Origin of the sequence: Actinacidiphila alni (assembly GCF_900112845.1) — a bacterium.
Lineage (GTDB): Bacteria > Actinomycetota > Actinomycetes > Streptomycetales > Streptomycetaceae > Actinacidiphila > Actinacidiphila alni.
In genome coordinates this window covers 285012-515697 of sequence record NZ_FONG01000001.1, presented here as the reverse complement: position 1 = coordinate 515697, position 230686 = coordinate 285012, and the positions used below count along the sequence as shown (strand labels likewise).

Genomic DNA, 230686 nt, shown 5'->3' with positions numbered 1-230686 from the left:
AGGTCCCTGTGGGTCCGCCGTGCGGCGGGCCGGACACTTCGGTCAACCGGCCGAACTCCACGGGAGGCCGGGGCGTCGATCGGGTAACTTTACCGGATGGACACGACCGTCGCCGTCGACCGCTTCGACCTGCCCGCCAGCGCGCGGTCCGTACTGCGGGCGCTCGCGGTGGACGGTCCCGCGACCCGGCCGCAGCTCAGTACGGCGCTCGCGCTGTCCCGGCCGACCATGTCGGTGGCCATGGCCGAACTCTCCCGGCTCGGGCTGGTCGCCGGGCAGGGCAGTTCGCGCGGCGCCACCGGGCGCAGCGCCGTGCTCTATTCACTGGCGGCCGGCGCCGGGCACGTACTCGGCGTCGAGATCGGCGCCACCGGTGTACGGGCCGCCGCGTACACCCTCGACGGCCGGGAGATCGGCGCCGCCGAGGAACGGCTGGCCGCCGACCAGCCGACGGTCACACCGGAGGCCGCGGACGCCGCGGCGGGCGTGGTCCGTACGGTACGGGCGGAGGTGGGCGCGCGCTTCGGGCCGCTGCGCGAGGTGGTCGTCGCGGCGCCGACACTGCCCACCACCGGGCGGGGGCGCGGCGGTTCGGCCGGCCCGTCCGACGGCGGCCTCCAGGCCGACGGGACCGTACGGATCACCGACGCGCTCGACGTGCCGGCCGGGGTGCCGGTCACCGTCGAGAACAACGTCAACTGCGCGGCCGTCGCCGAGCACAGGTTCGGCGTGGCGCGCGACGAGCAGATGTTCGCGTACATCCAGGTCGGCGTGAAGATCGGTGTCGGGATCGTGGTCGACGGACGGCTCATGCAGGGCGCCAACGGGGCGGCCGGTGAGGCCGCGATGCTGCCTTTCCCCTGGTCGCCGTCGCACCGGCCCGAGCGGGCCGGGCTCGAACGGTTCCTCGGCTCCGACGCTCTGATGGAGCGGTGCGCGGCGTCGTGGCCTCCGGCCGGGGCGGGGAGTGTGCCGCGTGACGCCAAGGCTCTTTTCGAGGCCGCCGCCTCGGGGCATTCCGCCGCCCGGCGGGTGGTCGATCAGCACGCCGCCGACATCGGACGGCTCGTCGCCGGAGTCGTCGCCCTCCTCGACCCCGGGCTTGTCGTCCTCGGCGGCGGCGTCGGGCAGAACCAGCTCGTCCTTCTCGAAGTGCGGCGCGTTGTCCGGGAGTTGGCTTGGGACACAGAGGTGACGGTCGGCGGTCTCGGTGACCGCGCCACCCTCCTCGGGGCGGTTCACTTGGCAGTGGGCCGGGCCTTGGATTCCATGGCGTAGCCGCTGCGCTCGCGCCGGCGGAGTGCGGTGCGTGATCTCCTGCGGAGTGCGGTTCGTTAGGGGCGCGGGGAACTGCGCGCTCAGCCCACGCCAGGCCGCAGGCAAAAAACCGCCCCCAGCGGGGCAGACGCTGTTGTTGTGCGACCACCGGGCCGGTGGGGGCTGAGCGCGCAGTTCCCCGCGCCCCTATCGGGCACCCACTTCCGCCAGCGCAGCGCCGCGTCCCCGCGCCCCTGAGGGTTACCGCACTCCGCCGGCGCGCCCCCGCGCCCCTGGAAGACCTCACTCGCCGTCAGGCGAAAAGGCACCCCACCCCGCGGGGGGCTCGGGCACGCCCCGGAGAGGGGTCAGTACGGGTAGTGGATGGGGGTGTGCTGGTAGGTGAGCCAGCGGAGTTCGGTGAATTCGTGGAGATTGGACTCCCCGCCGGCCCGGCCGCCGAGGCCGGACGCGGCGCGCCCGCCGAAGGGGACATGGGCCTCGTCGAGGCACGTGGAGTCGTTGACGTGGACCATGGCGGCCCCGAGCCGAGCGGCGAGGCGCCCCCCACGGGCGAGGTCGCCGGTGACGATGGCGTCCACGAGACCGTAGGACGTGTCGTTGGCGACGGCCAACGCCTCCTCCTCGGAGTCGACGGCGAGCACGGGCGCGATCGGCGCGAAGATCTCCTCGGTCCACAGCGCCATCTGCGGGGTGACCCCGGTGACGACGGTGGGCCGGTGGAAGAGTCCGTCTCCGTCGCCGCCGGCGACGACCGTGGCGCCGGCCCCGACCGCCTCGTCCAGCAGCTTGCGCGCCCGCTCCCGCTGCTCGACGCTGATCATCGGCCCGAGCCCGACCCCGTCGCCCGTCGGGTCGCCGACCGTGATCCGCCCGGCGCGGGCGGCGAGTTCGGCGACGTACGCGTCGAAGACCGGCCGCTGCACGATGTGCCGGCCTGCGGTGATGCAGGTCTGGCCCTGGTAGTGGAAGGCGGACCAGGCGCCGATCTGTCCGGCCTGGTCGAGGTCGGCGTCGTCCAGGACGATCAGCGCGTTGTTGCCGCCGAGTTCGAGGGAGACCTTCTTCAGCCGCTCCCCCGCGTCCCGCGCGATGATCCGGCCGACCGCGCTGGACCCGGTGAAGTGCACCATGGCGATGTCGGGGTGGGCGGTGAGCGCCTCGCCGGTGTCCTGGCCGCCGGGCACCACCTGGAGGACGCCCGCGGGCAGTCCGGCCTCGGCGAAGAGGTCGGCGAGCAGCAGGCCGCCGCTGAGCGGGGTGTGCGGCGAGGGCTTGAGCACCACGGAGTTGCCGACGGCGAGCGCGGGCGCGAGCACCCGCATGGCGAGCACCAGCGGGAAGTTCCAGGGGGTGATGACGCCGACGACGCCGAGCGGTACGCGTTCAGCAATGCTTTCGCGGCCGGGCGCGCGCGACGGCAGCGTCTCGGCGCGGACGTGTCCGGCGAGCGCCGCGGCCTGGTGCAGCTCGTCGACCGCGCCCGCGACCTCGTAGTCGGCCTTGCCGCGGATCGATCCGGTCTCGCGGACGATCAGTTCGGCGAATTCGTCGGCGCGGGCGCGCAGCCGGGCGGCGACGTCGCGCAGCACGTCGGCCCGGGTGCCGAAGTCGGCCGCGGCCCAGGCCCGGCCGGCGACGGCGGCCTCGCGGGCGGCGCGGTCCAGGTCGGCGGGTGACGCCAGGCCCGCCTCGCCGAGCGGTACCTGGGCGGCCTTGTCGTACACCGTGGAGGTCCGCCCGCCCTCGGCCGGGACGAAGGCCCCGCCGATGAAGAGGGCGCCGTTCCAGGGCTGCGGCGTGGATGGGGTCGGCATGGCGGGCCTCCGGGGCGACACGGTCGAAGCGCGGGGGGACGTACGGGAGTTGCCCGGGACCCGCCGCGCGCGGCGGTGTCCCGCGCGTCCTCGCGGGCCCACGCGCGTCAGAGTTTGTTAACCTTCCGAACTCTCAACATAGCAGCGCCTCACGTCCTTGAGGAGAGCCGTTCGGCAAAGCCCGCGCCCGTGCCCGGCACGGCGCCCTCACAGGCCGGGACCGGCGACGACGTCTCGACACGGCCGTACTGGTCACGGCAGATTGATCCCCGGCAACTCCCGTACGTCCCGCACCTCTCACACCTTCCGCATCGCCCGTCCTCCCCACTCCCCCGAGGAAGTGACCGAATGCGCGATCAGACCTCCCCGCGCGGGCGCGCCTTGGCGCGGTCCCTGCTCGCCGCCGCCGTGTCCGTCGGCGCGATCCTGGCCCTGACCACCGCGGGCACCGCGGCCGCCGCCCCGGCCGGCTCCCCCGCGCCGGCCCCGTCGTACGTGGAGGACGGCTACCAGGACCCGGTGACGGCGCTGCCGCCGGTGAGCAGGCCGGACACCCGGCACTGCGCGGTCACCGTCATGCGGCACGACTTCGCCAACTCCTACGGGCAGCCGTTCACCGGCACGGTCACCCCGCCCAAGGACTGTCCCGGGCCCTGGTCCAAGGTCGTCCTCGACTGGTCGGGCAGCGTCGCGGGCCGCCAGTACGACCGGCTGGCGGGGGTGTGGATCGGCGGCGCGGAGGTGCTGCGCACCAGCACGCCCGAGCCGGACGACGACGGCATCACCTGGAACGTCGAGAAGGACATCACGTCCTTCACCCCACTGCTGCGCGACCCGCAGCCGCTCGTCGCCGACCTCGGCAACATCGTCAACAGCACGTACACCGGCACCTATCACATGACGCTGACGCTCACCTACTACGCGGCGGACCGCCGGCATCCGGCCCCGGCCGTGGCCGACCGTGTGCTGCCGCTGTCGGGGGACGCCTCGCCCGGCTGGTACGAACTGGCGCCCGGCGCCTCGGCGTCGAAGTCGGTGGTGCTGCCGCGCAATCTGACCACCGCGCGGCTGGAGGCGTACGCGCGCGGCGGCGGCTGCGACGAGCAGTGGTTCGACGCGGTGCCCAGCGACCTCGCCGCGCAGGACCCGGACTATCTGTGCGGCGGCGGCCCGTACCGTGAGGTGCAGGTGGCGGTCGACGGCAGGCCGGCGGGCCTGGCCCAGCCGTATCCGGTGGTCTACTCGGGCGGCCTCGTACCGACGCTGTGGCGGCCGATCCCGGCCGTCGACCAGTTCCTGACGCTGCCGTACGACATCGATCTGACGCCCTTCGTCGGCGAACTCGTGGACGGGCGCCCGCACACGGTCACCATCACGCCGTACGGCGCCGCCGACACCTGGACGGTGGACGGCACGCTCTTCCTGACCACCGACCACCACCGGGCGCGCACGTCCGGCGCGCTGACCGCCGACACGCTCTCCGCCGACCCGCGGGTGACCAGCACGCGGACGCCCGGCGCGGACGGCGCCACCGCGATCCGCACGACCGCGGGCCGCGACTGGTCCACGGAGGGCTATGTCGACACCTCGGCGGGCCGGATCACCACGCGCGTCAGCCAGAACACCGCCTACACCAATGACGACACCGTCGCCGACGGCGGCCGGCACCAGGTGGTGGCCCAGCGCGACGCGGGCACGACCGTCGTCACCACGACGGTACGGCCGCGCGGTCACGGCGGCGGCCGGACGCACGCCGTGCGGCACACGTGGTCGTACCCGATCGACGTCACCATGGACATCCCGCGCTATGTGGACGGCGACAATTACGACCTGCGCGGCTCGGTCAGGCAGCAGCGGGTGCTGACCGACAGCGCCCGCGCCGGGTCCACCGGACCGTGGCGGCCGTTCGCGGCCACCGACGACACGGTGACGGCGACGGGCGTGCTGGCCCGGGACGGCGGCACGGTCGTGTCCGCCGACGGCACCGGCGCCGAGCACTACCGCGGCACCACCGACACCGGCCGCCGCTACGACCGCACGCTGACCGCCGAGCACGGCCGGCTGACCTCGGACGTACGGCGGCCGTGACGCGTCTTCCCCGTTCGACGCCCGTGCCGCGGCCGTCGCTGTCCGTGCCGCTGCCGTCCGGTCGGCGGCGGCACGGGCACACTTGACGGCGTGGCGAACAAACGCAGCGCGGGCGTCCTGCTCTTCCGCGACACGGGCGCGAGCACCGGCGAGGGCGGGATCGAGGTCCTGCTCGGGCACATGGGCGGCCCTTTCTGGGCCCGGCGCGAGGCGGGCGCCTGGTCGCTGATCAAGGGCGAGTACGGGCCGGAGGAGGCCGCGCTCGACGCGGCCCGGCGGGAGTTCGCGGAGGAGGTCGGCCATCCGCTGCCCGACGGCGACCTCCTGCCGCTCGGCGAGACCGAACAGTCGGGCGGCAAGGTCGTCACCGCCTGGGCGCTGGAGGCCGACTTCGACCCGGCGACCGCCGTTCCCGGCACCTTCACCATGGAGTGGCCGAAGGGCTCGGGCACGCTGCGGGAATTCCCGGAGATCGACCGGCTGGAGTGGTGCGGGCTGCCGCGGGCGCACGAGCGGATCATCAAGGGCCAGCGGGTCTTCCTGGACCGGCTGGCAGAACTGCGGGCGCACTGACCGGGCCACGGTCTCCTGTACGCCCCGGCCGACCACCCGGCTCCCTGACTGTCCTACCATCGGACCGTATTACCGTCGGACCTCCTGACCACCGTACGGACGGCGCGCCGCCTGTTGTTGAATGGCGGACGGGTTGCCGTCGTACGGCGGTGTGCCCCGGTCCGGCGGTCGTCCCCCGAGGTGAGGCACCAGCAGGTGAGTACGCGTCCTGTGTCGCTGCGGAGTCTGATTCCGGCGGTGTTCCTGCCGGTCCTGATCTTCGAGACGGGCATGGGCGCCCTCGCGCCGGTGCTCGCCCTCAGCGGCAGAGCGCTCGGCGCGAACGTCGGCACCGCGGGCCTGGTGCTCGCCCTGCTCGGCGTCGGCCAGATCCTGGGCGACGTGCCGGCCGGCGCGCTCGCGGCCCGGCTCGGCGACCGCAAGGCGATGCTGGTCGCCTCCGGCGTCACCGCGCTGACGCTCACCGCGTGCGCGCTGGCCCGCAGCGTGTGGCAGCTCGCGCTCGCCGTGACCGTGACCGGCGCGTCCAACGCGGTCTTCATCCTGGCCCGGCAGTCCTACCTCACCGAGGTGGTGCCGACCGCGCTGCGGGCGCGGGCACTGTCCACGCTGGGCGGCATGTCGCGCGTCGGCGCCTTCGTCGGCCCCTTCCTCGGCGCCGCCGTGCTGACCAGGCTGCCGGTGCACGACATCTACTGGCTGGCGCTGCTGTGCACGGTGATCACCGCCGTGGTGCTGCTCACCGTGCGGGACGTCGCCGATCCGGCGGCCGGTGACGCGCGGGAGACCGCGTCGGTGCGGTCGGTGCTGCACGACCACCGCAAGGTCTTCCTGACCCTGGGGCTCGCCGTGCTGCTGGTCGGCTCCGTGCGGGCCACCCGGCAGACGGTGCTCCCGCTGTGGGCCGACCACCTCGGCTTCAGCCCGTCGTCCACCAGTGTCGTCTTCGGGATCGCCGGGCTGATCGACACCATGACCTTCTATCCCTCGGGCAAGGTCATGGACCGGGCGGGACGGCTGTGGATCGCGGTGCCGTCGATGCTGGTCCTCGGCGGGGCGCAGGCCGCGCTGCCGCTGACGCACAGCCTGGCGTCGCTGACCGTGGTCGCCATGCTGATGGGCTTCGGCAACGGGATCGGCAGCGGCATCCTCATGACGCTCGGCGCGGATGTCGCGCCGCCGCGCACCCGTTCGCAGTTCCTCGGCGTGTGGCGGCTGTGCGCCGACTCCGGCTCCGCCGGCGGACCCCTGGTCGTGTCGGCCGCCGCCTCCCTCGGCAGCCTTGCCACCGGCATCGCGGTGATGGGTGCGGTCGGTGTCGCGGCGGCGGGCGCGCTGCTGCGGTGGGTGCCGCGCTACTCGCCCTTCGCGACGACCGGCACCCGCGCCGCCCGTACGAGCACCCGCGTCGCCGGCGCGACCCCGGCGCGTGCGGCCGGGCAGCCGGCCGAACCGGCGGACGGGGCGGCGGAAGGCCAGGCGGACGTGCCCGCGATCGCGCCGGAGACCGAGCGGGCGCCCGACCGGAAGTGACCACCGCGCGTCCCGGCCGCGCGCCCGGCCCGTCCACCGGCTGGGCGCGGGCCCCGCTCAGCCAAGCCGCGCCGTCAGGAAGTCCTCCCAGGTCCTGGTGCCGACGTCGGCGCCGTCCAGGGAAAGGTTTCCGCCCGCCTTGTAGACCCGGCCCGCCTTGCCCGGCATCGGGACGGGCAGCAGGGGGCGGCGCTTGCCGGCGGCCTTGAGGTAGGAGCGGATGAAGTCGCCCATCGGGTAGACGGTGGGGCCCACCAGGTCCGCGACCAGGCCGGAGGGTTCGCCGAGGGCGAGTTCCACCAGCCGGGCGGCCACGTCGCGCGAGTCGACCGGTTGCAGCCGGATCGCACCGGGGACGGGGATCACCGGCAGCTTCGCCATCGACCGGGCCACGGTGAAGGCCAGTTCGTGGAACTGCGCGGCGCGCAGCGTCGTCCACGGCACTCCGGATCCGGTCACCACGCGTTCCGCCGCGGACTTGGCGCGGAAGTAGCCGAGCGGGACCCGGTCGGCGGCGGTGACCGAGATGTACACCACGTGCCGTACGCCCGCGGCCGCCGCGGCGCGCATCAGCGTACGGGTCGACTCCTCGTCGTGCTTGGCGTCGCCGGCGAGGTGCAGCACGGTCTCCACACCGTCGAGCGCGGCGTCGACGCCCTCGCCCGTGAGCAGGTCACCCGTGACGTACTCGATGCCCTCCGCGGACTCGCGCGCCGTGCGGCTGAGCACCCGCGGCTCGCCGCCCGCCTCCCGCAGCAGCGGTGTCACCTGCCGTCCGAGGGTGCCCGTACCGCCGGTGACCAGGATGGGTGCTGTCATGGCTGCTTCTCCGTCATCGTTCGGATGTCGTGCCGGTGCCGGTGCCGGGACGCTGCCGCGCCGACCCCGTACGCGATCCCGTACGGGGTTTCTTCGACGCCGTACGGGATCCCCCGGCACCAAGTTTCGGTGATCTACTGCGTTGACACCGGGCGGGAAGGGAATGTGACGCGTGGACGTACGACTATGGTCGGCCGGGCTCGTCGAGGAGCACGGGGAGCGGCTGCACGCCGTGGCGTACCGCATGCTCGGGTCGGCGAGCGAGGCGGACGACGCCGTCCAGGAGGCGTGGCTGCGGGTCAGCGCCGCGGACACCGAGGACGTCGAGAACATCGCCGGCTGGCTGACCACGGTGGTGGCCCGGGTGTGCCTGAACATGCTGCGGACGCGCGAGCGGCGGCGCGAGGAACCGCTGGACGTGCCGGCGCCGGATCGGGCGGGCGGTGGGGACGCCGGGCGGATCGAGCGGGATCCGGGCGCGGGCGCGGCCGGGCGGGTCGTCGGGCCGCCGGAGGCGGCCGACCCCGAACGGGAGGCGGTGCTCGCCGAGTCCGTGGGTCTGGCGATGCTGGTGGTGCTGGACACGCTGACGCCCGCCGAGCGGGTCGCCTTCGTGCTGCACGACATGTTCGCCGTGCCCTTCGACGGCATCGGCACTCTGCTGGAACGGTCGCCCGCCGCCGTGCGCCAGCTCGCCAGCCGGGCACGGCGGCGCGTCAAGGGCGCCGATTCCGGGGCCGGTCAGGGCGGAGCCGGTCAGGGTGCCGCCGCGGACCGGGCCCGCCACCGCGAGGTGGTGGAGGCGTACTTCGCCGCCTCCCGGGACGGCGATTTCGAGGCGCTGCTCGCGCTGCTCGACCCGGAGGTGGTGCTGCGCGCCGACGCGGCGGCGCTCCCCGGTCCTGAACCGGTGGTGCTGCGCGGTATCCGCGCCGTGGCGGGCGGTGCGACGGCGGCGGCCGAGCGCGTACGGCTGTCCCAGCCTGCCCTGGTCAACGGCCGGCCCGGCCTGGTGATGGCGCCGCTGGGCCGTCTGACGGTCGTCCTGGACTTCACCGTCGTGGCCGGCCGGATCACCGCGATCGACGTGATCGCCGATCCCGGCCGGCTGCGTACGGTCACCGTCGCGGTCCTCGACTGAGCCGCGCCGCCGGGGCCCCGCGCATACGGGTCCCGGCGGCCGGTCGCCCGTCACAGGTCGCTGGCCGCCGACCGCTGATCGCGCGAAAAACCGGATGCCGGGCGGCGGGCGCGTGGTGTGTGATCGGGGGATGGCGATTGTGCTGAGTACACCGGACGTCGACGGGCTGAACGGCGCGGTGGACGCGCTCCGCGAGTGGCAGCACGACGGGGCGCCGTCGCAGTTGCATCCCGGGGACATCGGCTGGAACTGGCGGCCGGGCGCCGAGGCGACCGCGGACTCCACGCGGCTGTGGAGCCGGGACGGGCGGATCCTCGCCCTCGGTCTGCTCGACGGCCACGAGGTGCTGCGGCTGACGATCGCGCCGGACGCCCAGCGGGACGACGAGTTGGCGCACCGCCTGGTCGAGGATCTGAGCGACCCGGAGCGCGGTGTCCTCTCCGACGGTTCGAAGGGGAAGGTGTGCGCCGACGCCCCTGCCGGCTCCCTCGTCCGCGAATTGCTGGCCGCCGACAGTTGGACAGAGGACGAGCCGTGGACGCCGCTGCGCCGGGACCTCGCCGAGCCGGTGCCGGCGCACGGTCTGCGGATCGAGGTGGCCGGGCCAGAGCAGGCCGAGCTGCGCACCGAGATCCACCGGGCCTCCTTCGACGGTTCGAGGTTCTCCGCCGACCACTGGCGGGTGATGGCGTCCTGCGCCGCGTACGCCGACGCCCGGTGCCTGATCGGCTACGACGCCGCGGGCACCCCGGTGGCGGCCGCGACCGTCTGGTCCGCGGGACCCGGCAGGCCGGGCCTGCTCGAACCCCTCGGTGTGCACCGCGACCACCGCGGCCACGGGCACGGCCGGTCGATCTCGCTGGCCGCCGCGGCGGCGCTGCGCGACCTGGGCTCGTCGAGCGCGGTGGTCTGCACCCCGAGTGCCAATGTGGTGGGGGTGACCACCTATCGCTCGGCCGGCTACACGCGGCGACCGGAGATCCGCGACCTGGCCAGGCCCTGACCTCCCGCGCGCGGCGCAGGACACGCCGTCACCACAGTCGACGCCTCGTCAACTCTTGTGGCGCCACGCCTGATTGCTGCCGCCGTTGCAGGTGCCGAGCTTGATCGCGCTGCCGTCGGCGGTGGCCCGCTCCCACACGTCCACGCACTTGCCCGACTGGTCGCCCCGGATGACGCCGCCGGTGAGGGTGAACTGCTGGGCGGGGTTGCCGCTGCAGTAGGCGAGCTGGATGACGGTGCCGTCGTCGGTGCTGCCCCATGCGGCGTCCATGCACAGGCCCTTGCTGCGGATCGTGCCGTCGGAGTTGAAGGTCCACTGCTCGTTGACGTTGCCGTTGCACGTCCACAGCTGCAAGTGGGTGCCGTCCGAACCGGCGGACGCGTTCAGGCACTTGCCGGTCTGGCCGCTGACCAGGAAGTCGCCGACGCGCTGGACCGGCGGCGGTGTGGACTTCGTGGTGGCCTTGGTCTGCGTGGGCGGCTTGGCGGCCTTCTTCGGCGGGGCGGTGGTGGCCTTCCTCGGCGCCTGGGTGTGCGGGACCCCGCCGCCGGAGCCGACCGGCGGGACGGCGGCGTAAGTACGGGCCGAGGCCTTGGGCTTGGCGGGCGGCGGGGTCGTCGGGGCGACCGTGACCGGCGGCTCGGCGGTGGTGGCGCTCGGCGTCGGGGTGCCGGCCGGTGAGGTGCGGGCGGCGGCGACCACCGTGTCCGCGGACGGTCCGCCGCCGGTGCTGCCCTCGTCGCCGACACTGCCGAGTAGTGGGATGACGAGGACGCAGACGGCGGTGAGCGCCGCGGCCCCGCCGATCGTGCCCCATACCCGCACACCGGGCAGCAGGCCGCGGCGGGGCATGGTGGCGTGCTCGGCGAAGGTCGCGGAGAAGGCGGCGCCGGTGCGGGCCTCGGGGGCGGCGGGTGCGTCCGGGGCGGGCGGCGGGATGTCGGGTGTCGGCACGGTGGTCTCCGGGGGGATCTGGGCGGTTGTCGCGGCATGGTGTGTCGGGTCAACGCTGCTGTGGGGGACGGCAGGTGAGGGCAAGTCAGGTTCTGAGGGCGGTCGGCGAGGGCAGGTCGTCCGCTTCGAGGGCCACCAGGTCCTCGGGGCGCGGGTCGGCGAGTTCGGCGACCCGCTGTGCCTGACGTTCCGTCATTTCCTGGAACACCTGGCGCGCGGAGCGGCCGTTGCCGAAGCCCTCGGTGCGGGGCATCCGGGCGAAGAAGCCGCTCAGCTCGGTACGGGCCCGCTCGCTGAGTTCGTAGCGGTGCTCGGCCGCCTGGTGCTCGACGATCGAGACGAGTTCGGCGGCGTCGTAGTCGACGAAGTGCAGGGTGCGGCTGAAGCGGGAGGACAGGCCCGGGTTGGAGGCGACGAAGCGGTCCATCTCGGCGGGGTATCCGGCGGCGATCACCACGATGTCGTCACGGTGGTCCTCCATGAGCTTGACGAGAGTGGCGATCGCCTCGGTGCCGAAGTCGTTGCCGCTGTGCAGCGGCGACAGCGCGTACGCCTCGTCGATGAACAGCACGCCGCCCAGGGCCTGTTGGAAGGCCGCTGTGGTGCGCGGCCCGGTGTGGCCGACGTATTCGCCGACCAGCGCGCTGCGGTCGACCTCCACCAGGTGGCCGCGGCGCAGCAGGCCGAGGGCCTTGAGCAGCCTGCCGTACAGCCGGGCGACGGTGGTCTTGCCGGTGCCCGGATTGCCCGCGAAGACCAGGTGGCGGCTGAGCGGTGGCGCGGGCAGCCCGGCCTCCTGCCGGCGCCGTACCGTCTGCATCAGCTTGACCAGCGAGCCGACGTCGCCCTTGACGCCGTCGAGGCCGACGAGGGCGTGGAGTTCGGCGAGCAGGTCGTCGAGGTTCTCCTCGGGCGCGTCCGGGTCGGGCTCCTCCTCGTCGGCCGCGCCCGGGGCGCCGGGCGGTGCGGGCACGGCAGAGCCGCCCACCGTGCGGGCCGGGACAGCTCCCCCGCCCTGTTGCGGCATCGTCGGCCGGCGGACGTCGTAGGAGGCGCAGTCCTCGAACGCGGGCCGCGCCCCCTCCTCCAGGCCGAGGTCCTCGGCGCAGTCCCGGACCCGGCAGCGGCGGAAGACCGGGGACGCGCCGCGTGCCACATGGAGCGCGGGGAAGCCAGCGCCGGTGATCTCGCAGGAGGTGAAAGTGCCGCCGGCGTCCTCGGCGAGGTAGACGCCGTTCTTGGCCGGCGCGTCGATGTGCAGGCCGCTGATCTCCGGCGCCGCACCGGTCCACACCACGACCCCGGAGCCCGAACTTCCCTCCACGCTGCCGCCGTTCACCTGGGCGGTGGCGCCGGAGTCGACCACGATCCCGGCGGCGCCCGCCCCGGCGATCCGTATCTGCGCCAGCCGTACGCCGCCGCCCGCGCCGGCCTCGACGCCGGTCTTGGCCGCGCGCAGCACGGTGCAGTGCTCCAGTTCCGTGCCGGCCGGGGACAGGGCGTGCACGCCGGTCGCGGTGTCGGTGAGGCGGCAGCCGCGGGCGGTGAGGGTCGCGGCGCCGTCGGTGTGCAGTCCGGTCATCGCGATCCGGGACAGGCCGCATTCAGCGAGGTCGGCGTGGGCGGTGCCGACGGCGTGCAGGCCGTGCTCGGCGCTGTCGCGGATCCGGCAGTCGAGCAGGATGGTCCGGGCGGCGTCGGCGAGGTGGACGGCGCTGTAGCCGGTCTCGGAGATCACGCAGTCCGCGAGCCGGGCGGTGCCGTTGCCGAGCAGCAGCAGGCCGTTGGCGCGGGAGTCGGCGACCGTGCTGCCGGCGGCGGTGAGCCGTGCGGTGTCCTGGACGACGAGGCCGCTGGTGGCGGAGCCGGTGATCCGGCAGTCGGCCAGTTCCGCGGTGGCGGCGCCGGTGAGACGGATGCCGACCGCGCCGGCCGCGGTGATCCGGGTCTCGCCCGCCACGAGGGCGCCGTCGTCCTCGACGAGCACACCGCTGCCGCCGGTGTCGCGGAGTGTGCTGTCCATCAGGGCGAGGGCGGACCGGCCGCGGATCCGCAGGCCCGCGCCGGTGGTGCCGTGCACGCGCAGGCGTTCCGCGGACAGCCGGGCGGCGCCGGACAGCACGGCCGCCGTGCCGTCCACGGCTTCGATCCGCAGGTCGTCGGCGCGGGCCCGGGCGCTGCCCGACAGTCGCAGGCCGGCGCCGCCCGCGCCCGCGATCCGGCAGCGGAGCAGCAGCAGCGCGGGGCCCGCTTCCGGGGCCGGCGGGAGGTCGGGGTCGGCGCCGTTGTCCGTGTCGAAGTCCAGGCCGTCCGGGTCGGGGGTGGTCAACTCCCGTACACCGGAACCGGGTTCGGTGTCCTCGCCGGTCACCTCGACCCGGCCGCCGAGGACGACGCAGTCGTGCAGCGCCAGCGAGGCGCCGTCCTCGACCCGCACCGCGGGCTGTTCGGGGTCGGCGCCGCGCAGGGTGAAGCCGTACACGGCGCAGTGCGCGCCCGCCACCAGCGCCTCGCTGCGGCCCGCGGCCGGGGAGAGGGTGACGCTGCCCGCGCCGTGCTCGGCGCGCAGCACCACCGGCCGGTCGAGGGTCAGCGATTCGCGGTAGTCGCCGGCTTCGACGAGCACCACGGCGCCGGGCCGGGCGGCGCGTACGGCGGCGGCGATCGTCCGGTGGGTGCCGCGGCCCTTCGCCGCCACCTGGACGGTGTGTTCGGCGCGGTCGGGGTGCGCGGCCGTGCCGCGGTCGACGATCACGGCTGCTGCCCGGCCGGCTGGTCGGTGCCGCTGTCGCCGTAACCGCCCTGGTACCACCAGGGGTTGATGCTGTCGCGGTACCAGTTGGTGAGCTGCGAGGTGAACACCTTCTCGGGGATCTTCCAGCCGAACTGGATGAAGAACTCGGCGAAGCCCTGCCGGTGGAAGAAGCGGCTGCCGCCGCCCATGATGAACAGATTCTTCATGGCGCCGACGCTGACCGCGCCGGTCATCGCGGACGCGGCGTTGATCAGCCCGTCGAGGGCCGCGGCGCCGCCGCTGAGGTAGACGGTGTCGCCGTTGGCGTCGGTGATGCCGAACACGGCCGCGTTCATGCTGCCGTTGACCCAGCCGGCCAGGGTGGAGGTGCCGACGCTGTAGGTGAAGTCGTAGGTGCCGCCGCGCCAGCGGGTGGGCGTCTCGTTGCCCGCCCACTCGTTGGACCAGTGCTTGTCGTGGTTCATCGGCTTGCGGTACCAGGGCTTTCCGCTGTCGGTGTTGGCCAGGCCGTTGCGCCAGTCGCCGGTGCGCTGCAGCCCGCTGAACTTGTTCTCGTGGACGAGCGTGCCGACCGCGGTCTTGACGCCCGCGCTGACACTCGCGTTGGCGAACGCCTTGAGCGCGTCCTTGCCGCTGAACGGCCGGTTCTGGATGTCCGCGACAATGGCGTTGACGGCGAGATTCGCGGTGAACTCCAGGATGAATTCCTGGAAGAACTCGATGGCGGCCTTCTCCATGATCAGCTTCCACTGCGGCTGGTAGAGGCCGTCGCCGATCCGGGAGATGTCCATACCGTCGAGGTCGGTCTTCCACTGCATGCGGTTGGCCTCGCGGATCCGCCGTCCCCAGCCGCGCAGTTCGGCGGCCGGGCCGCGGAAGTCGACGCCGCGGCCGGTCAGGTGGAGCCGTCCGAAGGTGTCGGCCTCGAAGATGTAGCCGCTGTCGGAGCCCTGGGCGTGGATGACGCCGTTGCCGTCGTGCCGCACCCACTGGCCGCGCCAGGCGTCGGTGGTGAGGACTTGATTGCCCGTCACCTTGCTCTCCACGACGGCCGCGTTGTGGTCGAACTCCTTCCACACGTTGCGGTCCACCGGGTTGGCGGCGCCGGGTGCGAGCAGCGAGCCGTCGGGCAGGTATTCGCGGACCCGCCCGGTGGTGCTGGTGGTGGGCACCTCGCGGACGGTGACCGGTGCGGCGCCGCCGCCGAGGTCCACCCGGTCGCGGAAGGAGCGGGCGCCGGGGAACCAGTCGGCGACATAGGCGCCGTTCCCGCCGCCCGCGCGCGGATTCCACCACTCGCGGACTCCGGTGCCCCGGTAGTCCACGGCGTTGCCGAATGTGTCGTACTTCGCCCACTGCCACCGGTGGGTGCCGTCGGCGTTGGTGATCCGCCAGGCGTCGACGTGGTCGCCGCCGCCGAGCATGTCCCGGCCGCGGATCGCGAAGGGGCCGTCGTCGGTACGGATGTAGGCGCGGAAGGAGTCGTCGAAGGGGCTCGATCCGCTGAAGCCGCGGCCGAATTCGGTGAAGCCGGTGTCCCGGTTGCCCGCGCCGTCGACGCTGTCCCAGGCCCAATGGCGGGTGTCGGTACGGCCGTTGTAGCCGGACCAGTCCCACAGCCGGGAGCGCGGCGCGTTGGTGGTGACGGTGTGCGGACCGTGGTCGTTGCCGGGCCGCAGGTCGGCGTTGGGCCAACTGTGGACGTCACCGACGGGAGCGCCGTGCACATTGCGGGTGACCGAGGCGCCGCCGTTGCCCTCGAAGGCGCCGGCCCGTACGGCGGGACCGCCGTCCAGGACGAGGCCGCCGGCGGGCACCGGCCGGAATTCCACGATGGTGCCGTCGGCGTAGCCCGCGCGCGCCACCCGGGTCGGGGTGCCGTCGGGGGTGTACCAGTCGCCGCCCTGGTGGACCTTGAAGCGGTCCTCCCAGATCCGGCCGCCCGCGCCGCCCGGGGTCTGGACACGGTAACCGGACAGTTTGCCCGCACCCTCGGTCCACGGCAGGTGCCCGGCGACGGGGGCGGCACCGGCCGGCAGCGCGACGGAGTCGCCGACGGTGAGCGTGTTGCCGTGGTCCAGTTTGATCACCGCGCGGGTGAAGGTGCCGTCGGCGGCGATGTCGAGTACGTTCTCGTTCATGGCGGTGAAGCGGAAGCCGTCGGTGCGCGCGCCGGTCGCCAGGTCGGTCTTCGTCCAGGTGGACATCTGGAAGCGGGTGTCGCCCTTGAGGAAGCCGTGCGCGTCCCAGACGGCGTCGCCGATGCCGATCAGATGTTTGCGGACCCACTGCGGCGGGCGCTGCTCGGACCAGCGGTGGGTCTCCAGGATCTTGTTGTCCGGCAGTTTGTCCAGGGCGCCGGTCGGCTTGCCGTGCTCCGACTGCTCCTTCCACAGCTGCCTGGTGGTGTTGGCGCCCGCCGGGTCGACCGTGACGGTCTTGGGCAGGTGCCCGTTGGCGGGGTCGAGGACGGCCTCGCGGTAGTGACCGGTGTTGTTCTGCGGCAGGTGGGCTGGGCCCCACTGCCGCTGGACGACGACGTTCTCGCCGCCCTGCCACAGGTGGTCGGTCCAGCCGCCGTCCGCGTCCAGGGTGCGGACGCCGCCGAGCACCGGACGCTGGCCGGCGTCGTAGCGCACCCATGTCCAGCCGTCGCCGGTGGTGTCACGGATGCCGAGGACGCTGCCGCCGTCGATGCCCTTGCGGAATTCGTGCACCAGCACGCCGTTGTGGTCCAGGCCGCGCCACGCCTTCCCGTCGAGCGTCCCGACATTGCGCAGGCCCCAGTTGACGACGTTGCCTGCCGGGTCGGTCTGGGTCCAGCGGGTGTTCTGGCCGGAGAGCCGGCCGAAGCCGCCGGCGTCGGTGCGGCGCAGCGAGTCCAGGGCGCCGCCGGTCGGCAGCGGCCGGTGCTCGAAGATCTCCACGGCGTCCTTGCCGGGTTTGGCGACGAGCTTGACGTGGCCCGCGTCGGTGGCGACCTCGACGGTGCCGGAGTGCAGCAGTCCGCGGCCCGCGCCGCGGAAGGGGGCGCCGGCGGCGGTGTCCATCAGCTGCCACGTCCTGGCGTTCGGCGCGAAGGTGAGGACGAACTGCCGGTTCGGTACCCGCACGCCGTCGCGGGTGACGTTGAACGCCTGCCCGGTCAGGCTGCCGTCCGCGCCGAACTGCCGGTATTCGCCGCCGCGTACGCCGGTCGTGGTGTCGGTGATCCGCCAGCCGGTGCCGTGCGCCGTGATGTGCGGCAGCGGCAGCCCGTTGGCGTCGAGCGCCAGGCGCTGGGCGGCGCCCATCGTGCCGGGCGCCGGGTAGCGGGTGACGCCGAACTGATGGAGCGGCGCGCCGCCGGGGCCGTGCAGCATGACGGCGTGGTCGCCGAGGGCGCCGCTGGTGTGGTCGTGCGTCCAGTGGTCGCCGCTCGCGGTGTCGGTGACACGGATCCTGGTCGGATTGCCGGTGGCCGGGTCGACGTCGACCCGCACCGTGTGGTTCGGCACGGGCTGCCAGGCGCCGTCCAGGTGCCGCGCCGCGCCGCCCGCGGGGACGTCCACGGCGCCGCTCGGATTGCCGTCGCCGCCGATGAGGCCGCGGCCACCGCCGGCCAGCACATGGTCGGGCCCGAAACGGTCGTACGTCATGGCCTGTCCGGGGCCGCCGGTCCGCTCCACGCGCAGGCCGCCGCCGGGATGGTCGACCGCCTGTACGCCGTTCGGCCGTGCGCCGCCGGGCAGTTCGATGTGCGGGGCGCCGCCGCCGACCGGGCGAACCACGAGCCTGCCGTCCGCCGCGCCGCCGGCCAGCCGCAGCGGCGTACCGGTCTCGACGGGCGCGCCGCCGGGGAAGCCGTGCCGGACGAAGGCGCCGTCCGCGCCGTCCTGGTCGATCCGTACGGTGACGGTGGCGCCTGCCGCGTCGGTCTCGCGGACCGGGGTGAAGCCGGGCACGGGCGCGCCGCCGGCGTCGAGGAGTTGGGCGCCGCCGCCCCGGCCGGGGGCCGGGAATTCGACGAACTGCCCGACCCCTGCCGGGGTTTGGATGCCGTGGCCGTCGGCGAGATGCAGGCCGCGCGAGTCGAAGAGCTGGTACGTGGCGGCGGTGCCGGGCGCGGCGGGCCGGTCCACGCGGAAGCCGTCGCGGGGCACGGGCAGCCGGGTGACGGTGGCACCCGCGTCGATGCCGCCACCCGTGGTGAGGTGGTGGGTGGCGGCGCCGGCCTGGTCGTAGGTGACCGCGATGCCGGTGCCGACGGGGGCCTGCGGGCCGTGCACGGGGATGGTCTCGGCGCGCAGCGAGCCGCGGGAGTCGAAGGTCTGCCGGATACCGGTCGTCACGTCCTGCACGGACAGTCCGCCGCCGGGCGTCTGCACCACATGGTGCGACCCGTTGCCCAGCTCCGCTCCGTCGGCGTCCAGCAGCCGCAGGTCCACGCCGTCCGCGCGGTAGGTGATCTGCACGCTGAGGCCGTGCGGCAGTCCCGTCGGGTCGCTCAGCGGCACCGACTCCTCGATCAGCCGCCCCGCGTCGGTGCCCTCGACGCGGATGACCGGCGGCGGCACCGCGCCGCCGAGCAGCCGGGGCCGGTCGCGCAGCGACTGGAGGTTGAGGTCGGTGATGTGCTGGTCGATCGCGGCCGGGTTGATGCCGTGCTCGCGCAGGTCCCGCAGCGCCGCGCCGTACTGCTGCCGGGCGGCGGTGATCCGGGTGGTCACCTCGGTGACGGCGCGGGACTCGCCGCTGGACGGGCCGCCGGGCATGGCGCGCAGGTCGTCCAGGTGCTGTTCGAGGCGGCCGAGGTCGTAGCGGGCGAGGGTGAAGGCGCTCCAGGCGTCGAAGCGCAGCGGGCGGGCCGGGTCGGTCGCCGCGCCGAACAGCGCGCCGATCCGTTCGCTGTCGGCGGCCCACGCCCGGTCGAGTTCCTTGCCGGTCAGCCGCGGCGGCGGCCCCACGGGCCGCAGGTCGCCCGGGGTGTGCGGGGCGGCGGTCGCCGGCACCTGGGCGGGCGGGGGGACGGCCCCGGACTCGGGTACGTGTCCGGTCTCGGGGATGTGTGCCGGTTCGGGTACGTGCGCGGGTTCGGGGATGTGGGCCGGATCGGAGACGTGGGCCGGTTCCGGGACGTGGGCCGGTTCCGGGGTGCGGGCCGGGGCGCCCGCGAACGCCTTGTCGCCGAGGCCGGGCGTGGCCGTACCGGCGAAGGCGGGTCCGCCGGTGCCGTGCGCGTCGGCGGGGTGCGGCAGGGGCGCGGGGCGGCCGAAGGGGCCATGGTCGAGCAGGTCCATGGCGGCGTCGAAGCGGTGCGCGGGCGGCAGTCGCACCGCGACGCCCGCTCCGGCCCCGGTGCCGTTCGCGGTGAACACCTCGGGCGCCTTGCCCTTGTCGCCGATCGACCCCAGTGCGCCCGGGTCGAAGGTGGCGGGCGTGTGCGTACCGGCGGGCACATGTCCCGTGACCGGTGTCTGGACGACCGCGGCGGGCGGCGGGACCTGGGCGACGGCGCTCGGCGGCGGCACATGCGTGACGGCGGCCGGCGGCGGTACGGACAGGGCCGCGGCGGGCGGCGGGGCCGCGGTGAGAGCTGTGGCCGGCGGCGGGGTGAGGTCGCTGCCGGCGCGCCCGACGACGTGGGCCGGGCCGAGGTCCACCGAGATGTGCTGGGCGAGGGTCGCCATGGTGTGGCTGTTGGCGATGTTCGCGGCGGTGCCGGTGATCAGCGCGTTGGGCGTGGGCGCCAGGACGTGCGCGGCGGTCGGGTTGGGGCCGGTGTGCAGCAGGTCGAGGGCGTTGAAGGAGCCGGTGTGCGGGATGTCGGCCAGGTGCGGGGAGGCGCCGGTGAAGGTCGCGGGGACGTGCCCGGTGACCGGGACCGCGGCCGGCTGGAAGTGGGCGGCGCCGTCGCCCGCGAGGTGCGGGAGCGCGGGCGCGGGCACGGTGTGCGCCAGGGCGGTGGTGGTCGCGGGCGGCGGTATCGCGACCGTGCTCGCGGCGTTGACGTTGACCGTCACGGCGGCGGTGGGCGGCGGGGTGGCGACCGCTGCGGCGGGGTTGGTCAGATGCGCGGTGGTCGCCGGGGTCGCGGTGGGGGTGACGGCGTGCACGGTGCCCGCGGGCGGGGTGACGGTCACCGCCGCCGGGTTGATCTGCGGGACGGAGATCGCGGAGACCACCGTCTTGGGGGTGGCGACCAGGTCGGTGGCCTGGGTGACGATGTGGTTCGGCACAGCGTTCGCGCCGGTCGTCGGCACGCTGAAGGAGGGCGCGCCCGCCTGGGCGTGGGCGCCGGCGAAGTCGATGTGCAGCGGCGGCGGGGTCGGCACGATGGCCTGCGGGAGGCTGTGGGCCGCGGAGTTGACGTCGAAGGTGATGCCGGTCGGGGTGTGGGTGACGTTCGCCCATTCGCCGAGGTGCAGCTGCGACAGCTCGCTGATCGGGGTGTCCAGCAGCGCGTCCCTGCCCATGACCGCCTGGAAGCTGAAGGTCATGGTGTCGCTGAACTTCGGTCCCAGGTCGAGGCTGAGCCTGGGCGGGTCGGGGACGAACAGGCCGGGCGTGGTGTGCGGGGTGAAGTCGGGGGTCGGCAGATGGCTGACGCCGCTGCCGACGGCCTGCACGGTGGGGCGTACGGCGTCCACCGCGCCGTACTTGAACTTGCCGAACACACCGCGGTCGATGAGCGCGATCTTCATGGCGCCCATGACGCCGAACTTGCCGATCTCGTCGCCCTCGGCGGGCAGGAAGATCCGCAGCCATTTCGCGCCGCCGAACTCTCCCTTGAAGAAGGCCGCGCTGTTCTTCCCGAAGGTGGTGACGAATTCCGGAACTCCCTTGAAGAAGCCGGGGATTCCCTTGATGCCGGTCAGTACGGTGAGCGAGCCGACCTTGAGGACGTTCGCGCCGATCTGGCCGATGCCCTTGCCGACGCCGGACAGCCACAGGCCGCCCGCCTTGGTCCAACTCCCGGTGATGTGGGCGAGTTCACTGAAGGACGGCAGTGCGACGAACGGCTTGGCGATGCCGGTCAGCATGTCCTTGAGGAAGGTCAGGGTGGCGATGCCGCCCGCCTTGATCGCCTGCCAGCCCATTTTGAAGCCCTTGGCGATCAGCGAGAAGATCGGCACGGCGCGGGTGGTGGGCGCGATCAGGCCGAGCGCGGACAGGAACAGGTCGAGGGCGCCGACCTTTCCCTGGGCGAAGTCCACGGCGGTCTTGATGAAGATGGTGAGGTTGACCGCCATCGCGACCAGCGCGATCGGGCCGCCGAAGATCAGCGCGGGCAGGATCAGCGCGATCGCGATCCACTGGAAGATCTCCCAGAATTCCGCGCAGCCCGACACCGGCGACTTGATGTTGCCGGACGCCTTGCGGAGCGTGGTGGTGGCGGCGCTCGCCGCGTCCTTCTGCGTCTGGCCCGCGTCGCGCGCGGTGGCGGCCAGCGTCTCCAGGTTCGGGTCGTCCTTGGCCAGCCCGCGCCCCTGGTCCAGGGCCGCGTCCGCCTTGCTCTGCGCGGTCGACATGGCGTCGGCGTACGTGGTCAGGGCGCTGCTCGACCATTCGAACGCCTCGGCGATGCTCTGCACGAAGCCGCGCAGCCTGCCGCTGATCTGGTCGCGCAGCGCCTCGGCGGTCTCGCCGCTGAAGGCTTCGGGTCCTGTCTTGTTGAGGACCGTCTCCATCGCGGTGTCGATCTCCCGGGCGGTACGGCCCAGGTCGCCGATCGAGGTGGCCACCGTGTGGATCCGCACCGGGTCGCCGGGCGTGGGATCGCCGCTCACACCGAGCGCGTCCCAGTCCGTGGGGCGTGGCATTCCGGTTCCTCCCCTGCCGTACCGCCGTGTCACCGCATTCACGTACGAGCGGGCCGCGCGGTTCACTGCGGCGCGGTCCCGGCGTCCGTGGCGGGAAGTCCCCGACCTGGGTGAACCGCCGGGACCGCCGGTACGTGAACATGTCGGACCGGTCGGCCGCGGTGGTCCCGGCGGCGCACGGGTGTCCGGCGAAGGAGGAGAGGTCATTGGTCGATTTCGCACTCGACTACACGGTGCTGCACACCGCCCGCAAGGATCTGCACGACCTGGCGGACAAGATCGGGCCGACGCTGAAGAGCAGCGACTACGCGACGCTCGGCAACGACGAGTCGGGCGAGGCCGCGGACGTGTTCGGCGACGCGCAGCTCACCGCGGCCTTCAGCACGCTGTACTACCGCTCCAAGCACCCGATGGAGAAGGCCGAGGACGACCTGCGGCAGTTGGGCGACACCTTCGGCGCGGTCGCCGACGGCTTCTTCAACATGGACGCGCAGATCGCCGAGGGCGCGGGCATCATGAGCGCCGACATGGGGCTGAGCGACTGGATCGGCAAGCACAAGGCGTGGGAGGGCCACGACCAGTGGGTCAAGGACCACGACCTGTGGGAGCAGTACCAGGCGAATCCGGATGCCTGTGACGTCTCGGACGGGCAGACGGCGCCGGACTTCTGCAAGGCGTTCGACCCGGGCCCCGAGCCCAAGGACCCCGGGCCGCCGCCCACCGACAAGACGCTGACCACCGCGGACGGCGGCACCGTCCACACCCAGTTGACGCTGGACGGCGACTACAACGTCGTCACGGAGAAGACCACCGTCACCACCGGCGCGGGTCAGACGTACACCTCCACCACCACGTACCAGGACGACCACCGGTCCTACGTCACGGACACCACGTACGCCGACAACAGCACCGCGCACTCCGACGTCCACATCAACGAGGACGGCTCGGGCACCATGACCGTCACCGACGGTGACGGGAAGAAGAGCGACTACACCCGCACCGGTACGGGCGCGCAGTGGAAGCTCGTCGGTGACGAGGACGGCGACGGTGTGGTGGACAGCGAAGAAGAACCCGACCCGAGCTACGACTACATCGGCTATTAGCCTGCGAGGAGCACACCCGCGATGCCCAACATCTCCCTCGACTACGAGAAGATCGAGACCACTTCGTCCAAGCTGGACACCGCCAACGAGAACATCGTCCCGATGCTCAACCAGCTCCGCACCGATGTGAACAATCTGCTGGACGACGGCATGGTCTTCGAGCAGTCCAGTGCGGCGCTGAAGGAGTCGTACGAGAAGTTCAACTCCAGCCTGCTGCTCGCGGTGAAGGGCATCAAGGACTTCGCGGAGCAGTTCCGCGGCATCAAGAAGTCGATGGCGGACAACGACGCCGACCTGGCGAAGAAGATCCGGGACGCGGCCAACGGCTGACGCCCGCCGCGCGTACGGGCGCCCGCCGGTCCCTCGTGGTGGACGAGGGGCCGGCGGGCGCCCTTTTGCGTGAACCGCCTTCGTACTACTGCGGTTTGAGGGTGGTGACCGGGACCTGGACGGTGAGCGCGGTGCCGCCGGGGCCCGAGGTCCAGGCGCGTCCGGCGCGGACGTGCGAGCGCACCGCGCTGATGGACAGCCGGGCGCCGATCAGGTCGCCGTCGGACATGTTGCGCGGGGCGAGCACCAGGCCGCGCCTGGCCCGCTTGGCGGCGGTGAGCCAACTGCCCAGGCCCATCGACAGGGAGTCGGCGGGCCCGGCGGCGAGCAGGCCGATGCCGCGCTCGCGGCCGGCGACCGCGATGTCCTTCAGGATCCGCTCGGCGGAGCCCATCGCCACCAGGTCGGCGTCGTCCACGATCACCACGCGCGGCCCGGGCATAGCGTCCAGCGCCTCCCGTACGACGTCGGCCGACGGGTCGGGCTCGTCCAGCAGCCGCACATGCGGGTGCCGGGCCAGCGCGCGCAGCGGCGACTCGCGCGGGGTCAGTACGACCAGCGAGGTGCCGGCGGCGAGCAGCGAAACGGCGCAGCACGCAAGGGTGTTGCTGCGGCCCGATCCGGGCGGCCCGGCCACCAGGAAGGACGGCGCGGTCTGCGCGAAGTCCACGCCGACCACACCGGCGTCGTCGCCGCCCACGCCGAGCAGGCCCCACATCGGCCGCCGCAGTTCGGCGGGCACCTTCTCGTACGCCTCGGCGAATTCGACCATCGGCGGCAGCGGGGCGACGGCGAACGGCCGCCACCCGGCCGGGACATGCGCGCCGCGGCGTTCGGCGGCGGCGCCGATCCGGCGCAGCGCGTCGACCTGCCCCTGGCCGCTGTCGTCGGCGTCCAGGAGCGCGATCTGCGTCTCGGTGCGGCTGACGATGTGCCAGCCGCGGCCGTCGGGCACCGAGGCGGGCACCTGGCTCGGCAGCATGCCGATCAGGTTGTAGTCGCTGCGGTCGGCCTGGCGCAGCAGCAGCTTGTGGTCGTTGTGCGCGGCGATCCGGCCCGCGATCAGCGAGCGCTCGGAGGTGGCGACGACATGGATACCGGCGGCGGCGCCCTCGCGCAGCAGCCGGGTGATGTCGCCGAGCAGCCGCCCGTTGTCGTAGTCGTCGATCAGCGGGGACAGCGCGTCCCAGCCGTCGATGAGCAGCAGGATGTGGGCGGGCCGCTCCGCCTCCGGCAGCAGTTCGCGCAGTTCGTTCAGCCCGGAGCAGCTGCGGGCCGAGCACGCTTCCTGACGCTGCGTCAACTCCCGGATGAGGCGGCCGAGCAGCCGCTCCAGGTGCTCGAAGTCGTGCCGGGAGACCACCGCGCCGCAGTGCGGCAGCGCGGCGACGGCCGCCAGGCCCCCGCCCGCCGCGTCGATCCCGTAGATGTGCAGATCGCTCAGCCGCGCGTGGCGGGCCGCGGAGCCCGCGATGGTGCGCAGCGCCTGGGTACGGCCGGAGCGCGGCGCGCCGATCACATACAGGTGGCCGAAGGTCGCCAGGTCCACGGTCGCGACCCGCCGCTCCTGGAGCTGCGGAATGTCCTCCAGGGCGTACGGGAAGGGCGGCGGGAGCGTCTTCTGCCCGGTGGCGGCGGGGCGTTCGACGTGCGGCAGTTCCTCCAGCAGCACCTTCGGTTCCAGCGCGGGCAGCCAGGGGCTGGGCTGCGGCGCGTAGTCCTCCAGCAGGTCCGCGGCCTCGCGCAGCGCCGCGACCAGCGCCTGGAGGTCGGTGGGCGCCAACGGGCCCTGTTCCTCCGGGGTGTCGTCCTCCCTGGTGGGCGGGACGGCGGGGCGGCCGAGCCGGGTCCAGGACAGCTCCGCGGCGCGCACTCGGGGGCGGGCCTGTGCGGGGCGCGGGCCGCCGTCCGGTTCCTCGCCCTCCTCGGCGGGGCGTTCGGCGCCGACCCACGCGGACTGGAAGGGGATCGCCGCCCGGTGTCCGTAGCGGACCAGGGCGCGCCCCGGCGTGCTCGGCGAGATGTGCACGGCGTCGCCGGTGTCGATGATGTCCTGGCTCTCCACCATGTCGGTGACGCGCAGCGCGATGCGCAGATTGGTGTTGGCCTTGATGTCGGCGGTGACCGCGCCCGCCGGGCGCTGGGTGGCCAGGATGAGGTGGATGCCCAGCGACCGGCCGCGCTGGGCGATGCTGATCAGTCCGGTGACGAAGTCGGGCACTTCGCGGACCAGGGTGGCGAATTCGTCGATGACCAGCAGCAGCCGGGGCAGTGCGGGCAGCTTCGGCCCTTCGCCCGCGGCGGCGGCCGCGCGCTTGGCGCGGTACTCGGGGTGGTCCTTGGCGTCGTGCTCGGCCAGGATCCTTTCCCTGCGCCGCAGTTCGGCGCCGAGCGAGTCGAGGGCGCGCTGCACGAGGTGCGCGTCGAGGTCGGTGACCATGCCGAGGGTGTGCGGCAGGTTCGCGCACTCGCGGAAGGCGCTGCCGCCCTTGTAGTCGACCAGGACGAAGGTGAGTTCGTCGGGGCGGTTGCCCGCGGCGAGCGAGGCGACGAAGGACTGCAGGAGTTCGGACTTGCCGGAGCCGGTGGTGCCGGCGACCAGGCCGTGCGGTCCGTCCCGTACGAGGTCCAGCGACATGGGCCCGTCGTAGCCGGTGCCGAGTACGAAGGTGGTGGTGGCGGGGCGGCGGCTCCACCGGTCCACCAGCAGGCGGGCGTCCGGGGGTTCCTGGCCGAGCAGGTCGAGCAGCCGCACCTCGTCGGGCAGTCCGCTGTCGTTCTCCGGGCTGACGTCGCGCAGCGGCGCCAGCGCCCTGGCGACCCGGTCGCACCAGGCGGAGGCCACCAAATCCGGCCGTACGCCCGTCACTTCGGGCAGCCCGGTCCTGCGGACGGTCAGGTCGGTGGCGGAGACGGTGACGACGGCGCCGCACTCCTCGGGCAGCAGCCGTTCCTGTTCGTCGAGGCAGAGGCTGAAGACCCGGACCGGCGGGCCCTCGGTGAGGATCTGCACCATGCCCGGCACGTCGCGCAACTGCCGTGCGCTGTCGGCGATCACGAGGATGTCGGGCGCGGTGAACATCGCGCGCCCGATGGACGAGCCGAGGGCGCGCTGGCGCGCCTGGATCTGCGAGACGAGTTCGGTGACGCGGTTGGCGACGCTCTCTGGGTCGTTGCCGATCGAGACGACCGGGCCGCCCTGCTGGGCGGGCCGCAGGTGCGGCAGCCAGCGCGTCCAGCCCCACTCCTGGGCCCTGGACGGCTCGGTGAGCACCACGATCCGCAGGTCGCGGGGGCTGTGCAGCACCGCGGCCTGCGCCACGCACCAGCGGGCGAGCGCCTGCACGGGCGCGGTGCCGCCCGCGACGCCGACGACGCCCAGCTCGGCGAGTTCCACGCCGATCGGGATGTCGGGCAGATTCCACCGCACGGTGCGGTGGTTCTCGTCCTGCGCCGGGTCCTCGACGGCCTTCACCGAGGGCATGTCGACGGTGCCGACGCGTAGCACGAGGTGGTCGGGGTCGCGGCGGCGGCGCTCCCACAGCCGGCTGCCGGGCCCGGTGGCGATCAGGCCGACGGCCGCCGGGTCGGGGCCGGTGTCGCAGCGCACCCAGCGCTCGCGCACCACGGCCTCGCGGATCTCGCGCTCCACGACCCGGCGGCGGGCGCGGTAGCGGCGGCGCGACTCGATGTGCGTCTTGTGGTTGTTGCGGCGGCCCATCACCCAGTTGGAGATCGCCATCAGCGGGGTGAAGAGGATGAACACCAGGTAGAAGTACGAGTGGAAGATGCCGACCATGACCAGGCCGAGGACCACCGGCGCGAACATCATCAGCAGCGGGAAGGGCACCCGTATCCGCTGTCCCGGCGGGGTCGGCAGCCGCAGTGACTCGGCGTCCAGGTGTGGGGCGATGCGCGGCGGCCGGTTGAAGTCCAGGCCGACGCCGTCGGCGGAGCCGGTGACGGCGGCGTCCGGCTCCACCGGGGCGACCAGCCGCAGCAGCGTCGTGCCGACGGCCAGGTCGACGTCGACCGGCCACGGGACGCGGCCGTCGGCCGGCCGCGCGTCGCTGTCGTCGGCGGTGACGGTGCTGGTGGTACGGGCGGCTGCGGTACGCGGGCCGGCGCCGCGGGCCGCCTTGCGTGCCGCTTTCCTGGCCGCGCGGGCCGCCTTCTCCGCCTCGTCCACGGCGCGCGCCGCGTCCATCCGTTCCTCGGGCGTCGTCCGGTCGGGCGCGGTCCCGGTCAGCGGGTCCACATCGGACGGCGGCACGGGCACGCACAGCCGTACGGGGCTGCTGTCGATCCGGCCGTCCGCGCGTTCGCGGTGCCAGTAGGCGGTGCCGTCCGCCGCCACCGTGACCCACAGGCCGGACTCGGGAGCGTCGGCGCCGCGTACCCGGATCGCGCACCGGGCGTCGGTGCCGATCTCGTAACTGCCCTGCGCCAGCGGCCAGCTGCGGCCCGCGCCGGGCCCGGACACACTGTGAACCTCGGCGAGCACCGGCTCGCCGGGCGCGGGGACGGTCCGCCCGGCGGCGGGGTCGGGGTCCGGCGGCGTCCTGCCGACCCCGAGCACCGTCCCCTCCCTGATCCCGCTCCCCCGCACCGGCGCCTGCGCCGCCAGCGGTTCCGCGCCGAGGTGGAGGGCGATCCCTCCGTCCGCGGCCGGCCGCCCCGGCGCGGACCCGGGCGCGCCGCCCGGCCGCCCCGCGGCGGCCGGATCGCCTTCCTCCCGTACGCCCAGCGCCTCGGCGAGGTCGGCCACGGTGCAGCCGTCCGGCAGTTCCAGCAGATGGTCGCGGTGCACGGCACCGGCGGCCCCGTCGACTCCGTCGACGGTGGTAAGCGTCAGCTTCACGATGTCCAACCCATGGGACGAGGACGGCGGTTCAGTCGTTGCGGGGTGCGGGCGCGACGCTCGCGGCAGCGGGTTCGGCCGCGGCGGGCCTGCCCTGCTCGGTGCCGGGCTGCTCCCCCGGGACGCCGCCGCCGGACGGCGGCGTGCCCGCCGAGGCGGCGGCGGAGACGCCGAGCGGGCCCGACTCGGCCTCACTCGGGCGTGCCTGACGGGCCGTCACCGCAGGCGCACCGGCCGCTTCCGGCAGTTGGGCCCGCGCGGCGGGTGCGATCGCGGAGACGCCGGCCAGGCCCGGTTCCTCGGTGGCTTCCGCGTACGGCAGGGGCGGCGCGGCGGCCGGCTGCGGCGGTGGCGCGTAGGGCGGCAGGGAGCCGATCGCGGCGGCGACGGCGCGCGGCAGGGAGGTGGCGCGGACCCGCAGCGGCGTGCCGTGGACGGTCAGCAGGCCGTCCCGGTCGACGGTCAGCAGACGGGCGCGCCCGTGGGTGCGGCCGTACGCGAGCACGCGCGGCCCATCGCCCGCCATGTCCGGCAGCGGGGCCGCGCAGACGACGAAGGCGGGTTCGTCGTGGCCGGCGCTCCAGTCGGCAGCATCCCGCAGCGCCTGCGCGGCGGATGGTCCCGCGTACCGCGGGTGGACGCCGTCGGCGACGGTGACGGCGCCGGGCGGCAGCCGCCGGTCGAGCTGCGCGGCGAGCGCCTGGACCAGCGGGCGGGCCACGCGTTCGTCGCCGTCAAGCGAGGTGACCGGCGCTCCGGCCGCGAGGTCGAGGAAGACGGCGCGGCCCCCGTCGACGCCGACGGCGGCGATCAGTACGGGCGGCGCCGCGGACTCCTCCGCCTCTTCCCAGCCGAGGCCGGCGGCGGGCCGCAGGTCGTGCCACTCCTCGTACGCGCTCCACCACACGCGCGGGTCGCGGTCGTCGGCGATCCACGGCGGGGGCGGCTCGGGGACGTCGCGGCCCGCGACGAGGACGCCGACCAGACCGTCGTCCGCGCCGTCGCCGACGAGCACGCCGTACGGCCGGCAGCGCCCGGGGGCCGCGGCGTAGGCGGCCCGCAGCGCGCGCTCCCCGGTCCGCCACACTCCCGGGTCGTCCAACAGCCGTCCCAATAGGCGGAGTTGCCGTCGGTAGCGGACCCAGCCGCGCAGCGGCGCGGTGAAGGCGTTCGCGGTCAGCCGGCTCTCGCGCCGCAGCCTGCGGCGGACCACCCGCCAGCCGCCGATCCGCCGGACCGACCGGTTGGCGATCACCAGTGCCGCGACGACGAGACCGAGCAGGCCCAGCGTCGTACTGATGCCGCCCCGGTGGTCGGTGAACACCTGGAGGGGCCCGCCGGCCAGCTCCACGACGGCCGGTCCGGAACGTGTCATGCGGCCGTCTCCTCGTTGTCCTGCGCCACGTGGTTCTGCGCCACGGTGCGCTGCGCCACGCCCAGCTCGCGGCGCAGCGAGCGCATCGCGTGGTGGGTACGGGACTTGACCGTCCCGCGGGGTATGCCAAGGACGTCGGCGACCTCTTCGCTGCCGCGCCCGTAGATGTGCACATGGACCAGCACTTCGTGGTGCGCCCGCGGCAGCCTGCGCAGGGCGAGTTGCAGCCATCTGCGGTCCACGACGCGGTCGGCGAGGTCGTACCAGTCGGCCGTGTCCGGCCGGACGTCGGCCGCGCTGCCGACCGGTATCGCGCGGTCCTTGCGCCAGGTGTCGACGGCCAGATTGTGCGCGATGCGGAAGAGCCAGGGCCTGATCGGCCGTTCCTGCCAGTCGAGTTGGTCGGCGCGCAGCCAGGCCCGCAGCAGCGTCTCCTGGACGACGTCCTCGGCGTGCCGCAGATCGGGCGCGAGCAGTTTCACCACATAGCGCAGCAGCGCTTCCCGTTCCCCGCGCAGCCGCGCCGCCGCCAGCTCACCGCCCGCCGCGGACGGGGCTCTTAAGCCGCTCGCCCCACCGCCTGACGGCGTGTCAGGAACATTCTGTGTCCGTTTCACCACAGTTCCCTCTCTGCCCGGCAGCACTTCCGATCACGGTAGGCGCCCATCCGACCAGGTCAGATAACCCCTCATGAACGAACGTCAACAACCGCATGACTCCCGCCCGAACCACCGGACCCGCTCGCCGGGACGACGGGGATGCGGCCTCCGGGTGGACGTGACGTCACGGAGGGAAGGCTTCCGGGATTCAGCCGCGGCGGGCGGCGTTGTACGCCGCCACCTGGGTGCCGAGGCCGGGCGTGGTCGGGATGAGGCCGAGCATGACGACGGCGGCGCCGGGGCGGTCGGTGTGGATGCGGTCGACCAGATCGGCCAGCCTGGCCGGGGCGTTGGGGACGTCGATCCCGCGGTCGAGGTCGTTGATCCCGATGTGCAGCACCACCACGTCGGGGCGGGCGGCCGACAGCCAGTCGTCGATCCCGTCGCGGATCTGTGAGATCACATATCCGCTGTGGCCCTCGTTGGACTGGTCGGTGAGCGTGCCCGAATTCTGCGAGCCGACGAACTGCACGGCGTACGACGGCTGTTGGCCCACCAGCGCCGCCAACGGCGCGCGGTACGACGACGCGCTCGGGCTCCCGACGCCCCAGGTGATCGAGTCGCCGAGGGGCATCACGCGCACCTGCGGCACCGCCGTCCCGGCGACCGCGACCCCGCCGGGCAGCGACGTCAGCAGCAGCGCCGTGCCGATCGCGAGCGTGGCTCCCGGGAGCACGGCCCGCGTCCGGCGCATGTACCGACCGTCCTGACGGCTCGTCACATTCCTTACAGCCTGGTCGATTTGATGGTCGCCCTCCGCGCGCCGCACGGCGGGGTGGTCCGCCCGGGGCGCCGGACGGCGGCCGCCGTCCGCGTCCGGGAACGACCGGGCCGTCGACCGGCGGGCGCGCGCCTCCGCGCCGCGCCCGGAGTCCCGTACGGGCGGCCGGGTGAGCCGGACCGATCTGCGGAGCCTGCGGAGGACGGCCATGGCACTCTCCTTTTGCGGCACGGATGACAGCGTTGTCATGTTCCGGGCGGACAGCGGCGCGCCGACCGTAGCCAGTGGGCCATGTGCACGTCAATGGGGCGGCCGAGGTGCGTGAGCGGTGCGCGGTGGCCGGTTTCAGGCGGGTCGCAGGGCGGCCAGCAGGACCGTACGGTCGTCGGTGGTCGCGTCGGCGGGCGGATTGCCCAGCAGGTCGTCGCAGAGCGACTGCAACTCGCCCTGGTCCAGGTCGACTTCGGAGCCCTCGGGCCCGCTCGCGGCGCCGCGCTTCCCGCCCCCGGCCAGGCCGGAGTCGAGCGCGCGGGCCAGCCGGGCGATCCCGGCATCGATGTCGGAGCGGCGGCTCTCGACCAGGCCGTCGCTGTAGAGCAGCAGCAGCGTCGGCCGGTGGACCTCGATCACCACGGCCTCGCCGTTCCACGCGCTGAGCCCGAGCGGCAGGCCGGCGCCGAGCGGGACCTGCCGGGCGGCGTCGCCCGGACCGCGTATCAGCGGCGGCGGATGGCCGGCCCCGACCAGCGTGCACAGGTGCCGCACGGGATCCCACTCGGCGTACACGCAGGTGGCGAAGGAGGCGTCGGGCGTGTCGGCCGCGAGGGCGTCGAGCCGTTGCAGCATGTCGCGCGGGCCGGTGTCCAGAGCGGCCAACGTCCTTGCCGCCGTGCGCAGTTGGATCATCGCGACGGCGGCCTCCGGGCCGTGGCCCATGGCGTCGCCGACGATCAGGCCGATCCGGCCGTCCGAACGCGGCAGCACGTCGAACCAGTCGCCGCCGATGATGTCGTTCCGGCCCGCCGGCCGGTAGCCGTGCGCGACCAGGCAGCCCTCGACCGTCCGGTGGGTGTCCGGCAGCAGGCTGTTGCGGATGGCGAGCGCGGTACGGCGCTCGTGCTCGTACCGGCGGGCATTGTCCAGCGCGACGGCCGCCCGCGACGCCAGCGACTCCACGGCCGCCATGTCCTCGAGGCCGAAGCGCGGCGCGTGCGGACCACGGGTGCAGGCGATGAAGCCGATCGCCGCGCCCTGCAGCCGGATCGGCACGACGAGGAAGGACGCGGTGCGCAACAGGTCCTGCACTCGGCCGTCGTCGTCGCCGGAGGCGGCCAGCCGGTCGAAGGTGTGCGTGTCGACCGCGTCGAGCAGCTGCGCGTGCCCGGTGGCGAGCGCGCGGGCGTACGGGGTGCGGCGCGGGAAGACCAGCACCTCGTCGATGGGCAGCGCCCCGTCGCGGCCCTCCGCCGCCTCCGCGCCCATCCGCAGCGCCAGCCGGCGCGCCTCGACCTGCGGCGGGTCGGCGGCGGACCCGGTGCTCTCGTCGACGAGCCAGCGCTCCAGCAGGTAGACGGAGGCCGCGTCGCAGAAACCGGGGGTCAGGGCGTGGACGACGCGATTTCCGGTCACGTGGAGATCGAGTTCCGAGCCGATCATGTCGGCGGCGGGGCCGCCCGCCACCTGCCGACGGCGGCGCGCCGCGGGCTCGTCGCGGACGGCGGACGCCGTGCCGGGCGCGGCTCCAGGCGCGGCGGCGGACACGGTTCCCGGCCCGGCCGCGGACATGAGGTCGGGCGCGGCTCCGGGGACGCTTCCGAGCAAGCTTGGGGAGACCGCCCCGGCCGCGGACACGGGTTCCGCCCCGGTCGCGGACACGGCTTCCGGCCCGGCCGCGGACACGGCGCCGGGAACAGTTTCGGACACGGCTGCGGACCTCGTCTCGGGCGCGACCTGCGGGGCCGGGAGGGCCGGGAAAGCCGGGAGGCTCGGCAGGGGGTCGCCCGTGGAGTCCTCGCGGTGTTCGTGAGCTTGGTGTGCTTCGCGCATGTCGTGGGCGTCATGCGCCTGGTGTGGTTCACGCGCGTCATGTGCTTCGTGTCGCAGGGTCATGCCTTCCGCCGGGCCGGTGCGGGTGGCGGCCGAAACCGCCCGGTGACGACGTACGCACCCCGCTGCGCCACATCGCCGGGATCCTATGATGGCCCCTCAAGAGGCAGCCGTCGAAAGGGACTTGTGGTGACTGGGCGCGAAGAGGTCCCCGAGGGCGTGGATCCGGCGAAGGCGAGCGTGGCACGGATCTACGACGCGATGCTCGGCGGCGAGCACAATTTCGCCATAGACCGGGAGGCGCTGGCGGCCTTCACCGCCATCGACCCGCAGGTCAGGGCGCTCGCCCGGGCGAACCGGGCGTTCCTCGGCCGGGCGGTGCGCCATCTGGTCGACGCGGGGGTGCGGCAGTTCATCGACCTGGGGTCCGGCATCCCGACCCAGGGCAATGTGCACGAGGTCGCCCAGTCGATCGCGCCCGGCACCCGGGTGATCTACGTGGACAACGACCCGGTGGCCGTCGCGCACAGCGCGTCGCTGCTCGCCGACAATCCCGACGCCGACATCGTCAACGCGGACATCCGGCGTCCGGCCGACGTGCTGAACGCCCCGCAGGTACGGAAGTTGATCGACTTCAACGAGCCGGTCGCGATACTGATGATCACGATCATGCACTTCATCACCCACGAGGAGGACCCGGCGGGGCTGGTCGCGGCCTACCGCGACGGGCTGCCCGCCGGAAGCTGGCTGGCGCTCAGCCACGCGACCGACCAGGACCGCCCGGGCACCGCCGCCGCCGTCGGCAAGCTCTACCGCTCCAAGGCCACCTCGCCGGTCACCGCCCGTTCCTACGAGGGGATCTCGGAGCTGTTCACCGGCTTCGACCTGGTGCCGCCCGGCCTGGTCTACGTGCCGCTGTGGCGGCCGGATCCGGCCGACGACGTGCCCGAGAACCCGTCCGAATACTGGGTCTACGCGGGCGTGGGCCGCAAGGCCGGCTGACCCGCCGCGCGCCACCGGTCGGCGGCCGGTCGGGTGGCCCGTCCGGCGGCCGGTCAGGCAAGCGCGCAGGTCCGGGTCGCACCCGGTCACGGAACCGGCCACGGAACCGGCCGCACCGCCGGTCGCGGAACCGGCCCGTCGGATCGCGGCCCGGCGTCGTACGATCAGCGAATGGCTGACACGACCGAAACCACGCCCGGCTGGCTGGCTCCCGACGATCTGGAGCAGACGCGCGCCCGTATGCCGATCCTGTACGTCGACGCCGTGCCGGTGCGCGTCGACGACAGCGGTGAAGTCACCCACATCGGGCTGCTGCTGCGGATCGGCCCGGACGGGACGATCAGCCGGACCCTGGTGTCCGGCCGGGTGCTGCACCACGAGCGGGTGCGCGACGCGCTGCTGCGGCACCTGGAGAAGGACCTCGGTCCGGTGGCGCTGCCGCGCATTCCGGCCTCGCCGCAGCCGTTCACCATCGCCGAGTACTTCCCGACGCAGGGCGTCACGCCCTACCACGACCCGCGGCAGCACGCGGTCTCGCTCGCCTACGTCGTACCGGTGGCGGGCGACTGTCGGCCGCGGCAGGACGCCCTCGACCTGGTCTGGTTCACCCCGCAGGAGGCGTCGTCGCCGCAGCTCCAGCAGGAGATGCCGGGCGGCCGCGGGGTGCTGCTCAAGCAGGCGCTGGCCCATGTGGGCTGCCTGGGCTGACGGTGCGGGCCTCCGGGCCCGCGCTACGGCCCGCCCCTGTCCTGTCATCTGTCAGGAGCGGCGGGCCGTGCCCCTTTCCTACCGTGCTGGTGGCGGCCCCGAAGGGGCCGGTCCACGAGTACGGGGGACGCGCGGGGACGCGCGCGAGGAGAGGAAGAGCGACATGGGCAAGGTCATGCGGGGCGTGGCGGCACTGGCGCTGTCGGTGGCGGCGGTCGGCACCGTGGGCGCGGCCGACGCGGGAGCGGCGACGGCCGCCGGTTCGGTGCACGGCTGCCCGTCCGGCGCCGTGTGCATCTACCCGGGTTTCGACTGGAACAACGACCGGCCGAGCTTCGTGTACTGGAGCTACGGTGCGCACAACCTGGTCAATCAGACGGGCGTCCACGAGGTCCTGAACAATCAGTACGGCGGCGCCGGCATGCGGCTGTGGTCGGGCTACAACGGCACCGGTTCGGTCATCGACAGCCTGGCCGCGGGCAGCGGCTGGGTGTACGACCTCGGGCCGGTCAACTCCATCACCCTCGACCGTCCCTGACGGCCCGTCAGCGACGGCACGCGGACCGGTGGGCGCGCCTGCCGGTCCGCGTGTCCGCATCGCTCGTCCGGGCCGCGTCCCGGTCAGCAGACGGGCACGCCCGGCAGCTCATTGTCCGGCGAGCTGATGTAGATGTTGCTCATGTAGCCGCCGTACTGCGGCAGATACGCCCACCAGTCGTTGGTGTACGGCGGCACCGAGACCGTGTCGCCCTGCTTCTGGCAGGACACGAGGGTCTCGACGCCGGGCGGCAGATTAGTCAGCACGGCTGATCCCGTGGTCGTGCCCGCCCTGACGTGGACGCCGCTGCCCCAGGTGCCGAACCAGCTGCCGGGACGCACCGCGCCGCCGGGCACGTTCAGGGTGCGCACCAGCCGGTCGAGGTTGGTGTACGCGGCGCCGAAGGCGGTGCCGTGCGGCTGGAGGGTGAAGACGGCGACGATCGAGCGGTCTCCGGCGCCGACGGTGCCGGTGGTGTGCAGCGCCACTTGGTCGATGTCCACCGAGGCCGGGGCCGGGGCCGCGTCCTTCACCGTCCGGCTCGTGGTCGTGGTCGCGGTCGCCGCGGTGTCGGAGCAGTCGCCCGAGGCTCCGAAGCCGGACCAGCCCTGCTTGACCGCCCACGGCCGGTCGAAGACGGTCGGGATGCCGAACCGCTGGTCGAACCCGTCGGCGCCGCAGCGCGTGGACTGCCGCAGGTCCCCCATCACCAGGTCGCGTACCGGAGCGGGCGCGCTGTCCAGCAGATAGCGGTAGATCCGTACGGTGTCGGCGGCCGACAGCGCCGTGTACCCCCAGGTCCCCGGATACGCGGCGGGCGGCGGCGCGGTGTCGGTGAGGCCGAGCCTGGCCACCATGCGGGTCACGATGGCGCTGCCGCCGTCCTGCACCCACAGGCTGCTGGCCACGTCGTCGTCGCTGCTGCGCAGCATCGCGTCCAGCCGCGTGTGGTCGGCGGGCACACCGCCCGTCCACATGGCGTCGAGGGCGATCAGGAGTTTCACGACGGACGCGGAGCGGAACTGCGTGTCCGCGTTGAGCTGTTCGGTGAAGGTGCCGGTCTGCCGGTCGAAGACGGCCACGCCCGCCGTGACGCCCGGCGGCACTGTCACGGCCGGGACGACCGCCCTGGCGTCGGCGTCGGTCGGCCGGTCCGCGTGCGCCGGCGGGGCGGTGGGCCCGGACAACGCCGCGGCAACGGCGGCGATCCCCGCCGCCCACGCGGTTCTCCTGCGGACATCCATCGCCATCACGACTCCCGTTCCCGGCGGCCCGCCCGTCGCGGGCCGGACACGAGCACGGTAGGAGCGCCGCCCGCGGCGCCGCTCCTGACAGGTGACAGGGGTGCCACCTGCGGCGGCGCGCGGCTCCGGGGGCTTCGCGGACGGTCGTCGGGAGTTCGGGCACACAGGGGGGCACGCGAGGGTTCGGGCACGCGAGGGGCGGCGTCAGGTCGCCGGCGAACCCTCCGGAGCGGGATCGGCGGGGGCCGGAATGGTGCGGGAGGCGGCGGCGGTGTCGATACGGCGAAGGGCCGGCCACATCAGCAGGCCGAGGGCGAGGGTCGGCACCCCGCCGGCCACCAGCGACCAGCGGCTGCCGAACTGCTGGGCGATCCAGCCGACCAGGGGGCCGCCGATCACTGTGGTGCCGCCCCAGGCCATCGCCCACAGGGCCATCACCCGGCCGCGCATCGACGGGTCGGCGGCGAGCTGCATCGCCGTCTTGGACAGCGAGTTGAAGGTGATGGCGGCGTAGCCGACGAACGGCAGCGCGACCAGCTCCCAGCCGAGGTTCGGCGCGACCGCGGCGGCCAGGATGGCGAGGCCCCACCCGATGCCCGCCCAGGCCAGGGAGACGGCGCGCCGATTGCCGCGGCTCGCGCTGACCAGGCCGCCGACCACCGCGCCGACGGCCATCAGCGTCGCCATGGCCCCGTACGTCCCGGCCCCGCCGTGGAAGGCGCCGCGCGCCACCAGCGGCAGCGTGACCGGGAATTCGTACGCCATCATGCCGGTGACCGTGAGCATCAGCAGGGGCAGCAGGAGGGCCGGGGTCCTGCGGGTGTAGCGCAGCCCTTCTCGGATCTGGCCCTTGCTGCGCGGGGGCCGCCGGGCCGCGTCGACCTCGGAGGTCCGCATCATCGCCAGGCTCGCGATGACCGCGGCGAAGGAGAGCGCGTTGAGCGCGAAGCAGGTCGTCAGACCGACGGCGGCTACGAGCGCGCCGCCCGCGGCCGAGCCGAACACCCGGGCCAGGTTGACCGATACGGAGTTCAGCGTGACCGCGTTGGCCAGCTGCTCGCGCGGCACCAGCTCGCCGATGAGGCTCTGCCGGGCCGGGTTGTCGAAGACGGTCAGCGAACCCAGCGCCAGCGAAAGGCCGATGACCATGCCGACGTTGATCACGTCGAGCGCGGTGAGCAGCGCGAAGAGCACGGCGATGAGGGCCGAGGACGACTGGGTCACGTACAGCAGGCGCCGCTTGTCGTAGCGGTCGGCGATCAGGCCGCCGACCGGACCGAGCACCACGAAGGGCAGGAAGCGGGCGGCGGTGGCCAAGCCCAAGTCGCTGCCGCTGCCGGTGAGTCGGAGCACGAGGAAGGCCAGTGCGAGCGACTGCATCCAGGTACCCGCGACGGAGACGGCGTAACCCCAGAAGTACAGGCGGTAGTTGCGGACCGACAGGGACGCGAGCATCCGGCCGAAGGGGCGGCGGCCCGGCGCCGCGGCTGCCTGGTGCGCCCCGGGGCTCATGACGCGCCTCGCGCCGTGCCGCGGTCTCCTGCCGGTACGGGCTCGTACGGCGGTGCGGACTCGTACGGCGGTGCGGACTCGTACGGCGGTACGGGTTCGTGGGCCGCGGGGGGACCGCCCGCGTCCTCGGGCGCCCGCTCGAACGCGGCGAGCCGCTCCATCAGCGCGCCCGCGGCCAGCAGGATCCGCTGCTCGTCCTCGTCCAGGAGGCCGGTGATCGCCCGGCCGAGCCAGGTGTCCCGCTCGCTGCGGACGTCCGCCACCATGGTGCGGCCGCTGTCGGTGAGCAGCACCGCGACGCGGCGCGCGTCCGTCGCGTCCTTGCGTCTGCGGACGTATCCGGCGCCCTCCAACTCCCTTAGCGCCGCAGCCACGTTGGAGCTGGTCATCTGCAGCTCCTCCGCGATCCGGCGCGGCTGCACGCCCTCCGGCAGCCGCACCACCGCGGTGATCACCTGCAGCGCCGTCCTGGACACCCCGTACGCGGGCAGGGACTCGCGGCGCAGCCGCCGCTGGAGCAGTTTCATCTGCACCCGGAACCGGCTCACATCGCGATCGTCCATAAGAGCTATGTTACATAGCTATTCGACATAGGTGTCATGGCGTGCCGCCGGGACGGCCGGCCCGTTCGCCGGGGGTGGTGCGTCAGAGGCGGTCGGCGGCGGCGATGACGTCGCTGACGAAGGCGCCGGTCAGGCGGAGGCGGCGCCGGGTGGTCGCGAGGTCGGGGTCGGCGGCGAGGGCCGCCGGGAGGGGTTCGCCGCGGCGGTACGCGAGGGCGGCGTGGAGCAGCGGGTGCCAGCGGGGCGCGAAGGCGGTGAGGGCGTGCGCGCCCGCGTCCTCCTTGGAGACGATCTCGCCGGTGGCGATCGTGCGGTGCAGCCGGGACACGCCGAGGGCGCCCCAGGCCGTGAGGGTGCGCCCGGCCGAGGGCACCACGGCCAGTGGCTCGCCGGGGGCCCGTCCGGCAAGTGCCCGGTCGGCCCAGGACCGCCAGTAGCCGTGCAGATTCGCCAGATTCCATTCGCGCAGCCGGTCCGGCTCCGGATCGAGGCCGAGCGTGCCGGGCGCCGGACCGCGCAACGGGATGCCGCGGTCCCGCAGCACCGTCCACACCACCGGGTTGACGTCGAAGCCGCGCCCGGCGGCGAACGCGATCCCGGTGTGCGAGGCGAGCGGGCGGATCGACGTAACCGGCCTGCCGAGGTCGGCCGCCGCCACGTACACCCCGTTCACCGTCCCCGGCACGGTCACCCGCCCCCGCAGCACCGCCCGTACGGCGGGCGTCGCGTTGCCGACCGGATGCAGGACGCGCAGCCGCCGCATCTCCCGCCCGGCCAGGCCGCCGTCCACGACCGCGACGAAGTCCACATCACTGACCCCCGCCCGCCACGCCCCGAGCGCGGCCGACCCGACCACATAGAACCCACTGATCCGCCCCGGCAACAACCGATCAGCGGCGGCCAAATAACGCCCGGCAAGCCGGGCGGCGTCGATCGGCAGCATCCGCCGAGTCTCCCACGCCCGGCCGCCGGTCCGTCGGAGCCGGACCCGCGCACGCCCCACACCCCGGGCCGCACCGCCCGCATCGGCGCGAGGCCGCGACCGACGACAGCAAGCGGGTCGGCCTCGACCGGCCGAGCCGGGCCTCCGGGCGGTGCCGATCGCGGCTGCCTAGTTCGGCTCAGGCCCCCGCGGAGCGGGATTCGCGCCATTCGGGGGACAGGACGGACCAGACCTCGGTGTCCTGGCGGGTGCCGCGGTGGGTGTAGTTGGAGCGGAGGACGCCGTCGCGGGTCATGCCGAGGCGTTTGGCGACGTTGATGCTGGGGGTGTTGGCGGCGGACACGAGCCATTCGACGCGGTGGATGCCGCGTTCGAGGACGGCCCAGTCGATGATGGCGCGAGCGGCACGGGTGACCAGGCCGCGGCCGGCGGCGGCGGGTTCGAGCCAGCAGCCCACCTCGGCGGTGCCGGCTTTCGCGTCGAAGAGCCGGAAGAGGACGCCGCCGACGAGGACGCCGTCCAGCCGGATGCTGTAGAGCCGGCCGGCGTCGGCGGCGGTCTTGTCGGCGTAGGACTGGAGCCAGGCCCGGGTCGAGTCCAGGTCGGCGGTGGCGTCGGCGAGCCCGATGTGCTGTCCGACGTACTCGCGCCCGCGGTCCATGTGGGCGAGGAACTCCTCGGCCTGCCAGGGCTCCAGCGGTCCCAGCTCGGCCCCGTCCCCCAGCGACATCGCGAACATCTCATCCTCCACAGACGGTGACGGGCGTGTCCCGCACGACCCAGCAGACTTACCGCAGCGCCGCTCCGCGGAACAGCGGTTTTCCCGGGCCCACGGCTCAGGCGCCGACCCGCCCGCGCCACGCGAGGAAGGGCACCATCGGCGACTGCCCGTCGAGATACGCCCAGGGCAGCTCGGTGGCCCGGTCGCCCAGCACCCGGAAGAGCGGCCGCGCGAGCCGGTCGTCCCCGGCCAGCGCGAAGGCCATCGCGAAGGTGTTGAAGGCGCGCGGCCAGTCCAGGCGGCGGACGAAGTCCGCGTGGTAGACGGACCGTGCGGCGGCCTGGTTGAGAGCGGCGAGCACCTCCGTACCGCTCAGGTACGGCGATTCCGGGTCGCCGCCTTGGTCGAGCCACTCCTCCAGGTGGGCCTGGGCGACGAGCTGCCCGAGCGGGCTGCCCGCACGGGCGCCGAGCATCGCCTCACGGGCGAAGGCGTGCATCCGCTCGTGCGAACCGCCCCACTTGGCGCTGAGCTGCTGCAAGTGCTGCCGGTGGGCGGCGGTGTGGCCGGGCGAGCGGCGCAGCGTCGCCGCGAAGCGGCTCTCGGCGACGTCGTCGGCGACCTGGAGGCCGCGCCCGCAGATCTGGAGGTAGTACCAGGGCGCGGCCCACTCCGGCTCGCGCTCGGCGACGTCGAGCAGCAACTCCTCGGCGGTCGTCAGCCGGGCGCGGAAGAGCTTCCACTGCTCGTCGGACACGTACTCCGCCGCGAGACCGGTCCTGGCGTGCCACGCCCACTCCACGTGCCGGGCGCCGGAGGCCAGCAGCGGCAGCGCGTCGTCGGGAGCCGCCGCGGCCGCCTCGCCGAGCCAGCGCTCCGGCCCCGAGACGGTCGCGAGGCCGTCCAGCAGGAAGGTCAGATCCTCGCCGTCGCCCACCGCGGCGGCCAGGTGACCGCGGATCACCGGCCACTGCCCGATGCCTTCCTTGGCCGCCGTCCGCATCGCCACGAGGCGCGCGTCGCCGAAGGCGGGATCGATCGCGTACGTCTTCTTGCGCCGGAAGAGGAACGTCTCGCCCTCGGCGCGCCGCACATGCAGAAGGCGGCTGGTCCACCAGGACATACGACGGCTCCCTCGGACGGCCGGTCACGGTATCCGCAGAATACGCTCGCGAGGGCCCGCCGCCGTCCGGGCCGGGCACCGGTCGGCCCAGGTCGGACGGGTGTCCGGCTCCGCACGGAGACCCCCCGTACGGAGAGCCCGGCGCAGAGGGCCCCGTACGGCTCAGGACGCGACGCCGACGGCGGGCGGCTGGACCCAGTCCGGGGTCCAGATGCCCGCGCCGCGCCGGGACGGCCAGGCCGCCCGCAGATGGCTCAGCAGCGCGGCGAGCGCCGGATGCGGATTGTCGGCGTGCCAGACCAGCGAGTGCGGGTAGACCGGTGTCGGTCCGCGCATGTCGATCCGGCGCAGGCCGTGGTCGGCGGGCCAGACGAGCCGGGTGCCGTCGCCGACGAAGGTCGCCAGCGCCGCGGAGTCCGCGATCACGTCGAGCAGCGGTTCGAGGCCGAAGTGCGGGCCGATACGGTCGACGGTGATGCCGAAGGCGTCGCCGAGGTCGGCGTAATAGGCGGCCCATTCGGTGCCGGGGACGATGCCGGGCATCCAGATCCGCCGCCCGGCGAGATCGGCCGGCGCGACCTGTCCCGCGCCGGCGAATTCATGGGCCGGACCGGTGAGGAGCTGCACCGGTTCGTTGTGCACACGCTCGGCCACCACCCCGTGGGGCAGCCGCCGTCCCGGCTGGGTGACCGCGCGGAAGGACGCGTCGATGGTGCCGGCCCTGACGGCCTCGACGGCCGCGTCGGCGTCGAAGAGGGTGACGACGTCGAGTTCGGTACCGGGGTGCGCCCGGTGGAAATCGCGCAGCAGCGCGGCCGGTGCGAGACGCCGGCCGATCACGTCGACCCGCAGCGCACGCCGGCCCGGCCGTACGGAAGCGGCGGCCCGCTCCTCGGACCGCAGCAGGTCACGGGCGTGCGGCAGGAACGCCTGCCCGTCGATGGTGAGCCGGGCGCCGCGCGCGGTGCGGGTGAACAGCCGCACCCCCAGCTCCTTCTCCAGGCCGGCGACCCGCTTGGAGACGGCCTGCTGGGTGACCGCCAGGTCGGCGGCGGCCTGCTGGAACTGCCCCGCGTCCGCGGCGGCGACGAAGGTGCGTACGGCATCGAGGTCCACGCCGACCGACCCTAGCCGCGGGGTACGACACTCCCCCGCCGTCCGTCCACAGGGGACGCCGTCGCACAACGCCGCGTTGTGCCGGGCCGCGTGTCGGTTGTTTGATCCGGTGCTCCGCGGCTCGCTACGGTCACGCCGGTCCCGCCGACGGGCGGAAAGCCGGCGGTGACCGGTGACCGGTGGACGTGACGGCGAAGGGTGCGCTCGGCATGACGACGGGGACGGTGGCGACGGCGACGGGGCGGCGGCCGGGCGCGCTGGGGCGGCGCTTCGGCTGGCTGTGGGCGGCGTACGGCGTCAGCGCCCTCGGCACCCGGCTGGCGTTCGGCGCCTTCCCGCTGATCGCGATCGTCGTCCTGCACGCCGGGACGACCGAGGTGTCGGTGCTGGCCGCCGCGGGCCTCGCGGTGGGCGCACTGGTGGCGGTGCCGCTCGGGCCCTGGATCGAATTCCGCCGCAAGCGGCCCGTGATGATCGCGATGGACCTGGTCCGCAGCGGGCTGCTGCTCAGCATCCCCGTCGCGTACGCCGTCGGCCGCCTCGGCTTCGCCCAGCTGCTGGTCGTCTCGGTCGTCGTCGGCGCCGCCGACATCGCGTTCACGACGGCGAGCGGGGCGTATCTGAAGTCGCTCGTGCCGCGCGAGGACCTGCTCGTCGCCAACGGGCGGTTCGAGTCGACGTCCTGGACGACGACGATGCTGGGGCCGCCGCTGGGCGGCGCCGCGATCGGGCTGCTCGGGCCGGTGACGACAGTGCTCGCCGACGCCGTCAGCTTCCTGCTCTCGGCGCTCGGGCTGGGCGCGATCGGCGGCGGCGAACCGCTTCCGGAGCGCGCCGGGCCCGTCGAGCGGTTCCGGGCCCGGGACCTGCTGGACGGCTGGCGGTACATCCTGGGCAGCCCGCGGCTGCGGCCGCTGTTCTTCAACACGGCCGTCTTCAACGGGCTGATCATGGCCGCCGAACCGTCGCTCGCCGTGCTGCTGCTCGGCGACCTCGGTTTCGCGCCGTGGCAGTACGGCCTGGTCTTCGCGGCGCCGTGCGTGGGCGGCCTCGTCGGCTCGCGACTGGCTCGCCGTCTCGTGGCACGGGTCGGGCAGCGAAAGGCGCTGCTCGTGTCCGGCACGCTGCGCGCGGTCTGGTCCTTCGGCCTCGTCTTCGTACGGCCGGGGCTGCCGGGGATCGTGCTGGTCATCGGCGTCGAGCTGGGCCTGATCACCGCGTGCGCCCTGTTCAACCCGGTGCTGGCCACCTACCGGCTGGAGCACGCCGGGACCGACCGGGTGGCCCGCACACTGTCCGCGTGGTCGGTCACCACCAAGGCCAGCATCGCCGCGCAGACCGCGCTGTGGGGGGTGCTGGCCGCGTTCACCGGCCCCCGTGTCGCCATCGGGATCGCCGGTCTGTGCGTGCTGGCGACGCCGCTGCTGCTGCCGTGGCGGGCCGGGACGAAGGGTGCCGGGCCGGCCGGGCCGGAGCCGCGGCCGGAACCCGAGCCCAAGGCCGGACCCGAGGTCGAGGTCGGACCCGAGGTCGGACCCACCACCGGGCTCGGGACCGCGACCGGTCCCGCGCCCGAGACGCCGGCCCGCACATGAGCGAGCCCGTACGTGACAGGTGCGTACGCGGGCAGGTGCATACGCGAGCGGGCCCGTACGTGAGCGAGCCCGCACGCGGGCGGGGCGTCACGCCCCGCCCCGTCGGCCCCGAAAGCCGTTTGACCGGCCCGGAGGCCGCTGACAGAGTCGGCCGCATGCCCTCCTTCACCGCGCCCGACGGGACCCGCTTCGCGTACCACGTGCTCGGGGACGGGGACGGGCCGCCGCTGATCTGCCTGCCCGGCGGGCCGATGCAGGCGTCCGCGTATCTGGGCGACCTCGGCGGGCTGTCCGCGGCGCGGCGGCTGATCCTGCTGGACCTGCGCGGCACGGGCGCGTCCGCGGTCCCGGACGACCCGGCGTCCTACCGCTGCGATCTGGTCGTGGCCGACGTGGAGGCGCTGCGCGAGCACCTGGGCCTTGACCGGATGGATCTGCTCGGGCATTCGGCGGGGACGAATCTCGCCGTGCTGTACGCGGCCCGCCACCCCGAACGGGTGGGCCGGCTCGCGCTGATCACGCCCAGCGTCCGGGCCGTCGGCGTCACGATCACCGGGGAGCAGCGCGTCGCGACGGCGCGGCTGCGGGCGGCGGAGCCGTGGTTCCCCGAGGCGTTCGCCGCCCTGGAGGCGGTCGTGGCAGGCCGTGGCGACGACGCCACCTTCCGCGCCATCGACCCCTTCTTCTACGGCCGTTGGGACGACGCGGCCCGCGCCCACCGGGACGCGGGCGAGACGTACCGGAACGAGGCGGCCGGCGCGGTCTTCGCCTCCGAGGACGCCTTCGACCCGGACGCGACACGCGCGGCGCTCGCCGCCTTCGGCGCCCCCGTCCTCGTCCTGGCCGGTGAGACCGACCTCAACACCCCGCCGCCCGCGGCGGCCGAGGTCGCCGCCCTCTTCCCGCACGCGGACCTGACCGTTCAGGCCGCGGCCGGCCACTTCCCCTGGCTCGACGACCCGGCCCGCTTCACCGCGACGCTCGCCTCGTTCCTCGACCGGGCCTGAGTTCCAGGACAGGCGCGGGCTCCGCTCACGCCTGAGCGGCTTCGTCCCGCTTGTCCTCGACGTGGACGACGGTCAGTTCCGTGCCGTCGCTGTGCCGCTTGGAGCGGCCGAACAGCCCGACGGCGAGATCGCCGCCCTCCTCGACCTCGTCGCGTGCCACATACGTCAGCACATCCGGGTGGTGGCTGGTGACCACCCAGCCGTCGCCGTCCTCGGCGGTGATGACGGAGAAGTCCCCGGCGGGGGAACCCGCGTGCACGGGTCCGCTGTCCCGGAGGATCCGCACGGCCTGCTCCGCCAGGTCCCCGTCGGGAGCGGTCAGCACGACGCAGGTGCCGTGGGCGAACAGCACCCATGTCGCACGGGGGTTGATCAGCAGGCGCCGCCAGGCGCCGATGAGTATCTCGGGTTCCATGCGCGCCATGATGGCGCACCCCACTGACAACCAACGTGAGGCCGGGACCGGCGTCCGGGCGGGCGCGGTCAGGCGGTGCTCTCCGCCCGGAGCCGGGCGGCGTCGCGGCCCGGCGACGTACCGAACTGGCGGCGGTATTCGCGGCTGAACTGCGAGGCGCTGTCGTAACCGACCGCGTGCCCGGCGCCCGCCACGTCGTCCGGGCGGGCGACGAGGCGGAGCCGGGCCTCCTGGAGCCTGATCTGCTTCTGGAATTGGATCGGGCTCATCGCCGTCACCGCCAGGAAGTTGCGGTGGAAGGCCGACACGCTCATCCCGGACAGCCGGGCCAGATCACCGACCCTGATCGTCTCCGCGTGGTGCTCGCGGATCCAGCGGACCGTCCTGCCGATGTGCGCGAGGCCGCTGTCCGCGAGACCCAACTGACGTACGGTGGCGCCCTGTTCGCCGGTGATCAAGCGCCAGAGGATCTCCCGCTCGATCATCGGCGCGAGCACCGGCAGATCGCGCGGGTGGTCCGGCAACCGCAGCATCCGTACGACGGCGTCGATCAGTTCGGCGGACGCGTCGCTGACCGCGATGCCCGGCGCCGGGGCCGTGCCGCGGGCGCGCGGGCCCGCGTCCCCGGACTCCGGCGCCTCCAGCAGCAGCGCGGCGATCGCGGACGGCCGCAGTTCGAGGCCGAAGCCGAGCGCGGGGCGCTGCGGGCTCGCCTCGGTGAAGTGCCCGTTGACCGGCAGGTCGAGGGAGGCCACCAGATACTGTCCCGCCCGGTACTCGTGCACCCGGTCACCGAGGGCCAGGCTCTTCGCGCCCTGCGCGATCAGCGCGAAGACGGTGCCGGAGGTGGAGTCGGACGGGGCGGCGACCCGGTCGACCAGCGAGACCATCACCCCGTCGAGCGCGTCCGTGCCGCCGTCACGGACCCGCCGGGTGATGAGCGTGCGCAGTTCGTCCAGGCTCATTCCTTCATTGAAGCAGGCGGCCGTACGGCGAGCGGCGGGCCGGACGTCAGTGGTCGTACGGGCGGGCGGCCGGACGTCGGTGGTCATACGTCAGGCGGCCGTACGGCGGGCGGGCGCGTCAGCGCGCGGCGGTGACCGCCGCCCTCAGCACGTCCTCGAACGGGGTCGGCGGGCGGCCGATCAGCTCGCCGAGCGCCGGGTCGACGTGTGCGAACTCGCCCTGCCGGCTCGCGGCGAACATCCCGAGCAGCAGGTCCGCCAGCCATGCGGACCCGCCGTGCCCGAGCAGATTCGCGCGGTACTCCTCGTCGGTGACGACGACCCGCTCGACCTTCCGCCCGGACAGCTCGGAGGCCAGCTCGGCTATCGCGGCGAGGTCCAGCGCCTCGCCGCCGGTCAGCGGCGCTGTCGGACCCACCGGACCGCCGTCGGCGGCGAGGACACGGGCGGCGGCCTCGGCGAGGTCCGCGTGCGCGGTCCAGGAGATCGGGCCGTCCTCCGGCGCCGCCAGCACACCGGTCCGTACGGCATCGCCGAGCAGCATGATCGCCGAGGAGGCGTAGTAGCCGTTGCGCAGCGACGTCCAGTCCGTGCCGCACTCGCGCAGCATGGTCTCGGTGGCCGCGTGGTCGGGCATCGGTGCGAAGAGCGAGGTCGGGCTCGCGCCCATGTGGCTGGTGTAGAGGACGCGGCGGGCGCCCGCCTCGACGGCGGCGTCGATCGCGGCACGGTGCAGGGCGAGCGCGGCCTCGCCGGTGGTGCCCGCGGACACGACCAGCACCTGCGACGCGCCCTCGAAGGCGTGCGCCAGGCCCGCGGGGTCGGCGAAGTCGCCCTGCCGTACGCGGACGCCCCGGTCGAGCAGGTCACGCGCCTTGCCGGGATCGCGGACGCTGGCGCCGATCCGCTCGGCGGGGACGTACGACAGCAGGCGTTCGACGATGTCCCGGCCGAGCTGCCCGGTGGCTCCGGTGACGATGATCATGAGGCCCTCCAGAGTGCAATAAATCAGTGCTAACGCATTTCACGCTAGCACTGGAATCGTGATCAGCGCTAACAATGATCCTGTTACCGTTGTCACCATGGACGACGGAGGCGGTACGGCGGAGCGCGGCACGTACGACGGCGACAGCGGCGGCGCGGATGGGGCCGATGCGGGCGGGGTCGACGCGGACCGGGCCGGGGCTCATGACGGCGGTGGGCAGGGCGCCGGCGCCCGGGACGGCGGGCCGCGCGAACGCATCCTCGCCGTCACCGCCAAGCTGCTCGCCGAGGGCGGCCGGGAGGCCGTCTCGACCCGAGTGGTCGGCGCGGCGGCCGGGGTGCAGGCGCCGACGATCTACCGGCTCTTCGGCGACAAGCAGGGCCTGCTCGACGCGGTCGCCGCCGACGGCTTCGCCGCCTATCTGGACAGCAAGACGGACCTGGAGCCCACCGCGGACCCGGTGGCCGACCTGCGCACCGGCTGGGACCTGCACATCGGCTTCGCCCTGGCCAACCCGGCGCTGTACCTGGTGATGTACGGCGAACCCCGGGCCACGCCGGCGCCCGCGGAGGTCGCGGGGCTGGAGATCCTCGCCGGGCACATCCGGCGGGTCGCCGAGGCCGGGCGGCTGCGGGTCGGCGAGGAACGCGCCTCCCAGCTCATGCGGGCCGCCGGCCACGGCGTCGCCCTCACCCTGATCGCGACGCCCGCCGACCGCCGCGACCCCGAACTGTCCGCCATGGCGCGCGAGGCGGTCGTCACCGCGATCACCACCGACACCCCGGCCGTCGCCGGCCCCGGACCCGTCACCGCCGCCGTGGCGCTGCGCGCCGCCCTCCCCGGCACCACCGCCCTGAGCCCGCACGAGCAGGCGCTGCTGCGGGACTGGCTCGACCGGATCGCCGCCGCGCGGGAGTAGGGCCGGTCCGGAGTACGTCCGCGGAGGGCTGCCCTCCGCCGCCCGGCCGTGCCTACCCTCGGAACATGACCACGGGGGACGATCTGCTGCTGCTCGCCATCGACCCGGGCAAGCGGCGTCTCGGTGACATCGGCCGGCTCCGGTTCGCGCTGCGCGCGGCCGAGTTGGCGGATCTGGAGCTGGCCGGACGGATCAGCGTCGGCGCCCGGCTCATCGAAGTGCGCGACACGGAACGGGTGCCGGACCGCCGCCTCGGCAACGTATTGCACGCGCTGGCCACGGCCTCTCCCCCGCCCCGCCTGCCGGACTGGCTGCGGCAGACCCCGCGCTCGCTCGCCACGGAGTACCTGTCCCGGCTGGCGGACCAGAAGGCCGTACGGGTCCGGCGGTGGCGCGACCGCACCGGCCGTACGAGGCACGATCTCCTCTCGGTCGACACCGCTCGGCGCCGTACGGCGCTCGCCCGGCTCGACGCCGTTCTCGGGCCAGGACCCGGCGACCCGCCGGCCACCGACGCCGACCGCGTACTCGCCGCTCTCGTACAGGCCGCGGGTCTCGCGCACGCCGCCTATCCCGGGCTGCGCGGCCGGGCCGCCCGCCGCAGGCTGGCCGCGCTCGCCCCGGAGGCGGCCGCCACCGCCGTGGACGAGGAACTGGCCGACGCGATCGTCATGGGCGCCGACCTGCTCAGCGCCCGCCTGTCCGGCGAACTCCGCGAGCTGTACGAGGACTTCGGCACTGGTGCGTCGGGCCACGGCGGCTACGGCGACTCGTGGTCGGACGGCGGAGGACAGCACCATGGCGGCGGCCATCACGGCGGCATGGACGGCGGACAGCACGGCGGCGACAGCGGTGGGGGCGGCGGGCACGGCGGCTGGTGACGGGCCCGGCCGGCGGGGGCGGCTTCCGTCGGTCCGCCGGAGGGCCTTTTGTCATCGCGTACGGCGGGTCCGTGCGTCAGCCCGTACGGCGGTCCGTGCGTCGGGTCGTACGGCGGTCCGTCCAACGGTACGTGCGTCGGGCCGTTTCGCAGCTGGCGGCGATCGGTGGTGTGATGGCGCGGTGAGCCGCGCCGCCGAGGAGTCCAACCGCCGGCTGCTCCGGGCCCGGGACGCGATGGACCGCGGTTACGCGGAGCCGCTGGACATCCTCGCGCTGGCCCGGATCGCGCATGTGTCCCCCGCCCACTTCACCCGCACCTTCCGGGCCGCCTTCGGCGAGACCCCGCACCGCTACCTCCAGCGGCGGCGCGTCGAGCGGGCGATGTTCCTGCTGCGCGAGACCGACCGCAGCGTCACGGACATCTGCTTCCTGGTCGGCTTCGGCAGTACCGGCACCTTCAGCCGGACGTTCCGCGACATCGTCGGCCGATCGCCGCGCACGTACCGCAAGGAGGCGGCGACGGTGGCCACCGTGCCGACGTGCTTCACGATGGCGTGGACCCGGCCGCACACCTGACGGGCGCCCCGCGTGGCCGGCGACGGCGGGCGCGGCCCCGGCGGCACGAGTGAGCAGTTTCGGATAAGTTTCCGCGCCGCCCGCGCACTAGCGTGATTCCCATGTTGACCTCCATCACGCACTCACAGATCTACGTCCTCGACCAGGACGAGGCCCTCGACTTCTACGTCGGCAAGCTCGGCCTCGAAGTCGGCGCCGACATCGACCTGGGCTTCATGCGCTGGCTCACCGTCTGCGTCCCCGGCCACCCCGAGCGGCAGATCCTGCTGGAGAAGCCCGGCCCGCCGTCGATGTCCGAGGAGACCGCCGCCCAGGTCCGCGAGCTCGTCACCAAGGGGGCCACCGGCGGCTCGCTCTTCTTCAGCACGAACGACTGCCGCAAGACGTACGAGACGCTGCTCGGCCTCGGCGTCGAGTTCACCGAGGAGCCCACCGAGCGGCCGTACGGCACCGACTGCGGGCTGCGCGACCCGTTCGGCAACAGCATCCGCTTCTCCGAGCCGAAGAGCTGACGCCGCGGGGGTCGGGCCCCGGGCCCGGACCTCATCGTGTTGACCGGCCCCGGCGCGCGGTGCTGGAGTCGGCGCGTGGACAGCATCCCCGCCAACCGGCGACTCTGGAACCGGATCAGCAGCGCCTACCAGGACAGGCACGACCCGCGGATCGGCGCGACGCCGCGCCTGTGGGGCATGTACTCCGTCCCCGACGCGCATCTGCGGGCCCTGGGCGACGTCACCGGCAAGCGCGTCCTCGAACTCGGCTGCGGCGCCGGCCAGTGGTCCAGGGCGCTCGCCGCCGAGGGCGCCGCCGTGGTCGGGTTCGATCTGTCCGAGGCCCAGCTCGCCGCGGCGGCCGGCGCGATGGGAGCGGCCCGCTACCCGCTGGTGCAGGGCGCCGCCGAACAACTCCCCTTCGCCGCCGACACCTTCGACCTCGTCTTCTGCGACTTCGGCGGCCTGAGCTGGGCGCCCCCGCACCTGGCCGTCCCGCAGGCCGCACGCGTCCTGCGCCGGGGCGGGCGCCTGGTGTTCAACGTCGCCAGCCCGTGGTTCGAGGCGTGCTACGACGAGGCCGCCGGCCGTGTGACCACGACGCTCCAGAAGGACTACTTCGGGCTCGGCACCATCGAGGAGGACGACAGCGCCACCAGCTACCAGCTCACCTACGGCGGCTGGGTCAGGGTCCTGCGCGGCGCGAGGCTCGTCGTCGACGACCTGATCGAGCCCCGGCCCGAGCCCGGAACCCCCAACGGCTACAACGAGACCGACCCGCCCGACTGGGCCCACCGCTGGCCCGCGGAACTGCTCTGGGTCACCCACAAACCGTAAGCACCGCCGTACGGGGGCACGGATGCGCCCGAACACGGCCTTCCCGGGGGCGTTTCCGTGACCCTCCGGGGCGGCCGCGTGACCCTCCGAAAGGCGTACGCCCCGATATCCCGTACGGGCCCGGTCACCAGTACTCTCGTGATCCTCACGGCGCCTCCGTACCGCTTTCCGGGGGAAGTCCCCTGCCCTGCCCGCGCCTTCGGCGCTCACCCTCGCGTGCGAGGGGCAGGCCGGACGGCACCGTGACCCCCGGCTGATCGGCCCGGCCGCCGGTGGGACCTCCGACCACGGAACAGGGCGCCGAGGAACCGCACGGCGGTTCCTCCACAAGGGGCAGCGCGAGGGGCGGACCAGGTGAACGACGACAACGGCACGGCTATACCCGGCGAGGCCACGGCTCCCCCTGGGCAGCCCGCCGAACCCGCCGCGGACACGGGCGGGGTGACGGAACGTCAGGCAACCGCGTCGGGCGGCGCCAAGAAGGCCGCGGCCCGGCCGCGGACCGCGACGACCGCGAGGACCGCGGCCGCGGGTACGAAGAAGGCGGCGGCGCGTCCCCGTACGGCGAAGGCGGCTGCGGCTCCCGACGCTACGGCCGACGACTCGACGACTGCCGCGAGCGCGACGGGCGCCAAGAAGACGACGCCACGCACCCGGACAGCGAAGGCCGCTGCGACGCCCGACGGCCCGGCGACTGCTGCGGGCGCGACGGGCGCCAAGAAGGCGACGGCGCGCCCGGTCTCGGCCCCCGACGCGACGGCGGACGGTCCGACGGCCGCCGCGGGCGCGGCAGGTGCCAAGAAGGCGGCCGCGCGCCCCCGGAAGGCCGCCGCGCCCGTCAAGGATGCGAAGAAAGCACCCGCCCGGCCGCATACGGCCAAGGCCGCCCAGGCCGAAACGCCTGTCGCCGACGCTGATGTGACGGAGAGTCAGGCGCCGGCCGCACCCGCGACGGTGAAGGCAGCGCGGCCCACCGCCGCCGAGCGGGCGAAGAAGTCCGCGGCTGCCCCGGGCCCGCAGCAGCCCGAGCCGGTCGAGGCTGTCGCCCTCCCCACTCTCGTCGGCCGACAGGGCGCCCTCCCCCCGGAGGCCGCCCTTGCCGTCCTGAAGGGTTCGCTGCTCGGCCTCGCCGCCACCCCCGGCGCCTACGCCTCCGCCGACGTCCTGATCACCCCCGAGGGCACGGTCTCCCTGCCGTCCGGGGCCGCCCAAGAGGCTGCTGTCCCGACTACCCCCGTCGGCGAGCAGACCCAGGCACCGGAGAGCGACGCGCCGACAGAGGCGGCCGCCGCCGAAGCCGCACAGGCCGACGCCGCCGAGCCAGAGGCCCAGGTCCCGGACCAGGTCGGGGCCCAACAGGGCACCGCCGCCGCCGAATCCGCCGCCGAGGGCGCCGTCAAGCCCGAGGCCCAGCCGCAGGCCCAGGCCGAGACTCAAAAGGGTGCCGTCGCTACTGAAGCCGTGCCGCCGGGCACCGCCAAGCCCGAGGCCCAGGATCAGTCCCAGGCCAAACTGGGTGCCGTCGCCGCCGAAGCCGCGCCCGACGACGCTGCCGAGCCCGAGCCGCAGGAGCAGCCCCAGGCCCAGGAGAGCCCCGCCGGGGAAGGTGCGGCCGGGGACACCGGTCGAGCTGCCGGCCAGGCGGACGGCGCCGAAGGCGCCCTGCTGACCGCCGCGGCAGCGGTCTTCGTCGAGAGCCTCGGCGGCCCCGAGCACGCGGCGGCGGTCGCGGCCGTACGGCCGTTGCTGGAGCGCGGCCCGGCGGGAAGCGCGGCCGAGTTCACGGCCGAGGTGGACGCGGCGGCGGTCGCGGCGTACGGCGAGGGCTGGGAGGAGCGGGGGCGGCAGCAGCTCGCCGCGCTCGTGGCCGCGTCGGCCACGGCCACGACGGAAGCGAAGCCCGTCATCGTGCCGCTGGTCTCGGAGATCCCGGCGCCCCCGCCGGCACCGCCCACGAGCGGCGGCGGCGCGGGCGGGGAGCCGCCGGCTCCCCGGTTCGGGCGGCGCGCGAAGATCCTCGCCGTCACCACGGCGGCAGCCGTGATCGTCGCGGGCGTGGTCGCCGTCGCGGCGGTGGCGACCGGCGGGAAGGACGACACGAAGGCCGACGCGACCCCGACGGCGGTCACGTCGCTGACGGCGGCCCCGGCACCGACGTCCGCCGCGGCCACCCCGTCGCCGACGCTGAGCCCGAGCCCCACCGCGACCTCGCCGTCCCCGACGGCCTCCCCCACGCGGACCGTCTCGCAGGCGCCGACCACGAGTCCCACGCCGCCGCCCGCGACCGCGCCGACCAGTCCGTCACAGAGTCCGAGCGCGACCGCGGCCCCGACGAAGACGACGGGCCAGGCGAAAGGCCCGCATGTCGCGTCCCTCGCCATCACCGACTTCACCTGCACCAACGGCAAGCGCCGGACCGCGACGGCGAAGGTCTACGTGATGTACGACGGCACGGCGGAAGGCACCCTGCACCTGACATGGTGGCGCAGCGCGACCGGCTCGCCGCAGGGTGCGGTCGACCTGAGGCCGCAGACCGCCCACTTCCCCAAGGGCGCGCAGAGCTACAGCTTCAACGACCAGTTCACCTTCACCACCGACCCGAAGCACCCGTACATCGGTCTGACGGTCTCCAGCGACCCGGCGGCCTCGTCCGGCAACAACACCTTCCGTGCGGGCTGCCACTGAGCACGGACCGAGCGAACGGGCGGGCGGGCGCCCGGCGTCAGGGCCGGCGGAGCAGCACCTCCATCTCCACCCTGACGTCGTCGCCCGCCGCCAGCTCCTCCGGTTTGCGCACGGCGTTCTTCAGCGGCAGCAGATAGCCGCCGTCCTTCGGGAAGAGCGACGTCTCGAACGCGGTGCCGCCGATCCGCGCGCGCACCGGGATCACGCCCCACCCGTACGTCGCCAGCGCGGCCACCGCCGCGATGTCCGCGGACTCCTCGTCGGGCACGGGCACGAAGTAGTACGGCGCCGGCCCGCGCCACTCGACCACACGCCCGGCGAAGACGAATTCGGTGTCGCCCGCCCCGATGTCCCCGTCCATGCCCGCACTCTCCTTTCCGTCGGAACCGCCAGGCTAGGCCACCCCACCGACAACGGCCGCCTCGCCGCCGCTCCCGGCCGGGCCGGCCCGATCGCCGGGTCAGCCGTGGGCGGCCTCCTCAGTCCCCTTGGACCGTCCCCTTGGGCGCGAAGCGGATCGGCGCGCGGTGAAGTTGGCGCGGCGGGCGGCGCGGCGGAAGGTCACCAGGGCGGCGGGTCCCGCGAGCAGGATGGCGATGAAGTTGGTGACGGCGCGGCCGGTGTCCCAGCCCAGCGAGGTGGCGACGTCGAAGGCGAGGTAGCGGTGCCACTGCTCGGTGAAGGGCAGGCCGGGCAGGTAGGCGATGGAGCTTCCGGGGTCGAGGGAGAAGGGCCAGAAAGAGAGGTTGAGCAGGAAGCCGAAGAGATAGCCGGAGGCGGAGCCGTACGCGGCGAGCAGCAGGATCTCGGCCTTGCCGCGGGCGCGCGGGAGGAGTCCGGCGAGCATGCCGACGAAGGCGCAGCCGAACATCTGGTACGGCATCCAGGGGCCGACGCCGCCGGTGAGCAGGGCGGAGGCGAACAGCGACGTGCAGCCGAGGGTGAAGCCGAAGCCGGGGCCGAAGACGCGTCCGGCGAGGACGAGGACGAAGAAGACGGTCTCGATTCCCGCGGTTCCGGCGCCGAGCGGGCGCAGGGCGGCGTTGACGGCGGACAACACACCGAGCATGGCCAGGGCCTTGGCGTCGATGCCGCCGTCGGCGATCTGGGCGAGGACGACGGCCAGGACGAGGACGAGCAGGACGCCGAAGATCAGCGGCGGCGCGTAGGAGGTGCCGAAGCGGCCGGGGGCGACGACGAAGGGCCAGAAGAAGGCGACGATGCCGATGAAGGCGGCGAGCACGATCGTGACGACGGCCGTCGCGTGCATCCGTACGGCGGTGGCGCCGCGCGTCCTCGTGGCCGTCGCACGACCCCCGTCCCCGCCGCGCGTCCCCGTCGCCGTCACCGCGTCCCCGTTCCCGCCGCGGCGAGCGCGCCCTCGACCTGACCGACCGTCAGATACGGCAGTGGTGCCAGGATCTTGGCGGCCTGCGGCGCGAAGGCCGGTGAGGCGACGATGACGTCGGCCGTGCTGCCGTCGGCGACGGTCTCGCCCTCGGCCATGACGATCACCCGGTCGGCGCTCGCGGCGACGAATTCCACGTCGTGGGTGGAGATCACCACGCTGCGGCCTTCGGCGGCCAGCGCGTCCACGATCCGGATGAGGGCCCGTTTGGCCTGGTAGTCCAGGCCGCGGGTCGGCTCGTCGAGGAGGACGACATCGGGTGCGGTGGTGAGCTGGAGTGCCAGGACGAGGGCGAGTTTCTGGCCCTCGGACAGGTCGCGGGGATGGGTGTCGTCGGGGATGCCGGGGGCGAGCCGGTCCAGGATGTCCCGCGCGCCGTCCGGGGCGGCGGCGCCCGACTCGCGGTCGGCCTGGGCGAGTTCGGCGCCGACGGTCTCCAGATAGAGCAGGTCGGTGGGCGTCTGCGGGACGAGTCCGACGCGGCGGCGCTGTTCCGCCTTCGTCGTACGCCGCGCGCCGAACCTCCGTACTGCCTTGCTCTCCACGGGAGTTGACGGGGCGTCGGCGAGGCGTACGGTGCCGGCCTGGCGCGGGCCCGCGCCGTGCAGCGCCCACAGCAGCGAGGACTTGCCGGAGCCGTTGCGGCCCATGAGGGCGGTGACCTCACCGGCCCGCAGGTCGAGGTCGACGTCGCGGACCGCGACCACGTCGCCGTAGCGGACGACGATGCCGCGGGCGGTCAGCGCGGGGGCGCCGTCGGTGGCGTGCGCGGTACGGGCGGGCGGTACGGGACGTCCGGTGAGCTGCTGCCGCAGGGGCGCGGCGGCGCGCCGGGCGTCGCGTACGGACAGCGGCAGCGGGTCCCAGCGGGCGAGGCGGCCGAGGTCGACCACCGGGGGCGCGACGGAGGCGGTACGGAAGGCGACGGGCGGCGCGGCCGAGGTGACGGTGCCGTCGCCGGTGAGGTGCAGGACGCGGTCGGCGTACTGCACGACGCGCTCCAGGCGGTGTTCCGCGAGTACGACCGTCACGCCGAGGTCGTGTACCAGCCGGACGACGGCGGCGAGCACTTCTTCCGCGGCGGTCGGGTCGAGCGCGGAGGTGGGCTCGTCCAGCACCAGGACCTTGGGGTGGGCGGTGAGGACGGAGCCGATGGCGACGCGTTGCTGCTGGCCGCCGGAGAGTTCGCTCAGCGCGCGGTGCCGCAGGTCGGCCAGGCCCATCAGGTCGAGGGTCTCCTCGACGCGCTTGCGCATCACATCGGCGGGGACCGCCAACTGCTCCATCACGTAGGCGAGTTCCTCCTCGACGGTGTCGGTGACGAATCCGGCGAGCGGGTCCTGGCCCACCACACCCACGACGTCGGCGAGTTCACGCGGCGGGAAGTGGGCGGTGTCGCGGCCGTCGACGGTGACCCGGCCGGCCAGGGTGCCGCCGGTGAAGTGCGGCACCAGACCGTTGACGGTGCCCAGCAGCGTGGACTTGCCCGCGCCGGTCCGGCCGACGACCAGGCACAGTTCGCCTTCTTCCAGCGTCAGGTCGACGTCCCGCAGCACCGGCTGATCGGCGCCCGCGTAGACGACGCTGACCTCGTCGAATCGGATCACAGCAGGGCCTCGCTCGGCTTCTCGGTCGGTGCGGCGGCGCGCGCGGGCGCGGCAGGCGCGGCGGCGGGGGTGCGGGCCGGGGGCGGCGCCGCGAAGGCGGCCAGGCCCGCGAGCAGGATCGCGGCGGCGGGCAGCCACGGCAGTGTCGGCCAACGCAGCGGGTACAGGCTGGGGTTGAGGTCGGCGGCGTTGTAGCCGACGGTCAGGAAGAGTACGACGGCGGTGCCGACGCCGCACAGCGCGACCGCCCACTCCGGGGCCCGCCACGGGTCGGGGCGGTAGCTCGTACGGCGCACCCGCCGGCCGCCGAGGGCGAGTCCGGCGCAGCACAGCAGCGATCCGCCGAGCAGGGCCGGCAGTCCGAGCGCGCGCGGTGTGGTGCCGTCGAGCAGTCCGTAGACGCCGGTGCACAGGCCGAGCATGCCGCCGAGCATCAGGGCGGCGGTCGTACGGCGGGAGGCACGGGTGGCGGTGCCGGCCCGGCCGTAGCCGCGCGAGTCCATGGCGGCGGCCAGGTGCAGGGAGCGTTCGAGCGCGTCCTCCAGGACGGGGATCAGGATGCTGCGCAGCGCCCGCAGCCCCGTGGCGCCGTCCGCGCGCAGCCGCCGGGCGCGGGCCACCCGCTGGACGCTCTCGACGAGTTGGGGTGCGACGCTGAGCGACACCGTGACGGCGACGCCCAGTTCGTACAGGGCGCCGGGCAGTACGCGCAGGGCGCGCTTGGGGTTGGCGAGGGTGTTGGCGGCGCCGATGCAGCACAGCAGGCAGGCGAGCCGCAGTCCGTCGGTCGCGGCGGACAGCGTGGCCTCCAGGGAGACCGGGCCGCCGAGTTGGATGCCCGCGTACCAGTGAGGGGTCGGGATGTGCGGCAGCGAGAACATGATGTGGTCGGCGGGGGTGATGCCGGTGGCGAACACGCAGCGGAAGACGACGCGGATCGCGACGACGGTCAGCGCCAGCCACAGGTAGTAGCGGAAGCCGCGGGCCCAGGGGGCGTCGGTGCGGCGCTCGGTGACGACGTAGCCGAGGACGGCGAGCACGAGGAAGAGCAGCAGCGGGTTGGTGGTGCGGCTGACGGCGGTGGCGAGCGCGATGCCCCAGATCCACCAGGCGACCGGGTGCAGCGTACGCGGCAGCCGCCGCCCCCGGCCCGTGACGGCGGGGACGGCGGCTTCCGGTGCCGGAGCCCCGGTCACGGGGCGTGGCCCGCGTTCCGCCGCCGCCTGACCCGGAGGGCAGCGGCGACGGCGATCACCGCCACCACCGCGGCGGTGATCGCGACGGGCAGCACGGAGCCGGAGGAGTGGCCCGCGGCGGCGGTGGGTTCCGCGTCCTGGGTTCGCGGCCCGGTGGGGGAAGCGGTGCCGGGGGTGGCCGGGGCGGCGGCCGTGGACGTACTGGCGGACGGCGTGGTCGCCGTCGGGCTCGGGCCCGCGGACTTCGTGCCGGCCGTGGCGGTGGGGGTGTTCGCCGCGCGGTGCGTGGGCTTCACGGGCGGCGCCGTCGTGTGCGCGCCCGCGCCGCCGGTCGTCGCACCCTTCTTCGCGGGCGGGGTGGTCGTACCGCCGGAGGGAGTGTTGTGCGCCCGGACGCTGTCGGGTGAGAAGGTCGGACGGCCCTGTGTGCCCGCGATGTTGGTGGCGCCGAAGATCCACAGGTCCACGCTGCCGGGCTTGGGGTGGTAGCTCATGGCGCCCAACTGGCTGTAGGACCAGGTGTTCTTGCCCGGGTCGGCGTGCCAGTACGACCAGTAGGCGGTGGCGGGCGGAGTCAGCACGCACGCCTCGTCCTTGGACGTCGGATACTGCTTGCCGTTCTGGTAACCGGCGTAGCCGATCCGGCAGATGAAGGCCGGACCGTCGTGCTGGGTGCCGGTGGTCGCCCAACCGCCTTGATTGAGCAGGGTGTAGCCGGTGGTGGGCGTGGTGCCGCAGGAGCGCAGCAGCGGGCCGCCCCAGCGGCTGAAGTCCACCGCGAGCACCACGCCCTTGGTGGTGGTGCAGGCGGTCATCGGCTGCGGTGTCGCCGCCGCGGGCGCGGCGCCCAGGGTGAGGCCGCCGCACACCGCGGCGAAGGCCAGCGCCAGGGCCGCGGTGGCGCGGCCCACCACGGACCGGCCGCCGCGCCGCGCGGTGCGTATCGGTGTCCGCGGGCCCCTCACTGGTGCCTCCCCGAGTGCGCGGTGCGCCGCCGCCGTACGGTCAGCGCGCCGCCGGCGGCCAGCAGCAGTGCGGCGGCCCCGGCGAGGGCCAGCACGCCGGTGCCGGTGGCGGCCAGCGAACCGCCGTCGGAGTCACTGCCGCCGGACCCGCCCGAGGAGCCGGACGAGCCGCCCGTGTCACCCGAGCCGCCCGTACCACCGGACGAACCGCCGTGCCCGGAGGGCGCGATGGGGGCGAGGGCGTGGGTGAGGGTGGTCAGCGGGGTGCCGGCGAGGGCGGGGACGGCCTGGGTGCTGGAGCGGGTGTCGGAGTCGCCCTTGGCGTCGGTGACCCGGAAGCCGCCGTCCGCATTCTGCGTCCCGCGCAGGAACTCCTGTCCGTCGCGGGCCTGTTGGGGGCGGATCTTGTCGGTGGACAGCAGCGCCTGCACGGCGAGCGCGGTGGAATTGCTGCTCACTCCGGCGGCGCCCTGGTAACCGCCGTTCTTCTGCTGGGCCTTGACCAGGTACGCGCGTGCCTTCGCGACGGCGTCGGCGTGTCCCGGTACGAGGACCAGGGCCTGGAGCGCGTAGCCGGTGGTGTCCACGTCGGAGGCGCAGTCGGCGCCCTTGGCGATGAGAGTGGGGGAGAACCCGCCGTCGGCGCACTGGAGTTGGAGCAGCCGGTCCACGGTGGCCGCGGGCGGGGCCTGGCCGGCGCGGGCCAGGGCGAGGACGCCGAGCGCCTGCGAGACCGTCGAGTACGCCTGGCCGAAGTCGCCGGGGGCGGTGCAGGCGCCGTCGTCGGTGGCGGCGGCGCAGACGTGGCCGGTGAGCGTGCCCAGCAGGTCGAAGCCGCCGAAGTGGCGCGGGTCCTGGCCCATCACCTGGGCGAGCACGGCGAGTTTGGCGGTGGCGCCGCTGTACGGGCCCGGGTAGGCGGAGGTGCCCGCCGGGTCGGCGTAGTCGGCGGTGTGGGCCACGAGATAGCCGGTGACCTTGGCGAGCGTCGGGTCCTGGCCGCCGGTGGCGGCGAGCGCGAGCGCGAGGTCGGCGGTCAATCCGTAGTCCGGGCCGTAGGAGTTGGCGAGGTGGTCGCTGCCGCCCAGCTGCTTCACCAGATAGGCGGCGCCGTCCTTGGCGGCCTTCTGGTCGGTGAGGTCGCGCAGCAGCGTGCCGAAGGAGGTGCCGGTGGTGCCGCCGACGGCCTGGGTGGAGGCGCGGACGTCGGACTGCTTCTGGTCGCTGTCGGAGGCGACGCGGAAGCCGCCGTCCTTGTTCTGCTGCGTGGCGAGGAAGGCGCGCGCCTTCGCGATCCGCGCCGCGTACGTGGGGGCGTCCAGGCTCAGGCCCTGGACGGCGAGGGCGGCGGAGTTGACCGAGTCGCCGGCCGCGCCGTGGAAACCGCCGTCTGCGAGCTGCTGCTTCGCTATCCATGCGGCGCCCTTGGCGACGGCCTTCGCGGCGGTGTCGCCGGGCACCAGATCGAGGGCCATCATCGCCATCGCGGTGCTGTCCACGTCCTGGTCGCTGCCGGGGATCAGGCTCGGCCAGGCGCCGTCGCCGTCCTGGAGGCTCTCCAGATACGCGACGGGCCCCGCGGCCTTCGCGGTGTCGCCCGCCCGCAACTGGGCGATGACGCCGAGGGATTGGGAGAAGACGGAGGTGGCGTAGGCGTAGTTGTTCCTGTCGGCGCAGCCACCGGAGGTGTCCTTCGCGGCGCAGATGGTGCCGTCGAGCGCGGCGATCAGGTCGTGGCCGCCGAAGGAGCGCGGGTCGTTGCCGGTGACCTCGGCGGCGACGGCCTCCTTGGCGAGCGAGCCGCCCTGCGCGTAGGCGGTGCCGATCAGTGTCCAGTCGTCGATGCCCCTGCCGCCGCCGTCCTTGCCGTGCTGGAGGAAGTCGGTGATCCCGGCCAGGGTGTCGTCTGCGCCGCCGGTCGCGGCGAGCGCGAGGACTCCGTCGATGGTCAGGCCGAAGTCCGCGAAGCCGGTGTGCTGTCCCGCGGTCGCCTCGTAGTAGTGGCCGTCGACCAGATTGCCGCGGTTGATCAGGTAGGCGACGCCCTTGGTGAGGTCGGGGGTCGCGGCGGCCGGGGTGGTGGGTCCGGTCGTCGGCGGTGTGGTGGGGGGTGTCGTGGGCGGGGTGGTCGGCGGGGTCGTGGGAGGCGTCGTCGGCTGGTCGTCGCCGTAGGTCAGGCTGCCGAGGTCGCCGCCGGTGACGGCCACGAGGGCGGCGGTGGAGGCGTAGAGGTCCGGGGCGGTGCCGCCGGAGCCGTCGGGCGCGAAGCCGCCCGCGTCGGTCTGCCGCGCGGCCAGCCAGCCGCGGGCCGCCGTCGCTTCGTCGGCCCGCGCCAGGACGGAGAGCGCCTGCGCGGCGCCCGCGGTGGTGCCGGTGTCGCCGGACGAGGCGCCGTCGTAGGGCAGGTAACCGCCGTCCGCGGACTGGGACTTCAGCAGATACGCCTGCGCCTTGTCGAGGACGTCGCCGGTGCCGGGGAGGTGCTTGAGCGCGGTCACCGCGTCGGAGGTCGAGCCGGGGTCGGAGGTGCAGGTCTCGCCGGGCGAGAGCATCGAGCCGGAGAAGCCGCCGTCCTTGCACTGCATGCCGGTGAGCCGGTCGATCGCGGGCTGCGGGACGGTGGCGCCGCCGCGGGCGAGCGCGAGCAGGGCGCGGGCCTGGGTGCCGGGCGAGAAGGCGCCGTAGAAGTCGCCGGCCGCGGTGCAGTTGCCGGAACTGCCGGCTTCGGTGCAGACGTGGCCGGTCAGGTCGGCGAGCAGATCGTGTCCGCCGAATGTCGTCGGGTCGCCGCCGAGTATCTCGGTGAGCAGCGCCAGATTCGCGGCGGCGGCCGGGCTGGGCACGGTGACCGTGGCGTCGGGCAGCAGATAGTCGTCGGCGTGCGCGGTCAGGTAGGCGTCGATCGCGCGGATCGTGGTGTCGGGTCCGCCGGCCGCGGCCAGCGCGATCGCGGTGTTGACCGTCGCGGTGTAGTCGGTGCCCCAGCCGTCGAAGACGTGGTCGCCGTCGGTGAGCTGGTCCTTCAGCCAGGCGGCCGCGGCGGGCACGTCGGCGGGCTTGCCGCCGGGGCTCGTCGGGGGCGTGGTGGGCGGCGTCGTGGGAGGGGTGGTCGGCGGGGTGGTGTCGTGGGCGCGGACCGAGTCGGGGGTGAACGACGGGCCGCCGGTCGTCCCGCCGATGTCCGTCGGACCGAAGGTCCACGCCTCGACCTCGCCGTCCCGCGGGTGGTCGCCGAGCGCCCCGAGCGGGCTGTACGTCCAGGTGTCCTGGCCGGCGGGCGCGATCCAGTACGACCAGTACGCGTCGGCCGGCGGCGTCAGCACGCACGGTTCGTCGGCCGCCGTCGGGTACGCGGTGCCGCCGTCGAAGCCGTCGTTGCCGATCCGGCAGATGAAGCCGGGGCCGTCGTGCACGGTGCCGGTGGTGGTGAAACCGGCGTTGTGCAGCAGATTCATGCCCGTGGTGGGGTGCGCGTCGCAGCCGCGCAGCACCGGCCCGTCCCAGTGGCCGAAGTCCACGGCGACGATCGCGCCGGAGGTCGGGGTGCAGTCGCCGATCGGGTCCGCGTGGGCCGGTGCCGCGGTCGTGACCAGTCCGGCCGCGAGGCTGCCGGCCGCCAGTGCGGCGGCGGTGAGCAGGACGAGGACACGCGGCGGTCTGGGACGGCGGCGCGGGACGAGACGAAGCACGGGTGGCCCCCCGGGTCGGCCGGCGAGGGGGCGGGCCACGGAGGTGGGCTGCCCCGGGGCGTACGCGCGGGCCGGCCTGTCGTCCGTGCCGTAGTCCTCGACGGCGATCGTGACTTGCTGTTCAGCGCAGGTAATCCGGCTCGCCCGCCTCACGGTGGGCCTACGGTTGCGGGTCAGCGCCGGATTTCGACCGGCTTCCCCTGGCTGCTGAATCGGAAATGCGTTTCATAGCACCACGCCACGGGATGTGCCGTCAACGTGGCGGACAGTTGCCTTCGCCACTCCCCCGCGCCCCTTACGTACGGGTCGCGCTGCGCTAGCCTCGCGTCGTCACCGAATGGGGGAACCCGGTGGGAATCCGGGGCTGACGCGCAACGGTATGGGCCGCTTCGCCGGGTGTCCGGCGTCGCGGTCCGAGCCCGATCACCCGCTCGGCGACGCAGCACGTGCGGAAGCCTGACCACGCGATCGGGCGGCGACCGCCCCGGCACGGGCTGGTCGTGGAGACTTCCCGGGGGCCGGGGCGCGCGGCGCCCCCACCCAAGGAGAGTTGCCTTCCCATGACGACCCCGACCACCGGCACAGCCCGGTCCGTCGCCGCCACCCGGACCCCGTACCGCCGCCGGGCACTCACCGTCGCTGTACCGCTGGCGGCCGGCGCCCTGCTCTTCGCGGCGACCGCGCCCGCGCAGGCGACGTCGACCCCGGCGCAGATCGCCACCTCCAAGGCCAACGGTGTCACCTACCTCAAGTCCCTTCAGGCCGCGGATGGTTCGTACGCGGGCAGCGGCCTGTCCAACGAGTGGGCGTTCAGCGCCTTCGCCGCCGCCGGTACCGCCGCGGCCGATGTCGCCCCCGGCGGCGACACCACCAAGAACGCCCGTACCGTCTACCGGAATCTGCTCGCCACCGCCGCCTGGCCGTCCGCCTCACCGGTGGTGACGGACTACGAGCGCGGCGCGCTCAACGCCTACGCGGCGGGCATCGACCCGGCCCGCGTCGGCACCGGCCGCAATCTGTTCGCGGACATCGCCTCGTACTGGCAGACGTCGGCGCCCGGTTACTACGGTCCGCCGGCCAATTTCAACGGCACCGTCTTCGGTCTGCTCGCCCTCGCGGGCGCGAAGACGCAAGGCGGCGGTCAGCGCGTACCGCAGGTGCTGCTTGACGCCTCGGTCGCGGCCGTCCGCGCCAACGAGCACACCGATGGCGGCTGGAACTACTCGCAGGCCGCGGGCAATCCGACACAGCTCGCGACCGCGAGCGACATCGACATGACCGGCGCGACGCTGGCCTCGCTGTGCTCGGCCGGGGTGCCCAACACCGACGCGGCCGTCGTCGCGGGCAAGAATTTCCTCAAGGGCAAGCTCGTCAACACCACCGGCGCCTTCAACTCGATGTTCGGCGCCAACACCGATTCCAACGGCTGGGCCGTCTCCGGCCTCAACGCCTGCGGATTCAACCCGCAGGGCACCGACTTCACCACCGCGGCGCACAAGACGCCGATCGATTTCCTGCTCGCCCAGCAGTTCTCGCCGGGCGGCGGCTTCCGCTATCTGCCGACCGACACCGGCCCGTCGGCGTACTCCTCGATCGACGCTGTCCGCGCCGTCGCCGGCGGCGGCTTCACCGCCACGCCGCCGGTCCCGGTGACCACCGGGGCGCCCCAGTGGGTCGGCACCTCGGCCTTCACCTCCGGTACCACCAGCAAGCTCGCCCTCGTCGTGGACGACGGCACCGGCTCGCTGAAGGTGTGCTCGGTGCCGATCGCGGCGACCGGTACGGCCACCACGCTGGGCACGGTCCTGGACAGCGCCAAGTCCTCGGCCACACCCGCCGGTTGCGTCACCGCCGTCAGCCCGACCAGCGGCGCCGGCACCGTCACCGCCCTCAACGGCACGACGAATTCCGGCACTTCCACCTGGAAGTCCTCCCTTGACGGCTCTTCCCTCACCGCCGCCTCGCGCGGCACGACGGTGCATCTCGGCGACACGGTCTATCTGCGCTACGGCAGCTGAGCCGCCTGGCGGCGTGACGGTCGCGCCCACCACCCGTGTCGAACGGGCGTGCGGCGCGACCGTATGCTCCGGGCATGAATATCTTCGGGTCGCGCCGTCGGAACGGCGGCTCACGGTTGACACAGCCGCCGCTGGCACGGGCCACCGAGCTGTTCCTGGAGGGGAGTTACGCCGAGGCCGAGGCGGAAGCGCGGTCCGTGGCGCGGACGTGGGAGTGGCGGAGGAACGACTCGACCGCGCCGCTCGCGCGGCAGATCGTCGCGCTGGCGGCGGGGGCGCAGGGCCGGCGTGACGAAGCGCTCGCTGTGTACGACGAGTTGCTGCCGGTCTTCGGCGGGCTCTTCGGGGCCGAGCACGTGCAGACCCTGAAGCTGCGGTCGGACCGTGCGCAGACGCTGACGGCGCTCGGCCGGCACGCGGAGGCCGAGGCGGAGTGCGCGGCCGTCGCCCGTGCCGCGGCCGGCGGTACGGATCCGGGTGCGCCGCTACTCGTGGCCGCCGCCCGCAACGGCCAGGTCTACGCACTCAACGCGCAGGGTCGTCCTGCGGAGGCCGAGGCGGTGGCCCGCGAGGCCCTCGCCGACCCCGGTACGACCGAGCGGTTCGCGGTGGTGTTGCGCCTCGGTCTGGCCCGCGCCCTCACCGCCCAGGGCCACCACGACGAGGCCCTGGCCGAGGCGGAACGTGCCGCCGCGATCCACGGCGACCTCCCCGAGGGCAGCCAGGGTCGCCTGGAGAACGGCGCGATCGACGTCGTGACCGCGACCGTCCTCCTGAACCTCGGCCGCACCGCCGAGGCCCGCACCCGCGCCACCGCCGCCCACACCACCTGCCTCTCCACCTTCGGCCCCACCCACTACCGCACCCAAGAAGCAGCCGCCCTCCTGACCCGCATCCCCGAGAGCTGACATGACGTCACCTGACCTGTCCTGACGCACCGTCACCCCAATCCGGCGCGGCCCGATCCTGACCTGACGCGCCGTCACCCAACCCGCCGGCCGGGATTGCGCCGGCCGCGGGGAGAGGACCGGTCCGAGGTCGATCACGCGTGCCAGGAGCAAGGGCCACGCCCCACGGTTGCTTCACCGGCAGCATGGAGCCGGCCCGGCGCGGCGCCCCAATCCCGGACTGCCCCCACCCTCCGGTCAGAGCCACCCTCGGCCCCCCGGGACCGATCCGCTCCGCACAGCAGCCCACAGCCGAACCGGGGCGCAAACGTCCCGCTCGGCGACCTCGCCCCGCAGCCTGACGCACACACGCCACCGGTCTCGACCCACGCACCGCCCGGCACGCAGCCGCACCACACCGCCCGGTGTCCGAGAGCCGCCCGCTACAGGGAAACCGTCCCGCAGCCGGCCACGGCACCGCGCCCGGTCCGCCCTGTCTGCCCGGCACGCAGCTGCAACGCCCTCGGAGGACCGTCTGGCGGACCGGGCCCGCATCCGCGCCCCAGCACAGAGTCGCTTCCTGACCCGCCCCCCGATCCCCGGCAGGCAGCCGCAATGCACCCCGCCCGACGGCCCCGCCCGCAGCCCACGGCTCACCCGCGCCCCGACGCAAGATCCGACGCACACCCGCCGCCGCACTCGGCCCCGCCGCACCGCCCGGCACGCAGCCGCACCACACCGCCCGGTGTCCGAGAGCCGCCCGCTACAGGGAAACCGTCCCGCAGCCGGCCACGGCACCCCGCCCGGCGCGCAGCCGCAACGCCCCGGGGCCCCGGGCCCGCGCACCGGTCCGCGTTCGGGCCGAGGCCGGTCCGCGTCCGCCCGCCGCAGGCGAAATCTCGGGTTCGCCCTTGACTATCGCCGACGCGAGGACCACAGTGCTCGTTAATGCGCATGATTAATACGCATTAGCTAGTGAGGAGCGACGATGGAGACACCTCCGCAGCGGCAGCGGCCGGGGCGCGCGCCCGCGCAGGGGAATCGGACGGGGCGGCCCCGGCAGGCCGAGGTGGCGCGGCTGGCCGGGGTGTCGCAGGCGACGGTCTCGCTGGTGCTGGCCGGGCGGACGGACAAGGTGAGCATCGCTCCCGAGACGCAGCGGCGAGTGCTGGAGGCGGCGCGCACGCTGGGGTACGTGCCGGATCCGGCGGCCCGGCGGCTGGCGGCGGCGCGCAACAACATGCTCGGCGTGTTCAGTTTCACCGCGACGTTCCCGACCGACGTGCGGCACTCGTACTACCCGTTCCTGGTGGGCGTGGAGTGCGAGGCGGCCGAGCAGGGCTATGACCTGGTGCTGTTCACGGGGTCGAGCACCGGCGGCGCCGGTTCCGGGGGCCCGGAGGCGCTGAGCCGGGTGCGGCTGGCGGACGGGTGCCTGTTCCTCGGCCGGCACGCACCGGCCGCCGAGCTGCGGCGGCTGGTGGACGACGGTTTCCCGGTGGTGCACCTCGGCCGGCGCGACGAGCTGGACGGCCTGTCGTGGGTCGGCGCCGACTACATCAGCGCCAGCCGCGAGGTCGTCGCGCACCTGGCCGCGCTCGGTCACCGCAAGATCGTGCTGGTCCGCGAGGACGACGAGGCGCCGGCCTCGACCGACCGTGAGCACGGTTTCCTCAAGGGCCTGGAGGAGGCCGGGCTGCCCGCAGGACCCGACGCGGTCTTCCGCACCGCCGACCCCGCATCCGCCCTCACCCCGGACGTGCTGCGCGGCTGGCTGGACGCCGGCGTGACCGCGCTCGTCGCCGAGGAGACCGACACCGGTGCGGCCTGGCTGGCGCTGGAGCGCACCGTCGCCGAGGCCGGGCTCAGCGCGCCGGACGACCTGTCGCTCGCGGTCCTCGGCAGCCCCCCGCCGGAGCGCGACAGCGCACCCGTCACCGGCTTCGACATCCCCCGTACCGAACTCGGCGCCGCGGCCGTCCGCATGCTCGTCGCGCTGGTCGCGGGCGAGGAGGCGCAGGAGCCGCTGGTGGCCTGTCCCTTCCGCCCGGGCGCCTCGGTCGGCCCACCACCGACGCCCGCCGGATGAGCCCGGCGGCGCGAGCGCCCCGCACGACATGACCCGTTCGACCCGAAGCGATCCGAAGAAACCCGAAGAGACCTGATCCGACGTATGAACAGCGCAAGGAGAACATCTGTGGTGACCGGACCTGACATCCTCGTCGTGGGCGGCGGGCTGGGCGGCGTGGCCGCGGCGCTCGCGGCCTGCAGGGCCGGGCGCACCGTCGTTCTGACCGAGGAGACCGACTGGGTGGGCGGACAGCTCACCTCCCAGGCCGTACCGCCGGACGAGCACCCGTGGGTCGAGCAGTTCGGCACGACCGCGAGCTACCGCGCGCTGCGCGACGGCATCAGGACGTACTACCGCCAGTGGTACCCGATGCGTTCCGAGGCGCTGGGGCTCACCGACCTCAATCCGGGCGCGGGCCGGGTCAGCAAGCTGTGCCACGAGCCGCGGGTCGCCCTCGCGGTGCTCGAGGGCATGCTCGCCCCGCACCTCGCGGCCGGCCGGCTGACGCTGCTCACCGAGCACCGCGCCGTCGCCGCCGAGACCGGCGACGACGACACCGTACGCGGCGTCACCCTGCGGGACCTGCGCTCCGGCGAGCTGCGGACGGTGACCGCGCGCTATGTCGTGGACGCCACCGAGACCGGTGAACTGCTCGAACTGGCCGCCGTGGAGCACGCGTCGGGCGCCGAGGCGCGCGCGGAGTTCGACGAGCCGCACGCCCCGGAGACCGCCGACCCGCTCAACCAGCAGGGCATCACGGTCTGTTTCGCGCTCTCGCACCACGAGGGCGAGGACCACACCATCGACCGGCCGGAGATGTACGACTTCTGGCGCTCGTACCGGCCGGACTTCTGGCCGGGCCCGCTGCTGGGCTTCATGGCGCCGGACCCGCGCTCGCTGGAGCCGGTTCCCCGCACCTTCGTGCCCAACCCCGACCTCGACCCGCTGGACGTCACCGCCGACCAGTCGGCCGACGCGGGCGACAAGGAGCTGTGGGGCTTCCGCCGCATCCTGGCCCGCCGGATGCACCGCCCCGGCTCCTTCGACTCCGACATCACGCTCGTCAACTGGCCGTTGAACGACTACTGGTTGAAGCCGCTGATCGGCGCGGGCGAGGAGACGTCCCGTCAGGCGGTCGCGGAGGCACGGCAGTTGTCGCTGTCGGTGGCCTACTGGCTGCAGACGGAGGCGCCGCGCGCCGACGGCGGTACGGGCTTCCCCGGGCTGCGGCTGCGGCCGGACGTCACCGGCACCGCCGACGGCCTGGCGAAGGCGCCGTACGTGCGCGAGTCGCGGCGGATCAAGGCGGTCACCACGATCACCGAGCACGACGTGTCGATCGACATCGTCGGACCGTACGGCGGCACCCGCCACCGGGACTCGGTCGGCATCGGCAACTACCGCATCGATCTGCACCCTTCGACCGGCGGCGACAACTACATCGACGTCGGCTCGGTGCCCTTCGAGATCCCGCTGGGCGCCCTGCTGCCGCGCCGGGTGCGCAATCTGCTGCCGGCCGGCAAGAACATCGGCACCACCCACATCACCAACGGCTGTTACCGCCTGCATCCGGTGGAGTGGAACATCGGCGAGGTCGCGGGGGCGCTCGCCGCCCACTGCCTGGCGGACGGTGTCGAGCCGCACCAGGTCCAGGCAGAGGAGAAACGTTTCTCCGAATTCGCCCGTGTCCTGGACCGCTCCGGCGTCCAGCGGCACTGGCCGGACGTCCGCGGCTACTGACCGTACGGCGGGGTCGCCGTACCGCGTCTCCCGCACGACCAACGAGCAACACCCAACGAGCAACGAGCACTCCCCCACCGCAGCTCTCCCCCGCACAAGGAGGTGCAGGACCTTGACGACCGACCCGCAGACCGACCGGAGAACCGGCCCGACATCCGCCCGCATTCGCGTCGGCATCGACGTGGGCGGAACCTTCACCGACGCCGTGGCCGTCGACGCCGCGAGCCTCGAACTGCTCGGCCAGGTGAAGGTGCCCACCAGCCACCACCATGAGGACGGCGTCGCGCACGGCATCGTCGAGGCCCTCGACCAGCTGCTCGCGAAGACCGGCCGCGCCCCCGAGGACGTGACCTTCCTGGCGCACGGCACCACCCAGGCCACCAACGCCCTGCTGGAGGGCGACGTCGCCACCGTCGGCCTGGTCGGGATCGGCTCAGGCGCCGGCGCGCAGTTCACCCGTCGCCTCGCCTCCTTCGGCAAGCTCGAACTCGTCCCCGGCAAGCACCTGCCGCTGGCGTACGCGCATGTCGCCGACCCGTCGGACCCGGCCGCCGTGGAGGCGGCGGTGGCCGCCGTCGCGGACGCCGGCGCGCAGGCGGTCGTCGCCACCGAGCCCTTCGCGGTGGACGCGCCGGACGGCGAGGACGCCGTCGCCGCGGCGGCGCGCCTACGCGGTCTGCCGACCACCGCCGCCCACGAGATCACCTCGCTGTACGGGCTGCACAAGCGGACCCGTACCGCCGTGGTCAACGCGGCGATCCTGCCGCGCATGCTGGCCACCGCCGATCTGGTGGACGCCTCGATCACCAAGGCGGGCGTCACCGCGCCGCTGATGGTGATGCGCTGCGACGGCGGTGTGATGTCGCTGGACGAGATGCGCCGCCGGCCGCTGCTGACGGTGCTGTCGGGCCCGGCCGCGGGCGTCGCGGGCGCGCTGATGCAGGAGCGGATCAGCGAGGGGCTGTTCCTGGAGACCGGCGGCACCTCCACCGACATCAGCGTGGTGCGCGGCGGCAAGGTCGCCGTCCGCTACGCCACGATGCTCGGCAGGACGTCGTATCTGTCCGCGCTCGACGTGCGGACGGTCGGCGTCGGCGGCGGGTCGATGGTGCGGATCGGCGGCGGCGCCGTCACGGCCGTCGGGCCGCGCAGCGCGCACATCGCGGGGCTGCCCTACGCCTGTTTCGCGGCCGAGGAGGATCTGCGGGACGCGACGCTCACGCTGATCAGTCCGATGGCCGGCGACCCGGCCGACTACGCGGTGCTGGACGCGGCCGGCGGCCGGTTCGCGGTCACCATGACCTGCGCGGCCAACGCGCTGGGCCGGGTGCCGGAGGGCGATTTCGCGCGCAGCGACCCGCGGACCGCGCAGGCGGCGATCGCACCGGTGGCGAAGGCGCTCGGCGTGGACGTCGCCGCCGCTGCCACGCTCATCCTTGACGCCGGTGTGGCGCAGGTGCGGAGCGTGGTGGCCGCGATGGCCAAGGACTACCGGCTCGACCAGGAGAGCGCGGTGCTCGTCGGCGGGGGCGGCGGGGCCGCCTCGGTGACCCCGCACCTGGCCGCGGTCACCGGCTACGAGGGCCGGATCGCGCGGCACAGCGAGGTGATCAGCCCGATCGGGGTGGCGCTCGCGCTGATCCGCGAGCAGGTCGAGCGGATCGTGCCCGGCGCCCGGCAGGAGCAGATCCTGGCGGTGCGCGCCGAGGCCGAGCAGGCCGTGGTCGCGCAGGGCGCGGCGGCCGAGAGCGTCGAGGTGGAGGTGACGGTCGACCCACAGACCAGTACGGTGCGGGCGGTCGCCACGGGGGCGACGGAGCTGCGCACCCAGGACCGCTCGCACCGGGCGACCGCCGACGACCTGCTGGCGACCGCCGCGACCAGCCTCAGGACGGCCCCGGACCGGGTCGAGGTGCTGGCGGGCACGGCGGCGCACACGGTGTACGGGACGGAAGTGCACAAGCGGTTCCGCGGTGTCCGGCACCCGGTGCGGGTGATCGACGCGGACGGGATCGTACGGCTGCACGTGCCGGACGCGAAGGTGGCGACGACGACCGCGGGCGAGGCGCCGCAGGCGCTGGCCCGGCTGGTGGAGGAGAGCACGTCCTTCGGCGACGGCGGGGTGCGCGCCCCGGCGCTGCGGCTGCTGATCGGGTCGCGGATCGCCGACCTGTCGGGGGTGCTCGACCCGCAGCCGCTGCTGGCGCTGGCCCGCAACGAACTGCGGTCGCGGGCCGCGGAGGAGCAGGTGGTCGCGGTGGTGGAGGTCAGGTCATGACCGCCACCCGGACCCGGGGCGGCGCCCCCAAAGCCGGTACGTCCGGTACGTCCGGAGCGGCGGCGCTCGCCGCGGCCCGCGACCTGGCGCTGCTGGACGACGCCGAGTTCGGGGTGCGGCTGCTGCGGGCGACCGGCCTGCACCCGGGCCGCACCGACGCGCGACTGCGGTCGTGGGCACGGTCGGCCGCCGCGTACGGGGCCGGACTGCCCGCCCGGACGGGCACCGCCCGGATCGTGGAGAGCGACGGCGGCCTCGCCCACGGCCTGCTCGCCCGCTACACGACCAGGCCGCCGACGGTGGAGCTGTTCACCGACGTCCTGGCGCGCGCCGAGCGGCTGGTCGACGACCTCAGCTGGCGCGCGTGGTTCCCACCCGGCAGCGTCCGCGAGGCGGCGCTGGCCCACGAGGCGGTGCACGAGCAGCTGCACCACGGCCCGGGCCGCGCGGCGCTGCGCCGGGCGCTCGGCCACCGGCTGCTCTCGCTCGGCGGCCGCGCGCTGTACGGGCATGTGGCGGGCGCGGAGGAGATCGCCGCCCATGCGCACGCCCAGGCGGTCTGCAGTCTCGGCCGCAGCCCGCTGCTGCTCACGGCGGCGCTCGACACGGTGCTCGACTCCGCGACCGCCGGTCCACCCGCCGGCGCAGCCGAGTCCGGCCCGGCCGCCGCGCACAACTCCCCGTCCCCGCCCGCGTCCCCGCTCCGAAGAAAGAAGTAACACCATGGGTGTCCTCATTCTGCTCGTCATGGCGGCCGGAGTCGCCGCCATGCTCAGCCGCAAGATCCCCACGGCCTTCGCCCTCGTCATCCTGGGCGTGATCATCGCCGTCATCGCGGGCGCGCCGTTCAAGGGCGAGAACAGCATCACCGACACCGTGCTCCAGACCGGCGCCTCGATGCTCGCCGCGACGATGATCGCGATCATCCTCGGTTCGTGGCTGGGCAAACTGCTCGACGAGACGGGCATCGCCGGGACGCTGGTCCGCAAGATCGTCGAATTCGGCGGCGACCAGCCGGTGGTGGTGGCGCTCGGCGTGCTGGCCGTGTCCACCCTGGTGGGTACGGTCACCGGCTCGGCGCCCGCGGCGATGCTGGCCGGCATCATCGGGATTCCCGCGATGATCGCCGTCGGCATCCCCAAGGTCACCGCCGCCGGCACGATCCTGATGGGCATCGCGGCGGGCATGCCGTTCGAGCTGCCGGTGTGGCAGTTCTTCTCGACGGCCCTGAAGCTGCCGGTCTCCGACGTCCGCGGCTACATGATCAAGCTGTTCCCGTTCGCGCTGGCCGCCGCGATCCTCTTCGTGGTGATCGAGACCCGGCGCCGGGGGGCCGAGCACTCCTGGGCGCTGAAGTCCGCGACCGCGAAGCCGCCCGCCGCCGACAGCCGCGCCGCGGCCCGGCGCGCGCAGCTCGGCGACGCCCGCTGGTACGCGCTGCTCACCCCGGTCGTCCCGCTGGTGCTCGCGCTCGGCTTCAAGATCGCGATCATTCCGTCGCTGCTCGCGGGCGTGATCTATGCGGTGATCACCACGACGCCGCCGCGGGACATGAGCAAGCGGCTGCTGCGCACCCTCTACGCGGGCTTCGAGGTCGCCGCCGCGCCCATCGCGCTGTTCGTCTCGATCGGCATCCTGCTGGCCGCGGTCCAACTGCCGGGCTCCATCGACGCGTTGCGCCCGCTGGTGAAGGACGTCAGCCCGCAGAATCCGGTGCTGTTCGTCGTGGTGTTCGTGGTCCTGGTGCCGCTGTGCCTGTACCGCGGGCCGCTGAACGTGTACGGGCTCGGCGCGGGCATCGCCAGCGTGCTGATCTCGGCCGGCATCTACCCGCCCCTGGCCGTCCTGGGCCTGACCGCCTCCTACAACCAGGTCTTCGGCGTCGCCGACCCGACCAGCACCCAGACGGTGTGGGCGGCGCAGTACGCGGGGGTGACCCCGCAGCAGGTGATGGCGCGCACCCTGCCGTACGTCTGGCTGGTGGCCCTCGGCGGTTTCTGCGTGACGGCGGCGACGTATCTCTGACCGCCCGCCCGCGCGATGTGCCCGCCCCCCCCGGGACAGGGGAGGCGGGCACATCGTCGTCCCGGGGCCGGGGCCGGGACCGGGGACCACGGTCAGTGGTGCGGCTCCGGCGCGTACGGTGCCCGGCCGACCGGTACGGGCCCTGCCGCGGGCGCCGGTTCCGGAGCGGACTCGCTGAGGCCGAAACGGTCGTGGAAGCGGCGCAGGAAGCCGGGCGCGTACCAGGCGGTGCGGCCGAGCAGCCAGGGCACCAGGACTCCGCGGGCGGCTGCCTGCGCCGGCCACCGCGCTGCTGATGAGCGCGTGGGGGCAGCTGCACGGCCTGGTCGTCCTCGAGGTGTTCGGGCACACCGGATTCCTCGGCGAGCACCAGGCCGAGGTCTTCCGGATGTCGATGCTGAAGCTGCTGGAGGACGTCCGCGGCAGGATCAATACGGCACAAGGGCGCTGACCGGCACGCAGGGCGCACACCGGCACCAAATGGCCCTCAACCCGCCCGAACACCCCTGATCCGGCGTGCACATGACGAGTGTTCACACGCGGGTCGGCCGCAGGAAAGCCGGGGGCCGCACGGCATCCCTCGCCCTCTCCGCCAATGGGGGGCATGAGACTTCACAGGAAGGCCCGCTGGACGGCCGCCGGGGCGGTCGTCGCCGCGGCGGCGACAGTGTTCGGCCTCGTGGGAGGTGACGCGGGCGGCGGTTCCGCTGCCGCGGCCAGCACCGGTCAGCGCTACAGCGCCGCCTGCCCCGCCCAGGACGTGGTGACCCCGGCCCTCGACTCCAATCTGATCGCCAACCCCGGCGCCGAGGACTACACCGCGGTGACCGACCTGGGCGCGCCCGCGGGCGACCCGCAGTACGTGCCCGACTGCTGGATCGCCGGCTCGCCCATGGACGCGCCCGGCGCCGTCCTGGAGTCGTACGCGGCCTCGACCCCCGGTCAGACCGGCAGCCGTACCTTCTACGGCGGTTACGACTACCACTCCCCGCAGGTCTCGATCGTGAACGTCACGACCACCGCGACCCAGTTGATCGACGTCGGGCAACTCGACGCGGGCGGCAAGCCGTTCACCCTGACCGGCGCCATCGGCGGCTACACGACGCAGAGCGACTACGCGACCGTCACCGCCGCCTTCCAGAACTCTCAGGGAGCGACGCTCGGTTCGGCCGTCATCGGCCCGGTCAACGCCGCCCAGCGCGGCAATGTCACCAGCCTGGTCCCGCAGGCGGCGGTCGGCAGCGTACCGGCCGGCACCACGCAGATCATGATCACGGTCGCGTCGGTGGGGGTCAGCGCCGGTTACGGCATCGACGGCCGGGCGGACAATCTGAACCTGACGATCTCCGGCGGCAACGGCCAGCACTACCAGGCGCCGTGCCCCGACGCGGACAAGGTCACGCCCGCCCTCGACACCAATCTGCTCGCCAATCCCGGCGCCGAGGACACCACCGCGGTCACCGACCTGGGCGCGCCCGCGGGCGACGACCGGGCGATCGCCGACTGCTGGACGAGCACCTCACCGCTCGCCGCGCCGGACGGCACGCAGGAGTCGCGGACGTCCACGTATCCGGGCGTCACCGGCAGCCGGGTCTTCTACGGCGGCACCAACCCCAGCACCGTGTCGGTCCCCGGTGTGGTCACCAGCGGCAGCCAGACCGTCGACATCAGCGCCCTCAACGCCGACGGGCAGCCGTTCAAGCTGACCGGTGAGGTCGGCGGCTACGCGACGCAGGCCGACTTCGCCCAGGTCGTCGCCACCTTCCAGGACGCCGAGGGCGCCACGCTCGGCACGGCGGGCATCGGCCCGGCAACCGCCGCCCAGCGCGGCAACACCTCGCGGCTGCTGACGGACGGGGCGTACGGGACCGTGCCCGCGGGCACCCGTACGGTCCTCGTCACGGTCATCACGGCGGCCGTCAGCGCGGGCGCCAACAGCGACGGCACGGCCGACAATCTGAATCTGACGATCGGTCACAAGGCCGCGGGCCAGAGCTGGACGGCGCCCTGCGCGGACGCCGACAAGGTCACCCCGGCGCTCGACCGCAATCTGATCGCCAATCCGGGCGCCGAGCACTTCACCACGGCCACCGCGCTGGGCGCACCGCTCACCGACGACCAGACGATCGCCGACTGCTGGACGAGCACCTCACCGCTCAACCCGCCCAACGGCACCCAGGAGTCGCGGGCCTCCACGTATCCGGGCGTCACCGGCAGCCGGGTCTTCTACGGCGGCACCAACCCCAGCACGGTGTCGATCCCGGGCGTCACCACCACCGGCACCCAGTCGGTCGACCTCGGCGGACTCGACGCCGGCGGGCGCCCGTTCCGGCTCTCCGCCGACCTCGGCGGCTACGCGACGCAGAGCGACTACGCGACCGTCACCGCCGCCTTCCAGGACGCCAAGGGCGGCACGCTCGGCTCGGCCGTCATCGGCCCGGTCACCGCGGCGCAGCGCGACAACATCTCCAGCCTCGTCCACCAGGCGTGGTACGGCACGGTCCCCGACGGCGCGGTGAAGGTGCTGCTCACCGTCGCCACCGTCGGCGTCAGCAGCGGCGCCAACAGCGACGGCGCCGCCGACGACCTTGATCTGACGATCGGCGCGAGCGCGGCGCCCACCGGACCGGTCCTCCAGACGATGCCGTACGCGTCCGTCGGGGACTCCGCGGGCACCCATGTGGACCCGGGCACCGGCGCCGTCGTGCCGAACGTCACCCCGGGCGCGCTCTATCACCCCTTCGGCGTCTCCGTCGGCGCCGGCCCTACGCACCCCTCCCCGGCCGCGGCCAGCGTGCGGGCCGAGCTGGGCAGCGTCGGCGACAGCTCGGTGTACGTGTCCAACACCGGTGACAATGTGGTGGCGGAGCTGAGGAACGGCGCCACCACGATCCTCGCCGGTTCCCTGGAGGGCTACGGCGAGACCGGTGACCGCGGCCCGGCCGACAAGGCGACGCTCTACCAGCCCGGCGGCACCGCCGTGGACACCGCGGGCAATCTCTTCATCGCCGACAGCGGCGACAACGTGATCCGCGAGGTCACCCCGGACGGCCGCATCCAGCGGTTCGCCGGCACCGGCGTCGCCGGGTCCAAGGTCACGTCCGTCGCCCGCGGTTCGCAGCTCGACCGGCCGACGGCCGTCGCCGTGGACGCGGCGGGCAGCGTCTACGTCTGCGACAGCCACAACAACCGGGTGCTGGTGGTCTCCGCCAAGGGCGCGGTCACCCGGGTGATCGGCAGCGGCGCCCCCGGATACACCGGCGACGGCGGCGCGGCCGCCCACGCGCGGCTCAACCAGCCGAACGGCATCGCCCTGGACGTGAAGGGCGATCTGTACATCGCCGACTCGTCCAACAACGTGATCCGCCGGGTGGACGCGGCGACCGGGGTCATCACCACCGTGGCCGGCGACCACACCGCCGACCGGGCCGACGACGGCCTCGGCGGCTTCTCCGGCGACGGCGGTCCCGCCACCGCCGCGCGGCTCAACGACCCGCAGGGCGTGGCCCTGGACAGCGCGGGCGACCTGTTCGTCGCCGACACCTTCAACAACGCGATCCGGCGGATCGGCCCCGACGGAATCATCTCCACGGTCGTCAACTCCTCGGCGCAGCCCGGCGGGGAGAGCAGCGGCGCGGCGCCGTCCGCGTCGAAGCTCAACACCCCGTACGCGGTCGCGGTCGACCCGGCCACCCACCTCCTCTACATCGCCGACACGCACAACAGCGCGATCGCGCAGGTGCTCGGCGTCGCACGGTCCGGCGACGCGGCGGGCCCCGTGGCCCCCGCGGCCTCGTGACCCCCGATCCCCGACCGGGCCGCCCGACGCCCACGAGACGAAGAAGAGAGACGATGAGCGACACCGATTCCGCCCGCCCCGGCATGTCCCGGCGCCGGTTCGTCACGACGGCGGCGGCGCTGGCCGGCGCCGCCGGTGTGGCGGGCGTCCTGCCGGAGAACCTCGCCCGCGCCGCCGCGACCGCCCGCCCCACCCGGGGCAGCCTCTCCGACATCAAGCACGTGGTGTACGTGATGATGGAGAACCGGTCCTTCGACCACTACTTCGGCACCTTCCCCGGTGCCCGCGGCTTCGACGACCCGACGGCCATCACCCTGCCGAACGGCAACTCCGTGTTCCAGCAGCCCGATCCGGCCAACCCGGACGGCTATCTCGAACCGTTCCACATGTCGACCATCACCACCGGCGCGGCTGCGATCCCGTCGCTGTCCCACGACTGGCGCGACCAGCACGCCTCGTGGAACCAGGGGAAGATGGACGGCTGGCTCTCCACCCACCTGGCCGCCGACGGCGAGGTCAACGGCTCGTACACCATGGGCTACTTCACCCGTGAGGACATCCCCTTCCACTGGGCGCTCGCCGAGTCGTTCACCCTGCTGGACAACTACCACTGCTCGATCCTGGGTCCGACCGACCCGAACCGGCTGGTGTGGATGTCCGGCACGAACGACCCGGAGGGCAAATTCGGCGGGCCGTGCCTGGAGACGGTGATGCCCAACCCGATGACGCACCCGTCGGCGGCGGAGATCCTGCACGACGCGGGCTACAGCGTGAAGACGTACTTCGCCGGGGCGAGCAGCGGCTTCAACGCCTTCTCCTGGTTCGCCAGTTTCAAGAACCGGGCGACCGTGCCGGTCGACCTGTACAACTCGGTGATGACCGGCGGCACGCTGTACGGCGACGGCACGCCCGGCCGGGTCGGCAATCCGACCAGCCCGACCCTCGCCTCCGACCCCGCGCTGGGCTTCGAGGAGGACTGCGCCAACGGTGTCCTCGCCGATGTGTCCTGGCTGTACATGCCGAGCGAGGCCGACGAGCACCCGCCGAATCTGCCCGCGGCAGGCGCGCAGTATCTGGCGTCGAAGCTCGAAGCGCTCGCCTCCAACGAGGAGTTGTGGAATTCGACGGTCTTCGTCCTCAACTACGACGAGAACGACGGCTTCTTCGACCACGTACCGCCGCCGGTCCCGAACCCCCGCAAATATCCTGAGGAGTTCGTGACCGTGCCGTCGCCGAAGGGCACGCCGGGCGGCGGTCTGCCGGTGGGCGCGGGCTTCCGGGTGCCGTGTGTCATCGTCTCGCCGTGGACGGTGGGCGGCCGGATCTTCTCCGAGGTCTCCGACCACACCTCGGGGCTGCAGTTCATCGAGACGATCACCGCGGCGGGCGGCCTGTCCGGGCACGGTCCCGTCACCTTCACGCCCATCAGTACGTGGCGGCGCCGGACCTTCGGCGACTTCAGCGGCGCGCTGCGGCTCAACGATCGCAAACCGGCCCCGTCCAACCCGCAGTTCGACCCGACCACCACCGCGGCCAACCTCGCGGCGCAGACCACGGCGGCGACCCAGCCGATGCCGCCGCGGCCCGGCGCCACGCAGTCCGTGCCGCGCCAGGAGCACGGCCGCTAGGGCGACTTCACCAACCGTCCGGCGCGGGCGGCACCTCGACCAGGGTGCCGCCCGCGCGCAGCGACCGCGTGGCCGCGTATCCGGCGGCGACCGCGTCGCGCGCGGCGGTCGGGGAGGTGACCGTCGCGCCGCCGTCGCGGGCGTAGCGCAGGAATTCGTCGACCACCGCCTCGTCGGCGCCGCCGTGCCCCGACTCCTCCTCCACCGGCACCCGCACGGTCAGATCGGCGTCGGCGCGGTAGCCGGAGCGGCGGGAGTTCCACACCTTGATCGTGGCGCCGTCGAGGTCGCCGAAGTTCTCCAGGCGCCCGCGGGTGCCGATGACGGTGTAGTTGCGCCAGTAGTCGGGCGTGTAGTGGCACTGCTGGTACGTGGCCAGGACGCCGTTGGCCAGGCGGAGGTTGACGACGCTGAGGTCCTCGACGTCGATGACCGGGTGGAGGCCGCGCTGCCGCTCCGGCGGCCAGTTCGCACCGGGGTCGAACCAGTCCGGCATCAACTGCCCGTCGCGGTCGGCGGGATCGGCGCGGTCCGGGTTGCCGCCGTAGACACCGAGCGTGCCGAAGGCGCTGACATGGGTGGCGGGCGCGCCGCCGAGCCAGTGGATGACGTCGAGGTCGTGGGCGCCTTTCTGCAGCAGCAGTCCGGTGCTGCGGGCGCGGTCGGCGTGCCAGTCCTTGAAGTAGTAGTCGCCGCCGTGGCCGACGAAGTGCCGGCACCAGATCGAGGTGACCGTGCCGATCCGGCCGTCGGCGATCAGGTCGCGCATGGCCGTCACGAACGGCGCGTGGCGCAGATTGTGGCCCACGTAGAGCCGTGACCCGTGTGTGCGGGCGGTGTCGAGGATCCGGTCGCAGCCCTCGGTGGTGATGGCGAGCGGCTTCTCGACGAAGGTCGCGATGCCCGCGGTGAGCAGGTCGAGCGCGATCGGTTCGTGCAGGTCGTCGGGGGCCAGGACGAGCGCGGCGTCGATCCGTGCCGGGTCCAGCGCCCGGTGGTCGGTGAGGGCCCCGACACCGGGGCCGAACCTGCGCCGCGCCTCGTCGTGCGCCGCGGGCCGCGGGTCGACGCACGCGACCACCCGGGCCCCGCGGCCCGGCCGGTGCGCGAGGTCGGCGAGATAGCCGCGGGCGCCGAGGCCGATGACGGCCAGGCGGAGGTCGGTCGTGCCGGTGGTGCTCATCGTGTTCTCCACGGGGTGGGTCCGTGCGGGTGCGCGGACGAGGGGTGGGTGCGGGGGCGCCGCGTCTGCCGGGGCGCGCGCGGGTCGGCGAGGATCAACTGCCCAGTGTGGGCGGTCAGTACGGCCCGGGCGTCGGCGGGCAGCGCGCTGTCGCTGACGACGATGTCCGCGCGGTCCAGGCGGGCGACGGCGGCGGTCCCGGCCCGCCCCCACGTGGTGTGGTCGGCGAGCACGACGACCTGCCGGGCGGCGGCGACCAGCGCCCGGCCGGTCTCGGCGGCCGGCTGCGAGGCGGCGGTGAACTCGCCGCCGCCCGGCCTGCCGTGCACCCCGAGGATGCCGTGCACACCGTGCACCGCCAGAAACAGCGTGTCGACGTGCAGCGACCGGATCGCGGCCAGTGCCAGCTCCCCCACCTGCCCGTCGCCGGTGCTGATCCCGCCGACGACGATGTGCTCGCGGTGCGGCCCGCCGACCGGCACCGCCGCGAAAAGGGTGTCGGCGACGGCCGTCGAGGTGGTGACGACGGTCAGGTCCGCCACCCTGGCGAGCGCCTTGGCCAGGGCGGCGGTGTGGGCGCCGCCGGAGACGGCGACGGTCGAGCCCGGTTCCGCGACCGCGGCGGCGGCGCGGGCGATGCCGTACGTCCTGGGCGGCGGCGGTGGCAGGTCGGCCCGGGTGGTGTCGAGCGGGAGCGCACCGCCGGACACCCGGCGCAGCGCGCCGCGCCGGTCGAGGTCGGTCAGGTCGCGGCGGACCGTGCTCTCCGACACCCCGAGGATGCGGGTGAGTTCGTGATTGCTCGCACCGCCGCGGCTGCCCAGCAGGGCGAGGATGGTGCGGTGCCGTTCGCGGGCCAGCATGGCTGCTCCGGTGGGTGGGCGCCCGGGGCGGGACGGGCGGGCGGGCCGCCGCGTCCCGCCGCCGGGCGCGGAACGGGGGCCTGGCTCAGGACAGGGTGATCCGGTCGATGTCGGGCGCCCAGCCGGACGGATTGCCGATCGTGATCGTGTTGCCGCCGCCCGCCGCCAGATCGACCGTGACCGTCTTCGTACCGACGGTGTTCCAGTCCCCGGTGGACGGGAAGGAGACGGCCGTCCCGGTCCCGCCGTTGACGGCGACGGTGGCGGTGCGGTCCTCGGCGGTCGCGTAGTGGACGGTGATCGTGGCAGGGCCGCCGCTGCCGCCGTCGACTCCGGTGAAGGTGAGCGTCGCGCCGTTGCCGACGTAGCCGACCTTGGCGCCGCCGGAGCAGCCCGCGCAGGTCGCGGTCACCGCGCCGCCGGTGAGGGTGTTGCCGGACGCCTCGGCCTCGTAGCTGCCGGAGGCGGTGCTGCCGCCGGAGCCGACGGTCATCGCGCCCAGGCCCAGCCAGCCGTCGGCGTTCTGGGTGGCGTTGGCGAAGCGCAGTTTCTTGGCGTTGGCGCTGACCGACTCCAGCGGGTTCTTCACCCGCAGCACGAGTTGGTAGGAGCCGGTGGCCACGGACGACAGGTCGACGGCGGTCTGGAAATACTGCGGGTAGCCGTAGTCGAGGTAGGTGGGGTCGGAGCCGACGCCCCAGTCGGGGAAGGCGCGGATCTTCTGCGGCATGACGGTCCGCAGGTCCCAGGGGGTGTCCCAGGTCTTGACGACGCTGCCGCTGCTGTTCTTCAGGCCGAGGGTGACCTGCCAGGGGTAGTAGAAGGGCGCGACACCGTCATTGGTCATCCGGACGCCGATGTTCGTCGTCCCGCTCGCGCTGTTCTTGTAGTACGCGTCGGTGACGCCGAGGTCGTAGCCCATCAGCCTGACCGCGGCGCCGACGTTGGGGTCGGTGGGCGAGTAGCTGAGGCTGCCCTGGTCGATCTTCCAGGTGGTGTGCTCCAGTTCGATGCACGCCTTCATGTTGTCGACCTGGCCCGAGCCGCCGGGCCAGGAGGAGAAGGCGGACGGCTGGATCTCCGGACGCACCTCACCGCCCATGGAGTCGGTGATCCACTTGTTCTCGGTGCCTTCGTTCAGGTCGGCCTGCAGTTGCGAGTAGTCGGCGCCGCCGAGCGACTGCGGCAGGGTGACGCCCGCCAGCGGGCTGCCTTCGCGGTAGCAGAAGGAGTCGTCGTGGTAGCCGATGTCCAGGTCGTTCGCGGCGCCGCCGCCGGAGGACGGGTAGCGCACCTCCAGCTTGGTGTGCTGGAAGGCGTTGTCGTAGTCCTGGATGACCCGGGCGGCGTGCGCGTCGGTGGGCATGTAGTTCGGGAAGCTGTCCGAGGAGGTGTCGGTGTCGTACGGCCAGGTGTGCCATTCGCCCCACAGCCCGATCAGGCCGAGGTTGATGAAGCCGATGCGGGGGTCGCCGTCGTAGCGGGCGCCGTAGGCGGCGATGAAGGCGTCCAGTGCGTCGAGCAGGTACGGGCTGTCGTAGTCGGGGCTGGTAGTGCCCCACTGGGTGTTGGTGCGGTACGTGACGTGCCCGTCGAAGCAGTGCGGGATGGCGTTGGCGGGGTGGGTGCCGGTGCCGCCCGGATACTCCATGTAGAAGCGGATCGCGGCCTGGTTGCCGTAGGAGGCGATCTCGTCGAGCGCGTTGTCGACGATGCTCCAGTTGTAACTGCCGCAGTTGTTCGGGTCGGTCATCACCTCGGACAGGCCGAAGTAGCTCCACTGCAGCGCGTGCGGGTAGCCGGTGTTCTCGTCGCTGCCGGGCGAGTAGAAGGTCGCGAAGCCCTTCAGCGGGTTGTCCACCGGGCCGGGGGCCGACGCCAGCGCGTGGTCCTGGAGCGACGGATCGGGGGTGGCCGGCGGCGCGGGCCGGGCCGGGACACCGTGCGGCACGGCGGTGAACGCGGCGGCGGCTTTCGCTTTCGCCGCCGCCGTGCCGGCGCCGGTGGTGGCGGTGGCCGGGCTCGCCGGGAGCACGGTGAAGGCGATGGCGACCACGGCCGTGCACAGGGCGATCACCGCCGTCAGGACACGTGGGGGCACAAGGGTACGCATGGAACCGACCTCCTGGTGAAGGCGTGGCGGACCCGGGCTCCGGCTGTGCGGCTCGCCGGAGCCCCGGCTCGGGGGGGGTGGGGTGGGACGTGGAGCTGATACGCGAGGGTCGTACGGATCGGGGGGGGGCGGGTGGGCGGTCGGGCGTCAGCGGACCCGGTTCGTACCGAGGGTCAGCCAGCCGTTCACGGTGCGGTCCTGGTCGGCGTTGGCGAAGCGCAGCGGCACACCGTTCGGCAGCGGATTCGCGGCGCGCATGACCAGCGTGTACGTACCGGGCCGCAGCCCGGACGCGCCGAGCGACGCGGTGAGCTGCCGGGGTTCGCCCGGCTCGATCGCGGTCAGCTTCCAGGGCGTGGTCCACGTCCTGGCGATACGGCCGCGGCTGTCGACCGCGGCGATCTGCACCGGCCAGTCGTAGGAGAACGGTGCGACGCCGGTGTTCTCCATCCGGACGCCGACGGTGAGGGAGCGGCCGCCGGCTTGTGTCCGGGCGGCGGTGACCCGCAGCCGGTAGCCGAGCGACTGCGCGCCGGCCAGTGCCCGGTCGCGGTCGGCGCCGGTGTGGCCGGGGGCGAAGGCGTACTGGTCGAGCAGCCAGGAGGCGTGGGTGGCGGCGACGCTGGCGGCGAAGTCGTTGTCCGCGCCGTCCTCGACGACCGGGCAGTCGGGGGTCGCGTCGAAGATGCAGCCCTGGATCTCGGGGCGCAGTTCGCCGCCGACCGGTTGGGTGCGCCACTTGTCGGTGGTGCCCGCCGCGATCGCCTTGTCCATGAAGTGCCAGCCGGTGCCGGGCAGGGTCTCCACCGCGAAGGAGTCGTCGTGGTAGCCCATGCCGAGCGCCGCGTTGTCCGTGCTCGGGTAGCGGGCCTGGAGCCTGGTGGTGTCGAAGGCCGCGTCGAAGTCGCGCAGCACGCGCCGCTGTTCGGCCGGTGAGGCGAACCAGTCCTCCGGCAGTGTCGTCCCGTCGTGCGGGTAGGTGTGCCACTCGCCCCAGAAGCCGAGCAGCCCGAGCTGGAGGAAGCCGATCCGCGGGTCGCCGTCGTAGCGGGCGCCGAGCGCGGCGATGAACCGGTCGAGCGCGGAGTCCAGGGCGGGGTCGTCGTAGTCGGGTGAGACGCTGACGCCGTTGTTGCCGAAGTCCTGGTAGGGGTGCGTGGTTAGACCGCCGTCGAGCAGATAGCGCGGGACGCCGCTGGGCTTGCCCGGGTAGTCCAGGTAGAAGCGGAAGGCCGCCTGGTGGCCGCGCGCGGCGATCGTGTCGAGCTGTGTGTCGAGGGCGCCCCAGTCGAAGGTGTCGGGGCCGGTCATGACCGCGTTCAGCGGCAGGTAGAACCACTCCATCGCGTACGGGAAGGTGCTGTAGTCGCCCGCGTAGGGGATGAAGCCCTCCAGCGGGTTGGCCTCCGGCGTGGCGCCCGGCGCGAGCTGCCGCCAGCCGTGCGCGGACGCGGGGGCCGGGTGCCCCGGGTATCCCGGATGTCCCGGGCGTCCCGGGTGCGCGGCGTGCGCCGAGGCGGCGCCCGGCAGCAGCAGGCCGCCGCCGACCAGCGTGCTCAGCGCGACCAGTACCGACAGTCCCCGTCTTCGTGTGCGACCCGTGTGGTGTGTGCGGCTGGGAGTGACCACAGGTCAGGAATCCCTTCGTCTGTTTCCTCGTAGATACGAGGAGGTGTTGACAAAATTTCGAAGAGCTTCATCATTATTGAGGTGCAGATCGGCCTGTGGCAAGGGTCACAACCATGATCGAGAGCAATGGACCGGAAGAGGAGGCCCGATGACCGTGCTGACCGGCTGGACGTCCGGCGAAGCGGCGGCCCCGAGCCGCGACGGGCACGGCGCCCCCGCCCGAAGACCCAGGCGCCCGCGCGACGACCGAAGGGTCGCGCCGCTGTTCATCGCCCCGGTCCTCATCGGATTCGCCGTCTTCTACGTGTATCCGACCGTCCGCGGCGTGTGGTTCTCGGTGACCGACTACAGCCTTCTCAACTCACCGTCGTACGTGGGCTCGGACAACTACTCCGAGCTGCTGCACGACGACCAGTTCTGGAACTCGCTGAAGGTCACCGCCTATTACGTCGGCATCAACATCGTGTCCCAGACGGTGCTGGCACTCGGCCTCGCGGCCCTGATGCACCGGCTGACCCGCTCGGCGGTGCTGCGCGCGACGCTGCTGCTGCCCTGGCTGGTGCCCAATGTCACCGTCGGCCTGCTGTGGGCGTGGCTGCTGGACGCCAACCTCGGCTTCGCCAACCACCTGCTGCACAGCATGGGCGTCGGCACGGTCTCCTTCTACTCGCCGACCTGGGCGATGCCGTCGGTGGCCCTGGTCAACACCTGGGCGTACACCGGCTACACCGCGCTGCTGCTCTACGCCGGGATGCTGCAGATCCCGCAGGAGCTGTACGAGAGCGCCGTGGTCGACGGCGCCGGGGAGTTCCGGATGTTCCGCCGGATCACGCTGCCGCTGCTGCGGCCGATCCTCGCACTGGTCCTGGTGGTCTCGCTGATCGGGTCGTTCCAGATCTTCGACACGGTCGCCGTCGTCTACCGCGGCTCGCCGATCCCGGAGACCCGGGTCATCTACTTCTACATCTACCAGCAGGCGTTCACGTTCTTCCACATGGGCTACGCCTCCGCCGTCGCCATGGTGCTCGTGGTCATCCTCGGCCTGCTCACCTTCGTACAACTGCGGCTGCTGCGCGCCTCGCGCTCGGACCTCGGTTAGGCCAGGAGATTCGATGTCTTCGATGTCAGCAAGACGGGGCTCGCGGATCGGCCGCGGCATGGCCTGGGCGATCCTGATCGCCGCGGTGCTGGTGACGGTGTTCCCGTTCTACTGGATGGTGCGCACCGCGCTCACCCCGGCCGGCGACCTGTTCGCCGACTCGCACGCGCTGTGGCCGCACCACCCGACGCTGATCAACTTCAAACGCGTACTGGGCATGACGAGCGCGGAGCGGGCGCGCGCCGCCGGCGGCTCCGGGGCGCAGATCAACTTCCTCTGGTACACGCTGAATTCGATCATCTACAGCGCGGTGATCGCGATCGCGCAGACCTTCTTCTGCGCGATGGCCGGCTACGCCTTCGCCCGGCTGCGCTTCCCCTTCCGGGACGCCCTGTTCGGCATCCTGGTCGCGGCCCTGATGGTCCCGCCGATCTTCACGCTGCTGCCGAACTTCACGATGGTCAAGAACCTCGGCCTGATGAACACCTTCTTCGGACTCGTGGCGCCGAGCGTGCTGATGACGCCCTTCGCGGTGTTCTTCCTGCGCCAGTTCTTCCTCTCCATCCCCAAGGAGGTGGAGGAGGCCGCCGTGCTCGACGGTGTCGGCCGCTGGGGTGCCTTCTGGCGGATCATCGTGCCGATGAGCCGCGGCCCGCTGATCACCATCGGGCTGACCACCACCGTGTGGGCCTGGAAGGACTATCTGTGGCCGCTGCTGGTCGGACGCGGTGAACACACCCGGGTGCTGACCGTCGCCCTCGGCGTCTTTCTGCAGCAGTCCCCCAACACCCAGCCGGACTGGACCGGCCTGATGGCCGGCTCCACGCTCTCGGTCCTGCCGGTACTCGTCCTGCTGATCTTCCTGGGCAAGCGGCTGGTCCAGTCGCTCAACTTCAGCGGCATCAAGTAGACGACGGCGGCCCGCCCGACCACCGACGTACCCACCCGCGCACACAGAGGACTCCCCCAATGAGACACGCCATCAGACTCTCCGCGAGAAACTCCGCGAAGGCCGCGGGAGCGGTGCTGACCCTCGCCCTCGTCGGCACCACGGCCGCCTGCGGCGGCAGCGGCTCCGACGACGCCTCCGGCGGCAAGACGACCATCAACTACTGGCTGTGGGACGACAACCAGACCGCCTCGTACCAGGCGTGCGCCGACGCCTTCCACGCCGCGAACCCGGACATCACGGTGAAGATCACCCAGACCGCGTGGAACGAGTACTGGCAGAACCTCACCACCCAGCTCGCCTCCGGCAGCGCCCCGGACGTCTGGACCGACCAGGCGTCGTACTATCCGCAGTTCGCCACCAGCAACCAGATCCTGGACATCCAGCCGTACGTCGACAAGGACAAGGTCGACCTGACGCAGTATCAGGCGGGGCTCGCCGACCTGTGGGTCAAGGACGGCAAGCGCTACGGGCTGCCGCAGGACTGGGACACCATGGCGCTGGTCTACAACACCACGCTGCTGGGCAAGCAGGGCATCCAGGCGTCGAATCTCACCGACCTGACCTGGAACCCGTCCGACGGCGGCACCCTTGAGCAGACCATCGCCAAGGCCACGGTCGACAAGAACGGCCACAACGGCCTGGACCCGGCCTTCGACAAGAACAACGTCAAGGTCTACGGCTTCCTGCCGGAATGGGCCGACGGCTCGCAGGGCCAAAACGGCTGGGGCGACCTCGCGGCCAGCAACGGCTTCACCTTCGTCGACAAGAATCCGTGGGGCACCCACTACAACTACGACGACCCGAAGCTCGCCGAGACCATCGAGTGGTTCAAGCACCTGATCGACAAGGGCTATTCGCCGAAGTTCGACGCCCAGTCGACCCTCGGCCGGGACGCGGTGATGGACGCCGGACAGGGCGCGATCACCGTCGCGGGGTCGTGGACCATCAACTCCTACCTGTCCGCGACCGCCAAGCAGAAGTACGCCTTCGCGCCGCTGCCGGTCGGCCCGGCCGGCCGCAAGACCCCGATCAACGGCCTGTCCAACGCCATCTACGCCGGCACCAAGCACAAGGACCAGGCGTGGCAGTGGGTGAAATTCCTCGGCTCCAGCTCCTGCCAGGACCTCGTCGCCAAGAACGCCGTGGTGTTCCCGGCGATCAAGGAGGCGAGCGCCAAGGCGCTGGCCGCGCACAAGGCCAAGGGCCAGGACGCGCATGTGTTCACCGACGAGGCCGCGGCGCCGAACGGCACCTACTTCCTGCCGGTCACCGATCACGGCAATGAGATCAGCCAGACCGTCCAGGACGCCGTCCAGTCGGTCATCCTCGGCAAGAGCGACGCGGCGAGCGCGCTGAAGAAGGCGAACGACACGGTCAACGGGATGTTCAAGTAGCGGCGCCGGTCGGCTGCGGAGCGGTCCGGGGGACGCTCCGCGCCGCCTGCCGATCACCGCGACCGTCCCCCGCACTCACTCACCACACTCCTAAGGAGAGTCATGGCGTTGCTCGTGGAACTGGCCGGACGGACGTTCGCCGTGGAGTCGGGCGGTTCCGGCGCGCCGGAACCGGTCGAGGGCGGCGTGCTGCTGCCGCCCGGTCGGGTGGCCGTGCTGCACGCCCTCGGCGACACGCTGTTCTACCGGCACGGCCACAATTCGTGGAGCCCGTGCGGCTGGCGGCGGCTGTCCGAGGCGCCGCTGCGGATCGCCGACCCCCGCAGACGTGTCACCGCCGACGACCCGCGGTGGGACGACCCGCACCGCCACCACTCCTCCGCGGTCGCCGCGCTCCAGGGCCCGGACGGCGACGTCCTGCTGCTCGGCTCGCTCGGCCTCGGCGTGCCGCGGCTGTCCGCCGACACCGACACCCTGGCCGGCTGGTACGAGACCGGGGCCGCCCCATGGTTCCTGGCCTACGGCCCCGAGCAGGAGGTGTTCGCCGCCTACGCCCGGCACCTCGCGGATCGGCTCGGCGCCCGCGACCGCCGGGCGGGCAATGTGTGGTGCACCTGGTACGCGTACTACGAGGGCATCACCGAGGAGCAACTCGCCGAGGACTTCGGGGACTTGCGGGGGCTGCCGTTCGACGTCGTGCAGGTGGACGACGGCTGGGAGACCATGGTCGGCGACTGGCACCCCAACGCTAAATTCCCCTCGGGGATGGCCGCGCTCGCGGGCCGGATCAGCGACGCGGGCATGGTGCCGGGCCTGTGGCTCGCGCCCTTCATCGCGCTGCCCGACTCCGACATCGCCCGGCAGCGGCCGGAGTTGCTGCTCCGCGACGCCAACGGGCAGCCGGTGACGGCCGGTTACAACTGGGGCACCGGCTACTGGGCGCTGGATCTGGCCAAGCCGGCGGCCCGCGACCACATCGCCGTCATGATCCACCGCATCGTGCACGAGTGGGGCTTCCGCTACCTCAAGCTGGACTTCATCAACGGCGCGCTCGCGCCGGCGCCGCGGGGCGACGGGGTCGACCGGGAGCAGGTCTACCGGGACGCGCTGACGCTGATCCGCTCCATCGCGGGCGAGGACGTCTATCTGCTCGGCAGCGGCGCGGTGCTGCTGCCGTCGCTCGGCCTGTTGGACGGGCTGCGCAGCGGCCCCGATGTGGCGCCGATCTGGCAGCACTACGCCAGCGACGACCCGTCGGACGCCATGGCGCGCAATGCGGTGGCCAACTCGGTGCACCGGCTCTGGCAGGCGCCGCTGGCCGAGGTCGACCCGGATGTCGTGTACTTCCGGCGGCGGCTCAATCTCCTCACCGACCAGCAGCTGGAGTGGCTGCGCGACCTGGCCGACATCTGCGGCTTCCGCGGGGTGTCGGATCCGCCGAGCTGGCTCAGCCCGGAGGAGCGCGCCGCCATGATCAAGTACCTGGCGCGCCGCCCGGAGGTGCGTCAGCTGGGCAGGTACCGCTACGCGCTGGACGGCCGGGAAGTCGATTTCACCGCCGCGGTGAGCCCCGACGGCGCCGGGCAGTTGTATCCGATCTCCTGAGGAGCGGATACAATTCGTAAAGACCCCAGCAATATTCGGCGGCGGGGTCATGGGGACAGCCCGGAGAGGGGTTGCGCGTTGACCGACATGGCAGGCACCGGTACCGACCTGAACAGGCTCCGCGAGCTGAATTCGCTGAGCATCGTCCGGGCGCTGCGCGGCAACCCGCCGTCCACGGTCACCGAGCTGTCCGCCCGTACCGGGCTGTCCCGCCCGTCGGCCGACGTGATGGTCAAGGCCCTCGTCGCCGACGGCTGGGCCACCGTCGTCGAACCGGCCGCGAACAGCGTGGTCGGCAGGCCCGCGCGGCGCTACCAGTTCCGCGCGGACGCCGGCCACGTCCTGGGCATCGACGTCGGCGGCCACAAGATCCTGGCCATGCTCGCCGACCTCGACGGCACGGTCGTGCACAGCACGCGGGTCGCCGTCACCCCCGACGCCGATCCGGCGTCCCGGCTGGCCGCGATGGACACCGTCATCGCGAACTGCCTGGCCGAGACGGGCTTCTCCGGCGACGATCTGTGGGCCATCACCGTCGGTGTCACCGGGCCGGTCGACGAGACCGGCCGCACCACCTTGTTCACCCCGCTGCCCGGCTGGACGAGCGTCAATCCGGCCGAGCACCTGGCCGCGCGCTTCGACGCGCCGATCCGCGTCGAGAACGACTGCAAGCTCGCCGCCGTCGCCGAACGCTGGCACGGCGTCGCCCAGGACGCCGACGACATCGTCTATCTGCTGGCCGGCATCCGCACCGGCGCGGGCCTGATCATCGACGGCACGCTGCGGCGCGGCTACGGCGGCGCCGCGGGCGAGATCGGGGCACTGCGCCAGGTGCGCTGGCTCGGCGCCCCCGCCCATCTGCAGAACTGCCCGGGGCTGCCGGAGTCGGTCGCGCCGGACGACGCCGCCGCCTGGGTCTTCTCCGCCGCCAGGGACGGCGACAAGGCCGCGAAGGCCGCCGTCCGCCGTTACGTCCGGGACCTGGCCGTCGGCGCCGCCGCCCTCGTCCTGACCCTCGACCCGCATGTGGTCGTGGTCGGCGGCGGCTACTCGCGCTCGGCCGACATCATCCTCGAACCGCTGGAGCGCGAACTCCAGCGGCTGTGCCTGCGCGTCCCCGAGATCCGGGCCTCCACGCTGGCCGACGAGGGTGTGGCGCTGGGCGCGCTGCGGCTGGCGCTGGACGAGGTCGACGCCCGGCTGTTCACCACCTCGCTCCCGGCCCCGCTCGCGCCGCCCGCAGGCTGAGTCCTCCCCGGCCGCCGTCCCGTGCGGGAAGGCAGCCGTCCCGTACGGAAAGGCGCGGGCCGGGACTGCCGTATCGTGGGGCGCGCAGCTGGTTCGCCCTGCCCGCCAGGCAGGGTGTCGCAAGAGGGAACCCGGTGGGAATCCGGGACTGCCCCGCAGCGGTGAGCGGGAACGACCGCCGTCATACGCACTGGGCCCGTGCCGGGCCTGGGAAGCGACGGCCAGTAGGTGTCCTCCGGTCAGGAGGGCGGGCCCGCGAGTCCGAAGACCTGCCCGTTGCCCGTACGCGACCGATCGCGTACGGCTTCCCGGTGACCTCGTGGGCGGGTCGGCGTGCACTTCGGACAGCAGCGGCCCCTCTCGCGGGCGCCGCCGGGCCGTCCGCTCGTCACCCCTTCGCCTCCGCGTCCCGTCGCCGGGATTCAGGGAGTTGTCTCGCGAAGGAGATTTCCGTGACACCGAAGTCCGCAGCCGCGGCAGCACGGGCCACCGTGTACGGCTACCCGCGCCAGGGCGCGCACCGGGAGCTGAAGAAGGCGGTCGAGGGGTACTGGAAGGGCCGCGTCACCGCGGACGCCCTCCGGGCGACCGCCACCGACCTGCGCCGCACCGCCTGGCGGCAGCTCGCCGACGCCGGCATCCACGAGGTGCCCACCGGTGACTTCTCGTACTACGACCATGTCCTGGACACCTCCGTCATGGTCGGCGCGATCCCCGAGCGGCACCGCGCCGCCGTCGAAACCGACGCGCTGGACGGCTACTTCGCGATGGCGCGCGGCACGCAGGACGTGGCGCCGCTGGAGATGACGAAGTGGTTCGACACCAACTACCACTATCTCGTCCCGGAGTTGGGCCCCGACACCGTCTTCGCCGCCGATTCGGCCAAGCAGGTCGCGGAGGTGAAGGAGGCGCTCGCGCTCGGCCTGGACGCGCGCCCGGTGCTGGTCGGCCCGGTGACGTATCTGCTGCTCGCCAAGCCCGCGCCGGGCGTGGCCGCCGACTTCGAGCCGCTGACCCTGCTGGACCGGCTGCTGCCCGTCTACGCCGAGGTGCTCGCCGATCTGCGGGCGGCCGGGGCGGGCTGGGCCCAACTGGACGAACCCGCCCTGGTCCAGGACCGCACACCGGCCGAACTGAACGCCGCCGCCCGCGCCTACCGCGACCTCGGCGGCCTGACCGACCGCCCCAAGCTGCTGGTCGCCTCCTACTTCGACCGGCTCGGCGAGGCGCTGACGGTGCTCGCCAAGGCGCCGGTCGAGGGCCTGGCGCTGGACTTCACCGAGGCCGCGGCGGCCAATCTGGAGGATCTGGCCGCCGTCGGCGGCCTGCCCGGAAAGCGGCTGGTCGCCGGCGTCGTCAACGGCCGCAACATCTGGATCAACGACCTCCAGAAGTCGCTGACCGTCCTCGGCACCCTGCTCGGGCTCGCCGACCGCGTCGATGTCGCCGCCTCCTGCTCGCTGCTGCACGTGCCGCTGGACACCGCGCCGGAGCGGGACATCGATCCGCAGATCCTGCGCTGGCTGGCCTTCGCCCGGCAGAAGACCGCCGAAGTGGTCACGCTCGCCAGGGGACTTGCCCGGGGCCCGGGCGCGATCGCGGGCGAAGTTGCCGCCAATCGCGCCGACCTGGCCTCCCGCGCTTCCTCCCCCATCACCCGCGACACGGCGGTACGGGCCCGCGCCGAAGCCGTCACCGACGCCGACACGCGGCGCTCGCAGCCGTACGAGGAGCGGGCCGCCGCCCAGCGCGCCCGGCTGGGACTGCCGCTGCTGCCGACCACCACGATCGGCTCCTTCCCGCAGACCGGTGAACTGCGCACCGCACGAGCCGACTTGCGCGCCGGCCGGATCGACACGGCCGGCTACGAGACGCGGATCAGGGCCGAGATCGCGGAGGTCATCGCCTTCCAGGAGAAGGCCGGACTCGACGTCCTCGTGCACGGCGAGCCCGAACGCAACGACATGGTGCAGTACTTCGCCGAGCAGCTCACCGGCTACCTCGCCACCCGGCACGGCTGGGTGCAGTCCTACGGCACCCGTTACGTCCGCCCGCCGGTCCTGGCCGGCGACATCTCGCGGCCCGCGCCGATGACGGTGCGCTGGACGTCCTACGCCCAGTCGCTCACCGCCCGCCCCGTCAAGGGGATGCTCACCGGACCCGTCACGATGCTGGCCTGGTCCTTCGTCCGTGACGACCAGCCGCTCGCCGACACCGCGCGGCAGGTCGCCCTCGCCCTGCGCGACGAGGTCCACGACCTCCAGGCGGCGGGCACTTCGGTGATCCAGGTGGACGAGCCGGCGCTGCGCGAGACGCTGCCGCTGCGCGCCGCCGGCAGGCCCGCGTATCTGGCGTGGGCGACCGACGCCTTCCGCCTGACCACCGGCGGGGTGCGTCCCGACACCCAGATCCACACCCACATGTGCTACGCGGAATTCGGCGACATCGTGCAGGCCATCGACGACCTCGACGCCGACGTCATCAGCCTGGAGGCCGCCCGCTCCCATATGCAGGTGGCCCGCGAACTGGCCGCGCACGGCTACCCGCGCGAGGCGGGACCCGGCGTCTACGACATCCACTCCCCGCGCGTCCCCGGCGCCGACGAGGCCGCCGCGCTGCTGCGCGAGGGCCTGAAGGCGATCCCCGCGGAACGCCTGTGGGTCAATCCCGACTGCGGCCTGAAGACCCGCGGCTGGCCCGAGACCGCGGCCTCGCTGGAGAACCTGGTCGGCGCCGCCCGTACGGTCAGGGCGGAGCTCTCCGGGTCCTGACCGGCGGTGGACGGGGCCGCCAAGAGGGCGCGATCGCCCTCTTGGCGGCTTCCGCCCGGGCGGCTACATTCAGGGGCCGACAACGTTGCCATGCCCACGCCATTAGGCACACCATCAGGCACGTCGTCACGCACGCCATCAGGAACCGTCCCGCCGTAGTGGAGGTATCCGATGCCAGGTCCCCACCCTTCCGCCGGAACCCGATCACGCTCCCTCGCCCGGGCCGCCGCCGCCCGGATCCGAGTACGGGCCCGGGCCCGTACCGCTCCGCGGCGCGGCAGGCTCGCGCTGTGCGCCGCCGCCGCGACGCTGGCGGTGGCCGCCGTCCCGGTCACCGCGGCGCAGGCCACGGCCGCCGCTGCCGCCACCCCTTCCGGGCTCGACTATGTGGCGATGGGCAGTTCCTTCGCCGCGGGGCCCGGAATCCCGCCGACGCAGTCCGGCAGCGGCGCCTCGGCCTGCGCCCGGTCGGCCAACAACTACTCCAGCATCGTGGCCCGCGAGACCGGGGCCAATCTCACGGACGCGTCGTGCAGCGGCGCGACGACCGCGAATCTGCTGACCGTCAGTCAGGCCGGCCAGCCGCCGCAGGTCAACGCCGTCACCAGCGCCACGCGCACCGTCACGATCACCATCGGCGGCAACGACGTGAACTATCTGGGCAGTCTGGACGCCTACACCTGCCAGAGCGGTGGCGGCACCAACTGCGCGGGTGTGGACCGCGGCGCCATCGACCAGACCTTCGGTGTGCTCGCCGGGCGGCTGGAGAATGTGGTGAACGCCGTCCACAGCGCGTCGCCGCAGGCGCATGTCTATCTGGTCAACTACTTCACGATCCTTCCGGACTCCGGCGCGTGCACCGATGTGCCGCTCACCGCCGACCAGTTGGCGTACGAGCGCAGCATCGCCTCGCGGCTGGCGGACGCGACCGCCACCGCGGCGAGCGTGGCCGGCGCGACACTGGTCGACCTCGCCGCCGCCAGCCACGGTCACGACGCCTGTTCCGCCGACCCGTGGGTGGAGACGGGCCGGCCGCCGGCCGGGCGGTCGCAGTACCACCCGAACGAGGCGGGCATGCGCAACGCGGCGAACCTGGTGGAGTCCGCGCTCGTCTCCGCGGGCCAACTGCGCACCGCCGCCGTCCACTCGGGCATCGCGGGCAAGTGCGTGGACATCAACAACAGCGGGACCGCCGACGGCACCGCCGTCCAGCTCTACGGCTGCAACGGCACCGCCGCGCAGAAGTGGACGTACACCCCCACGGCCGGCGGCGCGCTGCGCGCGCTCGGCAAGTGCCTGGACGTCAGCGGCGGCGGCACCGCCGACTACACGAAGGTGCAGTTGTGGAGCTGCAACGGCTCCGGCGCGCAGCGCTGGGTGCCCGGTCCGGGCTCCTCACTGGTCAACCCCCAGTCGGGCCGCTGCCTCGACGACCCCAACAGCTCCACGGCGGACCGGACGCAGCTCCAGATCTTCGACTGCAACAGCACCGCGGCACAGCAGTGGACGTTCGTGAGCTGAGCCGTCGCCGGGGCGAACGAGTGCCCCGACGCTGCGAGTTGGGCCCGGTACGCGCCCACCGTCGCCCGTACGGGGCCACCGTCAGACGTTGCGGTGACCCCAACGGGCGTCGGCCGCCGCCCAGTCGGCCGCCCAGCGGTCCGACCGGCGGCGGCCGACCACCTTGTCCGTGATCACGCAGCCGAGCCCGGCCACGACGCACACGCCGAGCGCCGACAGGCCGCCGAAGACACCCGCCTGGAACTGCGCCACGGAGCGCGCCAGCGGCGGCGCGGCCAGTCGGCCCCGGTCGTCGGTCCAGACCTGGACGACGGCGCCGCGGGACGAGCCGGGTCCGGCCTTGACGGTGCCGGTGCGCGCCGTGCCGTCCGGGGCCTTCCAGCTCGCCGGCACCTCCACCTTGGTGGCGCCGAAGTGGGCCGGGGCGTCCTTCGTCAGCACCGCGCCGACGCTGTGCCGGGCGGCGCGCTCCTGCCCGTACCGGTGGTCGAGTCCCTGGGCGACGAAGGTGCCGGCCAGGACCGCACCGGCCAGCGCGAGCAGGCCGACCGCGAGGAAGACCCATGCCTCGACGGCGTACGAACGCCGCCGCAGCGGATTCGGCCGGACGCGCCACAACCATGACCTGCGCCTCATGATCGGTCCCTCCTTCGCGGGTGGCCCGACAGCGCCAGGGGCGCCGTTGTCTCCACTCCTCCATCTTCCCGCTTACGGCGCCGCTACGGAGGGGCCTTCCGGCCCCGAAACAGATGCTCTCCGGCCACCTTGGAGGACGGGGCCGGGCTCAGACGAGCGCGAGCAGCAGGGCGGAGAGTTCGGCCGGCATGGTGATCATGCAGTCGTGGCCGGTCGGCAGCGTGTGGACCTGCGCGGGTGTGCCGTTGGGCTGGATCGGGGGAACGGGGCGGCGGGTGATGCCCGGCGGCCTGGCGCCCTCGTTGTGGATGTGCGTGCGCGCGATCGCGTCGGCCGCCGGATTGTCCAGCCGCACCGGCTGCTGGAGGCAGCGCACCGTGTGGTCGGAGAGCATGCCGCGCAGCCAGGCCACGTCCGCCGGGTCCGTGACGCCGAACAGGCCGTACGGCGCGGGCTGTTCGGGCATCGGCGGTACGCGCCAGCCGCTCTCCGAGCGCTCGGCCGCTTCGATCAACTGCCGGGTGATGGGGATGACATCGGCCGCGGACTCCCCGTCGCGCGGCACCATCGCGTCGAGGTAGACCAGGTGCGCGAGGCGTTCCGGTATCCGATGGGCGACGGCGGAGATCACCAGGCCCGCGTAGCTGTGGCCGACGAGGACGACGTCGCGCAGATCGCGTTCGGTGATCACCCCGACCACGTCGTCGGTGTGGGTGTCGAGCCCGACGTCGGGGCCGAGCAGGTGCGCCTTGTCGCCGTAGCCGGTCAGGGACGGCGCCACCACCAAGTGCCCGGCCGCCTCCAGCAGCGGGACCACCCGCTCCCAGCAGCGGTTGTCGTGCCATGCGCCGTGCACCAGCAGGAATGTGGACATGAGAATGCGGTCCTTCGTCGTAGCGGCAGGAGAGCACGGTGGGCCGCGCCCCGCTGACCTGCGGTGCTGGCGGTTCCCTTTTGTGCCTCGGTACTGTTCTGGTACTTCATGCATGCTGGTGCACATGACTCACCGTGGGCAATAAGGCACTTTTCGGTGCCTCGGTTCTCCGGAGGTAACCATGGACGACAGGGCGGGCGGCGCCGCACGGCCGGTACCGGCGGTGGCGCCGGGGGACGCGTGCCGGACCCGGGTGGTGCTCGACATCGTCGGGGACAAGTGGTCGCTGCTCGTGGTCCGCAATCTGCGGAACGGGCCGCGCCGCTTCACCGAACTGAAGAAGGCCGTCGACGGGATCAGCCAGCGCATGCTCACCGTGACGCTGCGCAGCCTGGAGCGGGACGGCATCCTGACCCGCACCGTGCACGGCGTGATGCCGCCGCACGTCAGCTACGAGCTGACCGAGATGGGCCGCACACTGCGCGAGGCCACCGCTCCGCTGCTGGAGTGGAGCGTCGCGCATCTCGCCCGGATCGACGAGGCGCGGGCGGCCTACGACGCGCGGTAGTAGGGTGCCGGGAAACTTTGGTTTCCATACGATCGGGCTTGATGATCAGGCTTGACGATCGGGCTTGGGGGGCACGTCATGAGCGTCATCAGCACGGCACGCGCCGTTGTCGTCACCGGTGCCGCGGGCGGCATAGGTTCCGAGATCGTCGACCGCTTCCTGGCCAACGGGGACACCGTGGTGGCCACCGACCTGGCGCAGGACGCGCTCGACGCCTGGCGGGTCCGCTGGGACTCCGCCGCGTCCGGCGGCCGGCATCCGTCGCTGCACACCGTCGCCGCGGACATCTCCGACGAGGAGAGCGTCGCCGCGCTCGCCGGGGCCGCGCGGCAGCACACCGACCCCGTCGACGTGCTGATCAACTGCGCCGGGATCTTCCCGACCGTCCATTTCGAGCAGATGACCGTCGAGCTGTGGCGCGAGGTCCTGGACGTCAATCTCACCGGCACCTATCTGGTCACCAGGGCATTCGTACCGCTGCTGAAGGGCAGCAGCCGCGGCCGTATCGTCAACATCGGCTCCGGCTCGGCGCTCGGCGGCACCCCCATGCAGTCCGCGTACGTGGCCTCCAAGGCCGGTATCAGCGGGCTGACCCGCACCCTGGCCCGCGATCTCGGCGACTACGGCATCACCGTCAATCTGATCACCCCGGGCCTCACCCTCACCCCGGCGGCCATCGCGTCCGTCCCCGAGCCCGTACGCGAGTCACAGCGCCTCATCCGCGCCCTCAAACGGCACGCGGTCGCCGAGGACATCGCGGGCCCGGTCTTCTTCCTCGCCTCGGACGACGCCGCCTTCGTCACCGGCCAGACCCTCAACGTCGACGGCGGCCGCCACCTGCTCTGACGCCTCAGCCCGCGGCGTCCCCCGGGGCGGGCTTCCACTCCTCGGCGAGCAGTCCGAGCACGACCTCGTCGAGGAATTCCCCCATCACCCAGCCCGCGCCGCGCAGCACACCCTCGCGGACGAAGCCGTTGCGCTCGGCCGAGCGCAGCATCGCGGCATTGTCCGCGAGGGTCTCGATCTGCAGCCGGTGCAGGCCGCGCACCACGAAGCCGTAGTGGCACAGCACCGCCACCACATCCGTGCCGTAGCCCTTGCCGCGGGCGGCCGGCCGCAGCCCCAGACCGAGGTGCGCCGACCGGTTGTGGGTGTCGATCCCCCACAGCGTCGCCGTCCCCACAAGAGTGCCGCCCGCCAGCTCCACCACGGAGAAGGGAACGCTCCCCTGCTCCTTGTTGTCGTCCACCACGAGCCGCGGATCCTTCGCCCCGGGCGCCACCGGCCGCCACGGCCCGCTCTCCGCCCGCGAGGAGTTGACCACGTCGTTGTACAGCTCGGCCCGCAGGACCGGGATGTCTTCCTCGTGCCGGGCCCGCAGCCCGACCTTGCCGCCTCGAAGCATGCGAGCTTCCTATCCACCCGCCCCGCCCGCCCGCAACCGAATACCCGCCCACCCACCTGTGCGCACAAACACCCCCGGAGGTGCGGTATCGTTCTCGTGCAAGGTCACCGGGGCCCGCCCCGACCGACCGAGCACCGGGACGTGGCGCAGTTTGGTAGCGCACTTGACTGGGGGTCAAGGGGTCGCAGGTTCAAATCCTGTCGTCCCGACGGTGCACGAAGGGCCCGCTGGACTGGCATTTGGCCAGGTCAGCGGGCCCTTCGCCTTGTCGGCAACCGTTTCCATGTGATGGGGCGTCACGACCCTTGGGACCACCTGGGGACCACGACTACGGAAAAACCGCAGGTCAGCGCGATTCCGCCGGGGACCACGATTCCTTCAGCCGAGTGCGGAGTTGTCCGGCTCCTACGGTCTGCGCAGGGTCGCGGACATGCCGGAGGACGGCGAGGGAAGTCCAGGAACGCCGGCCAGGTGGTGGCTGAGGGTTGCCGCGACCTCATGACCTCAGACCCATTCCGCCGTGTCTGCTGTGAGCGGACCAACGGCACTGCGTGGCCGTGCGGACTTCCGGCACCTTCCGTACGGCCGCAACTGCCCTTCATTCGAGCGGAGCAGGGGCATTCGGATACATTGATCACGCCGTCAAGGGCACGATCTCACGACATATGTCCAGGGAGTGTCCGTATTATCGGCGGCGGCCGGCACCCTTTCCGCAAAACTGGTCGACTTGTCGGGCGGCGGATCCGCGTGGGCGCCGGTGTCGCCAGCCGCTGAGTCAGTCTGGAAGACACCCGGGTCTTCAGCAGCAACCCATACTGCTAAGACGCCGTTTCCTTTGGCGTTTTACTGTGTCTGAGTGATCCGACTCATCGCGCAGGACGACAGCCTTGAGCTCAATGAAGAGCAGGTATTGAAGATCAAATTCTGGCTGCTGGAGGTTCTGCCTGCGCGCAGCTGCGTGGTCAGTGTGGCCTGGGGTGACGATCGAGGTACGTGACCAGGACAGAGGTCTGGAAGATCTCACGCCAGTTCTCCTCTCTCGCTTGGAAGCGATCGTCGGTTGCGCGCTGCTCGCCGACTGAGTCCCTTGTTGGCCCCCCTCACCTGTTCAGCCGACGTATGCAGATGAGGGCTGCGGCGATCCCGGCGAAGGCGAGGAAGTGTTCGGCTTTGCGTTCGTAGCGGCGGTGGAGCCGGCGGCAACCGGCCGGCCAGGACACGGTGCGTTCCACCACCCAGCGGTGGCGTCCCAGGCGCTGGGAGGACTCGATGCCTCTGCGGGCGATGCGGTGGCAGACGCCGCGCTGGGCGAGCCATCGGCGCAGGTGGTCACGCCTACCTGCGCCGGCGCAACGCCAATGCCCGCCACCACGATGTCCTGGCCGCCGAACGCAAAGAACGCGCCCGCGTCCGAAGCCAAAGGGGCATCCGATGGGGCGGACGCCCGCTCGCTGTTGCGGCCCGACGACCCGACGAACCTCACTCGGTCACAGGACTATCCGGCGTAAGGGTTGCCGCCGAGCCAGGTGGTGCCGTCAATGAGTTCGCGTGCCGCGTCCAAGTGGCCACAATGGCAGGCGACTTCGGTGAGCACATGGATCACGATGTGCCGCACGTCAGGCAGCCGCCAGGTCGGCCAGATCTCCACGGGCCACGCGGCGGGCTCCTGCTCCAGGCCGGCAGCGGCGAGTACCGCGTCCGCGCGGGCGATGGCCGCCCGATAGTCGGAGAAGACCTCGCCGCTGGTCATCCCCTCGGGTACGTACCAGTGCGCCTCCGCCCCTGCCGCGAGTTGCCCAGCCACATCCGGCTCGCCCGCGATCACCCCGGGGAACCAGAAACGTTCGACATCCAGGGTGAGGTGGCGCAGCAAGGCCAGGCAGCTCCAACCGCTGGGCAACACCGGCCGCCGCAGATCATCCTCCGAGAGCCCTTCGAGGATCCCGAGAACGTGCGCGCGCTGGTGGTCCAGGGCACCCTTGAGCGCGTCGAGTTCGGCGTTCACCAGCCGCGCTTGTCCTCCGACGCCTGCCGTACTCGTCATCCGCCCGCCTCCGTCAACCGCAGAACATCAACCCGACTTCGGCCCGGACGCTACACCGGAAACACGACAACACTTCGCTGGAGACGTACCACGTGCCGCCGGTTGGACAGCGATCAAGGACAGCCCCAGCAACCCGGCGAACCTTCGCGGTCACAGCACTAGCCGCGTGGTTCCTCCCCCAACGAAGGCAGCGAGCAGGGTCACGCCGGCCACAAGCGGAGCGAAGACCCACGGACTGGCCCGGCATTGACGTTCGACCTCGCTGAGGCCCTGACCGAGGCGACGGCACTGCTACCCAGCTGGCGAGCACCCCTTGCTGATCATTGGAGAATGAAGTTGGGAGGCGGCGAAGGCATAGTCTGTCGGCATGCCAACGCCTGCCTGACATGCCCGATGTTCGTCACCGCCCCCGAGTTCCTGCCGCAGCACCGAGAACAACGACAGCAACTGCTGCAGATCGTCTCCGCCGCCGAGGCCCGCGGCCAGGCGCGCGCAGTCGAGACGAACCGCCAGGTCCTCGGAAACCTGGAGAAGATCATCACCGGTCTGGAATCTGACCCGGGACAGGCGGAGGCAACCGCCGATGCGAGCTGACAACAACCAGCACATCATCGACGCCGCCCGCCGCCGCGGCGAGTACACCCGCGCCAAGGCCGTCCAGGCCCTCCGCACCCTCGACGCAGCGGGCGAGCCGGTCACCTTCGAGAGCATCGCGAAACAGGCCGATGTGTCCCGTTCGTGGCTCTATACCCAGCCGGACCTGCGCGCGGAGATCGAGCGCCTACGGACAGCACACCGTCGCGGCCCAGACTCCTCGGTTCCCGCACGGCAGCGCACCTCCGACGCTTCCCTGATTCGACGCCTCGAAGCAGCGAACGCCCGCGTCCGGCAGCTCTCCGAGGAGAACCGACAACTCCGTGACCGACTTTCCCGTGCGCTCGGGGAACAACGCACCGCGACGGCTCTTACCGGACCGCCGCGAGCAGGGCGGCGATCTTGACCGTGAACCCGTCAGCTGGTTGTTTCGACAGGCGCGCTGCTGCGTCCGTGACGTCGACCGCTGAGCTCGGCGTCGAGTGTCGCCTGAGCCACACGCATGGCCTCGGCATACACCGGCTCCTGCAGCCGCTTCCACATCTCGTCCTCAGGAACGTCCTCAATGCGGCTGACCACCCACCAGATGTTGCCGAAGGGGTCCCTGATACGCCCTCCGCGCTGTCCGAAAGCGTTGTCCGCCAAAGGAGTGACGACATGGCCTCCGGCTGTGACGGCTTGCGAGAACGCCTCGTCCGCATCGGCGACGAAAACACGCAGCAGACTCGGCATGGTCGGCCAGTCCGCGTGTCGGTCGAAGGCCAACACCACGGTGTCGCCGACTCGGATCTCAGCGTGACCGATCAAGCCGTCCTCGGTCGACACCCGCCCGAGTTCCTCACCACCAAACGCCTGGGTGACGAAGTCGAGGAAGGCCCCCGTGTCGTCGGTGACGACCCAGGGCGCAACGGCGGTATAGCCCTCCGGCGCGGCGCTGGTCTGCTCGGGCATCGCGGTCCTTTCGCTGAAGTCGGTTGCGGACAACAACGATAGGTACGAGACAGGTCTGATCCTGTCCTAGACAGCCACGAACTCGGACTGAACCGTTCCGAGTCCGGTGGAGACTCTGGATCGTGACCGTGACCTGGCATTTCTTGTCGGTCGCCCCCCCGGGGTCCGTCGGCGCCTGCCCCACATGGTCCACATTCCCAAGTCGCTCCCACGGACCGCTCGACGATCCGTACGAGCCGCCCTCGGATCGGCTTCGATCATTCTGTTCCGCCGAAACCATTGACATGTCCCCAGCCCAATGGGCTTTCCTGACACCAGTGTTCCGCTTCGCACCGTTGCATCGCACACCTCGCACGCGAAGCACACCCCGGCACAGCCCGCCTCATCCCGAAGGAAGAAGGAGCATGCCCCCAACACCGCAGCCCGCCGCCACGGCGCGACCGCGTCGCCGAGTGGTCCCGGCCGCGCTCGGCGTCCTGGCGCTGATCGGCTCCGTCGTCGGCCTGGCCCCCGCCGCGCGCGCGGCCAACTCATCGGTGTGCGACATCTATTGCGATGCGCGCGACCCGAGCCACGCCACCAGCGACCGGTCGGCGGTCACCGCCACCAGCAACGGCCGCACTATCACCCTGCATTTGTCCGACAACGATGTCATGGGCTGGGCCTCCATAGACAGCAGCTCGACGGGCGACGAACTCTGGCTCGACCGGTCCTACGACGGCGGCAGGAGCTGGGACGACGGCAGCAAGCTGGGTGACACCTGGACGCCGACGGGCAGCGCCGGTTGGCGCAGCCAGATGTACAACGTCGACGACTGGAACAACGCCGGCGTCGGGGCCCTCCGCGCCTGTGCCCGTACCAACGGCGCGTCCATCACCGTCTGCACGGGATGGGCCCGGGTCAACCGCAACGCCTGGAGCGACAGCACCGCCGCCGCGACCGCGCTGATGATGGACTACGACAAGGGCACCGGCGAGTTCAACGGCTGGTGGACCTCGGCGACCGCGCTCACCTCGATCATCGACAACGTGCGTACCAGTGGCATGACGAGCTACAAGTACGCGATCTCCACGACATACGACAAACTCAAGTCCGCCCAGGGGGGCGACTTCCGCAACGAGTACGCGGACGACACCGGCTGGTGGGGACTGGCCTGGGTCGACGCGTACGACGTCACCGGGGACACCCGTTACCTGGACACCGCGAAGGCGGACGCCGACCACATCGCCACCATGTGGGACAGTTCCACCTGCGGCGGCGGAGTGGTCTGGAGCACCAACTCCGACTACAAGAACGCGATCAGCAACGAGCTGTACCTCCAGCTCACCGCGGCGCTGCACAACCGGATCAGCGGCGACACCACGTATCTCCAGCGGGCCGAGGACGAGTGGTCGTGGTTCAAGGACAGCGGGATGATCAACTCCGGGAACACGATCAACGACGGCCTCGCCAGCGGCTGCGTCAACAACAACCAGGTCACCTGGACGTACAACCAGGGCGTCATCCTCGGCGGACTCGCCGAACTGCACCGGGCCACCGGTGACGACTCGTTGCTGACCGCGGCCCGTACCCTGGCCGACGCGTCCACATCCTCCTCCTACCTCAACCCGGGCGGCACACTGCACGAGCCCTACGAGCCGGACGGCACCGGGTGCGTGTCCAACGGGGACTCGTTCAAGGGCGAGTACATCCGCGGACTGGGCATCCTCAACAAGGAGTTGAGCGATCACCCGTACAGCGACTACCTCGACGGACAGGCCGCCACCCTCAAGGCCAAGGACCGCAACACGCTGGCGCAGTACGGCCCGCACTGGGCGGGCGACTACACCGGCACCGGAAACGGCTGCCAGCACAGCGCGGTCGACCTGCTGAACGCCGCCGAGAGCTGAACCGCCGGGCCGGGCACGGCATTTCGCCACCGGTCAAGAACCCTCCTCAAGGACCCTTTCAAGGACCCTTCGGAAGGCTCCCCTGCCCCGGCCCCCACCGACAGCCGACCGCTGCGACCGCCCCGGCCCTCAACTCCCGCCCCTCAACCCTCGACAGTTTCAGGAGCACCCGCATGAACCGACGAAGAGTGGCACGCGCCACCGTGGCAGCAGGGCTCGGCGCCGTGCTCGCCATGGTGGCGGCTGGGCCGTCATCGGCTCTGACAACGTTGTCCACCGCAACCTCCTCCAGCACCGGCCTGGTCGCCGACCCGGCCGCGTACGTCGATCCCCTCATCGGCACCGGCCGTGGCGGCTCGACCGTGGGCGAGATCAACAACTTCCCCGGTCCCGCCACCCCGTTCGGCATGATGCAGTTCTCGCCGGACACCTCGAACTCCTACGCCGGGTACCAGTACCACGACGACCAGATCCGCGGCTTCAGCGTCGATCACGCCTCGGTCGGCTGCCGGGCCTTCGGGGACGTACCGATCCTGCCGATCACCGGCGCCGTGGGCGACCACCCCTGGGATCTGACCGAGCACTTCACCCACACCGGTGAGACGGCCGATCCCGGCTATTACGCCGTGACCCTGGACGCGTCCGGTGTACAGGCGGAACTGACGGCCGCCACCCGTACCGGCCTGGCTTCCTTCACCTTCCCCGCGAACGCGGCCTCGGCCCAGTTGCTGGTCAAGAGCGGCGGCAGCCTCAACGGCGACAAGGACGCCGACGTGCGGATCGTCGGCGACCGCGAGGTCACCGGATCGGTGACCACGGGCAATTTCTGCGACAAGGGCAACGAGTACACCGTCCACTACGCGATCGAGTTCGACCAGCCGTTCACCGCGCACGGCACCTGGGACGGCTCGACGGTGAACGAGGACTCGTCGTCGGCGGACGGCGCGCACGCGGGCGCCTACCTCACCTTCGGTGACGGCGGGGCCCGCACCGTCCGCGCGAAAGTCTCGATGTCGTACGTCTCGGTGGCCGGCGCCCTCGCCAACATGGCTGCCGAGGTGCCCGGTTGGGACCTGGAAGCATTGCGCGAACAGACCCGCGCCGAGTGGACGGCCGCGCTGCGCAAGGTTCGGGTCGCGGGCAAGGACACCGACGAACTCAAGACGTTCTACACGGCGCTCTACCACTCGTTGATGCACCCGAACACCTTCAACGACGCGGACGGCCGCTACATCGGCTTCGACGGCAAGGTGCGCACACTGCCCAAGGGACACGCCCAGTACACCAACTTCTCCGACTGGGACACCTACCGCTCACTGGCCCCGCTCCAGGCGATGCTGTTCCCCCGGCAGGCGAGCGACATGGCCCAGTCACTCGTGAACGACGCGGTGCAGGGCGGATGGTGGCCGCGCTGGCCACTGGCCAACTCCACCACGGGGCAGATGACCGGCGACAACTCGGTGCCGCTGATCGCCAACCTCTACGCGTACGGCGCCCGCGACTTCGACCTGAAGACGGCGCTGAAGTACCTGGTCAAAGGCGCCACTTCGGTGGACACCACTCCAGGCGCGTACCAGGAGAGGCCGGGAGTCGCCGACTACGTCGAGCGGGGCTACGCCCCCAACAACGACGCCTCCCTCGCCGACCACGGTCACACCGGCGCGTCGGAGACGCTGGAGTGGGCCATCGACGACTTCGCCATCTCGCAACTGGCACGGGCGGCCGGACAGAAATCCATCGCCGCCGAGTTCGCGCGGCGCGGCCAGAACTGGCAGAACATCCTCGACCCCGCGAGCGGCTACCTCGAACCGCGCGGCGAGGACGGCCGGTTCCCCGACAAGACCGGCTTCCAGGCGCCCGCGGACGGCTCGTTCGGCCAGGACGGGTACGACGAGGGCAACGCCGCGCAGTACAACTGGCTCGTCCCGCAGAACGTGGCGGGCCTGATCACCTCGATGGGCGGCGAGTCCGCGGCGGCCGACCGGCTCGACGCCTTCTTCGGCGAACTCAACGCCGGCCCCAACGTGCCGTACATGTGGGCGGGCAACGAGATCAACTTCGGTGTGCCATGGGTCTACAACCACGTGGGCCAGCCGTGGAAGACGCAGCGCACGGTGCGGTCGATCGCCACGTCCCTGTTCAGCCCGACCCCGGACGGCGAACCCGGTAACGACGACCTGGGCGCGCAGTCCTCGTGGTACGTGTGGGCGGCGCTCGGCGTGTACCCGGCGACTCCGGGTACGGCCGATCTTGCCGTCCACAGCCCGCTGTTCACCCGCGCGGTGATCGATCTGCCGGGCAACGGACAGGACTTGGACATCCGCGCGCCGAAGGCGTCGGCCGGCACGCCATATGTCCACCGGCTGGCCCTCAACGGGTCGAGTTGGAAGCATAGTTACCTGCCCGCTTCGGTGACGGCCACAGGCGGTGTCCTGGACTTCTCCCTGTCCGACACGCCGGACACCCATTGGGCGGCGTCCTCGAAGGACGCCGCGCCCTCGTATCGGACCGGCGAGAAGAACATCCTGGCCACCGCGACCCCGAACCAGTCCACGGTCGCACCGGGCGGCGACGGCGCGCAGCTCACCGTTCACGTCCAGCGCCTGGCCGGGGCGCACAGTGCCAGCGTCACCGCCAAGGCTCCCGCCGGTCTCACCGTCACCCCGTCCGGCGGCCGGGTGCGGCTCGACCGGGCCACCGGGGCGGGCACGGTGGCGCTGACCGTCCGGGCCGCGAGCAGTACTCCCGGCGGGTACTACGACATCCCGCTGACGGTGAAGGCGGGCGTCGGCGGCGGATCGACCGTGACCACGACGGCCACCGTGCTGGTGGCCGCGGAGAACAGCCTCCAGGCGGGGTACGACAACGTAGGCGTCTCGCCCGACAGCGACCGCGCGTCGGCGGACTTCGACGGCGGCGGCAGCAGCTACTCCCGTGAGGCACTGGCGGCGGCCGGACTGGACAGCGGTGCCACCATGAAGGCGTCGGGCACCTCCTTCACCTGGCCGGACGCCCCGTCCGGCCGGCCTGACAACGTCGCCGCCCACGGCCAGAGGATCGACCTCGGTGACGGCGCGGCGGACGCCTCGCGACTGCTGTTCGTCGGCTCGGCCACCAACGGCGACCAGCAGGGCACCGCCCAGGTGACGTTCACCGACGGGACGACCGCGACGGCCGACCTGTCGTTCGGCGACTGGACCCTGCCGGGCAAGGGAACCGATCCGGTGCTCGGCAACTCGCTTGTGGCCAAGACCGATCACCGCAACGAGCGGGACAAGACCGGGGTGGCGGCGTACGTGTTCGCGACGACACCGTTCACCGTGCCGACGGGCAAGCACCTCAAGAGCGTGACGCTGCCAGACAACACGAGCCTGCACGTCTTCGCCATCGGGCTGGGCTGATCACCCGCGCCGTGCCGGACCTGTCGGACGGCGGGTCCGGCACGGCGCGCGGCTCCCGCCTCGGACGGGGGATCCCAGAGGTACCGAAACGGCTTTCCCGGTCTGGACGTTCACCGGACGTTCGCCCGGGGAAGCCTTTCCCTGGAACACGCTACGCGCGTAACATTGTCCATGACATGTCCGCGTCAATATACTTCCAAGGGATGCCCATGCCCTCGACCAGCAGATTCGGCCGCCGCCTGCTCGGCATCGCTGTTCCCCTCACCGCAGGCGCCCTGATGCTCCTGGCAGCGGGCCCCGCCGGCGCCGCCGCGCCGCGGAGTTCCGGCCCCGCCCCCACCGCCATCACCCACCCGAACGCCGACTTCGCCGGCGCCGGAATCCAGAGGAAGGCCGCCGCCGCGGGCCTGACGCCCGAGAGTTCGTCGTCCGTCACCACCGCCGCGGTCTCCGGTCTGCCCGGCCTCGACGTCAGCGGCTGGCAGGGCACGGTCGACTGGGCGTCGGTCCGCAGCGCGGGCGCGACCTTCGCCTACGTGAAGGCCACCGAGGGCACCACGTACACGAGTTCATCGTTCAGCGGGCAGTACGACGGCGCCTACAACGCCGGACTGGTCCGTGGCGCCTACCACTTCGCGATCCCGAACAACTCCACGGGCGCCGCCCAGGCCGACTACTTCGTCGCCCACGGCGGCGGCTGGTCCGCCGACGGCAAGACCCTGCCGCCCGCGCTGGACATCGAGTACAACCCCTACGGCGCCACCTGCTACGGCCTGAGCCAGAGCGCCATGGTGGCCTGGATCAAGAGCTTCAGCGACGAGGTGCACGCCAAGACCGGCCGCTACCCGGCCATTTACACCACCACGGACTGGTGGACCACCTGCACCGGCAACACCAGCGGCTTCGGCGCGACCAATCCGCTGTGGGTCGCCCGCTACGCCAGCGGTGTCGGCACCCTCCCGGCAGGCTGGTCCGCCCAGTCGATCTGGCAGTACGCCGACTCCGGCACCTTCCCCGGCGACCAGAACACCTTCAACGGTTCGGCCGCCGACCTCACCGCCTTCGCCAAAGGCACCGGTGGCACTCCCCCGCCTCCGCCGCCCTCCGCCGACTGGCCGACCGTCAAGCAGGGCCAGTCCGGTGAGGCCGTCCGGGCCGTCCAGTACCTGCTGAACGCGCACGGCTCCTCGTTGACGGTCGACGGCGCCTTCGGCCCGGCCACCAACTCAGCGGTCCGCACGTACCAGTCCGCCCACAGCCTCACCGTGGACGGCATCGTCGGCCCCAACACCTGGAGCTCGCTGATCATCACCGTCCGCAACGGCAGTTCCGGCTCGGCCGTCTCGGCCGTCCAGCGCGAACTCAACGCGCACGGCTCCTCGTTGACGGTCGACGGCGCCTTCGGCCCGGCCACCGACTCGGCGGTCCGTTCCTTCCAGTCCGCCCACAGCCTCACCGTGGACGGCATCGTCGGCCCCAACACCTGGAAGGCCCTCGTCGGCTCCTGACCCGGACCCCCGGAGCATCCCCCCACCGGGGCCGTGCCGCGCACCGCGCGCCACGGCCCCGTCCGTGTTCCGCGCCCGTACGGCAGGGCATTTCCCCGTCCGCCGCCAGAAGCGGCGCGCGCACGAGAGATCGCCCGAGGACTGTCCCGCACTCCCGTTGGACCGATGCCTCGGGGAAGACGGCCACCGCCGTCGCCCGGGAACTCCGCATCAGCTCCGAGTCCCTGCGCGGCAGTCCGCGCCGGACCGTATGCCGCCCGCTCAAGGCGAGCGATCGCCCAGATCGGTCAGGACAGCGCGGGAAGCGTCCACGGCGGACTCCTCCAGAGCCGCCGGGGAAGGACTGCCCCACCGGCTGTAGTGGACGCGCACGAGCACGTTCCGTACGTGGAGGTCCGCGGCCCGGTACGAGCCGTCGCTGGTGCGGCTGATCCTGGACTCGTCCCCCACTTTCACTCCGCGCGAAGACGGCAACCGGGACAGGGCGAGAAGCGAGACCGCGTTCTTCGTCGCCTCCCCGGCCACCGGACCGCACACGTCATGGGCGCGTCGCACCTCCCCCGGCCCGTACGCGCGCGGCACCCTCCGTCTCGCCGTCTTCGTGTCCGGGTCGTGGCCGCGCGGCGCGGCGGCCGGAAGACCACACCACCGACGCCGGCCGCACCTGGCACACCTACGGTGTCCGGGTCACGGCAACACCATCACATCGACGGGGCCGCGGTCCACAGCTACTACCCCGGCCGACGCTTCCGCCAAGAAGCCGCTCTTCTTCATGCTCGACCTGGCCATGGGATCGGGGTGGCCGATCGACCTGAGCCAGCAGGAGAACGAGGCCGACATGTACGTGGACTACGTCCGAGTCTGGTCCTGACGCAATGGCGGCCGCGCGGCCAGAGCCACACCGCGCGGCCCGCCGACTCCGCGACGAGCGGCACATGCCACTGATCGAACGGGGTCATACGGAGTTGGACGGCAGGTACGGGGACCGGAGGATTTCACATGCGATGAGATGGTCGTGACGCCATGGGGTTCATGGCGCGGGTTCCCCTGCTCGGCGGGGCTGTCGAACCGTCCGCCACAGCCGGCCATGTACTTCGTGGTTCATCAACTCCGCTATCGCAGCCCGCCCGTCGGCCGTCAGAGCCGAGGGCTGAACCTGCGGCGAGCGGGGCCCGGCCATGGCGTCGGCCGCGGCCGACGGAAGTGGGCCGCCCGGAAGCGCCCGGTCGGCCGGCACACGGTCGCACCCCTCTCGTTCTTCGGCGCGACGCCGTACTCGGCCACGATCCGCGCCTCGTACTCGCGGCTGGAAGTGCGGCGTTCCGGTCCGAGAGCCGGGCCGGGCCCAGCGGGCTCGGCGCCGGTCACGAGAGGGCGGTTCTCCTGTCACGCCCTCTCGGGCCAACCCGACGCGGCGGGGCGTCTCCCCCAAGGCCGGCGGGAGGGGGACGGGCTCATGCCAGTCCGCGGAATGGCGGGCGTCCTCGTCCTGCCGGGCGTCCGCTGCCCACCCGCCGTGCTCTCCGCCGTGTCACCGCGGGCCGAAAGCCCCCTGCCACGGGCGTGAGGGCCTACGGCCTCCCGGAGTTGGGCTCACAGGCGGCTGGGACGGTCCCACGGCCCGTGGGTGTCCGGCGAGGCGGTGGCCGTGTCGGGCAGGAGCAGGCGGAAGGTGCAGCCTTCGCCGGGGCGGTTGTCCAGTTCGAGACGGCCGCCGTGTGCTGCCGCGATCGCGGAGGCGATGGCGAGCCCGAGTCCTGAGCCGGGATCCGTTCCGGGTCCGGCCCCCGGGACGGCGCCGAAGTCCGGTGTGGCGGACCCACCGAGCGGGGTCGCGCGGTAGAAGCGGTCGAAGACGTTAGGGGCTTCGTCCGCGCTGATGCCGGGGCCGTCGTCGGTGACCTCGACCACGCATACGGGGGTGCCCGGCGGCAGCGGCGGTCCGCTCCCGCATGTGGCTGCGGTGCGGGTGCGGGAGGCGCCGACCCGGACGGAGACACGAGTGCCGGCGGGCGTGTGCACGCAGGCGTTGGACAGCAGGTTGCCCAGTACCTGGGCCAACTGGTGCGGGTCGCCCGGGGTCTCGATGATGTCGAGATCGCGTTCGGCGTCGGCGGGACGGTCCGTGAGTGGTTCCAGGGTGATGGCGTGCTGAGGGTGGCGGATCGCGGTGGTGGCGATGGCGTCGGCCGCCGCGGAGAGCAGGTCGACGGGTTCGCGGTACGTTGCAGGGGTGTCGCCGAGCTTGGCGAGGAGGAACAGGTCGTCGACGAGGCGGCTCATGCGTTCGGCGTTGTGGGCGATCAGGGCGTGCGCCTCCCAGCGCCGCCGTGGCGGCATGTCGGCCTCGTCGAGGAGGAGTTCGGCGAAGCCCTGGATCGCGGTGAGCGGGGTGCGCAGTTCGTGGCCGGCGTCCGCGAGAAAGCGGCGCAACTGCTGTTCGGAGCTCGCCGTGCGGTGCAGGGAGGTGCGCAGACGGTCGAGCATGGTGTTGAGGGCGAGACCGAGCCGGCCGACCTCGGTGTCCGGGTCGGTCACGGGGACGTTGAGCTCCAGAGCGCCCTCGGTGATCTGCTGGGCGGTGCGCTCGACGCGGGTGAGCGGACGCAGTCCCAAGCGGACCGCACCGTTTCCGAGAGCGATCACCCCGACGGCGACGGCCACGCCTAGCCCGAGGCTGAGCCACAGGAGTTTGGTCGTCGCGCCGTCGACGGTGCTCAGCGGCAGCGCGACCACGGTGCGCATACGGTCAGGTCCGGTGTAGGAGATCACCCTCCATCCAGCGCCGCCGGCGCCGTCTTTCGCCGGAACGGTGCTGGGACGCCCGGCGGTCAGGTGCAGTTCGGCTGCCCGCCGGGGCAGTTTCGGCCCGGCGCCGTCACCGCTGCCCAAGGTGGTGGGCAGAAGACGGCCGGTGCCGTCGTAGAAGAAGACGCGGTAGTCCGACGGCAGTGCGTTGTCCACGCTCGGCGGCCGCAGCGTTCCGTGCTCGGCAAGGTCGGTGTAGACCCCGGCCGGTGGGCGGAACTGGGAGAGCCGGTTGTCCACCTGGTCGGTGAGCCAGCCGCGCAGCACCGCCAGGCCGGCGAGCTGGCAGAGCAGGACCGCGCTGGTGGCCAGCAGGCCGGCGATCAGGACCAGGCGGCTGCGCAGCGAACGCGGACGCGGAAGACGCTCCGGGAGGAAGCGCGGGCGTCGAAGCCGCGTGGCGGAAAGCCGGAGACGGCCCGGCAGCCTTGGGCGTGGGCACCTCATCGCGGCGCCGCGCCGGTCTCGTCACGCGGCACCCGCAGGCAGTACCCCACCCCGCGGACCGTGTGGATCAGCGGCGGCGCGGATCGGTCGACCTTCCGGCGCAGGTTCTTGATGTAGCTGTCGACGATGCGGGTGTCGCCGGAGAAGTCGTACTGCCAGACCTGTTGGAGGATCTCCGCCTTCTCCAGCACCCGCTCGGGGCGGGCCAGCAGGCAGGCAAGCAACCGGAACTCGGTCGGTGACAGCTTCAACAGGCAGTCGCCGCGCCGGACTTCACGAGTGCTCTCGTCCAGGACGAGGTCGGCGTACTGCAGGAGCGGGCGCGCGCCGACGGGCGAGGCGGCCGCTCCGCTGCGGCGCAGGATGGCCCTGACACGCAGCAGCACCTCCTGGACGTGGAAGGGCTTGGTGACGTAGTCGTCGCCGCCGGAGCTGAGGCCGATGATGCGGTCCTCGACCCCGGTACGGGCGGTGAGGAACAGCACCGGTGTGTAGACGCCCTGCGCGCGCAGCTCACGGGTGAAGCGGAAGCCGTCGGTGTCGGGCAGCATGACGTCGAGCACGATCAGATCGGGTCTGCGACTGCCCGCCTCGAACATGCCCTCCTGCCCGCCGCCCGCGCTCGCCACGGCGTAACCCGCCGCGCTGAGCGCAGACGTGAGCAATGTGCGGATGCTGGCGTCGTCCTCCACCACCAGGACGGTGTGCCCGCCCGCGGGCGGGCGTGAGCGTGCGTTCGGGCCGATCACTTTCTGGCACCTCAAGCTACGGATGGGCAGAACCGCACGAGCGGTTCCCGGTGGCGGTGCGATGGCAGGCTCAGACGCCGCTGACGGAAGCGGGTACGGTTGCTCCGGCATTCCGGGCGTGCCCCCGGACGCGGGGCGGCCCAGGATGCCGGAGTCGTCAACCGGTCACCTGCTTGTTCTTGGCCAGGGCGTCGGCGCGCTCGGTGATGGTCTTCTCCAACTGCGACACCGCGGTGCCCAGCGTCTTCGGATCGGCGCCCGCCGCACGCGCCTGCTGCGCGATGGCGTTCAACTCCTCCTTCGCCGAGCCCGACCCGTAGAACTTCTGGTACAGCTCCCGATACGCCTTCATGTAGACGCCGTCGAAGGTTTCCGACGCCAGGAACTTGGTCTTGAGCACCTGCTGCGCCATCCCTCCCGGGCCGCCCTTGCCGCCGGCGCCGCCTGCCCGGCCGGGCATCGCTCCGCCGGGCACCGTCTGGCCGTTACCACCGCCCTGTCCGCCGGCCGCCGCACCGCCGGGCGCGCCTTCCGGCATTCCTGAGGGCGCGCCCTGCGGCATCTCCTGGGGCATGCCACCCGGCATGCCGCCCGGCATCCCGCCGCCCATGCCCACCGAGTCCTTCGGCCCGGCCGTCGCGTCCCCGCCGAAGGTGAGGTTGTAGTCCCAGCCCAGGACGGAGAACTTCTTCGTGTCCAGGTCGTACCACAGCAGGTAATTCTTGCCGGGGCCGCTCATGTCGTCCGAGTTCAGCAGCAGGTTCTGAGAGGCGATGTACGCCGCCAGCGAATCGACGTCGACGTACTTGTGGAGGTCCTTGGCGAACTCCTTGTCCGACGCCTTGTTCGCCCACTTGATGAGCTTGATCAGCGGTTCGAGGTCCTGGCTGCCCAACTTGTTGAGCTGCTCGAACGAGCTGTCGTACTTACTGGGGTCGTCACCGCGGTAGGCGAAGGTGCCGCTTGCCTTCGCCTTGTACAACACGCCGTTGCCGTCGGAGACGGAGTCGGCGTAGTCGGTGTCGGGTGCCTGGACCATGAGGCGAGTGGTCACGGGCCGGTTGTTGATCTTCAACGTGGTGAAGCCGTACTTCTCCGCCTCCTGTCCGCCGGCTCGGGTGAGCGACAGGGACAGCGCCTCGTTCAACGGGACCTGGCCGTTGCTGCCGGGGCGCAGCGAAAGCTCCCGCTGGCCCTGGTAGGCGCGGCCTGTGACGAACTCGTCGATCTTGACCAGCCAGGGCAGCTCCTCGGGCTTCTTCGCGGACAGGTTGTACTGGACCATGCCGCCCGGGGCTCCCCCGCCGACGCCCGTTCCGCCACCCGGCTGGCCCGCGGCGGTCCGGGCACCGGGGCCGCCGCCCGCCGCCGCGCCCTGGCCGCCGGTCCCGTCTCCTCCGCCGGGCGCACCGGGCAGAGCCCCTCCTGCCCCACCGGGGCGCTTCCCGAACCCTCCGGGCACGCCCCCGCCGCTCAGCGACGACAGCGTGGAGTTGCCCTTCAGCCGGATACCGACGTCGTTGAGATAGACCCCGTCGATGACGAGATCGGCCTCGATGTAGTCCTTTGTCCCGTCCTTCTTGAAGTCCTTCATCATCTTGTCGAAGTCGGTCTGCTTGTAGGTGAGCTGGATCGAGTGAGCGACGGAGGCGTCGAACAGGCCCTTGTCTCCGCGGACATTGTCCGTGATGGGGTCGCCCTCGACCCGCGAGGTCGACGTGACATACGGAGTCACCCGTGTGTTGCCCAGGAGGGCGACCATCGCGGCGAGCCCGACGCTCAGCGCGGCCGCCGGCTTCCAGTGGTGGCGCAGCCGGACGGGGAGCCGGTCCCGCAGCCGCCGATCGCGCCTCGCGGCGGCCTCACCGTTCGTCACAGGGCCGCTCATCACAGGTCCGTGGTGTCATAACCGGTCAGTACCGTGACGCGCTGGCCGGACGTCCGTTCCTGCAGCGCGCTGACCAGGTCGCCGGGCTCCGCACCCGCTTTGAGGCGCACCATGTAGAACACCTCGCTGAGGGCTCCGCCCCGAATGGACTCGGTGCTCACCAGCTCGAACTCGCTGGTGTACTTGATCAGCACGTCCCGGATCTGCGGGGTGTAGTCGTCCCCGGCCGGGACCTGGACCTTGACGACCTGCCGCTGCACGTTGAGTGCGAACCAGTTGAACTGGAACATCACGACGATCACGACGCAGATCACCACGGCGCCGACCGCTGCCAGCGTGTAGAAGCGGGCGCCGCACGCCATACCGATCGACATGGCCAGGAAGATGAAGCCGACGTCCCTGGTCTCCTTGACCGCGTTACGGAAGCGGACCACCGAGAGCGCGCCGACCAGTGAGAACGCCCTGGCCAGGTTGGAACCGACCACCAGCATGATCAGGGCAACGATCATGCCCACGATGACCAGGGTCTGCACGTAGGACTGACTGTACGAGACGTTGCGATGCGTATAGCGGTACACGTAGCCGATCAGCGTCGACAGGACGAACGACAACACCATCGCCGCCGCGACGTCGGCCACGCTGAACGTGCCGCTGAGTTCCTGGAGATCGAAGTTCACTGTGCTCCTACCTTCAATGACGCATCGCTCTGCGTCGGCCGCCGCTGGCGCGGCTGCTCGTCTGTGGGGGTGGGCGCCGGATGGTCCTCGTCGTTGACGTGGAAGATCGAGCGCGGGGCCAGGCCGAACGCCTCGACGGCCTGGACGTATTTAGAGACCCGGATGAGGTTGAGGTTGCGCCGGGCGGTCAGGTCGGTGATCCAGTGCGGAGTGCGCTCGTTGACCTTGATCTCCATGACCGACAGGTGCGGCGGCATCGTGAACCGGTTCTCCGGGCCGTTGATCCCGAAGTGGAGGTCCCGGTCCCGGCCACGGATCCGCCGGTCGAAGGTGACCCGCAGACCGGTGTCGGCATGCCGTCCGACCAGGGCCTCGCGCTGGTACCCGGTGATCACGGTGGGCCGCAGGTTCAGCCGCACGCTCAGTTCCAGAACCTCCTGGATGAAAGCACTCTCTCCCGCCGAATGGTCGACCATCTCCCGGTCGTCGCAAAGCCGGCGGGCCGCACCGTAGGGAAGGGTGATGCGGCGCTTCTGCGTGACCCTGTTGACGCGCTGCTTGATCTCCACGCAGGTCGGCGAGTCGTCGGTGATCCCGTCGAGGTCGCCGTAGTAGCGGATGCGCAGCTTGCGACGGAACTTCAGACCGTCGATCTTCTCCCAGTAGAAGCGAAGCTGGGGCGTGTCGTAGTACAGACTCCACACGCCGTAGCCACCCACCGGGCTGTGCAGATCGCGGTCCATCCGCTCGGCCAACTCGTCACGGATCTCAGCCGCCTGCTCGACCGGAACCAGGTACTTCAGCTCGAACCGGTTGAACGCGTGAAGCCGGCTGGCCACATGCAGCGGCTCGTCCGGCCGCGCTTCTCCCGGCGGTCCCACAACCGGCTGCTCCTCATCCGCTGCCTGGCGATCCGGCAGCTCTCCGCTGCCGTCCGCCGGGACCGCCAGGCCCCGGCTCGCACCACTCCGACCTGCCCGCGCGGTGGCTGACTTGGAACGGAACACCATGCGACTCCCTGCTCATGTGCTGCGGACCGAACCGGATTCGCACACGGAACCAAGGGAACATGAGGGCCGCATGAGAATACTGGGAGGATTCCAGGAGGCTTTCAGGTGGCCGGAAAGTGGAGGAAGAGCGACGGCCGAGACCCGGGTTTCAGCGGTCGCGGCGCCGGCGGCGCCGCGAACTCATGCGGGACCACCTCACCCGGGTCCGCGACGTCCGGGTCGCCGTACTGCTGCAACGTCAGGACGCCACGGCCCACTGACGAGAGGGATCGCGCGCCCTCGCCGATGGGCACGAGCGGCTCCTCACACACCCGACGGCTTCCGGGACCGGGAAGGGCCGTCCCGCGGCGCCGGTCCACCGCGGGAGGGGACCGGTCAGCGCCATCAGCCAACCTCACCGCGCCGGAGCCGGGATACCACGGCGTCCGGGCGCGTGGCGGATCTGGGAGCCGGTCTTTCCCGCTCTCGCCGAGAACATGACGGTGATCGCGCCGGACCTTCCGGGCCTGGGCGCGTCGGCCGCTCCGAGCGCGGGATATACAGCGGGCGCAGTCGCGGCCGATGTGCTCGGCGTGCTCGACGCACTGGAGATCGAGCGGGCCGACATGGTCGGCATCGACCTCGGTACGCCGGTGGCGTTCATGGCCGGCATCGCCCGACCTGACCGGATTCGGCGGCTGGTGCTGATGGAGGGCCTGGTCGGTGACCTGCCCGGTGTGGAGGAGTTCCTGCGCGGCGGACCGCCGTGGTGGTTCGGCTTTCACGCGGTGCCCGGGCTGGGCGAGCGCGTCCTGCACGGGCACGAGCCCGAGTACCTCGACTTCTTCCTGCGCGGCGGCACACTCGGCGACGGCGTGACCGGACCGTTCCGCGCCGCCGTCCACGAGGCCTACCGCGGGCGCGAAGCCCTGTCGGCGGCCTTCGCGTACTACCGCGCCTTCCCTGACAGCGCCCGACAGATCGCCAAGGCGGCCGGGCGGGCGCGGTGGGTGACCCCGACGCTGACGATCGGCGGCGCGACGGTAGGTGAGGCCACCCACCGGCAGATCCAGCCCATCGCGGACGACGTGCGGGCCTGGTGATCGGGGACTCGGGCCACATCATCCCGCAGCACCGCCCCGATGCCCTCGCCACCGCCCTCAAGGGATTCCTCGCATGAGCGCGCGCGAGCCGCACAGCGGCGCGCTCGGGCGGAGCGGACGCGCCCAGAGCGCGGAGACCCCTCTGATCGACACCCACGCGCACTCCCCCTGGCCGCCGGGAGGTGACGTGGCAGCCGGTCCGTGACCGGCGGAGCAGGGGACGAAGGACGGACTTCCTCTCTCCTTCCGTCCCGTCGAAGCCTGCGGCGCCTCCCCTCGGCCGCGAAACACCTGTCCTACGGATTCCCCTGAGTGGGGTACGGCTCGGCGCGCGGTCCGCGCTCGCGGCGGGGGGGGTTACGGTACGGCGAGGTATACGGCGGCGGCGGTGAGCAGTGCGGCCATGGCGGCGTTGGCGACGCGGTGTTCCCACACGATGGCGATGAACTCGCGGATGGTGGCGCTGGGCCAGTAGTAGCGGGCCGTTGCGGAACCGGTCACCTGTCCCCGTACACCGGCCCGGCGCGCGGTGACGGCGGCACGGAAGGCGTGGAAGTTGTTGGTGACGACGACGCAGGTGTAGTCGGGATCGTCCGCGATCATGATCTCCCGGCTGTAGCGCAGATTCTGCTCCGTGGTGCGCGAACGGTTCTCCTGGCGCACGTGCGTGGCGGGGATGCCGTGGTCCACCAGCCAGCGCGCCATGGCCTCGCTCTCCGGGAGCAGTTCGTCCGGTCCCTGACCGCCGGAGGTGAGCATGACCGGGGCGGGCCAGCCCTCGCGGGTCTGCCGCTCGTACACCTCCATTCCCTTCCGCAGCCGTGAAGCCAGCAGGGGGGAGACGCGTTCGCCGCCGAGCAGCCCGCATCCCAGCATCAGTACGTAGTCGACGGGAGCGCGCACCCGGATCCGCCCGTACAGGAAGGCGTATCCCAGGAAACAGGTGAAGAGGAACGACACGTACGCCCCCACCAGCACAAGGGCGCCCGCTGTCGCGGACGCGGCGGATTCCCCCCTCTCCACGAGATGGCCCAGAAGGACGAACAGGGCGGCGATGGCCAGGCCGAGCAGCAGCGACAGCAGGTTGGCGGCCCGGCGGCCCTCCTTGCGGATCATGGTCACGCCGTTGGCCGTCAGGAGAACGGCCAGCGCCACGCCGCCGGAAGCGACCAGCAGGAAGTATCCGACGACCAGCGGTTCGGCGCGATGGGCGGGAAGCGCGACGGGAAGCGCGACGCCGACGCTGAAGACCACCAGTCCCAGGAGCACCGCGTTCCGGAACATCCTGCGGTCCTGCCGGACGCTGTACGCCAGCGCCAGCGCGAACAGCACGGTGGGAATGAACGCCACAGCCGACTTCATGCGGATCCTCCGGGCCGGAATGCACAGGAATACGACGGCGCCGCGGCCTGAAGACAAGCCGGCGGTCAGTGACCGGGGGCGACGGCGTCGGCGCCGGCCGCCATCGGCCGCCGACGCGCCCTGCGGTACGACCACAGGGCGGTCGCCGCGATGAGCAGCAGGACCAGCGCCGCCGCGGTGACGGTGGGGCCGTCCAGGCCCTTGGCCCCGTTCCCGTTCTCGGTGGTGTCACCCGAGGAGAGCGCGCTGGGAGCCCAGTTCCAGACGGTGTGGAACGCGGCCGGCCGCCACAGGCTGCCGTCCGCCAGGGCCCAGTACGCCAGGCACAGGCCGAGCAGGAAGGTGAGCAGGGCGTACTGCGGGGTCGCGCCGGCGTTGACCAGGTGTACCGCGCCGAAGAGGGCCGAACTGAACAGCACCCCGCCCGTCGCTCCCCACCGATGGCCCAAGGCGGGCAGCAGATAGCCGCGGAACAGCAACTCCTCGGTGGGGGCCTGGACGGCGAAGGACGCGAGCAGGAAGGCGGCCTGAACCGCGGTCGCGGTCGCACCCGACCCCGAGTCACCGCCACCGCCGACCGCGGACACAGCGAGGTTCAGTACGAGCAGGCCGGCGATCGCCGTGATCACTCCGACCACGGCCCGGCGCAGCCCGCGCGGCCCGCGGAAGCCCAGGCTCGCGAAGGGTCGGCGCTCCCACCGCGTCACCCACAGGACCAGCAGGAGGGCGGTCGGCGCGAACGCCACGACGTTGAAGACGGCGTTCGCGCCGTGGGAGTCGGACCGCAGGCCCGTCTCCCGCACCACCCACCACCCCAGCGCCTGACCCACCGCCAGACACACCGCTGCCACCAGTACGGCCCGCAGCGGACCCGGCTGCCGGCCGGCGTCCGCCGAGGACGCGAGCAAGGGCTTCCTGCCGGCCGTCACCGTCATGGACACGCACCTCTCCCAGCGATCCGGATTTCCGATGGCCGATACACGGGTCACTGTCACACGGCCGGTCGGTCACGGCATTCCGGGACGAACCGGAAGAGCTACGAGCGGTGTCCTGTGCACCGCAGAGGACACACGCACGATCCGTACGGACCAGCACCGTCCTCGAAGGGCACCCCGTCCCCAACACGAAGCCTCGCGGCAGCGGCAGTGGCCGCTCCAGCCGCCGCGGGATCCACGCGCGCGGCCCGGACGGTCGAGGCCGCCGCCACCGGCACGGGGCGTGTCGTCTCCCGGATCGGCCAGCATCTGCGCGAGCGGCCGACCAGTGCCTCCGCGTCGCTGCGCGTGTACCCGCCGGGCGCCCGCGTTGCGGTGCGGTGCAGCGCCACCGGGCAGGTCGTGCAGGGTCACGACCAGTGGTTCAAGGTCGGCAAGGGCTGGATGAGCGGGCGCTATCTCACGACCAGCGGTCCCGTGCAGCCCTGCAACGCGCCCAAGCCGCTGCCCGGACCGCCCGGCCCCAAGGGACCGAAAGGCGACAAGGGCGACAAGGGCCCCCAGGGGCCGAAGGGCGACACAGGCCCCGCCGGACCCGCCGGACCCAAGGGCGAGAAGGGCGACACCGGACCCAAGGGCGACACCGGAGCCACCGGACCCGCCGGACCGAAGGGCGACACCGGACCCAAGGGAGACCCGGCCACACAAGGCGTCGGGTATGTGTTCGGCGTCTACCAGGAGTACACCGTCCCCGGCGGCACCGTGAACAAGGCCTACCCGGGAAAGATCTGCCCCGCCCATTCACGCGCCACCAGCGGGAACGTGAAGATCAAGGGCACCTCTCCCGCCTACGCCTCCGGCGGTGAACTCGTCGGCCCGTCCAACGACAAGAACCAGTACATCGGATACGTGGCCAACCCCAGCGGCTCGTCCCCCATCGACATCGTCGTAGCCACGTGCTGCGCACCCACCCACGCGGCATGACAGCGTAGGCCAACCCCGCCGGGCCCGCCGGGCGGGCCCGGCGGACCGGCGGCGAGCACGTGCGCCGACCGCGCGGGTGCGTACTGCGACGGGCCTACACCGGTTCAGACCGTGAACCTGACGGCCTCGGTCCAGAGCGAGAGGTCGTTCGTCCCCGCGTAGACCCATTTGCCCGGGGTGGTGCAGCGCTTGCTCATCCAGCCGACGCTGTGGACGTGAACGGTCTGACAGATCGTGCCCGCCTTGACGCCGATCGTGAAACCCGACATGGCATCGCTGCCGGCCGTGGTCCCCATGTAGAGATCGGCGTTGTCCTTGACCGAGGGCCAGACGCCCGTCTGCCAACCGCCGACTTCCATCCGCGGCGTGCCGCCGCCACCCCCGACACCACCGCTCCAGGCTATGTCGAGGGCTTTGATCGGCCGGCCCTTCCCGGTCGTACCGGCCGTGGCACCGTCGCACACCGTCGGCTGCCAGCCGGTGGCGTCCAGGTAGGTGCTCAGCCCGCCCCGGGAACGGCCGAGCGCCTGACCGGCCGACGCGCAGCCCCCTTTTTGGCTCCGGCGGCGTGCTGGTGTGCCCGCACGATCGTGGAGTCCACGCTGGCCACCGACCAGTCCACGATCCCGGCCGCGTCCGGGGCTCGACCTCTGCGACCGCCTCCGGTGTAGCGGACGTGCCAGGACTCCGCGCCGCACACGGAGTTCTCCGCGCCGCGAGACGGCGGCCCCGGCCTGCGACGGGCCCAGGGCCGGGGTCACGTGAGGGTCCAGGTCACCGTGTCCGTGTACGTCGCGCCGTCGATGACCGCGGTCGCGGTGACGGTGTTCACCCCGGGACGCAGCGTCACACCTGTCCAGGTGAACACCCGGTCGGCTCCGGTGAGCGTGCCGAGGGGAACACCGTTGAGTGCGGCGGTCACCGCCGTACTGTTGGAGTACACCTTCACCTCGGTCGACGCGTCGGTGCGCGTGGTCCAGCGGCGGCTGGTGAGGTGGAGGACCGGGGCGGTGGACCAGTTGGCCTTGTACCAGTAGAAGGCGTCCTTCCGGATGGCCCGGTCCCGGGTGACGAGGCCCTTGTCGTTGATGCCGGGCTGACCGCCCTCATTGCGGCCGTCGGAGGCGAAGTCGAACATGGTCCACACGAACGAACCCCAGATGTAGGGCCTGGCGGCGAGCTGCTTCCACGACGCCTCGTGGAGCATGGCCTGGTACTCCTCGGGGTGGGACGGGCCGCCCGGGACCGGCCTCGCCGGATTGAGGGCGTGCTGCGCGGTGTTCGCGCCCGCGCCGTACTCGGAGATCGCGAAGGTCCGGTCCGGTTCTGCCGTGTGCAGGCTGTCGGCCCACGTACCCAGGTCGGCCGCGGAGCCGGTGTACCAGCCGTAGTACTTGTTGAAACCCGTGGTATCGGCGTGACCGGCGACCCCGGCATCGTTGCCGAGGTCGTTGGCGTACGTACTGATGCGGTCCGGGTCCTCGCTCGCCGCGAGAGCCGCCAGGCTCGACAGCAACGCGTTGGTCGCGGCATCGTCGGTGTTCTGCTCGTTGCCGATGCCCCAGAACACGATCGAGGGATGGTTGTAGTTCTGCCGGATCAGCTCCCGGAGTTGATTCTGCGTACTGGCGGTGAACGCCGCCGAGTTGGTCACCGAGTTGACCAGGGGGATTTCGGCCCAGACCACCAGCCCCGCGGCATCGGCGAGGTTGTACTCCATCTGGTCGTGCTGGTAGTGGGCCAGCCGTACGGCGGTGGCGCCGAGTTCCTTGATCAGCGCGTAGTCCTGGCTGTGGTCGTTGTTGCTGACCGCCCATCCCTCACCGGCACGGTCCTGGTGCAGGTTCACCCCGTGCAGGCTCAGACGGGTGCCGTTGAGCGAGAACCCCGTGGCGGCGTCGAGCCCGAAGCTGCGCAGGCCGAGCGGTTCGGTGACCACGTCGGTGATCGAGCCGGTGGCCGCGTCCCTGACCTCGACGGTGACGCTGTACAGGTAGGGATCCGTGACGCCGTTCCACCGCCGGGGGCCGGCCACCGTGAGGGTCTGCACCACGTCCAGCGCCGTGTTCGCTCCGATCGACCGCGCCGCGCTGCCGCGCTCGGCCACGATCGTCCCGGTGGCGTCGGTGACGACGGCGCGTACCGTCACCGAGCGGCTCGTGACGTCGTTGTTGAAGAGTCTCGCCGTCACGTCGACAGTGGCCGAGGCCGCGGTGACGCTGCGCTGTCGCACGTAGAGGCCGGGGCCCGCGTAGTCGAGCATCCGCACCATGAGCTTGTCGACCGCCCACAGGCTGACGTTGCGGTAGATGCCGCCCTGGAAGGTGTAGTCGGCACTCAGCGGCGCGATGTCGGCGTTGCTCGCGTTGGTCACTTTGACCGCGATCACGCTGTCCTTGCCCGGCGTGAGACTTCCGGTGACCCCGAACCTGAAGCGCGCGTAGCCGCCCTGGTGCTGGCCGATGTGAACGCCGTCGATCCACACGTCGGCGACCTGGTTGGCACCGGCGAACTGGAGGAAGAGCATCTTCCCCGCCATGGAGGCGGGCAGTGTCACATGGCGGCGGTACCAGCCGACGCCCCGGTAGTAGTCGCCGCCCCCGTCCCCACCGTCGGCCGCGTTCCAGGTGTGCGGAACGCTGACCGATTGCCAGCCGCTGTCGTCGAACCCGGGCGCCTGGGCGCCGGCGACGTCGCCCTTGGTGAACCGCCAGCCGGGGTCGAGGCTGATCCACGTGCGCCGGACCGGTGGGCTGTACGTCTGCGCGGCGGCCGACTGCGCCGCCGCGGCGCCGCCCCCGGCGAACGTGGCGAGGACACCGCCCGCCGCGGTGCCCAGCAGTTGTCGACGGCTGAGGGAGTCGTTCATGCGATGCCTTCCCGTCAGGGGGCACGCCCGGAGGCGGCCACATGATCCGCCGCGGGGCACACCGGGGGGAGCGCGACCCGGCGTAGGTCACGTATATGAACATCAATCTGTGATCTGAACGATGATCCGGAGCGAAGGTAGCCCCGGGCCGCCACACGGTCAACCCTCGCGGCGCACACGGCACAGGGGGGACGACGGCGGCCGGATTCACGGTTCACATACCGACACCGGCCCGAACTCGGGGTGTTGACGCGGACACACCCTCCCCCCACACTGATGCCCGGCGCGTGAGAGCGCTCCCATACACCCGAAGGACTTCAGGCCGTGGCCGAACACCACCGGCTTATTGAATCGATTCATGCGAAAGAAGGGTCAGCGATGAGGCGATTGCCGACCGCGATCACGGCCGCTGCCGCGGCGACAGCGGCCCTCTGCGCGATCGGCGCGGGCGCCCCGCCCGCGTCGGCGGCGCGGTACCGAGCCGCCGACGCGGCGCCCACGCCCGCCACCGTGCGACTGCTGCCCCTCGGCGACTCGATCACATGGGGTCAGGCAAGCAGCACAGGCAACGGCTTCCGGGGGCCGCTGGCCGGCGCGCTGACGGACGAGGGCCATTTCCCTGACCTCGTCGGCGGTACGCAGCACGGCACCATGGCCGACCCGGACAACGAGGGCCACCCGGGGTGGCGCATCGACCAGATCGCCGGCATCGCCGACTCGGCACTGCGCACCTACCGGCCCAATGTGGTCACGTTGATGATCGGCACCAACGACTTCAACCAGAATCACCAGGTGTCCACCGCCGCCGACCGGCTGCACGCGCTGGTCGACCGGATCACCACCGACGACCCCGGCGTCACGGTCCTGCTCGCGTCGCTGATCGTGTCGACCAACCCCGCGGTGGAGCAGTACCGGCCCGCGTACAACGCGGCGGTGCCCGGCATCGCGCAGGCTGAGCAGGCCGCGGGCAAACACGTCCGCTTCGTGGACATGAGCGCGCTGACCGCCGCCGATCTGTCGGATTCGGAGCACCCCAACGACGGCGGATACCAAAAGATGGCCGATGCCTTCAATTCCGCTCTCCAGCAGGCCGATGCGGCCGGCTGGATCGGCACGCCCGGCCCCAGCGGCGTCGTACGCTCCGGCATCGCGGGGAAATGTCTCAACGACTTCCACGCCCAGACCGCCAACGGCAACCCGGTCACCGTACGCGCCTGCAACAACACCAACGCGCAGTGGTGGAGCCGCACCGCCGACAACACCCTGCGGATCTACGGCAAATGCCTGCACGCCGCGAACGGCGGCACCGCTGACGGCACCCGAGTGCAGCTCGCCGACTGCGACGGAACCGGGGCCCAGGTCTGGCAGCCGTACGAAGGCGGCTACAAGAACCCGCAGTCCGGCCGCTGCCTGGACGACCCCGGCTCAAGCACCGTCGACAACACCCAGCTGCAGCTGTGGGACTGCAACGGAACCAACGCCCAGAAGTGGACGGCACTCCAACCGCAGTGACGCCGCCCGGGTCAGGACTTGCGGATGGTCATCGTGTTGTCGTTGGCCGGGATGCCGTACTTGTACTGCTGACAGGCAACCGACTTCGACCGGCTGACCACGCTCCATCCCGTCGGGACCGGAGACAGACCGCAGACCGTCGTCGTGGTACCGGCCGGAAGTCCGGTGAGTCTCACCAGGGCGACGCGGTTGTGGTAGTCGCTGGTGGCGCTGGTGCGGTCGCAATCGGAGACTGACGAGTACGCGGTGATGAAGAACCCGGCCGGGACAGGACTGTAGGTACACGCCTCGACCGCGCCGCCGGCCCCCACACCGCCGGTGTCCACGATCCGCTTCGTGTTGTACATGCCACCGCCGGTGGCCCCGCAGGAGAAACTGTCCCAGTACTTCACCTCGATCCAGCCGGCGGGCGTGCTCGTCGCCCCGCACAGGTCCTCCTTTGCGGAACACGGCAGACCCGCTCAGGGCGATCAGCGCGGTGCGGGCGCTCGCCTCGGGTCCTGGACGCGGAAGGCGAGCATGGCGATGTCGTCGGTGGGGGTGCCGGCGTGCCGGAGCAGGAGCGGGAGGAGTTCGTCGGGGGTGCGGGCGTCGTCGCGTACGGCGTCGGCGTGGCGCAGAAGGCTGCTCAGCCGGTCGGTGATGTCCGCGGTGTGCTCCTCGACCAGTCCGTCGGTGTACAGGACCAGCATGTCGCCCGGCGCGAGGCGGTGGCGGTGCTCGTGGCGCGGGCCGGCGAAGCCCGCGCCCAGGGGCGGGTCCGGCGCGTGGTCCGGGTGGAGGTAGCGCGACGGCGCGCCGTCGGAGGGAATGATCAGGGGCGGAGGATGACCGGCGTTGGACACGGTGAGGCACCATCCGTCGTGGTCCCGGGCGGCGACGGCGTGGACGGCGGTGATCATGGTGTGGGCCGTGAGGCTGTGCAGGGCCTCGTCGAGGCGGCCCATCACGTGGGCCGGTCCTGTCGTGCTGACGTAGGAGATCCCCCGGAGCATGCTGTTGACCCGGCCCATCATGGTGGCCGCCGCCAGGTCGTGGCCGGCGACGTCGCCGATGGTCAGGGCGATCGCCCCGTCCGGCAGCGGCGTCACGTCGTACCAGTCCCCGCCGACCTCCGCGGCGGCGTCCGCCGGCTGGTAGAGGGCCGCCATCTCCACCGCGTCGACGGTGGGAAGACCGGTCAGGAACGACCGCTGGAGCGTGAGGGCGGTCGTACGCGCCGTTTCGAGTTCGAAGGTGCGGCGCAGCGGTCCGCCGAGTTCGTTGAGGACTTCCCCGAGCAGGGCGAGTTCCGTGTCGCTCGGGGGCGGGTTGTCCCCGCAGTTCGCGGCGCCCGCCAGGGCGACCGTGCGCCCGTCGATGACGACCGGCATCATGGTCACCCCGGACGCCTTCGCCTGGCGCATCCATGCGTGCGCCTCGTCCGACAGCCCGCTTTCGGGAGGGTTGCCGGGGGCGAACACGACACGCTGGACCTGTTGGTCCGTGATCGTCTTGAGGGCCAGCGGTCCGAGGTGGAAGCCCGTGTCGAGCGCGGGAGGGGTCGGAAGGCCGTCCGCGACCGACATACCCGCCCGTGCCACCGAGATCGGCGCGCCGCGCCTGGGATCGAAGCCGACCCGCCCGCCCTGCCACAGTTGGAAGACGGCGAAGACGTCGACCACGTCGGGCACCACCGCGGACGCGGCCGTCGCGAGGGCGCTCTGCAGATCCCGTGCGGCCGGCACGGCGACCATGCGGGACAGCAGGCGCTCGCGCATCCGCGCTCGCCACTGCGTTTCGGCGTCCGCCGCGGTCCCGATCCACTCGGTCACCCGGCCGTCACGCATCACCGGAACGGCGACGATGTTGACGTGCGAGTACTCGTTCGACTGCCGTCCCTGCCGTACTCTGACCACCGCGTCGAGGATCGCCTGCCCCTCAGCCGTGGCCTGCCACTGCGGCGCGAACCACGCCCGGTCCTTGGGGTGCACCGCTTCCATCCACGCTCCGGCCGCGGCGTCGTGCTGCTGAAAGTCACCCAGATCGCCCCTGCGCCCCACCAGGATGTCCACCCGGCCCTCGGCGGACATCGACCACACGACCTGGGGGATTCCCGAGAGCAGGGCCTCGTAGCGTTCCAGCGCCCGGTCCCGCTCAGGAGGCCCGGCGCCCTCGCCCGCGTCGCCGGGATCCGTGGCGGACGCGCCCGGCAGGCCGTCGAACACGCTGACCAGTACGGTCGTGGCCGACCCGTGCCCCGACCCGGCCCTGGTACAGCTCACGACGCAGTACCGCCCGGCCCCGCCCTCACGCGACGGCCCGTCGAGCGGAACCACGGACTGCCGCGGACCACCGTGCCGGGCGACATCGGCCAGAACGGCCACCAGGGGCCGTCGCACTTTTCCGGGCAGTGCCGCCCGCGCCGGCTCGCCGACTGCCCAACCGCCGAAGACCTCACGGAAGTACGGATCGCACTCCACCAGGACGAGATCGGTATCGGCGACGACGCCCACTCCGACCGCCGGACCGGTCACGTCCGCCATGCCGAACACTGGCCCTGTCGCGCCCACGCCACCTCCGTCCACCCTCCGATGGTCCCCCACGCCCACGCTCCCGGCATCCGCAGCGGCGACCGGCGGCGGCGAAGACGCGCTCAGGAGAAAGACGAGGCCAAGGTGTGGTTGACGCGCGTTGACAGCGTCGGGCACGCTCGGAGATCCAGTAGTCCCCCACGTGGAGGAACAATGCTGAGACGTTACGCCCGCACATTACTCGCAGTTGTCATGTTTGCGTCAGTAATGTTCATCGGGTCGGCCGCCACCGCGGGCTCCGCGCACGCCGCCGGATGCTATTCCTGGGGCCGCACCCTCTCGCAGGGCGCCAGCGGCGAAGACGTGCGACAGCTCCAGATCCGGATCGCGGGATACCCCGGATACGGAGCCGTCCTGGCGGTCGACGGGCAGTTCGGGCCCGCGACCAAGGCCGCCGTCGTCCGCTTCCAGCAGGCGTACGGCCTGACCGCGGACGGCATCGCCGGGCCGCAGACCTTCGGCAAGATCGGCGCGCTGCAGGACAGCGACTGCACCCCCGTGCACTTCACCTTCGGTGAGCTGAACCGCTGCAACTCCACCTGGACCGGCGGCGCCGTCAGCGCCGCGACCGCGCGCGACAACGCCCTGCGGCTGATGTGGAAGCTGGAGGCGCTGCGGCACGCGCTGGGCGACAGCCCGCTCACCACCAGCAGCGGCTTCCGCTCCTACTCGTGCAACAGCGCGGTCGGCGGAGCGTCGGGCAGCAACCACCTCTACGGCCGTGCCGTGGACCTGACCGGTTCCCCGAGCTTCTGCCGGATCGTCCAAGAGGCGCGCTACCACGGCTTCAACGAGATCCTCGGCCCCGGCTACCCGGGACACAGCACCCACGCACACCTCGGCGACCAGGGCTCCCGCTACTGGCACGCCTCCTCCTGCGGCATCTGACACCCACAGGCAGCACGCGGGGCCGATGGCTCCGCACCGACGCGCGGTCGCGTGTCCGGCACTTCTCGGTGCCGGACACGCGACCCGCTCCTTTTTCGTAAGGCTTCTTCTCTCGGCTCCCTCCCGCGACACCGCGCCACCGCGCCACCGTCGACGGCAGCGCCCCGCCCACTGTTCGGGCGCCGCGGCGCCGGGTACTGTGGCGTACCCGACGGCCCGCCACGACCCGCTGTCCGGGTGCGAGCCACCCCGGCGGACGAGTGAGCCGGCCGGACCCGCGACCGTCTCACGCGTCGCGGCTGCACTTGCGCGCCTCTCCCCCGCGCGCCGCCCCCTTCGTCCTGACGCCGGCCCGACACGGCAAAGCCCGAAGGACCCCACCGGCCCCGGCCCGAACCGCGAGCACCGCACCCCCGACCGTCGTTCTTCCAGAGATTGGGCCGACCCATGTCCTCGGAACACCCGAACGCCACCGACGCCGTCACGTCCTCCTGCACGTCGCCCGCCGTGCCCTCGCTGCTGCTGGCGGCCGGGCAGTTCGCGGTCCGGGAGTCGTGGAGCGCCAACCTCGGCCAGGCCCGCGCGCTGGTCGACCGTGCCGAGGCGGCGGGCGCGGACCTCCTGGTCCTGCCGGAGGGGGTGCTCGCCCGCTTCCCGAAGCACGAGCAGCACAGAGCCGTCGCGGCGGCGCAGCCGCTGGACGGTGCGTTCGTCGGCGGGCTGCGCGCCGCCACCGCGGGCAAGCACGTCGTGGTGGTGGCGGGTGTATACGAGGAGTCCGGGCGCGGCCTGCCGTACAACACGCTGGTCGTGGTCCGTGCCGGGCAGGTGATCGCGCGCTACCGCAAGCTCCATCTCTACGACGCGTTCGACGGGGGCGAGTCCGCGCGGATGCTGGCCGCCGACGAGATCCCGCCGGTCCTCCGGCTGGGCGGCTTCGGCATCTCCATGCTGACCTGCTACGACGTGCGGTTCCCCGAGCTGTCCCGATTGCTGGCCCTGCGCGGCGCCGACATCCTGGCGGTCCCGGCGGCCTGGGCGGACGGGCCGGGCAAGGCCGACCAGTGGGAACTGGCTGTACGCGCACGGGCGTTGGACAACACCGTGTCCGTCGTCGCCAGCGGCGAATGCGGCCCGACCTGCGTCGGCCGCTCGATGATCGTGGATCCGCTCGGGTCCGTGCTCGCGTCCACCGGGCACGATCCCGGGCTGATCCTGGCGCGGATCTCGCACCGGCAGATCGACCACGCGCGGGCGAGTCTTCCGGTGCTGCGGCACTGGCGCTTCGACGTCCTGGCCACTCCCCGGCCCTCGGACGCCGGCCCCCGGCACGTGTGACGACCCGAAGATTTTTTACGCACGCGTCATCGTCGGAAACACATCGATCACATTGTTCGGTGATGATTTCCGAATCCTATCGTCACATTCCTCAATTTTATAGAGACCTACTGTTGCTCGCTACACCGAGCGACAGTAGGTTCTTCTCCATCACACGAGGCGAAGCCGTCGGGGCATCGCATTCGAGAACGTCACGGAGAAGCCAGAAATGAAATTCAAGGCATTCGTGGTAGCGGCATCGGCAATTGTTCTCACCGCTTGCTCGACGAGCGGGTCCACGAATGCCGGAGGATCGGACTCCCTGGTCGTGGGACTCACCTACGCACCCAAAACACTCAACCCCGACTACGCGTACGACCCGGCCAACTACTTCATCATGGACAACATCTACAGTCGGCTGGTCAATTACGGGTACGACGACGAGGTCCACGGCGACCTGGCCAGAAACTGGCAGAAGAGCGCCGACGGCCTCACCTACACCTTCCACCTGCGCTCCGGCGTGAAGTGGTCCGACGGAAAGCCCCTCACCAGCGCCGACGTGATGTGGACCGCGAAATCCATCATCAAGGAGAAGGGGTACGGGGCAGCTGCGCTCGCCGGAGTGTCCGCCGTCACCGCGCCGGACGCGCAGACGGTCGTCATGAAGCTGGCGCAGCCCAACAGTTCCTTCCTCGACCAGCTCGCGCAGCGCTACGGCTGGGTCGTCCTCCCGCAGCACGTCTTCGACGGCACCGACGTCACCAGCAATCCCGCCAACAAGAAACCGGTCGGCAGCGGCCCCTTCGTCGTCACCTCCTTCACTCCCGGCTCACACGTCGAACTGAAGGCCAATCCCGGCTATTTCGGCGGGGCCCCGAAAACAAAGGCGCTCTCGTTCCGCTTCTTCTCCTCACCGGACGCCGCGGTGACGGCTCTCCAGTCGCACGAAATCCAGTTCATCGCGAACGCGCCCAACTACGCCTCCGTCCCGACGCTGAAGAAGGCCGCAGGAATCACCGTCGAGACCGCCGCCGCCACGCCGCCGACCGACGTCTGGCTCGGCTTCAACCTGGCCCGCAAACCGCTCAACGACCTCAAGGTGCGGACCGCGATAGCGCAGGCCCTGGATCCCGGGGAGATCAACGACCTCGTCTACGGCGGAACCAAGAAGGTCAGCGGAACCGTCTACGACCCCTCCTCCCGCGACTACGACGCGTCGGCGCGACAGCCCGCGCACGATGTCGCGGCGGCCAACGCACTGCTCGACCAGGCGGGTTACCCGAAGAAGTCGGGCACCAGGTTCTCGCTGACCTACACCGGTTTCACCGCGTCCCTGGCCGGCGCGCAGCAGATCGGCGAGGTGCTCAAACAGCAGCTCGCAAAGGTCGGGATCGGCCTCAAGGTCGAGAACTACGACTTCTCGATCTTCGCCGACAAGATCATGCAGCAACACGACTTCGACATCACCTGGTCGGGCGGACCGCACGGACCCGACCCGCAGACCTTCGCGAATTACGTGAAGACCGGCGGCAACCGCAATGCGATGCGGTATTCCGATCCGGAGGTCGACCGCCTCTTCGACGAGGCGGCAAAGAGCTCCGACGCGAGCGTCCGCAGCCAGGACTACCGGAAGATCCAGCAGATCGTCGCGAAGGACCTGCCGCGGTACACGCTCTTCCAGTGGAACTACCAGTTCGCCTACGACTCCCGGTACTCCGGCTTCTGGTGGCAGAACACGACGGGTGACCTGCCCGCTGACGACTACGCGCAGGTGACGGCCTCCGGCTGACCCGCCGCGCGCCCCCGCGCGACGCACGGGCGCCGCTCCGCACACCCACTCCACCCGTTTCACCGGCCGGGCCGCTTCGCCGCGGCCCGGCCCGAACCCGAGGAATTCACCGTGACGACAACCACCGAACCCGTTACCAACGGCGTCATGAGCGACATCGGCTACGACGAAATGATCGTCGTCGACGGCTGCACGCCCAGGATCGGATCCGACAGCTTCTTCGAGAAGATCCGCGCGGCCGGAGTCACGGCCGTCTGCGTCTCCCTGTCCGCACAGGTCGGCGCCCAGCAGGTCGGCGGATTCTTCGACGCGGTCCAGGAGATGAACGTCTACTACAACCTCGCCGAGATCTACCCGGACCGCTGCGTCATCGCGACGACCTCGGAGGACATCCGGCAGGCCAAGGCGGACGGCAAGCTCGCGATCGTGCTGGCCTTCCAGAACGGCATGCCGGTCGAGGCCGACCCGGTCAATCTCGTTCCGTTCTTCTACCGCAACGGCGTCCGCATCATCCAGCTCACCTACAACGAGCGCAACCGGCTCGGCGACGGCTGTTTCGAACCGGAGAACCGCGGCCTGACCACCATGGGGCAGCAGGTCATCAAGGAGATGGACCGGGCGGGCATCCTCATCGACCTCTCCCACGTCGGGCACCGCACCGGCATGGACGCGATCGCGTACTCGGCCAGGCCCGCGGTGTTCTCGCACACCGGATGCCTCGCCCTCACCGAGTCGCCGCGCAACAAGTCGGACGAGGAGATCCGCCTGATCGCCGAACGCGGCGGGCTGGTGGGCATATCGCCGTACGCGCCGTTCGTCGAGCCCGCGTCCGGCGAGCGCCCCACGCTCGACGACTTCCTCGACCACGTGGACCACGCCGTACAGCTGGTCGGCCCCGGCCATGTCGCCATCGGCACGGACATCGCCGAGCACTGGGCGGTCCGGTGGATGAGCAATTCGGGACGGCGCTTCCCCGACCTCGTGCGCAAGTACACCTGGGACACGGTGTACGCCGACGGCTTCGAGTCGCTGGCCCGGTTCCCCGAGGTCGCGGCGGGACTGGCGGCCCGCGGCTACGCCTCCGCCGACATCGCGAAGATCGTCGGCGGCAACTGGATGCGGGTCTTCGGCGAGGTCTGGGACTGAGTGCCCGCGTCCGGGCCCAGGAGCGACCGATGCTGCGCTATTCACTGATCCGGGTGGGCCAAGCGGTCCCCACGCTGGTCTTCCTCGTGCTGATGACCTTCCTGGTCGTCCGTCTCGCGCCTGGCGACCCCGCCTACGCCCTGGCGGGGGACAACGCCTCACCGCAGTACATCGAGCAGATCCGTCACCAGTACGGTCTCGGCCAGCCGCTGCTCGGTCAGTTGGGCGCCTACTTCAGGCGGCTGTTCAGCGGCGACCTGGGCATGTCGTACAGCTTCCAGGAGCCGGTGACCACGGTGATCTCCGGACGGATCGGCGCCTCGCTGCAACTGGTGGCCTGCGGGCTGCTGCTCGGCATCGGCGGCGGCACCCTGCTCGGGGCCTACGCCTCGCGGGCGGCCGGTACGGTCCGCGAGGCGGTGCTCAACGTGGTCGGCCTGACGCTGTACTCGATCCCGATCTTCTGGCTCGGTCTGCTGCTGGTCTACTTCCTGGCGATCCAGGCGCACTGGCTGCCCGCCGGCGGCCAGTACAGCTTCCCCCGGCCCACCGGCGCGGCGGCCGTCGGCGACGGCCTGCGGCACCTGGTACTGCCCACCGTCGCCCTGGCGCTCTACACCTTCCCGGTCTACTACCGGCTGACGCGGGCGCGCATGTCGGCGGTGATGACGGAGGAGTACATCCGCACGGCGCGCGCGATCGGATTCGGCGAACGGCGCGTGTTCTTCCGGCACGGGCTGCGCAACGCCCTGCTCCCGGTGCTGACCATGGCCGGCCTCACCCTCGGCCAGTCCCTCGGCGGGGCCCTGCTGACGGAGGCGGTCTTCTCCTGGCCCGGCCTCGGCACGCTGATGGCGGGCGCCATCGGCCAGCGCGATCTCCCGCTGATCATGGGCGTGTTCGAGGTGGTCGCGGTCGCCGTCGTCCTCGCGACCATCGCCACCGACGTGCTGTACGCGGTGGTCGACCCACGGGTGAGGCTCACATGAAGCAGGCACTCTCCGCCCGTGGCCCGATCCTCCGGGCCGCCGGCCGACGCCCCTCGGTGCGGACCACCGTGGTCGCGGTGGCCTGCGCCGTGATGTTCCTCGCGCTGGTGCTGGCCGCACTGCACTCGGCGATCACCCCGGACGATCCGACGAAGTCGCTGGCTGCGCCGAACTCGTCACCGAGCGCCGCCCACCCCTTCGGAACCGACTCGCTCGGCCGCGACGTCCTCAGCCGCATCATGGCGGGGACGCGCTACACCATGGTGCTGGCCGTCGGCTCGACCGCGGTGTCGCTCGTCGTCGGGACCGTACTCGGCCTGCTGGCCGGGTATTTCGTCGGCTGGACCGACACCGCCGTCTCCCGGCTCGTCGAGATGTTCCTGACGATCCCGCACCTGTTCCTGGCGATCCTGCTCGTCGCGTTCCTCGGCAACCAGTGGTGGGTCGTGGTGGTCGTCCTCGGACTCACGATGTGGCCGGTCACGGCACGGCTGGCCCGCGCCGAAGCGCTGCGGCTGCGCGGTCGGGAATTCGTCGAGGCGTCCAGGATCGCCGGCGTGGGCGGTCTGCGGGTCATCGTGCGCCATGTCGCCCCCAACGGTCTCGGGCCGGTCGTCGCGAACGCGAGCATGCAGATGGCCGAGGCCGTACTGCTCTCCGCGGGCCTGAGCTACATAGGTCTGGGCGACCCCTCCCAGATCTCCTGGGGCGGCATGATCCAGGAGGCGCAGGGTTCGTTCCAGACCGCGCCCTGGGCGATCGTCTGTCCCGGCGCCGCACTGACCGTCCTGCTGCTCTCGCTGCACACCCTGGGCGATGTCGCCGTCCGAGTCCTCGGCGGCGGAAACGAGGCCGACATTGTCTGAACCGCTTCTGACCGTCAGCGATCTCTCCGTCGGCTATGCGGGCTCCGGGACCCGCGCGGTGTCGGACGTCGGATTCCGGGTGGCCGCGGGCTCCAGCCTCGGCGTCATCGGCGAGTCCGGTTCCGGCAAGACCACTCTGCTCTACGGGATGGCCAGGCTGCTGCCGGCGTCGGCCACCGTGGAGTCGGGGAGCGTGCGCCTGGACGGCGTCGATCTACTCACGCTGCCCGCCCCCGAGCTGCGCGACCTGCGCTGGCGTGACATCGCCATCGTCTTCCAGGGCGCGATGCACGCGCTGAACCCGGTGATACGGGTCGGCTCCCTGCTCCGCGAGGTGCTGCGCCACCGGCTGGACGTCCGGTCGCGCCAGGAGGCCGACCGGCGGATCACGGACATGCTCGACATGGTGTCCGTCCCGTCGCGCGTGCTCACCGCCTACCCGCACGAGCTGAGCGGCGGTATGCGGCAGCGCGTCATGCTGGCGATGAGCCTGCTCGGCCGGCCCCGGCTGCTGCTCGTCGACGAGCCGACCACGTCCCTCGACGTCATCGTGCAGGCGGAGATCCTGGACCGGCTGCGCGAGTTGCAGCGGGAGCTGCGCTTCGCGATGGTCTTCGTCTCGCACGACCTGGGGGTCGTCGCCGAATACTGCGACGACGTCGCGGTGATGCTGGACGGCCGGATCGTCGAGTCCGGGCGCGGCGCGGATGTCCTGCGCTCGCCCGTCCACCCCTACACCCGCCGCCTGGTCGAGTCCTACCCCTCCGTCGACCGTCCGCCGCAGCCGCTCCCACCGCGGACGGGAGCCCCGGACGGGGCCGCCTCGGTCGACTCGGTCGCCTCCGCCGCCGTCGCCCGTACCGGGAGGGACAGCGGCGCGGTGACGGTGAAGAGCGCCTCCGCCGCCGATGTCCTGCCGCCGCCGGTGCTCGAACTGCGCGCCGCGTCCAGGAGTTTCCGCGCCCGGGGCGGAACTCCCTGGCGCCGCCGCCGTACGGACGCCGTCCGGGACGTCGACATCGAGGTGCGTGCCGGGTCGATCCTCGCGATCGTGGGGGCGAGCGGGGCGGGCAAGTCCACCGTCGGCCGTCTGCTGGCGATGACCGACCGGCCGACCGGCGGCGAACTACGCTCGGACGGACGGCCGGTGCGCGCGCTCGGGCGGGCCGACCGCGCCGTGCTGAGGCGGCGCGTCCAGGTCGTCCACCAGGACCCCTTCGAGGCCCTCGATCCGCGCTTCACCGTCGAGCGGAGCGTGGCAGAAGGGCTCGGCCCGTCCGGTCCGCCGGGCGCGCGGCGGCGGGAGCTGGTGGCGGCGGCCCTCGAGCACGTCGAGCTGGACCCCGGCCGGTTCCTGACGCGCACGCCCGACCGGCTCAGCGGCGGTCAGCGGCAACGGGTGGCCCTGGCCCGCGCCTTGGTGGCCAGGCCCGACGTGATCGTCGCGGACGAGCCGGTCTCGGCCCTGGACGTGTCCATCCGGCTGTCCGTGCTCCGGCTGCTGGCCCGCGCCCGTGACGAGTACGGCACGGCCGTCGTCCTCATCACGCACGACCTGGGAACGGTGCGGGCGGTCGTCGACGAGATCATCGTGATGAGCGACGGGCGCGTCGTTGAACGCGGCGCCACCGCGACGGTGCTCGACCGTCCGCGGCACGACTACACCAAGGCGCTCATCGCCGCGGCGCCGAAGCTGCCGCGGGGCGGCGCGACGCCGGCCGGATAGGGCGGCGCGCGCCGGACGGCGGGGCCTCGGCCGGCGCGCGGGCGACGGCCCCGCCGACCGTCACCGTCCCGGCCCAAGCTCCGAGGCGAGGTCGTGCAGATGCCCGACGCAGGCGCGTCCGGCCCGGGACAACTGCTCGTTGCGCCGCCGGATGAGCAGGAAGTGCACCGCGTCGTCGATGTCCGCGAACGGGCGGCCGACGATGGACCCGTCCGCGACGTACGGGTCGTCGCGCAGCGCCAGCGCGGCCATGACCGTCACTCCGAGCCCCGCGGCGGTCATCCACTTCGCCGACTCGATCCGGTCGGTGGTGTCGCCGGCGGCGCCGAGCCGCGAGCCGAACGTGGACTGCATGAAGTCGTGGACGAGCAGCCCCTCGTGATAGCCGATGACGCGCTGGGTGAGCGCCTGGTCGAGCCGCACCGCCGGAAGCCTGGCGAGTTCGTTGTCCGGCGCCATGCACAGGACGAAGCTGTCGGACAGCAGCGGTTCGGCGACCACCACCGCGTCGAGCGACGGCGCGAGATCCCGCGAGGAGACGATGCCGAAGTCGATCTCGTGCGAGACGAGCAGCCGCAGCACCGCGTGCGATCCGCCCTCCCGCACGCTCGCCTCGATGTCCGGCAGCTCCGAGCGCAGCCGCATCAGCGCCGGGCGGAACAGCGCCCGCGACCCGACGGGCACCGTGCCGACGACGATCCGGCCGCCCTCGCGGCGCGCGGCCAGATCGCGCTTGGCGTAGATGGCGTCCACCGCACCGAGGGCCTGGTGGATGTGCGGAAGGATCTGGGCGCCGAGCGCCGTGACCACCACGCCCGCCCGGGAGCGGACCAGCAGCGGCATCCCCAGGTCCTCCTCCAGCCTGGCGATCGAATTGCTCAGGGCCGGCTGGGTGAGGCCCAGGACGTCCGCGGCCTTCCGGAACGATCCGGCTTCGACGACATACAGCAGATGCCGCAGCTGTTCGAGGCGAATCACCCGTCCCTCCTTCCCCTTGCCAGGCCCACGTCGTTCGCCGGTCCGCGCTGGTCAAGGCCGTGGTCCCGAGTGTACTGAGCCCAGCGTCGGCGTCCGGCGTGCCGAAGCGGATCGGCTCGCCGTGCCGGACCGGGATCAGCCGCGCCTCGCGCTCGTCCGGACGGCGCAGTACGTCGAAGCTGCCGTCGTTGAAGACCGGACAGTCCTGGTAGATCTCCACCAGCGCAGAACCGCGGTGCGCCGCCTCACCGCCGAGCAATCGCTCACCACGGCCCGGCTCGTGTTCCTGGTGTGCCAGATCAACGCAGCCCCTTTCCGAAGCGGCGTTGCGGCGGCGGTTCTGCTCCGCTGACGGGCCATCCGTCGGTATGCGGATTCTCGCCGGTCCCGCCGACTGTCACGACGGGGACTGACCGCAACAGCGACCGGCCGGAATTCCTCCGGGCGCGGCGCTGCCGCGTAGTGGGGTCACAGGGGAACGAGGCGCCAGTCCTGGTTGGCTCCGCCGGTAACTGCCCATTGGATGACGGCGGCGCCGTCGGCCGTGGAGGCGTTGGCGACGTCGGCGCACCAGCCGGTGCGGACGTTGACCAGGTGGTAGTAGCCGCTGGTCGCGGAGGGGACGAGTTTCCAGGACTGGTTGGTGGAGGCGGTGTCGGTCCACTGGTCGAGGGCGGCGCCCTGGGTGGAGCTGCCGGGGCTGTCGAGGACTTTGCCGCTGCGGGAGTTGAGCAGTCGGTACGATCCGTCGCTGTTTGCCTGCAGGAGCCAGTGCTGGTTCGTTCCGCCCGTGGCGGGCCATTGGATGACGACCGCGCCGTCGTCGAGTGATGCGCCGTTGACGTCCAGCGTCTTGCCGCTGTTGCGGTTGATGAGTTGGTACGTGCCCAGGTCGGCGGTGAAGGGCCGGTCGTAGATCTCGAGCGACCTGATGGAGGCCCACGTGCCCGCGGGGAGCCCGGTGACCGTGACGCGGACGTACCGTGTCTGCGCGCTGAAGCCGACGGACTGCACCTGCCCGGACAGCGGCGTCGCGGTGAAGTCGGCGAGCGTCGTCCAGGACGTGTTGTCGGTGGAACTCTCGATGCGGTAGCGGTAGTCGGCGGCGGTTTCCCAGGCGATGCGGGCGCCGGTGACGGCGCGGGCCGAGCCGAGGTCGACCTTCAGCCACTGTCCCGTGCTGCCGCTCGACGCGCACCAGCGGGTGGCGGTGGATCCGTCGACCGCGCTGGATGCGGGGTTGCCGGACTGCTGGCTGCTGGCGGTCGCGGTGTGCCCGGCGGCGATGTCGGCGGGCTGGACGGTACGGTCGAGGAGGATCGCGATCACGCTGTCGTCCGCGTAACGGGTGCGGTTGACGCCGCTGACGGTCACCCGCTTGTCGCTGCCGAGGCTGTAGGGGAGCGCGCTGCCGGTGGCGACGTCGTAGACCTTGCTGATCTGCGCGTCTCCGATCGACGGGCTGGTGAACGAGGTGCCGCTGTAGCCGGGCAGCAGGTGGACGAAGACGGTGCTGTTCTTGTAGGTGTAGCCGTACTGGCCGTCGACCGGTTGCCAGGGGCCACCGCGCGTGCCGTAGACCGCGTCGCCGCAGGCCTTCATGAAGGTGCCGATCTTCCGCAGCAGGCTCGCCTGGCCGTCGGATATGGTTCCGTGCCGGTCGGGTCCGACGTTGACGATCACCGTCATGTTGCGGATCCAGGAGTTGACAAGGACGCTCATGGCGGTGCCGTACGCCATGACCGTGGCCGAGGAGTTGTAGCCCCAGGAGCCGTCGACGGTGAAGGCCTTTTCTGTCGCGCCGGTGCGGATCGGGCCGGTGGGCACCGATCCGCCTTCCTCGCTGGCGTAGTCGCCGGCCCATCCGGAGCGTGAGGTGCACACGATGTCCGGCTGGTGCTTGCGGACCATGCCCATCAGCCCGAGCGGCCTTCCCGCGCTGTCGGTCTCCCCGTAGGCCGCGTCGACGGGCCATTGGTTGGAGGTGTCGCGGTACTGGCCGGGCTCCCAGAAGAAGGCGCCGTCGGCGTCCGAACCCTGTTCGGCGATCCAGCCGCCGTCCCACCACAGGTCGTCGATGGTGCCGTACTGGGTGACGAGTTCCTTCACCGACTCGTACACCTCGGTCTTCATCACCCGCGCGTTCTCCTTGTGCGCGGGGTCGGTGGTGTAATTCCACGGGTTGGGCGCGCAGTTGGTGCCGGTGACGTCGTAATAGCCCGGGTAGCGCCAGTCGATCGGCGAGTAGTACAGGCCGACGCGCAGGCCGGCGGCCCGGACCGCGGCCACGTAGTCCTTGACGAAATCGCGGCTCAGCGGGGCCTGCCCCGCGCTCCAGGCGTTGGGATGATTCAGCGGCCACAGCGCGAATCCGTCATGGTGACGGGTGGTCAGCACGGTGTACTTCGCGCCGAAGTCGGTGGCGAGCTGTGCCCAGGCGGTCGGGTCGTAGGCGTCGGCGGTGAACTGCTCACTGGTCGCGTCGGTGACGTACGTGCGGTAGTCGGACGGCGTGACCGGCGCGTTGTGCATCCACCACTCGCCCTTGGCGGGGCCGGAGTACACACCCCAGTGGATGAACATGCCGAGCCGGGCGTCCTGGAACCAGGCGATCTTGCTGTCCGGCTGCTGGGCCAGGCCCATGTCGGACACGGGGATACGCGGTGGCAGCAGCGGAATCGCCTGCGCCGTGGGGGTCGCCGCCATGGCGGGAGGCGCTTGGGCGAGGCGGCCGACGGCAGCAGCCACCGTGGCGGCGGCAATGCCGGTGAGCACACTGCGGCGAGTCGGGAGGTGTTGGGGCACGGCGATCTCCTCAAACGAACAGAGAGCCACACATCCGGAAGGTTGCCGAGGGTGTGGGCGGGGGCGGCTCGGTTACGCACACTGGGAACGTTCCTGCATGGTTACGCGAACATGACGCCGAGAGACGCAGGAGTCATCGGATGAATTAACGACCGCTGGGCCGACGATGTCCAGAGTCGGGGCAAAAATTCTCGGAGATCAAGAGAATATTTGAACGAAGGTCCGTCGCGGCAAGAGGAGTTGAGCGGCACGCATGCCGGCCGAATCATCCGATGGCCGTTGTCTGTCCGATCCGTTGACCGTGGGGTGGCCCACGCCTACGGTGCTCCCTCAAAAGCAAACGGAATCGCACATGGCGCACGTCGGTGTTCTGGCCGGTCTTCCGTGCCGGACATCCGGCAACCTCAGCCCCCTACCTCGGAGGTCCTCCCGTGCTTCCTCGCCCGCGACCACTCGTCCTCGCCGTCCTGGCGTGCGTGCTCGCCCTGCTCTTCGCCGCCGTACCCGCTCAGGCGGCGCCGGTCACCGTCACCAACGCCACCCAGTTCACCGACACGTCGGGAGCGGTGGTGCACGCCCACGGCGGAGGGGTGATCAAGGTCGGCTCCTCCTACTACTGGTTCGGTGAGAACCGCAACGCCGACAACTCCTTCCGCTACGTGTCGGTCTACCGGTCCACCGACCTCAAGACCTGGGAGTTCCGCAACAACGTCCTCGCCCAGTCCAGTGCGTCCGAACTGGCCACTGCCAACATCGAGCGCCCGAAGGTCATCTACAACGCCACGACGCACAAGTACGTGATGTGGATGCACAAGGAGACCTCCGCCGACTACTCGCAGGCCTGGGTCGCGGTCGCCGAGTCGGACACCGTCGACGGCGACTACACCTACCTGGGCAGCTTCCGGCCGCTGGGCATCACCTCGCGGGACATGACGCTCTATCAGGACACCGACGGCAGCGCCTACCTGGTCTCGTCGGCCAATGAGAACGCCGACCTGGACATCTTCAAGCTCACCGCCGACTACACCGGCGTCGCGAGCCTGGTCGCCAATCCCTGGCCCGGCACGTACCGCGAAGCCCCCGCCCTCTTCAAGCGCGGCGGCGTGTACTTCATGCTGACCTCGGCGAACAGCGGCTGGAGCCCCAACCAGCAGCGGTACGCCACCGCGACCAGCCCGGCCGGGCCCTGGACGCCGATGACCGACGTCGGCGACCACACCGCCTACGGCTCCCAGACCGCCTACGTCCTTCCGGTCCAGGGCAGTTCGGGCACCTCCTACCTCTACATGGGTGACCGGTGGGGCAATTCGATCGGCGGTTCCGTCGAGGACTCGCAGTACGTGTGGCTGCCGCTGACCTTCCCCACGGCGACCACCATGGACATGCCCTGGTACCCGCAGGTCGCCGTGGACACCGCGGCCGGCACCGTCACGGGTGCCGGCGGCGGTCCGTACGACACGCTGACCGCCCGGCACAGCGGCAAGTGCCTCGACGTCGCCGACAATTCGGCGGCCGACGGCGCCACGGCGGCGCAGTGGACCTGCAACGGCGGGCTCAACCAACTGTGGCGGCCGACCGACGCCGGGGGCGGCTACGTCACGATCGTCGCGCAGCACAGCGGCAAGTGCCTGGACGTCTCCGACGCCTCAACGGCCGCGGGTGCCTACGTCAACCAGTACTACTGCAACGGCGGCACCAACCAGCAATGGCTGCCCCAGGACCAGGGCAACGGCTACGTCCGCTTCCAGGCCCGGCACAGCGGCCAGTGCCTGGACGTCACCGGTGCCTCCACCGCCGACGGCGCCCGCCTGATCCAGTGGACGTGCGGCGGCGGCGCCAACCAGCAGTTCCGCGAAACCGCGCGCTGAACCTCGCATCCGTGCACGTCCCTTGACGCCGCGCTGCGTCGGCTGCAACGATCGCCGGCACCGATGTTTACGTAAACGTCGGTGCCGTGCGCAGCGCAATGTTTACGCAACCATCACGCGACCCGACTGGGCTCGCGCGTGCCGTCACGACCAGAAACCTCTCTCATGGCCCTCTTGTCACCCCCGGGCACCGGGCGCCGGCCGGCGCGCAGACGTCCCGGGCACCGTCCGCGCTGGACGGGGCTGGGATTCGTCAGCCCCTTCCTGATCGTCTTCGCGCTGGTCTTCCTGGCACCGATCGCGTACTCGGTGTATCTGAGCCTGTACCGGGACCAGTTGATCGGCGGGAACCACTTCGTCGGCCTCGACAACTACCGGCAGGCGTTCACCGACCACGAGTTCTGGTCCGGGCTCGGCCGGGTCGGGCTGTTCCTGGTGATCCAGGTACCGGTCATGCTCGGCCTGGCGCTGCTGGCGGCTCTCGCGCTGGACAGCGGGCGCCTGTACGGACGGAATTTCTTCCGCGTCTCGATCTTCCTGCCGTACGCGGTGCCCGCGGTGGTCGCGACGCTGATGTGGGGCTTCATGTACGGCAATCGCTTCGGTCTGGTGGCGAGCCTCAACGAGCACCTGCACACCTCGATCCCCGACCCGCTCGGCCCGCGCTGGGTGACGGCCGCCATCGGCAACATCGTCACCTGGGAGTTCACGGGCTACAACATGCTGATCTTCTACGCGGCTCTGCGGGTGATCCCCGAGGCCCTCTACGAAGCGGCCGAGATCGACGGCGCGGGACAGTGGCGGGTGATCACGGCGGTCAAACTCCCCGCCATCCGCGGGGCGCTGGTCATCGCCACGGTCTTCTCCGTCATCGGCACCTTCCAGCTCTTCAACGAGCCCAGCATCCTCAAGGCGCTGGCGCCGAACGCGATCTCGACCTACTTCACCCCGAACCTCTACACCTACTCGCTCTCCTTCGCCGGCCAGCAGCACAACTACGCCGCCACCGTCGCGATCGTCATGGGCCTCGTCACGATGGCCGTCGCCTACACCGTCCAGGTGCGCGGCATGCGCAAGGGGGCGTGAGCGCATGACCGCTCCCGCCCGGTTGGGCGAGGCCGGACCGGCGGCCGGAGCCGCCGCCCCGCGCCGCCGTCCGTATCCGCTGCCCGTCCGCGTCCGGCGCCGTACGGACCGGCGTTCCCGGCGCAGCCCGCTGCTGACCGGCCTCACCGCCGTGGTCACCCTCTACTCGCTGCTCCCGCTCGTCTGGCTGGTGATCAACGCCTGCAAGACCCAACCGCGGCTCCTGGACTCCTTCGGACTGTGGTTCAGCGGCCGGTTCGCGCTCTGGGACAACATCCGCGAGACATTCGGCCACGACCACCACATCTTCGTGCGCTGGCTGCTCAACACCTTGCTGTACGTGGTCGCCGGGGCCGGCGGCGCGACCCTGCTCGCCGTCCTCGGCGGATACGGGCTGGCCAAATTCGTCTTCCCCGGCCGCCGGGCGATCTTCGCGGTCGTCATCGGCGCCGTCGCGGTGCCGGGCGCGGCCCTGGCGGTGCCCACGTTCCTCATGTTCAGCAGGATCGGCCTGACCGACACCCCGTGGGCGGTCATCGTCCCGTCGCTGGTCTCACCGTTCGGCCTCTACCTGATGTGGGTGTTCGCCGCCGAGGCCGTACCGGACGAACTGCTGGAGGCGGCCCGGATGGACGGCTCCGGCGAGATCCGCACCTTCTTCCGGATCAGCCTGCCGCTGCTGGCACCCGGCATCGTGACGGTCCTGCTCTTCACCACCGTCGCGACCTGGAACAACTACTTCCTCCCGCTGATCATGCTCAGGAACCCGCACTGGTACCCGCTGACGCTCGGGCTCAACGCCTGGAACGAGCAGGCCGCGACAGCCGGCGGCCAGCCCGTGTTCAACCTCGTGATCACCGGCGCGCTGCTCACCGTCGTCCCGCTGATCGCGGCCTTCCTGCTCCTCCAGCGGTACTGGCAGTCCGGCCTCGCCGCCGGAAGCGTCAAGGAATAGCCCGGCGGCGGCGCGCACACCGACCCGGCGCGGCCACCTGCCGCACTGATCCGGAACCCACCCGCACATCCACCTCGCACAACGGAGTGACATGAGATGACGTACATCGTTCGGCGCCGCTGGGCGCACGCAGCCGCCGCGGCCGTCGCCGCGACCCTGGTCCTGGCCGCCTGCGGCTCCTCGGACTCGGGTTCGGGCTCAGGGTCGGCGAAAGCCGCCGACGGGGCCGCCGCGGCGAAGGCGGCTCTCGCCAAGGGCGGAACGATCACCGTGTGGGCCTGGGAGCCCACGCTCAAGCAGGTGGTGGCCGACTTCCAGGCGGCGTACCCCAAGGTGCACGTGAACCTGGTGAACGCGGGGACCGGCAACGACCAGTACACCGCACTGCAGAACGCAGTTCAGGCGGGCAAGGGCGTACCCGATGTCGCCCAGGTCGAGTACTACGCCCTCAGCCAGTTCGCGCTCGGCAAGTCGCTCACCGATCTCGGCGACTACGGCGCCAAGAGCCTGTCGAAGACCTACTCGCCGGGTCCGTGGAACGCGGTGAACATCAACGGCGGCGTCTATGGACTGCCGATGGACTCCGGCCCCATGGCGCTGTTCTACAACAAGAAGGTCTTCGACACGTACAAGCTCCCCGTGCCCACCACATGGGAGCAGTACCTGGACGACGCCCGCAAACTGCACAAGGCCGACCCGAAGGCGTACATCACCAGTGACACCGGCGACGCCGGGCTGACCACCAGTCTCATCTGGCAGGCCGGCGGGAAGCCGTACACGGTGGACGGAACCAAGGTCACGGTCGACTTCGCGCGGGACGCCGGCACGGCCGCGTACACCAAGGTGTGGCAGCAGCTCGTCTCGGAGCACCTGCTCGCGCCCGTGCCCGGCTGGAGCGACCAGTGGTACAAGGGGCTCGGCGACGGAACCATCGCGACCCTGGCGACCGGGGCGTGGATGCCCGCGAACTTCGCCTCCGGCGTCAAGGCCGCCGCCGGCGACTGGCGGGCCGCGCCGCTTCCGCAGTGGCAGACCGGCGCGCACGCCGGCGCCGAGAACGGCGGCAGCTCGCTCGCGGTGATGAAGGCGGGCAAGAACCACGACCTGGCATACGCCTTCCTCCAGTACGCCAACCAGGGACCCGGCGTCCAGGCCCGCATCAAGGGCGGCGCCTTCCCCGCGACGACCGCCGACCTGAACTCGCCCGCCTTCCTGGACACCACGTTCCCGTACTTCGGCGGCCAGCAGGCCAACCGGATCTTCTCCGACGCCGCCAAGGACGTCCTGCCCGGCTGGTCGTACCTGCCGTACCAGGTCTACGCCAACTCGATCTTCAACGACACGGTCGGGAAGGCGTACGTCTCCGGCACGTCGCTGACCGACGGTCTGCGCGCCTGGCAGGACAAATCCGTGGCGTACGGCAAGCAGCAGGGCTTCGGCGTCGGCTGAGGCCGCACGTCCACCCTGGCCCGGGGGACGCGGACCGGCGTCCCCCGGGTCCTAGAATCCGGTTCACGGCCACAGCGGCGAAACCGCGGATGAGGTGCAGAAAGCGACGTGGACAACAGCGACAACACGGCCGGCGACGGACCGGCGGGCGACGGCACCGCCCGGCGCCGCAAGCGCGGCGCCTCCATGGGAGACGTCGCGCGGCTGGCCGGCGTGTCCGCGCAGACCGTCTCCCGGGTGTCCAACGGATACGAGGGCGTGGTGGAGACCACCCGCCAGCAGGTACTGGCCGCGATGAAGGAACTGGGCTACCGGCCGAACAGCGCGGCCCGCGCGCTCAAGAGCGGCCGTTTCCACACCATCGGCGTCATCACCTTCAACCTCTCCACCACCGGGAACACCCGCACCGTGGAGGCCATCGCGACCTCCGCCGCCCAGGAGGGCTACGCCACCACACTGCTGCCGGTCGCCGTACCGACCCAGGACAGCGTCCGCGGCGCCTTCACCCGGCTCGGCGAACTGGCCGTGGACGGCATCGTCATCCTCATGGAGGTCCACCTGCTCGACGCCGCCACGGTCGCGCTCCCGCCCAGGACCCACGTGGTCGTCGCCGATTCCAACGCCGGCGACCGCTACCGGGTCGTCGACACCGACCAGGCAGGCGGCGCCCACGCCGCCGTACAGCACCTGCTCGACCTCGGACACCGCACCGTCTGGCACGTCGCGGGACCGGCCGAGTCCTTCGCCGCCGAACGCCGCGTCACCGCCTGGCGCGACGCCCTGCGCACGAACGGCCGGGCCGCCCCCGAACCGCTGCGCGGCGACTGGTCGGCCGAATCCGGCTACCGCGCCGGGACGGTCCTGGCCGACCAGCCGGACTGCACGGCGGTGTTCGTCGCCAACGACCAGATGGCGCTCGGCGTCCTGCGCGCCCTGCACGAACGCGGCCGGCGAGTACCGGACGACATCAGCGTCGTCGGCTTCGACGACATCCCCGAGGCCGCGTCCTTCCTGCCGCCCCTCACCACCGTGCACCAGGACTTCTCCGAAGTCGGCCGCCAGTGCGTGCAGTCCGTGCTCCAGCAGATCCGCAACGACCAGGAGGAAACCGGCACCACCCTGGTCGCCACCCGGCTCGTCGTGCGCGACAGCACCGCCCCGCCGCCGATTTCCTGACCCGCCGGTCCGGCCGGGCCACGCAGCGCCGCGTCGCCCCACTCGACATTCGAACCCGGGCCGGCACCCCGACGTCCGGAGCGGTCTCCGGACACCACCACCGGAGCGACCTCCGGAGAACAGGCACACCATCATGTCTCCACTCGCGGTCACGTCCGACGGCTTCAGCCTGGACGGCGAACCCTTCCGGATCATCTCCGGCGCCCTCCACTACTTCCGGGTCCACCCCGCCCACTGGCAGGACCGGCTGCGCAAGGCCCGGACAATGGGCCTGAACACCGTCGACACCTACATCCCGTGGAATCTGCACGAGCCGGTACCGGGAGAGCTGCGCACCGACGGCGGGCTCGATCTCCTCCGCTTTCTCGACCTGGCCGCCGAGACAGGTCTGCGTGTCCTGCTGCGCCCGGGTCCGTACATCTGCGCCGAGTGGGAGGGAGGCGGTCTCCCCTCGTGGCTGCTGGCGGAACCCGGCATCCGTCTGCGCACCACCGACCCCCGTTACCTGGCCGCCGTCGACGCCTACTTCGAACGGCTGCTGCCGCTGCTCACCCCGTACCTGGCCACCCGTGGCGGCCCGGTGATCGCCGTCCAGGTGGAGAACGAATACGGCGCCTACGGTGCGGACCGCGCCTATCTCGACCACCTGACCGGCCTGCTGCGCCGCCACCATGTCGATGTGCCGCTGTTCACCTGCGACCAGCCCGCCGATCTGGAACGCGGCAGCATCCCCGGCGTTCTCGCCGCCGTCAACTTCGGCAGCGGCGCCGAACGCCACCTGCCCGCGCTGCGTGCCCTCCGCCCCGAACAGCCGCTTCTCGTCACCGAGTTCTGGAACGGCTGGTTCGACCGCTGGGGCGGCCCGCACACCGTCCGCCCCGCCGCCGACGCGGCACGGGAACTCGACGCGATCCTGTCCGCGGGTGCGAGCGTCAGCCTCTACATGTTCCACGGCGGCACCAACTTCGGTTTCACCAACGGCGCCAACGACAAGCACACCTACCGGCCGACCGTCACCTCGTACGACTACGACGCGCCCCTGGACGAAGCGGGCGACCCGACACCGAAATTCGCCGCTTTCAGGGACGTCATCGCACGGCACGCCGCCGTCCCCGACGGGCCACTGCCGACACCGTCGAAGAAGCTCACCATGCTGGGGGTACCCCTGTCGGAGACCGCGCCGCTGCTCGACGACACCGCCCCGGACGGACACCGACACCGCGTCGCCGAACAGCCCCTGACGATGGAGCAACTGGGGCAGGACTTCGGCTTCGTGCACTACACGAGCGAACTACCCGCGGCCGGCCCGACGCACCTGACGATCGACCAAGTGGCCGACCGCGCGCAAGTGTTCGTCGACGGCAGCCCGGTCGGCGTGCTGGAACGCGAGCACCACTCCACCGCGCTCACCTTCACCACCCCACGCGCCGGCGCCCGCATCGACGTCCTGGTCGAGAACCAGGGGCGCGTCAACTACGGCGCCGCTCTCCACGACCGCAAGGGCATCCTCGGCGCCGTGCGCGTCAACGGCGCTGTCCTGACCGGGTGGACGCACCGCAGCCTCGACCTCACCGACCTCGGCCACCTGCCTTTCGCCGCCGCGGGCCACCCGCCCGTGGGCCCGGCCTTCCACCGCGGCACCTTCACCGTGGAAGAACCGGCCGACACCTGGCTCGACCTGACCGGCTGGACCAAGGGCAACGCCTGGATCAACGGCTTCCACCTCGGCCGTTACTGGGCCCGCGGGCCCCAACAGCGCCTCTACGTGCCCGGACCGGTCATGCGGCGCGGCGACAACGAAATCACCGTCCTGGAACTCCACGCCACAGCCCAACCCTCCGTCGACCTGCGCGACACACCCGACCTCGGCCCGACACAGGAATGAACGCCGGGGGCCGGGGCCGCGTCTGTCAAACGAGTGGTGTGACCGGGGTAGTCGAGGCGAGTGATGCGCTGCCGACAGGCGGCCGTCGAAGGTGATGTCGAAAGCGTTGAGCACGGTCTTCCAGCGCATGGTCCAGCGGACCTGGCCTCTGCCGGTGGGGAGGAGACAGGCGATCTTGTCCCAGTGAGTGGCGCGGTCGGGCTCAGCGCGGAGCTTGGTGAGGATCCGTCAGTTCTCCAGGTGGGCGAACCCGCCTTCGACGGCACGCGGCCAGCGGCCAGCAGCCAGAACCCGGTTCACCGCCTTCTGCCTGCGGCGAGCTTGCGGTAGCAGGTGGCCTTGAAGCCGGATCAGGCGTCTCTTGTCGTCGGTCATGGCGAGGAAGTGCAGACCGTGACGGTGGTGCTTGCCGGAAAAGTGCTTTCGGCGAGCGCCCCTCGACCATCGCCGAGGTGCAGCGGGCCCGACAGGCGGACATGATCTGCGGGACTGGCTGCCGCCCACCGTGGTGGAGCCGGAGGACGACGGCGAGCCCTGACGCGCCGGCCAACGCGCCGATACGCTGACGCCATGGAGCCCAGCCAGGAACCCACTGGCCGCCTTTCGGACGAAGAGTTCCGTGTTCCGACCGTTCTTGTGGCCGTTCTCAGGCCGGGGTGCCGGTCGGGGTGGGGAAGATGTGCTGGCCGGGGGTCAGGAGGGCGCAGGGGTCGTAGCGGTGTTTGGCGGCGGTGAACTCCGGCCAGGACCTGGCGTATTGGCTGCGCCAGTCCGCGGGGCTCATGGGGATGGTGCCCACCGGGTACTGGGTGCCGCCGGCCGCGCGGACCGTCTCGTACATCGCGTGGTTGGCCGCGACGCGAGCGGCGACCGCGGCGGGGTCGGCCGGGTCCAGGGTCCACAGGACGGCCAGGAGGTACGGCACCGGGTCGTCCGGCGTCCGCAGCAAGGGGGTGTGCAGTCGGGCGGCGGAGAGCGGGTAGAGCAGGACGACGCCGCCGGGGCCGGTGTCCTGTCCGGCCATCCGGTCCAGCAGGGTGGCGGCGAGCGCGGCGGCGCGGTCGCCGGGCAGCAGCAGGTTCAGCCAGGGGTGCGCCCAGGCCCAGACGCCGGCCGCTTCCAGTGCCGCGACGCCCGGGGCGAGCCGGTTGAGGAAGTCGAAATAGCCCAGGGTCTCGGCGGTGACCGCGCCGGACCGGTCGTAGCGCAGGCCGCGCAGCAGCGCGGTGTCGTCCGGTTCGGGTCCCGCGGGCGGACCATAGGCGGTCGCCTCGATGACGTAGCCGGTGAACGCCCCCGTCGCGTCGGGGGCGATCGAGCCCTCCACATAGGCGAACCGCCCGTCGCGCACCAGTCGCCGCTGGTCGTCGAGGTAGGTGGCCAGGTCGGTGTACGGCAGCAGGAAGTGCCGTACGGACGTGGGGGCGGTGACCAGCCGCAGCGTCGCGGAGACGATGATGCCGCACTGGCCGAGTCCGGCGAGCACCGCCCGGAAGAGGTCGGGGCGGCGGGTCGGGGAACAGCTGACCAGCTCCCCCGCGCCGGTGACGACCTGGAGCGCGGTGACGTTGTCCACCTGCGCGCCGTGCCGGTGCGACTGGCCGCCGAGTCCGCCGACCGACAGGGTGCCGCCGACCGACAGTTCCAGGTAGTCGGTGAAGACCGGCGGAGTGAGGCCGTGCGCGAGGGTGGCCCGGACGACCGCGCTCCATACGGCGCCGGCGCCGACCGTCACCGTTCCGGTGCCGCCGGCCAGGGCTCGTACCGGTCCGATCGTGTCCAGCGGCCCGGTCTCGATGATCAGCCCGCCGGCCACCTGCGCCTGGCCGTTGGTGCCGTGGCCCTGGCCGCGGGCGGCGACCTGGATGTGGTGGGTGTTGCAGAACCGGACCATCGCCACGATGTCGGCGACCGAGCCGGGCCGCAGGACGGCGGCCGGGCGACGGTGCACGGTGTGGCCGAAGTCCTCCGCGTCGGCGGCGAGCGAGGCGGGGTCGGTCAGCAGCGTGCCGTCCAGCTTCGGCACGCCGGCAAGCTTGTTGCCCACGGTGTGTGCGGTGTCCGCGGAGTGCGGGCGGCCCGGGCCCGCGATCCAGGAGCGGGCCGTCGGGTCGAAGGCGATGACGCCCACCCCCGCGGCCATGCTGTGCAGAACGGTCCGTCGGGTGGGCTGATGGGGCATGCTCCGCCTCCTCGGCAGGTCGCAACGTCTCTCGTACGGTGTCCCTCGTACGGTGCGGCGGCGCCCGTCGCGCACAGGCCGACGACCACAGCGATGCTATCCGCAGCGGTCTCCACCCGCAGCGTCATCGACGGTACGTGTTCCCGTGTCGCGCTGCGCCGCCGATCGGCGTACCCCCGAGGCCACCACGGGACTTCGGCCCGCCGGTGCCGCCCCGGCGACCCGCTCACCGCCCCGGCGCTGGGGCGTCGTCGCCGAAGTCGGGGACCTCGGCGGAGAGCAGGTCTTCCGCGGCGCCGTCCAGGACGCGGGCGTGCTCGGCCGAGCGCGGCAGCATCGTCTTCTCGTAGGCGCGGACGGCGTCGTCCACGGTGGCCGCGTTCGCGAGGGCGAGGGCGAGGTCGCTCGCGTCGAGCATGGCGAGATTGACGCCGACGCCGAGCGGCGGCATCAGGTGGGCGGCGTCGCCGAGGAGCGTCACGGCCGGGTGGTGCGCCCAGGCGTGCGGGACGGGCAGGGCGAAGATCGGGCGGTCGACGTAGGGCCCGTCATTGTCGGTGATCATCCGCCGCAGGGCGGGCGACCAGTGTGCGTACCGCTGGAGCAGCAGGGCGCGGACGGCGTCGGTGTCCTGCGGCGACAGGCCGCTCGCGGCGATCCAGTCGGCCGGGACGCGCTGGATCAGATAGACGCGGATGTGGTCGCCGCCGTTGCGCTGGGCGAACATGGCGCGCTCGCCGTCGGCGGCGTGCGCGCCGCCCTGGCCGACCAGGGCCGCGATCTCGGGGTGCCGGGCCTCGACGTCGGTGAACCACGCCTCCAGGAAGCTGACGCCGCTGTACGCGGGAACAGCGGGCGAGAGCGCGGGCCGCACCCGGGAGAAGGCGCCGTCGGCGCCGATCACGAGGTCGGACTCGATCGTCGTGCCGTCGGTGAGGTGCAGTACGCGCGGCCCCGCCTCGGGCCCGCCGACCCGCTCCACGCCCTTCCCCCAGCGGACCGTGCCGGGCCGCAGGGAGCCGAGCAGCAGGTCGCGCAGCACGCCGCGGTCGATCTCCGGCTTGAACAGGTCGTCGGGGCCGGGCATCTGGTGCGCGGTGATCGTGCCCGCCGGGTCCAGCTGCCGCATTTCCTGTCCTTCGGGCCGGGCGAGCCGGAAGAACTCGTCGAGCAGACCGGCCTCGCGCAGCGCGATCTGGCCGTTGTCGGCGTGCAGGTCGAGGGTGCCGCCCTGGTCACGGGCGTCCGGGCCGGCGTCGCGGTCCAGGACGGTGACCGTCAGGCCGTGCCGCTGGAGGATGCGGGCGCAGGTCAGCCCGCCGGGGCCGGCCCCGACGACGGTGATCCGCGCGGACGCGGGAGTGGGAGACGTCATGAGGTGTCCTTCGTTCGTGGCGGCCCCGGTCGGGCCACCGGCTCTGAAAGTAGAGTACGAAGAAAAGTGAAGTGACACAACTTTTTTACGGATGCTACCTTTGAGAGGGCAAGCCCGGAGCGGAGCCGGGGCGAGGCGAGGACGTCATGGAGGTGGCGCAGATCATGAGTGAACCGTCGGACACCACCGCGACCGCGGTCGGCCGTCGCGAGCGCAAGAAGGCCGCCACCCGGCAGGCCATCGCCGACGCCGCCCTCCGGCTGTTCCTGGAGCGCGGCTACGACCACGTGAGCATGAGGGACATCGCCGAGACCGCCGATGTCTCGACCGCCACCGTCTTCAAGCACTTCCCCGGCAAGGAGGCCCTGGTCTTCGACCGGGAGGAGAGCACCGACGCACAACTCGTCGCCGCCGTACGGCACCGGCCCGCGGGCCTCGGCGTCCTGGACGCCCTGCGCGCCCATGTCCTCGCGACCTGGCTGCCGATCGCCGAACACCCCGAGCACGAGGCGTTCACCCGGCTCGTCGACACCACCCCGGCCCTGCGGGCGTACGCGGAACGGATGTGGACCCGGCACACCGACACCCTCGCCGCCGCGATCGCGGACGAGTGCGGCGTCCCCCGCGGCGATCTCGCCTGTACGGCGCTGGCCCGGTTCGTCCTGGAGGTCCCCGCCCTGGCGCAAGCACGCGAGGACCGCGCGGCGGCGGTCGGCGAGGTCTTCGACCTGCTCGCCAACGGCTGGCGCCCGCCCGCCGCCCGGTCGACCGGTCCGCGCGCCTGACCGGAGCGCCCGGTCGGGATCCGCTCAGCGCCCGAGCGCCCGCCGCAGTGTGCGGCCGTGCCGCGTCCTGAGCCGGCGCGTCTCCCAGACGCTCACCGCGGTGATCGACAGCGGGCCGCCGAAGGTCGCCACGAACCGCACCGCCGCCGGGGCGCCCGCGTACGGGTTCGTCACCAGGTCCTGCACCGCGTTCTCCCACGTCAGGGCGATCGCGATGACGGGCGGGAGGATCTCGTGGACGTCGGCGGTCCTGAACATGTACGCCAGCGCCAGGCCGGTCCCGTAGAAGAGGAACACGACCACCCACACCGTCACGGCGGACAGGACGAGGTGGTACGCGAGCGTCAGGTCGTCGTCCGCGCCGGGCCGGTCGCGATCCGGCACCGACCAGAACTCCCCCTCGGTGAGCGCGCCCGAGGCGAGGAGCGCGACGTACGCGACCGCGCCGCCCAGCGCCAGCAGCGCCCCGAGCGGCTTCAGCGACCGCCGCAGATACAGCCGCCGCAGGTGCGGGCGGCTCGCCACGACGAACGCGCCGACCGTGACGGGGAAGGTCACCGCGAGCAGCGCGACCAGGTCCGCGACCTGGTCGAAGCGCCGCGAGGCGACGGCCGCCGGGTCCGAGGCGAGCCGGTACGCGACCAGGATCCACACGATCGCGGCGAAGCCGACCACCATGCGCAGCAGTTGGATCCGGCGCACCACCGGATCGTGCACCCGGTCGGGCCGCGACGGCCGACACACCTGCCGTCCGGCCGCGACCGGATTCAGCAGCCGACCCGCCCGCCGCCACCGCGCCACCGGCCGCGACGGTCCCTCTGGCACGGCGTTCTTCGTCATCCCCGACCAGATATCACACCCCTTCCGGTTTGCGGCGAAATGCCACGTTTCCGAAACGGTCAGCCGGTGGTCCAGCCCATCGTGTTGTAGTCGGTGTCGGCCAGGCCCGAGGCGCCGAAGTTGGCCAGGCCCTTGCGCACCGCGAGGATCTGCGGTCGTTGGTACAGCTCGATCGAGTGCACCTGCTCCCAGATCTCCGCGTCCGCCTGGTTGTAGAGGGCGTCGGACGCGCTCTGGTCCGTGGTCGCCGCGGCCTTGTCGAGCAGCTGCTGGATCTCCGGGGTCGCGACCCGCCCGAAGTTGCCGTAGACCTGGGTGGCGCTGGGCGTCTGGAAGGTCGAGTACAGCAGGGTGTGGAAGACCGCGTCGACATTGCGGAAGCTGACCAGGTCGAAGGCGCCGGTGTTCACGTACTTCGTGAAGTAGTCGTCGGTCGGCACCGTCTGGATCTTCACCGTGACGCCCGCCGCCGCGAGTTGGGCCTGCACCAGCTGCGCCTGGTCGGTGGCCGAGGAGCTGGAACCGGCGCTGATCACGTACTGGAGCACGAGCTGCTTGCCGTCCTTGGTGCGCGGCTTGCCCGCCCCGTTGTCCTTCCAGCCGGCCGCGTCCAGCAGCTTCTTGGCGCCGGCCAGGTCGTAGCGGCCCCACTTCCCGCTGTTGTCGCGGTAGCCCTCCTGGTTGGGCATGAAGAAGTGGTTGCCGAGCGGCTGGACCGGGAAGGGCAGGTCCTTGGAGAAGGACGCGAGGATGCCCTTGCGGTCGATCGCGAGGTCCACGGCCTGCCGCACGGCCAGGTCCTTGAGGGGGCCGCGGGCACCGTTGAAGGTGATGTGCACCTCGTCCCAGCGGGCGCCGCTCCTGATGTCGGTGCCGGGGTCCTTCACCAGCCGCTTGTAGTCCTCCGGCTGGATCGCCGGGGCGTAGTCGATCTCCTTGTTGAGATACGCGTCGGTGTACGCCGAGGCGTCCAGCGCCCGGTAGATGATCGAGTCCAGCTTCGGCTTGACGCCCCACCAGGCGGGGTCGGGCACCGTGGTGATGGTCTGCGCGGTCTTGTCGTACGAGCCGACCTTCCAGGAGTTGCCGGTGATCGGGATCTTCTCCAGCCAGCCCTTGTTGAACAGGTCGGGTGTCGCGATCGCCGGCGCGGGCAGCAGCGGCCGGAAGAGCCGCTTCCAGTCGGCGTACGGCGTGCCGAAGGTGACTTTCACCTGCTGGTCGTCCGTGCCGCGGGTGACCGCCGAGATCCGGTCGTAGCCGCTGGTGTCGGCGACCCGGTAGCGGTCGTCCTTGCCGTTGAGCGCCTTCCACTGCGTGGCGAAGTCCTGCCAGCTCAGCTGCTTGCCGTCGGACCACTTGGCCTTCGGGTTGAGGGTGTACGTCACCACCTGGGGGCTGGTGGAGGTCACCTCGGCCGAGACGAGGAAGTCCTTGTCGAGCTGCGAGACGCCCTGGGCGTCGTAGGTGAACAGGCTCGGCTCCACCTGGGAGACGATGCTCTGGCCGTCCCCCTGGGTGCCGTCCACCTGGTAGAAGTTCCACTGCGTGATCCACTGCTGGATCCCGGTCTTGAAGGTCCCGCCCTGCTTGACCCTGCTCGCGGGCTGCGGGTTGATCTGCTGCGAGCCGACCGCGGGCGCCGCAGAACCCTTCGACGCGTGGCCGCCCTTCGGTGTGTCCGAGTCGTCGGAGGAACCACTGCACCCCGCCATCACCAGCGTGGCCGACAGGGTCACGGCGGCGGCGGTGACGGGTCCGGCGTATTTCCTGGGCATGGGGTCCCTCCCTCGTCGAGCACAGCACAGCAGCACCGCGTGCCCCACGGGGATCGGTGCTGCGCGCCGAGGTTAGCCCGCATCGCAGGCCACATCCGCCCCTGTAGTAATGCTGGCATGTTCTCTTCATGTTGCTGCAACACGTGGCCACGAAGATCGTCGAAGACCCCGAGGAGAGGACCCGGACGTGGCGGCGTATGTGGCCAGAAGGGCGGGTTACTACGTGGCGCTGCTGCTGGTGGCGGTATGCCTCTCGTACACATTGGCCGCCACCGCGCTCCAGCCGCGGGCGTACTTCGAGGCCCGCCAGCCGCCGCCGCGGCCCGCGGCCGTCGACGCCCAGCTCACCGCCCTCGGCATCGACGACCGCACCCCGCTCTACGACCGGTTCGGCCACTGGGCGGCGCACGCGGTGCGCGGCGACCTCGGCCGGACCATCGACGACACCTCCGTCAACGACGAGTTCGGCCGTCGCGTCGGGGTGAGCCTGCGGCTGCTGCTGGTCGGCACCCTGGCAGGGACGGTGCTGGGCATCCTCGCCGGCGCGTGGACGGCGGTACGGCAGTACCGGCTCTCGGACCGGCTGGTCACCGTCGGCTCCTTCCTGCTGCTGTCCACACCGGTGTTCCTGCTCGCGGTCCTGCTCAAGATCGGCGCGATCCGGCTCAACCAGGCGCTGGGCACGGACCTCATCCGCTTCACCGGGGAGACGACGCCGGGCCTGCGGGGCGGCTGGTGGGCCCACGCCAAGGACCGGGCGGTGCACCTGCTGCTGCCGTCGCTGTCCATCGGCCTGATCACCATCGCCACCTACAGCCGGTACCAGCGCAGCACGATGCTCGACGTGCTCGGCTCGGACTATCTGCGCACGGCGCAGGCCAAGGGCCTCACCCGCCGCAAGGCCCTGCTCAAGCACGGGCTGCGCACCGCGCTCATCCCGATGTCGACCTTCTTCTCCTACAACTTCCTCGCCGTCTTCACCGGCGCCATCTTCACCGAGGCGATCTTCGGCTGGCACGGCATGGGGGAATGGCTGGTCGGCTCGATCGGCAAGGACGACGTCAACTCCGTCGTCGCCGTCAGCTCCTTCGCGGCCGTCGTCGTGCTGTTCTCCGGCCTGGTCGCAGACGTGCTGCACGCCGCGCTCGATCCGCGTATCCGCCACTCCTGACAGGAACCCCACCACACCGCCATGGCAACCGCCCCCGAAGCCCTGCTCGCCGAGGCCGCCTCCGACGACGGCCTGGTGGCCCGCCCGCCGAGCCGGGCCAGGGTCACCCTGCGCCGCTTCCTCGCCCACCCCACCGCGGTGGCCGGACTCGCCGTCGTGGCGCTGCTGTTCGTCCTCGCCTTCGCCGGACCGCATCTGACCCGGTGGAGCTACAGCGACATCGACTACACCGCGCTGCGCTCCGGGCCGTCCGCCCGGCACTGGTGGGGCACCAACAGGATCGGCCAGGACGTCTTCGCGCAGACCGTGCGCGGTCTGCAGAAGTCCCTGATCATCGGGTTGTTGGTGGGTGTCGCGGCCACCGCGGGGGCGGCGACGGTCGGCGCGTGCGCGGGCTACTTCGGCGGCTGGACCGACCGGCTGCTGACCTTCGTCACCGACCTGCTGCTGATCTTCCCGAGCTTTCTGGTGATCTCCGTCGTCTCGCCGCGCCTCAAGGGCGGCGGCTGGCTGGTGTTCGCCCTGCTGCTCGCCCTCTTCGGCTGGATGATCACCGCCCGGGTGGTGCGGTCCATGGCGATCTCGCTGCGCGAGCGCGAATTCGTGCGCGCCGCCCGCTACATGGCCGTGGGACCGCTGCGGATCATCGCGCGGCACATCGTGCCCAATGTCGCGTCCTTCCTCATCATCGACGCCACCATCGCGGTCGGCAGCGCGGTGATGAGCGAGACGGCGTTGTCGTACTTCGGCTTCGGGGTGCAGCCGCCCGACGTGTCGCTCGGCACCCTGATCGCCGACGGCACCGGCGCCGCGATCACCTATCCGTGGATGTTCTTCTTCGCCGCGGGGCTGCTGGTCGTCTTCGTCCTCGCGGTGAATCTGGTCGGCGACGGGCTGCGCGACGCGATCGACCCGACCTCCGCGCGCCGCCGGCCGGGGCGGAGGCGGGCCCGATGAACGATCCCGTGCTCGACATCAGCGGCCTCACCGTCGACTTCGGCGGCGTGCCCGCCGTCCGCGGCGTCGATCTCCACCTGGGCCGCGGCGAAGTCCTCGGCCTGGTCGGCGAGTCCGGCTCCGGCAAGTCGGTGACGGCCCTGGCCGCGATGGGCCTGCTGCCGGCCGCCGCGCACGTCGGCGGATCCGTACGGCTGGACGGCGCCGAACTGGTCGGCGCCGGCGACAAGGCGCTGTCCCGGGTGCGCGGCAATCGCGTCGCCATGGTCTTCCAGGACCCGCTGTCGGCCTTCACCCCCGTGTACCGGATCGGCGACCAGATCGTCGAGGCGATACGGACCCACCAGGACCTGTCCCGCGAGAAGGCCGCCGCGCGGGCCGTCGAACTCCTCGACCTGGTCGGCATACCCGAGCCGCGGCTGCGGGCCGCGGCCTTCCCGCACGAGTTCTCCGGCGGCATGCGGCAGCGTGCCATGATCGCCATGGCCGTCGCCAACAACCCCGACGTGCTGCTCGCCGACGAGCCCACCACCGCGCTCGACGTCACCGTGCAGGCGCAGATCCTCGACGTGCTGCGTACCGCGCGCCGCGAGACCGGCGCGGCCCTGCTCCTGGTCAGCCACGACCTCGGCGTCATCGCGGGCATGGCGGACCGGGTCGCGGTGATGTACGCGGGCCGGATCGTCGAAACCGCCCCGGTCGACGCGCTGTTCGCCGCTCCCCGCATGCCGTACACGCTCGGCCTGATCGGCGCCGTGCCGCGCCTGGACGCGGATGCGGAAGGACGGCTCGAGCCCTTGGTGCCGATTCCCGGCGCCCCGCCCGCGCCCGGGGCGCTGCCGCCCGGCTGCGCCTTCGCGCCGCGCTGCCCGCTGGCCGAGGACCGGTGCCGGGAGACGGAACCGCTGTTGACGGCCGCGGGGCGCGCCGGGAAGGCGACGCACCCGGCCGGCGCCGCGGACCCGGCGCATCTGGCGGCCTGCGTACGGGCGGAGGAGGTCGGTGCGCTCCGGCCGCTCGACGTCTTCCCCGTCCCCGGCACGGACGGCGCCCTGCGGAAGGCAGGACCGGGCGGCGGACGGCCGGTCGCGGACGACGTCCTGCGGGTGACGGACCTGGCCAGGACGTTCCCGCTGCTCAAAGGGGCGATCGTCAAACGCCGGGTCGGTTCCGTGCACGCCGTGGACGGCGTCGACCTGGACATCCGGGCCGGTGAGGTGCTGGGCCTGGTCGGGGAATCGGGCTCGGGCAAGTCCACGACACTGTTCGAGATCCTGGAGCTGCGACCGCCCGAGCGCGGCAGCGTCGAGGTGCTCGGCCGGAGCGTGGAAGGGCTCACCCGGCGGGACGCGCGGGCGTTGCGCGCGGGCGTGCAGATCGTCTTCCAGGACCCGATGGCCAGCCTCGACCCGCGGCTGCCCGTCGGCGACATCGTCGCGGAACCGCTGCGCGCGCAGCACGCGGACCGCGCCCTGGTCGCCCGCCGGGTGCCGGAACTGCTCCGCCGGGTGGGCCTGGAGCCGGCCCACGCGGACCGCTTCCCGCACGAGTTCTCCGGCGGCCAGCGGCAGCGGATCGGCATCGCGCGCGCCCTCGCCGTCGACCCCCGACTGCTGATCCTGGACGAGCCGGTCTCGGCCCTCGACGTCTCGGTCCAGGCCGGCATCCTCAATCTGCTGCTGCGGCTGCGGGCCGAACTGGGCCTGGCCTACCTGTTCGTGTCGCACGACCTGTCCGTGGTCCGGCACGTCGCGGACCGGGTCGGCGTGATGTACCTGGGCCGTACCGTCGAGACAGGCGCCGTCGCCGAGGTGTTCGCGCGGCCGCTGCACCCGTACACCCAGGCGCTGCTGTCCGCGGTGCCGCTGCCGGACCCGGTACGCGAACGGGCCCGCACCCGGATCCTGCTGCCCGGCGACCCGCCGAGCCCCACGAGCCGCCCGTCCGGCTGCCCCTTCCGCTCCCGCTGCCAGGTCTTCGCGGCTCTCGATCCCGGCCGGAAAGAACGCTGCACCACACAGGCGCCGGCGCTCGCCCCGCAAGGCGGCGACCACACGGCCGCCTGCCACTTCCCGGCCGAGCGGGCGGTCCTCTAGCGTCGGTCGCGCGGCCCGACCCGGCAGCCGTCCCCTTCTACGGTCGGCCCGTCCCGGTCGCGTCGCGGTGCGCGTCCCCAGGAGGGCCTCGACACCGCAGTGGCGGGCATGCTCGATCAGGTCATCGCCTGGTCAGGGGCGCTGCGGGAGGTCCGCCGGAGCATGACGCGGACACCAACGGCCGCCTGAGGCGCGGCCTTTGACCGGCCGCCGCAGGAACTCGCACGCCTCCGCGCCCGACGTATAGGTCAACGGGACCGAGCGGCGGGAGCACAGCATGGGCAGCGGCGGCACAGCGCAACGGGCGGCGCGACGCGTTCGACGAGCACGCAGCACCCCGGCGGGGGCCGCCGCGTGATCGCCTCGCACGGGCTGCGCTGGATACTCACCGTCCTCTTCGGCATCCTGACCGCCTTCGGTGCGGCCCGGGCGCGGCGCCCCGGGCCGCCGGGAAGCGGCCGGGCCGCGGACCGGCCGACCCATCTCCTGCACGCCTGCATGGCGTTGGCCATGACGGTCATGGTGTGGCCCTGGGGAGCACACGTCCCGGCGGCGCCGCAGGCGGTGTTCTTCGGCCTGGCCGCCGTGTGGTTCCTCGTCCCGCTCGCCCTCGGGCCGGTGCGCTCGCGGCATACGGGCGCCCCGCCGCATCCACCGGCCCACGCCGTACCGCACGCCGTGATGATGGCCGGCATGGCGTGGATGGCGGCGGTCATGCCCACCATGGACATGCCCTCGCACCCCACGGCCTCCGGCGGCCCCGGCCCGACGCACGCCATGCAGGGGATGCCGAGGATGCCGGGCATGGCCATGCACCTCGACGGCGCCGCCCGCCAGATCTCCGCCGCCCTGATCGTCCTCTTCGCCGTCATGGGCCTGTGGTGGCTCGCCCGTTCCCTCGGCACGCCACGGACACGCGCCGACGCGCCGATCGCGGCGTCCGCCGACGCGGCGTGCCACGGGGCGATGGCTCTCGGCATGGCGCTGATGTTCCTCGCCATGATGTGACGCCGCGCCCGGCCGGGACGACGAGACCGCGGCGCGCGGACGGCTCCGCCGGGCGCGCGCATAGGGTGATCGCACGGAGAAGCGATCGGGTGTGTGGGAGGCGGGGCCGTGGGGACGTGGGGGGCCGGGAATTTTGACAGTGATACTGCCGCGGATCATCTGGCGGAGTGGGTCGACCGGCTGGTGGGCGAGGTGACGGGGGCGATGGGCGGGGATCCGGTGGAGCTTGAGCCGGATGAGTACTGGGGGGTGGCCGTGCCCTGCAATCTGGAGCTGCTCGTCATGCTGGGCGAGCGGGGGTGGGTGGGCGTGACGCTGCCGGCGGCCGGGGTGATCCGGGGCTGGCAGGAAACGTTCATGGCCGTGTGGGAGCGGTCGATCGACGGGCTGGGGCCGAAACCCGCGTACAAGGCGGAGCGCCGGGCGGTGCTCAACGGGACGTTCGAGCGGCTGGCCGCACTGGCGGAGGAGGCCGCGGCCGGGTAACGCGGCAGACCGTTACTCGCGCCGCCGATGATCACGGGTTATGTTCCGCCGACGCATATCGGGGGCCGGGGCAGGTGGGGGACATGACAGAAGAATCCGGCGGCCGTCGGCCGGGCGGTCGCCGCCCGGCCGACAGGGGGTGGGGCGCCGGGCCCCGGGTGGTTCAACTGGGGATGTTCCACTGCTGGTTGGCGCTGTCGTAGCAGGTCCAGATCTGCAGCCGGGTCCCGTTGGCGGAGCTGGGGCCCGTCGCGTCGAGGCACTTGCCGGAACCGGTGTTGACCAGTTCGCCGTTGGACTGGTGCTGCCACGCCTGGGCGCCGCTGCCGTTGCAGTCGTAGAGCTGCACCTTGCTGCCGTCGGCCGTGCCCGCGGACGCCACGTCCAGGCACTTGCCGAGCGCCTTGACCGTACCGTCGGTGCCGACGGTCCACTGCTGGGCGCCGGTTCCGTTGCAGTCGTAGAGCTGCACCGCGGTGCCGTTGGCGCTGTTGGCCCCGGCGATGTCGACGCACTTGTTGCCGTAGCCGGTGATCTGGCCGGTCTTGCCTGAGCCGGTGCCGCCACCGCCGGTGCTGCCACCGGTGAGCTTGTTGAAGATGCGGGAGTAGGCGTAGCCGGTGCCCTTGTCGTAGTAGTCGACCTCCCAGAAGGACAGTTCCTGGATGCCGTTGGCGGCGGCGAAGCTCTCCAGGGTCTGGGCGTCGGACTGCGAGAAGTACTCGTTGTCGTCGTTCTGTCCCGCGATCGGGGTCAGGCCCATGCGGCCGTACGCCGCCGAGGTGGAGATGCCGTACAGGCCGGCGAGCTGGTTGGCGGTGCCGCGAGCGGCGGATTCGGCGTCGTTGAGGGCGTTCTCGCCGTCGCCGAAGTCCATCGTCATCAGATTGACGGCGCTGACGTTGACGCCCTTGTTCTTGGCGTCGCTGAGGACGTTGTACTCCTGGCCGGGCAGCCCGCCCGGGTCCACGGCGAGGGTGTAGGCGACCTGCACGGATGGGTTCTGCGCCTGGAGGGCGGCCAGCGCCTGGTTGCGCCGCTGGTTGGCGGCGGTGTCGCCGAGGGTGCCGCCTTCGATGTCGAAGTCCAGGCGGTTGATGCCGTAGGTGTTGACGATGTTGGCGTAGGCCGCGGTCAGGGAGGACACGGAGGTGCAGGTCTGGGCGAGTTCGCCGCCCTCGGCGCCGCCGAAGGAGATGATCACGGTGCCGCCGGCCGCCTTGAGGGCGTTGATCTGCGAGGTGTAGGCGCCCACCGAGTCACCGCTGCCCTCCCAGTACGGGGTACAGCCGGACCGCGGGATGAGGAAGGCCAGCGTGTAGTACTTCAGGCCGGTGGCGTTCATGTCCGCGGCCATGTCGTTGATGCTGTTGCCGTCGACCTGCAGATACGGAGCCGCGAAGTGGGCCGGCAGCGCCGGACCGGCGGCGTGGGCCTCACCGCCGGCGCCGACGAGGGCGCCGGTCGCGGCGAGAGCTGTCGTTGCAGCGGCGATGATGCCGCGTTTGACGCGCATGCTGACTCCATGGGGCCGGAGATGTGGGGAGGAACTCGGCCAGGCAGAACGGGAGTTTGCGCGTGTACGGACAACCGCGTCAAGCTTTTAGGCAGGAAACCTAACCAACGATCCGTTACATCGGGACGCACCGGAATGACGCGGCTCGCTCTGACCTGTGCATTCACAAGTCGGCCGCGCCCAGGCAAAGTTCTGGCATTCCCGGCGCCCGCCCGTACAGGAGTTGAACGGTGGCGGCCGGCCGTGCCCCACAGGGACACCGAGGGTGAACATCCCTGGTGGGCACGGCATTTGGGTAGACTTCCGCGCCATGAGGCGGAGCTCTGTACCGGGTGGGTAGGCGTCCTGGCGCGAAGGTCACGGTGCGGGCCATCGCCGACGAGGCGGGCGTCTCGGTCGCGACGGTCTCGCGGGTGATCAACGGCCGTGACGCGGTGGCGCCCGCGACGCAGGAGATGGTGCGCCGGGCGGCCCGCCGGCTGGGCGGCGCGGTGCCCGAACCGTCGGGTCCTGCCGATCCGGCGGCGCGTCCGGTCCTCGTCTACTGCCCGTACCAGCTCACGGACTACTTCGGGCCGATCGTGACCTCGGTGCTGGAGACGCTCGCCCTGCACGGCCGGGAGGCCGTGGTGCAGGCCGGCAGCAGTGCGCAGACGCGGGCCCCCTCACTGCTCGACCTCCCCCGCCGCGCCACGGTGGCCGGCGCCGTCCTGGTGCTCCCGCCCAGTTCCGCCCAGGATCTGCGGGCGCTGCACGCGCAGCGGTATCCGCTGGTGGTGGTCGATCCGCGCACCGAACTGCCGGAGGACGTGGCGTCGGTGTCGGCCGCGCACACGGCCGGGGCGCGGCGGCTGACCGGCCACCTCACCTCGCTCGGGCACCGCCGGATCGGCTTCGTCGGCGGCCCGCGGGACTGGCAGGTGACCGGCAGCCGGATGGCGGGGCACGCGGCGGCGCTATCGGAGGCCGGGGTGCTCGTCGACCCGGCGCTCGTGCGCTACGTCGAGGAGCCCAGCACCGAGCGGGGCTACCGCGCGGCGCTGTCGCTGCTCGCCGGCGATCCGGCGCTGACCGCGATCGTGGCCTTCAACGACAAGACCGCGGCCGGCGCGCTGCGGGCGGCCCGCGAGCGGGGGCTGCGGGTTCCGGAGGATCTGTCGATCACCGGGTTCGACGACAGCGAACTGGGCCGCAGCATCCTGCCGATGCTCACCACCGCCCGCCAACCCCTGGAGGAGATGGGGCGGATGGCGGTCTCGCTGCTCATGCGGCTGCTGGACGGGCACGCGATCGACACCTTGCACGTGGAACTCGCCACTCCCCTGGTCGTTCGCGACTCCACCGCGCCCGTACGCGAAGCCGCGCCGCTCGTACGGTCCAACGGCTCGTCCTGACGCGGGGGTTGACGCCACTCCGGCACACCCTTAACTTCACGACTTGTAAAAAGGCGTGAAGCAAACGCGTCATGCCCACTGACGCATTCGCCGCAGTCGTGTCCGCGCCGCCGTATCGGCGCTCCCCCACCGCGATCAGGAGATGCCATGCCTCTGCGACCTCTGGGACATCCAAGACATCCGGGAGGTCCGCGCGGCCGGCGTGCGCGCGGCCGGCGCACGACCCTCGCGCTGGCCGCGACGGCGCTCGGCGCGCTGCTCGCGCCCATCGCCCTGACCACCGTGAACGCGCCGACGGCGGGGGCGGCCGACGCGCCCGTACAGGTCTACCTCAGCTCGGAGTCGACGGCCGCCGGATTCGGCCCGGCGAGCGCCAACTGGTTCAGCGACCCGGCGACCGGACTCGCCGCCACCCGCTACCAGTTGTCACGGCAGGCCGACATCACCCCCGTCGCGGCCGCCGGCTCGGCGACCATCACCGCCGACACCGCCACCCGCTACCAGTCCGTCCTGGGCGTCGGCTCCTCGCTGGAGGAATCGACGATCTACAACCTGTCCCGGATGAGCCCGGCCGCGCGGACCGCCGCGCTCCACAAGCTGGTCGACCCGGTGACCGGCGCGGGCTTCAACATCGCCCGCATCCCCCTGGGCACCAGCGACTTCACCTCGCGGCAGTTCTACACCTACGACGACGGCGCAGCGGACCCGACGCTGTCCCGCTTCTCCATCCAGAAGGACATCGACTACCACATCGTCTCCGTCCTCAAGGAGGCGAAGGCGATCAACCCTGATCTGCTGCTGTTCGGCAGCGTGTGGAGCCCGCCGGCCTGGATGAAGGCCAACAACAGTCTGATCGGCGGTACGCTCCCGGACTCCAACATCCCTGTCCTGGCGACGTACTTGCGCAAGGCCGTCACCGCCTACGCGGGCCAGGGCCTGCCGCTGTACGCCGTGACGATGCAGAACGAGCCGCTCTTCTCGCCGCCGGACTACCCGGGCATGAAGCTCACCGCCGACCAGGAACGGCGGATCGCCACCGCGCTGCGCGGCGAGCTGAACGCCAACGGCGCCTCGGCCACCAAGATCTGGGCCTTCGACCACAATTTCGGTGACGGCCCGGCATACGCCGCCGGTGTCCTCGGCAACCCGGGCTCGCCCAGCAGCGCGTTCACCTCGGTCGACGGCGTCGCCTTCCACGACTACGGCGGCGACCCGACGGCCATGTCGCAGATCAAGTCCGCCTATCCGACCAAGGACGTGGCGATGACCGAACGCGCCGTGTGGGGCACCTCGGGCGCCGACCGGATCGTCCAGTACTTCCGCAACCAGTCGATCATGTACGAGGACTGGGTCACCATGCTCGACCAGAACCGCAGCCCCGAGCAGTGGTCCGGCGCGCCCGACCCGACCATGTTCGTCCAGTCGCCGAACAGTCCGGACACCTACTGGGCGCTGCCCGAGTACTACATCATCGGCCAGTTCTCGAAGTTCGTCGCGCGCGGCGCCACCCGGGTGCAGACCAACAACGGCACCAGCGGCAGTGTCACCAATGTCGCCTTCCGCAACCCGGACGGGAGTTTGGTGACCGTCGTCGTCAACCAGACCGGTGCCGATCAGCCGTTCACGCTGCGGGTCGGCGCGCGGCAGATCGGCGCCACGCTGCCCGCCAAGACCGTCGGCACCTACATCTGGCCGGGCGCGGACTCCGGCGGCACGCCCACCGGGCCCGTCGACCCGGCCGCCTGGTACACGGTCAAGAACACCAACAGCGGCAAGTGCGTGGACGACGCGGCCGGTTCGACCGCCAACGGCGCCGCGGTGCAGCAGTGGAGCTGCGTGGCAGGCAGCGCCAATCAGCAGTGGCGGTTCCAGCCCACCGACAGCGGCTACTACACGGTGGTCGGCAGGAATTCGGCCACCGCGGCCTGGGACGTCACCGGCGGAACGGGCGCGGGCAGCGGCGCGAAGATCCAGCTGTGGGCGTACGGCGGCGGCAGCAATCAGCAGTGGAAGCCGGTCCCCGGCGCCAATGGCACCTACACGCTGAGCCCGCGCAGCAACCCGGCCCAGTGCCTGGACGTCACGGACGTCTCCACCGCCGACGGCGCCCGCCTCCAGCAGTGGACCTGCACCGGCGGCCCCGCCCAGTCCTTCACCCTCACTCCGCAATGATCCGCCGGCCGGCCGCCGACGGGCCGCGTGTCAGCCGCATTCGGCTGCCGGTCGGAAGTCCGGCGTACGGAGAGGTTATGAGCGCCGTGTCCGGCCCGGGTGAGTAGCGGTACTCATGCGGGCCGGGCACGGCGGCGGGATCGTCGGAGCATGACGAAACCGATTCAGCAGCAGACGACAGCGGCTTACGCGGCGCAGGCGGCCATCTCGTTCGCGGTGGCGCTGGGCGCCATGGTGGTCGGGGTGGCCTACCTGCCGGTGGGGGGATGGGAGCGGGCGTTCCTGGGGGTGGGGCTGCTTTATGTGGTGACGGCCGCCTTCACGCTGGCGAAGGTGGTGCGCGACCGGCAGGAGGTCGGGCAGGTGGTGAGCCGGGTGGACCAGGCGCGGCTGGACAAGCTGCTCGCCGAGCACGACCCGTTCAAGGTGGAGGGGATCTAGTACGTGGGTGGTCGCGGTGGCGGGTCCTGGCTGCGAGGCGGCGCGGGGGCCCTGTCGCCCAGCAGATAGCGGGCGCCCGGGCCGGCCGCGCCCGCCGCGTCGTCGAGGTTGTACAGGCCGCAGCGGGTCAGCGACAGACAGCCGCAGCCGACGCAGCCGGTGAGTTTGGCCTTGAGCCGCTCCAGCTCCTCGATCTGCTGGTCGATACGGCGCTGCCAGGAGGTGGCCACACCCTTCCACTCGGCGGCGTTCGGCACATGGTCGACGGGCAGCCGGCCGAGGGACTCGCCGACCTCGTCCAGGGACAGACCGATGCGCTGGGCGGCGCGGATGAAGGCGAGCCTGCGCAGGGTGGAGCGGCGGTAGCGGCGCTGACCGCCGGAGGTGCGCTCGGCGTGGATCAGTCCGAGGTCCTCGTAGTAGCGCAGCGCGGAGGCGGCGATGCCGCTGCGGGCCGCCAGTTCGCCGATGGGCAGCAGATCACGGGTGGAGAGCGTCACACGGCCCGAGCATACGCTTGACCTCAAGTCGGCTTGAAGTTGCACGCTCGTCCCATGACGACCACTGACACGGCGGCCGGCGCCTCGTACGCGCCCGGCTCCGCACCCGGCCCGTACGGCTACGCCGACCTGCGGCAATTGATGTCGCGGATGACCGGCGACGAGAAGCACGGCCCCGCCTCGACCTCCACCCTCGATGTGCTGTGGGTGCTGTACGACCGGGTGCTGCGGGTCGCCCCCGACCGCGTGGACGACCCCGCCCGGGACCGTTTCCTCCTGTCCAAGGGCCACGGGCCGATGGCGTACTACGCCGTCCTCGCCGCGAAGGGCTTCGTCCCCGACGCGTGGCTGCCCGGCTTCGGCGGCTACGACTCACCGCTCGGCCACCATCCGGACCGCACCCTCGTACCCGGGGTGGAGATCGGTTCCGGGTCGCTCGGGCACGGGCTCGGCCTGGGGGTGGGCAGCGCGCTGGGGCTGCGGGCGCAGGGGCTGACCGACACCGATGTGTGGGTGCTGGTCGGCGACGCGGAGATGGACGAGGGCAGCAATCACGAGGCCGTGCAGTACGCGGGGGCCGTCGGCCTGGAACACCTCCATGTGGTGGCCGTCGACAACGCCTCGGCCACGTACGGCTGGCGCGGCGGGCTGGCCTCGCGCTTCGCCGCCGAGGGGTGGTCGGCGGTGACCGTGGACGGCCGCGACCACAGCGCGCTGTACGAGGCGTTCACCGCGCCGCACCCGGGACGGCCGCACGCCGTGGTCGCCCGTGTCGAGCCGCGGGAGTCCTGAGCCGCCGCCTTCTGCGGGAACGCCGCAGGCCGCACCGACCGCCGTACGCCCTCCGAAGACTGCCGTACGCCCTCCCGAAGACTGGGGAACCCATGGACACGATGCGCGAGCGTTTCGCCGCCGTCACCACAGAACTGCTCGACTCCGACCCGCGCCTGGCGCTGGTGCTCGCCGTGATCTCGGCGGAACGCTTCACGCCCGCCGCACGCGCCCACCCGGACCGGGTGATCGACGTGGGGATCAGGGAACAGCTGCTGGTCGGCGCGGCGGGCGGGCTGGCGCTCACCGGGCTGCGGCCGATCGCGCACACCTTCGCGAGCTTCCTGGTCGAGCGGCCGTTCGAGCAGGTCAAGCTGGACCTCGGCCACCAGGGCGTGGGCGCGGTGCTGGTCAGCGCGGGCGCCTCGTACGACGTCGCCGCCGGCGGCCGGACGCACCAGGCGCCGGGCGATGTGGCGCTGCTCGACACGCTCGACGGCTGGACGGTGCATGTGCCCGGGCACCCCGACGAGGCGGAGACGCTGCTGCGGCACGCTGCCGCCGACGGCGACAGCCGGGTCTACCTGCGGCTCAGCGAGCACGCCAACTCCGCGCCGCAGCCGGTGGTGCCGGGCCGCTTCCGCGTGCTGCGCGAGGGGCGGGCCGGGGTCGTACTGGCCGTGGGACCGATGCTCGACGCCGTGCTCGCGGCGACGAGCGGGCGCGATGTGACGGTGCTGTACGCGGCGAGCGTCCGGCCCTTCGACGCGGCCTCGCTCCGGGCGGCGACCGCGCGGGCCGGGACCACCGACCTGGTGATCGTCGAGCCGTACCTGACCGGCACCTCCTCGGCCCACGCCGCCGAGGCCCTGGCCGACGTCCCGCACCGGGTCCTCGCCCTCGGCACCCGCCGCGCCGAACTCCGCCGCTACGGCACCTGGCAGGAACACGTCGCCGCCCACGGCCTCGACGCGGTGGGCCTGCGCGCCCGGATCAACGCTTTTCTGGGCGTCTGAAGGGGCGGGGTGCGACGGGCCGGGCGCACGAATACCCCACAGCGCGTATGCGCGCCCGCGCCCTTCAGCCGTCCTCGTCCGCGGTCGGGGTGGACGCCGTGGCGGTGACGGTCGCCTGCGCCGGAAGATCGGCCTCGGGGGCCGACCCCGGTCCCGTACTCGGTCCCGTACCCGGTGGCGTGCCGCCCCCGGGGCCTCCGGCCGCGTCACCCGGGCCGTCGCCCGGACCTCCGATCCGCACCACCGCCTTGCCGCCGCCGGAGGCTCCGGGCCTGGCCGTCGTCGTCCGGCGCCGCGCGTCCTCCGCGCTGTTCTGCGCGCCGAGCGAGCCGAAGTAGAAGCCGGAGACGGTCGCGAGCACCGTCATCAGCGACGTCACGATGGTCTTGCGGAGGTCACCGGAGTCGGCGCCCGACGACAGCATCGCCACGGCGAGGGCGAAGGCGACCAGCGCGAGGATGAGGATCGCAATCACGCTGCGGGTCAGCCCGCGCACACCGCGCGGCTCGCGCAGATCGCGCAGCAGGTCCCGCACCTCGTGGTCGTGAGCGGCGTCGTCGATCAGCCGGTCCGTGATCTGCTGCCGCCAGGCCGTGGCCCTGCGGACGTCCATGATCAGCGGGATCACCGCGACCACGGCGACGGCGACCACCACCAGTGCGATGAGCAGCAGCGCGGAGCCGCCGTGCAGCCCGCTGATCGGCTCGGCCGCCGCGGAAAGGCCCGCGGCCGGCGCGGCCGCGTGCGCCGTCGTGAGTTCGGTCATGGTGAAAGTGCGTCCCCCCGGGTCGATCCGCAGTACGTCCGCCGGCCGTCCCCCGCGTCCGGCCGGGCATGGTCGCAGCGTCACCGTACGCCGGTCAAGCCGGCCCGCGTACGCCAACTCCCTTACGGGCAAAGGAAACAGCGCGCCGAGCCGGCCGCCGCGGTCCGGACCGCCGCCGCCCCGCACGTGCCGCGCGCCACACCACGAGGGCGATTTCGTTGATCGATACGACTAGCGGCGCGGCCCCCGACCTCTGGAGAATTGTTTCCGCGGTCAACCACATCCCTGGCAACGACCGTCCGACTACACACATGCGGCAGACAGCGGCAGACAACAGCATCCTCATGAGGAGCAGCACGATGCGCGAGGCGTCACGGTCCGGGGTAGTTCCGTACTACGAGGATGTGTCGCCCGGCACCGGCGCGCTGGCGCCGCGCGCGTGGTGGGCGGCGTCCGACGCCCGGCGGGTCAATCTGGGCGGTGCCTGGCGTTTCCGGCTGTCGCCGCGGGCGGACGCGGAGGACGACTCCTTCGCCCGGCCGGGCTTCGACGCGACCCGCTGGGGCGCGGTGGCGGTGCCGTCGCACTGGCCGTTGCAGGGACACGCGCCCGGCCACGAGTACGGCCGGCCCGCGTACACCAACATCCGTTACCCCTTCCCCGTCGACCCGCCGTTCGTGCCGACCGAGAATCCGACCGGCGACCATCTGCGCGCCTTCGACCTGCCGGACGACTGGCCGGGCGGCGCCGCGGTGCTGCGCTTCGACGGCGTCGACTCCTGTGCCCGGGTCTGGCTCAACGGCCACGAGCTGGGCACCTTCAAGGGCAGCAGGCTGCCGGTGGAGTTCGAGATCGGCGAACTGCTGGAGCCGCGCGGCAATGTGCTGGCGGTGCGGGTGCACCAGTGGTCGTCCGGCAGCTATCTGGAGGACCAGGACCAGTGGTGGCTGCCCGGCATCTTCCGGGACGTGACCCTGATCGAGCGGCCCGAGGGCGCGGTGCGGGACTTCTTCGTGCACTGCGGTTACGACCACACCACCGGCAACGGAACGCTGCGGGTGGACTGCGAGCCGGGCGGCACGGTGTCCGTGCCGGAGCTGGGCCTCGACCTCGCGACCGGCGAGGAGGCGACGGTGCCGGTGGAGCCGTGGTCGGCGGAACTGCCGCGGCTGTACGACGCGGAGCTGGCCACCGAGGGCGAGCGGATCCCGCTGCGGATCGGCTTCCGTACGGTCGCGGTCGAGGACGGCGTGCTGAAGGTCAACGGCCGCCGCATCCTGCTGCGCGGGGTGAACCGGCACGAGTTCGACCCCGACCACGGGCGGGTGGTGGACGCCGAGACGATGCGCCGCGACCTGGTCCTGATGAAGCGGCACAACATCAACGCGGTGCGCACCAGCCACTATCCGCCGCATCCGGCCTTCCTCGACCTGTGCGACGAGCTGGGCATGTGGGTGATGGACGAGTGCGACCTGGAGACGCACGGCTTCCTGGCGGTCGACTGGCGCGGCAATCCGGTCGACGACGAGCGGTGGACGCCCGCGCTGCTGGACCGGGCGGAGCGGATGGTGGAACGGGACAAGAACCACCCGTCGGTGATCATGTGGTCGCTGGGCAACGAGTGCGGCACCGGCGCGGGCCTGTCCGCCATGGCCGGCTGGATCCGGCGGCGCGACCCGGAGCGGCCGATCCACTACGAGGGCGACCGCAGTTGCGCCGACACCGACGTCTACTCGCGGATGTACGCCCATCACGACGAGACCGAGCTGATCGGCCGCCGCGAGGAACCGCCGCTGGACGACCCGGAGTTGGACAAGCGGCGCCGCGAACTCCCCTTCATCCTCTGCGAATACGCGCACGCAATGGGCAACGGACCCGGCGGGCTGAGCGAGTACCAGCGGCTGTTCGAGCGGTACGAGCGCTGCCAGGGCGGCTTCGTGTGGGAGTGGATCGACCACGGTCTGCGGCAGCGCACCGCCGACGGCACACCGTACTTCGCGTACGGCGGCGACTTCGGCGAGGAGCTGCACGACGGGAATTTCGTCTGCGACGGCCTGGTCTTCCCCGACCGGACACCCTCGCCCGGCCTGGTGGAGTACAAGAAGGTCGTCGAGCCGGTCTCGATCGTCGGCGACACGGCGGCCGGTACGGTCACCGTGACCAATGGCCACGACTTCGCCGATCTGTCGCATCTGGCCTTCCGCTGGACGTACGAAGTGGCGGGCCGCGCCCTGGACAGTGGCCGCTTCACAGTGCCCGCGCTCGGCCCCGGGCGGAGCGCGGTCGTGGAGCTGCCGCAGCTGCGGGCCGCGGACGACGCCGGGGCGGACAGTGAGGCGGACGGCGGGGCGGACGGCGGGGCGGGCGGCGGGCAGGGCGGCGAGGCGTGGTGGACGGTACGGGCGGTGCTCGCCGAGGACACCGCGTGGGCGCCGTCCGGGCACGAGGTGGCCTGGGCGCAGTTCGCGGGGCCCGCCGTCCCCGCGCCGCAGGCGGCGCCCGAGGGTGAGCGGCACACCCCGCGGCGCGCCGAGGGCGGTCTTGTCGTGCTCGGTCCCGGTGTCTTCGACGCGGCCACCGGCACCCTGCGCTACCTCGGCGGCGCGGCCGTCACCGGCCCGGTGCTCGACGTGTGGCGCGCCCCGACCGACAACGACCGCGGCACGCAGTGGCACCCGGAGGGCCGACTCGACCACCAGTGGCGGGAGTTGGGCCTGCACCGGATGCGGCACCGGATCGCGGAGGTGGCGGTGGGCGAGGATTCGCTCACCGTCACCACCCGGGTCGCCCCGGCCGCCTCCGACCTCGCGCTGCGTACCGTCTACACCTGGACGGCGGCCGGCGACCGGCTGCGGCTTGCCGTCGAGGTCACGCCCGAGGGCGACTGGACGCTGCCGCTGCCCCGACTGGGCGTACGGCTCGGCCTGTGCCCGACGCTGGAGCAGGTCGAGTGGTACGGCGGCGGGCCCGGTGAGGCGTACGTCGACACCCGCGCCGCCTCCCGGACCGGCCGCTGGACCAGCACCGTGGAAGCGCTCCAGACGCCGTACGTCCGGCCGCAGGAGAACGGGGCGCGCGCCGATGTTCGGTGGGCGCGGCTGCGCCGCCCGGACGGCACGGGGCTGGCCGTCGCGGGCGAGCCGCCGTTCTCGCTGACCGTCCGCCCGTGGAGCACCGAGGAACTCGACGCGGCCGAGCACACCCACGAGTTGGTCCGCTCCGGCACCCTGTGGGTCCATCTGGACCACGCGCTGCACGGCATCGGGAGTCACGCCTGCGGCCCGGATGTACTGCCGCAGCACAAGCTGTTCGCCGCGCCGGCCGCCTTCGCCTTCACCTTCACGCCGCTGACCGGCACCGCGGAGGCGGCCGCGGTGCCGGACGCGGGTGAGCCCGCCTACTGGGGCCGCGCCACGTCGTAGGTCTTCTCCGCCGTCTCTCCCCCGGTCTCGGCGGTCGCCGCCGCGCCTTCCACGGCGTCGGCGGCGGCCGTCCAGCCGCTGCCCTCGACGTGTTCCGGCCGGTCGGGCCAACCGCCCGCGGGGGTGACGGCGACCTGCCGCCACCACCAGTCCTCCGGCTGCTCGTCGGCGGGCTCGAAGGGCGCGCCCGGGCGCGGGGTGGCGATCTTCGCGCCGGCCTCGCGGGCCGCGGCCACCGAGCCCTCGGCAGGCGCGGTCCAGGAGTGCTGGGCGAGGTTGAAGGTGCCCCAGTGGATCGGCAGCAGGGTGCCGGCCGGGGTGCCGCCGGACAGATCGGTGTGCGCGAGGACGCCTTCTGCCGGGGTCATGTGGATGTCCGGCCAGAATTCGCTGTAGGCGCCGATCTGGATCATCGTGGCGTCGAACGGGCCGTGCTCGGCGCCGATCTCGGCGAAGCCGGGGAAGTAGCCGGTGTCGCCGCTGTGGTAGATCCGGTGGGTGCCGTCGGTGACCGCCCAGGACGCCCACAGGGTCTGCTGCCGGCCGCGCAGGCCGCGCCCGCAGAAGTGCCGGGCGGGGGTGGCGGTCAGGGTCAGCCCGGCGATCTCGGTGGACTCGTTCCAGTCCAGTTCGCGCAGCCGCTCGGCTGCGACGCCCCAGTGCTCCAGGTGGGCGCCGACGCCCAGCGGCACGGCGAAGACCGCGTCGCTGCGCACCAGCGCCATGATCGACGGCATGTCGAGGTGGTCGTAGTGGTCGTGCGAGATCACCACGGCGTCCAGGCCGGTCAGCGATTCCAGCGGGACGGGAGCGGGGTGCACCCGCTTGGGCCCGGCGAAGGCGAAGGGCGAACAGCGCTCGCCCCAGACCGGGTCGAACAGCACCCGCCTGCCGCCGATCTCGGCGAGCACCGTGGAGTGGCCCATCCAGGTCAGCCGCAGCCCCGAGGCGGGCGGTACGGCGAGGTCGGCGAGGGTGGTGGGGTGCACGGGGACGGTCCCGGCGGGCTTGCGCGAACGCCGGGCCTCCTTGCGCAGGTTGGCCGGGAGCGACCTGAGCATGTCGCCGCTGGGGACGCTGCGGGCGCCGACCGGGTTGACGAAGGCCCCGTCGGCGTAATTCGGTGACTTCAGGATGCGTTCCAGCCGGGCGCCCGTGGGGTCCGCGCCGAACGACGGTGGGCGCATCTTCACGAGGCGGGACGGCTGTCGGCCGGCGCCGGTCACGGGTCCTCCAGGGCAGGTGACGAGGAACGGCGGGGTTCCGCCACCACCCATTATGCTGCGGCGCCGCCGGCGCGCCGGGGCGGCCGGTCGCCGGTACCGGCGCTGGGAGGCGCGCCCCGGCAGTCCCCCGCGTCACACAGGCGCGTCCGCGGCGCGCGCCGCGCGGCAGACGGCGGTGGTGACGGCGCCCGCGTAGGGTGGCCCGGTGCGCGCGGCGGGCGCACACCGTTTTCCGGGCGGCCGGGTCACCCGGGGCAGCGGGCCGGGGTCACCCGGGCAGCAGACCCCGGCGTTCCAGCAGCGGTTCGGTGCGCGGCGGCCGGCCGCGGAAGGCGGCGAAGGCGGCCATCGGCTCCACGCTGCCGCCCCGGGAGAGGAGTTCGCGCCGGAAGGTGTCGCCGTTCGCGCGCCGCAGCCCGCCGTTCTCCTCGAACCAGGTGACGGTGTCCGCGTCCAGCACCTCGCTCCAGATGTAGGAGTAGTAGCCGGCGCTGTACTGGCTGGCGAAGATGTGCTGGAAGTAGGTGGTGCGGTAGCGCGGCGGGATCGCGGGCAGCGCCAGGCCCGTCTCCTTCAGGGCGGCGGCCTCGAACTCCAGCGCGTCGCCCGGGTCCTGGCCCGCGGGCAGGGTGTGCCAGGCCCAGTCGAGCAGCGTCGCCGCCAGGTATTCGACGGTGGCGAAGCCCTGCCCGAATCGGGCCGCCTCCCGCATCCGCCGTACGACATCGGCCGGCATCGGCTCGCCGGTCTCGTGGTGGACGGCGTAGCGCTCCAGGACCGAGGGCCACAGCGACCACATCTCGTTGACCTGGGAGGGGTATTCGACGAAGTCGCTCGGCACGCTGGTGCCGGAGAAGTACGGGTAGCGCACGGCGGAGAACAGGCCGTGCAGCGCGTGCCCGAACTCGTGGAAGAGCGTGTCGACCTGACTGAACGTCAGCAGCGCGGGCTCGCCGGCCGCGGGCTTGGCGATGTTGTGGTTGTTGACCACCACGGCTTTCCTGCCGAGCAGTTCGGACTGGCTGACCAGCGCGTTCATCCAGGCGCCGCCGCGCTTGGACTCGCGGGCGAAGAAGTCGCCGAGGAACAGGCCGAGTTGGCTGCCGTCCGCGTCGAACACCTCGAAGACCCGCACGTCCGGGTGGTAGCCGGTCAGGTCGGGACGCTCGGTGACGGTGATGCCGTAGACCTCGTGGGCGGCGTGGAAGACACCGTCGTGCAGCACCTTGTCGAGCACGAAGTACGGCCGCAGTTCGGCGTCGTCGATGTCGTAGCGCTCCTTGCGGACCTTCTCCGCGTAGTACGACCAGTCCCACGCCTCGATGGGTCCGCCGGCCGCTTCCGCGAGGGCCGCCGCCTCGCGTTCGGCGTTGGCCACCGCGGGCGGCACCAGACGGTTCAGCAGGTCGGTGACGGCCGCGGTGCTGCCCGCGGTGCGGTCGGCGACGACATAGGCGGCGTGGCTGTCGTAGCCGAGCAGCGCGGCGCGTTCGGCGCGCAGGGTCGCGATGGTGACGGCGAGCGGTCCGTTGGTGTCCTGGGCGCGGTCCAGCGAGGCGGTGAGCAGCCGGCGGCGCACCTCGCGGTCGTCGAGGGCGGCCAGTTCGAGCTGGTTGGAGAAATTGCGCAGGCTCAGCACGTACGAGCCGTCGTGGCCGAGCGCGGTGCCGTTCTCCGCGGCGGCGGCGATCGCGCCCGCGGACAGGCCCGCCAGTTGGGCGGGGTCGTCCAGGACCAGGGCGTCTGCCTTGCTCGCGGCGACGATGTTCTGGCCGAAGGCGGTTGAGGCGGCGGCGATCTCGGCGTTCAGCTCGCGCAGCCGCCGCTGGCCGTCGGCGTCCAGTTCGGCGCCCGCACGGCGGAAGTCGGTGTGGTAGCGCTCCAGCAGCCGCAGCGACTCCGGGTCGAGGCCGAGCGATTCGCGGGCCTCGTACAGCGCCGTGATCCGGGCGTAGAGGCCGGGGTTGAGGCGGATGGCGTCGCTGTGCGCGGCCAGCAGCGGGCTGATCCGCGCCTCGGTCTCCTGCACGGCCGGGGTGATGTGCGCGGACGCCTGGTTGAAGAAGGCGGCCCGCACCCGGCCGAGCAGCGCGCCGGCGCGTTCCATCGCCACGACGGTGTTCTCGAAGGTGGCCGGTTCCGGGTCGGCCGCGATGGCCTCGATCTCCGCCAGGTGCTCGGCCAGGCCCTGTTCGAAGGCCGGCAGATAGTGCGCGTCCTCGATCTCGGCGAACGGCGGCAGCTCGTACGGCAGCGGGCTCGGGTTCAGGAACGGATTCGTCGTCACCCGACCGACCCTACGCGGCGCCCGGCCCCCGGGGCGGCCAGGCGCACATGGCGGCGGGCGGGCGCCGCGGCGCCCGGGAGGTTTCGCCGCGCTGCGGCCGGCCGGCACGGGACAAGGAGAAGCGCCCGCCCAGGTCGGTGGCCTGTGCGGGCGCGGATGCGGTGCCGGTGCGGGACCGGCCGGTCAGCCGCCGCTCTTGCGGCGGAATTCCCGCTGCCCGCCGGCCTTGCCGTGCGCGCCGTGGATCTTGGACTGGCCGGTGCCGCCCGCGCCGGCTCCCTTGCGGGCGCCCTGCTTGCGTGCCAGTGCCTCGCGGAATTTCCGCTTCACCTCGTCCTCGTCCGGCGCCTGCCCGGATCCGGACTCCGGCTCGGTGGCCGGAGCGGCCTCCGGTGCCGCCGCGGCGTCCTGCGGTGCTGATCCGGCTGACTCAGCGGCCACGGTGGTCTCCTGCTCTTGGTCGGTCATGCCACCAGAGTCGCACGCCGGGCGGCGCGGGCCCACCCGATATCGCCGGGGCGCGCGGCGCGTGTACGGTTCCGTTCACCACTTCCGGGGAGGATGCCACTCATGACCTGGCTGTTGTACGGCGCCACCGGCTACACCGGCCGCTTGATCGCCCGCCGGGCCGCGGCATTGGGACAGCGTCCCGTGCTGGCCGGCCGCAGCGCGGCGAAACTGGTACCGCTGGCGGCGGAACTGGGCCTGGAACACCGGGTGTTCGGCCTCGACGACGCGGCCGCGATACGCCAGGGCCTGGACGGGGTGGACGCGGTGGCGCACTGCGCGGGCCCGTTCACCCGGACCGCGGTGTCCATGGCGACGGCCTGCATCGACTCCGGCACCCACTACGTGGACATCACCGGGGAGATCCCCGTCTTCGAGTCGCTGCACGAGCTGGACGCGCGGGCGGAGAAGGCCGGGGTGACGCTGCTGCCCGGCGCGGGCTTCGACGTGGTGCCGACCGACTGCGTCGCCGCGCTGCTCGCCGCCCGGCTGCCCGACGCCACCGAACTCGACCTCGCCTTCTTCATGGGCGGCGGACCGAGCCCAGGCACCGCGCGGACCCTCATCGAGGGCTCGGCGGAGGGCGGCAAGATCCGGGCGGGCGGCGAGATCAGGACCGTGCCGATCGGTTCGCGCCAATTGCAGGCCGGGTTTCCGTCCGGCACCCGCAAGGTGGTGTCGATCCCGTGGGGCGACGTCAGCACCGCGTACTACTCGACGGGCATTCCCGACATCACCACGTACACCTGGGTGCCGCTGCCGTCGCCCGCACTCGCCGGCAGCAGGCTGCTGCGGCTCGGGCCGGTGCGCGGGGCGCTGGCGGGCGCCCTCGGCAAGCTGGTGCGCGGGCCGGGCGAACGCGCGCTCGGCGGCACCCGCAGCGAGGTCTGGGGCCGTACCAGGGACGCGGCGGGCAACACGGTGACCGCCACCCTCACCGGCCCCAATCCGTACAGCATGACCGTCGACTCGGTGCTGCGGATCATGCCGCGGCTGCCCGGACTGCCGACCGGCTTCCAGACCCCGTCGCTGGCCCTGGGCGCGGACTTCGCGGGCGAACTGGACGAGGTGACGGTCTCGGTGGAGGCGCTGGCATGACCGGCGGCGGGGTGCCGGAGGCCGAGGTCGTCCTGCGCGCGGCGCGCCCGGACGAGGCGGACGAGCTGACGGAGCTGGCCCTGCGCTCCAAGGCGCACTGGGGTTACGACGACGCCTTCATGGCCGCCTGCCGCGCGGAGCTGACGCTCCCCGCCGACGCGGTCGCGGCCCGCAGGACCACGGTGGCGCTGGACCGCGCGACCGGCCGGGTGATCGGCCTGGTGACGCTGGAGGGCGGGGCGCCGGAGGCGGTGCTCGGCATGCTCTTCGTCGACCCGGCCGCGATGGGCCGCGGCGCGGGCCGGCTCCTGTACGAGCACGCGGTGGCGGTCGCCGCCGGTCTCGGCTGCGCGCGGATCTCGATCGACGCGGACCCGAACGCGGAGCCCTTCTACCGCGCGATGGGCGCGGTCACCGTCGGCCGGGTGCCGTCGGGGTCGATCGCCGGGCGCACGCTGCCGCAGATGACGGCCGAGGTGCCGGGCGTACGCGCGTACTGACGCCGCCCGGCCGGTGCCCGCGGCGGGTCAGCCGCGGGCGCCGACCAGGAACAGCAGCCAGATGAAGAAGGCCAGCAGGTGGGCGACCACCACGTACATCAGGACGCGCAGGACGACGCCGCGCTCCTTGCGGCTCTCGCTGCCGTTGGTGGTGCCGACCACGGAGGAGTAGCGCGGCTGCGGCTGCTCGGGGGCGGGCGGAGGGGTGGAACCGGCCGCCGGGGTGGGCGCGGGACCGGGTGCGGGGCTGGGTGCGGGAGTGCTCATCACCGTTCTCCTCGGGTGGTCTCGGTGCCGATGCACAGGGCGGAGGTCTCGCTCTGCATGAGCGTGTGGACGAACAGCAGGTCCACTCCCCCGGTCCCGGCCGCCTCCAGGCGGTGCGGCACGAGGGAGTCGAAGTGCGCGGAGTCGCCGGGCGCGAGGGTGTGGACGCGGTCACCGAGGCTGAGCCGCAGCGTGCCGCCGGTGACGTAGAGCCACTCCTCGCCGGGGTGCACCCGCACCAGGGCGCGCTGGGCGCCGGAGGGGACGTGCACCCGCAGGGCCTGCATCGCGCGCCCGGTGCCGCCGGCCCGCCAGTACGTCCAGCCGCCGGCGGGCACGGCGGTCATCAGGTCGCCGCGTACGATGGGATCGGGCTCGGCCTCCGTCTCGCCCAGCAGGTCGGAGACGGTGGTGCCGTAGAGCCTGGCGAGGCCGAGCAGGACCGGCAGTGAGGGCTGGCGCAGGCCGGACTCCAGCCGGGACAGATGCGCCGCGGACAGCTCCAGACGCCGCGCCGCGGTCTCCAGCGTGAGTCCGCCGGCGCGCCGCCGGTCCCGCAGCCTCGGGGCGAGGACGAGCTGGTCCGTGGGCAGCGCACCCGGGGGTGGCGCGCTGCCCACGGAGCTGATGGTGTCCGTGCTGTCGCTGGCGTCCATGCGTCCATGGAACAGCACGTCTTACCCGTGGGGCAAAAAATTTGCCCCAGAGGCAAATCACCGTATGCGGGCGACACCTCCGTAGACGCCGATCCGCCGCAGTTCCTCCGGCGTCAGCTCGGAGCCGTCCTCGGGGTGCCACAGAGGGACCTGTACCAGACCGGGCTCGACCAGGTCGTATCCGTCGAAGAGGGCGAGCACCTCGGCGTGGCTGCGGGCGGTCAGCGAGGCGGTGGCCTTCTTGTAGACCTCCATCACCTCCGGCGCCACCTCGGCGTGGAAGTCGGCGGTGGCGTGCGAGAGCACCAGGTAGCTGCCGGCCGGCAGCGCCTCGCGCAGCGTCGCCAGCATGCCCGCCGGGTCCTCCTCGTCGGTGACGAAGTGCAGCACCGAGACCAGCAGCAGCGCGACCGGCTCGTCGAAGTCGATCAGCTCGCTGATCGTGGGGTGCTCCAGGATGGTGCGCGGCTCGCGCATGTCACCGAGGAAGAAGCCGGTGTTGCCGGTGCCGATCAGCCGCGCGCCGGCGTGCGTGGCCACGATCGGGTCGTTGTCGATGTAGGCGATCCGCACGTCGGGCGAGACCTCGTGCGCGATCTCGTGGGTGTTCGGCGAGGTGGGGATGCCGGTCCCGATGTCGATGATCTGCCGCACCCCGCATTCCTCGACCAGGTACCGGACGGCTCTGCGCAGGAACTCACGGTTGGCGCGGGCGCCCAGGACCACGTCCGGGGCGACATCGAGGACACGCTGCGCCGCTTCCCTGTCCACCTCGTAGTTGTCCCAACCACCGAGGAAGTAGTCGTACATACGAGCCGGGTGCGGCCTGCTGGTGTCTATCTCGTCGACGGGGAATCCCTGGTCGGTCACGCCGTCCTCCGCTTCCATCTGCATCCGTGCTTCCGTGCTGTTTCCGCTGGTTCCGCGGTTTTCACCGCTTGTACTGCTCGTACTGCCTGTGGTGCTCGTACTGCCTGTGGTGCCTGTGCCGCCGTGCTCACCGTGCTCACCCGAGGAGGAAATCCGCGTCCCCCGCCTTGGCGCCCTGGATGAAGGTGGTGATCTCGTGATTGGTGTAGATCAGCGCCGGGCCGTCCGGGTCGGTCGACTGGCGCAGCGCCACCCGTCCGTCGTTCAGCCGCTTGGCCTCCACGCAGGAGCCCCCGTTGCCGCCGCTCCATGGCTTGCGCCACCCGTCGGGGCCCAGTGCGGCGGCGGGCATTCCGTTGTAGATGTCGTCGTTGCTGACGCGATCCATGGTTCAGATCTCCTTGCGCATGCCATCGAGGATGGCCTTGGTGCTCTGTGCCGGCGCGGCCTGCGCGCACATCCGGTCGAGCGCCTCCAGGAAGGTGGTGACGTCGTCGCGTTCGTCGAAGTAGACGCCGCCCACCAGGCTCTCGGAGTAGGCGATGTCCGGGATTTCCTGGAGCTGGAACCGGAAGATGTGGAACGGCCCGTACATCGCGGGGTGCGGGCCCATGGCGAACGGCATGACCTGCAGCCGTACGTTCTGCAGTTCGGTCGCGGCGGCGAGGGCGTCCATCTGCTCGCGCATGACCTGCCGGCCGCCGATCGGGCGGCGCAGCACGGTCTCGTCCATGACCACCCACAGCAGCGGGGGCTTCTCGGTGCGCCGGACCAGCGCCTGCCGCTCGACCCGCAGCGCGACCAGCCGCTCGATCTCGTCGGCCGCCGCGTGCGGCAGCCCGGCGCGCAGCACGGCACGCGCGTAGGCAGGGGTCTGGAGCAGGCCGGGGACGTAGTGCGGCTCGTAGGCGCGGATGACGGACGCCTCGCCCTCCAGGCTGACGAAGGCGCTGAACCAGTCGGGCAGCACATCGCGGAAGCTGTGCCACCAGCCGGGCCGGTTGGCCTCGCGGGCCAGTGCCAGGAAGCCGCCGATCTCGTCGGGAGCGGTGATTCCGTAGGTGACCAGGAGCTTCTCGACATAAGGGATTTTCAGCCCGACTTCCGCCTTTTCCATCCGCCGGATGGTGGCGTGGGTCACATCGAGGGCCTGCCCGGCCTGCTCGAAGCTGAGCCCGGCGCGCTCGCGGAGGTCCTGGAGCCGCTTGCCGAGCACCATGCGCAGGACAGTCGGGGCGCCGCCCGGCCGTGGGTCCATCACCTGGCTCGACCTCCAACTCCCTTGACTCGTAAGCAGTGTGGCATGCCGTCAGCGACAGCAACAGTGTGTTCTGTTGAATTTGCAAATTACAGAACGGACCTTGCCATGTGTCCCGGGCGAGCCTCATAGTTACGGAGTGGTTCCTTCACCCGACGCACTCCGACGCGAGCGCCACGACATCGTGGACGGCTGCGACCGTCACGACGTCTTCCGGCTGCCCGCGCTGAGCGCCTCGGTGGCGGACGCCCGGGGCCGGATACGCGAGCGGCTGGCGGAGTGGGACGCGGACCCGGAGCTGTGCGACGACGCGAGCCTGGTGGTCACGGAGCTGTTCACCAACGCCGTCCGGCACACCGAGAGCGAGAAGATCACCTGCGTCCTGCGCGAGCGCGGCGCGGTGGTGCGGCTGGAAGTGACCGACCAGGGCAGGGGCGTGCAGGAACCCGTACCGTGCGACGCGGGCACGGAGGCGGAAGGCGGCCGCGGACTGCTCCTGGTGAGCGTGCTGGCGCTGGCCTGGGGATCGGATCCCGCGGAGAACGGAACAGGGCGCGTGGTGTGGGCCGAACTGGCCGCGCACCACGCGCCCTCCGCGTAGAGCGGCGCCTGAAGGCATCAGGGGTCCGGCGGCTCCGGGGCTTCAGAGCGGCAGCAGATCCGGGCGCTTGGCCGTCACGTCGTCGCCCGAGGACTCCCCGCGCAGCCGGCGGCCGATCCACGGCACCAGATACTCCCGGGCCCACTGGATGTTGTCCCTGCGCACCTCCGACGGCGCCCGGTGCGACTCCGGCGGCCACTCCTGGTCGGGGTCGGCGGGCACGTCGAGACCGAGCACCTGGGCCGCGCGCAGCGCCACCCGGGTGTGCCCCTCGGGCGACAGGTGCAGTCGGTCGCCGCTCCACGCCCTGCGGTCCTGCACCGACCGCAGCGACCACAGGTCGAGCACCGGGCAGTCGTAGCGGTCGGCGATGGACCGGACATGGGCGGTGTACGTGGCGATCTTGCCGCGCAGGTGCCGCAGTACGGGCACGCCGCGGGTGTCGAAGCCGGTACAGACCAGGACGGTGCCGACGGCGCCGCTGAGGTCGGCGACGGCGGCCTCGAAGCGCTCGGCGATGGCGTCGGGGTCGCTGCCCGGGCGCAGGATGTCGTTGCCGCCCGCGCAGAAGCTCACCAGGTCGGGGGCGAGTTCCTTGGCGCGCGGCACCTGCTCGGCCACGATCTGGTCGAGCAGCCGGCCGCGGACCGCGAGGTTGGCGTAGCCGAAAGTGTGCTCCTCGCGCCGGTCGGCGAGGAGTACGGCCAGGCGGTCGGCCCAGCCCACGTACATGCCGTCAGGACCGGGGTCGCCGACGCCTTCGGTGAAGCTGTCCCCCACCGCGGTGTACGACCCGATCGCACTTTTGTCTTCTGTCTGCGGATCTGTCTGCGCATCGTCAGCCACGTCGGACCATCTTTCTCCTCCGGCTGTGACCTACGCGACCGTAAGGAGGGGTTGACGCGACGTGATTCATCCCACCAGGTCAAACCCGGCGCGGACGGAATACGGCGGCATCCGGGCCGTCGGCGGGCGAGGACACATACCGACCGGTACGTGGTCCCCCGCGCTGCCGTATCGTCGGCAGTGCCCCAGCTCGCAACGTATGAGGCACCGTATGAGAGGTAGGAGGACCCCGGTGACGCAGGAACTGCCGCAGACCGACCCGACCGGAACCGAGCCGATACCGCCGTCCACGGCGGGGCCCGCGTCCGAGCCCGAGCTGAACGGTGTGCGCAATTTCCGGGACGTCGGGGGCCTGCCCACCGCGGACGGCCGCCGGGTCAGGCACGGCGTGCTCTTCCGCAGCGGTCATCTCGCGCACGCCGACGCCGGCGACACGGCGTTCCTCGCGGGCCTCGGCCTGCACACCGTCTTCGACTTCCGCAATCGGGACGACATCGCGCTGGAGGGCCCGGACGTCGCCCTGCCGGGCACCGTGAACGTCAATCTGCCGCTGTCCGACCCCGCGCTGGGCGACAACGCCGACTTCTGGCGGACGGTGCGCGACGGCAACCTGGAGCAGCTGGAGGCGCTGCTGGGCGACGGCCGCGCCGCGGACCGGATGGCGGGCTCGTACCGCAAGCTGATCCGCGAGCGCACCGCCGAGCACGCGCGGATGCTGGAGCTGCTTACCGAGCCGGTGGCCCCCGCCGTCCCCGCGCTGTTGCACTGCGCCGCGGGCAAGGACCGGGCGGGTACGTCGATCGCGATCATCCTGCTGGCGCTGGGCGTCGAGCGGTCCGCCATCGAGGCGGACTACCTGGAGAGCAACGCCCAGCACCGCCGCTACCGGGTGCGCCGCGGCGACGGCAGCACCGGCGCGCAGATCGACCCGGCGGTGATGGCACTGCTCAACCCGCTGTTCGAGGCGCGGGTTGAGTATCTGCGGACCGCCTTCGACACCATCGAGCAGGAGTGGGGCTCGGTGGACCGCTATCTGGAGGAGGGCCTCGGCCTGACCAAGGAGCGCCGCGAGCGGCTGCGCGAGGCGCTCCTGACCGGCTGAGCGCCGCCCCGGTCGGCTGCGGCACTCAGCGGTCGGCCGGGGCGCTCCAGGGTCGGCCGGAGGGCTCAGCGGTTGGCGACCGCCTGCTTGACCAGGGTGCGGCCGAAGTCCCACATCAGGCCGCCGCCACCGTGCGCGTCGTCCATGACGGCGGTGAACGCGGTGACGAAGCGGTCGACGTCCGCCTCGTCGACCACCAGCGGCGGGATCAGCTTGATGACCTCGACGTGGTCGCCGGAGACCTGGGTGAGGATGTGGTGCCGCTGGAGCAGCGGCACCACCACCATCTGCGCGAACAGGCCCTTGCGCGCCGCCTGGAGCATCGTCCAGCGGCTGCGCAGGCCCAGCGACTTGGGGCGGCCGAATTCGATGCCGACCATGAGGCCGCGGCCGCGTACGTCCTTGAGGAATTCGTACTTCTCGACGAGCGCGGCCAGCCGGGTGCGCAGCAGGTCGCCCATCGCCCGGGAGTTCTCGACCAGTCGCTCGTCCTCGACCACCGAGAGGGTGGCCAGGCCCGCGGCCATCGCCTGGGCGTTGGAACCGAAGCTCGCCGAGTGCACCAGCACCCGGTCCATGGAGGAGTAGACCTTCTTGAAGATCCAGTCCTTGCCGAGCGTCGCGCCGACCGGTACGTAGCCGCCGGAGAGTGTCTTGGCGACCGTCAGCAGGTCCGGTTCGACGCCCTCCTCCTGCTGGTAGGCGTAGAAGGTGCCGGTGCGGCCGATGCCGGTCTGCACCTCGTCGCAGATCAGCAGCGCCTTGTGCTTGTGCAGCAACTCCTGGGCGGCGCGCAGGTATCCGGGCGGCGGGATGTAGACGCCGTGCCCCTGGATCGGCTCGACGATCATGGCGGCCACGTCGCCGCGCTTCAACTCCCGCTCCAGCGCGTCCAGATCGCCGACCTCGATCTCGGTGTCGGGCAGCAGCGGCGCGAAGCCGTCCTGGAAGCCGGCCTCTCCGTTGACCGAGAGCGAGCCGGTGGTCAGGCCGTGGAAGGAGTGCTTGCAGTACAGCACGCGCTTCCTGCCGGTGGCGTAGCGGGCGAATTTCAGCGCGGTCTCGACGGCCTCGGTGCCGCTGTTGCCGAAGAACACCCGGTCCAGGTGCGGCGAGTGGGCGAGCAGCTTCTCGGCGAGCAGTCCGGGCAGCGGCTGGCAGTCGAAGCGGGTGAGGTCGGCCAGGCCCGCGTCGAGCACGTCGTGCAGCGCCTTGCGGACCACCGGGTGGTGCCGGCCGACGCCCATGACGCCGAAGCCGGCCAGCATGTCGAGGTAGTCGTTGCCCTCGGCGTCCCAGAAGTGGGCGCCCTCGGCCCGCTCGTAGACCTTGTCGAAGCCGATGGTGTGCAGCATGCGCGGGAGCTGGTGGTTGAGGTGCTTCCCGTGCAGCTCGTAGCGCTCACCGCCGCGCTGGGCGAGCAGCGTCGCCAGGTCGAACCCCTTGGCCGGACCGGGCACTTCGGCGCCCGTGGCGTCGGGATCCGTCGCGCCGCGGCCCGTGGCCGCGCCGCTCTCAGACGATGTCATCGCTCACCTGCTCCTTGTGTGCGTGATGGGGTACGGCCGCGCGCGGCCGGTCGCCCGCGGTGTCGGCCCGCTCCCCGACCGCCACCGTACGCGGCGTGCCGGGCGCGCCGCCGAGGCGGGTCAGGGCGGCGCCGATCCGCCCGGCGATCTCGGCCGGGGTCAGGCCGATGTCTGCCAGCACCTCGGCGCGCTTGGCATGGGCGAGGAACTGCTGCGGGATGCCGAAGTCGCGCAAGGGGACGTCCACTCCCGCGTCGCGCAGCGCCTGAGCGACGGCCGAACCGACCCCGCCGGCGCGGCCGTTGTCCTCCACGACGGCCACCATCCGGTGCCGCGCGGCGAGTTCGGGCAGCGCGTCGTCCACCGGCTTGACCCAGCGCGGGTCGACGACGGTGACGCCGATACCGCGGCCCGCGAGCAGTTCTGCGACCGACAGACAGGTGGCGCCGAGCGCGCCGACGGCGACCAGCAGCACATCGCGGTCCTCGCCGTCGCCCGGCTCGTGCAGGACGTCCATGCCGCCGACCCGGCCGACCGCGGGCAGCGGGTCGCCGACGGTCTCCTTGGGGAAGCGGATGACGGTGGGCGCGTCGTCCACGTCGAGCGCTTCGCGCAGCTGTGCCCGCAATTGGTCGGCGTCGCGCGGCGCGGCGATCCGCAGGCCCGGCACGACCTGGAGGATCGACATGTCCCACATGCCGTTGTGCGAGGCGCCGTCCACTCCCGTGACCCCGGCCCGGTCCAGCACGAAGGTGACCCCGCACTTGTGCAGGGCGACGTCCATCAGCACCTGGTCGAAGGCCCGGTTGAGGAAGGTCGCGTAGATGGCGACCACCGGGTGCAGGCCGCCGGTGGCCAGGCCCGCGGCCGAGGTCGCGGCGTGCTGCTCGGCGATGCCCACGTCGAAGACCCGGTGCGGGTATGCCTTGGCGAAGGCTTCCAGGCCGACCGGCTGGAGCATGGCCGCGGTGATCGCGATCACATCGGGCCGCTCGGCGCCGATCCGCACCATTTCCTTGCCGAAGACCGAGGTCCACGAAGGGCCGCCGGCCGGGGTGATGGGCCGCCCGGTGAGCGGGTTGATGGCGCCGACTGTGTGGAAGCGGTCGGCCTCGTCCTGCTCGGCGGCCGGGTAGCCGCGGCCCTTCTCGGTGAGGCAGTGCACCAGGACCGGGCCGTGGAAGCGTTTGGCGCGGCGCAGCGCGGACTCCACGGCGGCGGTGTCGTGGCCGTCGATCGGACCGACGTACTTCAGGCCCAGGTCCTCGAACATGCCCTGCGGGGCGAAGGAGTCCTTGAAGCCCTTCTTCGCGCCGTGCAGCGACTCGTACAGCGGCTGGCCGATCACCGGGGTCTGCTGGAGCACGTTCTTGCCCCAGGACAGGAAGCGTTCGTAGCCGTCGGTGGTGCGCAGCGTGGTGAGGTGGTTGGCGAGGCCGCCGATGGTGGGGGCGTACGAGCGCTCGTTGTCGTTGACGACGATGATCAGCGGGCGGTCCTTGGCGGCGGCGATGTTGTTCAGCGCCTCCCAGGCCATGCCGCCGGTCAGGGCGCCGTCACCGATGACGGCGACGACATGGTCGTCGCTGCCCTTGACCTGGTTGGCCTTGGCCAGGCCGTCGGCCCAGGCGAGCACCGTGGAGGCGTGGCTGTTCTCGATCACGTCGTGCTCGGACTCGGCACGACAGGGGTAGCCGGACAGGCCGCCCTTGCTGCGCAGCTTGGAGAAGTCCTGGCGCCCGGTGAGGAGTTTGTGGACGTAGGACTGGTGGCCGGTGTCCCACAGGATGCGGTCGGCGGGCGAGTCGAAGACGCGGTGCAGCGCGATCGTCAGCTCCACCACCCCCAGATTCGGTCCCAGGTGGCCGCCGGTCCTGGCCACGGCCTGGACCAGGAACTGCCGGATGTCGGCGGCCAGTTCGTCGAGCCGGCCCTCGGGCAGTGCCTTCAGGTCGCGCGGGCTTTTGATGTTCTCCAGCATCGACATACGTGGACCTCGTTCCCCCTGCCGGGATTGCTGTGTTCAGCCGACCGCTCCTACGGCTCCGGCCGGCCCGGCCCCGGCGCACCGCGCGGGGCGGTGCGCCGGGGAAGGCCCGGCCGGTACGGATGACGGGCCGAGCGCGACGGGCTCGGCCGCAGTCACGGTGAGGTCACTTCGCCCGGTTGGAGGCGACGGTCTCACGGGCGGCGCGGATCGACTCCTTGAGCGAGCCCATCGTGGCCAGGACGGCGGTCGGCTCGTAGCCGCAGTGCGCCATGCAGTTGTCGCAGCGCTCGTCCTTGCCGCGGCCGTACTTGTCCCAGTCGGTCTCGTCCAGCAGCTTCTGGTACGTGGGGACGTAGCCGTCGGCCATCAGGTAGCAGGGGCGCTGCCACCCGAAGAGCGAGTAGTTGGGGATCGCCCAGGCCGTGCAGGGGAAGTCGGCCTTGCCCTCCAGGAAGTCGAGGAAGAGCGGGCTGTGGTTGAGCCGCCACCTGCGCCGGTTGCCGTTGTCGAACGCCTTCTTGAACAGCTCGCGGGTCTGCGTGACGCCCAGGAAGTGGTCCTGGTCGGGCGCCTTCTCGTAGGCGTACGCGGGAGACAGCATCATCTCCTCGACCTTCAGATCGTCATTGAGGTAGTTCATCACCTCGATGATCGTCTGCGGGGTGTCGGTGTTGAAGAAAGTGGAGTTCGTGGTGACCCGGAAACCGCGTCGCTGGGCTTCCTTGATCGCCGCCACGGCCTCGTCGAAGGTGCCTTCCTTGGCCACCGACTCGTCGTGCCGCTCCCGCATACCGTCAATGTGCACGGTAAAGGCAAAGTAAGGGGAGGGTGTGAACTTGTCGATTTTCTTGCGCAGCAGAAGGGCATTGGTGCATAGGAAGACGAACTTCTTCTTCGCCACCAGCTGGCGGACGATCTCGTCGATCTGGGGGTGCATCAGCGGCTCGCCACCCGCGATGGACACCATCGGCGCGCCCGACTCCAGCACCGCGCCGACGGCCTGGGCCACCGGCATGCGCTGCTTCAGCACATTGGCAGGGTGCTGGATCTTGCCGCAGCCCTCACATTTGAGGTTGCAGGCGAAGAGCGGTTCGAGCTCGACGATGAGCGGGAACTTTTCGCGGCGCCTGACCATTTTCTGTTCGAAGAGGTACGACGCGACACGGATGGTCTGACGGAGCGGCATAGCCATCTAGCTCACCTCCAGGGGAGCACGGTAGTGCGGTGCCAATCAAGAAAGGCAGGAACAAGATCTCTGAGCACCCGGAATGCGATGATCCCGGTGCGAAGCGTTCCGACGCGTACGAGTTCGAACTCGGGCGTGTCGACGACGACTCGGGCCGCCGCGATATGGCGCGCTCCTTCGGCGAGGGCGGCGCGCCGCATCGCGGCCGATTCCATGTCCACGGCGATGGCACCGGTCGCCGCCAGTGCGGCGCGCTCGGCGCCCCGCACGACATGGTCGGATTCTGCGAGCGGGCCGGTGTGCACGGTGTGACCGGCCGCCTTGAGCGCGGCGGCGAGCGCCTCGCTCTCGTGACCGTCCTCGGCGACGACCACGTCACCGGGCCGCATGCCGGGGGCGAGCCCCGCGCAGAAGCCGGTGGTGAGGACGGCCGAGCCGTGCAGCTCCGGTTGGTGCAGGGCCTCACGGACCGCCCGGTCGGCGGCCGTCGGGCCCATGCCGGTGCGCAGCACCGTGACCCCTTCGGCGCCGCTCCTGGCGGCTCCCCTGCGCAGCGCGGTCCGCTCGATGCGCAGGGCGCACACCACCAGCAGCGGCGGTCCTGTACGGCCCACGAACTAGGCCCCCTTTCCGGTTCCGGCGGCGCTGCCGGCGGTGACGGCCGGTTCGCCCGCGGTACCGAACGGCTCGTCGCGGACGTAGCGCCCGAGGGCGGTCAGCGGGAAGACCATGCGGTAGAGGTGGTAGTTGATCGAGAAGTCGCGGGGGAAGCCGGTACCGGTGAAGTACGGCTCGTCCCAGGACCCGTCGGGCAGCTGGGTCTCGGTGAGCCAGCGCACCCCGCGCGCGACCGTGTCGCTGTCGCGTTCGCCCGCCGCCAGCAGCGCCATCAGCGCCCACGCCGTCTGCGAGGCGGTGGAGACACCGCGGCCCACCCATTCCCGGTCGGAGTAGGAGCGCAGGTCCTCGCCCCAGCCCCCGTCGTTGTTCTGCACCGATTCCAGCCAGCGCACCGCCCTGCGGATCGCCGGGTGGTCGGCCGGCAGCCCGGCCGCGGCCAGCGCGGGAACCGCGGACCCCGTGCCGTAGATGTAGTTGACACCCCAGCGGCCGAACCAGGCGCCGTTGTCCTCCTGTTCCGCCAGCAGCCAGTCGATGCCCCGCTTGGTGTGGTCGTCGCGTTCGAGACCGAGCGCGGCCAGCATCTCCACCACGTGCGCGGTGACATCGGCGGACGGCGGGTCGATGACCTCGCCGAAGTCGCAGAAGGGCAGCCGGTTGGGGAACGGACTGGTGTTGTCGGCGTCGAAGGCACCCCAGGCTCCGTTGCGCGACTGCATCCCGACGTTCCAGCGGACGGCCTTCTCGACCGCGGAGTCGACGCGAGCCCGGTCCGGGTGCTGGATCCTGCGCAGCGCGAGGACCACCTCGGCGGTGTCGTCGATGTCGGGGTAGATGTCGTTGTGGAACTCGAACGCCCAGCCGCCGGGGGCCAGTCCCGGCCGCTGCACGGACCAGTCGCCCGGCCGGGTGATCTGCTCGCCGAGCATCCAGTCGGCGGCCTTGACCAGCGCCGGGTCGTCCGCGGGGACGCCGGCGTCGGCCAGCGCGATGGCCGCGAGACAGGTGTCCCAGACCGGGGACTGGCACGCCTCGATCATCCGGACGCCCTCTTCGGGCCAGACGGCGAAACGATCCAGCGAGTCGAGTCCGGCCTTGACCACCGGGTGGTCCAGCTCGTACCCCAGCAGGTGCAGGGCGATCACCGAATAGACGGCCGGCGGCTGGATGCCGCCCCAGCAGCCGTCCGCCTCCTGCCGCTCGATGATCCAGCGGGCGCAGGCGTTCATCGCGGTGCGCCGGACCATGCGCGGGCTGAAGCGGCGGTAGACGTGCAGCGCCTGGTCGAGCCGCTCGAAGACGCCGTCCCAGGTCCTGATGGACGCCCTGCGCCGCTTGGGCAGCGGCTGCGCCGGATCGACGTGCAGTTCGTCGATGCCGAACGGGGCCGGGCGGACCGGCCGGTGGGCGCCGACGACGGTGAGCGGCACGATGGTCTGCCGCGCCCAGCAGCCGAAGGAGTAGATGTTCAGCGGCATCCACTTGGGCAGGTAGATGATCTCCGGCGGCAGTTCCGGCAGGTCCTCCCAGCGCCACCAGCCGAAGAGCGCCAGCCAGATCCGGGTGAAGACCCGGCTGGCGGCCACTCCGCCCTCGCCGCGCGACCACTTGGCGGCCAGCGCCATATGGGCCTCGTCCGGGGAGTCCCCGGCCAGCCGCAGCGCGACATACGCCTCGATGGTCGCCGACACGTCGCCGGGACCGCCGTGGAAGGTGGGCCAGGCGCCGTCCGCACGCTGCTGCGAGCGGATCCAGCGGGCCGACGCCGCCGTGATCCGCTCGTCCTGGATACCGAGGAACTGCCGCAGCAGCAGATCCTCGGCGTCCATCGTCACATTGGTTTCGAGGTCGCCCTTCCACCATCCGTCAGGGTGCTGCCGTGCCAGAAGGTGGTCTGCGGCGCGCTGCACGGCACGCTGCGCCGCCGCCTCGGTGCCGTCGGCTGGAACAGGGTCCGGCTCCGAGGTGCTGCTGGCCGAAGGTGTCCGGTGGTCTGGCGTACCTGGACTGCCGTCGGTCGTCGCTGTCATGGCTTCCCCTTTGCAGTTGAGACTTCTGCGGTGTTGGGGCGGCCGTCCGCCGTCACACGAGAGGGACCGGCGACGTTAGCGCTCCACGTTTGTTCTGTCGTTCTGTTTTCCGGCTATTTCTCGCGGACCACCACAAAATCCGCGAGACCTACGAGCTTACGGTGAACATCATCCGGCATGTCCATTTTGTCCAGCGCGGCGATGGCGGTCGCGTACTGCCTTCTGGCCTCCTGAGAGGTCCATTCCCGGCCACCGGCCTCTTCGATCAACGCCGCGCGCATGGCGAACTCTTCCTCGCTGAAGGCACCGGTTTCAGGATTCTTCGCGTCCGCCGCCAGCAGTTCACCCAGCCGCTCCGACGCGGACCCGCCCGCGGCGAGCGCGGCGACCACCGGCAGCGACTTCTTGCGCTGCCGAAGATCGCTCCAGGTCTGTTTTCCGGTGGCGGCCGGGTCGCCCCAGATGCCCAGCAGGTCGTCCACCGCCTGGAAGGCGAGCCCCAGGTGGTAGCCGTACTCCTCCAGCGCGTCGGCGTCGGCGTCCGAGGCCCCGCCGAGCACCGCGCCGATCGAGGAGGCGCAGGCCAGCAGCGCGCCGGTCTTGTTGCCCTCCATCTCCAGGCACTCCTGGACGGTGACCCGCTCGCGGTGCTCGAAGGAGATGTCCTGCGCCTGACCGTCGATCAGTTTGCGGGTGGCGGTGGTCAGCCGCCGGGTGGCCCGGCCGGCGTCGGCCGTGCCCTGTTCGAGCAGCAGCTCGTTGGCGAGCGCGAAGAGCGCGTCGCCGACCAGGATGGCCTGCGCGGGGCCGTGCACCTTCCACACCGTGTCGCGGTGCCTGCGCTGCTCGTCGCCGTCCATCAGGTCGTCGTGCAGCAGCGAGAAGTTGTGCACCAGCTCCACGGCGACGGCGCCGGGGATGCCGGTCTCGGCCGAGGCACGCGCGGCCTCGGCGGACAGCAGCGCGAGCGCCGGGCGTACGGCTTTGCCGCCGTCGCCGTCCGCGGGTCGGCCGGTCTCGTCGATCCAGCCGAAGTGGTAGGCGGCGACGGTGTCCATCGGGGGGGCGAGGCGGGCCACGGCCGCGCGCAGTACCGGGGTGGTCAGGATGCGGCCGTTCTCCAGCAGTGCGATGACGCCGGCAGCGGTCACGTTCTCTCCTCTGGTTGCACCAATAGCACTCATGCCGCCTCCAGGACGCCGTTGTCGAAGGGCATCCCGACCGCGGACAACGCTTCTCGGGAGGCGTGCAGGCCGCTGCGTACCGCGCTTTCCATGGTCGCGGGCCAGCCGGTCGCGGTCCACGACCCGGCCAGGTACAGGCCGGGGGCGCGGGTCACCGGACCGGGCCGCAGCGCGCCGACACCCGGGGTGGGCGCGAAGGTCGCGGTGCGTTCCCGGGTGACGAAGAAATCGCGGACGCCCGCGTCGCGGGCGGCCGGCAGCAGCCGTTCCAATTCGGGCAGGTAACGCGCGCGCAACTCGGACACGGGGAGGTCGATCTCGTCCTCCACGGCCGACTGGGACACGGCCAGGTACTGGCCTCCCCCGGTGAGCCCCGAGCTGGTGGTGCGGTCGAAGACCCACTGGACAGGGCTGTCGAGAGCCGCGAAGAACGGCTGCCGCAGCACTTGTCTGTTGTAGATCACATGCATATTGAGGATCGGCGCGGTGCCGATCCGCAAGAGCTTTTCCGGATCCTGGACAGCTCCCTCGGGCAGCAGCCCGTGCGCCTCGCGCTGCGGGACCGCCAACACCGTGATGTCCGCGTCGAGTTGCTCACCGCGGCCGGGGCCGGTCTCGACCGAGACCTGCCAGCCGCCGTCCACGCCGGGCTTGATGCCGGTGGCCCGCGACCGCAGCATCGTGCGCACTCCGGCGGTCTTCAGCGCCGCTCCGGCCCGGCCGTCGTGCAGGTCGCCCAGCGGCGCCGAGGCCCAGCCGATGTCGGCGGCGCCGGCCTCGGAGAGCAGCCCGGTCTTGAAGACCTTCGCGGCAAGACCCAGCGACGCGTCGGCCGACCGCGCGTTGAGCGTGGCGACCCCGACCAGGTCCCACAGCGCCTCGATGGTGCGCGCGGACTGCCCGCGCGCGGCCAGCCAGCTCGCGAAGTCGGTGCGGTCCAGGGCCGGGTCGTCCAGGTCGAGCCTGCCCAGGGCGAGCGCGGCGCGGCCCACCGAGGCGCGCTCGGCCAGGCTCAGGTGCGGGTAGCGCAGCAGTCCCGCGGCCAGGTGCAGCGGCACCGGCAGCGCGGTGCGGCTGAGCCGGCCGAGCCGCAGGGTGTCGGCCGCCAGCACCGGGACGTCCAGCCGGTCCTGCAGGGTGACCAGGTCGCGGGCCGCGATCCGGTCCAGGAACCACTGGTAGGCGGTGCAGCAGCGAAGGAAAACGTGCTGGCCGTTGTCGACGGTCAGCTCACCGCGCTTGAAGGAGAAGGCGAGTCCGCCCAGGCGCGGCCGGGCCTCGGTGAGGGTGACCCGCACCCCGGCGTCGGCCAGGGCGAGCGCGGCCGTGGTGCCGGCCAGGCCGCCGCCGATCACCACGGCGGTCCGCATGCCGCCGCTGCCGGCGGTTGTCTCGTGGTTCATGTCCCGCTGTTCCCGGCCGTGTTGGTGACTGTCTTCGCGACTGTCGCCCCGGCCGTCGTGCTGATCCACGGTCATGCGTCCCTCCCCCCTTCGGTCCCGCCGCACCGAACACGGTGAACCGTTGCTGGCAGTGACGCTGTGCGTGTCCCGGTGGTTGCCTTGTCGCCCACGTACTGTGCCCCGTTCCGTGCGCGCGGACCCGCGCCGTCGGGGGATGGTCTCACGCGTCACCTCGTGGGGAGCGTGCGGTGCGCCGCGCGTCGAGTCCGGCCAGGCCGCGGACGGCGACGTACGCCTTCTCGCGCCCGGGCAGCGAGACCCGGCCGCGCAGTACGGCCTCGGGGTCGGCGGCGATCCGCTCCAGCAGCCTGCGGTAGATCCCGGCCATCGCCGAGACGCAGGCGCCGCTGCGCCGGTCGAGCATCGGCAGCAGCCGGTATCCGGTGGCGAACAGGGCGCGGGCGCGCCGTACTTCGAACTCCACCAGGCCGGCGAAGTCGGAGCCGGGCGGCGGGGTGTCGCTGTGGAAACCGGCGGCGCAGCCGAACTTGGCGAGATCCTGCGCGGGCAGGTACGTCCGTCCGTTCCCGGCGTCCTCGCGGACGTCCCGGAGGATGTTGGTGAGTTGCAGGGCGAGGCCGAGCGTGTCGGCATATTCCGCGGCACGGGCATGATCGTGCCCATTCGCGGTGCCGAACACGCCAAGCGAGAGCCGTCCGATCGCGCCCGCCACGCAGCGGCAGTAGACGGCCAGGTCGTCCCAGGTCTCGTAGGTCTCGCCGCGGACGTCCATCAGGACGCCGTCGATGAGTTCGTCGAGCCCTTCCAGCGGCAGCGGGAAGCGCCGGCCGGCGTCGGCGAGCGCGACCGCGACCGGGTCGGTGTCGTCCTCGGCGACCTCGCCGGCGCGGATCCTGGTGAGCAGCGCACGGGTGCCGTCGAGCCGCTCGGCCTTCTCCTCCGGCGGGAGTTCACCGTCGCCGATGTCGTCGACCCGGCGCGAGAACGCGTACAGCGCGGACATCGCCTGCCGCTTCTCGGCGGGCAGCAGGCGGATTCCGTACGCGAAGTTGCGGGCCTCGTGGCCGGTCACAGCCTCGCAGTAGCGGTATGCCGCGAGCACGGGACCGGACGTGTGGGCGGAACCGTTCACGGTCCGGCTCACCCCTCTCTTCGCAATGTCGACCCCACCTCGCGCAGCAGGCCGGGCTTGGTGGCTTTCGGCGAAACCGCCAGTACGTCGTACCCCGCTCCTTCGACCGCCTTCAGCGCGGCACGGCCGCCGCCGACGAATCCGGCGAGCAGCAGCCTGAGCCTGCCACGGACGCTGCCCACCAGGGGGGTACCTTCATCCAACAAGTATCCGGCGCGCTCCGCTTCGAAAGCCACCAGGGCACGCACCTGTGCGCCGGCCGTGACCGCGGCGAGATCTGACTCCTCGACAGCGAACCGCTTCATGTCCTGCGCGGGCAGGTAGATCCGGTCGCGGGCGAGGTCCTCGGCGACGTCCTGGAGGTGTTCGACGATCTGCAGCGCCGTGCAGACCGCGTCGGACCGGCGGACCCGCTCGGGGGTCGAGGTGCCGGTGATGGAGAGCACCAGCCGGCCGACCGGATTGGCCGACAGCTCGCAGTACGCGAGCAGGTCGTCGTACGTCTCGTAGCGCCGTACCTGCTGGTCCTGGCGGTTGGCGGCGATCAGGCCGAGAAAGGGTTCCGGGGTCAGCGCGTGCTTGCGGACCGTGGGCTGGAGCGCGAGCAGCAGCGGGTGACGGGGGGTGCCGTCGAACACCCGGTTCAGGTCGGCCTCGAAGGCGTCGAGCATCGCGAGCCGGTCGTCGGCGCTGTCCGCGGGCAGGCCGAGCCGGACCGCGTCGTCCCGGCCGCCGGCCGCGAGGTCGCCGTCACCGATGTCGTCGACGAGCCGGGCGAATCCGTATACCGCCATCAGGTCCCGGCGCCAGGCGCGCGGCAGGAACACCGGTGCGACGGGGAAGTTCTCGCGCGCGGCCTTGTCCAGGACGGCCCGGGACTCCGCGTCCCCGGTCACCGTGGATGTCCCGGCACACAGGCGGCGAACGTGCCCCGGAGCAGGATGGTCCCGATCATCATGGCCGCCACACCCCCCGTTCTACACCGCCCAGCAGCAGATACTTCCCATTTCGGACACACCGCTCCGGGTGTCGCACCCGGGTGTCGACCAGCGGCATCAGCGGTATCGATCATCGGCAGGCTCCCAGCACCGGTACAGCTTACGACCGGTGATGCTGCGGCGTACGCCGGGGGCGTGACACGTGGTGCGATTGAAATACAAGGTCCCCGCCGGATCGTCCGACGGGGACCTCGTACACCTGAGAGCGGGCAGAAGACGGCGGTGGGCGGCTACTTGGTGTGGTCCTCGTACGCCTTGAGCACGTCGTCGGTCGGGCCGTCCATCAGCAGTTCGCCCTTCTCCAGCCACACCACGCGGTCGCACGTGTCGCGGATGGAGTTGTTGTTGTGGCTGACCAGGAAGACGGTGCCGGCCTCCTTGCGCAGCTCCCGGATGCGGGCCTCGGAGCGGCGCTGGAAGGCGCGGTCGCCGGTGGCCAGTGCCTCGTCGATCATCAGCACGTCGTGGTTCTTGGCCGCCGCGATCGAGAACCGCAGCCGGGCCGCCATACCGGAGGAGTACGTCCGCATCGGCAGCGAGATGAAGTCGCCCTTCTCGTTGATGCCCGAGAAGTCGACGATCCCCTGGTAGCGGCTACGCACCTCCTCCTGCGTCATGCCCATGGCCAGACCGCCGAGGATCACATTGCGCTCACCCGTCAGGTCGTTCATCAGCGCCGCGTTGACACCCAGCAGGGACGGCTGGCCGTCGGTGTAGATCTTCCCGCGCTCCGGCGGCAGCAGACCGGCGATGGCCCGCAGGATCGTCGACTTGCCGGAGCCGTTGGAGCCGATGATGCCGATCGCCTCACCGCGGTACGAGGTGAAGCTGACGCCCTTGACCGCGTGCACGCGGCGGACGTTCGGCGACGACTTGCGCGACAGCAGCCGGCCGAGCGCCGCGGTGGCGCTGCCCCGGCCGGTGCCGGCGCCGTGCACGGTGTAGACGATGTGCACGTCGTCCACGATCACCGTGGGGACACGGGTGTCGGAGGGCCGCTGGGTCCTCTCGACGCTCTGCTGCTCAGCCACGGCCATATTGCTCCTCCGCCTTCCAGAAGTAGACGTAGCCGCCGATGCCCACCAGCAAGGCCCAGCCGACCGCCGAGGCCCACACGTGCGGGGGCAGCTGCGAGGAGGTGACGCTGTCGATCAGCGCGAAACGCATCAGGTCGATGTAGACCGCGGCGGGGTTGATGTCGAGCAGGATGCGCACGAAGTGCGGCGCGCTGTTGGTCAGCTTGTCGATGCTGTACATGACGCCGGACATGTACATCCAGGTGCGCAGGATGAACGGCATCAGCTGCGCCAGGTCCGTCATCTTGCTGCCGAGCCGCGCCACGATCAGCGCCAGGCCGGTGTTGAAGATCCACTGCGTGAACAGCGCCGGGAACAGCAGCAGCCAGTTCATGGTCGGTACCTCGCCGGTCATCAGCACGATGGCCAGCAGGACGAACATCGACATGATCAGCTGCTGCAGCTGCATCAGCGTGAAGGCGATCGGCATCGAGGCGCGCGGGAAGTGCAGCGCCCTGATCAGACCGAGGTTGCCGGCCACCGCACGCACACCGCTGAGCACCGAGGACTGCGTGAAGGTGAAGATGAAGATGCCGGTGACCAGGAAGGCGATGAAGTTGTCGATGCCTTTGCTGGTGCCGATCAGCAGACCGAAGATCAGGTAGTACACCGCCGCGTTCAGCAGGGGCGTCATCACCTGCCAGAGCTGGCCGAGTCGGGCCTGGGTGTACTGCGCCTGAGTGCGCGCCTTGGCGAACTCGTTGATGAAATGTCGCCGGCCCCACAACTGGCGGGTGTACTCCACCAGGCCCGGCCGGGCGCCACTGACGGACAGACCGTACTTGGCCGCCAGCTCGGTGGGGCTGAGGCCGTCATCGGCCGTGGGTGCGGGTGGGGCACCGACGGCGACCGCACCATCGTGCGTTGTCTCGCTCACAGTTGACACTTTCGTCCTCAAGGTGCGCGCCGGGGGCAGGGGGATTCCCGGGCTGCGCCTGATGCTCTCAGGTCCGAGCTTGTCAGATGATCGGGGGTCGGCCCAGCCGGGTCAACCTCCAGACGGTCCGCCAGCGCATCGCCCGCCGCGGACCGCACGGTGTGGCCCAGCCCTCGCGGAATCCGCCGAGCCAGGCACGCAGCGCCGGCCGGGACGGCCTGCGCGCCAGCGTCAGCAGGAACCAGACGCCGAGGTAGACCGGGACCAGGGGCCAGGGCAGATTGCGCCGGGCCAGCCACACCCGGTTACGGGCCACCATCCGGTGGTAGACCGCGTGCCGCGCCGGTGAGGTCGCCGGGTGGAAGAGCACCATGTCATGCCGGTAGTCGATCAGCCAACCCGCGTCAAGGGCGCGCCAGGCCAGATCGGTCTCCTCGTGGGCGTAGAAGAACTCGGCGGGCAGCGGGCCGACCTGCTGGATGACCCGGCTGCGTACCGCGCACGCGCCGCCCAGGAAGGTGGTGACCCGGGAGTCCCGCATCGGGTCGGACGCGCGCAGGCGGGGGACGTGCCTGCGCTGGGTCTGCCCGGTCTCCGGATCGGCGATCCGGAAGCTGATGATGCCCAGTTCCGGATCGGCGTCGAACGCCTGCCGTACCAGTTCCGCGGTGTCGTCACCGGGCAGCAGCCCGTCGTCGTCCAGGAACAGGACGACGTCGACCTCCTCCGCGCCGGGTCCGAACAGCTCGATGCCGACATTGCGGCCGCCGGGGATGCCCAGGTTCTCGGGCAGTTCCGCGGTGCGCACCTGGGGCGGCAGCGGCGGCAGCGGCGATCCGTTGCCGACCACCGCGACCGCCACGGGCGGGCCCTGCTGCTTGGCGACCGAGTCCAGCAGGTCGTTCAGCTCCGCGGGGCGGTTGCCCATGGTGATGATCACCGCGCCGAGTCGCAGCGGCGCCCCCGGCGTGCTCACTTCAGCCTGCTCGACGCGAGGACCGATACCAGATGCAGCAGGGTTTGCAGCAGGGCGATTCCGGCCAGGACGGCGACGCCGAGCCGGGTGAAGAACAGGTCGTCGCGGATCTGGTCGAGGACGGCCAGCACCAGGATGAGCAGGGACGCCTCGACACCGAGCACCAGGCGGTGGAACTTCAGCGCGGCCGCGGCCCGGCGGGCCAGCGCGACGCCGGACGAGCGCGGCTCGGACGCCGCCTCCTTGACCGGTGGCAGTCCGCCCTGGTGGCGGGCGACACCGACGAGGTCGGTCTCTGCCTTGATCAGCACCGCGCCGAGCGCGGCCAGGGTGCCCAGGAACGCCCACAGCCAGTCGATCCGGCCGCTGCCCCACAGGTCGGCGGCGCGCAGCCCGAAGCCGACCAGCACGGCGGCGTCGCACAGATAGGCGCCGACCCGGTCCAGGTAGACGCCGGACAGCGAAAACTGCTGCTTCCAGCGGGCGATCTCGCCGTCCACGCAGTCCAGCAGCAGGTACAGCTGCACCATCAGCACACCGAGGACGGCGCCCGCGATCCCGGGCACCAGCAGCGCGGGGGCGGCGAGCACGCCGAAGACGGTCATCAAATACGTCAGCTGGTTGGGCGTGACGCGAGTGGGCGCGAGGTGCCGGTCTATGCGCAGCGACAGCTCGCGCATGTAGAGCCGGCCGGCCCAGTGCTCGCCGCTGCGCCGGTCCTTGACACCCGGCGGGTGCACGACCGGGCGCAGTTCAGCTACTGATGGCTTTGACATAGTCGGCGTATGCGTCCCTGATCTCGGTGGCGGACAGGTCGAGGTGTTCGAGGATCGTGTAGCGGCCGGGGCGGGTCTGCGGGGCGTAGCGCACGACCTCGACGAACTCGGCCTCGGTGAAGTCGACGTCGGCCGCCAGCACCGGCAGTCCGTGCCGACGCAGCACCTCCGCGACCAGACCGGCCTGCTCGGTCGCGCCGCGCAGGTGCATGGCGAAGGTGGCGCCCAGGCCCGCGCCCTCGCCGTGGGCCGGCGCCCGCTGCGGGAAGAGCAGGTCGAAGGCGTGCAGGATCTCGTGGCAGGAACCGGACGCCGGGCGGCTGTCGCCGCTGACCGACATCGCGATGCCGGAGAGCACCAGCGCCTCGGCGAGCGTGGTGAGGAAGTCGTCGTCGCCGATGCCGCCGGTGTGCCGCAACACCGCCTCGCCCGCGGTACGGGCCATGGCCGCGGCCAGTCCGTCGACGCGTTCGCCGGTCTCCCGGTGGGACAGCTCCCAGTCCGCGATCGCGTTGATGTTGGAGACCGCGTCGCCGATACCGGAGCGGACGAAGCGGGCGGGTGCCTCCCGGACCACGTCCAGGTCGATGGCGAGCGCGATCGGCGGCGGGACACCGTAGGAACCGCGTCCGTTGTCGTTGTCCAGGGTGGCCACCGGCGAGCAGATGCCGTCGTGCGACAGATTGGTGGCCACCGCGACCAGCGGCAGGCCGACCCGGGCCGCGGCGTACTTCGAGGCGTCGATGATCTTGCCGCCGCCCAGCGCGACGACCGCGTCGTAGCGGTTGCCGCGCATCGCGTCGGCGAGCTTGACGGCCGCGTCGATGCTGCCGCCGCCCACCTCGAACCAGTCGGCGTCGGGCAGTGTCACCGACAGCCGCTCGCGCAGCGCCACGCCGGAGCCGCCGCTGGCGGCCACCGCGAGCCTGCCGGAGCTGGAGATCCGCTGGTCGGCCAGGAGCGCGCCGAGGCCGTCCAGGGCGCCCGCCCTGATATCGACGACGACCGGCGACGGAATCAGCCGGGTCAGTACTGGCACGCAATCACCCGCCCCTTGGCGAGGTCGTCGTGATTGTCGATCTCGACCCAGGCGACGTCGCCGATCGGGGCGACGTCGATGGTGAAGCCGCGGTCGACCAGCTCCTGGTAGCCGTCCTCGTAGTAGAGGTCGGGGTCGCGCTCGAAGGTGGTCTTCAGCGCGTCCGCCAGTTCGGCCGCCGCCTCGCCCTCGATGAGGGTGACGCCGATGTACTCGCCGGTGGCCTGCGCCGGGTCCATCAGCTTGGTGATCCGCCGCACTCCCCTGCCGGGCTCGGCGACGACCTTCATCTCCTCGTCGGCGAGCTGCTTGACGGTGTCCAGCGCGAGCACGATCCGCTTGCCGCCGCCGCGCGCGGCCAGCAGCGTCTTCTCCACCGAGACCGGGTGCACGGTGTCGCCGTTGGCCAGAATCACACCGTGCCCGAGGACGTCACGGGCGCACCACAAGGAGTAGGCGTTGTTCCACTCCTCGGCCTTGTCGTTGTCGATCAGCGTGAGCTTCAGGCCGTACGTGCGCTCCAGGGCGTCCTTGCGGGCGTAGACCGCTTCCTTGCGGTAGCCGACGACGACGGCGACCTCGGTGAGCCCGATCTCCGCGAAGTTGGCCAGGGTCAGGTCGAGGACGGTCAGGCTGTCCGCGGCGCCTTCCGGCCCCTCGGGACCGACGACCGGCACCAGCGCCTTGGGCAGGGTGTCGGTGTGGGGGCGAAGACGCCGTCCGGCGCCGGCCGCCAGCACAAGGCCGATCATGCGGGTTCTCCTGATTCGTCGTGCACAGCCGGCGCCGCCGACGACACCCAGAAACGCACGCTCTCGGTGAGGACCAGCAGGGCGAGCGCGACGGCGAGCACCGTCAGCGCGACCGTGAAACCTGTGTGGTGGGCGAGGGCGGCCATGAGGGCGACCACCAGGGTGCGGCCCTCGTGCCCGCCGGCCGCCCGCACCAGGGCCCGCGGCGGCGCCCCGGTGCCACCGCGGATGCGGTACACCGTGTCGTAGTGATGGTAGGCGACCGCGGCCACCAGGCCGAAAGCAGCGGGCAACGCTCCGTTCACCCCGGAGACGGCCGCCAGTGCCAGGACGGTGCCGTACTCGCCGGCCCTGAAGAACGGCGGCACCAGCCAGTCCAGTGCCCCCTTCAGCGGCCGGGCGACGGCGAAGGCCGAGGTCAGGACATAGAACGCGGCGGCGAGGACGGGCCACCAGCTGCCCCGGGAGGCGAGTGCGGCGGTCGCGGTCACCGCGGCGGCGCCGATCAGCGCGACGACGGGCGGTACGAAGACCGGCATGCGCCGGGCGAGCGGGCGCAGGGCGCGGGCCCCGGCCTCGGCGAGCGGGCCGCTGTCGGCGAGGTCGGCGAGCGCCTGCGCGGCACGGTCGGTCCGCTGGGCCCTCCGGGTGAGGGAGCGCAGCACCCGGCCCGCGGTGGTGTAGCAGGCGGCGAGGCCGCAGCCGACGAGCAGGACGACGAAGGTGATCCGCGGGGTGGTGACCGCGGTGAGCACGGCGATCAGGGCCCAGCGCTCGCCGATCGGCAGCACGACCATCCGCCGTACCCACACCGTCCAGCCGACGCTGTCCAGGCGGCCGGACAGGGCCGCGGTCGGGCTGGTGTTGGCGGCGGCGTCGTGATTGGCCTCGGTGAAGGCGAAGTCGACCACATGCCGGCAGGTCTGGAGCACCATCGCGCCCAGCGCCAGGGCCCATACGTCGTCCCCGCCGCGGGCGGCGCCGAGCGCGAGTCCCGCGTAGTACGCGTACTCCTTGGCCCGGTCGAAGGTGGCGTCCAGCCAGGCGCCGAGCGTCGAGTACTGCAGGGAGTAGCGGGCGAGCTGGCCGTCGGTGCAGTCCAGGACGAAGGAGGCCAGCAGCAGCACCCCGGCCGCCACGTACCCGCCCCTGGTGCCGGTGGCCGCGCAGCCGGCGGCGATCAGCGCGACGAGCAGGGAGGCGGTGGTGACCTGGTTGGGGGTCAGACCGCGGCGGGCGCACCAGCGGGCGAGGTAGCGCGAGTACGGGCTGATGAAGTGGGTGGTGAAGAAGCCGTCGCGGGACTTCACGGCGCTGCGCAGCCGTACCGACTCCTCGTCCACGGCGGCGACGGCGGCCTCGGCGGCGGCCCGCCCGGCGCTGTCGGCGGGGACGGCCGCGACCAGGACGCCCAGCTCCGGGCGGTACGGGGCGGCGCCCTGCGCGTCGAGGGCGTCGGCGAGGGCGTCGGGGAGCGGGGCCGTGGGGGCGGCCCCGTCGGCGGCGCGCGGTCCCGCGGCCACCGGGGCGGCGGCGAGCGCCGCGAGCGCACCGGTCAGCGCCTGGCGGGCGGCGGGCCTGGCGGACACCGCTCCCGGGACGGCGGCGGCGTCGAAGCGCGGGTCGGTCAGGGCGAGCCGCAGCGCGTGCCGGTGACCGACGAAGCGCCGGTCGACGACGGCGACCCGGTCCTCGGCGGGCGCCTGGGCGAGCAGCTCGGCCACGGCGTCGGGCGTGTCCGCCTCGACCACCTGGAATCCCAGCGCCCGCAGGTCGTCCGCGAGCGGCGCCGCGGGTCCCGCGGCGTGCGGGCCGGTGACAATGGCGGTCGGCAGAGGAACTCACTCCCTGAAACGTGCGTGAACTGCGGTGGAACTGCGGTGCCTTGAGGCGTACGGAAGGCATGCCCCGGCGTTCTCGCGGGCGGCTCGTCCGGGCCGGGCACGACGGCCGAGGCTATCGGATGCGGGACGGCCGCCGTTCACCGGCCGTTCGCCTGGACTTGGCGTCCTCGGCGTGATCATCATCGTTGATCACCGCCGCCCGGACAACCGCCGCCCGCCGTACGCCGTACGGGTGATGTGCGCGGCGTTCCGGGTACCCCGTAGGCGTGGCTCATCACCGCAGGTCACCGCACATGACAACGGTCACCGGTACCGGCTTGCCCACGGTGGGTGACCGGTGTTGACTGACCGCCGCACGGCACGGCGATCCGGCGAGGGCGAGAGGGGGACGCGGCACATGGGGTCGGCACACGGGCACAGCCACGGCCACGGCCACAGTCATACGGGGCCGCCCGGCGACGGGACCGCGGGCGCGGCCTACCGCGGGCGGCTGCTGATCGCGCTGGGCATCACGGTGCTGGTGCTGACCGTCGAGGTGGTCGGCAGCGCGGTCACCGGCTCCCTGGCGCTGCTCGCCGACGCCGGTCACATGGCCACCGACGCGGCCGGCATCGCGATGGCGCTGCTGGCCATCCACATCGCCAACCGCCCCGCCAGCGAGCGCCGCACCTTCGGCTTCGCGCGCGCCGAGATCCTGGCGGCGGTGCTCAACGCGGTGCTGCTCTTCGGCGTCGGCGCCTTCATCTTCTACGAGGGCGTGCGGCGGCTGATCAGCCCGCAGCACATCGACGGCGGCGGCACCGTCCTCTTCGGAGCGATCGGTCTCGTCGCGAACTCGGTGTCACTCGTCGTACTGATGCGCGGGCAGAGCGAGAGTCTCAATGTGCGCGGCGCCTTCCTGGAGGTGATGGCGGACGCACTGGGGTCGCTCGCGGTGGTGGTGGCGGCCGTGGTGTTCCTCACCACCGGCTGGCGGCAGGCGGACCCGGTGGCCTCGCTGCTGATCGGCCTGATGATCGTGCCGCGCACCTGGCAGCTGCTGCGCGAGGCGGTCGACGTGCTGCTGGAGGCGGCGCCCAAGGGTGTGGACATGGCCGATGTGCGCAGCCACATCGAGGGGCTGCCGGGCGTGGAGGGCCTGCACGATCTGCACGTGTGGACGATCACCTCGGGGATGCCGGTGCTGTCCGCGCACGTGGTGGTCAGCCAGGAGGTCCTGGAGGCGGTGGGCTACGAGAAGATGCTGCACGATCTCCAGGGCTGCCTCGGCGCCCATTTCGACGTGGAGCACTGCACCTTCCAGCTGGAGCCGGTCGGGCACGCGGAGCACGAGGCGCGGCTGTGCCACTGAGCGGTGCGGCGGGTCGCGGGCGCGGGCGGCCGCACCGCCCGGTCGGGTGTGCCGATGGCGGCGCGCGGAGTGAGGCAGACTATGGGCTTGTCGTCGAACGCGAAGGATGGATATGCCCACCAGTCCTGCCACCGGCCGACCCGGCTCCCCCGCTACCGCGCCCTCGCCCAATGGAGTCGCCGAGCACAGCGTGACGGATCACGCCGTGGCGGAACAGATCCTGCTCGAACTCGTCGACGAGAACGGCGTGACGATCGGTACGGCCGAGAAGCTGTCGGCGCACCTCGCCCCGGGGCGGCTGCACCGGGCCTTCTCGGTGTTCCTCTTCGACGGCGCCGGCCGGCTGCTGCTCCAGCGGCGGGCGCTGGGCAAGTACCACTCCCCCGGTGTCTGGTCCAACACCTGCTGCGGGCACCCGTACCCCGGTGAGCAGCCCTTCGTGGCCGCCGCCCGGCGCACCGCCGAGGAGCTGGGCGCGGCGCCGGTGTCGATGCGCGCGGCCGGCACGGTCCGCTACAACCACCCGGACCCGGCGTCCGGCCTGGTGGAGCAGGAGTACAACCACCTGTTCGTGGGCGTGATCGGCGACGAGCTGCGGCCGGACCCGGAGGAGATCGACGAGACGGTCTTCGTCGGCCCGCGGGAGCTGGCGCGGCTGCGCGAGGAGGGCCCGTTCTCCGCGTGGTTCCAGACGGTGCTGGACGCGGCGCTGCCGGCGGTGCGCGAGGTCACCGGCGGTACGGCCGGCTGGTAGCCGCCGCCGTCACAGGGCGGTGGTCCGCAGCGGGAGCGCCGCCCAGATCACCTTGCCGCCGGTCGCGGTCTGCGTGATGTCGCACTGGCCACCCGCCTCCCCGGTGATCGTCTTCACCAGCAGCAGACCGCGTCCGCCGGTCTGGCCGTGGTCGGCCTCCAGTGCCTTGGGGCGGTAGGGGTGGTTGTCCTCCACGGCGACCCTGATCCAGTCGGCGCCGACCGCCACCTCAACGGCGATCTCGGGCGAGAGCACGGCGGCGTGCTTGACGGCGTTGGTGACCAGCTCGGAGACGATCAGCAGCAGCCCGTACAGGGTGTCCTCGTCGATCGGCACCCCCTGCTCCGCGACGAGCGCGCGCACCCCGCGCCGTACCTGCGGCACGGACGAGTCGAGGGCCGGGGCGGCGAACCGCCACACCCCCTCGTACGGTCTCGGGGCCGGAGCCTGATCGGGCGGGACGCTCCCGCGCACCTCCATGACCGCACCCACCATCGCTTTCGCGTGACGTGTCCCCGCGGGCCCCCGCCGGCGACCCCGGCAGTTTCCGCCTCACAGCTTCGAGTGTCCGGTCCGGCGGGAGCCGAGCAGGCCGGAAACCGTAAGTCCGCACCTTTCTGTAATTTTTGACCGGAAACGATCGCCGAGTGGTGCCGAGTGATCGGTTCGCGGTCGCTTCGGGACGCTTCTCGTACTGTTCGACCGGAGGCGTCTGCACGTGCACCGTAGGATCGACGGGCACCGGTCACCGCCGCACATGTCGCCCACCTTGACCTCCCTCCTTGAGGAGCACGCATGGCCACCTCCGGCCCCGGTCTGTCCGTCAGCATCGCCGACGGCACCGCGACCGTGACGATCAGCAATCCCGCGCGGCGCAACGCGATGACGACGGCCATGTGGGAGGAGCTGCCGGCGCTGCTCGACGGTCTCGCCGCCGACCCTGCCGTACGGGTGCTGGTGCTGACCGGTGCGGGCGACACCTTCTGCGCGGGCGCGGACATCACGGGGCTGGCGGACGCGGGCGGCTCGCACGCCCCGCAGGCCGCCGCGGTGGCCGCCGAGGAGGCGCTGGCCGCCTTCCCCAAGCCGACGGTCGCGGCGATCCGCGGCTACTGCGTGGGCGGCGGCTGCCAGCTCGCCGTCGCCTGCGATCTGCGCTTCGCCGCGCGCGGCTCCCGCTTCGGGGTGACGCCGGCGCGCCTCGGCATCGTCTACGCGCCTTCCTCCACCCGGCGGCTGGTCGACCTCACCGGCCCCGCCACCGCCAAGTACCTGCTGTTCTCGGCGGAGTTGATCGACGACGAGCGGGCGCTGCGTACCGGTCTGGTGGACGAGGTGCTGCCGGAGGACGAACTCGACAAGCGCGTACGGGACTTCGCCGACGTCCTACGGTCCCGCTCGCAGCTCACCCAGGCCGCCGCCAAGGAATTCGCGGCGTCCGCGGACGCCCCCGACGACACCCGGGCCGCCCACTGGCAGCGCAGGGCTGCCCTCAGCGGCGACACCGCCGAGGGCGTCGCCGCCTTCCTCGAACGCCGCGAGCCCCACTTCACCTGGACCCCGGAGTCGCCCTGACCGCCGTACGGCACCGGCGCACGACACCGCCGTACGACCGGCGGCGCGGCCGAAAACCGACGGTCGCGCCGTACGGGAGAACGGGCCGCAGGCCGGTCAGCGGAGCCGGGTCGCGCCGACCGGGACGCGGTCGGCGGTGCCCGGGGGCATGGCCGGGTGCCGGCCGAGGAGGACGACGCCGACGGTGATGGCGGCGAGCCCCGCCGCCTCCCAGGCGAGGGCGCCCGGGGTGACGCGGAGCCGGTCGCCGAGGAAACCTATGCCGCAGGCGATGCCGGCCAGCGGCTGGGCGGCGGTGAGCGCGGGCAGCGACATCCGCAGCGAGGCGGTCTCGAAGGCGCTCTGCACCAGCAGCATGCCGGTGAGCCCGATGACCGCGACGGTGTACGGCTGCCAGTGCACGGCGAGGGACGTGACCCCGTCGTCCTTGGCGATCTGGCTGCAGATCCGGGTCAGCGCGTCCTGGAGCCCGTAGAGCAGACCGGCGGCCAGCGCCAGCAGCGTCGCCTCGGAGGACGGCGGCAGCCGTTTGGCCGCGCCGACCAGCAGCAGCGCGAGCCCGGCGACGATGCCGAAGACCAGCCAGTGCCGCAGCGCGCCCGCCTCGGCGGTGCTGCCCCGCGGCTGGCCCGCCACGATGAAAACGGTCACGCCGAGCGCCAGCAGCGCGACCCCGCCCCAGCCGCTGAGGCCGAGCGACTGGCGCGGGGTGAGCCAGCGCGCCAGCGCCATGGCGAAGAGCAGATTGGTGGCGGTGAGCGGTTCGACGAGGGACACCTCGCCGTACGCGAGCGCGATCGCGCCGAGGACCTGGCCGCAGACCATCAGGCCGACGCCGAGCAGCCAGTCCGGCATCCGCATCAGGTGCAGCAGCAGCCGGAAGGAGAGGAAGTCCGCGAGCGAGGCACGCGCCGCCGCACGCTGCTGCAGCACGAAGCCGAGGCCGAGGCAGCACGCGGCACTGACTCCCAGCAGGAACACGGCCACGCGGTCACTGTATAGGCAGCCGCCCCGCGACAGCGGGGTTCCGTGCTCTTCGCCACAGGTCCGCGTCGCCTTCAGGACAGGACGCGGAGAGCCCTCGCGGCCCCATACGCGTCAGGGCCCGCTGCCGCCGTACGCGTCACGCCTGCTGCTGCGGAACCGTTTGCGCGCCCTCCCAGACGGTCAGGAACGCCAGCCGCAGGCACGCGGCGAGCGCCGGGTGCTCGATGTAGAGCGCGGTCGTCGCGCCGGTCCCGGCCACCGGGTCCGGCATGTCGCAGAGCACCAGCGAGGCGTCGGCGACCACCAGCTTCAGCGGCAGGTCGGCGGTGAAGCGGTGCTCCTCGCCCGCGGCGCCGAACCGGCGGACGCTCTCGCGCACCGCCGCGTCGTCCAGCGAGTCGTGGGTGTAGATCGCCCGCACCGAGCCGCCGGACCGGCGCAGCCGGCGCACCACCTTGATGCCCGGGGTGTTGGCGGCCGGGGCGACGAAGGGCGGTTTGCAGAAGCTGAGCAGTTCGTGGGTGGCCTGGCCCTGGATGTCGGTGAACGCCTCGGCTATCGACTTGGGGTCGCGCAGGATCTCGACGTAGTCCATCGGCACGGTCTGGGTACGGCCGTCCGCCCAGACCGGGACGAGGGCCGCGGTCAGCGCGGAGGAGACCCGGTCCAGGCGCTCCAGGGTCTCGCGCTGGAGCGCCATCAGCCGGGCGACGGCCAGCTCCGGCGCGACCGCGGAGAAGGTGGCGACCCGGCCGGGCCGGGTGCTGGCCAGCCGCCGCCGCACCAGTGCGTCGAGCACGTCGTACACCCGCTGCCGCGGCACGTCCGCCTCCCGGGCGACCTCGGCCGCGGTGTACGACTCGCGCCGCACGAGGGCGAGGTACACCCGCGCCTCGTACCGCGCGAGACCCAGCGCGACAAGGTCGTTGACCGGTCCTTCCTCCGTCTCCATGGCGCCACAACGTATACGGCGGAGATCGTTCTGCGGAAGCGAGCCGGGGGTGGATCCAGGCCGATCCGAGGGGAACTCTTTGCCATTGGCCGGTAGTCCCTTGGTGCCGAGTTCACTACGTTCATCCTCGGCCACCACTCAACGGGGTGGCAATCGACAGTAGTTGACATCCGTTGACATCCCGATCACCAGTGAACGTGCGCCACACGAAGTCCCCAGGCGTTGCCGTCGCATGATCGGTTGTCATGACCGTGACATGAAGATCGGCGCCGGACGCCCTCGGGAGCGGATCCCCCCATGGAGGGCAGTTCATTGAAGTCGTCACACCCCGGCCGGACCAGACGCGCCGTACGCCGTACGGCCGTCGCCGTACTGTCGGCCGCGGCTCTGGTCACCGGTGGCCTGCTGGCCACCGCGGCACCGTCCGTCGCCGCCCCGGCCGCGAGCAGTTCCGCCGCCTCCTCCCACGCGGCGGCGTCGACCGGCGCGTCCACGGCATCGACCGGCGCTTCCTCCACCGCGCACACCCAGCGCCTGTGCGCCGCCCCGGCCAAGAAGGGTCAGATGGCCTGCATGGCGCTGACCCGTACCGATGTCATGCACCACCTCGGCATCACCCCGAACGCCACCCCGTCCGGCTACGGACCCACCGACCTGCAGAGCGCCTACGCGCTGCCGTCGTCGGCGGGCGCCGGGGCGACCGTGGCCATCGTGGACGCGCAGGACGACCCCAACGCGGCGGCCGACCTCAACACCTACCGCTCGCAGTACGGTCTGCCGGCCTGCACCACGGCCAACGGCTGCTTCAAGAAGATCAACCAGAACGGCTCCACCACGTCACTGCCGAGCCCCGACTCCGGCTGGGCCGGCGAGATCTCGCTCGACCTCGACATGGTGAGCGCGGTCTGCCCGCAGTGCCACATCCTGCTGGTCGAGGCCACCTCGGCGAGCATGGACGACCTGGGCACCGCGGTGAACCAGGCCGTCGCCCAGGGCGCGAAGTACGTGTCCAACAGCTACGGCGGCAGCGAGGACTCCTCGGACACCACCGCGGACTCGCAGTACTTCAACCACCCGGGCGTCGCCATCACCGTCAGCTCCGGTGACGAGGGCTACGGCGCGGAGTACCCGGCCGCCTCGAAGTACGTCACCGCCGTCGGCGGCACCGCGCTCAAGCGTGCCAGCGGCACCACCCGCGGCTGGTCCGAGACGGTCTGGAACACCTCGAGCACCGAGGGCACCGGTTCCGGCTGCTCCGCCTACGACGCCAAGCCCACCTGGCAGACCGACACCGGCTGCTCCAAGCGCACCATCGCCGACGTCTCCGCCGTCGCCGACCCGGCCACCGGCCTCGCCGTCTACGACAGCTACCAGGCGTCCGGCTGGCAGGTCTACGGCGGCACCAGCGCCTCGTCGCCGATCATCGCCTCCGTCTACGCGCTGGCCGGCACCCCGGCCGCGAACACCACCCCGGCCTCCTACCCCTACTCCCACACCGGTTCGCTCAACGACGTGACCAGCGGCTCCAACGGTTCGTGCGGCGGCAGCTACCTGTGCACCGCCAAGTCCGGCTACGACGGCCCGACGGGTCTCGGTACGCCGAACGGCACGGCCGCCTTCACCAACGGCGGTTCCACCGGCGGCAACACCGTGACGGTCACCAACCCGGGCAGCCAGTCGACCGTGGTGAACACCGCGGCCAGCCTGCAGATCCACGCGACCGACTCGGCGTCGGGCCAGACCCTGACCTACAGTGCGACGGGCCTGCCCGCCGGTCTGTCGATCAACGCCTCCAGCGGTCTGATCTCCGGCACCCCGACCGCCACCGGCACCTCGAACGTCACGGTCACCGTCAAGGACGGCACGAACGCCAGCGGTACCGCGTCCTTCTCCTGGGCGGTCACGACCTCGGGCGGTGGCGGCACCTGCACCAGCGCGCAGCTGCTGACGAACCCGGGCTTCGAGAGCGGCGCCACCGGCTGGACCCAGTCCTCCGGCGTCATCGACAACAGCACCAGCGCCCCCGCCCACTCCGGCTCCTACAAGGCATGGCTGGACGGCTACGGCACCACCCACACCGACACCCTCTCCCAGTCGGTCACCATCCCCTCCACCTGCACCAGCGCCACCTTCACCTTCTACCTCTACGTCAGCAGCCAGGAGACCACCACCAGCACCGCCTACGACAAGCTCACCGTCGCAGCCGGCAGCACCACCCTGGCCACCTACTCCAACCTCAACAAGGGCAGCGGCTACGTCCAGCGCTCGGTCAACCTCTCCTCCTACAAGGGCCAGACCGTCACCCTGAAGTTCACCGGCACCGAGGACTCCAGCCTCGCCACCTCCTTCCTCATCGACGACACCGCCGTCAACGTCAGCTGACGCCCGTCGGGTGATGTGAAGGATCCAGCGAGTGTGAAGGATTCAGTAGGAAAATGATCGTCGGACCCGGGTCGGCCCCCACTGCCGACCCGGGTCCGGCGATTTTCCGATCACCGCACGTCGACGGTGATCTTCCACCCCGCGATGGCATGGCAGGACATGGCACCGGGGGTGGCGCCGGGGCAGGCGTGCCGGAAGCCGCTCAGCACGGCGGTGCCCGCCCGCGCGCCGCGGTAGACGCCGGGAGAGATCTCGGAGAGCGCGTCGCCCTGCTCGCCGGGAGGCTGGTCGCCGGGGGCGAGCGTGACCTTCAGCGTGCTGCCGACGCTCAGGCACACCTCACGGCCGTCGGCCCCGCCGCCCGGGGCGACCGTCAGGTCGCCGCAGACCGGCCGGGTGCTCGTGGCGCTCGGGTCCGGCGCGCCCACGCGGACTCCGGTGGCCGAGCCGCAGCCGGCCACCAGCAGTACAGCGGCAACCGCGGCGAGCGTCCGAGCGCGCATCCCTGTCCTCCTCCGGCGGCCGACCCGCACGGCCGGGTCCGGGGTTCCGCCCCGGGGGCCGCTCGGTGCCGGTCAAGGATGGGACGCAGCCGGGCCCGTACGGGTTCCCTCGGCTCGCACGGAAGGGGCTGGGGCCTGTCCGTGCGGCTCGTACCGGACTCGCGGGCCCTAGCTCTCGGTGATCCGGCCGTCCGCGACGGCGATCCGGCGCGTGGTGTGCACCGCGTCCAGCATCCGCCGGTCGTGCGTGACCAGAAGCAGCGTGCCCTCGTACGATGCCAGCGCCGATTCGAGCTGCTCGATGGCGGGCAGGTCGAGGTGGTTGGTCGGCTCGTCCAGGACCAGCAGATTGACGCCGCGGGCCTGGAGCAGTGCGAGCGCGGCGCGGGTGCGCTCACCCGGCGAGAGGGTCGCGGCCGGGCGCAGCACATGCGCGGCCTTGAGCCCGAACTTGGCCAGCAGCGTACGGATGTCGGCCGGTTCCATGTCGGGCGCGGGCGCCCGGAAGGCGTCGAGCAGCGTCTCCTGGCCGCGGAAGAGGGCGCGGGCCTGGTCGACCTCGCCGACCAGCACACCGGGCCCGAGCGTGCTCTGCCCCTCGTCCAGCGGCAGCCTGCCGAGCAGCGCGGCCAGCAGCGTGGACTTGCCGGAGCCGTTGGCGCCGGTGATGGCGACCCGGTCCGCCCAGTCGATCTGCAGGTCGACCGGGCCGAAGGCGAAGTCGCCGCGGCGCGCCTTCGCGCCGCGCAGGGTGGCGACCACGGCGCCGGAGCGGGGCGCGGCGGCGATCTCCATCCGCAGCTCCCACTCCTTGCGCGGCTCCTCGACCACCTCGAGGCGCTCGATCAGGCGGTCGGTCTGCCGGGCCTTGGCGGCCTGCTTCTCACTGCCCTCGGCGCGCGCCTTGCGGGCGATCTTGTCGTGGTCGGGCGCCTTGCGCATGGCGTTCCTGACGCCCTTGTCCATCCAGCCGCGCTGCATCCGGGCGCGTGCTTCGAGACCGGCCTTGGTGTCGGCGTACTCCTCGTACTCCTCGCGGGCGTGCCGCCGGGCCGTCGCGCGCTCCTCCAGGTAGGCGGCGTAACCGCCGCCGTAGGTGCTGACCTGCTGCTGGGCGAGGTCGAGTTCCACGACGGTGGTGACGGTGCGGCTGAGGAATTCGCGGTCGTGGCTGACCAGGACGGTGCCGGCGCGCAGGCCGCCGACGAACTTCTCCAGCCGTTCCAGTCCGTCGAGGTCGAGGTCGTTGGTGGGCTCGTCCAGCAGGAAGACGTCGTAGCGGCTGAGCAGCAGCGAGGCGAGGCCGGCGCGGGCGGCCTGGCCGCCGGACAGCGAGAACATCGACTGGTCGAGGTCGATGCCCAGGCCCAGCGAGGCGGTGGCCTCCTCGGCGCGTTCGTCCAGGTCGGCGCCGCCGAGCGCGAGCCAGCGGTCGAGCCCTTCCGCGTACGCGTCGTCGGCGCCGGGCGCCTCGTCCACCAGGGCCTGGGTGGCGGCGTCGAGTGCGGCCTGCGCGGCGGCGACGCCGGTGCGGCGGGCCAGGAATTCGCGCACGCTCTCGCCGCCGGGCAGCCGCTCGGGCTCCTGCGGCAGATGGCCCACGGTGGCGGTGGCCGGGCTCAGCCGCAGCGAGCCGTCCTCGGGGGTCGCGAGCCCGGCGAGCAGCCGCAGCAGGGTGGACTTGCCCGCGCCGTTGGCGCCGACCAGACCGATGACGTCGCCGGGGGCGACGACCAGGTCGAGACCGGAGAACAGCACACGGTCGCCGTGTCCGGCGGCCAGATTCTTGGCGACGAGAGTGGCACTCATAAGGGGCCGGAGTTTATCGGGTGCGGCGGGACCGGGTCGAAAGCCTTTCACCGGCAGGCGGCCGGGCCGGCGAACGGAGCCGGCGAACGGAGTCGGCGCCCGGACCCGCCCCCCGGCGGCCGGGCCCGCCACCTGCGGCGGTTGCTTCTTATCTCCCCTTAACCTACGGTTGCGTAAGTTACGGAGGCGTAGGTGCGTGTCACCCTGCCCCGCCTTCGTACCTGTCCTGCTCCCGTCCCCCCTGGAGACCCCGTGACCCTGACCTCGCCCGACCGTGCCCGTACCGACGTCTGGAGCGACGCGACGTTGCTCTACGCGCTGGAGGAGGTCGTCGAGCGGGAGCTGAACCGGCATCTCGGCGTCGCCAAGGAGTGGATGCCCCACGAGTACGTCCCGTGGAGCGACGGCCGGAATTTCGACGGGATCATGGGCGGCGACGCCTGGGCGCCCGACCAGTCGAAGGTCACCGATGTCGGCCGGATCTCCCTCGTGGTGAATCTGCTGACCGAGGACAATCTGCCCAGCTACCACCACGAGATCGCCACCCTCTTCGGCCGCGACGGCGCCTGGGGCACCTGGGTGCACCGCTGGACCGCGGAGGAGGGCCGGCACGCGATCGTCATGCGCGACTATCTGCTGACGTCCCGCGCGGTCGACCCGGTCGAGCTGGAGCGCTTCCGCATGCAGCACATGTCGGAGGGCTTCGAGCACGACCACCGGCACAGCATGGTGCACTCGGTGGCGTACGTCGCCTTCCAGGAGCTGGCGACCCGGGTCTCGCACCGCAACACCGGCCGCCAGTCCGGCGATCCGGTGTGCGACCGGATGCTCGCCCGGATCGCCACCGACGAGAACCTGCACATGGTCTTCTACCGCAATCTGCTGGCCGCGGCGCTGGAGCTGGCGCCCGACCTGGCGCTGCGCGCGATCCGTGACGTGGTGGTGGAATTCCGCATGCCGGGCCACGGCATGCCGGGCTTCGAGCGGGCCGCGGCCCGGATGGCGATCGGCGGCATCTACAACCTGCGGATCCACCACGACGACGTGCTCCAGCCGGTGCTGCGCCATCTGAAGGTGCTGGAGATCTCCGGGCTCGGCCCCGAGGGACTCCAGGCCCAGCAGGAACTCGGCATGTTCATGGGCGGTCTCAACGAGCAGGCCACGCGCTTCGACGAGCGCCGCGAGGCCATGCTCGCCCGGCGGGCCGCCCGCGGCTGACCTGCGCGCCGCCGCTCGGTGTCGTAGCGTGTCGGGGGACGAACGCTGTTCGCCGCCGGGCAGCACGGCGGCGAACCCACCGGTGTGCGGGCGGGATCGGAGCGAGCGATGAAGGCAGTGCGTTTCAGCCGGTTCGGCGGCCCCGAGGTGCTGGAGCTGGTGGAGCTGCCGGACCCGCACCCCGGTCCCGGTCAGGTACGGATCGCGGTGCGCGCGGCGGGCCTCAACCCGAGCGACTGGAAGAAGCGCGAGGGCCTGATGGACCAGGAGCTGCCGCAGACCATGGGCCACGAGGCGGCCGGCGTCGTGGACGAGGTCGGTGCGGGCGTCACCGACGCCGCCGTCGGTGACCGGGTGTTCGGCTTCACCGCCGAGGAGGCCGCCCAGGCCGAGTCGGCCGTCCTCGCGCACTACGCGCCGATCCCGGCCGTGCTGGGTTTCGCCGCCGCTGCCGCGCTGCCGGCCGCCGTCGAGACGGCCACCCGCGCGCTGGACACGCTCGGCGTCGCGGCCGGGCACACGCTGCTCGTCAACGGCGCGTCAGGCAATGTCGGCGGCGCCGCGGTCCAGCTCGCGGTGGCGCGCGGCGCGCGGGTGATCGGCACGGCGGGCGCCGCCAACCACGACTATCTGCGCGCGCTCGGCGCCGAGCCGGTCGCGTACGGCGCGGGCCTCGCCGGCCGGGTGCGGGCGCTCGTCCCGGGCGGTGTCGACCGGGCGCTCGACGTGGCGGGCAGCGGTGTGCTGCCGGAGCTGATCGGGCTCGCGGGCGGCGCGGAACATGTGGTGACGGTCGCCGATTTCGCGGGCGCCCAGGAGCACGGCGTCACCTTCAGCCGCGGTGACACCGGCCGCGCGCTCCATGTGCTGTCCGAGATCGGCCCCTTGATCGAGTCCGGGCGCTTCGCCGTCCCCGACGTACGGACGTATCCGCTGGCCGAGGTCGCGGCGGCGCACCGGGCGGGCGAGGCCGGCGGGGTACGCGGAAAGCTGGTGCTGGTCGTCGGCTGAGGTGGGCGGACGGACGGCGGGTCCGGGAGGCCGCTGTTCGTGATCGCCCCGAAGGGGGTCGTGATCGGCCGCAGAAACAATCATGCACGCATGCTTGATTGTTGACGGCCCCCGCTGCCACTCTCGTCCCCATGGCCGATCCGCAGTCCGTCCGTACCGTGCTGGCCGATCTCCGGGCCGAAAGCGACGCGCTCGACAGCCTGGTGGCCGGGCTCGCGCCCGCCGACTGGGCCGCCCCGACACCGGCCGAGGGCTGGACCGTCGCCCATCAGATCTCCCATCTGCGCTGGACCGACGCCAAGGCGCTGCTGGCCGTCGAGGACGCCGACGCCTTCACCCGCGAGGCCGGCGGGGCGACGGCCCCGCTCGGCACCTATGTGGAGGCCGGCGCCCGTGAGGGCGCCTCCTGGGCGCCGCCCGTGCTGCTGGAGCGCTGGCGCTCGGGCCGGGCGCGGCTGTGGGCCACGCTCACCGGGCAGCCGCCGGACCGCCGATTCCCTTGGTACGGGCCGCCGATGAGCACCGCGTCGATGGCGACGGGGCGGCTGATGGAGACCTGGGCGCACGGCGAGGACATCGCCGACGCACTGGGCGTCGTCCGTACGCCGACGCGCAGGCTGTGGCACGTGGCCCGGATCGCGGTCAGGGCACGGGACTTCGCCTACGCCGTGCACGGACGCACCCCGCCGGGCGCGCAATTCCGGGTCGAACTCACCGCGCCGGACGGCACTTTGTGGGCCTTCGGCCCGGAGGACGCCGAGCAGCGGGTCACCGGTCCCGCGCTCGACTTCTGTCTGCTGGCGGTGCGGCGCAGGCACCGCGACGACGTGGCCGTACGGGCCCAAGGGGCGGACGCCGACGCCTGGTTGTCGATCGCGCAGGCTTTCGCGGGGGCGCCGGGCACGGGGCGGGCGCCGCGCGGTGCGGGTTCGGCGCCCGGCACGGCGACAGCAGCCGACTCCATCGAGGGGAGCACGTCATGACCGGACTCGGCGTCACCGAGGCGGACTTCGCCGAGCGGCGGGCCGCGATGCTGGAGCGGCTCGCCGAGGTGGAGAGCGCGCATGCGGCGGCACTGGCCGGCGGCGGCGCCAAGTACCAGGAGCGGCACCGCGGGCGCGGCAAGCTGCTCGCCCGCGAACGGATCGAGCTGCTGCTCGACCCCGACACCCCGTTCCTCGAACTCTCCCCGCTCGCGGGCTGGGGCAGCGACTTCACGGTGGGCGCGTCGCTGGTCACCGGGATCGGCGTGGTCGAGGGCGTGGAGTGCCTGATCACCGCCAACGATCCGACGGTGCGCGGCGGCGCAAGCAATCCCTGGACGCTGAAGAAGGCCCTGCGGGCCAACGAGATCGCCTTCGCCAACCGCCTGCCGGTGATCAGCCTGGTGGAGTCGGGCGGCGCGGATCTGCCCAGCCAGAAGGAGATCTTCATCCCCGGCGGCGCCCTCTTCCGGGATCTGACCCGGCTGTCGGCGGCCGGAATCCCCACGGTGGCCGTGGTGTTCGGCAATTCCACGGCCGGCGGCGCCTACATACCGGGCATGTCCGACCACGTGGTGATGGTCAAGGAGCGGTCCAAGGTCTTCCTCGGCGGGCCACCGCTGGTGAAGATGGCGACGGGCGAGGAGAGCGACGACGAGTCACTGGGCGGCGCCGACATGCACGCCCGCCGCTCCGGCCTGGCCGACTACTTCGCGCTGGACGAACCGGACGCGCTGCGCACCGCGCGCCGGATCGTCGCCCGCCTCAACTGGCGCAAATCCGGGGCCGATCCGCGCCCCGATCCGCTGCCGCCGCTCTTCGACGAGGAAGAGCTGCTGGGCATCGTGCCCGGCGACCTGCGCACCCCCTTCGACCCGCGCGACGTGATCGCGCGGATCACCGACGGCTCCGAATTCGACGAGTTCAAGCCGCTGTACGGGCCGAGCCTGGCCACCGGCTGGGCGGAGGTGCACGGCTATCCGGTCGGCATCCTCGCCAACGCCCAAGGGGTGCTGTTCAGCGCGGAGTCGCAGAAGGCCGCGCAGTTCATCCAGCTTGCCAACCAGCGCGACATACCGCTGCTGTTCCTGCACAACACGACCGGCTACATGGTCGGCCGCGAGTACGAGCAGGGCGGCATCATCAAGCACGGCGCGATGATGATCAACGCCGTCGCCAATTCGCGTGTCCCGCACATCTCCGTGCTGATCGGGGCGAGTTACGGCGCCGGGCACTACGGGATGTGCGGGCGCGCCTTCGACCCACGCTTCCTTTTCGCCTGGCCGAGCGCCAAATCGGCGGTGATGGGCCCGGCACAGCTCGCCGGGGTGCTGTCCATCGTCGCCCGGCAGTCGGCGGCGGCCAAGGGCAGACCGTACGACGAGGAGGGCGACGCGGCCCTGCGCGCCATGGTGGAGCAGCAGATCGAGTCCGAGTCGCTGCCGATGTTCCTGTCCGGGCGACTCTACGACGACGGTGTGATCGACCCGCGCGACACCCGTACGGTGCTCGGCCTGTGCATGTCCGCCGTCCACGGCGCGCCGGTCGAGGGCGCGCGCGGCGGCTTCGGCGTCTTCCGGATGTGAGGGGTCCTTTTCCGATGACCGATGCGACGACGACTTCGACCGGTGACACCCCGTCAGATGCCGGGCAGGCGCGGCAGATCCGCTCCGTCCTGGTGGCCAACCGCGGCGAGATCGCCCGCCGGGTCTTCCGCACCTGCCGCACGCTGGGCATCGCCACCGTGGCGGTGTACGCGGACGCCGACGCGGAAGCCGCCCATGTGCGCGAGGCGGACGCGGCGGTGCGGCTGCCCGGGAACGCGCCCGCCGACACCTACCTTCGGGCCGATCTGCTGGTGGCTGCGGCCGTGGCGGCGGGCGCGGACGCCGTGCACCCCGGCTACGGCTTCCTGTCGGAGAACGCCGACTTCGCGCGGGCGGTGACGGCGGCCGGGCTGGTGTGGATCGGGCCGCCGCCGGACGCCGTCGAGGCGATGGGGTCCAAGACCCGGGCCAAGGAGCTGATGGACGGGGCGGGTGTGCCGCTGTTCGCGGCGCTCGACCCCGGGCGGGTCACGGCCTCCGATCTGCCGCTGCTGGTGAAGGCCGCGGCGGGCGGCGGCGGGCGCGGTATGCGGGTGGTGCGCGAACTGGCGGCACTGGAGGGCGAGTTGACCGCCGCGCGGGCCGAGGCCGCAGCGGCCTTCGGCGACGGCGAGGTGTTCGTCGAGCCGTACGCGGAGGGCGCCCGGCACATCGAGGTGCAAGTGCTGGCCGACGCGCACGACACGGTGTGGGTGCTCGGCGAGCGCGACTGCTCGCTGCAGCGGCGGCACCAGAAGGTGATCGAGGAGACCCCGGCGCCGGGCATCGCCGACGGCCTGCGGCGCGATCTGCACGAGGCCGCCGCGCGCGCGACCCGCACCATCGGCTACACCGGCGCGGGCACGGTGGAATTCCTGGTCTCCCGCGACGGCCGGCCGTACTTCCTGGAGATGAACACCCGGCTCCAGGTGGAGCATCCGGTCACCGAGTGCGTGACCGGCCTCGATCTGGTCGCGGCGCAGATCCGGGTCGCGGAGGGCGCCGCCCTCGACCCGTCGCCGCCGCCGTCGCGCGGTCACGCGATCGAGGCCAGGCTCTACGCGGAGGACCCCGGACGGGACTGGCAGCCGCAACCGGGCGCCCTGCACCGCTTCGAACTGCCTGATGTGGACACCGAGTTCGCGGTACTGCCCGAGCGCACCGCCGGACTGCGGCTGGACGCAGGCGTGACCGGCGGCGAGGCGATCGGCGTGCACTACGACCCGATGCTCGCCAAGGTGATCGCCTGGGCGCCGACCCGCGCCGAGGCCGTACGGCGGCTCGCGCACGCGCTGGAGCGGGCCCGGCTGCACGGTCCGGTCACCAATCGCGACCTGCTGGTACGGGCGCTGCGGCACCCGGACTTCGGCGCGGCCCGGCTGGACACCGGCTTCCTGGGGCGCCATCTGCCGGCGCTGACCGGGGCGGCCGGCCCGGAGGCACCTGATCGCGGGCGCTTCGCGGCACTGGCCGCGGCCCTGGCGGACACGGCGCGCCGCACCTCGGCGGCCGGGCCCGTCCTGGTACGGCTCGGCGGCTGGCGGAACGTTCCCTCGCAACCGCAGGTGAAACGCTTCCGCTCCGAGCCCGACGGCCGGGAGTACGAGGTCGGCTACCGGCTCGGCCGCGCCGGTCTCGACGCCGCCGGGGGCGAGGGGGGCGAGGACTACGCGGGCGTCCGGCTGGTGTCGGCGGCGCCGCACCGGGTCGTCCTCGACATCGACGGGGTGCGGCGGACCTTCGAGGTCGCCACATACGCCGACACCTCACCCGTACGGGTGTTCGTCGATTCCCCGTTCGTGTCATCCGCCTTCAGTGTGCTGCCGCGCTTCGCACCGCCGCAGGAGCAGACCCCGCAGGGCTCACTGCTGGCGCCGATGCCGGGCACCGTCATCCGGATAGGTGAATTCTCGCCCGGCGACCGCGTCGAAAAGGGCCGCCCGCTGCTCTGGCTCGAAGCGATGAAGATGGAGCACGTCATCACCGCCCCCACCACGGGGACGCTCACCGAACTGACCGCCGAGGTCGGCCGACAGGTCGACGTGGGCGCCGTACTCGCCGTCGTCAAGGAGGACACCACGCCATGAGCACCGCCCAAGGCACCTTCGACAGCGCGCTGCTGGAGAGCGAGGAGCGGCGCGCGCTCCGCAAGGCCGTCGGCGACCTCGGCCGCCGCTACGGCCGCGACTACTTCACCGCCGCCGTCCGCGCGGGCAAGCACACCGACGAGCTGTGGCAGGAGGCCGGCGCCCTGGGCTATCTCGGGGTCAATCTGCCCGAGGAGTACGGCGGCGGGGGCGGCGGCCTGGCCGAACTCTCCATCGTCCTGGAGGAGTTGGGCGCGGCCGGCTGTCCGCTGCTGCTGCTCATCGTCTCCCCCGCGATCTGCGGCACGGTGATCGCCCGCTTCGGCACCGACGAGCAGAAGCGCGCCTGGCTGCCGGGGATCGCCGACGGTTCGCGGCGGATGGCGTTCGGCATCACCGAGCCGGACGCCGGGTCCAACTCGCACCGGATCACCACCACCGCGCGCCGCGACCCGGACACCGGCGGCTGGCTGCTCACCGGCCGCAAGGTCTTCGTCTCCGGTGTCGACATCGCCGACGCGACGCTGATCGTGGGCCGGACCGAGGACGCGCGCACGGGCAAGCTCAAGCCGTGCCTGTTCATCGTGGACCGCGAGACGCCCGGCTTCGAATATCGCAGGATCGAGATGGAACTGGCCGCACCCGAGAAGCAGTTCCAGCTCTTCCTCGACGATGTGGCGCTGCCCGCCGAGGCGTTGGTGGGCGACGAGGACGCCGGGCTGCTCCAGCTGTTCGCCGGGCTCAATCCGGAGCGGATCATGACGGCCGCCTTCTCCATCGGGATGGGCCGCTACGCGCTGGACAAGGCCGTGGACTACGCCAAGTCCCGGCAGGTGTGGCAGGCGCCGATCGGCTCGCACCAGGCCATCGCGCACCCGCTCGCCCAAGCCCACATCGAGCTGGAGCTGGCCCGGCTGATGATGCACAAGGCCGCCTATCTCTATGACGCGGGCGACGACATGGGCGCGGGCGAGGCGGCGAACATGGCGAAGTACGCGGCGGCGGAGGCCGGCGCCAAGGCCGTCGACCAGGCGGTGCACACCCTCGGCGGCAACGGCCTCACCACCGAGTACGGGCTCGCCTCCCTGCTCACCGCGTCCCGGGTCGGCCGGATAGCCCCGGTCAGCCGGGAGATGATCCTCAATTTCGTCTCGCACCACACGCTGCGCCTGCCCAAGTCCTACTGAGACCCAAGACGTCCAAGGAGCCATCCGTGACGACCGCGCCCCTGGTGCGCCGCGCGCACGACCGCGGCATCGCCGTGCTCACGCTCGACTCGCCGCACAACCGCAACGCCCTGTCCGCCGCGCTGATCGCCGACCTGACCGATGCGCTCGACGCGGCCGAACGGGACGAGGCGGTGCGCGCGGTGCTGCTCACCCACACCGGTTCGACCTTCTGCGCCGGCGCCGACCTCAAGGCGGACGGCATCGGCAAGGGGCCGGGACTGCTGGTCGGGCTGATACGGCGGATCGCCACGCTGGCCAAGCCCGTGGTGGCGAAGGCGGACGGGCACGCCAGGGCGGGCGGGCTCGGGCTGCTCGCGGCCTGCGACATCGCCGTCGCCTCGGACGCGGCGACCTTCGCCTTCACCGAGTCCCGGCTCGGTCTCGCCCCTTCGGTGATCTCGCTGCCGGTGCTGGACCGGGTGGACCCGCGGGCCGCCGGGCGCTATTTCCTGACCGGCGAGCGCTTCGACACCGCGGAAGCCGTCCGCATCGGGCTGGTCACGGCGTGGGACGAGGCGCTCGACGGCATCCTGGCGGGGCTGCGGGCCGCGTCGCCGCAGGGGCTCGCGGAGAGCAAGGCGGTGGCGACGCGGTCGCTGCGCGAGGCCCTGGACAGCGGCGCCGAGGAGCTGGTGCGGCAGAGCGCCCGGCTGTTCACCTCGGCGGAGGCGGCGGAGGGCATGCGGGCCTTCGTGGAACGGCGGGACCCGTCATGGGCCTTGTGACCGACCGGGCACCCAAGCAGGACCGCAGCCGCGCCACCCGGCAGCGCATATTGGAAGCGGCGGTGTCCTGCCTGGCAGAACACGGCTGGTCGGGCAGCACGGTCGCGGTGGTGTGCGCCCGCGCCGGGGTGTCCAGGGGCGCCGCACAGCACCATTTCCGCACCCGCGAGGAGCTGTTCACGGCGGCGATCGCGCACATGGCCGAGCAGTGGCTCGGCACGGTCAGGGAGCGGGCCCGCGCGCTGCCGGACAGCGGCGGCGATCGTACGTACGCGGTGGTCGACATGCTGGTCACGGTGCACACCGGGCCGCTGTTCCGGGCGGCGCTGCACCTGTGGGTGGCCGCCGCGGACGAGGAGCAGCTGCGGCCCGGGGTGGGCGCCCTGGAGGCGCGGATCGGCCGGGAGGCGCACCGGCTCGCGGTGGAGTTCCTGGGCGCCGACGAGTCGGTGCCCGGGGTCAGGGAGACCGTGCAGGCGACCCTCGACATGGCCAGGGGCCTCGGCCTGGCCAATCTGCTCAGCGACGACTCGGCGCGCCGGGCCGGGATCGTACGGCAGTGGTCGCGGATCCTCGACACGGCGCTGCGCGGGTCAGTGCAGGGCGGTGTCGGCGGGTCCGGCCGCCAGCCGGGTGAAGCGGACCCGGAGCCCGGCGCGCTGGGGTGAACAGCAGAACAGGCCGGCGCGGGCCTCGGCGTCCGGATCGAGCGGGGCCAGCCGTACGGTGCGCCACGCTTCGTCGGCGCGGCGGGCGCGGACGGTCACCGCGTCGCCCGACCTGCTGACCCGTACGGTGACCTCATGCCCGGCCCAGTCGGGGACCGGGGCGAGCGACCAGTCCGAGGTGCCGTGCGTGACGACGGCGCCCAACTGGGGCTGCCCGTCGGACATTTCGACGCCCGCCTTGATCCAGGTGCCGGCGTCGACCCGCACCATGGCGCCGGCCTGGTCGTACAACTCGGTGAAGTCGGCGCGGAAGGTGACCTCGACGGCGGTGCCGGGCGGGAAGTCGGTGAGCAGCGCGTGCCCGTCGTCGCGGACGAAGCCGTAGCTGGTGGTGCGCCAGAAGTCGCTGCCCTCGCGCGTGGTGACCAGCAGCCCCGCCTCGTCGGCGACGGCCTCGGCGGGCGGATTCAGCCAGACCGCGTCGGCGAAGGGGATGTCACGGTCGGTCGGAGAGATCACGGAAATACCGCCATTCGTTGCCGCACGGTCGGTAGCCGAGCCACCGGTTGACCGCCAGCATGGCGGCATTGCCGTCGTCGTTGTTGGTGAACGCCTCGGTGTAGCCGGCGGCGCGGGCGCGGTGCAGGGAGTGGGCCTTGGCGGCCTTGGCCAGGCCGCGGCCCCGGAACGCGCGGCGGGTGCCAGTGCCGCCGGACCAGTAGCGTTCCCGGCCGTCGGTCTGGACGTTGACCAGGGCGGCGACCTCGCCGTCCACGACGGCGACGGTGGTCAGGTCATGGTCGAAGTCGGGCCGGTCCCAGGAGTGGGCGCGCCAGGCGGCGTAGTCGGGGGCGCCGCTGTCGACGTCGCCGGGCTCGTCCAGGATGCTGTCGAGATCCGTTTCGTACAGCGGGTGCGGGTCGGCGGCCCAGTCGGAGGCGGGCCGCAGCAGGACGCCGGGCGGCAGCGCGGGGACGTCGGGCAGCGGTGCGCCCGGGGCGATGTCGAGGCGGAGGAAGCTGCCGGACCGGCCCCGCCGGTAGCCGTGGCGGGCGGCGAAGGCGTGCGCGGCGGGTTCGTCGAGCGCCCAGGTGTAGACGGTCCGGCCGCCGATACCCGCGAGATAGGACTCGGCGGCGGCGAGCAGGGCGCTGCCCGCGCCCCTGCCGCGCGCCGCGGCCGGGACGACCGGATTGGCGAAGGCGAGACCCGGGGTGTCGCTGTCCGCGTAGAGCCCGGCGTTCGCGTAGCCCACGATTCGGCCGTCGTCGGTCTCGGCGACGAGCAGCCGGTACCGCTGGCCGGCGGGCGCCGTCGTCACCTGCGCGTGCACGGTCGCGGGTGTCGTCACCTGGTACGGGAGGGCCGCGCGGCCGATGTCGGCGACGGCTTCGGCGTCCTCGGGCACGTAATTCCTGATGATCACCTTCACGGTCAGGCACCCTACGCGGCGCGGCCGCGGGCCGCGTCCGAATATCCCCGGGCAGCGGGGAAACGGCGCCCGTGCGGGACTCCCGCCGGGCGGGCCCCGGGTGGATGCTGGAAGGGAGGGAGATGGCACGGATGCGCAGAACCGGATACGAACCCGTTCAGGCGCGCAGCCCGCTCCGGCTGAGGCTGGGGCTCGCCGTGTGCGGAGTGGTCTGGGCGACCGCGGGCGCCGTGGGCTTCGCCCTGGCGGCGCAGCCGGGCTGGGCCGGGGTGCTGGCCGCCGTCGCGCTGCTCGCCGCAGCCGACGCGCTGGTGGTGATCCGGCGGATGCGGCAGGGCCCGCACTACCAGCCGGGCCGCGGCATCCCGCCGTACCGGCCGGTGGAGACGCACGCGCGCAGACGGTGAGGCCGCGGTTTCGGGACGTCACGGCATACGCGACAGGGCCCGGCACTTGCGTGCCGGGCCCTGTCGTTCAGTAGCGGGGACAGGATTTGAACCTGCGACCTCTGGGTTATGAGCCCAGCGAGCTACCGAGCTGCTCCACCCCGCGTCGGTGAACACCACCTTACGGGCTGCCCGCGCCGATACCAAATCGAATATCCGCGGGGCCGCTTCACCGCCCGGACCGGGTCCCTCGCGCCACCCCGCTTCGAGGCTCGCGTAGACGCGCCACCACCCCCGGCACCCGGTGCCGCGCTGGCAGACTTGGCCCCATGTCCGACTCCGCCACGCCTGCCCGGCCGGGCCGCGCCACCAGGATCGGGGTCACCGGGCACCGGGTCATCCCGGCGGCGGCCTATCGGCATGTGCACGCCGGGCTGACCGCCGTGCTGCGGCCGCGGGGTTCCGCCGGTCCGGTCGAGGCGTTCAGCAGTCTCGCGACGGGCGCCGACCAGTTGTTCGCCGCGATCGCGCTGGACAGCGGGGCGGACCTGACGGTGGTCACGCCGGCCGCCGACTACGAGACGACCTTCGGTCCCGCGGAGCGCGACTGCTTCCGCCACCTGCTGGCCCGCGCCCGTCGGCACATCGCGCTGGACTACGAACGGGTCAGCGGCGAGGCGTACTTCGCGGCCGGCGCCTACATCGCCGACCGCTGCGATCTGATGGTCGCGGTCTGGGACGGTCTGCCGGCCCGCGGCCACGGCGGTACGGCCGAGATCGTCGACTACACCCGGGCGCTCGGCAAGCCCGTCTCGGTGATCTGGAAGACCGGCGTCGCGCGCGACTGACGCCCCCGGCCCGGCGCCCCCTCACGATCGTGACGGTGACGGTGCGTCAGGCCCGGTGCCTGGCCAGCCACGCGGTGTGCTCGGGGGAGATCGTGTCCTCGGCGGCGGCGACCTCCTCGCCCCACCGGTCCTCGGTGACCACCCGTTCCATGGCGACGGCCATGGCGGCGAGTTCCTGGGCGACGAGGGTGTGGGCGGCCACCAGCGGCTGATACTGCCGCAACTCGCTCCAGGCCACGCTCGCCGCGGCGGCCGAGGAGGCAAGCCCGACCAGGTCCATGGACATGCCCCAGTCGAAGGCCCGGGCCGCTGCCGCCGCCAGGGCGACGACCGTGCCGATCGCGGCCAGCGCCTGCCACACCGCCGCCGACCGCCGCGACTGCGCCGACCGCCGGTGGTACCAGTCGCGCTGCTGCATCACCCGGTCGCGTACGTAGATGTCCCGGCGGGCCGCGAAGGGCTTGGCACGCAGGGCCCGCATGGCCGGTGTGATGAGTTCGCGTTCGGCGGCCGGGGCGTCCAATTGCCGGGGGTCGCGCCAGCCGACGTCCCGTAATTTGTGCAGGCTCTCATTGAGCCGGACCTCGAACAGCCCGTCCGGGTCGGGCACACCGCGTTCGAACGGCGCCCCGCACACGGCATAGCGCCAGCACTGCGACCGCAGCAGTTCCGCGGCGCTGCGGTGCAATTGCCAGTTCACTTTGTGGTGGTGGCGGCTCATCTGCCACCCGAACCACAGCGCACCCACATAGGCGGCGGCGCTCACCAGTGCGAGCGGGTCCACCGGACCGGTACGCGGCCGCCACGGCAATGCGGAACACGCGGCCGCCGCTACCAGAAGAACGAGTTGCCGTCTGACCCATTCGACGGTGAAGCGCTGCCTGCTGACGGCCGCGCGGTCCGCGAAATGAAAGAGCCCGGGAAGATCCCTGTCACCGAACACGGCGCTGCGTCGCAGGCCACTGCCACTTTCCCCCATGCACTACCCCGTCCCGTATACCCGGCCGGGCCGGGTGGTTGCGGCGCGGTGGTTCCCCGAACGGTTCATCCAAAAGGTGCAACCCTGCCCCGATCACTTGTCGGACGGAATGGCGCACGAAGCGGTGCGAGTGTCCGACGGCGAGCCGGTTGAGGCGGCAGGTTAAGGACGAGGCTCATCAAGATGAATGCGAATTGAGGCGCACATGATACCGCTAGTCGTGTCGCGTGCGAAGAGCGCAGGCGGTAAGGTCTGGAAATACCAATCCCTGTGGCGCGGTCTGCCGTGATACTTACGCCCGCGTGAGTGATGTTCCCGGCGCGCGCCCCCGCCTAGGACGGCCGTGAACACAGCCATGCCCAACCGACACTCGGACGCATCCTCGGAGCGTCACGCCCCTTCGGCACGCCCCACCACCTCCGGCGACAAGGTCCTCGCCAGGAGCGTCCGGCGCGCCACCACCGCCCCGCACGGCCGGCGGGATGTCCCCACCACCTTCAACTCCTGCATCTAGCGGGGGGCGGCAGCGGCGAGCAGTCCGGGCAATGGCTGGGCCCGTGGTCCCTTTCCGTCAGCTTGTGCTCAAGGTGCACAGCCGATGCGATCTGGCCTGCAAGCATTGCTATGTCTACGAGCACGCCGACCAGAGCTGGAGTTCACGGCCGACGGTGATCTCGGACGAGACCATCACCTGGACGGCCAACCGGCTTGCCGAGCACGCCAAGACACACGCGTTGCCCTCCGTGCACGTGATCCTGCACGGAGGGGAGCCACTGCTGGCCGGAACGGCGCGCCTGCGCCGCGTCTGCGAGGAGCTGCGGGCCGCCCTCGCCGGCATCAGCGACCTCGACTTACGCATCCACACCAACGGCGTCCAGCTGAACCGGCGCCATCTCGACCTCTTCGACGAATTCGACGTCAAGGTGGGTATTTCCCTCGACGGCGACAAGGCGGCCAATGACCGCCACCGGCTCTACGCCAACGGCCGCAGCAGCCACCACAAAGTGCTGGCGGCGGTCGGGTTACTGAGGCAGCAGCCCTACCGGCATCTGTTCGCCGGTCTGCTCTGCACCATCGACGTCGCCAACGACCCGATCGCGGTCTACGACGCGCTGGCCGAACTGGCGCCGCCCCGGATCGACTTCCTGCTCCCCCACGCCACCTGGGACGAGCCCCCCGCACGGCCCGAGGGCGCCGCGACGGCGTACGCCGACTGGCTGCTGCGCATCTACGACCGGTGGGACGACCGGGGCCGGCCGATGCCCATCCGGCTCTTCGACTCGGTGATCAGCACCCTCGGCGGCGGCCCGAGCCTGACCGAATCCATGGGCCTCGGCCCCACCGATCTCGTGGTGATCGAGACCGACGGCACCCTGGAACAGGCAGATTCGCTGAAAACCGCGTACGACGGCGCTCCGGTCACCGGCTTCGACGTCTTCGCCGACAGCCTCGACGCGGCGGCCCGGCACCCGGGCGTGGTCGCGCGGCAGCAGGGGCTCTCCGGGCTGAGCGAGGAGTGCCGCGCCTGCCCCGTCGTCCGGTCCTGCGGCGGCGGCCTCTACGCCCACCGCTACCGTAGCGGGAGCGGCCCCGCCGAACAGGGCTTCGACCATCCCTCGGTCTACTGCGCCGACCTCAAGTCCCTGGTGCTGGGCATCGGTTCACGGGTCGGCGACCCGGCGCCGGGCACGTACGGTGCGCCCGGCGGCGAGTCCTTCCCCGGCATCGACGAGCTGGCCGACCCGGCGGGGGACGGCGCGGCGGTCGCCCGACTGGCGGCCGAACAACGGCAGTTGACGCGCCGCTGGCTGAGCCTCGTCGACGGCACGGTGGGCGCGGACGCCGACGGCCTGTGGGAGCAGAGCCGCCATGTCCTCGGCGAACTGGCGGCGGTGCCCGGCGGTCTCGATCCGCTGCTGGCGCACCCGTACACGCGGTCCTGGGCGGTCGAGTCCTACGACACGCTGAGTGCGCGCGGGCGCCTCGGGGTCGGTGCGGCCGAGCGGTTGGCGGCGCTCACCGCCTCCGCCGCGATCCACGCCGGGCTGCCGCTCACCCTGTCCGTCCCGGTCGGCGCGGACGGCGCCCTCGACCTGCCGACACTGGGCCGCGTCCAACTGCGGGCGGCCGGCGAACGGCTGGCGTGCCTGACCGGATACGGCACCGGCTTCGTGATCAGGCGCGGCTGCGAGGAACTGGTCGTCGAGCCGGGGCTGCCGCCGGGCCAACGCTGGTTCCCCGTACGGCACATGAAGGCTTCCACCGGCGGTCACACCGTCGATCTGGCCGTGGACGACGTCGACCCGCTCAGGGACCGCTTCCCCGAGCCCGCACTCGACTCCCTGACGCCCACTCAATTCGCCTCGGCACAAGCCATGTTCGCCGATGCCTGGGACCTGCTGGGCGCAGGCGTCCCGGCCCGGCTGCCCGCGCTCACGGCCGCCCTGACCACGCTCACCCCGCTCGCGCGCCCGGTGGCCGGTCTGGCCGACGGCCGACGCGGCATGGGCGCGGTCGGTGTGGCGTTCACCGACGCCGAGGGCGTGGCCCGGCAGTTGCTGACCGGCGCGCGGTACGCCGTGCTCGACGCCCTCCTCGAACAGTGCGAGTTGTACGACGAGGCCGACCCGAGGTCCTTCCCCGTTCCGTGGGGCGACGGGCAGCGACTGCCGGCGGGCGAGCTGCTGGCGCGGGCCTTCGCCCGTACCGCGACCTCGGTGCTCGCGGCCCGGCCCGGCGAGCACGCGGCGGCCACCGCCGGCGCCTGGCGGGCACTCCTCGCGTCGGGCACGCTCACACCCGACGGCACGCGTGTCGCCGAACGGGCCCT

Annotated in this window: 181 protein-coding genes, 2 tRNA genes, 5 pseudogenes and 2 riboswitches (1 of these 190 running past the window's edge); of the genes and pseudogenes, 95 read left to right on the top strand and 93 right to left on the bottom strand. The window is 72.2% G+C overall.

Annotated features, from left to right (window positions below):
- Positions 1-96 precede the first annotated feature (96 nt).
- Positions 97-1278, top strand: a complete 1182-nt coding sequence (locus BM076_RS02145; protein WP_093711553.1) for an ROK family transcriptional regulator — start codon at positions 97-99, stop codon at positions 1276-1278.
- A gap of 347 nt (positions 1279-1625) precedes the next feature.
- Here BM076_RS02145 and BM076_RS02140 read toward each other — a convergent pair whose 3' ends face one another.
- Complete coding sequence (locus BM076_RS02140) at positions 1626-3095, bottom strand: aldehyde dehydrogenase family protein (protein ID WP_093711552.1); 1470 nt, start codon at positions 3093-3095, stop codon at positions 1626-1628.
- Between the two features lie 348 nt (positions 3096-3443).
- Here BM076_RS02140 and BM076_RS02135 point away from each other — a divergent pair, with 348 nt between their 5' ends.
- From BM076_RS02135 to BM076_RS02125, 3 genes are all read left to right on the top strand, one after another.
- A complete protein-coding gene (locus BM076_RS02135; RefSeq protein WP_093711551.1) occupies positions 3444-5183 on the top strand; it encodes a peptide-N4-asparagine amidase in 1740 nt (579 codons plus the stop codon).
- Between the two features lie 90 nt (positions 5184-5273).
- Complete coding sequence (locus BM076_RS02130; RefSeq protein ID WP_093711550.1) at positions 5274-5756, top strand: NUDIX domain-containing protein; 483 nt, start codon at positions 5274-5276, stop codon at positions 5754-5756.
- Between the two features lie 195 nt (positions 5757-5951).
- Positions 5952-7289: an MFS transporter gene (locus BM076_RS02125; RefSeq protein ID WP_218160024.1), complete on the top strand. Its 1338-nt coding sequence runs from the start codon at positions 5952-5954 to the stop codon at positions 7287-7289.
- A 57-nt stretch (positions 7290-7346) separates the two neighbouring features.
- On the opposite strand, the gene BM076_RS02120 is transcribed toward BM076_RS02125, so the two are convergent.
- A complete protein-coding gene (locus tag BM076_RS02120) occupies positions 7347-8108 on the bottom strand; it encodes an SDR family oxidoreductase (protein WP_093711549.1) in 762 nt (253 codons plus the stop codon).
- A gap of 172 nt (positions 8109-8280) precedes the next feature.
- Here BM076_RS02120 and BM076_RS02115 point away from each other — a divergent pair, with 172 nt between their 5' ends.
- A complete protein-coding gene (locus BM076_RS02115; protein WP_093711548.1) occupies positions 8281-9249 on the top strand; it encodes a sigma-70 family RNA polymerase sigma factor in 969 nt (322 codons plus the stop codon).
- Between the two features lie 130 nt (positions 9250-9379).
- Positions 9380-10252: a GNAT family N-acetyltransferase gene (locus BM076_RS02110; protein WP_093711547.1), complete on the top strand. Its 873-nt coding sequence runs from the start codon at positions 9380-9382 to the stop codon at positions 10250-10252.
- 48 nt (positions 10253-10300) lie between these two features.
- Here the strand turns inward: BM076_RS02110 and BM076_RS35925 are convergent, their stop codons facing one another.
- The 3 genes from BM076_RS35925 to BM076_RS02095 all read right to left on the bottom strand — a co-directional run bounded on the left by BM076_RS35925 (position 10301) and on the right by BM076_RS02095 (position 21763).
- A complete protein-coding gene (locus BM076_RS35925; protein ID WP_245795646.1) occupies positions 10301-11206 on the bottom strand; it encodes an RICIN domain-containing protein in 906 nt (301 codons plus the stop codon).
- An 85-nt stretch (positions 11207-11291) separates the two neighbouring features.
- A complete protein-coding gene (locus BM076_RS02100) occupies positions 11292-13961 on the bottom strand; it encodes a right-handed parallel beta-helix repeat-containing protein (RefSeq protein WP_245795645.1) in 2670 nt (889 codons plus the stop codon).
- Positions 13958-21763 (bottom strand): putative T7SS-secreted protein, encoded by a 7806-nt coding sequence (locus BM076_RS02095; protein ID WP_093711546.1) that lies wholly within the window; start codon positions 21761-21763, stop codon positions 13958-13960. The genes BM076_RS02100 and BM076_RS02095 overlap by 4 nt, the downstream gene beginning before the upstream one ends.
- Before the next feature lie 206 nt (positions 21764-21969).
- On the opposite strand from BM076_RS02095, the gene BM076_RS02090 reads away from it, so the two are divergent.
- Together BM076_RS02090 and BM076_RS02085 are read left to right on the top strand one after the other, a co-directional pair.
- On the top strand, positions 21970-22866 hold the full coding sequence (locus tag BM076_RS02090; RefSeq protein ID WP_093711545.1) for a hypothetical protein: 897 nt from the start codon (positions 21970-21972) through the stop codon (positions 22864-22866).
- Positions 22867-22887: 21 nt separating this feature from the next.
- On the top strand, positions 22888-23196 hold the full coding sequence (locus tag BM076_RS02085; RefSeq protein ID WP_093711544.1) for a WXG100 family type VII secretion target: 309 nt from the start codon (positions 22888-22890) through the stop codon (positions 23194-23196).
- A gap of 85 nt (positions 23197-23281) precedes the next feature.
- Here the strand turns inward: BM076_RS02085 and BM076_RS02080 are convergent, their stop codons facing one another.
- The 5 genes from BM076_RS02080 to BM076_RS02060 form a co-directional block, all read right to left on the bottom strand.
- Positions 23282-28057, bottom strand: coding sequence for an FtsK/SpoIIIE domain-containing protein (locus BM076_RS02080; protein WP_093711739.1), 4776 nt, complete (start codon positions 28055-28057; stop codon positions 23282-23284).
- A 31-nt stretch (positions 28058-28088) separates the two neighbouring features.
- Positions 28089-29432, bottom strand: coding sequence for a hypothetical protein (locus tag BM076_RS02075; protein WP_093711543.1), 1344 nt, complete (start codon positions 29430-29432; stop codon positions 28089-28091).
- A complete protein-coding gene (locus tag BM076_RS02070) occupies positions 29429-30049 on the bottom strand; it encodes a sigma-70 family RNA polymerase sigma factor (RefSeq protein WP_177246283.1) in 621 nt (206 codons plus the stop codon). Before BM076_RS02070 ends, BM076_RS02075 begins: the two co-directional genes overlap by 4 nt.
- A gap of 190 nt (positions 30050-30239) precedes the next feature.
- Positions 30240-30785, bottom strand: a complete 546-nt coding sequence (locus BM076_RS02065; protein WP_093711738.1) for an SGNH/GDSL hydrolase family protein — start codon at positions 30783-30785, stop codon at positions 30240-30242.
- Between the two features lie 372 nt (positions 30786-31157).
- Positions 31158-32573 carry a PP2C family protein-serine/threonine phosphatase gene (locus tag BM076_RS02060; protein WP_322934416.1) on the bottom strand — a complete coding sequence of 472 codons (1416 nt, stop codon included), beginning with the start codon at positions 32571-32573 and terminating at the stop codon, positions 31158-31160.
- 474 nt (positions 32574-33047) lie between these two features.
- Here BM076_RS02060 and BM076_RS02055 point away from each other — a divergent pair, with 474 nt between their 5' ends.
- The 3 genes from BM076_RS02055 to BM076_RS02045 all read left to right on the top strand — a co-directional run bounded on the left by BM076_RS02055 (position 33048) and on the right by BM076_RS02045 (position 35106).
- Complete coding sequence (locus tag BM076_RS02055; protein WP_265737071.1) at positions 33048-33860, top strand: SAM-dependent methyltransferase; 813 nt, start codon at positions 33048-33050, stop codon at positions 33858-33860.
- A 171-nt stretch (positions 33861-34031) separates the two neighbouring features.
- Positions 34032-34568 (top strand): NUDIX hydrolase family protein, encoded by a 537-nt coding sequence (locus BM076_RS02050; RefSeq protein ID WP_093711540.1) that lies wholly within the window; start codon positions 34032-34034, stop codon positions 34566-34568.
- 163 nt (positions 34569-34731) lie between these two features.
- Positions 34732-35106, top strand: a complete 375-nt coding sequence (locus tag BM076_RS02045) for a hypothetical protein (RefSeq protein WP_093711539.1) — start codon at positions 34732-34734, stop codon at positions 35104-35106.
- An 83-nt stretch (positions 35107-35189) separates the two neighbouring features.
- Here BM076_RS02045 and BM076_RS02040 read toward each other — a convergent pair whose 3' ends face one another.
- The 7 genes from BM076_RS02040 to BM076_RS02010 form a co-directional block, all read right to left on the bottom strand.
- Positions 35190-36356: a serine hydrolase gene (locus tag BM076_RS02040; protein ID WP_093711538.1), complete on the bottom strand. Its 1167-nt coding sequence runs from the start codon at positions 36354-36356 to the stop codon at positions 35190-35192.
- A gap of 198 nt (positions 36357-36554) precedes the next feature.
- A complete protein-coding gene (locus BM076_RS02035; RefSeq protein WP_093711537.1) occupies positions 36555-37862 on the bottom strand; it encodes an MFS transporter in 1308 nt (435 codons plus the stop codon).
- Positions 37859-38425 (bottom strand): MarR family winged helix-turn-helix transcriptional regulator, encoded by a 567-nt coding sequence (locus tag BM076_RS02030; RefSeq protein WP_093711536.1) that lies wholly within the window; start codon positions 38423-38425, stop codon positions 37859-37861. Before BM076_RS02030 ends, BM076_RS02035 begins: the two co-directional genes overlap by 4 nt.
- 82 nt (positions 38426-38507) lie before the next feature.
- A complete protein-coding gene (locus BM076_RS02025) occupies positions 38508-39368 on the bottom strand; it encodes an aminoglycoside adenylyltransferase domain-containing protein (RefSeq protein WP_093711535.1) in 861 nt (286 codons plus the stop codon).
- Between the two features lie 178 nt (positions 39369-39546).
- A complete protein-coding gene (locus BM076_RS02020) occupies positions 39547-40107 on the bottom strand; it encodes a GNAT family N-acetyltransferase (RefSeq protein ID WP_093711534.1) in 561 nt (186 codons plus the stop codon).
- Between the two features lie 97 nt (positions 40108-40204).
- Positions 40205-41212 (bottom strand): hypothetical protein, encoded by a 1008-nt coding sequence (locus tag BM076_RS02015; protein WP_093711533.1) that lies wholly within the window; start codon positions 41210-41212, stop codon positions 40205-40207.
- Positions 41213-41374: 162 nt separating this feature from the next.
- Positions 41375-42328 (bottom strand): LysR family transcriptional regulator, encoded by a 954-nt coding sequence (locus BM076_RS02010; protein WP_093711532.1) that lies wholly within the window; start codon positions 42326-42328, stop codon positions 41375-41377.
- 209 nt (positions 42329-42537) lie between these two features.
- Between BM076_RS02010 and BM076_RS02005 the strand changes: the two genes are divergently transcribed.
- Positions 42538-43923: an MFS transporter gene (locus tag BM076_RS02005; RefSeq protein WP_093711736.1), complete on the top strand. Its 1386-nt coding sequence runs from the start codon at positions 42538-42540 to the stop codon at positions 43921-43923.
- A gap of 155 nt (positions 43924-44078) precedes the next feature.
- A complete protein-coding gene (locus tag BM076_RS02000; RefSeq protein WP_093711531.1) occupies positions 44079-44930 on the top strand; it encodes an alpha/beta fold hydrolase in 852 nt (283 codons plus the stop codon).
- A gap of 25 nt (positions 44931-44955) precedes the next feature.
- Here the strand turns inward: BM076_RS02000 and BM076_RS01995 are convergent, their stop codons facing one another.
- The 3 genes from BM076_RS01995 to BM076_RS01985 all read right to left on the bottom strand — a co-directional run bounded on the left by BM076_RS01995 (position 44956) and on the right by BM076_RS01985 (position 47295).
- Positions 44956-45345 (bottom strand): hypothetical protein, encoded by a 390-nt coding sequence (locus BM076_RS01995; protein WP_093711735.1) that lies wholly within the window; start codon positions 45343-45345, stop codon positions 44956-44958.
- A 68-nt stretch (positions 45346-45413) separates the two neighbouring features.
- Positions 45414-46310, bottom strand: coding sequence for an AraC family transcriptional regulator (locus BM076_RS01990; protein WP_093711530.1), 897 nt, complete (start codon positions 46308-46310; stop codon positions 45414-45416).
- 118 nt (positions 46311-46428) lie between these two features.
- A complete protein-coding gene (locus tag BM076_RS01985; RefSeq protein WP_093711529.1) occupies positions 46429-47295 on the bottom strand; it encodes an NAD(P)H-binding protein in 867 nt (288 codons plus the stop codon).
- 97 nt (positions 47296-47392) lie between these two features.
- Here BM076_RS01985 and BM076_RS01980 point away from each other — a divergent pair, with 97 nt between their 5' ends.
- From BM076_RS01980 to BM076_RS01950, 6 genes are all read left to right on the top strand, one after another.
- The gene (locus BM076_RS01980; protein WP_093711528.1) at positions 47393-48214 is read left to right on the top strand and encodes a TetR/AcrR family transcriptional regulator; all 822 of its coding nucleotides are present in this window, start codon (positions 47393-47395) and stop codon (positions 48212-48214) included.
- Between the two features lie 65 nt (positions 48215-48279).
- Positions 48280-49095 (top strand): GOLPH3/VPS74 family protein, encoded by an 816-nt coding sequence (locus BM076_RS01975; protein WP_093711527.1) that lies wholly within the window; start codon positions 48280-48282, stop codon positions 49093-49095.
- Positions 49096-49276: 181 nt separating this feature from the next.
- Positions 49277-49672: a helix-turn-helix domain-containing protein gene (locus BM076_RS01970; protein WP_177246282.1), complete on the top strand. Its 396-nt coding sequence runs from the start codon at positions 49277-49279 to the stop codon at positions 49670-49672.
- Positions 49673-49773: 101 nt separating this feature from the next.
- Positions 49774-50184 (top strand): VOC family protein, encoded by a 411-nt coding sequence (locus BM076_RS01965; protein WP_093711526.1) that lies wholly within the window; start codon positions 49774-49776, stop codon positions 50182-50184.
- A gap of 75 nt (positions 50185-50259) precedes the next feature.
- Positions 50260-51000 carry a class I SAM-dependent methyltransferase gene (locus BM076_RS01960; RefSeq protein WP_093711525.1) on the top strand — a complete coding sequence of 247 codons (741 nt, stop codon included), beginning with the start codon at positions 50260-50262 and terminating at the stop codon, positions 50998-51000.
- Positions 51001-51354: 354 nt separating this feature from the next.
- On the top strand, positions 51355-53685 hold the full coding sequence (locus BM076_RS01950; RefSeq protein WP_143120500.1) for a hypothetical protein: 2331 nt from the start codon (positions 51355-51357) through the stop codon (positions 53683-53685).
- A 37-nt stretch (positions 53686-53722) separates the two neighbouring features.
- Here the strand turns inward: BM076_RS01950 and BM076_RS01945 are convergent, their stop codons facing one another.
- The 6 genes and pseudogenes from BM076_RS01945 to BM076_RS38135 all read right to left on the bottom strand — a co-directional run bounded on the left by BM076_RS01945 (position 53723) and on the right by BM076_RS38135 (position 62550).
- A complete protein-coding gene (locus BM076_RS01945; protein WP_093711522.1) occupies positions 53723-54046 on the bottom strand; it encodes a DUF1905 domain-containing protein in 324 nt (107 codons plus the stop codon).
- Between the two features lie 118 nt (positions 54047-54164).
- Positions 54165-54955: pseudogene (locus tag BM076_RS01940) on the bottom strand (ECF transporter S component).
- A gap of 74 nt (positions 54956-55029) precedes the next feature.
- Positions 55030-56700 (bottom strand): ABC transporter ATP-binding protein, encoded by a 1671-nt coding sequence (locus tag BM076_RS01935; RefSeq protein ID WP_093711520.1) that lies wholly within the window; start codon positions 56698-56700, stop codon positions 55030-55032.
- Entirely contained in the window at positions 56697-57896 is a 1200-nt protein-coding gene (locus BM076_RS01930) for a CbiQ family ECF transporter T component (RefSeq protein ID WP_093711519.1), read from the bottom strand. The genes BM076_RS01935 and BM076_RS01930 overlap by 4 nt, the downstream gene beginning before the upstream one ends.
- Entirely contained in the window at positions 57893-58861 is a 969-nt protein-coding gene (locus tag BM076_RS01925; protein WP_245795644.1) for a hypothetical protein, read from the bottom strand. Before BM076_RS01925 ends, BM076_RS01930 begins: the two co-directional genes overlap by 4 nt.
- Entirely contained in the window at positions 58858-62550 is a 3693-nt protein-coding gene (locus BM076_RS38135; protein WP_143120499.1) for a prenyltransferase/squalene oxidase repeat-containing protein, read from the bottom strand. The genes BM076_RS01925 and BM076_RS38135 overlap by 4 nt, the downstream gene beginning before the upstream one ends.
- Positions 62551-62658: 108 nt before the next feature.
- Positions 62659-62791, bottom strand: a riboswitch (cobalamin riboswitch).
- 319 nt (positions 62792-63110) lie between these two features.
- On the opposite strand from BM076_RS38135, the gene BM076_RS01920 reads away from it, so the two are divergent.
- The 7 genes from BM076_RS01920 to BM076_RS01890 all read left to right on the top strand — a co-directional run bounded on the left by BM076_RS01920 (position 63111) and on the right by BM076_RS01890 (position 73569).
- A complete protein-coding gene (locus tag BM076_RS01920) occupies positions 63111-64568 on the top strand; it encodes a prenyltransferase/squalene oxidase repeat-containing protein (RefSeq protein ID WP_093711518.1) in 1458 nt (485 codons plus the stop codon).
- A 74-nt stretch (positions 64569-64642) separates the two neighbouring features.
- The gene (locus BM076_RS01915) at positions 64643-65476 is read left to right on the top strand and encodes a tetratricopeptide repeat protein (protein ID WP_093711517.1); all 834 of its coding nucleotides are present in this window, start codon (positions 64643-64645) and stop codon (positions 65474-65476) included.
- Between the two features lie 967 nt (positions 65477-66443).
- Positions 66444-67544, top strand: coding sequence for a LacI family DNA-binding transcriptional regulator (locus tag BM076_RS01910; protein ID WP_093711516.1), 1101 nt, complete (start codon positions 66444-66446; stop codon positions 67542-67544).
- Between the two features lie 108 nt (positions 67545-67652).
- Positions 67653-69266, top strand: coding sequence for an FAD-dependent oxidoreductase (locus BM076_RS01905; RefSeq protein WP_093711515.1), 1614 nt, complete (start codon positions 67653-67655; stop codon positions 69264-69266).
- Positions 69267-69378: 112 nt separating this feature from the next.
- Positions 69379-71544, top strand: coding sequence for a hydantoinase/oxoprolinase family protein (locus tag BM076_RS01900; protein WP_093711514.1), 2166 nt, complete (start codon positions 69379-69381; stop codon positions 71542-71544).
- Positions 71541-72263 (top strand): hypothetical protein, encoded by a 723-nt coding sequence (locus BM076_RS01895; protein WP_245795643.1) that lies wholly within the window; start codon positions 71541-71543, stop codon positions 72261-72263. The genes BM076_RS01900 and BM076_RS01895 overlap by 4 nt, the downstream gene beginning before the upstream one ends.
- Before the next feature lie 4 nt (positions 72264-72267).
- Positions 72268-73569, top strand: coding sequence for a TRAP transporter large permease subunit (locus tag BM076_RS01890; RefSeq protein WP_093711513.1), 1302 nt, complete (start codon positions 72268-72270; stop codon positions 73567-73569).
- 92 nt (positions 73570-73661) lie between these two features.
- On the opposite strand, the gene BM076_RS36385 is transcribed toward BM076_RS01890, so the two are convergent.
- The gene (locus BM076_RS36385; protein WP_177246281.1) at positions 73662-73820 is read right to left on the bottom strand and encodes a hypothetical protein; all 159 of its coding nucleotides are present in this window, start codon (positions 73818-73820) and stop codon (positions 73662-73664) included.
- Positions 73821-73831: 11 nt separating this feature from the next.
- Here BM076_RS36385 and BM076_RS01885 point away from each other — a divergent pair.
- From BM076_RS01885 to BM076_RS01875, 3 genes and pseudogenes are all read left to right on the top strand, one after another.
- A pseudogene (locus BM076_RS01885) lies at positions 73832-74020 on the top strand (TetR-like C-terminal domain-containing protein); the annotation flags it as partial.
- Between the two features lie 153 nt (positions 74021-74173).
- Positions 74174-77368: an NHL domain-containing protein gene (locus BM076_RS01880; protein ID WP_143120498.1), complete on the top strand. Its 3195-nt coding sequence runs from the start codon at positions 74174-74176 to the stop codon at positions 77366-77368.
- 53 nt (positions 77369-77421) lie between these two features.
- Positions 77422-78996, top strand: a complete 1575-nt coding sequence (locus BM076_RS01875; protein ID WP_093711511.1) for a phospholipase C — start codon at positions 77422-77424, stop codon at positions 78994-78996.
- 7 nt (positions 78997-79003) lie between these two features.
- Here BM076_RS01875 and BM076_RS01870 read toward each other — a convergent pair whose 3' ends face one another.
- The 4 genes from BM076_RS01870 to BM076_RS01855 all read right to left on the bottom strand — a co-directional run bounded on the left by BM076_RS01870 (position 79004) and on the right by BM076_RS01855 (position 84784).
- Entirely contained in the window at positions 79004-80179 is a 1176-nt protein-coding gene (locus BM076_RS01870; protein WP_093711510.1) for a Gfo/Idh/MocA family protein, read from the bottom strand.
- Positions 80176-81042, bottom strand: a complete 867-nt coding sequence (locus BM076_RS01865) for a DeoR/GlpR family DNA-binding transcription regulator (protein WP_093711509.1) — start codon at positions 81040-81042, stop codon at positions 80176-80178. Before BM076_RS01865 ends, BM076_RS01870 begins: the two co-directional genes overlap by 4 nt.
- 85 nt (positions 81043-81127) lie before the next feature.
- Positions 81128-83155, bottom strand: a complete 2028-nt coding sequence (locus tag BM076_RS01860) for a DUF4832 domain-containing protein (RefSeq protein WP_093711508.1) — start codon at positions 83153-83155, stop codon at positions 81128-81130.
- 147 nt (positions 83156-83302) lie between these two features.
- Entirely contained in the window at positions 83303-84784 is a 1482-nt protein-coding gene (locus BM076_RS01855) for a DUF4832 domain-containing protein (protein WP_218160022.1), read from the bottom strand.
- 148 nt (positions 84785-84932) lie between these two features.
- Between BM076_RS01855 and BM076_RS01850 the strand changes: the two genes are divergently transcribed.
- From BM076_RS01850 to BM076_RS01820, 7 genes are all read left to right on the top strand, one after another.
- Positions 84933-85883, top strand: a complete 951-nt coding sequence (locus tag BM076_RS01850) for a carbohydrate ABC transporter permease (protein ID WP_093711507.1) — start codon at positions 84933-84935, stop codon at positions 85881-85883.
- 22 nt (positions 85884-85905) lie between these two features.
- Positions 85906-86793: a carbohydrate ABC transporter permease gene (locus tag BM076_RS01845; RefSeq protein WP_093711506.1), complete on the top strand. Its 888-nt coding sequence runs from the start codon at positions 85906-85908 to the stop codon at positions 86791-86793.
- 59 nt (positions 86794-86852) lie between these two features.
- Positions 86853-88229, top strand: a complete 1377-nt coding sequence (locus BM076_RS01840; protein ID WP_093711505.1) for an ABC transporter substrate-binding protein — start codon at positions 86853-86855, stop codon at positions 88227-88229.
- 102 nt (positions 88230-88331) lie between these two features.
- Entirely contained in the window at positions 88332-89834 is a 1503-nt protein-coding gene (locus tag BM076_RS01835; RefSeq protein WP_093711504.1) for a glycoside hydrolase family 36 protein, read from the top strand.
- Between the two features lie 87 nt (positions 89835-89921).
- Positions 89922-91082: an ROK family transcriptional regulator gene (locus BM076_RS01830; RefSeq protein ID WP_093711730.1), complete on the top strand. Its 1161-nt coding sequence runs from the start codon at positions 89922-89924 to the stop codon at positions 91080-91082.
- A gap of 72 nt (positions 91083-91154) precedes the next feature.
- Positions 91155-91373, top strand: a riboswitch (cobalamin riboswitch).
- Positions 91374-91534: 161 nt separating this feature from the next.
- Complete coding sequence (metE, locus tag BM076_RS01825) at positions 91535-93853, top strand: 5-methyltetrahydropteroyltriglutamate--homocysteine S-methyltransferase (protein WP_093711503.1); 2319 nt, start codon at positions 91535-91537, stop codon at positions 93851-93853.
- Positions 93854-94024: 171 nt separating this feature from the next.
- A complete protein-coding gene (locus tag BM076_RS01820) occupies positions 94025-95374 on the top strand; it encodes an SGNH/GDSL hydrolase family protein (protein WP_093711502.1) in 1350 nt (449 codons plus the stop codon).
- 81 nt (positions 95375-95455) lie between these two features.
- Here BM076_RS01820 and BM076_RS01815 read toward each other — a convergent pair whose 3' ends face one another.
- On the bottom strand, positions 95456-96010 hold the full coding sequence (locus BM076_RS01815) for an Rv1733c family protein (protein ID WP_143120497.1): 555 nt from the start codon (positions 96008-96010) through the stop codon (positions 95456-95458).
- Positions 96011-96158: 148 nt separating this feature from the next.
- On the bottom strand, positions 96159-96884 hold the full coding sequence (locus tag BM076_RS01810; RefSeq protein ID WP_093711500.1) for an alpha/beta fold hydrolase: 726 nt from the start codon (positions 96882-96884) through the stop codon (positions 96159-96161).
- A gap of 181 nt (positions 96885-97065) precedes the next feature.
- On the opposite strand from BM076_RS01810, the gene BM076_RS01805 reads away from it, so the two are divergent.
- Together BM076_RS01805 and BM076_RS01800 are read left to right on the top strand one after the other, a co-directional pair.
- Positions 97066-97452 carry a winged helix-turn-helix transcriptional regulator gene (locus BM076_RS01805; RefSeq protein WP_093711499.1) on the top strand — a complete coding sequence of 129 codons (387 nt, stop codon included), beginning with the start codon at positions 97066-97068 and terminating at the stop codon, positions 97450-97452.
- Between the two features lie 78 nt (positions 97453-97530).
- The gene (locus tag BM076_RS01800) at positions 97531-98298 is read left to right on the top strand and encodes an SDR family NAD(P)-dependent oxidoreductase (RefSeq protein ID WP_093711498.1); all 768 of its coding nucleotides are present in this window, start codon (positions 97531-97533) and stop codon (positions 98296-98298) included.
- A gap of 4 nt (positions 98299-98302) precedes the next feature.
- Here the strand turns inward: BM076_RS01800 and BM076_RS01795 are convergent, their stop codons facing one another.
- A complete protein-coding gene (locus BM076_RS01795; RefSeq protein WP_093711497.1) occupies positions 98303-98857 on the bottom strand; it encodes a GNAT family N-acetyltransferase in 555 nt (184 codons plus the stop codon).
- Positions 98858-98992: 135 nt separating this feature from the next.
- Between BM076_RS01795 and BM076_RS01790 the strand changes: the two genes are divergently transcribed.
- A tRNA-Pro gene (locus BM076_RS01790) sits at positions 98993-99066 on the top strand.
- A 647-nt stretch (positions 99067-99713) separates the two neighbouring features.
- Positions 99714-99854: a hypothetical protein gene (locus tag BM076_RS36380; protein ID WP_177246279.1), complete on the top strand. Its 141-nt coding sequence runs from the start codon at positions 99714-99716 to the stop codon at positions 99852-99854.
- Positions 99855-99957: 103 nt separating this feature from the next.
- Here BM076_RS36380 and BM076_RS01785 read toward each other — a convergent pair.
- Positions 99958-100212 (bottom strand): annotated as a pseudogene (locus BM076_RS01785) (IS5/IS1182 family transposase); the annotation flags it as partial.
- On the opposite strand from BM076_RS01785, the pseudogene BM076_RS37190 reads away from it, so the two are divergent.
- Positions 100188-100319, top strand: a pseudogene (locus BM076_RS37190) (IS630 family transposase); the annotation flags it as partial. The pseudogenes BM076_RS01785 and BM076_RS37190 sit on opposite strands and share 25 nt — an antisense overlap.
- Before the next feature lie 33 nt (positions 100320-100352).
- Here the strand turns inward: BM076_RS37190 and BM076_RS01780 are convergent.
- Entirely contained in the window at positions 100353-100862 is a 510-nt protein-coding gene (locus BM076_RS01780) for a DinB family protein (protein ID WP_177246299.1), read from the bottom strand.
- Between the two features lie 369 nt (positions 100863-101231).
- On the opposite strand from BM076_RS01780, the gene BM076_RS01775 reads away from it, so the two are divergent.
- Entirely contained in the window at positions 101232-101495 is a 264-nt protein-coding gene (locus BM076_RS01775) for an integrase (RefSeq protein WP_245795642.1), read from the top strand.
- Positions 101485-101901 (top strand): DUF6262 family protein, encoded by a 417-nt coding sequence (locus tag BM076_RS01770; RefSeq protein ID WP_093711495.1) that lies wholly within the window; start codon positions 101485-101487, stop codon positions 101899-101901. The genes BM076_RS01775 and BM076_RS01770 overlap by 11 nt, the downstream gene beginning before the upstream one ends.
- Before the next feature lie 11 nt (positions 101902-101912).
- Here the strand turns inward: BM076_RS01770 and BM076_RS01765 are convergent, their stop codons facing one another.
- The gene (locus tag BM076_RS01765) at positions 101913-102446 is read right to left on the bottom strand and encodes a VOC family protein (protein WP_093711494.1); all 534 of its coding nucleotides are present in this window, start codon (positions 102444-102446) and stop codon (positions 101913-101915) included.
- A gap of 404 nt (positions 102447-102850) precedes the next feature.
- Here BM076_RS01765 and BM076_RS01760 point away from each other — a divergent pair, with 404 nt between their 5' ends.
- From BM076_RS01760 to BM076_RS38130, 3 genes are all read left to right on the top strand, one after another.
- Complete coding sequence (locus BM076_RS01760; RefSeq protein ID WP_093711493.1) at positions 102851-104335, top strand: glycoside hydrolase family 76 protein; 1485 nt, start codon at positions 102851-102853, stop codon at positions 104333-104335.
- A 173-nt stretch (positions 104336-104508) separates the two neighbouring features.
- The gene (locus BM076_RS01755) at positions 104509-107736 is read left to right on the top strand and encodes a GH92 family glycosyl hydrolase (RefSeq protein WP_093711492.1); all 3228 of its coding nucleotides are present in this window, start codon (positions 104509-104511) and stop codon (positions 107734-107736) included.
- 203 nt (positions 107737-107939) lie between these two features.
- Positions 107940-109244 (top strand): GH25 family lysozyme, encoded by a 1305-nt coding sequence (locus BM076_RS38130; protein ID WP_143120496.1) that lies wholly within the window; start codon positions 107940-107942, stop codon positions 109242-109244.
- A 261-nt stretch (positions 109245-109505) separates the two neighbouring features.
- On the opposite strand, the gene BM076_RS01745 is transcribed toward BM076_RS38130, so the two are convergent.
- From BM076_RS01745 to BM076_RS01720, 6 genes are all read right to left on the bottom strand, one after another.
- Positions 109506-109694 carry a hypothetical protein gene (locus BM076_RS01745; RefSeq protein ID WP_143120495.1) on the bottom strand — a complete coding sequence of 63 codons (189 nt, stop codon included), beginning with the start codon at positions 109692-109694 and terminating at the stop codon, positions 109506-109508.
- 1143 nt (positions 109695-110837) lie between these two features.
- Complete coding sequence (locus BM076_RS01740) at positions 110838-112499, bottom strand: sensor histidine kinase (RefSeq protein WP_093711489.1); 1662 nt, start codon at positions 112497-112499, stop codon at positions 110838-110840.
- Positions 112496-113248, bottom strand: a complete 753-nt coding sequence (locus BM076_RS01735; RefSeq protein WP_245795641.1) for a response regulator transcription factor — start codon at positions 113246-113248, stop codon at positions 112496-112498. The genes BM076_RS01740 and BM076_RS01735 overlap by 4 nt, the downstream gene beginning before the upstream one ends.
- A 157-nt stretch (positions 113249-113405) precedes the next feature.
- The gene (locus BM076_RS01730) at positions 113406-115136 is read right to left on the bottom strand and encodes a CotH kinase family protein (protein ID WP_093711487.1); all 1731 of its coding nucleotides are present in this window, start codon (positions 115134-115136) and stop codon (positions 113406-113408) included.
- Positions 115136-115813: a DUF4956 domain-containing protein gene (locus BM076_RS01725; protein WP_093711486.1), complete on the bottom strand. Its 678-nt coding sequence runs from the start codon at positions 115811-115813 to the stop codon at positions 115136-115138. The genes BM076_RS01730 and BM076_RS01725 overlap by 1 nt, the downstream gene beginning before the upstream one ends.
- Positions 115810-116652: a polyphosphate polymerase domain-containing protein gene (locus BM076_RS01720; protein WP_245795671.1), complete on the bottom strand. Its 843-nt coding sequence runs from the start codon at positions 116650-116652 to the stop codon at positions 115810-115812. Before BM076_RS01720 ends, BM076_RS01725 begins: the two co-directional genes overlap by 4 nt.
- A 647-nt stretch (positions 116653-117299) precedes the next feature.
- Here BM076_RS01720 and BM076_RS01710 point away from each other — a divergent pair.
- Positions 117300-117905 (top strand): alpha/beta hydrolase, encoded by a 606-nt coding sequence (locus BM076_RS01710; RefSeq protein WP_245795640.1) that lies wholly within the window; start codon positions 117300-117302, stop codon positions 117903-117905.
- A gap of 73 nt (positions 117906-117978) precedes the next feature.
- Positions 117979-118110 carry a hypothetical protein gene (locus BM076_RS37890; RefSeq protein ID WP_265737070.1) on the top strand — a complete coding sequence of 44 codons (132 nt, stop codon included), beginning with the start codon at positions 117979-117981 and terminating at the stop codon, positions 118108-118110.
- A 152-nt stretch (positions 118111-118262) separates the two neighbouring features.
- On the opposite strand, the gene BM076_RS01705 is transcribed toward BM076_RS37890, so the two are convergent.
- Both BM076_RS01705 and BM076_RS37000 read right to left on the bottom strand, forming a co-directional pair.
- Positions 118263-119267 (bottom strand): YdcF family protein, encoded by a 1005-nt coding sequence (locus tag BM076_RS01705; RefSeq protein ID WP_093711482.1) that lies wholly within the window; start codon positions 119265-119267, stop codon positions 118263-118265.
- A 65-nt stretch (positions 119268-119332) separates the two neighbouring features.
- On the bottom strand, positions 119333-120202 hold the full coding sequence (locus BM076_RS37000) for a CPBP family intramembrane glutamic endopeptidase (protein WP_093711481.1): 870 nt from the start codon (positions 120200-120202) through the stop codon (positions 119333-119335).
- A gap of 210 nt (positions 120203-120412) precedes the next feature.
- Here BM076_RS37000 and BM076_RS36995 point away from each other — a divergent pair, with 210 nt between their 5' ends.
- A complete protein-coding gene (locus tag BM076_RS36995; protein ID WP_093711480.1) occupies positions 120413-121186 on the top strand; it encodes a collagen-like domain-containing protein in 774 nt (257 codons plus the stop codon).
- Between the two features lie 431 nt (positions 121187-121617).
- On the opposite strand, the pseudogene BM076_RS37175 reads toward BM076_RS36995, so the two are convergent.
- Together BM076_RS37175 and BM076_RS01685 are read right to left on the bottom strand one after the other, a co-directional pair.
- Positions 121618-121817 (bottom strand): annotated as a pseudogene (locus tag BM076_RS37175) (hypothetical protein); the annotation flags it as partial.
- 126 nt (positions 121818-121943) lie between these two features.
- Complete coding sequence (locus BM076_RS01685) at positions 121944-124055, bottom strand: glycoside hydrolase family 2 protein (protein ID WP_093711478.1); 2112 nt, start codon at positions 124053-124055, stop codon at positions 121944-121946.
- A 378-nt stretch (positions 124056-124433) separates the two neighbouring features.
- Here BM076_RS01685 and BM076_RS01680 point away from each other — a divergent pair, with 378 nt between their 5' ends.
- Complete coding sequence (locus BM076_RS01680; protein WP_093711477.1) at positions 124434-125567, top strand: ricin-type beta-trefoil lectin domain protein; 1134 nt, start codon at positions 124434-124436, stop codon at positions 125565-125567.
- Between the two features lie 11 nt (positions 125568-125578).
- Here BM076_RS01680 and BM076_RS36365 read toward each other — a convergent pair whose 3' ends face one another.
- The gene (locus BM076_RS36365) at positions 125579-125914 is read right to left on the bottom strand and encodes a hypothetical protein (RefSeq protein ID WP_177246276.1); all 336 of its coding nucleotides are present in this window, start codon (positions 125912-125914) and stop codon (positions 125579-125581) included.
- Positions 125915-126037: 123 nt separating this feature from the next.
- Positions 126038-128092 carry a SpoIIE family protein phosphatase gene (locus BM076_RS01670; RefSeq protein ID WP_143120494.1) on the bottom strand — a complete coding sequence of 685 codons (2055 nt, stop codon included), beginning with the start codon at positions 128090-128092 and terminating at the stop codon, positions 126038-126040.
- 201 nt (positions 128093-128293) lie between these two features.
- Here BM076_RS01670 and BM076_RS01665 point away from each other — a divergent pair, with 201 nt between their 5' ends.
- From BM076_RS01665 to BM076_RS01635, 7 genes are all read left to right on the top strand, one after another.
- Positions 128294-129028, top strand: a complete 735-nt coding sequence (locus tag BM076_RS01665; protein ID WP_093711475.1) for a D-Ala-D-Ala carboxypeptidase family metallohydrolase — start codon at positions 128294-128296, stop codon at positions 129026-129028.
- A 447-nt stretch (positions 129029-129475) separates the two neighbouring features.
- The gene (locus tag BM076_RS01660; protein WP_218160021.1) at positions 129476-130366 is read left to right on the top strand and encodes a carbon-nitrogen hydrolase family protein; all 891 of its coding nucleotides are present in this window, start codon (positions 129476-129478) and stop codon (positions 130364-130366) included.
- Between the two features lie 307 nt (positions 130367-130673).
- Positions 130674-132134, top strand: a complete 1461-nt coding sequence (locus BM076_RS01655) for an ABC transporter substrate-binding protein (RefSeq protein ID WP_177246275.1) — start codon at positions 130674-130676, stop codon at positions 132132-132134.
- A 111-nt stretch (positions 132135-132245) separates the two neighbouring features.
- Positions 132246-133280, top strand: coding sequence for a dipeptidase (locus tag BM076_RS01650; protein WP_093711473.1), 1035 nt, complete (start codon positions 132246-132248; stop codon positions 133278-133280).
- 29 nt (positions 133281-133309) lie between these two features.
- Positions 133310-134269, top strand: a complete 960-nt coding sequence (locus tag BM076_RS01645) for an ABC transporter permease (RefSeq protein WP_093711472.1) — start codon at positions 133310-133312, stop codon at positions 134267-134269.
- The gene (locus tag BM076_RS01640; RefSeq protein WP_093711471.1) at positions 134266-135135 is read left to right on the top strand and encodes an ABC transporter permease; all 870 of its coding nucleotides are present in this window, start codon (positions 134266-134268) and stop codon (positions 135133-135135) included. Before BM076_RS01645 ends, BM076_RS01640 begins: the two co-directional genes overlap by 4 nt.
- Positions 135128-136861 (top strand): dipeptide ABC transporter ATP-binding protein, encoded by a 1734-nt coding sequence (locus tag BM076_RS01635; protein WP_177246274.1) that lies wholly within the window; start codon positions 135128-135130, stop codon positions 136859-136861. Before BM076_RS01640 ends, BM076_RS01635 begins: the two co-directional genes overlap by 8 nt.
- A 60-nt stretch (positions 136862-136921) precedes the next feature.
- Here the strand turns inward: BM076_RS01635 and BM076_RS01630 are convergent, their stop codons facing one another.
- Positions 136922-137839, bottom strand: a complete 918-nt coding sequence (locus BM076_RS01630) for a LysR family transcriptional regulator (protein WP_093711469.1) — start codon at positions 137837-137839, stop codon at positions 136922-136924.
- Between the two features lie 121 nt (positions 137840-137960).
- Here BM076_RS01630 and BM076_RS36360 point away from each other — a divergent pair, with 121 nt between their 5' ends.
- Entirely contained in the window at positions 137961-138191 is a 231-nt protein-coding gene (locus BM076_RS36360; RefSeq protein WP_093711468.1) for a hypothetical protein, read from the top strand.
- Between the two features lie 116 nt (positions 138192-138307).
- On the opposite strand, the gene BM076_RS01620 is transcribed toward BM076_RS36360, so the two are convergent.
- On the bottom strand, positions 138308-140644 hold the full coding sequence (locus tag BM076_RS01620; protein WP_093711467.1) for an alpha-L-fucosidase: 2337 nt from the start codon (positions 140642-140644) through the stop codon (positions 138308-138310).
- 431 nt (positions 140645-141075) lie between these two features.
- Between BM076_RS01620 and BM076_RS01615 the strand changes: the two genes are divergently transcribed.
- The 6 genes from BM076_RS01615 to BM076_RS01590 all read left to right on the top strand — a co-directional run bounded on the left by BM076_RS01615 (position 141076) and on the right by BM076_RS01590 (position 149063).
- Positions 141076-142512, top strand: coding sequence for an RICIN domain-containing protein (locus BM076_RS01615; RefSeq protein ID WP_093711466.1), 1437 nt, complete (start codon positions 141076-141078; stop codon positions 142510-142512).
- A 165-nt stretch (positions 142513-142677) separates the two neighbouring features.
- On the top strand, positions 142678-143598 hold the full coding sequence (locus BM076_RS01610; RefSeq protein ID WP_093711465.1) for a carbohydrate ABC transporter permease: 921 nt from the start codon (positions 142678-142680) through the stop codon (positions 143596-143598).
- Between the two features lie 4 nt (positions 143599-143602).
- On the top strand, positions 143603-144553 hold the full coding sequence (locus tag BM076_RS01605) for a carbohydrate ABC transporter permease (protein WP_093711464.1): 951 nt from the start codon (positions 143603-143605) through the stop codon (positions 144551-144553).
- Positions 144554-144649: 96 nt separating this feature from the next.
- A complete protein-coding gene (locus BM076_RS01600; RefSeq protein WP_093711463.1) occupies positions 144650-146002 on the top strand; it encodes an ABC transporter substrate-binding protein in 1353 nt (450 codons plus the stop codon).
- Positions 146003-146188: 186 nt separating this feature from the next.
- A complete protein-coding gene (locus BM076_RS01595) occupies positions 146189-147178 on the top strand; it encodes a LacI family DNA-binding transcriptional regulator (protein WP_093711728.1) in 990 nt (329 codons plus the stop codon).
- A 133-nt stretch (positions 147179-147311) separates the two neighbouring features.
- Positions 147312-149063: a glycoside hydrolase family 35 protein gene (locus tag BM076_RS01590; RefSeq protein WP_093711462.1), complete on the top strand. Its 1752-nt coding sequence runs from the start codon at positions 147312-147314 to the stop codon at positions 149061-149063.
- Positions 149064-149291: 228 nt separating this feature from the next.
- Here the strand turns inward: BM076_RS01590 and BM076_RS36355 are convergent, their stop codons facing one another.
- The 3 genes from BM076_RS36355 to BM076_RS01580 all read right to left on the bottom strand — a co-directional run bounded on the left by BM076_RS36355 (position 149292) and on the right by BM076_RS01580 (position 152620).
- A complete protein-coding gene (locus tag BM076_RS36355) occupies positions 149292-149438 on the bottom strand; it encodes a hypothetical protein (protein ID WP_177246273.1) in 147 nt (48 codons plus the stop codon).
- Positions 149439-149709: 271 nt separating this feature from the next.
- On the bottom strand, positions 149710-151245 hold the full coding sequence (locus tag BM076_RS01585; protein WP_093711461.1) for an FAD-binding protein: 1536 nt from the start codon (positions 151243-151245) through the stop codon (positions 149710-149712).
- Positions 151246-151471: 226 nt separating this feature from the next.
- Positions 151472-152620 (bottom strand): FAD-dependent oxidoreductase, encoded by a 1149-nt coding sequence (locus tag BM076_RS01580; RefSeq protein WP_093711460.1) that lies wholly within the window; start codon positions 152618-152620, stop codon positions 151472-151474.
- A gap of 164 nt (positions 152621-152784) precedes the next feature.
- Between BM076_RS01580 and BM076_RS01575 the strand changes: the two genes are divergently transcribed.
- The gene (locus BM076_RS01575; protein WP_093711727.1) at positions 152785-153405 is read left to right on the top strand and encodes a TetR/AcrR family transcriptional regulator; all 621 of its coding nucleotides are present in this window, start codon (positions 152785-152787) and stop codon (positions 153403-153405) included.
- A gap of 24 nt (positions 153406-153429) precedes the next feature.
- On the opposite strand, the gene BM076_RS01570 is transcribed toward BM076_RS01575, so the two are convergent.
- Positions 153430-154245 (bottom strand): hypothetical protein, encoded by an 816-nt coding sequence (locus BM076_RS01570; protein ID WP_093711459.1) that lies wholly within the window; start codon positions 154243-154245, stop codon positions 153430-153432.
- A 59-nt stretch (positions 154246-154304) separates the two neighbouring features.
- Positions 154305-156023, bottom strand: coding sequence for an ABC transporter family substrate-binding protein (locus BM076_RS01565; RefSeq protein ID WP_093711458.1), 1719 nt, complete (start codon positions 156021-156023; stop codon positions 154305-154307).
- 187 nt (positions 156024-156210) lie between these two features.
- Between BM076_RS01565 and BM076_RS01560 the strand changes: the two genes are divergently transcribed.
- The 5 genes from BM076_RS01560 (at position 156211) to BM076_RS01540 (ending at position 161741) form a co-directional block, all read left to right on the top strand.
- A complete protein-coding gene (locus tag BM076_RS01560) occupies positions 156211-157194 on the top strand; it encodes an ABC transporter permease (RefSeq protein ID WP_093711457.1) in 984 nt (327 codons plus the stop codon).
- A 21-nt stretch (positions 157195-157215) separates the two neighbouring features.
- Positions 157216-158151, top strand: coding sequence for an ABC transporter permease (locus BM076_RS01555; RefSeq protein WP_093711456.1), 936 nt, complete (start codon positions 157216-157218; stop codon positions 158149-158151).
- A complete protein-coding gene (locus tag BM076_RS01550; RefSeq protein ID WP_093711455.1) occupies positions 158148-160247 on the top strand; it encodes an ABC transporter ATP-binding protein in 2100 nt (699 codons plus the stop codon). The genes BM076_RS01555 and BM076_RS01550 overlap by 4 nt, the downstream gene beginning before the upstream one ends.
- Positions 160248-160601: 354 nt before the next feature.
- A complete protein-coding gene (locus BM076_RS01545; RefSeq protein WP_093711454.1) occupies positions 160602-161255 on the top strand; it encodes a DUF5134 domain-containing protein in 654 nt (217 codons plus the stop codon).
- Between the two features lie 204 nt (positions 161256-161459).
- Positions 161460-161741, top strand: coding sequence for a hypothetical protein (locus BM076_RS01540; protein WP_322934415.1), 282 nt, complete (start codon positions 161460-161462; stop codon positions 161739-161741).
- A 163-nt stretch (positions 161742-161904) separates the two neighbouring features.
- Here BM076_RS01540 and BM076_RS01535 read toward each other — a convergent pair whose 3' ends face one another.
- On the bottom strand, positions 161905-163257 hold the full coding sequence (locus BM076_RS01535) for a chitinase (RefSeq protein ID WP_093711452.1): 1353 nt from the start codon (positions 163255-163257) through the stop codon (positions 161905-161907).
- 332 nt (positions 163258-163589) lie between these two features.
- Between BM076_RS01535 and BM076_RS01530 the strand changes: the two genes are divergently transcribed.
- The 3 genes from BM076_RS01530 (at position 163590) to BM076_RS01520 (ending at position 167264) form a co-directional block, all read left to right on the top strand.
- Positions 163590-164651 (top strand): LacI family DNA-binding transcriptional regulator, encoded by a 1062-nt coding sequence (locus BM076_RS01530; RefSeq protein ID WP_093711451.1) that lies wholly within the window; start codon positions 163590-163592, stop codon positions 164649-164651.
- A gap of 147 nt (positions 164652-164798) precedes the next feature.
- Positions 164799-166823, top strand: coding sequence for an RICIN domain-containing protein (locus BM076_RS01525; protein WP_218160020.1), 2025 nt, complete (start codon positions 164799-164801; stop codon positions 166821-166823).
- Between the two features lie 150 nt (positions 166824-166973).
- Entirely contained in the window at positions 166974-167264 is a 291-nt protein-coding gene (locus BM076_RS01520) for a YiaA/YiaB family inner membrane protein (RefSeq protein ID WP_093711450.1), read from the top strand.
- On the opposite strand, the gene soxR is transcribed toward BM076_RS01520, so the two are convergent.
- On the bottom strand, positions 167261-167764 hold the full coding sequence (gene soxR / locus BM076_RS01515) for a redox-sensitive transcriptional activator SoxR (protein WP_093711449.1): 504 nt from the start codon (positions 167762-167764) through the stop codon (positions 167261-167263). The two genes, BM076_RS01520 and soxR, sit on opposite strands and share 4 nt — an antisense overlap.
- A gap of 54 nt (positions 167765-167818) precedes the next feature.
- Between soxR and BM076_RS01510 the strand changes: the two genes are divergently transcribed.
- Both BM076_RS01510 and BM076_RS01505 read left to right on the top strand, forming a co-directional pair.
- A complete protein-coding gene (locus BM076_RS01510; protein WP_093711448.1) occupies positions 167819-168556 on the top strand; it encodes a thiamine pyrophosphate-dependent enzyme in 738 nt (245 codons plus the stop codon).
- Positions 168557-168648: 92 nt separating this feature from the next.
- Positions 168649-169551: a transketolase family protein gene (locus BM076_RS01505; RefSeq protein ID WP_093711447.1), complete on the top strand. Its 903-nt coding sequence runs from the start codon at positions 168649-168651 to the stop codon at positions 169549-169551.
- A gap of 64 nt (positions 169552-169615) precedes the next feature.
- On the opposite strand, the gene BM076_RS01500 is transcribed toward BM076_RS01505, so the two are convergent.
- Complete coding sequence (locus BM076_RS01500) at positions 169616-170317, bottom strand: hypothetical protein (RefSeq protein ID WP_093711446.1); 702 nt, start codon at positions 170315-170317, stop codon at positions 169616-169618.
- A gap of 344 nt (positions 170318-170661) precedes the next feature.
- Here BM076_RS01500 and BM076_RS01495 point away from each other — a divergent pair, with 344 nt between their 5' ends.
- Positions 170662-173739 (top strand): glycoside hydrolase family 2 TIM barrel-domain containing protein, encoded by a 3078-nt coding sequence (locus BM076_RS01495; RefSeq protein WP_245795639.1) that lies wholly within the window; start codon positions 170662-170664, stop codon positions 173737-173739.
- Here BM076_RS01495 and BM076_RS01490 read toward each other — a convergent pair.
- The 3 genes from BM076_RS01490 to BM076_RS01480 all read right to left on the bottom strand — a co-directional run bounded on the left by BM076_RS01490 (position 173715) and on the right by BM076_RS01480 (position 177720).
- Positions 173715-174965: an MBL fold metallo-hydrolase gene (locus tag BM076_RS01490; protein WP_407640605.1), complete on the bottom strand. Its 1251-nt coding sequence runs from the start codon at positions 174963-174965 to the stop codon at positions 173715-173717. The genes BM076_RS01495 and BM076_RS01490 overlap by 25 nt on opposite strands.
- Before the next feature lie 268 nt (positions 174966-175233).
- Positions 175234-177252 carry a M3 family metallopeptidase gene (locus BM076_RS01485; protein ID WP_093711444.1) on the bottom strand — a complete coding sequence of 673 codons (2019 nt, stop codon included), beginning with the start codon at positions 177250-177252 and terminating at the stop codon, positions 175234-175236.
- Positions 177253-177435: 183 nt separating this feature from the next.
- Positions 177436-177720 (bottom strand): DUF5302 domain-containing protein, encoded by a 285-nt coding sequence (locus BM076_RS01480; RefSeq protein ID WP_093711443.1) that lies wholly within the window; start codon positions 177718-177720, stop codon positions 177436-177438.
- A gap of 102 nt (positions 177721-177822) precedes the next feature.
- Between BM076_RS01480 and BM076_RS01475 the strand changes: the two genes are divergently transcribed.
- On the top strand, positions 177823-178857 hold the full coding sequence (locus BM076_RS01475) for a saccharopine dehydrogenase family protein (RefSeq protein ID WP_093711442.1): 1035 nt from the start codon (positions 177823-177825) through the stop codon (positions 178855-178857).
- On the top strand, positions 178854-179357 hold the full coding sequence (locus tag BM076_RS01470; RefSeq protein WP_093711441.1) for a GNAT family N-acetyltransferase: 504 nt from the start codon (positions 178854-178856) through the stop codon (positions 179355-179357). Before BM076_RS01475 ends, BM076_RS01470 begins: the two co-directional genes overlap by 4 nt.
- A gap of 27 nt (positions 179358-179384) precedes the next feature.
- Here the strand turns inward: BM076_RS01470 and BM076_RS01465 are convergent, their stop codons facing one another.
- The 5 genes from BM076_RS01465 to BM076_RS01445 form a co-directional block, all read right to left on the bottom strand.
- On the bottom strand, positions 179385-179624 hold the full coding sequence (locus tag BM076_RS01465; protein ID WP_093711440.1) for a DUF6126 family protein: 240 nt from the start codon (positions 179622-179624) through the stop codon (positions 179385-179387).
- Positions 179624-180280 carry a helix-turn-helix domain-containing protein gene (locus tag BM076_RS01460; protein WP_093711439.1) on the bottom strand — a complete coding sequence of 219 codons (657 nt, stop codon included), beginning with the start codon at positions 180278-180280 and terminating at the stop codon, positions 179624-179626. Before BM076_RS01460 ends, BM076_RS01465 begins: the two co-directional genes overlap by 1 nt.
- A gap of 57 nt (positions 180281-180337) precedes the next feature.
- Positions 180338-181174, bottom strand: coding sequence for an SAM-dependent methyltransferase (locus BM076_RS01455; RefSeq protein ID WP_245795638.1), 837 nt, complete (start codon positions 181172-181174; stop codon positions 180338-180340).
- Between the two features lie 112 nt (positions 181175-181286).
- Complete coding sequence (locus BM076_RS01450; protein ID WP_093711438.1) at positions 181287-181538, bottom strand: DUF397 domain-containing protein; 252 nt, start codon at positions 181536-181538, stop codon at positions 181287-181289.
- A gap of 3 nt (positions 181539-181541) precedes the next feature.
- Positions 181542-182369, bottom strand: coding sequence for a helix-turn-helix domain-containing protein (locus BM076_RS01445; protein WP_177246297.1), 828 nt, complete (start codon positions 182367-182369; stop codon positions 181542-181544).
- 178 nt (positions 182370-182547) lie between these two features.
- On the opposite strand from BM076_RS01445, the gene BM076_RS01440 reads away from it, so the two are divergent.
- Positions 182548-183009 (top strand): ATP-binding protein, encoded by a 462-nt coding sequence (locus BM076_RS01440; protein WP_245795637.1) that lies wholly within the window; start codon positions 182548-182550, stop codon positions 183007-183009.
- Between the two features lie 42 nt (positions 183010-183051).
- Here the strand turns inward: BM076_RS01440 and BM076_RS01435 are convergent, their stop codons facing one another.
- On the bottom strand, positions 183052-183855 hold the full coding sequence (locus BM076_RS01435; RefSeq protein WP_093711436.1) for an SGNH/GDSL hydrolase family protein: 804 nt from the start codon (positions 183853-183855) through the stop codon (positions 183052-183054).
- Between the two features lie 232 nt (positions 183856-184087).
- Here BM076_RS01435 and BM076_RS01430 point away from each other — a divergent pair, with 232 nt between their 5' ends.
- Positions 184088-184957, top strand: a complete 870-nt coding sequence (locus tag BM076_RS01430) for a tyrosine-protein phosphatase (protein ID WP_407640604.1) — start codon at positions 184088-184090, stop codon at positions 184955-184957.
- Between the two features lie 65 nt (positions 184958-185022).
- On the opposite strand, the gene BM076_RS01425 is transcribed toward BM076_RS01430, so the two are convergent.
- The 16 genes from BM076_RS01425 to BM076_RS01350 all read right to left on the bottom strand — a co-directional run bounded on the left by BM076_RS01425 (position 185023) and on the right by BM076_RS01350 (position 204382).
- Positions 185023-186486, bottom strand: coding sequence for an aspartate aminotransferase family protein (locus tag BM076_RS01425; RefSeq protein WP_093711434.1), 1464 nt, complete (start codon positions 186484-186486; stop codon positions 185023-185025).
- On the bottom strand, positions 186473-188473 hold the full coding sequence (gene dxs, locus BM076_RS01420) for a 1-deoxy-D-xylulose-5-phosphate synthase (RefSeq protein ID WP_093711433.1): 2001 nt from the start codon (positions 188471-188473) through the stop codon (positions 186473-186475). The genes BM076_RS01425 and dxs overlap by 14 nt, the downstream gene beginning before the upstream one ends.
- Positions 188474-188639: 166 nt before the next feature.
- Positions 188640-189668, bottom strand: coding sequence for an adenosyl-hopene transferase HpnH (gene hpnH, locus BM076_RS01415; RefSeq protein WP_093711432.1), 1029 nt, complete (start codon positions 189666-189668; stop codon positions 188640-188642).
- Positions 189669-189673: 5 nt separating this feature from the next.
- The gene (locus tag BM076_RS01410) at positions 189674-190276 is read right to left on the bottom strand and encodes a phosphorylase family protein (protein WP_093711431.1); all 603 of its coding nucleotides are present in this window, start codon (positions 190274-190276) and stop codon (positions 189674-189676) included.
- Positions 190277-190279: 3 nt separating this feature from the next.
- Entirely contained in the window at positions 190280-192313 is a 2034-nt protein-coding gene (gene shc, locus BM076_RS01405) for a squalene--hopene cyclase (protein ID WP_093711430.1), read from the bottom strand.
- A gap of 113 nt (positions 192314-192426) precedes the next feature.
- Positions 192427-193497, bottom strand: a complete 1071-nt coding sequence (locus tag BM076_RS01400) for a polyprenyl synthetase family protein (protein ID WP_093711429.1) — start codon at positions 193495-193497, stop codon at positions 192427-192429.
- A complete protein-coding gene (gene hpnE, locus BM076_RS01395) occupies positions 193494-194900 on the bottom strand; it encodes a hydroxysqualene dehydroxylase HpnE (RefSeq protein WP_245795636.1) in 1407 nt (468 codons plus the stop codon). The genes BM076_RS01400 and hpnE overlap by 4 nt, the downstream gene beginning before the upstream one ends.
- Before the next feature lie 220 nt (positions 194901-195120).
- Positions 195121-196065, bottom strand: coding sequence for a presqualene diphosphate synthase HpnD (gene hpnD / locus BM076_RS01390; RefSeq protein WP_177246271.1), 945 nt, complete (start codon positions 196063-196065; stop codon positions 195121-195123).
- Entirely contained in the window at positions 196062-196949 is an 888-nt protein-coding gene (gene hpnC / locus BM076_RS01385; protein ID WP_245795635.1) for a squalene synthase HpnC, read from the bottom strand. Before hpnC ends, hpnD begins: the two co-directional genes overlap by 4 nt.
- Before the next feature lie 332 nt (positions 196950-197281).
- Positions 197282-198088, bottom strand: coding sequence for an ABC transporter ATP-binding protein (locus BM076_RS01380; protein ID WP_093711427.1), 807 nt, complete (start codon positions 198086-198088; stop codon positions 197282-197284).
- A complete protein-coding gene (locus BM076_RS01375; RefSeq protein WP_093711426.1) occupies positions 198075-199004 on the bottom strand; it encodes an ABC transporter permease in 930 nt (309 codons plus the stop codon). Before BM076_RS01375 ends, BM076_RS01380 begins: the two co-directional genes overlap by 14 nt.
- A gap of 82 nt (positions 199005-199086) precedes the next feature.
- Positions 199087-199932, bottom strand: a complete 846-nt coding sequence (locus BM076_RS01370; RefSeq protein ID WP_093711720.1) for a glycosyltransferase family 2 protein — start codon at positions 199930-199932, stop codon at positions 199087-199089.
- A gap of 44 nt (positions 199933-199976) precedes the next feature.
- Positions 199977-200756, bottom strand: a complete 780-nt coding sequence (locus BM076_RS01365; protein ID WP_093711719.1) for a CDP-alcohol phosphatidyltransferase family protein — start codon at positions 200754-200756, stop codon at positions 199977-199979.
- The gene (locus tag BM076_RS01360; protein WP_093711425.1) at positions 200734-201795 is read right to left on the bottom strand and encodes an iron-containing alcohol dehydrogenase family protein; all 1062 of its coding nucleotides are present in this window, start codon (positions 201793-201795) and stop codon (positions 200734-200736) included. The genes BM076_RS01365 and BM076_RS01360 overlap by 23 nt, the downstream gene beginning before the upstream one ends.
- Positions 201783-202547: a phosphocholine cytidylyltransferase family protein gene (locus tag BM076_RS01355; protein ID WP_093711424.1), complete on the bottom strand. Its 765-nt coding sequence runs from the start codon at positions 202545-202547 to the stop codon at positions 201783-201785. Before BM076_RS01355 ends, BM076_RS01360 begins: the two co-directional genes overlap by 13 nt.
- On the bottom strand, positions 202544-204382 hold the full coding sequence (locus BM076_RS01350; RefSeq protein ID WP_093711423.1) for a DUF5941 domain-containing protein: 1839 nt from the start codon (positions 204380-204382) through the stop codon (positions 202544-202546). The genes BM076_RS01355 and BM076_RS01350 overlap by 4 nt, the downstream gene beginning before the upstream one ends.
- 406 nt (positions 204383-204788) lie before the next feature.
- Here BM076_RS01350 and BM076_RS01345 point away from each other — a divergent pair, with 406 nt between their 5' ends.
- Together BM076_RS01345 and idi are read left to right on the top strand one after the other, a co-directional pair.
- Complete coding sequence (locus tag BM076_RS01345) at positions 204789-205742, top strand: cation diffusion facilitator family transporter (RefSeq protein ID WP_093711422.1); 954 nt, start codon at positions 204789-204791, stop codon at positions 205740-205742.
- 112 nt (positions 205743-205854) lie between these two features.
- The gene (gene idi, locus BM076_RS01340) at positions 205855-206496 is read left to right on the top strand and encodes an isopentenyl-diphosphate Delta-isomerase (protein ID WP_093711421.1); all 642 of its coding nucleotides are present in this window, start codon (positions 205855-205857) and stop codon (positions 206494-206496) included.
- A gap of 9 nt (positions 206497-206505) precedes the next feature.
- Here the strand turns inward: idi and BM076_RS01335 are convergent, their stop codons facing one another.
- Positions 206506-206976, bottom strand: a complete 471-nt coding sequence (locus BM076_RS01335) for an ATP-binding protein (protein WP_093711718.1) — start codon at positions 206974-206976, stop codon at positions 206506-206508.
- A gap of 315 nt (positions 206977-207291) precedes the next feature.
- Between BM076_RS01335 and BM076_RS01330 the strand changes: the two genes are divergently transcribed.
- On the top strand, positions 207292-208071 hold the full coding sequence (locus BM076_RS01330; protein WP_093711420.1) for an enoyl-CoA hydratase/isomerase family protein: 780 nt from the start codon (positions 207292-207294) through the stop codon (positions 208069-208071).
- A gap of 96 nt (positions 208072-208167) precedes the next feature.
- Here the strand turns inward: BM076_RS01330 and BM076_RS01325 are convergent, their stop codons facing one another.
- A complete protein-coding gene (locus BM076_RS01325) occupies positions 208168-209058 on the bottom strand; it encodes a DMT family transporter (RefSeq protein ID WP_093711419.1) in 891 nt (296 codons plus the stop codon).
- A gap of 136 nt (positions 209059-209194) precedes the next feature.
- Entirely contained in the window at positions 209195-210010 is an 816-nt protein-coding gene (locus BM076_RS01320) for a TrmB family transcriptional regulator (protein ID WP_093711418.1), read from the bottom strand.
- A 312-nt stretch (positions 210011-210322) separates the two neighbouring features.
- On the opposite strand from BM076_RS01320, the gene BM076_RS01315 reads away from it, so the two are divergent.
- A complete protein-coding gene (locus BM076_RS01315; protein WP_245795634.1) occupies positions 210323-212392 on the top strand; it encodes a putative Ig domain-containing protein in 2070 nt (689 codons plus the stop codon).
- 110 nt (positions 212393-212502) lie between these two features.
- Here the strand turns inward: BM076_RS01315 and BM076_RS01310 are convergent, their stop codons facing one another.
- Together BM076_RS01310 and BM076_RS01305 are read right to left on the bottom strand one after the other, a co-directional pair.
- Entirely contained in the window at positions 212503-212895 is a 393-nt protein-coding gene (locus BM076_RS01310; protein WP_093711416.1) for a hypothetical protein, read from the bottom strand.
- Between the two features lie 168 nt (positions 212896-213063).
- Positions 213064-214704, bottom strand: coding sequence for an ABC-F family ATP-binding cassette domain-containing protein (locus tag BM076_RS01305; protein WP_093711415.1), 1641 nt, complete (start codon positions 214702-214704; stop codon positions 213064-213066).
- 252 nt (positions 214705-214956) lie between these two features.
- Between BM076_RS01305 and BM076_RS01300 the strand changes: the two genes are divergently transcribed.
- The 8 genes from BM076_RS01300 (at position 214957) to BM076_RS01265 (ending at position 224211) form a co-directional block, all read left to right on the top strand.
- Entirely contained in the window at positions 214957-215922 is a 966-nt protein-coding gene (locus BM076_RS01300; RefSeq protein WP_093711414.1) for an acyl-ACP desaturase, read from the top strand.
- Between the two features lie 108 nt (positions 215923-216030).
- The gene (locus BM076_RS01295; protein WP_093711413.1) at positions 216031-216933 is read left to right on the top strand and encodes an NADP-dependent oxidoreductase; all 903 of its coding nucleotides are present in this window, start codon (positions 216031-216033) and stop codon (positions 216931-216933) included.
- Positions 216934-217064: 131 nt separating this feature from the next.
- Positions 217065-217916: a TIGR03084 family metal-binding protein gene (locus BM076_RS01290; protein WP_093711412.1), complete on the top strand. Its 852-nt coding sequence runs from the start codon at positions 217065-217067 to the stop codon at positions 217914-217916.
- On the top strand, positions 217913-219502 hold the full coding sequence (locus BM076_RS01285; RefSeq protein ID WP_093711411.1) for an acyl-CoA carboxylase subunit beta: 1590 nt from the start codon (positions 217913-217915) through the stop codon (positions 219500-219502). The genes BM076_RS01290 and BM076_RS01285 overlap by 4 nt, the downstream gene beginning before the upstream one ends.
- Before the next feature lie 14 nt (positions 219503-219516).
- Complete coding sequence (locus BM076_RS01280; protein ID WP_093711410.1) at positions 219517-221589, top strand: acetyl/propionyl/methylcrotonyl-CoA carboxylase subunit alpha; 2073 nt, start codon at positions 219517-219519, stop codon at positions 221587-221589.
- Positions 221586-222776 carry an acyl-CoA dehydrogenase family protein gene (locus BM076_RS01275; RefSeq protein WP_093711409.1) on the top strand — a complete coding sequence of 397 codons (1191 nt, stop codon included), beginning with the start codon at positions 221586-221588 and terminating at the stop codon, positions 222774-222776. The genes BM076_RS01280 and BM076_RS01275 overlap by 4 nt, the downstream gene beginning before the upstream one ends.
- 26 nt (positions 222777-222802) lie before the next feature.
- The gene (locus BM076_RS01270; protein ID WP_093711408.1) at positions 222803-223543 is read left to right on the top strand and encodes an enoyl-CoA hydratase family protein; all 741 of its coding nucleotides are present in this window, start codon (positions 222803-222805) and stop codon (positions 223541-223543) included.
- The gene (locus BM076_RS01265; protein WP_093711407.1) at positions 223531-224211 is read left to right on the top strand and encodes a TetR/AcrR family transcriptional regulator; all 681 of its coding nucleotides are present in this window, start codon (positions 223531-223533) and stop codon (positions 224209-224211) included. The genes BM076_RS01270 and BM076_RS01265 overlap by 13 nt, the downstream gene beginning before the upstream one ends.
- Here BM076_RS01265 and BM076_RS01260 read toward each other — a convergent pair.
- Together BM076_RS01260 and BM076_RS01255 are read right to left on the bottom strand one after the other, a co-directional pair.
- Positions 224137-224730 carry a DUF1349 domain-containing protein gene (locus BM076_RS01260; RefSeq protein ID WP_245795633.1) on the bottom strand — a complete coding sequence of 198 codons (594 nt, stop codon included), beginning with the start codon at positions 224728-224730 and terminating at the stop codon, positions 224137-224139. The two genes, BM076_RS01265 and BM076_RS01260, sit on opposite strands and share 75 nt — an antisense overlap.
- Positions 224708-225643, bottom strand: coding sequence for a GNAT family N-acetyltransferase (locus tag BM076_RS01255; protein WP_093711405.1), 936 nt, complete (start codon positions 225641-225643; stop codon positions 224708-224710). Before BM076_RS01255 ends, BM076_RS01260 begins: the two co-directional genes overlap by 23 nt.
- Before the next feature lie 131 nt (positions 225644-225774).
- On the opposite strand from BM076_RS01255, the gene BM076_RS01250 reads away from it, so the two are divergent.
- A complete protein-coding gene (locus tag BM076_RS01250) occupies positions 225775-226050 on the top strand; it encodes a DUF6343 family protein (RefSeq protein ID WP_093711404.1) in 276 nt (91 codons plus the stop codon).
- Positions 226051-226121: 71 nt separating this feature from the next.
- Here BM076_RS01250 and BM076_RS01245 read toward each other — a convergent pair.
- Positions 226122-226195, bottom strand: a tRNA-Met gene (locus BM076_RS01245).
- Between the two features lie 163 nt (positions 226196-226358).
- On the opposite strand from BM076_RS01245, the gene BM076_RS01240 reads away from it, so the two are divergent.
- Positions 226359-226877 carry a hypothetical protein gene (locus BM076_RS01240; RefSeq protein ID WP_093711403.1) on the top strand — a complete coding sequence of 173 codons (519 nt, stop codon included), beginning with the start codon at positions 226359-226361 and terminating at the stop codon, positions 226875-226877.
- A 46-nt stretch (positions 226878-226923) separates the two neighbouring features.
- Here the strand turns inward: BM076_RS01240 and BM076_RS01235 are convergent, their stop codons facing one another.
- Entirely contained in the window at positions 226924-227856 is a 933-nt protein-coding gene (locus BM076_RS01235) for a DUF4231 domain-containing protein (RefSeq protein WP_093711402.1), read from the bottom strand.
- Positions 227857-228401: 545 nt separating this feature from the next.
- Between BM076_RS01235 and BM076_RS01230 the strand changes: the two genes are divergently transcribed.
- Positions 228402-230686 carry the 5' portion of an FxsB family cyclophane-forming radical SAM/SPASM peptide maturase gene (locus BM076_RS01230; RefSeq protein WP_265737069.1) on the top strand. It continues 25 nt past the right edge of the window, so the window shows 2285 of its 2310 coding nt (coding positions 1-2285); it begins with the start codon at positions 228402-228404; the stop codon falls past the right edge of the window.

What these genes read in the sequence shown, in the direction of transcription:
- BM076_RS01605 (WP_093711464.1), top strand. Translation starts at nt 143,603, where the DNA reads ATGACCGCTCCCGCCCGGTTGGGCGAGGCCGGACCGGCGGCCGGAGCC.
- BM076_RS01400 (WP_093711429.1), bottom strand. Translation starts at nt 193,497, where the DNA reads ATGAGTGCTATTGGTGCAACCAGAGGAGAGAACGTGACCGCTGCCGGC.
- BM076_RS01805 (WP_093711499.1), top strand. Translation starts at nt 97,066, where the DNA reads ATGGACGACAGGGCGGGCGGCGCCGCACGGCCGGTACCGGCGGTGGCG.
- BM076_RS02025 (WP_093711535.1), bottom strand. Translation starts at nt 39,368, where the DNA reads ATGCTGCCGATCGACGCCGCCCGGCTTGCCGGGCGTTATTTGGCCGCC.
- BM076_RS01425 (WP_093711434.1), bottom strand. Translation starts at nt 186,486, where the DNA reads ATGACATCGTCTGAGAGCGGCGCGGCCACGGGCCGCGGCGCGACGGAT.
- BM076_RS01945 (WP_093711522.1), bottom strand. Translation starts at nt 54,046, where the DNA reads ATGGACGGGGACATCGGGGCGGGCGACACCGAATTCGTCTTCGCCGGG.
- BM076_RS02120 (WP_093711549.1), bottom strand. Translation starts at nt 8,108, where the DNA reads ATGACAGCACCCATCCTGGTCACCGGCGGTACGGGCACCCTCGGACGG.
- BM076_RS01755 (WP_093711492.1), top strand. Translation starts at nt 104,509, where the DNA reads ATGAACCGACGAAGAGTGGCACGCGCCACCGTGGCAGCAGGGCTCGGC.
- BM076_RS01450 (WP_093711438.1), bottom strand. Translation starts at nt 181,538, where the DNA reads ATGGATCGCGTCAGCAACGACGACATCTACAACGGAATGCCCGCCGCC.
- BM076_RS02030 (WP_093711536.1), bottom strand. Translation starts at nt 38,425, where the DNA reads ATGGACGATCGCGATGTGAGCCGGTTCCGGGTGCAGATGAAACTGCTC.
- BM076_RS37890 (WP_265737070.1), top strand. Translation starts at nt 117,979, where the DNA reads ATGAGCGCGCGCGAGCCGCACAGCGGCGCGCTCGGGCGGAGCGGACGC.
- BM076_RS02110 (WP_093711547.1), top strand. Translation starts at nt 9,380, where the DNA reads ATGGCGATTGTGCTGAGTACACCGGACGTCGACGGGCTGAACGGCGCG.
- BM076_RS01280 (WP_093711410.1), top strand. Translation starts at nt 219,517, where the DNA reads ATGACCGATGCGACGACGACTTCGACCGGTGACACCCCGTCAGATGCC.
- BM076_RS01580 (WP_093711460.1), bottom strand. Translation starts at nt 152,620, where the DNA reads ATGACGTCTCCCACTCCCGCGTCCGCGCGGATCACCGTCGTCGGGGCC.
- BM076_RS01835 (WP_093711504.1), top strand. Translation starts at nt 88,332, where the DNA reads ATGGCGTTGCTCGTGGAACTGGCCGGACGGACGTTCGCCGTGGAGTCG.
- BM076_RS01705 (WP_093711482.1), bottom strand. Translation starts at nt 119,267, where the DNA reads ATGAAGTCGGCTGTGGCGTTCATTCCCACCGTGCTGTTCGCGCTGGCG.
- BM076_RS01595 (WP_093711728.1), top strand. Translation starts at nt 146,189, where the DNA reads ATGGGAGACGTCGCGCGGCTGGCCGGCGTGTCCGCGCAGACCGTCTCC.
- BM076_RS01875 (WP_093711511.1), top strand. Translation starts at nt 77,422, where the DNA reads ATGAGCGACACCGATTCCGCCCGCCCCGGCATGTCCCGGCGCCGGTTC.
- BM076_RS01775 (WP_245795642.1), top strand. Translation starts at nt 101,232, where the DNA reads ATGAAGTTGGGAGGCGGCGAAGGCATAGTCTGTCGGCATGCCAACGCC.
- BM076_RS02135 (WP_093711551.1), top strand. Translation starts at nt 3,444, where the DNA reads ATGCGCGATCAGACCTCCCCGCGCGGGCGCGCCTTGGCGCGGTCCCTG.
- BM076_RS02065 (WP_093711738.1), bottom strand. Translation starts at nt 30,785, where the DNA reads ATGCGCCGGACGCGGGCCGTGCTCCCGGGAGCCACGCTCGCGATCGGC.
- BM076_RS01520 (WP_093711450.1), top strand. Translation starts at nt 166,974, where the DNA reads ATGACGAAACCGATTCAGCAGCAGACGACAGCGGCTTACGCGGCGCAG.
- BM076_RS01510 (WP_093711448.1), top strand. Translation starts at nt 167,819, where the DNA reads ATGACGACCACTGACACGGCGGCCGGCGCCTCGTACGCGCCCGGCTCC.
- hpnE (WP_245795636.1), bottom strand. Translation starts at nt 194,900, where the DNA reads ATGAACCACGAGACAACCGCCGGCAGCGGCGGCATGCGGACCGCCGTG.
- BM076_RS01600 (WP_093711463.1), top strand. Translation starts at nt 144,650, where the DNA reads ATGACGTACATCGTTCGGCGCCGCTGGGCGCACGCAGCCGCCGCGGCC.
- BM076_RS01305 (WP_093711415.1), bottom strand. Translation starts at nt 214,704, where the DNA reads ATGAGTGCCACTCTCGTCGCCAAGAATCTGGCCGCCGGACACGGCGAC.
- BM076_RS01480 (WP_093711443.1), bottom strand. Translation starts at nt 177,720, where the DNA reads ATGACCGACCAAGAGCAGGAGACCACCGTGGCCGCTGAGTCAGCCGGA.
- BM076_RS01475 (WP_093711442.1), top strand. Translation starts at nt 177,823, where the DNA reads ATGACCTGGCTGTTGTACGGCGCCACCGGCTACACCGGCCGCTTGATC.
- BM076_RS01470 (WP_093711441.1), top strand. Translation starts at nt 178,854, where the DNA reads ATGACCGGCGGCGGGGTGCCGGAGGCCGAGGTCGTCCTGCGCGCGGCG.
- BM076_RS01880 (WP_143120498.1), top strand. Translation starts at nt 74,174, where the DNA reads ATGAGACTTCACAGGAAGGCCCGCTGGACGGCCGCCGGGGCGGTCGTC.
- hpnH (WP_093711432.1), bottom strand. Translation starts at nt 189,668, where the DNA reads ATGGCTATGCCGCTCCGTCAGACCATCCGTGTCGCGTCGTACCTCTTC.
- BM076_RS01330 (WP_093711420.1), top strand. Translation starts at nt 207,292, where the DNA reads ATGGCCACCTCCGGCCCCGGTCTGTCCGTCAGCATCGCCGACGGCACC.
- BM076_RS01865 (WP_093711509.1), bottom strand. Translation starts at nt 81,042, where the DNA reads ATGCTGGCCCGCGAACGGCACCGCACCATCCTCGCCCTGCTGGGCAGC.
- BM076_RS01795 (WP_093711497.1), bottom strand. Translation starts at nt 98,857, where the DNA reads ATGCTTCGAGGCGGCAAGGTCGGGCTGCGGGCCCGGCACGAGGAAGAC.
- idi (WP_093711421.1), top strand. Translation starts at nt 205,855, where the DNA reads ATGCCCACCAGTCCTGCCACCGGCCGACCCGGCTCCCCCGCTACCGCG.
- BM076_RS01310 (WP_093711416.1), bottom strand. Translation starts at nt 212,895, where the DNA reads ATGCGCGCTCGGACGCTCGCCGCGGTTGCCGCTGTACTGCTGGTGGCC.
- BM076_RS01985 (WP_093711529.1), bottom strand. Translation starts at nt 47,295, where the DNA reads ATGATCATCGTCACCGGAGCCACCGGGCAGCTCGGCCGGGACATCGTC.
- BM076_RS01285 (WP_093711411.1), top strand. Translation starts at nt 217,913, where the DNA reads ATGACCGGACTCGGCGTCACCGAGGCGGACTTCGCCGAGCGGCGGGCC.
- BM076_RS01660 (WP_218160021.1), top strand. Translation starts at nt 129,476, where the DNA reads ATGTCCTCGGAACACCCGAACGCCACCGACGCCGTCACGTCCTCCTGC.
- BM076_RS01590 (WP_093711462.1), top strand. Translation starts at nt 147,312, where the DNA reads ATGTCTCCACTCGCGGTCACGTCCGACGGCTTCAGCCTGGACGGCGAA.
- BM076_RS01570 (WP_093711459.1), bottom strand. Translation starts at nt 154,245, where the DNA reads ATGACGAAGAACGCCGTGCCAGAGGGACCGTCGCGGCCGGTGGCGCGG.
- BM076_RS01895 (WP_245795643.1), top strand. Translation starts at nt 71,541, where the DNA reads ATGACCGCCACCCGGACCCGGGGCGGCGCCCCCAAAGCCGGTACGTCC.
- BM076_RS02045 (WP_093711539.1), top strand. Translation starts at nt 34,732, where the DNA reads ATGGGCAAGGTCATGCGGGGCGTGGCGGCACTGGCGCTGTCGGTGGCG.
- BM076_RS01845 (WP_093711506.1), top strand. Translation starts at nt 85,906, where the DNA reads ATGTCAGCAAGACGGGGCTCGCGGATCGGCCGCGGCATGGCCTGGGCG.
- BM076_RS02085 (WP_093711544.1), top strand. Translation starts at nt 22,888, where the DNA reads ATGCCCAACATCTCCCTCGACTACGAGAAGATCGAGACCACTTCGTCC.
- BM076_RS01455 (WP_245795638.1), bottom strand. Translation starts at nt 181,174, where the DNA reads ATGCAGATGGAAGCGGAGGACGGCGTGACCGACCAGGGATTCCCCGTC.
- BM076_RS01335 (WP_093711718.1), bottom strand. Translation starts at nt 206,976, where the DNA reads ATGGAGGTGCGCGGGAGCGTCCCGCCCGATCAGGCTCCGGCCCCGAGA.
- BM076_RS01910 (WP_093711516.1), top strand. Translation starts at nt 66,444, where the DNA reads ATGGAGACACCTCCGCAGCGGCAGCGGCCGGGGCGCGCGCCCGCGCAG.
- BM076_RS01320 (WP_093711418.1), bottom strand. Translation starts at nt 210,010, where the DNA reads ATGGAGACGGAGGAAGGACCGGTCAACGACCTTGTCGCGCTGGGTCTC.
- BM076_RS01830 (WP_093711730.1), top strand. Translation starts at nt 89,922, where the DNA reads ATGGCAGGCACCGGTACCGACCTGAACAGGCTCCGCGAGCTGAATTCG.
- BM076_RS01670 (WP_143120494.1), bottom strand. Translation starts at nt 128,092, where the DNA reads ATGGCGGACGTGACCGGTCCGGCGGTCGGAGTGGGCGTCGTCGCCGAT.
- BM076_RS01240 (WP_093711403.1), top strand. Translation starts at nt 226,359, where the DNA reads ATGTCCGACTCCGCCACGCCTGCCCGGCCGGGCCGCGCCACCAGGATC.
- BM076_RS01640 (WP_093711471.1), top strand. Translation starts at nt 134,266, where the DNA reads ATGAAGCAGGCACTCTCCGCCCGTGGCCCGATCCTCCGGGCCGCCGGC.
- BM076_RS02035 (WP_093711537.1), bottom strand. Translation starts at nt 37,862, where the DNA reads ATGAGCCCCGGGGCGCACCAGGCAGCCGCGGCGCCGGGCCGCCGCCCC.
- BM076_RS02000 (WP_093711531.1), top strand. Translation starts at nt 44,079, where the DNA reads ATGCCCTCCTTCACCGCGCCCGACGGGACCCGCTTCGCGTACCACGTG.
- BM076_RS01505 (WP_093711447.1), top strand. Translation starts at nt 168,649, where the DNA reads ATGGACACGATGCGCGAGCGTTTCGCCGCCGTCACCACAGAACTGCTC.
- BM076_RS36355 (WP_177246273.1), bottom strand. Translation starts at nt 149,438, where the DNA reads ATGACCGACGACAAGAGACGCCTGATCCGGCTTCAAGGCCACCTGCTA.
- BM076_RS02095 (WP_093711546.1), bottom strand. Translation starts at nt 21,763, where the DNA reads ATGCCACGCCCCACGGACTGGGACGCGCTCGGTGTGAGCGGCGATCCC.
- BM076_RS01680 (WP_093711477.1), top strand. Translation starts at nt 124,434, where the DNA reads ATGAGGCGATTGCCGACCGCGATCACGGCCGCTGCCGCGGCGACAGCG.
- BM076_RS01740 (WP_093711489.1), bottom strand. Translation starts at nt 112,499, where the DNA reads ATGAGGTGCCCACGCCCAAGGCTGCCGGGCCGTCTCCGGCTTTCCGCC.
- BM076_RS01495 (WP_245795639.1), top strand. Translation starts at nt 170,662, where the DNA reads ATGAGGAGCAGCACGATGCGCGAGGCGTCACGGTCCGGGGTAGTTCCG.
- BM076_RS01355 (WP_093711424.1), bottom strand. Translation starts at nt 202,547, where the DNA reads ATGATCGGCCTTGTGCTGGCGGCCGGCGCCGGACGGCGTCTTCGCCCC.
- BM076_RS01665 (WP_093711475.1), top strand. Translation starts at nt 128,294, where the DNA reads ATGCTGAGACGTTACGCCCGCACATTACTCGCAGTTGTCATGTTTGCG.
- BM076_RS01365 (WP_093711719.1), bottom strand. Translation starts at nt 200,756, where the DNA reads ATGTCAAAGCCATCAGTAGCTGAACTGCGCCCGGTCGTGCACCCGCCG.
- BM076_RS01990 (WP_093711530.1), bottom strand. Translation starts at nt 46,310, where the DNA reads ATGAGCCTGGACGAACTGCGCACGCTCATCACCCGGCGGGTCCGTGAC.
- BM076_RS37000 (WP_093711481.1), bottom strand. Translation starts at nt 120,202, where the DNA reads ATGACGGTGACGGCCGGCAGGAAGCCCTTGCTCGCGTCCTCGGCGGAC.
- BM076_RS38130 (WP_143120496.1), top strand. Translation starts at nt 107,940, where the DNA reads ATGCCCATGCCCTCGACCAGCAGATTCGGCCGCCGCCTGCTCGGCATC.
- BM076_RS01870 (WP_093711510.1), bottom strand. Translation starts at nt 80,179, where the DNA reads ATGAGCACCACCGGCACGACCGACCTCCGCCTGGCCGTCATCGGCCTC.
- BM076_RS01370 (WP_093711720.1), bottom strand. Translation starts at nt 199,932, where the DNA reads ATGGGCAACCGCCCCGCGGAGCTGAACGACCTGCTGGACTCGGTCGCC.
- BM076_RS01610 (WP_093711465.1), top strand. Translation starts at nt 142,678, where the DNA reads ATGGCCCTCTTGTCACCCCCGGGCACCGGGCGCCGGCCGGCGCGCAGA.
- BM076_RS01540 (WP_322934415.1), top strand. Translation starts at nt 161,460, where the DNA reads ATGGGCGGGGATCCGGTGGAGCTTGAGCCGGATGAGTACTGGGGGGTG.
- BM076_RS02050 (WP_093711540.1), top strand. Translation starts at nt 34,032, where the DNA reads ATGGCTGACACGACCGAAACCACGCCCGGCTGGCTGGCTCCCGACGAT.
- BM076_RS01380 (WP_093711427.1), bottom strand. Translation starts at nt 198,088, where the DNA reads ATGGCCGTGGCTGAGCAGCAGAGCGTCGAGAGGACCCAGCGGCCCTCC.
- BM076_RS01575 (WP_093711727.1), top strand. Translation starts at nt 152,785, where the DNA reads ATGAGTGAACCGTCGGACACCACCGCGACCGCGGTCGGCCGTCGCGAG.
- shc (WP_093711430.1), bottom strand. Translation starts at nt 192,313, where the DNA reads ATGACAGCGACGACCGACGGCAGTCCAGGTACGCCAGACCACCGGACA.
- BM076_RS36365 (WP_177246276.1), bottom strand. Translation starts at nt 125,914, where the DNA reads ATGTACAACACGAAGCGGATCGTGGACACCGGCGGTGTGGGGGCCGGC.
- BM076_RS01275 (WP_093711409.1), top strand. Translation starts at nt 221,586, where the DNA reads ATGAGCACCGCCCAAGGCACCTTCGACAGCGCGCTGCTGGAGAGCGAG.
- BM076_RS01980 (WP_093711528.1), top strand. Translation starts at nt 47,393, where the DNA reads ATGGACGACGGAGGCGGTACGGCGGAGCGCGGCACGTACGACGGCGAC.
- BM076_RS01800 (WP_093711498.1), top strand. Translation starts at nt 97,531, where the DNA reads ATGAGCGTCATCAGCACGGCACGCGCCGTTGTCGTCACCGGTGCCGCG.
- BM076_RS01250 (WP_093711404.1), top strand. Translation starts at nt 225,775, where the DNA reads ATGCGCAGAACCGGATACGAACCCGTTCAGGCGCGCAGCCCGCTCCGG.
- BM076_RS01500 (WP_093711446.1), bottom strand. Translation starts at nt 170,317, where the DNA reads ATGACCGAACTCACGACGGCGCACGCGGCCGCGCCGGCCGCGGGCCTT.
- BM076_RS01820 (WP_093711502.1), top strand. Translation starts at nt 94,025, where the DNA reads ATGCCAGGTCCCCACCCTTCCGCCGGAACCCGATCACGCTCCCTCGCC.
- BM076_RS01760 (WP_093711493.1), top strand. Translation starts at nt 102,851, where the DNA reads ATGCCCCCAACACCGCAGCCCGCCGCCACGGCGCGACCGCGTCGCCGA.
- BM076_RS01815 (WP_143120497.1), bottom strand. Translation starts at nt 96,010, where the DNA reads ATGAGGCGCAGGTCATGGTTGTGGCGCGTCCGGCCGAATCCGCTGCGG.
- BM076_RS01920 (WP_093711518.1), top strand. Translation starts at nt 63,111, where the DNA reads ATGACGACCCCGACCACCGGCACAGCCCGGTCCGTCGCCGCCACCCGG.
- BM076_RS01235 (WP_093711402.1), bottom strand. Translation starts at nt 227,856, where the DNA reads ATGGGGGAAAGTGGCAGTGGCCTGCGACGCAGCGCCGTGTTCGGTGAC.
- BM076_RS01710 (WP_245795640.1), top strand. Translation starts at nt 117,300, where the DNA reads ATGACGGTGATCGCGCCGGACCTTCCGGGCCTGGGCGCGTCGGCCGCT.
- BM076_RS02075 (WP_093711543.1), bottom strand. Translation starts at nt 29,432, where the DNA reads ATGACACGTTCCGGACCGGCCGTCGTGGAGCTGGCCGGCGGGCCCCTC.
- BM076_RS01460 (WP_093711439.1), bottom strand. Translation starts at nt 180,280, where the DNA reads ATGGACGCCAGCGACAGCACGGACACCATCAGCTCCGTGGGCAGCGCG.
- BM076_RS01840 (WP_093711505.1), top strand. Translation starts at nt 86,853, where the DNA reads ATGAGACACGCCATCAGACTCTCCGCGAGAAACTCCGCGAAGGCCGCG.
- BM076_RS01860 (WP_093711508.1), bottom strand. Translation starts at nt 83,155, where the DNA reads ATGCGTACCCTTGTGCCCCCACGTGTCCTGACGGCGGTGATCGCCCTG.
- BM076_RS01685 (WP_093711478.1), bottom strand. Translation starts at nt 124,055, where the DNA reads ATGAACGACTCCCTCAGCCGTCGACAACTGCTGGGCACCGCGGCGGGC.
- BM076_RS01585 (WP_093711461.1), bottom strand. Translation starts at nt 151,245, where the DNA reads ATGCCCCATCAGCCCACCCGACGGACCGTTCTGCACAGCATGGCCGCG.
- BM076_RS02020 (WP_093711534.1), bottom strand. Translation starts at nt 40,107, where the DNA reads ATGTTCGCGATGTCGCTGGGGGACGGGGCCGAGCTGGGACCGCTGGAG.
- BM076_RS02005 (WP_093711736.1), top strand. Translation starts at nt 42,538, where the DNA reads ATGACGACGGGGACGGTGGCGACGGCGACGGGGCGGCGGCCGGGCGCG.
- BM076_RS01645 (WP_093711472.1), top strand. Translation starts at nt 133,310, where the DNA reads ATGCTGCGCTATTCACTGATCCGGGTGGGCCAAGCGGTCCCCACGCTG.
- BM076_RS01995 (WP_093711735.1), bottom strand. Translation starts at nt 45,345, where the DNA reads ATGGAACCCGAGATACTCATCGGCGCCTGGCGGCGCCTGCTGATCAAC.
- BM076_RS01565 (WP_093711458.1), bottom strand. Translation starts at nt 156,023, where the DNA reads ATGCCCAGGAAATACGCCGGACCCGTCACCGCCGCCGCCGTGACCCTG.
- BM076_RS01290 (WP_093711412.1), top strand. Translation starts at nt 217,065, where the DNA reads ATGGCCGATCCGCAGTCCGTCCGTACCGTGCTGGCCGATCTCCGGGCC.
- BM076_RS01265 (WP_093711407.1), top strand. Translation starts at nt 223,531, where the DNA reads ATGGGCCTTGTGACCGACCGGGCACCCAAGCAGGACCGCAGCCGCGCC.
- BM076_RS01765 (WP_093711494.1), bottom strand. Translation starts at nt 102,446, where the DNA reads ATGCCCGAGCAGACCAGCGCCGCGCCGGAGGGCTATACCGCCGTTGCG.
- BM076_RS02145 (WP_093711553.1), top strand. Translation starts at nt 97, where the DNA reads ATGGACACGACCGTCGCCGTCGACCGCTTCGACCTGCCCGCCAGCGCG.
- BM076_RS01915 (WP_093711517.1), top strand. Translation starts at nt 64,643, where the DNA reads ATGAATATCTTCGGGTCGCGCCGTCGGAACGGCGGCTCACGGTTGACA.
- BM076_RS01465 (WP_093711440.1), bottom strand. Translation starts at nt 179,624, where the DNA reads ATGAGCACTCCCGCACCCAGCCCCGCACCCGGTCCCGCGCCCACCCCG.
- BM076_RS01550 (WP_093711455.1), top strand. Translation starts at nt 158,148, where the DNA reads ATGAACGATCCCGTGCTCGACATCAGCGGCCTCACCGTCGACTTCGGC.
- BM076_RS01555 (WP_093711456.1), top strand. Translation starts at nt 157,216, where the DNA reads ATGGCAACCGCCCCCGAAGCCCTGCTCGCCGAGGCCGCCTCCGACGAC.
- BM076_RS01295 (WP_093711413.1), top strand. Translation starts at nt 216,031, where the DNA reads ATGAAGGCAGTGCGTTTCAGCCGGTTCGGCGGCCCCGAGGTGCTGGAG.
- BM076_RS01965 (WP_093711526.1), top strand. Translation starts at nt 49,774, where the DNA reads ATGTTGACCTCCATCACGCACTCACAGATCTACGTCCTCGACCAGGAC.
- BM076_RS01890 (WP_093711513.1), top strand. Translation starts at nt 72,268, where the DNA reads ATGGGTGTCCTCATTCTGCTCGTCATGGCGGCCGGAGTCGCCGCCATG.
- BM076_RS02140 (WP_093711552.1), bottom strand. Translation starts at nt 3,095, where the DNA reads ATGCCGACCCCATCCACGCCGCAGCCCTGGAACGGCGCCCTCTTCATC.
- BM076_RS01730 (WP_093711487.1), bottom strand. Translation starts at nt 115,136, where the DNA reads ATGAGCGGCCCTGTGACGAACGGTGAGGCCGCCGCGAGGCGCGATCGG.
- BM076_RS02015 (WP_093711533.1), bottom strand. Translation starts at nt 41,212, where the DNA reads ATGTCCTGGTGGACCAGCCGCCTTCTGCATGTGCGGCGCGCCGAGGGC.
- BM076_RS01810 (WP_093711500.1), bottom strand. Translation starts at nt 96,884, where the DNA reads ATGTCCACATTCCTGCTGGTGCACGGCGCATGGCACGACAACCGCTGC.
- dxs (WP_093711433.1), bottom strand. Translation starts at nt 188,473, where the DNA reads ATGTCGATGCTGGAGAACATCAAAAGCCCGCGCGACCTGAAGGCACTG.
- BM076_RS01770 (WP_093711495.1), top strand. Translation starts at nt 101,485, where the DNA reads ATGCGAGCTGACAACAACCAGCACATCATCGACGCCGCCCGCCGCCGC.
- BM076_RS02040 (WP_093711538.1), bottom strand. Translation starts at nt 36,356, where the DNA reads ATGGCGATGGATGTCCGCAGGAGAACCGCGTGGGCGGCGGGGATCGCC.
- BM076_RS01535 (WP_093711452.1), bottom strand. Translation starts at nt 163,257, where the DNA reads ATGCGCGTCAAACGCGGCATCATCGCCGCTGCAACGACAGCTCTCGCC.
- BM076_RS01345 (WP_093711422.1), top strand. Translation starts at nt 204,789, where the DNA reads ATGGGGTCGGCACACGGGCACAGCCACGGCCACGGCCACAGTCATACG.
- BM076_RS01850 (WP_093711507.1), top strand. Translation starts at nt 84,933, where the DNA reads ATGACCGTGCTGACCGGCTGGACGTCCGGCGAAGCGGCGGCCCCGAGC.
- BM076_RS01975 (WP_093711527.1), top strand. Translation starts at nt 48,280, where the DNA reads ATGACCACGGGGGACGATCTGCTGCTGCTCGCCATCGACCCGGGCAAG.
- BM076_RS01525 (WP_218160020.1), top strand. Translation starts at nt 164,799, where the DNA reads ATGCCTCTGCGACCTCTGGGACATCCAAGACATCCGGGAGGTCCGCGC.
- BM076_RS01445 (WP_177246297.1), bottom strand. Translation starts at nt 182,369, where the DNA reads ATGGTGCTCGGCAAGCGGCTCCAGGACCTCCGCGAGCGCGCCGGGCTC.